A 230,686-nucleotide genomic window follows, 5' to 3' on the forward strand; every position below is an offset into this window, starting at 1 on the left:
TCATTATTTCTAAGACAAAATCACTATTCTCGTTGCTTCATACAATCATTAATTTTCCAATTTTCATTTTGAGAATGGCTTTGATTATAAAGTTCGGAATAAGGATAGTTTGGAAATTACCAATCCAGATTTATGAAATTTGGTGGATATTTATTTATGCTATTTGCTTTAATCTTGCGAGAAATGGTTCTTTAAATCTCTCAGTCATATTTTCATCACTAATAACATTTTCAATCATAATTGATACAGCTTCAATTTTTGATTCAAAAAAAGGACGTTTAAACTTAATGGATAAACCAGATCACAAAATCAGACTATATGATCTATTAGTGAACGGTTTATTGATTATAATTGGTTTTGCTTGCATTTATTTTACTCTTTCAATTATAAACATTAATGCATTTGGAGAAAGCTTGAGTATATTGGATTCAATATTCTATAGCTTTATGATAGGTACAACAATCGGGTTTTCAAACATCCTTCCAGTATCTGATATGGTTAAAATAATAACAATGATTGAAGGATTGTTAGGCTTTATGTTCGTCGTTATAATGATTGGAATATTTATAAATGTTTGGATTGATAAAAAGTCAAAAACTACCGCTAACACTTTGTAAATTGCATTGCGGCGTTCGGTGCCGGTTGTCGCCGTGGATTCCCGCATGATTGTCTATCGTCCTGCGGATGGCAATCACCCGCAATCCGCAACGATAACTTACAATTTACCGATATACACTAGTTTAAAGCACACATAGACAAAGTAATATGCTTAAAGAATATTTTGAAATAAATAAAGAAATTTTAGTAAAGGCTCTTGATAATTCAGAATATAAGAATACATCAAAGATTCTTTTGAATTTTTATAATAAATGTAAATCTATTGATGAATCAATAAAAGCAACAAACTTTCAAACAAACTTTTATCCGTGTGCTATTCTTCTTCGTTGTCAGATTGAACACTTTATTGTAGTAACATATGTTTGGATTCAATTCCGCATAACAGAGAAAGACGAAATTGCAAGAATATACCGCGAAGAATATTTAATTCATGAGGTTTTGAAAAGACTGAATTACTCAAAGAGCAATAACATATCAATGAGCAGTAGAATTGCTATTACTTTTCAAAAATACTTGACATTCTCACCGAAAAAAAAGTATTAGAACAAAAGGATCTGGAAAATATTTTTATAAAAGGAAACCAATTTGATATCAGAAAAATTAGCAGATTCTTTGATCAAAACTTACCGTTAAAAAATGACAATATAATTAAGGCTGAAAGGATCAAAAGCTTTTTAGAATATTATAACTATTTTTCAAGTTTTGTGCATGGAGGACCAACTGCAGATGAGTTGTCGACCGATGAATATAAATCCCAATTAATTGGTGATGCAAAAGATATGATGAAATTGAGTTCTAATATCGTAGGATTTACACGGATTTACATTTTATATTTTTTGAGTATGAATGATAAAAATTTCGAATCTGATTTAAAAACTGAAATGGATAAAATTTAAAAACCGGCATATGACCGGGATCGGTGGTACGCAAGTTTCCCCCGTTCCCTCTCCCGAAAACTTCGGAATGCAATCGGTGTGCGATCAGATCGAATTGAATTGAACTTGTCGGCCTTACTTTGGCCCCAACAACACTAATCAACCGTTGTAACCACCGCCCAAAGCAAAAATTGCCAACGAAAATCATCGTTGGCAATTTTATGCTGTTATTTTTTTCTTTTCTTTCGTTTCTGACGTTCTTTTGTGCGCGAAAATTTATCTTCGAACGAACGTTTTGACGAGCCTTTCCTTTTTTTCTGATGAAAAGCGCCCTGGAAGGTAGGATCGTCGATTTTGCGCTGACGGTCGATCTCGCGCAGCATATCCTGGCTTTCTTTAAACTCCGATTCGACAACTTCTATCCCTTCGGGCAAATCCAGCAGCTGAATTTCCTGGCGCATCAAACTTTCAATCTTTTTCCAGTGCCACTCTGCCGCCGGATCGATTAAGGTAATTGCATCTCCTTTATTTCCGGCACGCGCAGTTCGGCCAATACGGTGGATATAGTCGTCGTAATCGTTCGGTAAATCAAAGTTAATTACGTGGCTCACCTGGCTTACATCCATACCACGCGCCGAAACATCGGTAGTAATTAATATCCGAACTTCACCACTTTTAAATGCCTGGATGGAATTAATACGCGAGTTTTGCGCTTTGTTCGAATGGAGAATCCGTTTTTCGCCTTCCGCTTTTCGCTGAACCACTTTGTAAACACCCTCGGCATGTTCTTTTGTTTTCACAAAAATTACCACACGCGTAAATTTCTCTTCATCCTGAAGCAGGTACTTAATAAGGTTTAGCTTTGTTCTGTAATTCGGAACTTTATAGCAGGTTTGTGTTACCAAACCAACCGGAGTGGCCGATGGTGCTATTTCCAGTTTATCGTAGTGATCGAGAAATTCTTCTGCAAGCGTTTCAATCTTTTCCGAAAAGGTAGCCGAAAACAACAGGTTTTGCCTGCGCGACGGAATAATTTCCTGAAGTTGTTTGATTTGAGGGATAAATCCCATGTCGAGCATACGGTCGGCTTCGTCGATTACCAGGTATTTTACCTTTTTTAATCGCAGCGCACCGGCCTGGTACAAATCCCACATACGGCCCGGCGTGGCAACCAGAATATCGATTCCCGGCTCCAGTAAAGCAGCATGTTTTGTCCAGCCAATACCTCCAAATACCGCCGCATGGCGCAACTCCGAGTAACCCGTTAATTCTGCAATATCTTCACCCACCTGAATCGATAATTCGCGTGTTGGAACAAGAATTACTACACGCGGATCAACTCCTTCCGGCTTTTTTAAACGAGATAGCAAGGGAAGCAGGTAAGCCGCCGTTTTTCCGGTTCCGGTTTGGGCCACACCAACAATATTCACCCCCGAATTAATTTTCGGAATAGCTCTTTCCTGTATGGGAGTTGGCGTAGTAAAACCAATATCGTCGAGCGATTTTAATATCGATTTTGCAACTTTTAAATCTTCAAAAGTCTTCTTCATTCTATAAAATTTAGAAAACAACGTTTTCTGTTTGGGTGCAAAATTAGAAAATAAAGCCGACTTACCTCAATTTGTACATTTTACCGGGGAGCGCAAGTACCAGGTTTTTAAATTCAAGGTTAAGCAACATAGCAGAAATACGGCTTACCGGCAGTTTTATTTCGGCCGAAATCTGATCGATAAACAGGTCGCCTTTTTCTTTTAACAGGTCAACTATCTTTTGTTCGTCAGGATTTAAATCGATAAACAGACTCGACTGCACGGCTTCAACTTTATCGGTTTTCTCCCAGCCCATAAAATATTCCAGGTCGTTGATGCCTTCAATTAAAGTCGCTCCGTTATTTCTGATCAGCAGGTTACAGCCTTTTGAGTAAGTGTCGCCCGCGCGGCCCGGGAAAGCAAAAACATCGCGGTTATACGATGAGGCAATATCGGCAGTAATTAGCGAGCCCCCTTTTTGGGCCGATTCCACCACAATAGTTGCATCGGCCAATCCGGCAATAATACGGTTACGTTTAATAAAATTCGCCGGGTCTATTTTGGTGTTGCTCGGAAAATCAGTGACAATTCCACCGCATTCCAGCATTTTTTGCGCCGTTTGTTTGTGTATAGCGGGGTAAAGCGTATCGAGGCCGTGAGCAATAACACCAGCGGTGGGTAAATTGTAGTTCAGGGCACAACGGTGAGCATGTACATCAATGCCATAGGCCAGGCCGCTTACGATTAGAATATTGTATTTTCTTTCGGCAAATTCGCGGCACAGATTTTCTACTATTGTCCGACCGTATTCGGTGGCGTTACGCGTACCCACAATGCTGATTACCCGCTCAGTATCGAGATTCATGTTCCCTTTGGTGTAAATAATAAGTGGTGCGTCAACACAACTTTTTAACCTGCGTGGATAAGTGGCGTCGGTATAAAAATGGATGTCTATTCCGTTTTTATCAATGTATTCCAGTTCCTTTTCTGCCAGTGGCAGCACATTGTTTTTCTTTATCTGGCGGGCATAAGCTTCTCCAATTCCTGGAACTTTTGTTAATGCTTTGGCCGATTGAGAAAAAACACCTTCAGCGCTGCCAATATAGGCTACCAGGTTGCGGGCAAGAATGCCTCCAATGTTGGGAAGCATCGATAGTGCCACTTTGTATTTAAGGTCTTCGTTCATAAGTGCAGGGAGCTCAGGCTTAGTTTTTTATGATTGAATTTAGCGATTCCTGAATACGTTTGCGGTCGTCGACAGTTAAGCCGGCCAGGCTAACTGTCGGGTACTCGGCTATTCCCCGATCGGTTTTTATTACAAGCGTTAAATCGGATAATTTACCAAAAAATGAATCTTCGAAAAGCGCCTTTCTTAAACGATACTTGGGAAATTCAATGGAATTATAGGCCTTTCCGGTAAAACTGATCACTTTGTAATAGCGAAGAATAATTTTGTCTGCATCGTCGGAATATTCGATGTATTGATAATCGGCCACATGAAAATAAAGGTACCACATGGAGAAAACTCCCAACCCGGCCAGTGCAAGCAGAACATGGTCGAGTAAAAACAGCGCCAGAATACCCAACGCAATTAGTATGGAAACCAGGAAGAATATTTTTTTGATCTTCGAAACCTTTTCGGTGTTTTTTATTGTCATCGTTCGTTATTAAATATCTAAAACTATTGCCACGTGCACCCTTAAAAAAAGGCAATGCCATTTTTATTGTAACTTTATCGCAATTTAGCAGCTACTTATGGGAAATTCAAAAATTTACTCTAAAATAATTTACAGCCGAAAGTTGGAACAGGAACTTCAGGCTTATATCAATAACTATCCGAAGGGCAAAGTGTTTCTGGCAACCGAAGAAACCGTTGATAAACTTTGGGTGGCCAACCTGGATAATTTTTTGGCAGAAAACAGCATTAAAAAAGTTGTTGTTCCGGCCGGTGAGCACAATAAAAAAATTGGTTCGGTTGAAACCATTTGGCAGTTTTTATCGGAAAACGAGGGCGACCGCAAATCCTTGCTTATTAATATTGGTGGAGGAATGCTTACCGATCTTGCCGGTTTTGCAGCCAGCACTTTTAAACGCGGTATCGATTTTCTGAATGTGCCAACAACTTTGTTATCGCAGGTTGATGCCTCGGTGGGTGGGAAAACCGGGTTTAATTTTAACGGCTTAAAAAACGAAATTGGCGTATTTAAAGAACCGGTTGCCGTTCTTATAAATACCGATTTTTTGAAAACCATTGATCGTAACAATTTTATTTCGGGGTTTGCCGAAATGATCAAACACGGATTGATTCACAGTCCTGAGCATTTGGCAGAGCTGAAAGATTTTGATTTCGATACTATTGATTACGATCTGTTGCAGGAAATTATTCGCCACTCGGTAAACGTGAAAGAATATTTCGTAGCCAACGACTTAACTGAAAATAATATCCGTAAAGCACTGAATTTCGGGCACACGGTTGGTCATGCTTTCGAAAGTCTGGCCATGAAACAAAACCGGCCCGTTTTGCATGGTTATGCCGTTGCTTACGCCATGATCGCTGAACTTTTTCTGTCGGTGAAAATGTGTGGCTTTCCGCAAGCCGATTGCGATGAGCTGACCAATTGGATGTTGGATATTTACGGCAAATTCGAAATTGAAGAATCCGATTTTGAAGCTTTGTATCAATTAATGACACACGACAAAAAGAACGAATCGGGACGGATTAATTTTACACTTCTACCAAAAGTTGGCGAAATTGCCATCAACCAGAATTGCAGCAAAGAACTGATTCTGGAAGCGCTTAAATTCTATAAAAGTCTGTAATTGACAGACGGAATTAACCTCATTATTACATTTGAAATGATTTACCAGGTAACTACCGACATAAAAGAAATTAAGGGAGCAATTAATCTTCCGGCTTCAAAAAGTATAAGCAACCGGGCACTCATTATTAATGCTTTGAGTTACAGTCCGTATCCGATTCGAAACCTGTCGGACAGCGACGATACAAAAGTTCTGACGGCAGCATTGTTTTCAAACAGTAACAAATTCGATATCGGGCATGCCGGAACCGCGATGCGTTTTCTTACCGCTTTTCTGGCAAAAATTGTTGGCGAGTGGGAGATAACCGGATCGGAGCGCATGCAGCAACGCCCCATTTCTATTTTAGTAGATGCGCTAAATAAACTGGGAGCGCAAATTGAGTACTTGGGCAATGAGGGCTGTCCGCCGCTGAAGATTTTGGGTTCGCATTTAAAAGGGCAAACCATTGAGTTGGATGGAAGTGTATCGAGCCAGTATATTTCGGCGCTTTTGCTAATTGCTCCAACCATTGAAAACGGACTGACTTTAAAGCTAAAAGGCAACATCACATCGCGGTCGTACATAAAACTTACGCTGGAATTGATGGCAAAATTTGGCATTCAGTACCGCTGGGACGATAACGTGATTTTTGTGCCGGAACAAAAATATTTTGCCCTCGATTTTACCTGCGAAGCCGACTGGTCGGGTGCTTCCTACTGGTACCAGATTATGGCCCTGGTTGACAATGGCGAGCTATTGCTGGAAAATCTTTTACTCGATAGTTTGCAGGGCGATGCCAACATTGCCGCCTGGTTTGAGCAGTTTGGACTTACTTCAACACAAAAAGAAGAGGGTGTTCTCTTGGAAAAGCACAAAAACCGACAGCCGGAGAAACTGGTACTTGATTTTATTGAAAATCCCGATGTGGCGCAAACCATGGCGTGTTTGTGTGTGGCTAAAAATATTCCGTTTCACTTTTCAGGTTTAAAAACTTTGAAGATCAAAGAAACCGATCGGATTACGGCGCTGCAAAACGAGTTGGCAAAATTTGGTGCGTCCATAGCCGAACCTCAGTTTGGAGAACTGGCCTGGGATGGAAAGCTGGACCAGGAACAACAGGAAGAAAATCCAATTATAAATACCTACCACGATCACCGAATGGCACTGGCTTTTGCGCCAATGGTTTTAGCGGGCTTTTCGATGCGAATTGATGATCCGATGGTGGTTTCCAAATCGTACCCCGGTTTCTGGGAAGACCTGAAACAGGTGGGGTTTTCGATTGAAGCGGATTAGAACGCCGGTGACGCTGATTGAGAAGATAATCGCTGATAAAACGCTGTGAAAATCATTTTTATCAGTGTCATCAGCGTTCTAAATCTTATAGTTTTATAAATATCTTCTTCTTATAAAGGATCCAGGCCGGAATAAAATTGAAGCCAATAAACAGGGCGGCATACAAAAAGCTGCCCATTTCCATACTCCAACCGGCATTTTCAAACCAATTCATCCAGTGGTTGTTTAAGCTGCTTCCACCAAATTTCCAGGAATAAAAAGGCATACGCCACACATCGGCCAGTACATAAACGGCAATGGCATTCGATCCAAATATAATTCCCGGTTTGGTTAAACGTGTACGGCCAAGCATATCTACAAAAAAGATGCTCACAGCTAGAACCATTCCTGCCAGTCCCGAAGTAACCAACACAAACGAACTGGTCCAGATGTTTTTATTAATGGGGAAAATGTAATTCCAGAAATAGCCGATAATAAAAGCAAAGAACGAAAAGGCGAAAAGGTAAATTACTTTTCGTTCCGCAGTCATTTTGCTCAGTACTAAATGACCTGCCAGCATTCCGGTAATTCCGGTGGCAATGGCCGGAAGTGTACTTAGCAGCCCTTCCGGATCCCAGGTTTTCTGCCATAGATAACCGGGCAGGAATTTGCTGTCGACCCAGGCAGCAATATTGGCACCGGGTTCCAGCATTACTTTGCCGTAACCCGGAGTAGGTATGAACATCATTACCAGCCAGTAAATTACAAGCAAAGCACCGGCAACAATGGCCTGAGTTTTCCATTTCGAGTTCAGGAATAAAAAGGCACAGGCAAAAAATACGATGGCAATGCGCTGCAGTACTCCGGCAATCCGTACATCTTCAAAACTAAAACTGGGGAACAACCAAAGCAAAATACCAACAGCAAATATTTTTACGGAACGAAAAACGATTTTCCTGTACATCGGGCCTTTGTCAACACCTGCGTTCAGTCGTTTGGTGTACGCCAATGCGATGGACACGCCAACGATAAATATAAAAAACGGAAATATCAGATCAGTGGGTGTTAAGCCGTTCCAGCTGGCGTGTTCCAGCGGCGGATAAATATGTGCCCAGGTGGCAGGATTGTTTACCATGATCATTGCGGCAATCGTAAATCCGCGGAAGGCATCAAGCGAAATAAGTCTCTTAAATTCAGCCATTTTGTTTATTTGGTTTAGTAAAATATTCTAATAGGCTTAAAATTGTTTTTAAAAATATTAGAAAGTCAAACTTAGCAAAAATATTGTGATGAAAAAGATGGCCGTTTAAAATTATTCGGGGAACTCAAAAATATGAGAACGAGGCTTGATTCGAATTTTCTCCTCCTGACATGAGGAGTACCCGGCTATGCCCGGCAATGTCATTAAGTTAAGGCTGTAAGCCTATGTTAATTCAGCCCAAGGCAATGCCATGGGGACAAGGATTGATGTTTTTGGTCGCCCTGAAAGGGCAGCTAAATTGCCCTTTCAGGGCGCTGTTCTTGTTTGTTGCATATTCCCCAATGCAACGCATTGGGCTGAAATAAATATGACTTTCAGTCATTCTGCTCTTAACTTAATGACATTGCTATGCCGGGGAGGTTGTGTAAAATAGATGTTGTGGATGATAAGGTCTGAGCCTTTTATTTCCGTTTTTTCTGAAAAAACTCCTGCAACAATTCAGCGCACTCGGTTTCAAAAATGCCGCTAACAATTTCTGTTTTTGGATGAAGTGCTTTGGCTGCAAATTTTTTAAAACCACGTTTTTCATCGGAAGCGCCATAAACGATTTTGCCAATTTGCGACCAGCCCAATGCGCCGGCACACATTACGCAGGGTTCGAGCGTAACATACAAGGTACAGTCGTTCAGGTATTTTCCACCCAATAAGTTGGCAGCAGCAGTAATGGCCTGCATCTCGGCGTGTGCTGTTACATCATTCAGGGTTTCGGTAAGGTTGTGGGCGCGTGCAATTATCTTTCCTTTTGACACTACCACTGCTCCAACCGGAATTTCGCCTTCGTCAAAAGCCTGAACAGCTTCTGCAAAGGCTTTTTTCATAAAATATTCGTCGTTAAACGGTTCAATCATAATTTTTTATTTAGCCCCGTCCTTTAGGGCGGGGTTTCTAAATTCGCGATGAAGATAGAATTTTTAGGATTTTTGTACTTTAAATCAGAATACAAAAATCCTAAAAATTCTTGAATGTTCCTTTTTTTGTCCCCGCCCTAAAGGACGGGGCTAAATATATTCGTTTTTAGAGCAACTGCTGTACAATTCCCCGAAAAGCTGCCAAATGTTTCCGGTTTAATTGCCAAAATATCACTATTTTCGCGGCGTAAATAAAAGAAAGATATCATGTACAGAACACATACTTGTGGCGAACTTCGAATTGAGAATGCAGGAAATGAAGTAACTCTGGCCGGTTGGGTGCAACGCGTCCGCGACCTGGGAGCCATGACTTTTGTTGACTTACGCGACCGCTACGGCATTACGCAGCTGGTGGTTGACGAGAATACCGATAAAGCGGTTGCAGTTGCAATTGTGGAGCTGGGACGCGAATTTGTGATCCAGGCAATAGGAACAGTTCGCGAGCGTCAGAGCAAAAACAAAAATATACCAACCGGTGAAGTGGAAATTGCTTTGTCGGAAATTAACGTGTTAAGCCCGGCAGAACTTCCGCCGTTTACCATTCAGGATGATACTGATGGTGGCGACGACCTGCGGATGAAATACCGTTACCTCGATTTACGCCGCGATGCAGTACGTGAAAACCTGGTGTTACGCTCGAAAATGGCACATGCCGTTCGTAATTACCTGAACTCAAAAGATTTTATTGAAACAGAAACGCCGGTATTAATTAAATCGACTCCGGAAGGAGCGCGCGATTTTATTGTGCCGTCGCGTATGAATGAAGGCCAGTTTTATGCACTGCCACAATCGCCACAAACCTTTAAACAGCTGTTGATGATTGCCGGTTTCGACCGATACTATCAGATCGTAAAATGTTTCCGAGACGAAGACCTGCGTGCCGACCGTCAGCCGGAGTTTACACAAATCGACTGCGAAATGTCGTTCGTTGAGCAGAAAGACGTGCTGGAAATGTTTGAAGGATTAACCCGCCACATGTTCAAAGAAACGCTGAATGTGGAAGTGGATGAGTTCCCATGGATGCCTTATTCTGAAGCCATGGAGAAATACGGATCGGACAAACCCGACACCCGTTTCGAAATGCTGATCAACGATATTACCGAAACCGTAAAAGGAAAGGATTTTGTGGTGTTCGACTCGGCTGAATACATTGGTGCTATTTGTGCCAAAGGATGTGCCGAATACACACGTAAACAACTCGACGGATTGACCAATTGGGTAAAACGCCCGCAAATTGGTGCCAAAGGTTTGGTTTATGTGAAATGTAACGAAGACGGTACGTTTAAATCGTCGGTAGATAAATTTTACTCGCAAGACGACCTGAAGGCGTGGGCAGAAAAAACAGGAGCCGAAGCCGGCGACCTGATCCTGGTAATGAGTGGCGACAAAAAACACATGTTGGATGCCCTTGGCGAGTTGCGCCTTGAAATGGGTAAACAACTTGGTCTGCGTGACAAAAATGTGTTTAAACCTTTGTGGGTTGTCGACTTCCCGTTATTGGAGTGGGACGAAGAATCAAAACGTTTTTACGCGATGCACCACCCGTTCACTTCTCCAAAACCGGAGGATATTGAACTAATGGATACCGATCCGGGTAAAGTCCGTGCCAATGCCTACGACCTTGTAATTAATGGTGTTGAAATTGGTGGTGGTTCGGTTCGTATTTTCGATTCGGAACTGCAGTCGAAAATGTTCAGCCTGCTAGGCTTTACAAAAGAAGAGGCCGAAGCACAGTTTGGCTTCCTCATGAAAGCCTTTAAATTCGGTGCGCCGCCACATGCCGGAATTGCTTTTGGTTTCGACCGTTTGGTATCGTTATTTGCCGGTTTGGATACGATCCGCGACGTTATTGCTTTCCCGAAAAACAATGCGGGCCGCGACGTAATGATCGATTCGCCATCGGCAGTTGCCGAAGCTCAGTTGGACGAGTTGAATTTGAAACTGAATCTGAAAGAAAAGAAGTAATTTCTACCACATACAATTGATTTAAAGGAGCCTTCTCGGGCTCCTTTTTTGTTGAAACCGTTAAATCTGACGAAGAATAACAAAAGATTGTATTGGTGATTGAACTTCCGGTTAATTTTGCACGAAAATCAAAAAACAGACAGCCAACCTTGACTGATAAAAATTATGCATAAAATATTACGTAAAAGAATTCTGAATCCTGCCGTTGAGGAGATCGTTGTGGAAGCGCCATACGTAGCCAGGAAATGCCAACCCGGACAATTCATTATCATTATTGTGGAAGAAGGAGGCGAACGCATCCCGCTAACCATTGCCGACTTTAACCGCGAAGAGCAGTCGGTAACAATGATTTACCAGGTTGTGGGGCACTCAACGCAATTGCTTCAGCAAAAAAATGTTGGGGATTATCTGAGTGATGTTGCCGGCCCGTTGGGTTTGCCTTGTGTCGATCATAAACCGAAAAGAGTTCTTGGAATCGGCGGAGGTGTTGGTGCGGCTCCTTTGTATCCTCAAATAAAAATGCATGCCGAAAACAATGCAGAAATTGACGTTGTTTTAGGAGGCCGAAGTGCCGAATTTGTAATTCTGCAGGAGGAATTCTCGAAACAGGCGAAGAACGTATTTGTAGCTACCGATGATGGAAGCCTCGGAACGAAAGGTTTTGTTACCACTATCGTTCAGAAATTGCTGGAAGAAGGAAATCAGTACGATGAAATAATCGCTATTGGACCTATTCCGATGATGAAGGCGGTGGTGAACGTGGTAAAACCATTTAATATTCCGATCTCGGTTTCACTAAATCCTTTGATGGTGGATGGTACCGGAATGTGTGGAGGTTGCCGTGTTTCCATTGACGGAAAAACAAAATTTGCCTGTGTTGACGGTCCCGATTTTAATGGTTATGATGTGGATTTCGACGAAATTACCAGCCGCCAGGGAATGTACAAAGACCAGGAGAACGGTCATAATTGCCGAATCGGTTTGTCGGCTGAAAATACGATCGTAGCAAAGAAAGTAGCGCCAATCGCTGCCCAAATGAAAGGCAAGTTTAATATGCAGCCGCTTAGAACGCCAATGCCGGAGCTTGACCCGATTGAACGAAGTAAATCGTTTGGCGAAGTGGCAATGGGTTATTCAGTGGAAGAGGCCATAAACGAAGCGAAACGTTGCATCCAGTGTAAACGACCTTCGTGTGTAAGCGGTTGCCCGGTAAATGTGCAAATCCCCGAGTTTATCGGTCATATTGCCGAAGGCGATTTTCAGGAAGCCTACAAAAGCATAAAATCATATAATAGTCTGCCGGCCGTTTGTGGTCGCGTGTGCCCGCAGGAAAACCAGTGCGAAGCGATTTGTGTTCGTGGTAAAAAAGATGAACCTGTGGCGATCGGTCGTTTGGAACGTTTTATTGCCGATTATGCGCGTGAAAATAACTTTGAAGAAGAACTTCCGCAGTACAACTCAGGAAGGAAAGTGGCTGTAATTGGCGCCGGTCCTGCAGGAATTGCATGTGCCGGCGAGTTGGCAAAAAAAGGTCACGAGGTGGTTGTATTTGAAGCACTTCACACGCCCGGCGGAGTATTGATGTACGGTATTCCGGAATTTCGCTTACCCAAACAAATCGTACGCGAAGAAATCGACTCCATCAAAAAAATGGGCGTTAAAATTGAGAAAAACGTAATCGTAGGAAAATCGTTAACGGTGGAAGATTTGAAGGAAGATGGTTTTGAAGCCATATTTATTTCTACCGGAGCAGGATTGCCACGATTCCTGAATATCGATGGTGAAAACCTGAATGGTGTTTATTCGGCGAACGAATTTCTCACCCGTGTGAACCTTATGGAATCTTTTAAACGGGAAACGCCAAGCCCGGTGCAGAAAGGCGATAAAGTTGCTGTTGTTGGTGGTGGTAACGTAGCTATGGATGCCTGCCGAACTGCCCTGCGTTTAGGAGCCGGGGAGGTTTATATCATTTACCGACGCGGAGAAGATGAACTGCCTGCGCGAGCTGAAGAAATTGAACATGCAAAAGAAGAAGGCATTCAGTTTAAGTTGCTTGCCAATCCTGTAAAAATTCATGACAATGGTAACGGTTGGGTAGGAGCGATCGAAAATCAGCAAATGGAATTGGGCGAGCCCGATGCATCAGGACGTAGAAGACCGGTTGCGATAGAAGGAGAGACTTTTATGCTCGATGTAAATAAGGTTGTAATTGCAGTGGGGCAGTCGCCAAACCCGTTGATTACACAAAGCACTAAAGGGCTTGATTTGCATTCGTGGGGTGGTATTATCGTTGACGAGCAAACCATGAAAACAAGTATGGAAAGTGTGTATGCCGGTGGCGATGTTGTTACCGGAGCAGCAACAGTAATTTTGGCCATGGGTGCGGGAAAAACCGCCGCACAAGCTATCGATACGCAATTGAATTAGTATATCCGGCAGTGATGGTCTCACTGAAGGGAGGCTATCACTAAGCTAGTTCACTTTGATAAGAACATAAAATATAAAGGAGCTTTCGGGCTTCTTTTTTATTGCAAAATAGTTTCTGTTGCATTCGTACCCATCCTCGTATCCTTCCCTACCAGCAAGGAAGGACGATTGACCTGTGGTTCATCGCAATTTCGTCTCAGGAACTTTTTGTTCGTATTTTATTTTGGAGGCCAATCGCCTTTCCCTTCGAAGAAGGGAGAGACAGGAGCGCGGGTATATTTGTTTCATTTGAATGAAATTGTGCCGATTTTCATTTCTCAGCCTTCAAAACCAACACTTTATCGCCAGCCTGCACACTATCCGCTGAGCTAAATAACCTGATGCTTCCTTTTTCATTTTCGATCAGAATCGGTAAGGTGTTCTCCAGATCGATTTTATTTTCAGCAATCCATTCTTTGCACGACATTTCTTCTTCAACAAGAATGCTGCTTTCACCGGCTTCATCATGCTGCATTTTGTGCATCCATGCATCAAGGCCAACCGGCGAAGCAAATAAGAGGTTTATATTCTCAAGTTCTGTGATTTCATTTAACTCTTCTGACGGAGATTGAGCTACAGCAATTTCAGGAACAAGGAACTTTTCTTTTGCCATTTTTGCGGCCAGTGTATTTACCCGGTTATTTGTTGTCATTCCTACAACTGTTAACACATTGTCGGCTTGTAAGTCTTCCCACATGTCTTCGTGCAGTGCGTTGCCAAACAGACTGTTGAAACCTGCTTTTTCTGCCCTGGCAGCCAGTTCGCGGTTATTATCAATAAGCGTAACCGGAGTCTGATCTTTGAAATATTTAGCCAGAATAAGGCTTAGTGGATTTACTCCGAGGAATACAATTCCACGGCGTTCGTCCATATAAACCAATTCGCCCCGTTTGCGCAACCATTTGGTGGTCCAGCTTAAAAGCACAGGTACAGTAAGGGTGGTAAAAATGGCCATAAATACCAGTATCGAAAAAATGGTTTTATCGATGATGCCCATTCCCAGACCGATTTCAGCAATAATAATTTCAACGGCTCCACGTCCGTTCATCCCTGTCCCGATGGTAATACCTTCGCGCCAGCCATTTCGCGAGGGGAGGTAGAACAAAGCAGTACCCACAATTTTACCAACTATCGCCAGAGTGGTAACCAGTATCAGCAAACCCAGATCGGTTTGAAAAACGGTAACATCAACGAAAAAACCAGCGGTAACAAAGAAAATCGGCGCCATAAACCCGATGGAGACATCGTAAAAAGCTTTGTTCAGTTCTTTCGAGATCTTTTTGGGGAAGAGGTTGTCCTTTATAAACAAACCGGCCATAAATGCTCCTAAAATGCTGTGCATTCCCGCCAGTTCTGCCAACTCGCAATAACCAAAAGTTACAATCAGAATAAGCGTAAAATAGGCGGTGCTGTTTTTCATTCCTGAGCGTGTAATGTACTTTCCGAGGTGCGGCAAAAGGAATACGCCTATTGAAATAGTAAGGCCAAAAAATACCAGGATCTTACCGCCAATCAGCAGCAGTTCGCTGATGTTTATCACATTGGTTTCGGCAAAGTTGGTAATGCCCGAAAAGATAACCAGTGCCAGCGTATCGGAGATGAGTGCACCAGCCATTAACACATAGGCAATGCGCGTATTCAACAGTTTCAAATCGATTAGGATTCGGCTTTTGGTAGCCAGCGAAGTTACGCCAATGGCAATGGCAACAAACAATCCGGCAATTGGTGTTCCGCCCGTCCATACAATGGCAAAGTAACCCAATACAAAGGGTACAAAAAATCCACCGATGGCCGCCAGTAACCCCGCCCACGAAGCTTTTTTCAGGTCGCGAAAATCGATTTCCATCCCGATGTAGACCATCAGCAGAATAATACCGATTTCGGCCAGCACTTTAACCGCCTCGGAATATTCAAGCCAGCCCAATACGGCCGGTCCAAGCACAATCCCAATCAGTAATTCGCCAAGAATGGCGGGATAACCGATTTTACGAATGGCAACTCCTCCAAGATATGCCGCAAGTAATACTGCAGAAATATTCAGAATATTAATGTGAAACTCCTCCATAGCGCTGTTTTTAAGTTATACCAATTGTTTTTCAGTGTGAGCCTTATGCGAAACGGTGAAATTACAATGGTTAATGCCGATAGAGAGGGAATTATAATAGATAAGGCTCATTCTGATCACACATCGGTGTTATCTCCTTTTTACAATATAGGAAATTTAGCTCATATAGAATACCTGAAAGTATTTAATGAAATGTTAATGTATTTGCGGCTGCATTACTGCAATTACAGGGGAAGGAGTGGACTGTAAATATTTATCCGGCTATTAATCCGGGGTTTCGTTTTTTCTAAATGGCGAAGGAATATAGGGTTCGCCGTTCAGCACTTTTACGGTATTTGTTATTGAAAGTAAGGTGTTAATCAGAAGTACACCAAAGAGCGGAGTAGTAACATTTGCTTTCCAGTAAACCCACAGACAACCTGTAAGAACACCACAAATAAGGAGTTGAAAGCTGATAACCGAACGGTAGTGATGTGACATGGCTATTGTTTTATGCTTTCTGGCCCGCCACATCAGCATGGTTGGAAATACCAGCGGAAGGATGCCACTCAAATGTAAAAATCCTAACCAGATGTTGTTGCTGTGTTCTTTTTCCTCGCATTCCCCGGCATCGGTGGCTGCAAATAAACCAAAATCAACTTCCAGTGCCTTGGCAATCATTTGCAGGGTATATGACCGCGGATCTACCTGCCCGTTTTCGATGCGCTGAATCGTTCGGGTGCTCACTTCTGTTTTTTCGGCCAGCTCCTCCTGGGTCATGCCCTTTTTAATCCGTAATTCTTTAATGAGTTTTCCGGTTTCCATTTTGTTTTATTTAGCACTTCAAATGTCTGATTGATTCCGATAATTTACAACTGCATCAGCACGACATTTACACGACAAATAAGTTTCTCTGCCGTCAGAACCGTACTCGTTTATTCCATTTCACTTAATTTTTGCTGTATTTCTGTTAAAACTCGTTTGTGGGAATAATTCGAGCAATGTCCTTTCATAGGTGTAAATTCAATTTGCGCGTCAGATTTAGGGTTTGTAGTACTTTTCAGGTATTGATCAAAATCCCGCATCGAATTATTGAGGTAAAAATTATCCATATCACCCATCCAGATATGAATTTTCCCTTCGAGTTTTGGCCCAAGCTCTGGCCAGTTCGACGCGGTGTATTTCAATAAATCATATTTCTTCCAATGCTCGGCAACTTCTTTATCAATTGCACCGGTAACAGGATCAAAAATCGTTTTGGGCATTCCGTCTTCTCCTTTGGGGCTGTACAATGCATTCCATGCTCCCCACTGACCGCCCGATGTCACATAGGTGTTCGAATATCCCTGAACATTCTCTGCAGTCATTTCCTGTTTTATCGAAAATTGAGGTTCGCCATAAATATCCCGCATACTTGGTCGCAAGTACCCTCGGTCGTTATAAAAAGCATTTTCATTTTCGTAAACATTAACCAGTTGCATTTTAGCAAAACACACCGGATCCGGGCTATACGACCAGCATCCGTTAAAAGTTTCGGGGTAAATTAATTGTAAGGCGAGCGATACCCAACCTCCGGTAGAACAACCATCAACAAAACGGCTTTCGGCAGTTCCTTCAATTCTGAATTGTTTCTCAATTTCTGGAATTAACTCGTTAATTAAGGCCTCTCCGTAAGGGCCGTTGTTTTCTGAATCGAGCTGATAACAATCGCCAAACGGTCCCTCTCCATCAAGAAAAACAGTAATGATTTGTGGCGCATCCTCCGAAGTCCACCACGACATAAACTCCTCATTTTTAATTAAAGAATTGATTCGCGTATACCGACCACCATATCCGGCTACATTATACCGTACCGGATATTTTGTGTTTGGATGGCTTTTGTAACCCGAAGGAAGTAAAACCGAAGCCTTTAAATGCATTGATTTGTTCCACCATTTTGTTAAAACCGGACTTTCCATTTCAAAAAACTCAACTAACTCGTTATCCTCTAATTTCTTTTCAGGAATGATTTCAGAAAAGTTTAGTTCAACCAATTGTTTGTTTTTTGTATCAACTTTTACAGGCGTACTATATAAATTGCCGGCAGTGTTGCTGCGCGATTCAGAATCCCTGTTTTGAACCCAAACTGCCTGTATAAAATATACGCCGTGAGGAACCGAGTTGAAATCCCATTCAGAGGTTTTTGCCCAATCTCCATCGCCATTTACTCTCCGGGATTTGTTCTTGCCCCAGTTCTCGAAATTCTTTCCGAAGACAGATTCATTACCATCATAACCCGATGAGAATCTCGGCTCCGACTTATCAGTGTCTGAAATATAAATTAGTAACCTTCCACTGGATTTAAAGCTGTCTTTGAGGTTATCATCCACCGAAATGGTAAAAGCTAATTTCGTAGATTGCTGTTGCGCAAATCCCGAAAAAAAAGTAATAGCCAGAAAAGACAGTAGGAGAAAACTTTTGATATTCATCTGTTTCGTTTTTATAAATGGATAAGATTTGTGTGCCACTATTTTTTATTGAGAGGTTTGCATGTGTATTTGGCAGCAGTAATATACAGTATTAAATATAATTTTTTTCCCATTAAATTAAAAATAACCAATAACATACTGTTTTTACTTACCCGCCAGGTCGCGAATGGTTTGCCGCAGTATATTTACTTCCAGTTCCAGCTCTTTAACCCGGTTTAGCAGGCTTGCATTCTCGTTTACCAATTCGGTATCGGCGCAATCAGGTTCCGCATAGGGGAATTTGGTGGCCAGCTCACGAAAAAAGTTGTAGTGCAGTAAATTACTCAGATCGGCCAGCTTTTGCACCTGCAGGGTAGGCCGGTGTAGCATGCCGTTAACCGAGGTCGGGTGTAAATTAAAGGCACGGGCAATGTCGGCACCTGTAACATTCCTGCTTTTCATTACTCTTTTTACGCTCGGAAGTACTGAAATCTTCTCCATAAGTATTAAGTTAATTGATTACACCTATAAATATACGTAAAAAACATAAGTGAATATGTAAAAAGCAGGAAATGAGATGTTTTAAGCATATAATGCGATGCTAATAACATCGAAATAGGGGTAAAGAGAATATAAGCCGAGGTAAATAACATTGAGAAATATGTAAAAAAGATCTGGTAAGAGGTAAAAAGCATATTATTTGACGATCAGAAGTACCCGTTTGGATATAAAAGCTTCAGCTTTGCAGGTTAGAGCAGGTGTTCATCGGTTGAATGGCGGCGAATTCGATTAATTATTACTCCGCGGGTATCAAAGGATGTCATCTTTCCAAAAAGAAAACATCCTTTGGTGGATTTTAAACGTCGAAATAATAAATCGATTTGTAATCGAGTTTTTTAGCGCCAATCCGGTCGTAAAAGTCCATGGCGCTGTGGTTGCGCTTATTAACATACCAGTCAATCACTTTTGCTCCTTTACTTTTTGCAAAGGTTTTCAGGTGTTTCATCAGCATTGCGCCAATGCCCAGTTTTCGGTACTCAGGAAATACAAACAGGTCTTCGATGTGGTAATTGGTAACCGCTTTAAACGTTGAGAACGATTTAAAAATAAGTGTAAAACCACAAACTTTTTTGTCTTCGTTTTCGGCCACAAAAACCTTCACGTGTGTGTCGGGGGCAAAAATGGTGTTGCGTATATCCTGCTCGGTGGCGGTAACCATCTCCACCTGATCAACATGAACGGCGAGGCCTTTAATACATTCCAGGATAATTCCTGCATCCTCCGCTTGGGCTTCTCGTATTTGTATCATTTATTCATCAATTTAATATGTTCTGTTGTACGACGAAAGTGGCATGAAATTACAAAAAATGTATAATCCTACCCGTTTGGGCAAGTTCGAATGAGTTCTTTTTTCCTGCTTAAAACGCACTGTCCCGGTTACTCGTCATCAACAATCCGCACATGGTTTTCAATCCGGTTTTGTGTCGAGTCGTTGGTAAAGCTCGTAACGTCGCCCCGGCAATTGGTAAAATACACGTATTCTCCCTGATCGTAGAATCGATACACTTTGCAGCCTTCGTACTCAAACAAGTATGATACATAGTACGAGTCGTTATTGTCCGTCTTATTTGTTGTAACGGGTAATTGTTCAAAACTTGAGCAGGCTGTAAGCCCCAGCAAAAGGGCCCCGGCAATGGCTTTCTGAATTGTTTTCATGGGTTTAAATATTGATGTTTGCAGGGGAAATACAAGAATGATGCCATGTGTTTATGTAAAGCAAGAGGGGGGAGAATTAGTATGTTCCTTCCGGGAACCCGTGTTGGATTATAAGTCCTCGATATCGCAATTGTACCAGGTTTTGTCCACCGTAAAACCGCTTTTTTCATAAAGTTTTATTGCCGGGTGGTTCCAGTTCAGCACCTGTAAGCGCATACGTTTGCACTTTTCGGCTTTGGCTACTTCAAACATTTTATCCATTAAACGGCTGCCCAATCCGTTGCCGCGATAAGCTTCTTTAACATACAGGTCATCGAGGTACAAGGTTTTTCCTACCCAGGTATAATAAGCGAAATAGTAAAGTGCCATGCCTATAATTTCCTTTTCTTCGGTTTCGGCCACATAACATTTAAAGTATTCTTTTTGCTCGTACATTAATTCCAGCGAGTTGCTTACCTTTTCAGGGCTTTTTTCGTATTCTGCCAGTTCCATAATCAGCCCGAACATTGCCGGGAAATCGTTTTCAGTTGCTTTTCTAATTTTAATATCCATGAATAAATTTTAATTGAGTTCAAGTTTGGCCGAAGCTTTTACATCTCCGTTTATAACAATTTCGAAAGTATGCTCGCCGGGGTAATGTTTGCGCGTGGTCATATTTTTGAAGGTGTGTTTTTTGTTGATGGTGTGCACGCCCGGTTTCATTTCCACTTCTTTTATCTGAAACACTTTTGGCGATGTTTTGCCATTGGCTTTTACAAAGTGAACGATGTATTCGATACGCACTTTTTGCTTTTGTTTGGTATCGAGGGCGAGTTTGAAACGAAACGAAATATCATCGCCAATGGCTGGCGAAGTGTTTGAAAGTTGAAAATCTTCCACTTTCATCAGCTCCGGATAGGCAAAGCCAAACAGCAGCATTGCTCTTTTATTTCCTTGTTTTAACAGGGTGCGGCAGGCATGTTTTATAATCCAGTCGGTGTTTTTTGAATTTCCCTGCCAACGCTCGCAAATTTCCAGCACCAGCTTCGGGTGATCTTTCGAAATGTCGTTGAGATTATTGGCCACACTTTTTCGCACAAACTCTTCCGGATCGTCTTTTAACTTTTCCAGAATTGGCAGGATCAACGATGGATCTTTTTTCAAAGCCGGAACTCCTGCAGCCCACGGCAGGCGGGGGCGACATCCCTCGCTGGCAAAGCGCCTTACCCGAAAATCGTCGCTGTCGGCCCAGGCAAGCATATATTTCATGGCGCCTTCCAAATCCTTATTTAAAAACGGCCTGATACCAAATTCCGAACTTCCGCATATAGTCAATTCGCCCAATGCCGGCAAGGCAATATCCCAGTGTTGTTGTCCGTATACCTCAACATAGTCGGGTAAAACAATGGCCTCGAAACCGGTAACTTTTGGTACAATAGCCACCAGAATTTCAACTGCTTTTTCAAAATTATCGGGCAGAAACTGGTGAAGACACAAAGTGGTATGCCGCATTTTTTCTTTTAACTCGCGCTCCGGCCAGTCTTTGTCACACACAGCGGCAACAAATTCTTCCGATTGAAACGACGGATACACTTCTTTTAAAACGGTACCGAAAAGTTGTACTTTCTCCAACGGAAACAGGGTGTCTTTAAGTTTGTCGGCCATGGTAGTAGTTTTTAGCTGAGTTTATTGAGTTCATCAAAAAGTTGTTCCTGCTTATTTTTTAAGTTTTGCCATTGTTGTTTCCTGAATGTTTTCAGGATAAAAAGCCGTCCCCGCCCAATTGTTTTTAGTAAATGAATGTACCATCGAAAAGCCAGTTTGCCGGCAAATGGAAGCAAGGCAAGAAACAACAGTTTGTGCCACCATAAAGGAAGCCAGCCCGAAACTGCCCAGAGCTCGAGTAGATAAACAATAGGGAAGAGGGTAAAACCCAAAACCAGTGAAAAGGAACTCCAAAAGGCAAAGTCTTTTATTTTTTTTCGAACAATGGTATCGATGGCAATAAACGGAATGGCGTTGAATAGAAAACCAAAAGCAAAAACCGGCAAGCAGATCAGTAAAAGCAGTTTGTTGAGGCCAAGTTTCCGGAAGTTGTTTTCAGGGTTTTCAACCAGCCAGGGGCGTAAACCGTATTTCCGCACATGGGTATCGAATCGTTTTGCGGCGCTGCAAATTTCATCCGTTTTTTCTTTGTTGATGGTTTCCAGCTCATCGAGCTTTTTTACCAGTTGCTGATCGCTTTTAAAGCGCTGAACAAATCCATTTTGTTGGCCTGTTTTTTGGGCAAAAGCTTTTCCGTAAATCGCCCGGATAAGCTCGAAATTATCGTAATTTTCTTTGCTTTTAATGTTTAATGTAAGTGGCTCAATCGCTTTTTCAAGCGCATCGCGTAAAGTCAGCGTCGCAGCGCTGGGGTTTTCATTATAGGCTTCCAAAAAATCATTCACTAATAACGGCTCACCAAAATTAACCAGCACACTGCGGTTAAATTTCCAGTAACTGCTGTAATAAATTCCGGTTGGCACAATGTGGATGTCGAGGTTATTATCGGCTTTTTCTTCGGCCTGAAAAACAATACGCGGAACAGCTTTTTTGTGCGATAGCATTTGTCGTTTTGCCGAGTGGGCCGCCTCTGGAAAAAGGGCCAGGGCACCATTGTTTTCCAGTACTTTTATCGAGTCGGCAAAGGTTTTTTCATTTTTAGCGAGCTGATCTTTCCCGTCGCGCATGCGGTAAACGGGCATGATTTTCAGAAAACGTAATGCCAGCGTTATAATACCGGGTTTAAAAATATCGGCACGCGCCAGCCATACCGGCTGAAAACGGGTGTGCAGAAGTATAGCCATCGGGTCGCTCAATGCATTCTGATGGTTGGGTGCAATAAGTATTGGTTTATTTTGGGGGATGTTTTCTGTCCCATTTAAAATAATTTTTTTATGAATGGTCCAGTCGACAAAACGGATGTACTGCTTTAAAAGCCAGTATCCCCATGACCACTTTTCGTATTTCATCTTATTAAAATTGTTTGTTCTCTATGGTATAAGATGCCTGCCTTTTGGCAGACAGGGAACGTCCATGATTTTAATATTTCTACCTCGGTGTTCGGAATTTAACCATGGTCGTTTCATATCTCAAAAGCTAATTATTTGGTTAATTTAAAACGTGCCATAAACGAAGATACGGCAAATCCGCTTAAAATATGCCAAACACCCCACCAGGCTGCAATAATTGTCATACCACCAAGCTCCAGTTCGGGAGGGAATATTTTAGGATTAAACATGAGTACCAGGGCCAAACCCGAGTTTTGGATACCAGTTTCTATTGTAATCGTTCGTTTGTCAATTCTTGGTAAACGGAAAATGCTGCTAATGCTGAAACCTGCCAAAAGTGCGAGTCCGTTATGCACCAGTACAATAAGAAATACCAGGTGGATAAACTTCATAAAATGTTGGAAGTTGGCGCTTAACAAAGCGATTACAAACCCGATAAAAATGACTATCGAGATTTTGCGAATGGGTTTCTTAATTCGATGCGTTAACACCGGAAAATATTGTGCGATCAGCAATCCGGCAATAACCGGAATACCCAACAATATTACCACGGTTTGCACCATTTGGAAGAAATCGATTTTTATGGGAACAAGATAGTCGCCGGCGCCCTGGTTGTTGTAAAAGCGAATAAACAGATCGCCCCAGAATGCAAAGTTTATGGGGGTCATAAAAGTGGCCGAAATCGTTGCAATGGCAGTTAAACTCACCGATAGTGCGAGGTTGCCTTTTGCCAGGGCACTCATAAAATTCGAGATATTACCGCCCGGGCATGATGCAATTAACAACATTCCGAGTGCTACGGTTGGCGTAGGATTTAGCAATATCACAAACAAAAAAGTTACCGCCGGAAGAAGCACAAATTGCGAAATAACACCAACAACAACCGATTTGGGGCGCATTATAAGTTGTTTAAAATGTTCGATTTTAATGTCGAGAGCAACGCCAAACATTATAAATGCAATGGTGATATTAAGAGCTAATAAACCTGTTGGAGAAAAATTAAGCCTTACATTGTCAAGAACTTCCAGTGCTTCTTTCATACGATTAGTTTTGAGGCGGCAAAATACTAAACAATGCTGATATTTCATAAAAAAAACCGGCATTGAACGCTAATGGTCAATGCCGGTTTTGTAATTATAAGGTTTTCCCTATTTGCTTAGAAGCAATTTTTTCATTTTGTCGTGAATGTCGGTATTTTTCATGATTCCCATAAACTCTTCAGCTCCCGGGCCATAAGCAAACACCGGAACCATAACGGCTGTATGGCCAGTTGTCGGGTAGTCGGCTTTCACCCTTCCGGTACTCATGTCGCCACCTGTTAGTGCCATTCCGCCGGTTTCGTGGTCGGCAGTAACCAGCACCAGTGTTTCGCCGTCTTTTGCTGCAAACTCAAGCGCTTTGCCGATTGTCTGGTCAAAATCCAGCATATCTTCCACAATGTAAACGGTGCTGCTGGCGTGTCCGCCCCAGTCGATTTGCGAACCTTCAATCATCAGGAAGAAACCTTTATCGTTATTATCCAGGATATCAAGCGCGGTAGTTGTTGCAACCGGGAGCATGTCGCCACGCTCTGTTGTTCTTCCGTTGTGAACTTCGGCGGTTAAACCGGCCAGTTTTCCACTTTTTACTTTTGCTATTTTATCAATATCGTTTTCAACAGTGTAGCCTTTTTCCTTTAATTCATTTGCCAGGTTACGACCGTCTTTACGTTTTGTAAAATGATCGTTTCCACCGCCAATAAACACATCGATATCGGTGTTCAGGAAATCTGCAGCAATGGCTTCGTACATATTCCGGCTGGGCTGATGTGCAATAAACGATGCCGGAGTGGCATGTGTAATCGCCGATGTTGAAACCAGCCCTGTGGCCAAACCTTTAGCTTCGGCTTCCTCAAGTATTGATTTTACTTTAGCGGTGTCGGTATCAACGCCAATAGCTCCGTTATAGGTTCTTACACCACATGCAAGGGCTGTTCCGCCGGCTGCCGAATCGGTAATGTAATTGTCGGCCGACTGGGTTTTTGAAAAACCAATATGACGGAAGTTGTCGAGAAACAAGTGCCCCTGGTTAGCTGTGATTCCTGCGAAAACCTGGCTTACTCCCATACCGTCGCCGATAAGGAAAATAATGTTTTTTGGTTTCTCAGCTTTAAACTTTTGCGGATACATTTTTACCTCGTAAGGAGCGTTTCCCGGGTAAACTTTATCTGTATCTTCTGATTCTGCATTCAGGTATGCATCTTGCGCAAATGTCCCGAAAGAAAGGGCACAAAAGGCAAGTGAAAAAAATAATTTCTGTAACATGTCTTTTCTTTATTTAGTGCTGTAAATGTATAGTATTTCAATTATTGAACCTTAAATTAACAATAAAAAACTGTGAATAGTTTTGTAAAGTCAACTGAACTTTTCAATTTCTTCTTTATCAAATTCGGTATTCAGCGTAAAATAGGTTCCATCCTGCGTGGTATGCATTTTTATGATGTCGATAATTACAAAGTTGCTCAGTATTTCTTCTGCTTTTTTACGCGATAAATGTGCCTTTCGCATGAATTTTGAAAAAGTGATGGATTCATTGTTTCGTAAATAGTCGATCAGAAAACGCTCGTCGTCGGAATAGCTAAAGTAAACGCCTTTAGGGCTTTTCTCTTTGCTCCACACCTCTAACTGTATTTTGTGGGCCAGAATATTTTCGTCTTTCTGCCTGATGTAGGCCAGCCATTTTCCGTTTTCGTCTTTTGCAAAATGTGGTTTTTTATCGCTGGCTTCAATCCCGATCTCTAAAATGGTTTTCCCCTCAATTTGCCATTGGTGTGTGGTAAAATCAATCTGAGGTTTGCTGTATATTTTTGCCGCCGCCTCAATCATATAAAACTCTTCGTCGCTGCTGATGCCGGCAATTTTGCCATTGTCTTTTACGCCAATAAGCAAACGCCCTCCATCGGTATTGGCAAAGGCCACCAACGATCTGGCTATTTTTTTCGAGTCGTTAATACAAAACTTAAAATCCTGCTGCTGATGCTCTCCCTCTGCAATAAGTTTATAGATATAACTGCTCATGCGTTAATTGTTTTTTGGGCTTTTCAATAAAATCTGATCACTATTTCATCCACTCAAACGTTACATAGTGGTCCTGGTTCATTCCCAGATTCTCGTATGTTTTTTGTGCCGCTACATTCGTTTTGTCGGCATACAGACGAATTCCGTTCAGGTTGTCGGCTTTCATCACCATATCTTTAATGAATGCATACATTTTGCGGTAAACACCTTTTCTTCTGAATTCGGGCCTCACGTAAACCGATTGTATCCACAATATTGTTCCGTTGCGCCAGTCGCTCCATTCAAAAGTGGTTAGCAGCGAGCTTACTACCTGCCCGTTAACTTCGGCTACGTAGTAGTGGCCTTTGTTGCTGTCGTTTAAAACGGCTTCAACACCCAAATCAACGGTTGGTGCGTGCAGTTCGATGCCTTCTGTTTCGTGTGCCATTGCCAGCTGAAATTCTACTAAGGTTTTGTGGTCTTTTAAAGTTGCTTGTCGTATTATCATGTTATAAGTTTGAAATCAACGAAAATAGTAATTCCACAGAAATCATTAATTTTCGCCAAAGTTAATTTATGAAGATAGTTGTAGCCTCAAAAAATCCGGTGAAGATAAATGCCACCGATGCAGGATTTAGTACCTATTTTGAAGGAGTTGAAGTGCTGGGTGTTTCGGTTGAGTCGGGTGTTTCGGATCAGCCCAAAAGCGATGAGGAAACATTAAACGGCGCGTTAAACCGCGTGGAGAATGCCCGAAAGAAATTTAGTGATGCCGACTATTGGGTGGGTATTGAAGGTGGGCTTTCGGTTAATTGTTCGGAAGTTGAAGCTTTTGCCTGGATCGTCATCTCATCAGGAGAAAAAACCGGCAAGGCACGAACAACAAGTTTTCAGTTGCCCGTTAAGGTTGCAGCGTTAATTGCCGAAGGTTATGAGTTGGGCGAGGCCAACGATATTTTATTTAAACAGGAAAACTCGAAACAAAAAAGCGGGGCAGTGGGGCTGCTAACGGGGAATAAAATTAACCGGACCGCCCTTTACAAACAGGCGGTACAGCTGGCATTGATGCCATTTTTAAACCCCGGTTTATATTAGCTTTCTATTCGGTCCATAATTTCGTCAACACGGATGCGCTCTTCGTTTAAAAGCACTAGTTGTAGTTTTTCTTTTTCCAGACGTTCGCTAACCATTGGCCCTACTTCGCCGGTTACAATAGTGGTTACTCCCTGTTCTTTTAAAAAATCAACTAATTTAATTCCGCTGTGCGATTCTTCAATAAATTTATTTTCCTCAATTGAATACTGGTTTTTGTCAACGTCAAACAGCACAATGTATTCACACTTTCCAAAACGAAGGTCGAGAAATGACTTTTCTGTTTTGCCTGAGGATGTAATCGCAAATATTTTACTCATAGTATAACTCTTTTAGATTTTAATAATAACAATTATATCCCAAAATGTTTAATCTTTTTTTAATTTGTTCAGTTCTTCCCAGTATTCAACGGCTCTTCGCGTGTGCGGAATACAAATGGTTCCGCCTACTACATTGGCCACACTAAATACTTCAAAAACTTCGTCGGTGGTAACATTTAGCTCGTGGCATTTTTCGAGGTGATATTTTACGCAGTCGTCGCAGCGCAGCACCAGCGATGTTGCCAGCCCCAGCATTTCTTTTACGTTGGCACCCAGAGCACCTTCTTTATAAGTTAGCGTATCGAGACTAAAAATGCGCTTCATCACTTTATTATCCGAAGCCAGAATTTTCTCATTCATTTTTGCCCGGTAACTGCCAAACTCTTCCACTAAATTTCCCATAACTTCATTACTATTAATGTGGCGGTAAAGTTAGGTTAAGTTTTAAAATCCTGAAAAAGCAATTTAAAAAATATCAACAGGAAATAGCATTGTTTTCGGGCTCTCATATTACTTATAGATTAAGGCAATGTTATGTGGATAAAAACCGTTCGTGTTTTATATGTTTTTAAACTATATTTGCGCACTCAATAAAAAAGGAATAATGAGGACTTTTTTGCTGGTTTTAGTTGGTCTGTTGGCCACAAATTTCTCGTTCGCCCAGGTTGATCTTTCTGAAGAAATGGTTGTTGATACAAGCAACATTGCGATTATAGACCGACTGGATGTGAATAGAGACGCACGGCTCGACAAAATGCTAAAATGGCATATTGAAAAGAACCAAAAAAGAGAGGGGATGGATGGATACAGGGTTGAGATCTTTTTTAGTTCTAGTTTGGACGCGAAAGAACAAGCCCTTAACCTTAAAACTGAATTTCTGACAAACTACCCGGATTTTCCCGTTCATATAAAATTTATTGCACCAAACTTTCGGGTTCGTGTAGGCGATTTTAGAACGAAAAATGAGGCTCTGAAGTTGTATAAGCAAGTTCAAAAAGATTATCCTGCAGCTTTTATTGTTCCTGATGTAATCGAATTTCCATTGTTGAAACAAAATCAGTATGAGTGACCAGATTAAACACGAGTGTGGCATTGCTTTAATTCGTTTGTTAAAACCGCTTTCTTACTACCATAAAAAGTATGGTACCTGGAAGTACGGTCTGAACAAGTTGTACCTTTTAATGGAAAAACAGCATAACCGCGGACAGGACGGCGCCGGAATTTGCTGTGTAAAATCAGAACTCGATCCGGGGAATCCGTACATAAGCCGGTTCCGCTCGGTTGAGCCAAATCCAATAAAAGATGTTTTTGATAAGGTGAATAAACCTTTGAAAAAAGCCAAGCGTAACAACTTCGACATCAACGACCCGGAATGGGCCGAAAACAATTTCCCGTTTGCCGGAACACTTTACCTGGGGCACTTGCGCTACGGTACCTTCGGTAAAAACAGCATCGATTTTACGCATCCGGTAATGCGCCAGAACAACTGGAAATCGCGTAACCTGGTGTTGGCAGGTAACTTTAACCTTACCAATACCGACGAGCTTTTTAATGTACTGCTTAATTTGGGGCAGCATCCAAAAGCTTATACCGATACGGTAACTGCGCTCGAAAAAGTGGGGCATTTCCTTGATGAGGAAAACCAACTGCTTTTCAGAAAATATAAAAACGAAGGTTACGATAATAACGAGATTTCGCCGCTGATTGAGCAAAACCTCGATATTCAGAATATTCTGGAGCGTGCTTCGAAAGACTGGGATGGTGGTTATGCCATGGCCGGTTTGGTTGGTCACGGCGATGCTTTTGTGGTTCGCGATCCGTGGGGAATTCGCCCGGCACATTATTATGCCGACGATGAAATTGTGGTGGTGGCTTCCGAGCGCCCTGTAATTCAAACAGTAATGAATTTGCAGGAAGACGATGTGCAGGAAATTGGCCCCGGCGAAGGACTGATCATTAAAAAGAACGGAAAGATTTCGAGAGAAATGATCCGTGTGCCGCATAAAAGAAAGTCGTGTTCGTTCGAGCGTATTTATTTCTCGCGTGGTAGCGATAAAGCGATTTACCAGGAAAGAAAACAGCTGGGACGTTTGCTTACCCCGATTGTTTTGGAAGCTGTGGATTACGATTACGAAAATACCGTATTCTCGTACATTCCGAACACTGCAGAAACCGCTTTTTATGGTTTGGTTGATGGCGTTCGAAATCATTTGGTAGATTGGAAGATCGAGCAGATTCAGAAGAAGAACGGTTCATTATCCGACAAGGATATTAAACGAATTTTATCGTTTGAACCACGGGTAGAAAAAATTGCCATTAAAGACGTGAAGCTGCGAACCTTTATCGCCGACGATGCCAGTCGAGATGATTTGGTGGCGCACGTTTACGATGTTACCTATGGCGTGATTCAGAAAGACAAGGATACGCTGGTAATTATCGACGACTCGATTGTACGTGGTACAACCTTGAAAAAGAGTATCCTTAAAATACTCGACCGTCTGAAACCGAAAAAGATCATTGTTGTGTCGTCGGCACCACAAATTCGTTACCCTGATTGTTATGGAATCGACATGGCGCGTTTGGATAAATTTATTGCCTTTAACGCGGCTATTGAATTGTTGAAAGACAATGGTAAAGAATCTTTGATTCAGCAGGTTTATAAAAAATGTAAAGAGCAGGAGAATTTACCAAAAGAAGAAATGGTAAACTACGTGCGCGAAATTTATCAGCCATTTACAGCTGAAGAGGTTTCTGCAAAAATTGCTGAATTGCTGAAACCGGAAGACTGTAATGCAGAGGTTGAGATTGTTTATCAGTCAATCGAAAACCTGCACAAGGCGTGTCCGAACGATTTGGGCGACTGGTATTTTACCGGTAATTACCCAACTCCGGGAGGAAACCGTGTGGTTAACGGATCGTTCATCAACTACATTGAAGGAAAAGACGCCAGAGCCTACTAGTTCTGGATTTAGAGATAAAAAAATGGCCCGATACTTTTTAGTACCGGGCCATTTTTATTTGTAAGCTATTTATTCAACCGTTGGCCATTCATCGTCTTCCTTACCTTTAATGTAAGTTTCAATGTGGCGGTCGACTTTAACCTCGTAAATATCTTTAATCGTCAAAATAATTCCGGTCTCAAGTACATTTCCAAACACCTCGTTTTTAATGGTTCCAAAAGTTTTCATCGATGGTGAAAGGTTCATGTAGGCATTTACCAGCGGAGGGATATTTTCTCCAAATGTGCGTACGCTTTGTACCAGTATTTTGTAGTCATCCTTGTATTCCGGGCCAACAAATAGTTTCTTCATGGCATCCATGTCGATGTTGAATTCAACAGGATTTAAGGGATACACAAGATTCTCCTTGTCGCGGAAATATTTTTTAAAGAAATACTGAATCAGGTTACGCGCTTCGTTATGGAAGTGCTCGTACATAGTAATTTTTCCGAAGAAATATTTTATCTCCGGATGATCAACGGTAAGTGCTCCCAATCCGTCCCAAAGGTTGTCGAGTGCAAAAAGAGCCTTGGCTCCGGCTTTGCTCGATTGGTAGGCCGGTTGTACAAACGAGCGCCCCAGCTCCAGCGTGTAGGGCAGGTAGTTCTCTTCAAATTCTTTCGAAAAGTGAAAAACCCGCGAAGTGGCCAGTTTAATATTGCCGTCTTCGTCGCGTGGCGCATCGGCGCACAACACATAGCGGTAACCGCCTAAAATCTCTTTCGCGTCCGGATCCCAAACAATCAACTGCTTGTAAGGATTTTTTGCGGTGTCGTAGGCATCGATGTCGGTTTCTTTACCGGTACCGCCACCTGCATCTCTGAAAGTGATTTCGCGTAAACGACCCAACTCGTGCATAATTGCAGGCGAGTCGTGTGCTGTTACAATATATATTTCGTTACCACCTTTGTTGGTTTTGCGAAGTAATTTCTCAGGCGTTAGCTCAGCGTAAATTTCTTCTCTTGCTATAGGTGCTATTATGTCCTTCATTTGAATCTTTTTATCTGTCTGTGTCCCCAAACCCCCGAAACAGAGTGCGGAAATATGTGTCTCATTGACATTACGCTAATTCTCCTTACTTGTTTCGAGTTCCCGTTCCTTTTGAAAATTGGAATACAAAATTAAAAAAATCATGAGAATGCAGTTCGATAATGCTGTTTAATTTACTGAATCAGAACTTTCTTTTAGTTTATAAACTTTTTGTTTAACCCATTCGGCCCATTCCTGGTGCGTTTTTGTGTGGTCGAAAGTAGTATAAGGAATGGGTTTCCCAAAATAAAGATGCACATCGGTGTTTTTGTGTTTCATGGTCTCGTCGGGAAGAAAAAACATTTCGAGGTTCCATTTTATTTTGAAAAACTTACGGAATTTAGCTATTCGATAGAATCGGTTTGAGTTTCTGCCACTGATAAACACAGGGATAATATCTCTTTTGTGTTTTATTGATTTGCTGATGAAATGTTTTTTCCACTCCAAATCCATGATCTGTCTCTTAATTTTTCGCGATGCCAGTCCAGACGGGAAAATAAGAATCTGATCTTCTGAATTGTAACATTCCGCTAGCTTTTTTGCAGCCTCACGCGCATGCCCGCCATGTTTGTTTACCGGCACAAAAACCGGTTTTAACTGAGGTATATTGAGTAAAATATCGTTGGATAAAAACTTGAATGATCCCAAACGTGCGTCTATGTTTTTCATGAGCAACATGCCATCAAAACCGCCCAGCGGATGGTTGCTGGCAATTATGTAACGCCCTGATTCAGGAATGTTTTCCAGGTTGTGAACGAATTCGTGAACATTAAATTCCTCAACCACTTTGTCTACAAATTCAATTCCCTCGAGGTGTCCGTACTTTTTAAGGAACGCGTTCACTTCGTCGAGATGCAGAATGTTGTTTAACCAACGGTATACAAATCCCGGGATGTATTTTGCCAGCCCCGGGCTTTTGGCGGCAAATACCTCCCTGATCCGAATTGGCTTGGAGCTTTTTATGCTATTCTCTGTCGTCATTTCTGGTTTATTTGCGGCGGCAATTAACTAAAAATTGCTTAATCTGAAAAATGTCACCATGCAGATCTTTTGATTAGTCTTTCCCTTCTTTTGTTTTTAACAGCCTGAAGTTTTCATGATGTAATCTTCGTTGATAAAATAAATATTGCCAAAATACGAGTTATTAACGATGTGTTGGTTGGGTTTGGATGTTTGTAAGAAGCTGTAAATCAATGGTGGGGTTTGGGTTTTTAACAGAATTGAACAGGTTTTAAACATTTTATGGTCAGGTTATTAACAGAAAGTGTAAAATGTAGTGTGGAATGAAATGGAATAATATGGCACAAAATGGAATAAAATTGTATTTTTACACTTGATAAAAAGACTTTTAGGGATTTATGGCATTTTTCGCAGGAACATATCAGGCTACCATCGACGACAAAGGGCGGGTGGTTCTTCCGTCGGCTTTTAAGAAGGCGATGGGCGAAAATATTCCTGATCAGGTTGTTCTGGAGAAAAACCGACTGGGGAAATGCCTCGATATTCATCCGATGGAAGTGTGGCAGGAAAAAGTGGAGAAGTTTCAGGCGAAAGTACGCGCCAGTACCAATCCTGCGCATTTCGCAGCTTTGCGTCAGTATTTCCGGAATTTTGCTCCGGTAAGCCTTGCCGCAAACGGTCGGATAAATATTCCTGATGAATATTTAAAGTACGCGAACCTGGAGGGCAAGGTGACATTCCTTGGAATGGGTGCCTCTATTAGCCTGAGCAACGAAATCGTGGCAGAAGTCGACGATATATCTGATGATGCTTATCTGGACATGTTGAGAGAATTTGATTTGTAGGGAAGATGTCTGCTATTTATCACATACCGGTTCTGGCAGCCGAAAGTATCGAGGGGATGAATCTGCATCCCGGTGCCAGTGTTGTCGATGCTACTTTTGGTGGTGGCGGTCATTCGGCAATGATTTTGAATGCACTTGACAGTGGTGGTCGTTTGTTCGCTTTCGATCAGGATGAAGACGCTGCCGGGAATGCCATAGAGGATGACCGGCTTTTTTTTATTCGTCATAATTTTCGTTACGTCCGTAATTTCCTGCGTTACCACGATGTGGAGCAGGTGGATGCGGTTTTTGCAGATTTGGGCGTTTCGTCGCATGAGTTTGATGAAGCCGATCGTGGTTTTTCATTTCGTTTCGATGCTCCGCTCGACATGCGTATGAATCGTGAAGCCGGACTTGATGCCGCAAAAGTGGTAAATGAGTACGACGAAGAAAAACTTCAGATGATTTTTCGGATGTACGGCGAAGTTAAAAACGCGCGGAAGCTGGTTGCACAAATTGTAAAAGCCAGAAGCGAAGCTCCGATTAAAACAACAACACGCTTAAAAGAAATTGCATCATCGTGCGCTCCAAAAGCAATCGAGAACAAATATTTGGCGCAGGTTTTTCAGGCACTTCGCATTGAGGTGAATGAAGAGATGGAAGCCTTGCGCGAATTTCTGGCTACTTCGCTCGATATTCTAAAACCCGGCGGCCGCCTGGTGATTCTTACTTATCACAGTTTGGAAGATCGCCTGTGCAAGAATTTTATGAAGTCGGGAAATTTCGAAGGAAAGATCGAGAAGGACTTTTATGGAAATGTACAGTCGCCTTTCAAAATAATAAACCGAAAAGTGATTATAGCCGGGGAAGAGGAATTGAAGGCCAATCCGCGATCGAGAAGTGCAAAACTGAGAATCGCAGAACGAATTTAACGATGGCAGAGCAAAATAAAAATACAAGAAAACGCACGGGGATGAAATCCTTTATCGGAGGAACCATCCTTACCGATGAACGCACTTTGCGGCAGATGCCGTTTGTGGCATTTCTGGCGGTTTTGGGTTTGTTATTGATTGCCAATCGTAACTGGTCGGAAAGTACGTTGCGTGAGATTGTAGTGTTGCAAGAGGAGTTGGAAGAGTTGCGTTCGGAATCGGTAACGCTTTCTGCCAAATTGATGGACGCCAGCCGTCCGTCGGAAGTAGCAAAACGAGTTGAAGAGGCCGGAATTGGCTTGCAGGAACCAATGCGCCCGCCGCAAAAAATAACGGTTGAAAAAGAAGATTAGGAGTGGGGATCAGGAAAACCATATTGTCGCGTATTGCAATTGTATACTTCGTGTTGACGTTGTTCGGAGTTGTGGTTGTTTTTAAGCTTGTTTCTGTTCAGCAGATTAAAAATGAGCGCTGGCAGAAAATTGAGAAAAACCTGACAAATAATACGGTTATTATTCCGCCGGTACGGGGAACGATTTGTGCCGACGATGGCAGTGTTTTGGCTACATCGGTTCCGGGGTATAAAATCCGCATCGATTTAGCGGCCGAAGGTGTTAAAAAAGTGTTCGACAACGAGGTGGATTCCTTAGCCTGGCATTTGTCTGCTTTTTATAAAGATGCTTCAAAAAACGAATATGCCAGACGATTGCGTTCTGCCTACAAAAACAGGAATCGTGGTTATTTGCTCACTCCTGAAAAAATAGATTACAATCAACTGCAGGAATTTAAAAAATTTCCGATTCTGCGCCGTGGGCGATTTGGTGGCGGGCTTATCGTTGAACAGGAGAATAAACGCCTGAATCCTCTGGGTATGTTGGCTCAGCGAACCATTGGAAGTCTGAATAAAGAGAATGCCTTAACTCCGGTTCCGGTTGGTTACAACGGACTGGAACGTTCATATGAAATGTACCTGCGTGGTGAAAACGGTATCAGTTACAAACAAAACCTATCGGGACGTTGGGTGACCCGAACTGAAATTGAGCCGCAAAACGGGATGGATATTATTACCACCATTAATGTAAAGATGCAGGACATTGCGGAGAGTGCATTGTATAAACAGGCGCTAAAATCGAATCCGGAATGGGCAACCGCAGTTTTAATGGAAGTAAAAACAGGGGAGATCAAAGCGATTGCCAACCTCGGTAAAACAGCAGAAGGCTATTACGAAAAAGATAATTACGCTCTGGGGCATCGCGGATGTTACGAGCCGGGATCAACATTCAAACTGGTTTCGTTGATGGTGGCCTTGGAAGATGGTGTAGTGGATACCAGCGATGTGTTCGATACCGGAAACGGTTACTGGGCACAAGAAAATATTACCGACGACCATGCTTGCGGAAGAGTGAATGTGAAGCAGATTTTGGAACAGTCGTCGAATATCGGAACTGCAAAAGTGATATTGTCGAAGTATACTAACAATCCAAAAGATTACGTTGACCGCATTTATGGATTTGGCATTCAAAAACCTTTGGGATTGGAATTATCCGGTGAAGGACAACCTTATATAAAGTACCCCGGAAACGCTGATTGGTGGGGGACTACCACTTTAGGTCGTATGTCGTATGGTTACGATTTGCGTCTCACTCCACTGCAAATTTTGAATTTCTACAACGCCGTTGCCAACGATGGCGCCATGGTAAAACCGCGTTTGGTAAAAGAAATTCGAAATAATGGAGCACTGGTAAAAACATTTAAACCTGAATTGCTGAATCCGATGATTGTGTCGAAAGAGACCATTGCAAAAGCGCAGGCCATGTTGGAAGGTGTTTGCCAGAACGGAACCGGTCGTGGTGTTCAGGGCGATCAGTTTAAGGTAGCCGGAAAAACCGGAACAGCGCGTGTGGCACGTTCGGATGGTAAAGGTTACGAATATGGAGCTTACTATGCATCCTTTGTTGGGTATTTTCCTGCTGACAATCCAATGTATTCGCTGATTGTGACCTTCAAAAAACCACGGAATTCGATTTACGGAGCTGCAGTTGCCGGTCCTGTTTTTAAAGAAATTTCGGAGAAAGTTTATGCCAGCCAGATAATGAATGCCACCCCTGAAGACGATAATGGTGAAGGAGAAGACATTCCTCAGATAAAAAGCGGGCAACGCGATGATATTCTTCGTTTGTCCGAAGAGCTGGAGCTGAAAAATGTACGTGGATTACCCGATTCAAGAATGGTTTCGCTGAATACACAGGATAGTACCATTGTGCTGGAAGAGAATGTGATGCCGGTGAATACTGTTCCCGATGTTGTTGGGATGGGCGCCAGTAACGCCATTTTCCTGTTGGAGAATGCAGGCTTGAAAGTGAAAATAAACGGAATAGGAAAAGTTAACAAACAATCGTTAAAGCCCGGCAGTTCGTACCGCCCGGGACAAACGGTATATCTCTCATTAAGTTAGGATGAAACTAGAGAAGTTGTTGGAACATATAGGGATTATTGAATGCATTGGTAACATCGATAAGGAAGTTGCAGGTATTCAGTTCGATTCAAGGAAAATCACCGAAGATAATTTGTTTGTGGCGCAAAAAGGCGTATCTGTTGACGGGCATCGTTTTATTGATACTGCCATAGAGAAAGGCGCAACAACAATTGTATGCGAAGATCTTCCTGAAGAAACAAAACCTGAAGTCACTTATGTACCGGTTGAAGATTCCAATAAGGTTTTGGGAGAAATTGCAGCAGCTTTTTACGGTTTTCCATCATCAAAAATGAAAGTGGTTGGCGTTACCGGAACAAACGGTAAAACCAGTATTGCCAGTTTGCTGCACAAACTTTTCAGAATGCAGGGCTACAATGTTGGTCTGCTTTCAACTATTTCATACAAAATAAACGAGAAAGAGGAAGTTGCCTCGCATACCACTCCTGATTCGCTAAAAATTCAGCAGTTGATGGCCGAAATGGTGGAAGCGGGTTGTGAATATTGTTTTATGGAAGTGAGTTCGCATGCCATTCATCAGCAGCGTATTGCGGGAATTCAGTTTGCAGGTGGTATTTTTACCAATATCACGCACGATCACCTCGATTATCACAAAACTTTTGCTGAATACATAAAAGCTAAAAAAGCCTTTTTCGACGGATTGACCAAAGATGCTTTTGCGCTTGTAAATGCCGACGATAAAAATGGTTTGGTGATGCTGCAAAATACAAAAGCCCGAAAACTGACTTATTCCAACCGTACCATGGCCGATTACCGTTGCAAGGTAATTGAAAGTCATTTTGATGGTATGCTTTTAAATATGGACGGGCAGGAAATATGGACACGATTTGTTGGCCTGTTTAATGCCTCGAACCTGCTGGCGGTTTATGCAACAGCTGTAGAGCTGGAGCAGGATAAAAATGAGGTGTTGACCATTATCAGCAATTTGCAATCGGTGCAAGGCCGCTTCGAAACCATCCGCAGCGAAGACGGGAAATACGCGATTGTTGATTATGCACACACGCCCGACGCATTAAAAAATGTGCTGGCGGCAATTGCTGAAATCAGAACAAGAAACGAGCAGGTGATTACAGTGGTTGGTGCCGGTGGCGACCGCGACAAAACAAAACGCCCCGAGATGGCACAGGAAGCACTGGCCGCCAGCGATAAGGTGATTTTAACTTCGGATAACCCGCGAAGCGAAGATCCTGAGGCAATTATAAAAGATATGGAAGCCGGCGTTGAGCCGCAATATAAAAATAAAGTGGTGTCGATTGTAAGTCGTCGTGATGCCATTAAAACAGCAGTGATGCTGGCGCAACCGGGCGATATTATTCTGATTGCGGGAAAAGGGCATGAAGACTACCAGGAAGTAAATGGAGTGAAACATCATTTCGACGACAGAGAAGAAGTAAGGAACTGTTTTGGACTAAATAATTAAAAACAAGATATGTTTTATTGGCTATACGAACTTTTGGCAGGATACGATATTCCGGGAATTGGAATGCTTCCGGGCATTACCTTTCGCTCGGCAGCAGCAATTATTCTTTCGTTGTTTATTACAACGATTTTCGGGAAAAAGCTGATCCGTGTTTTGCAACGTAAGCAAATTGGCGACGAGGTACGCGACCTTGGACTTGAAGGACAAATGCAAAAACAGGGAACACCAACAATGGGCGGAATTATCATTCTTATGGCCATTATTATTCCAACATTGCTTTTTGCCCGCCTCGATAATATTTACATACTGTTAATGCTGATCACCACTGCGTTTTTAGGGATGATCGGTTTTGTCGATGATTATATCAAAGTATTTAAAAAGAATAAAGAAGGGCTGGCCGGACGATTTAAGATTCTCGGGCAGGTAAGTTTGGGGCTTATCGTTGCTGCCACACTTTTTATTAGCGAGGATGTAAAAGTTCGTGAGCACGTAACAGATGAAAACGGCACTTTCCTTTCTGAACAAGTTGTTGATCCGGCTACCGGAGAAAGCACCGAGCAGTTTGTGATGGAAGATGTGAAGTCTACTAAAACGACTATTCCGTTTATTAAAAAGAATGAATTCGATTATGCCTGGTTGGTAGCTTTTGCAGGCGATGCTGCGTCGTGGTTAAAATGGCTGGTTTATGCCGTTGCAATTATATTGATCATTACAGCAGTGTCAAATGCTGCCAACCTAACCGATGGAATTGACGGACTGGCGACAGGAACTTCGGCCATTAGCGGAGCTACGCTGGGAATTCTGGCCTACGTAAGTGGTAACGTAATTTATGCCGATTACCTGAATATCATGTACATCCCGAACATTGGTGAGTTGACTGTTTTTATTGCAGCTTTCATCGGTGCAACAGTTGGATTTTTATGGTACAACTCTTTTCCTGCACAGGTTTTTATGGGCGATACCGGAAGTTTAGCGCTGGGTGGAATTCTGGCAGTTTTTGCAGTTATCATCCGCAAAGAAATTTTGATTCCGCTCTTGTGTGGAATTTTCCTGATCGAAAATCTGTCGGTGGTTATTCAGGTGTTCTGGTTTAAATACACGAAACGTAAATATGGCGAAGGACGCAGGGTGTTCCTCATGAGCCCGATTCATCACCATTTTCAGAAAAAAGGTTTCCCCGAGCCAAAGATTGTAACACGCTTTTGGATTGTCGGAATTATTCTGGCAGTGATAACAATTGCAACATTAAAAATGAGATAGAGTGAAAGGATTGGTAGCCATATTAGGAGGAGGCGAAAGCGGCGTTGGAGCAGCCATTCTTGCACAAAAACAAGGATACGATGTATTTGTGTCCGACCTTGGAAAAATCAAGGAAAAATACAAAGACGTTCTTTCAAATTATAAGATCGGTTTTGAAGAAGGCCATCATTCAGAAGGAAAAATTTTAGGAGCCGAACTGGTAGTAAAAAGCCCGGGAATTCCGGAAACAGCACCGCTGGTTAAGCAGCTAAAAGAGCAAGGCACACCGGTGATTTCGGAAATTGAATTTGGCGGGCGTTTTACGTCGGCTAAAACCATTTGTATTACCGGAAGCAACGGCAAAACAACTACCACTTTGCTAACCTACCATATTCTGCAAAAAGCAGGATTGAATGTTGGCCTGGCAGGAAACGTTGGTAAAAGCTTTGCGTGGCAGGTGGCCGAAGAGAATTTTGATGTATACGTAATCGAGTTAAGCAGTTTTCAGCTCGACGGAATGTACGAATTCAAAGCCGATGTAACAGTGTTGATGAACATCACACCGGATCATTTAGATCGTTATGGCTATGATATGCAGAACTACATCGATTCAAAATTCCGGATTCTTCAAAATCAAACATCAGATGACTACTTCGTTTATTGTGCCGACGACGAAGTGATTCAAAAAGAAATACAAAAAAGAGAGATAAAACCTGTTCAACTTCCTTTTGGGTTGGGAGAGGCTGCCGGGCCTGGAGCAGGTGTGAGAGACAATCGGATAATTATCAACTTTAATCAAAATCAATTCAGCATGTCGATACTGGATTTATCTTTACAGGGGAAACACAATACCTACAACAGCATGGCCGCAGGCATTGCAAGCATGGTATTCAAAATCAGGGATGAACAATTAAGAGAAAGCCTTTCGGATTTTACAGGTGTTGAACACCGTTTGGAGCGCTTTCTTAAAGTTCATGGCATCGAGTTTATCAACGACTCGAAAGCGACGAACGTAAATTCATCGTGGTATGCGTTGGAAAGTGTACACAAACCGGTGATTTGGATTGCCGGCGGAGTGGACAAAGGCAATGATTACACCATGTTGCAGGGGCTGGTTACGAACAAAGTAAAAGCCATTGTTTGTCTGGGTAAAAACAATGCCAAGCTGCACGAAGCTTTTGGCGATTGTGTTGCCGACATTGTAGATGCATCAAGCATGGAAGAGGCAGTGAAAGCTGCTTATTACCTGGCCCGAAATGGCGACACTGTGCTTTTATCGCCGGCGTGCGCAAGTTTCGATCTATTTGAGAATTACGAAGACAGAGGAAATCAATTTAAAAAAGAAGTAAGGAATTTGTAATGCAACATTCCATTCTGAAATTATTTAAGGGCGACCGCGTGCTTTGGATGGTGCTGATGCTGTTATCGGTGTTGTCGCTGCTTATCGTGTACAGTTCAACGGGTGCACTGGCCTATCGTGTGGCTCAGGGAAACACCTTAAAATACCTTTTTCGTCAGGTAGTATTTCTGGGTACAGGAATTGGGGTTATTTTATTAATGGTAAATGTTTTACCCATAAAATTATACTCGAAACTGGCGTGGTGGGCTTTGCTGGCAAGTATCGGCTTTTTACTTTTTTCCATTGCCATGCGCGGAACATCGTTTGTTTCTTCCAGCGGACGTACACTTAATTTTTGGGGTGCAACATTTCAGCCGGCCGAAATGGCTAAGATTTCACTCGTCTTATTCTCAGCCAAAATTTTAGGAAAACGCCAAAAAACAAAAGGCGACTTGTGGGAAGCATTTAAGAAGATAATATTTTATACAGCTATTGTTTGTGGTTTGATTTTTATATCCGATTTCTCAACCTCGGCATTGCTTTTCGCAACCATCATGACGATGATGTTTTGTGGGCGTATTCCATTAAAATATTTGTTTTCACTAGTTGGTATTGGGATCGCTTTGGTAGTAACAATCTATTTTACTGCCGATCTTTTGCCGGATAGTATTGGCCGTGTGCATACCATAAAAGGACGGATCGAACGTTTTATAAATCCTCCGCCACCGGAAGCATCGCAGGGAATTACACAGGCCGACTATGCCAAGCTGGCCATTTATTCAGGCGGAATAATTGGAAAAGGTCCCGGCCATTCTGATGTAAGTAATTACATGGCCGCTGCGTACAACGATTTTATTTTTGCCATAATCGTTGAAGAATATGGTTTGTTGGGCGGTATTGCGGTAATTATGCTTTTCCTGATTTTCTTTTTCAGGGGAGTCGTGATTGTAAGACGGGCCACCCGGACGTTTCCGGCATTTATGGTAATTGGACTAACATTGGTACTGGTCTTTCAGGCCATGATAAATATAGGTGTTTCAAGTGGTGCGTTACCTGTAACCGGGCAGCCACTGCCATGGATTAGTCTTGGAGGAACATCGCTGTTGTTTACTTCGCTGGCTTTTGGCTTAATTCTTAGTGTGAGTCACCAAAATCAGCAGGACAAAGAAGTAGTGGAGCAACCGATTATGATTAAAGCTCCTGATGAAGATTACGAAATAGAGAATGATGCAGTCAATGACTGAAATAATAAGTGAGTAATATTGGAGCATAAATGAATTTTTATCTCACCCAAGATCGGGGAATATAAAAATTGCGATAGATGAAACAAAAGATAAATAAAGCCATAATTAGCGGAGGTGGTACCGGGGGGCATATTTTCCCGGCGCTGGCCATTGCCAACGAAATTAAAAAGCGCAATCCCGACGCTGACATTTTATTTGTTGGTGCCGAAGACCGGATGGAAATGGAGAAAGTGCCTGCCGCCGGTTATGAAATTATTGGCTTGCCGGTGATGGGATTTCCACGGAAGCCCAGCATGAAAATGATTACGTTCTTTAAAAAGCTTCGCCAGAGTTCGAAGCTGGCGAAAAAGATTGTAGCCGATTTTAAACCTGAAGTAGCGATTGGAGTTGGTGGTTATGCCAGCGGTCCGTTGTTAAGGGCGGCTGCAAAAGCTAAGGTGCCGTGTTTAATTCAGGAACAGAATTCGTATGCCGGAATTACCAATAAACTCTTGAGCAAAAAGGTAAATTCCATTTGTGTGGCTTACGATAAAATGGATCGCTTCTTTCCGGCCAAAAAACTGATTTTTACAGGAAATCCTGTACGCGAAAATTTGACCGAAAAGCAAAACAGAAAAGAAGCTTTTGAGTTTTTTAAAGTAAACGAGGAAGATAAAATTATATTGATTGTTGGCGGTAGTCTTGGTGCACGTTCAGTAAACCAGGCTGTGCTGAAAAATATTAAGGAAATTGAAGCTTCGGGTGTTCAGGTGATCTGGCAAACCGGGGCGTATTATTACGATAAAATTCAGGAAGAACTAAAAGAGACAAAACCGAAAAACCTGCAGATCCACAAGTTTATAACACGCATGGATCTGGCTTACGAAGTGGCGGATTTGGTGATTTCGAGAGCAGGAGCAGGAACCATTTCGGAGTTGTGTTTGGTTGGAAAAGCATCGATTTTGGTGCCGTCGCCAAATGTTTCGGAAGACCATCAAACAAAAAATGCGATGGCTTTGGTAGAGCAGGATGCCGCATTAATGGTGCGCGATGATGAGATTAACGAGAAATTATTCCCGTTGGCTTTTGAGGTGGTGAAAGATGAAGCGCATTGCAATGCGTTGGCAGCAAAAAGTAAAGAGCTGGCCAAACCTGATGCTACCAAACAAATAGTTGATGAAGTAGAAAAATTAGTGAGACAATAGAATGGACAACATTCAGAAAATAAAGAATGTATATTTCCTTGGGATAGGAGGAATAGGGATGAGTGCGCTGGCCCGTTATTTTAAATTTTCAGGGCGCAATGTGGCAGGATACGATCGCACACCAACGGCACTGACCGACGCTCTTCAGAAAGAGGGAATCGATGTGCACTTTGATGACGATATCAGAAATATTCCGTCGAAATGGAATCCGGCAGAAACCATTGCTGTTTACACACCGGCTTTGCCCGACGAGCATAAAGAACTGAATTGGTTTAAAAGCCAGCCAATCGGTTTATTTAAGCGGGCGAAAGTTTTGGGCATGATCTGCAACGAGCGAAAGGGAATTGCTGTTTCCGGTACTCACGGAAAGACGACAACAAGTACCATTGTTACCAATATTCTGAGTAAAACGGAGCAAGGATGCGGCGCATTTTTGGGCGGTATATCAAAGAATTTTAGAAGTAATCTGGTGTTGCCTGAAAACGATTCGCCATGGATTGTCGCAGAAGCCGATGAGTTCGACCGTTCGTTTTTGCACTTGAAACCACAATTGGCACTGGTAACTTCGGTTGATGCCGACCATTTGGATATTTATGGCGAAAAGGAAAAGATCGTTGAGTCGTTTGAGAAATTTATTTCGCAGATCCGTCCCGATGGAAGTTTGGTGATAAAAGAAGGAGTAGATTTGGATACTTCGAAAACCGAAGCAAAAGTTTATTCCTACTCGCTAAAAGGTAAAACGGATTTTGCAGCATTAAATCTGCAGCTGAATTCGGAAACGGGTTTTTATTCGTTCGATTTAAAAACTCCGGATGGAATTATTGCCAACTGTAAAATGAATTATCCGGGGCTGGTAAACGTAGAAAATACGGTTGGAGCCAGTGCTTTGGCCTGGTTGGCCGGTGCATCGGCGAACGCTATAAAGGCAGGTATTGAGGATTACGAGGGCGTGGCACGTCGTTTTGATATTCGCTACCGTTCGGAGAATCGGATTTACATCGATGATTATGCACATCACCCAGCGGAATTAGAGGCATTTATAACTTCGGTTAGAGCTTTGTTTCCTGATAAGAAGGTGACCGGAATTTTTCAGCCTCACCTGTTTTCGCGCACCAAAGATTTTGCGCCTGAGTTTGCACAAAGTCTGGATTTGCTGGACAAAGCTATTCTTATTCCGCTTTACCCGGCTCGCGAAGAACCAATTCCCGGCGTTTCATCAGCTATCATCTACAAAGAAATGAAGCTGGAGAACCGGACGCTGGCCGAACGCGATGAGGTACTGAAAATACTAAAATCGGACCCGAACGAAATTGTACTCACAATGGGTGCCGGCGATATAGACCGAATGGTGGAGAGTATAATTGAACTGTTGGAAAGTAAAGAAAAATGATAAAGAAGTTTGCAAAAATAGGCGGTTTGTTGGTGTTGCTGGTATTTCTACTGGTAACATTGTCATTTACTTCACTGAAGTATAATCACGTCAATTGCAACGATATTCAGGTGAATTATAATCCGGAGGAAGTTATAAAAGTAAATCGCACGGAACTGATAAATCTGGTGAAGTCGATCGATAAAGATATAATAGGGAAGGATTTTGACAGTATAAATACAGTGCAAATTGAGCAGGCGGTTGAAAAGCATGAAGCGATATTGAAAGCCGAGGTTTATAAAGTTGTTACCCGCACCGACAGTGCTACTTTTAGGGGTGTGCTGGCCATCAATCTGAAACACCGGAAACCGGTGATACGCGTTTTTTCTGATAAAGGAAATTATTACCTCGATGAGTTTGGTGGTAAAATTCCGGTGTCGACAAATTATGCGGCAAACGTGCTCGTTGCCACCGGAGATATCAGTGAAGAGTTTGCAAAAGAAACACTTTTGCCATGTGTTTTAACGATAGAGAGCGACGAATTCTGGAATGCACAAATTGAGCAGATTCATGTGCAAAAAGATGGCGACGTGCTGTTGATTCCCCTGGTTGGCGATCATACCATTGAGTTTGGTACGCTGGAGAATTACGAGGAGAAGTTGCGGAATATGAAAGCTTTTTACAAGCAGATTATGGCAAAGAATAATTGGAATAAATACAAAACGATCAGTTTAAAATATAAAGATCAGGTAATAGCAAAAAGAAGGTAATTATGGCTTCAAGAACAAATCTTTCAGTTGTTATCGACATGGGAACCTCAAAAATGGTTGCGCTTGCAGGCCAGGCAACAGCCGAGGGGAAAATGGAAATACTGGGTACTGCCCAGGTGCCGTCAAAAGGCATAAAAAGAGGAATGATTTTTAATCTTGCAGATGCGACGGAGTCCATCACTGCAGTGTTGGAACAGTTGGATGCACAGCTCGAAGATGAAATCACGGTTGTTGATGTGGCGTACGCCGGAAAACGTATGCGAACCATCGATTACAAAGCTTCGCGTTTTACCGGCGAAGGTGGCGTGGTAACCAGTCTCGATATTGACGAGTTGTACAATGAAGCGAAAAGCCTGAAGATCAAAAATGATTACCGTATTCTGAAAGTTATTCCAACTTCGTTTATTATCGACGATGAAACGGAGGAACTAAAACCTGTTGGAGCCACAGGGAAAAAGATTGAAGCCCGTTACAAGCTGGTGATTATGCCTGATCAGGAATACCAGATTCTGAACCGCGTTTTGGAAAGTGTTGGTGTTGAACTAGGCGAAGTTTTCCACTCGTCGCTGGCACTGGCAGAAGCCGCGCTTTCAAAACCTGAAAAGGAAATGGGTGGTGTGGTACTCGATATTGGTGCCGGAACTACCAATCTGGCTATTTACTACGAAAACGCACTGGTACACACGGCTGTAATTCCGTTTGCCGGAGCAGTTATTACCAACGATTTAAAAGTGGGCTGTTCTACATTCCTTGAAAAAGCAGAGTTGCTAAAAGTACGCTACGGACAAGCCTTGGGCGACCAGATTAAAACTGAGGACACCGTAACCATTGCCAAAAATAATGGCTGGGAACCAAAAGAAATTACCATTCGTAGTTTGGCGTATATTATCCAGGCGCGATTGGAAGAGATTGTAGATTGTGTAGTTACCGAGATCGAAAGATCGGGTGTTGCCGATCGTTTGGGAACCGGAATTGTTCTGGCCGGAGGAACCTCAAATCTGGGGCACATTATTACGCTGGTAAAATTTCATACCGGTTTAGATGCACGCAGAGCACACCCGGTAATTCTTCCTGCAAATCGTAGGGAAGAAGCAAAAAATCCGGCATTTCTAACGGCTTTGGGAGCGTTAAAACTTTCGATAGCTCAAAATGTTGGAGAAGAAAGAACATTGCCCGAGCCAAAAGTGCATCGGAACGGACGTGGTTTAATGACCAATGTTAAAGGAGCTTTGCAAAGTGCGATCAACTTTTTTGGCGACGACAACGATGATCTTGAATTCAATTAAAACAAAAAGATATGACCGAAGAATTAGCAAATTTTCAATTTCCGAAGGCAGCATCATCAATTATTAAAGTAATTGGAGTTGGCGGTGGTGGTTGCAATGCGGTCAATCACATGTTCGAAGAGGGAATAACAGGTGTTGATTATATCATTTGTAATACCGATTCGCAAGCCATGGACAATAGTCCTGTGCCGATTAAAATACAGCTTGGAACCACATTAACAGAAGGGCGGGGCGCCGGAAATAAACCCGAAAGAGGAGCCGAAGCCGCCCGCGAAAATTACGAAGACCTGAAAAAGGTGCTGGGTGACAATACTAAAATGTTGTTTATCGCGGCAGGAATGGGAGGTGGAACCGGAACCGGAGCAGCTCCTGTTATTGCAAGTCTGGCCCGCGAACTCGATATATTAACCATTGCGGTGGTAACCATTCCGTCGCCGGCCGAAGGAAACAAACGCCGCGCACAGGCACAGGAAGGTATAGATAAAATGGCCGAGTTTGTTGATAGTATGCTGGTGATCAGCAACGACAGGCTGCATCATATTTATGGCGATTTACCCGCAAGCCAGGCCTTTAAAATGGCCGACAACATTGTGTCAACTGCCGTTAAAGGAGTTGCCGAAATTATTACCGTTCACGGAAATGTAAACATCGACTATACCGATGTGGAAACGGTGATGCAAAAGAGCGAGGTGTTTATTATGGGTACCGGTTTTGCCACAGGCGAAGGCCGTGCCATGGATGCCGTGAATGCAGCTCTGGAATCGCCATTGTTGGATAGTAACGATATTTACGGAACAAAAAATATACTGCTGAATATTATCTCCGGAAGTGAGGAGATTAGGATTGGAGAGATTGGTGAAATTATTGAATCGCTACAGGAAAAAGCTGGTCAGGATGCTGATATTATTTGGGGTAATGGCTACGACGAGCGTCTTGGCGACAAAATTAGTGTGACCATTCTGGCCACCGGTTTTGATACCAATCCTAACAAAGAATTGCAACCGGAAAAAGAGATTCAAAATTTTGATCTCGACGACGACCTGGAAGATTCAGTTGCCGGGCAAGAGCCGATGAATGAAACAGCAGAAACAATCTATTCGGATTTATACGAAGAAAAACCATACGAGCCAGAGCAGGAAGAGGAAGAAATAATAATGTTTGTTCCTCCGCAACCAAAACCAAAAGCCAGGCCAAAATCCAAATCGACAGGTTTTGGCTGGAAGTCAAAGGAAAAGACCAAAACCAGGGAAAAGGCCGAAAAAAAGAAAGACGAGCCTGTTACTGAATCGAACATCGATAACTGGTTTTATAAAAATTTTGGCAGCAAGATTTTTAATGATGGTGATGAGGATCAACCTCTTGATTAATAACGACAAAACAGGGTGAAGAAAATGGAAGATATGGCTGATTTTGTAATGGAAAAAACTCCTGGTGCCGCGATTAAGGTTATCGGTGTTGGTGGCGGTGGCGGAAATGCTGTAAACCATATGTTTAAGCATGGAATTCGCGATGTGGATTTTGTTATCTGCAACACCGATGCGCAGGCTATGGAGGCAAGTGCTATTCGAACTCGTGTACAGCTTGGGGCTTCATTAACCGAAGGGCGAGGAGCCGGTAATAAACCGGAAGTAGGCAGGCAGGCGGCTATTGAAAACATCGAGGATGTAAAAAAGACCTTGTCGGAAAACACCAAAATGGTATTTGTAACTGCCGGGATGGGCGGAGGAACCGGAACCGGAGCTGCTCCTGTAATTGCACAGTGCTGTAAAGAGCAGGGATACTTAACTGTGGCTATTGTTACCATTCCGTTCCGTAACGAAGGAAAAAGACGCATAAAACAAGCCTACGAGGGTATTAAGGAATTGGCTACTTATGTCGATTCGTTGCTGGTGATCAATAATGAACGTATTCGCGAGATGTTTGGCGATTTTGGAATTTCCGAGGCCTTTGCGAAAGCTGATAATGTTTTGTCTACCGCCGCAAAAGGAATTGCCGAAATTATTACCGTACCCGGATATATAAATGTTGACTTTGCCGATGTTGAAACTGTAATGCGGAAAAGCGGAATGGCGGTTATGGGAACCGGTGTAAGCGACGAAGAAAACCGGGCAGAAGATGCTGTGAGAAAAGCATTAAACTCGCCATTGTTGAATGATAATGAAATTCGCGGAGCACGAAATATCCTGGTAAATATCAATTCGGGAGCCAAGGAAGTTACCATGGATGAAGTTGGCCGCATTACCGATTATGTGCAAAACATGGCCGGTTTTGATGCCGATTTGATCTGGGGAAATGGCACCGATGAAAGTCTGGGCGATAAACTGTCGGTAACAGTTATTGCTACCGGATTCCCAACCAGTATTATTTCTGAGCTATCGGAGCAAAGCCAGCGAAAAGTGGTTTCGCACACTCTTGAAAAAGAGTCGGTATCGGTTACAAAAAATGTGCATTTCTCAGAGCATAAAAACGAAGATAGCAGAAGCCAGTCGACTTTTGAATTTAGTGTGGAGAACAAAAGCGTTAACGATGACGATGAATTTGAATCGTTGTACCCAATAACGTCGCGCGAAAGAAACAGTGCGGAAAAGGAAATTGACGTTAATGATTACGCTAATCTCAGTGACGACGATGTAGACGAGCTTGAAAATGTACCGGCATTTAAACGCCGCAATATTCGCATTAACGACCCAAAATACAAACGCGACCGTTCAGGTTATTCCGTGAACCGCGACAACCGTATTTCAGACAGAAACAGTTATCTTCACGATAATGTAGATTAATAAAAAAATTGAATGTTATGGCAATATTTGATCAAATTAATGAAGACATAAAAGCGGCCATGAAAGCCCGCGAAAAGGAAAAGCTGGAAGCTTTGCGTGGCATTAAAAAAGTAATGCTTGAGGCGCAAACAGCAAAAGGTGCCAGCGACGTTTTGGCCGATGATGATGCGTTGAAAATTATCTCTAAACTGGCAAAACAAGGTTCCGATTCGGCAAATATTTACAAAGAGCAGGGACGTGAGGATCTGTACGAACAGGAAATGAAACAGGTGGCTATATTTGAAAGTTATCTGCCCGCAAAAATGTCGGACGAAGAGTTAACGGCAGCTGTAAAAGCCGTTATCGAGCAAGTTGGTGCAAGCAGCATGAAAGACATGGGAAAAGTAATGGGAATTGCTTCGAAGAAACTCGCCGGTCAGGCCGACGGCAAAGATGTTGCCGATAAAGTTAAAGTTTTATTAGCATAACAGACGAAACGTTCAATACGAAAATAAGAAAGCAGGTTTGTACATACATACCTGCTTTTTTATGTTTTAATCTTCCAATTGATCCGCAACGTGGTCGAGGTCCGAATATTTATCTTCGTAATCTTGTTTAACCTCGTCTTTTAAGAATCCGTCATCGTCGTAATCGTCGTCCTCATCAACCAGAGCAACGGCTTCGTTTTCGGTCATTCGTAACATGTAATACTTGTCTTCCGTTTCAAATGGTAAAACCGTAATTTTCTGCCCGGTTTTATCAAAAAAATGGATAAGGTTGTCAGCAAAACCATCCGCATATATTAGCTTAATCTGCTCCTGTAAATCCTTATCAAGTTTGCTGTAATCCTTAATTACCTTCGGTTTATTATTTGCCATTTTTATACCAGTTAAGTTTGTGAAAATAAAATTTAATAGGACAAAAGATTACTGGTTTTAATCTTCGCTATAGTTAGAGTTTACTTCTACATTACACGAACAAATAAATAGGATGGAAACGACATTTGCAATAGCTAAATAATAAATTTTGCAATTTTAATAACTAAACTTTTCGAGTCAAATAGTTGAATAATGAGGAAGGGTTAAATTACAATTGTTTTTAAAGACTAGTAATGGTGTGATGCGGTGAAGGTATGTTGTGTAAGATTTAGTTAATGAGGGGTTTGTGTGTATTTGTGCATCTTTATCTAATTTATTTGAATAGTGCTGATACACGAATAAAAACAGAACCTTGTAATTTGAAATGCTTAGAAACGATAAAAGAAAGGTGTGTTTTTATGTCGTATTAAGCATGATTCGAAACAACCTGAGAAGGAAATACAATAAGTAGCAAATTGTGCATAAAAAAAGGGAGCCTGTAAATGGCTCCCTTGATCTTATCTTTGGTGAAACTATTCTTCCGAGATAATTATTTTTTCAATTTCATCTCCCTGGCGGATGTCGTCGATTACATCAAGTCCTTCAAAAACGCGTCCGAAGCAAGTGTGATGACGATCGAGATGTTGCGTGTTTTCACGGTTGTGACAGATAAAAAACTGAGACCCACCGGTATTTCTCCCTGCGTGTGCCATCGACAGAACACCTTTGTCGTGGTATTGGTTGTTCCCGCTTGTTTCGCAATCAATTGAATAGCCTGGTCCACCAGCTCCGGTTCCGTCAGGGCATCCTCCCTGGATAACGAAGTTAGGGATCACACGGTGAAAAGTTAGCCCGTCATAAAAGCCCGATTCGGCAAGCTTAATAAAATTAGCAACAGTTCCCGGGGCATCTTCTTCGTAAAACTTAACTTTCATTACTCCTTTTGAAGTATGTATTTCAGCTGTTTTCATTCTAAATTATTTTAATTCGGCACAAATGTAGAAAAAAAGAACAATTTTCATAATGACCTCTTACAAGCCACTGAATGTAATTGGGTTAGCAGGGCGTTTGAGATATGCTAAAAGGTTGAAGAATAGCGATTTTTACAGAAAGTATAAAAAGAAAGAAGGAGACTCAACAGTCTCCTTCCTAAATGTTAACCCCCAAACACACAATATGGGATGAATCCCAAATGCATTACAAATATATGTTTTCTCAAGCATAAAAAAAACAATTACAAAATAATTTATTCTTTTATCTATGAATTTAGATGATTTGATACGTTGGTAATCGAATACATGAAAATTATGTTATGCTTAAATGATAAGATTTTTAGATTGACAGAACTATTTTAGAACACGCCGAAATCCTAAAACTTTAATATTTTCTTGGAGAATTTATTATCTTGCTTGCTTTAAAGCCAATACTGATTTCAATTTACGATAATGAAGTACCGACTATTTATGCTATGCTTATTGGGAGTTCTGGCTGCATTTACAGCTTGTGGTCAATATCCTGAAACAGAAAATTCTCTCGACAAAAAGGTAAAAGCTTTTCTTGAGAAAAACGCCAGCGAATGGCGCGATATGAATGTTCCTTTAACAGATGGGAAAATTCTTTACGATATTATTGTTGAAAATGGCTACACTTCGGCCGTTGAAATTGGAACGTCAACCGGTCACTCTGCCATTTGGATTGCGTGGGCAATGAGCAAAACCGGAGGAAAGCTAACAACGATTGAGATTGATAAAACCCGATATTTACAGGCCAAGGCAAACTTCCGTAAAGCCGGTGTTTCAAAATATATAGATGTTAGACTGGCCGATGCACACGAGTTAGTGCCGGCATTAGAAGGAGTGTACGACTTTGTTTTCTGCGATGCGGATAAATACTGGTACAAAAACTACTTTATTGCGATGGATCCAAAATTGAAAAAAGGAGGTTGTTTTACTGCTCACAACACTGCAACAATGGTGAATGGCATTGGTGAGTTTCTTCGCTATATTGAAAATCTGGAAACTTACGATACAACTATCGACCGATCCAGTCGTTCCGGAATATCAAAAAGTTTTAAAAAATAAACGAACTCATCTTGCATAATCTGCAAAAGAAATTGGAGCGCCGACTTGGCTTATTTTCTGTAACAAATATCGTTATTGCCAATATTGTTGGTGCCGGAATTTTTACTACAACCGGCTATTTAATGGGATTTTTGCAGAACCCTGTTGTTATGCTGATTTTGTGGGGAATTGGCGGTTTGGTAGCCTTGTGCGGAGCCATTTCGTTTGGCGAATTGGGAGCTGCTTTTCCCGAAGCCGGTGGCGAATATGTATTTATTTCAAAACTGTACTCGCCAATGCTGGGCTTTTTAAGTGGCTGGCTATCGCTCATTGTTGGTTTTTCGGCACCCATTGCTGCCTCGGCAATCGGCTTTGCAAAATATTTTACCTGGGCGTTTCCTCAGTTGCAAAACTGGCTGATGCTAAATGAAATCCTCAGCGTGGAAGATTTTAGCCGTTGTATGGCCATTCTTGTTATCGTTGGTTTTAGTTTTGTGCATTCGCGCGGGATAGTGCTTGGCGCCAGGGTGCAAAACTGGCTCACCTTACTAAAAATACTTTTGGTAGTAGGATTAATAATTGCCGGTTTGCTTTTGGGCAATGGAAGTATGCAAAATGTACACCCGGCCTTGCCCTTTCAGTTTTCGTTCGACAATTGGAAAGCAGTTGGTCTTTCGCTAATGTTTATCATGTTTGCCTACAGCGGGTGGAACTCGGCAACTTACATCGGTTCCGAAATTCGGGAGCCGGGAAAGGTAATACCTCGTTCCTTACTTATTTCAACCTTAACGGTAACCGTTTTATATATTTTGCTGAACCTGTTTTTTGTGTATTCAGTGCCGGCATCGCAAATGCGAAACGAACCTGAAATTGGAGGTTTAGCCGCCGGTATGGCGTTTGGTGCAACTGCCGAAACCATTGTTTCATTACTTATTTCGTTTGCTCTTTTTTCGTCGTTAAGTGCATTTATTATTCTGGGACCGCGGGTTTATTATAAGATGGCCAGCGATGGTTTGTTTTTTCAGTCAGTGGCCCGAATTAGTCCGAAACATAAAGTGCCCTCTAATGCTATTTTGTTGCAGGCAGGAATTGCTATTGTGTTGGTTCTTTCGGGTACTTTCGAGCAGATTTTAACCTACATGGGGTTTTCATTGGGAATCTTTCCGATTATAGCGGTGGCCGGTAATATAAAATTACGACGATCGGAACATCAGAGGCTGCGTTTGCCGGGGTATCCGTATGTTCAGCTGTTTTTTATTTTGGTGAGTACGGCCATTTTAGTTCTTGCGTACCTGGAGCGACCAGTTGAGTCGAGTATTGCTGTTTTAACAGCTCTTTCGGGTATTCCGGTGTATTACTGGTTTCAAAGAAAGAAGGTTAAGCCGACTGAATAGATTTCAGCATCGATTCAATTTGCTCCTTGGTCTTTTCCTGCAACTGTTTGTGATCGTTGTCTAGAATAGGTTCGCCATAACGAATAGTAACGTGAGTAAGAGGTTTCCCCAGCTGCCGGAAAAAATGCCCCACAAAAGTGTCTTTGTCAACCCAGGCATCATCAACATCTTTAAAATCAATTGCCATCGGGATAACAGGAATGTTCCCATCGGCCGCAATTTTGAAGCTACCGTTTTTAAACTTTTTGGTAAGCGGTCCTTTGTAAGTTGTTCCTTCAGGAAAAAGAATTACCGGGATTCCGCCATCAACCGATTCTTTTATTTTTTTCATCGTCAGCAGAAGGCTTTTCTGATTTTTCCGGTCAACCAAAATCGAGTTGGTAACACGTGCTCCCAAAGCCACAAAAGGCCATGTGGCTATTTCTGCTTTTCCAACCATGGCTGCGGGTGTCATTGCGGCAACAATAAAAATATCGATGTAGCTCCGGTGATTGGGCATTAGAATATAATTACCAGCTTGGGGAATTTCGTTTTTATCCACTTTAATTCCGCAAATAAAAAGGATGGTGCGCCCCCAGGTGCCGGCCACCCACTGTTGCATGCGCCGACTAAAACCTTTTGTTTTTAGCCAAAACCACCCGATTATGGTAACATAAGCACTCATAAACAGCACCAGTAAAAGCCTGATGAAAGCAAGTGGCGAGAATAAAATTATTCGAGCGATCTTCATTTAAAGCATATCTGTTTAATTGCAAGCGTTTCGGATTTATTAGCGCATCCGAATCACGACAACATTCTTACTGATTACAAATATGCGAAAACAAGCAATACGGATAAAAAAAAGGATTCCAGGTTTTAATCGCGCTGGAATCCAGGTTTTGTGGTTGATTCTATTAAAAAGTGACAAATTGTAATTCGTAGGATTATTTCTACTTAATGATTATACATTTTTCAAAGCCTGAAGTACTTTGTCAGGAGTCATTGCCATTTCAAGTAATCGGGCTCCCGTCTGATCGTAAATAGCATTTCCGATTACGGCTCCCATACAAACAATTGCCGGTTCTCCACCTCCCTGCGGAGGCGTGGTTCTTTGCAAAATTTTAGTTTCCATTTCCGGTATCCACGAGAACCGTGGAATTTCATAGGTGTCGAAATTTTTGGTTATAACTTTTCCGCCCTCAAACTCAATAACCTCTTTCAGCGAATAACCCAACCCCATGTTTATACAGCCTTCCATCTGAATGGTTGCGCCCTGCGGATTTACACAAAACCCCATTTCCTGAGCAACCAAAACCTTTAAAACTTTCACTTCACCAGTTTCTTTGTTAACATCAACTTTGGCAATGTGCGCAACATAGGTTCCGGCATCAGAACCTATGGCTACGCCAAATCCTCTGCCCGATGATGATTTCGCTGGTTTCCAGTCGGCCATTTCTGCCACTGCCTTTAGCACATCGATAGCTCGTTGGTCTTTAAGGTTTTTTAACCTGAACTCAACCGGATCCATTCCCGCTTTGGCAGCCATAATGTCCACCTGCGTTTCGCGTGCAAAGGTGTTGGTGCTGTTGCCCGGTCCGCGCCAGGCTCCGGTGTCGAAAGGATGTATTCCCGGGGCTGTCCATCCACGTCCGTAAACCGTTCTTTTCTGATGTGGCACATCGTACAGGGTTTCCGAGCCGCGGTCCCCGGCATAATAAACGTGGTAATCCCAGAAGGTAATTTTGCATTCGTCGTCGATTCCCGAGTTTACTTTTAAAACTGCTGCCGGACGGAAGGTATCATAGAAAAACTCTTCTTCCCGTGTCCAGTCAACCATAATCGGATTACCGGTTAGTTTTGCCAGTTTTGCTGCCTCAACGGCTTGCCCGTGGGCCGATTTCCCACCAAAACCACCTCCCAGATACGGAGGTTTCACGCGAACTTTCTCTGCTTCCATTCCCAATATCCTGGCGATATTTGATTGTGCTGGAAACGGTGTTTGTGTTCCGGCCCAAACGGTCATTTTATCACCATCGAAATATGCCATTGCAGTGTGAGGTTCCATGGGCGAGTGGGCAACGTATCCGTCGTGGAATTCGGTATTAAAAACCGAAGTTGCCAGTTCTTCTCCTTTTGAAAGGTCACCCTCGTTTATATTTACATTTCCTTCCGGTGCACGTTCCTTTAGGTAATCGAAAATGTTGTCATTATTAACCGGTTTGTCCGCTTCCTCAAATTTGGCTTTGAACAAGCCTCGTGCTTTTTCTGCCATTTCCGGGTCTTCATGCAAAGCAGCCACAAGGTCGCCATCTTTTACAATTTGAACTCCATCTACTTTTTCAGCCTCCGATGTATCCACCGAAATTAATTTTGCACCGTGTGATGGCGGACGTAATAAACGGGCATAAAGCATTCCAGACAAACGCAAATCGCCTGAATATTTGGCTTTTCCGGTAACCTTTTCCATGCTGTCGGCACGGAATTTCGGCTTGCCCATTATTTTGTATTTCGAATAATCTTTAACGGTAGCATCTTTTTTCGCAACCCGTTCAATGCGTTGCCCATTAGCAAGTTGCGCGTAAGTTACCTTTTTCGCTCTGTTACCGCGATCAAAAACCACACCTTCAGCAACTTCGAGCTTGTCCACTTCTGTACCCAGTTTTTCCGCAGCCAGTTCCAATAAAACCTGGCGCGCTTCTGCTGCAGCGGCCAACATCGACGGCCCGAACATGCGGGTTGTGAGAGAGCCAAAAGTTCCCATGTCCCACGGACAGAGGTCTGTGTCGCCCATTACCATTTCAACTTTTTTGTACGCTACATCCAGCTCATCGGCCAGCATCATGGCCAGACCGGTATTTGCACCCTGGCCCATCTCTATTTTTCCGGTATAACACGATACTTTTCCATTCTCATGAATACGCAGAAAAGCATTAAAATCATCGGGTAACTGCCGTTGATTGCCTTCAGCTGCCATCAGTTTTAGCGCTGCTCCGGCATGAAAGAAAACATAAATACCTCCGCCTAGCAGTTGAATAAAGTTTCGGCGTTTTATGGTGTTGGCCGGGGTGTGTCCTTCTATATAATCCTGAATATTTTTTGCCTTATCCATGTTGTCATTTTTTAGGAGTGAATACATAGAAGCTAAATCATTTGCTGTTTTGCATTTTGTTTGCAGCGGCTTCAATCGCATCCAGAATACGGTTGTGTGCACCACAACGACACAGGTTGTCTTCCATTCCCAAAATGATATCTTCCCTGCTCGGTGTTGGCTGGTTGTTTAGTAATCCCACAGCATTCATTATCATGCCCGGAGTGCAGTAGCCGCATTGCAGTGCATCATGGTCGGCAAATGCCTGCTGCACCGGATGCAGCTTTTCGCCTTGCGCAAGTCCCTCAATCGTGACAACGTTTTTGCCGGCTACATCGCCAATAGTGGTGGCGCACGACCGGGTTGCCGAGTTGTTGATTAGAACGGTGCAGGCGCCGCAATACCCTTCGCCGCAACCATATTTGGTACCTGTTAAGTTGAAATGTGTTCGCAAAACCCAAAGCAGCTTTTTCGACTCTTCCAGTTCCACCGAAACATTTTTTCCGTTTAAAGTAAATTCGATTTTTGCATTCATTACAGTTGGTTTAATATGATTTAGATTTTCTGCAGAATTTAGTGTTGTTTCTAATTCCGCGTGAAATCATTTTTGGCAAAAATGCTCTTCCTTCAAATTTACTAAGAATTAATCAGAAAGAAAATGGTGGAGTGGTAATGGTGTAATTCTCCTTGGAAGAACAGAAGTTATTGAATGGAGATAATGCGTGCAGTAATACTAAGAACCAAAACAGGATTCCGCATTTGCGGTTTGATTAAGGGTTTTAAAGCTAAAACAATTGATTATCTGAAATAAAAAAGAGAGCCGTTATTGCTCTCTTTTGTTGAGGTTCCTGGCGAACCCGAAACTATCCATTTCGAAGTGTTTTAGAACGCCTTTAAATCCTCTAAAAAGGGTGTGAAAATCAATGAAAGGGGCGTTTGTGGGGGTGTTTGCTATATTTAATGAAATTTAATAAAATTGAATGTTATTTAAATTTGGTTGCCCAATGGTTGCCCAAATTCAATTTTATGCCTAAATTGGGGAAGTGTTTGAATGATAAAAATCTAATCAATGGCAACCGTCGCATATTACCTACGAAGTGAACGAAATCCAGCAAATATTTATTTACGACTTTCTGTTGGAAGAGGAACAGTAATTAAACGTAAATCGGGTTATGTCATCGATCCTGATAAATGGAGTTCTGATAAAAAGGCGAAACAATCAGGGAAGAAGTATTCTGTTGTCGAGAAAGTAGGCTTTCCGAAAGTTGCCAGAACTATAGAGGATAAGCAGGAGGCGATGAGAGATAAGCTTAAAAAACTCTCTGATTCGGTATTCGAAAGCTACAACGAAGCTGTAAAGGATGGAGTAACTGTGAATGTTGAGTGGCTCCAGGAGCAGATTGATAAGCATCATGGGAAGGTTGAGGAAGTTGATGTTGACAGTCTGGTTTATCAAATTCAAGCTTATGTAGACTTCCTTCCACGGAAGAAACTTAATAATGGGAAGGTTGGTGCAAGTGCAGCAACCATCCAAAAACAGAAATCATTAAAGACTAAGATCGAACAGTACCAGGCGTATACCAAGAAGAAGTTTAAAGTTGCGGATATTTCCCCGAAGTGGGTAGAAGCTTTTGAGAAATACTTATTCGAAGTGGATAAGCTGAATCCAAATACATCTGGCCGGTATGTGAAGCATTTAAAAACAGTTTGCCGTTTTGCCAGCAATAATGAAGTGCTTACCCACAAGAACTTTCATGCGGTTAAGGGATACAGCGTTAAGCGGGATGTTATTTACCTAACATTTGAAGAACTTGATAAAATAGAAAATAAGACCTTTGAACGTGAAGCATTGAATAATGCCAAAGACTGGTTGGTAATTGGATGCTATATTGGACAACGTGTTAGTGATTTGTTGAACCTAACGCATAAGAACCTTACAACAGTATCGGGAATGGAAATGATTAGCCTTAAACAACAAAAAACCGGAAAGCAAGTAATGATACCGGTCCATGAAAAAGTGAAAGCGATTTTAAAAAAGAACAATGGTAAGTTTCCAAAGAAAATAGCAGATCAGAAATTCAATAAACACATTAAGGATGTTTGCGAAATTGCCGGTATCGATGAGGCAACCTACGGAGGGAAGATGGTAAAGGATAAAGAAACCAAAATAACACGGAAGCAGTTTGGAATGTTTCCGAAGCATGAATTAGTTTCTTCACACATTTGTAGGCGCTCTTTTGCATCAAACTTTTATGGTGAGATTCCTACCTCTCTACTTAAGGACATAACGGCACATTCGACAGAACAACAATTTTTAGCTTATATCGGCAAAAGTAGTTCGGATAGTGCACTGCAGGTCGCTGAATATTGGAGTAAACAAGCTGCCAATAAAAAGAAAGAACCTCAAATGACAGTATTAGGAAAAGCAAATTAATTACATAGCTAACCAAACAACTAATCATGAAAACTTTTACCAAACTTATTTTAATCGTTGTTCTAATCTTTGCAACATTTGCCTGCAGTACACAAAAGAAGATAGCAAAGAAGAATGAGAAACTCGAAATAATCATCCAGCGAGAAGCAATATACTACGATGTAGATTTTAAAAGCATTACTTCCGGGAACCTGTCGAAACAGTATAAAGACAATATCATCGAAACAGTATTGAAGATAGCTCCGGCTGAAATAAAGAAGGATATTTCCGAATTCGTGAAAGAGTATGACGGTCCGGAATTAACAGATCCACCGCAATATTTAATTGATGAGATTTATGATTCTGTCAGGCGAGAGAGAAGTTCCAGGTGGGCCGATGCGCTTTATGCTTTTGGTGAAGGAGCACAGGGATATACGGCCGATCAAAACGCAATGGCTTCAAATAAGATTCGGAACAAGCGCGAGGTGCTTTATTTGAAGCTAAAGGAAATTGACAGTCAGAATAATGCAGCACAGGATGTTTGGGAGCGCTATTTCCTTGAAGATTTACAAAAATTTGTTGCGTTAAAAATGGCAATCCAAAAAGAAGGATGGATGAAGTTTAAGGATGAGGTTGAGTATATCTCCATGTAAGAACAAATTCTCTTATTGCTCTTAGTAGTTATGAAGGCACGTTGGAAGCTTCTAATTGTTAATTAACTGGTGGACATCATGTTTATAACATTCATTTTAAAAGGTTGTAGTTAATTGCAACCTTTAATACTTTTAAGGATTATGAAAACAGTACCACACGATGAGGAATTAAAGACTGCTCTTGCACAACAGTTTAAAGAGTTACGTTTAAAGAACAAGTTAACTCAATCGCAATTGGCCGACCGCTTAGGTGTAGAAAAGGGACAAGTATCAAAAATAGAAAACGGAAAGTTTAATCTTACTCTGGCAACTATAACCCGGATAGCAGCCGCACTTGATGTCACAGTGAATTTTGATTTACGTCCGATTGTAAATAATCAAATGAAATAGTAAAACTTTCTTATGAAAGATTGGGACGATTTCTTAAAAAAACTCATAGCAAAATTAAATTCATTTAGAAATGATGGATTAGGTAATTATCTTTATTATCCAGAAGAAAAGTTAACGGAGGTAAAAGACGATATAAATGAGTTGTTTCATAATTCTGCCGAAGATGATTATCTATGGCCATACTGTAGTTTTACAGTGTTTAAAAACAATTTAAAAATTGAGTTCGAAAAATTCAAAGCAAAATATCCTAATGAAGATCCGGAGCCAAAGGATTTTGCGGATGAAATTATCGGATATGTACAGAAAACCTCCTGCCATTCAGTAACTCCTAATTCAAAACCATTTTCGCCACATTTGGTAAGTGATAAGCCGATTCTAAAATATCTTTTAGGGGGGCATGATTTAAAACGGATTACTGGCTCACGTACTTATGAAAATATTGAGTTTGCCCAAAAAAAGAAACAAAGGTATCTCCAAGAGATACAACAGACCAATAAGTTTGCAAAGATAAGCACGAAACCCAATAAAACTGATATATCTGTAGATTTGATCAATCCGCATCTGAGTGCCCTCAGAGACGTTCAACCACCAATAATTAATAAAGAAGGGCAATATAATCTTGGAGAAAGAAGCAAGGGAGCTATTACTGCTTGGATTGAAGTCTTAAAACTACGAGGGCACTTACCCCAAAAGGATAATTCCAGAGAACTTGTGTCTATCCTAAATGAGCTTATTCCAGGCTTAAATATGGGCATTGATGGAAAGACTTTGAGAAATATCGAAACTTCCGCCTATAAAAAATATCATACCAAACTGCTAAGTCTAATTTCTTAAAGCACATTATTTACCAAGGGTAATTACAGGTAGATAACATTCTTTTACTTGCTCGTGAATTAGTTGAAACACCATTAATTATGAGCAAAGAAACAATTCTTTTATCGGTATCAAAATCAGAATTTAAGGCATTAATCGTAGATAGTGTAAATGCCTGTCTGACTACACACTTCCCTAACGACAGGCCATCGGTCATGAAGCCTCCATGTACTGTAGTGAAGAAATCAAAAGAAAGGGAGGAAGAACTATGAAAGGGGAAATTTTTATCCATCTACCTCCAGAACTGGATGAAAAGCTTCAAGAGATAAAAGCAGAGATTGAGGCTTTAAAAAGTGATTTCCAGCCTAAGCAACCCGAAGAATATGTTCCATTAGATGAAGCTGCCAAGAGACTGCATGTCGATAAGTCGACGCTTCATAATTGGCGAAAGAGAGGTATTGTCAGAGGATGGCAAATAGGGAATCGAGTATATCTGAAGTGGTCAGAGGTAGAAGCTTCTATCCAGCCTTTAAAATAATGGTGTTATGAAGTCAATTGATACCTTAAAAAATATCGCCGATAGTAATTCTTTCGTAAATGCCCTACGCGAACAAGTAGAGCGTGGAACTGGTAAATCTTTCTTCCAGTTAAAATTGGAATTTGGAGAAGACAAGCTATTCTTTATTGCACTTCAACATGTGACCGCAACCAAAAAAGCGATTTGTGAAGCAATGGGAATACCGGTTGAAGCCGCATGCAGATACAAAAGGAGCTGGCAAAAGGATGGTTTACTGGTTGAATCGATCGATGAGGTGAAATGTCCGATCACTAAGCATTCTGCACACTTGCTCTCTACTAATCCAGCGGAATTTGATAGGCTCCGAAAATCAAAGTTTAAACAGCTAAATCTATTCTAATGATTGAAGGTGGATACATATTGCAACCACGAAAAATTAAGGAGAGTGATATTTCAAAAGCTCCTCCTTATGTTAGAGAAATATGGCACTACCTACTTAGAGAAGCAAATAGTGCAGATAATAAATATGCAGGACACACCATTAGTAGGGGACAGTTGTTTCGGGATTACAAATCAATCCGTGAAGATTTGGCCTGGTATGTAGGTTATAGAAAAGAAATGTATAACGAAAATCACACGAAGAAGGCTATGAAGTTTTTACGAGATACCGGGCGAATAACCACAATGAAAGAACTCGGTGGTGTGCTTATAACTATTTGTAAATATGATTATTACCAAACTCCGAGGAATTACGAAAGAACTATTGGGAGAACCATTGAAAGAACCAATGCAGAACCAATGCAGAACCAACCCCTACCCGATAATAACAAGAATGAAAAGAAAGATAAGAACAACAAGAATTCTCTTTTTAGACAGAGATTTTTTTCAGTTTTAGAAATTTTTTATTTCAAGAATTTTAATAATCCAATTGCCGTTACTAACGCCTTCTTCAACCACTACGAAGGAGTAGGATGGAAAAATGCTCGCGGTCTTGATATTGAATCAGTAGAATCGGTTGCTGAGAATTGGGAAAACAAAACTACCGAAGGCGCAAATTGCCCGGAACAATTGCTAACAAAATGGAAAGTAATGTTCGGAATACTGAAGAATAACACTGACCACTACAACAAATTCCTTCTTATTCGGCCGGCAAAACTCGAGAACAAAACCTTTGTAATTCGCGGAAAACAAAAAGACATTGAAGCTATTGAAGCCGACAAAGAACTATTAAAAGTGTGGCGCAATGCTCTGTTTATGACTTTCGGCAAACTAACTATACAATACGAACTCGATAAACAATTAGCATGAAACTAACGCAATTACATACAGGCAATAAAAATGTGCTCTTATCTGATTTATACTCCCATACCATTTCTTGCTTGATCAAAGGAGGATTTACTCCTGATCAAACGAAAGCGGTATCAGAAATGCTTGTCGAACTGGATTGGATTGAACCAGCAATTCGTGGTATTCCCGTAGCGGGAAGAACGCAGATTTATCGAACAATATTAAAAGAAATGAAAGAGGACATTTATCCGGTTCATCCGCTTGGGTGGTCCGCAATGTGTCACTTCTTCAAAGAAATTGGTATAGATACAATCGAAATGATGGTGACCATCAACACCAGTAAAGAATTACGAAAAGAAGTAGAATCATCAATATTATACCGACTGATATGGAATTAAATAAGATTGATCCGAATAACGACTCTATGTCATATTTATTTCAAGGCACAATCGAGCGTTTGGTACATGGAGGGTATTTCTCACCGGAGGAAGAAGATCATATTTTGTATGAATTAAAGAAACTCCAAGGAATAAAGAAACAGGTTTTATCAATTCCTGAGGACCGACAGCAGTACTTCTGTGATCGGCTCTTAACTGAACTCAAAAGTGGGAATTGCCCAATGCTTCCGATGGCGTTGTCTCTGATTTATTTCAATCTTACTCAGATGGGTGTTGACACCAGCCTATTAAAAGACTTTTTGGATGAAAGCGAAGAACTGCAACACGAAATAGAAAAAATAATAACTGCGGATTAAATGGAATTGACACACAAACAAGAATTATTTGCACAAGAAGTTGCTGAAGGAAAGACTTACGCCGATGCCTATCGGAAGGCTTATAGTTGCGCAAAAATGTCTAATAATTCTATTTGGGTTAATTCGTCAAAACTAATGGAGAACACTAAGGTTGCACTAAGGGTAAAAGAAATTCAGGAGGAAATAAGGGACCGCAATAAAGTTATACTGGATGAAGTATTACGAGAAATGGCCCGCTGGCTACGGTTTAACCTGAAGTCGATAATGAAAGAGGACGGGACAATGAAAAACTTCGAAGAAATGACAGAAGAAGAGGCAGCTTGTATTGCAAGTTTCGAAGTCGTAGAACTGTTTGAAGGTAAAGGGAAAGACCGTGAAAAGATCGGTTACTTGAAGAAGGTGAAGCTAATTGATAAACGAGCAATTTCAGATCAGTTTATGAAGCATTTTGGGGCTTACCAGGATGCGAAAATGAAAGTGCAATTTGAAGATTTAAGTCATCTGGAAGATTTATTAAACGGGATAAAAGAATGAAAGAAGTAATTGAAAAATACCACACGAATACAGTATTACGCGCTGATGCTTACGAATGGCTCCTGCTTCAGTTTGAAGAAGGAAGTTTAACATCGGAAGAAGAAGCCGATATTCTAAAAAGCCTTTCTTATCTCGAAATGATAAAAAAGGGAACCGACAAACTGCCAAAGGAGCTGCATCAAGAATTCTATTTCAACATTCTATCGCAAATGGAAGATGGAAGCTTTCCTCCGGATTTGATTTTTTGGTCGGCAGTGTATTACAACTTAACACGGATTGGCATTGATACGTCTGAGATGCGTGAAGTGATTAATTACAGTCCCTTTTTATCCGAAGAAATAGAAGACAACATTTTACAATAGCAATAACCATAAAAAATACAGAGATGAAACCAGAAGAATTAAAATCAATTAAGAGTAAAGAAGCGAATGTGAAAACTTCCGGCAAGCCAGAGGTGAAGCTTGAAGCGATGGCAGAACGAACACCAACCTCCGATTCCCGACGAGAAATACGGCGTAACCATAAGGACTATGAACAACTAACGTCCGAAGCCCGAAGCCAGGGGCTTGATCTTAATAACGTTTTAAAACAGCCTTTGAACGCAAAAACGAAAAAGGATCTAAGCATTTCAGCCGACAAGATATATTCCGAGGATTTAGCCACAAGCGTCAAGGGCCTTTCTGAGGCATTTGGAGAAGCTCCGCAAGAGCCGCTTCCCGACATCGATTATAAAGACTTGCAAGAATCGGCAAGAAAACAACGTCGTGCGCGTTGGGCCGATGCACTCTACGCATTTGGCGAAGGTTTACAGGGACGCACAGCCAATCCGAATGCAATGGTTGGAACGAAGTATCAACGTCAACGCGACCAGCAATTCCAAAACTATAAATCAACCGTTGAGCGAAATCGCAAAGCAAAAGAACTTTGGGATCAGCGTCGCAACAATGAAATATTGAACTGGATATTGGAACGCAAAAACGACCAAACACTCACCGCGACAGAACGTGAAAAGTACCGGCTCCTGGAAGCTCAAATCAATTCATCGAATCGAAAAACGGTATTGGGAGAAAACGAACTTGCGGCCCGTAAGGACAATAGTTACTACAACACTAAGTCTGGGAAGACTACGCAAAATCCTGTGTATACCCAGCAGCTTGATAATGGAAGCTGGCAGCTTTCATCTGGAAAAACACCTTATACTGATTTGCTCTATTCGATGACCGATGCCCCGGATGAATTATTTCCCGATCCTGGTAACAGACGATATACTCCGGCAGAAAAAGAGGATATGGCAAAGCAAATTATCAGCCAGGCTTTTCAACTGTCAACAGACAAAAATGGAAATACAATCGCCCGGCCTATTGAAGGACGTGAGAGTTACGTACAGGATATTCCGGTTAGACAAGAGGTAGCGAATCTCGACGAATTAATTTCGATAACAGAGAAGGATTTAGCCTTCATACAGGAACGGTATGATGGAGCAAGTAGAAGAGAAAAAACGCAGGTTAAAGAGGAACTGGACCAAAAACAGAAAGAACTGGACCAGATTAAAACAAACAGAAGCAACCTTCAATCACGTTTGAAAACTACCCTGAAAAACTCAGATCATGATAATACGAAAAGCGATGAATACAATTCGTTTTGGAATGGAACGAAAAAGGAAAGTACCTTTTCTGAGATAGTAAAAAAACACCAGCAACCTGCAGTAAACTCTACAAAGAAACTTGAAGCCTTTTTCGAATAAACTTTAATGAATAGCAATGAAAGATTTACCAGGTACTGACACAATAACGATCAAAGAACCGAAAGGAATTAAATCGTTCCTTAAGTATGCCATTGAACGCGAAGGCAAAGAGTATAATGATGAGGCCGCCGATAAGTATATTAATTCATACAACGGAGACAATAACCAGTTAATTAACGATGTTGCTGCAAGAGCCGGAGTCCCGGAAACGGAGTTAGAGTCTTTCCGCGAGCGTGCATACCGGGAATTTGAATTATCTGATAAATCAGCTTCCCAAAGAATTGAGAAGGTACTTAAGCAATCTCCGAAAGTAATAAAAGACAAAAACATTGACCTCAATTCCCCACTTGTAGCCGGTACACCAAAGATGCCAGCAAATGAAGATCAATCCTTTTTAGGCAAACTTGGTAAAACTGCATGGAACGAACTGAACGTTGGAGGAAGCCAACTTGGTTCATGGATGGCCGACGTTCCCGGACTTATTTATGATCTGGCCGGGGCTCCTTTTCGTGCCGTTGGTATGAAGGTTCCGAAATCAGAAGATTTTGAAGATGGAGCACTGGAACAAGTTTCGGATTACTATAAACAAAATGCAAAAGCCTTTGAGCAGAAAGTGGACAAAATTAATCCTGACCGGGAACAAGGGATTGTAGACTCGTACACAAACGGAGATTTTCAGCAGGGAACTTTAAACCTTGTTGGAAGCATTTCCGAAAGTTTACCGGCTTCAATTGCAATGATTATTACCGGAGGTTCTACTCTCCCTACAATTTTAGGAAGTGCCGGTGTATTTGGTGCTGCAAAAGTTCAGGAGCTGGATGAAAACGCCCCGGAAATGGACTACGATAAACGGCGTATTATTGGTGTAGTGAACGGAACTTTGGAGGGAGTATTTGAAACGCTTCTTGGTTCCGGTGCTGTTGGCCGGTCGTTGTCGGAAATTATTAAACAGAGCGGGAAGAAAGAGGCCAAAGAACAAATTAAGCGGTCTGTCTCCACCATGTTTTCGGACATGATCACTAAAAATCCGTGGTTGGCACCATTGGGCGAAGGGTTTGAGGAAGTGGGAACGCAGATTTCGCAAAATATGGTAGACAAATATTCCGGTTATCGCCCGGATATTTCCATAACGGAAGGAGTAGGTGATGCATTTGCTGCAGGTGTGACCATGGGGGCCGTACATGGTTCTGTTATTGGCTTAGCAAAGAAAGCTGTCGCCAACAAACAACAATCAAATACGGAACAATTACCGGGGGAACCAGCCACCGGGACACCGGGACCAGTGAATCCGAACGGCACAATTACAACGGCCGAAATTGAAGGGCAAAAGTACACCATCCTTAACCCGGAAGATTTGGGCCATAAGAAACCAGTCTTTGCCAAAAATGAGAAAGGCGAAAGGAAATTTTTCCAATGGACCAAAGTGAACAATGAGACAATTAGTACGGAACCCATTCGTCCCGAAATCAACAATGAAGGGAATGGTCCAGTATTGGGCATTTCGTCTCAAGATCCAGCGACTAGCGATCCGAACCCCAAGATTTCCCCAAGAAATCAGGAACCTTTCGAGCTTATTCGTTCTGAAACAAAAATAGAACCTGCTGAACAGCCAAAAGCAGACGTTGAGAGCCCAAGCACAAACGAAGTCGATATGAATAGCCTTTCACCGGAAGAACGCTTTAAAACGCTTATAAAGGACGACGAGCAGATTGCAAAAGAAATGTTGCAGTTTGATATTGAAGAACTAAAAAAGGAACTGACGGAACTGCAAAAGCAGAATCCGGACAAGCCTTCTACTAAATTCGCCAGGTTAAAACGGTTGAAAGAGGTAAACAAGCAATTAAAAGAATTGCCAAAGCTTCTAAATTTGAAAGCTAAGGACTTCGAAACAAATGATGTACCTTTACAAAACGATGAAAACAGACCGAGAAAAAGTGAAAGCCCGGATGTTGAAAATCTTCCGAACAATCGGGAAGGAAACCGGGGAAACCGAACTGGAAGTATCCAGGCGAATCAGGAACAACGTGAGGCGGAAAACGCCTGGAATAAATTAATAAACGACGAATCCAAGAAATCATCAACATCCATTAACCAGGATGCTTATCACCCCGAGACAGTTTCTCTTATTGGCAAAATCAATGCAGATGAGGCTTTGGCCTCCAAACGGCTGAAGGAACTAAAGGAAGACGAAAAGCAAGCTATTGTCTTTGAACGAGATGAAATCAGAAAACAAATATCTGCATTCAAAGAAGGTGTACGTCTGGGACAAAAAGATACCAAAGAACGGATAAAAGCTATTCAATCGGCAATTATCCAGTATGCACAGCGCAACATGCCTTACGACGAGGTGGGTAAACGCGATATGTTTGCAGTAATCAACAAAATACGCGATGCACAAACTCCGGGAACTATCGAGAAAGCTTTTGATAAGATCGATGAAATTACCAAAGAGAACGAATCGAATAAAAACATCCGGGCAGTTGAGCGATTGATTAAGTGGATGACCAACTTCCGTCAGAAAGGACAAAACAAAGAAGGTAAATTCACCTACGAAACCGTTAAGGAGTTCGAAAAATTCAAACGCATCCACAAAGAAGCTATTGCCATTGGAGCTGTTAAGAACAACAATCGATCAACAGCTAAACAAAAGGCCGAAGCCGACAAAGCACTGGAAGCGATGTGGCAGGAAATCGATCAGAAAGAAAATAAATCGCTGCTCGATATTACTACCATGAAACTGATCGAACTAAGGCGTAACGGACGTGCAGCAAGTAAAGAATTGATTCAGGCAATCCGCGAGGACCTGCAGGAAATTTACGATGCTGCCAAAGATTCAAAAACCGCTGAAGATATTGAACGGGTTATTTACCGCAAAGAGGACCGCGACTTTGTAAAACAATTCCTCGACGGACAACCGATACAAGACCGCAAACGCCTCGAACGATGGATGGCCGGTATAAACGGATTTTTGGCTGACACGATGGGAAATTGGGAAACCATTCTTACCATGATGGGCGGTTATAAATTACGCGATAAGTTTTCACTCATCATTAACCAGGTTGAAAAAGAAGTAAACACTCAGGAAGCTTTCGATAAAGTAATGGAAACAGCCATGAACGGCTATAAGCTGAAAGACAAAAAAGCCCTTCAGCATAAGATCAATTCCATGAAGAAAAAGGAATATTCCATCGTGAAACCGATACGCGAAGGCGACCGGGGCGAAGGATCTGATATTCCGCTGTCGAAATTAATGCTCATCGATATTTACAACGCCATTCAAAACGAGGAAATCCGTGACGATATGTACCTGAGTTACGGCGATATTGTAACCAACCCGGACGATGGGCGACCAAACGAAATCCTCCAAAGAAGGATCGGGAAAGAACGTATCGATAAATTAATGGAGAACCTGGACGAAGGCGACATCATTTTTGCCAAAGCAATGCAACAATCCGCTGATAGTTATTACTCGAAGATTAACGATGTGTTTATCCGAACCTTTAACCGCGATCTTCCGAAACGCGATAACTACTGGCCGTCGACTGCCGAATTCCACAACGAGAACGATGCGTTTAATCAAATGCTGAACGATTCGCTTCACCCATCGGCAACCAAAGAACGTGCAACCCGTCGTACTCCGAAAATAACGGATGCTTTCGAAAAGTTTGCAAAACACATTAAAAACGCTGAGTGGTATGCAAACATGGCACTTCCGGTTACTCGTTTAAATAACATCTTTAAAGATCCGAACGTTAAGGATCTCATCACCGAGCAGTACGGAGATAACTTTTACCGTTTAATAACCGAACACCTGCAGGAACAGGGTTTATATCCAAAGTCGAAAGCAAGTAGCTTAAACATGGCCGAAAAAGGTGCTGACTGGTTGCTGAACAATTGGGTAGCTGCTTCCATTGGTTTAACTCCTTCCGTTCCGGTAAAACAGTTGCTATCTGTAATTAACTATTCCGAAAATATGCCGGTAGGAACCTGGACTGCAGGTTTTATAAAAGCCATGGCAAACCCGGCAAAAACATGGAAGGAAATGATGGAAATTCCTTACCTGAAAACACGTTTGGGAACCGGTTATTCCGAAGCCGTTCAACATGCACTGAACTCGAACGAAGGTGTTAAACAAATAACAAGCATTCACCAGGCAATAAAAGAACTGGCAACAATCGGTACACGCTACGGCGATATTGCTGCTATTTCGTTTGGTGGAAAACCTTACCTCGATTACTTGCTTAGTACAGGAATGGACGAAAAAGAGGCTGTCGATAAATTCTTATTGGATACACTTCGAAGCCAACAAAGTCCGTTCTCCAGTACGTTGAGTAAATTCCAGAACAGAAAAACACCACTAACCAGGGCAGTATTTGCTTTCTCAAATACTCCTTCACAATACATGCGTAAAATGGTGGAAAGTGTTCATGCTTACAAAAAAGGCGATATAACGAAAGGACAACTCGCAAAGGTACTCACTATCTACGGAGTACTGAATAATGTCTCTTACGTTGTGGTAGGTGCCTTAATGGGAAGTTTACTATCGGGTAACGATTGGGACGAGGATTTAATGAAAAAACTGATCATCCAGACTTCAACTTCGGTAGTTGGTGGAATTCCGTTTGTTAAAGATGTTGTGGAGCTTCTTGCAAATACGGCAACCGATTCTTATGTGTTTGACGATATGAACCCGATTCTGGAAGGTCCGTCTGAAACCATTAAGGCAATCAATAAAGCAGCTCGTACCGACGATCCGGAAAAAGCGAAGAAGCAAATGTGGATCGCTACCAAATACTTTATGCAGATGTTTGGAATCTCGGGCCGTAACCTCGAAAAGATTTTCAAAGCTACCGTTAAACGTGGTGATCTGAACGATAAGGTTAACGAACGAAAAGCCGATGAAAAACTAAAGGAACTGTCGACTCCGAAAACAAAGATCGATGCTGAACTGAAAGGCATGAGTAATTATTACTCGAAAACCCGGAAGAACAAGCCCGACTATAAAGTGGCCGAAACAGCACACCAGTTGAAGTATGCGTATTCCGGTGCCAAAAGTAAAGCGACCCAACTGGAAGGCGAAGGCAAAAAAGCTCAGGCCGACCGTTTACGAGACTCAATAAAACAATCAAAAGTTGAACTAAGTCATTCCGACTACTCTTATGAAACTCTTAAAGAGGAGCTGGATTATGTAGAACGAATGACTGAACTACTCACAAAATAGTATGAACATTAAAATTTTATTACAATGAAAAAATTAAAATTTATCAGATTAATTGGTAGTGTGATAGCAAGTGTTTACGGTAGTGCTGACCCTAACCTTTTTGGTTCGAACAAACGCCGTAAAGAGAAATCAGGACTGGCGGGAGAATTCAAAGCTTTGTCGGGCAACACCCAGAATGAGATTGATACATTAAAAGCATCGAATCCGTTTGATAGTGCCTCGGCAAAGTCTGTTATGAAAAGCGCTACCCGAAATGCAAGGCAATATCAAACCAGAGCTGCAAATATGATGGGAGCCAACGCATCGGCCGAAGCTATTGTAGCATCGCAACAAGCCGCATCAGAAGGTATAGGAGCCGCTGCCGGAAGTATCGCTGCCGCATCAGAAGCTAATAAAATTAACCAGGTGAATGCACTCCGGGGTTTACAACAAAACCAAATGGGAACTTACGGAGCAATTAAGGCCGATTCTATTAACGAACGAGGTTCCGGATGGAGTGATTTCTTTAATAGTATTGAATCAATTGGCCAGCTTGCTTCGGGCGTTGGGCAAGGGGCTGGTGCCTTAAAGACGGCAGGGTTAATTTAATCTTGAATAACAATCGCCTTAGCGTTGGGGAACGCTCCGTAGTTTTTATAAATTGAGTGGTTTGGCTACGGCCGAATCACTTTTTTTTACAGATTTCGGAATTCTACAAGATATACTTAGAATACACTTACAGATTAGGAAACTTTAATTATCAGGAATCCGATCTTTTTTGTATGGGTTTTTGTAATTTTGAGAGGACATGAAAACAGATAAAAACAATAGGCACAATTCACAACCTTCATCCACGAACAAATCAGGGTTATCACAGAAAATGCAGCGTTTTTTTGAGAAAGTGAAAAAGATCAACCAGAACACAATCAACAATCTGCACAGACTAAATTAGGCAATTAATTTCCGTTCTGACCTATCACCAGCCAGTGCGAATTCACTGTGCTTTAATTTCCGAAAATCCGAGATATAAATCACATAGTCATAGCCAGCGTATGTAAATACGGAATTAATCTGTAAATTTATGCAATGGCCGACCAAGAAGAAATAAGAGAACGATTGAAAGCAACGATTCAAGGGGTCGTGGAAAAGAAGGCGGATGAAAGTGGGAAAACGAAACTGGACGTTCTCAAAGCAATCCGCAAGGGACAACGAATGAGATTGCCGGGAGTGAATTAATTGTAAAGTCAAAAATGAGAAAAGTAATTACATACCACTGTGATCATTGTAATGGTTTTTTGTCTTCTGAAAGTGAAATGAAAATTCACGAGAAGGAATGTGAAGCACATAGAATAGTTCATGATTGGCTTGATATTAAAGAAATAGAAAAGAAAACCTGGTTGAATGAGAACGAAGCTGCTGTTTATACTGGTTTTGGAATTGGTATGTTAGACAAGCTGAGGTTTAAAGGAACACAGTTAGGGACTTTGCCGTATGTTCTAATAAGTGGTAAGTATGTTCGGTTTCGTCGTGTTGAAATAGATAAGTACCTTATGAAACATTCATGTACGCCTCAGTCTGGTGCTAAAATCAAATCATAAATTTTACATTTCACCAGTAAGCAACAAATGGGAGTAAGCTAAATTTTTCAGAAGTCTCATCTCTGCGACTCAATTTGGAGTTGGTTTTAAATACTTGGGGTATTTGCTTAGTCATTATCTGTGAAGGAATTTAGATTCTTTAATGTGAGTCAACTCATTCCACGAGTGTTATGAGATTTTCGAGGTCAGATTTTGACTGAATCCGATATATTTTGCTATCGTACTCGATAAATCCAGAAGGTTTTTTGTTTTCTTCATTGGTAAAAAGAGTGACAACTTCAATATCAATCGCATCTGCAATCAATAATAATGTGTTTAGATTGGGAACTTGTTTCCCATTTAATATATTACTTATTGAAGGCCGTGATAATTTTTCTCCTCGATCCTCAATTGTTCTTTTTATCCGTTCAATTGAATAGCCCTTTTCTTTGATAGCAGTATTTAGCTTTTCTAACCACATGTTATAAAGTTTTCTTGATGACAAAGATAGCATTATAAGGTTTATTATACAATAAATACTATTTCTATAAAATAAAATACACAAATTACGCATATTGTGTAAAATAAAATATTTATATTGTGACAGTGATAGAAAGTTTACTTTATAAATAATTATTAACTTCAAAAACATTATTATGGATCATAGAACGAATGTAGAACAGTTGATGGAAAAGGTTGATTTTGATTTGATCAAGGAGATTGTAAGGGAAGCGAAAATTCTATTAAAGTCGGAAATAGTATTAGCCGTAAGTAATTTATTCAAGGATCGAGACAATGATCAGTACTCTATTGAAACTGTTGAAACTGTAAAGCGGTTACTCACTATTCAACAAAACTGGAAAAATAATTTTGACTTTTCGCTAACAGATATGGCTTATAATCCTGCCATAATCAGAAAATTGGGATATTCTGATAATTAAATTACAATTGGTTTTTAAAACGATATTTTGCCAAGAAATGCTTCTCTAATTAGAGGGGCATTTTTTATTGTTGCTTCTATTTAGTACATTCGTTTCTGTCTTCCCAGGTTGCATGAAAATATTCTATTATAAATAATTGTGGTGTTTTTGTAGTCTGTCCACAGCATTAGTCTTGTTGGCTTATTAAAATATACATACTAAATATGGTTTTGATTAGTAGGTTTTTTTTGGGTGTGTCAGTAATTTTTGGAGTGCTATTTTTGTTATTCTATACTCAGTATAGAGGAAGCAAATCTGAAAAGGAAAGATTACGATCTGAATTTGATGTTGCTCATGAAGGTGAAATAAAGTCATGCTGGAATGAATATTATCGTATTGATCGAGATCGAAGATATGAAGAAACGACAGATGAGTTTAGTTATGAATTACAGTCAATAGATATAGATTATAAAAAGAATACTGGAGTTATAACAACAAATGAATGGTCTGAAGAAAAGCGAAAATTAATTGATGAGAGTATTGAAATCAGTAAGGATCGGACCCAAAAGTGGCTGGATGCGGTAAGTGAAGTAAATTGGCCGGAATTTGAGATGCCTGAAGATCTGCAGAAGGAAATGATCGCATCGAAAAAAGCCAAGGAGCTATCCTTTTGGTTAATGCTCATTGCATTTACGTTGTTTATATTTAGTCAATTAAAACAGAGGTATTGGCGATGATTTAATATTGGGAAATATTCATAGAGAAAGGTAACCTGGTAATGCCAGAGATGGAAGCTCTGACAAAAGTCAGGCAATTTTTTGTACTTCTATTTTGTGTTCAGAATCCTTATGAGCAGAATATTCTGGTATTCCGTAAGTCTCAATATACGGAGTCCCTCTTTTTACAACGGCGAAAACCGTTGCTATCAGTTTATTTTTGATGTTATTCTTTATAATTGATGGATGTTTTCCTTCGGCTAAGCGCCTGTCATAATATGCCTTAAGTTCTTTGTTATACTGAATGGCAGTAGCAACACAATTCCCAAGATGAGCTTTAATTCTAATATTTGCTAAGGTACTAACACGGTCTTTACTTTGAGAAGCGGAACCCGATCTTCTTGGAAACGGAGCGGTCCCACAGTAACAAGCAAATTTTCTTGGATTATCAAAAGCATTAAATGCTTCTGTAAAGGCAATGAAATAGATGGCAGTAACAGTACCTATACCTTTAATACTGGTGATCAAATTGAAAAGATTAAATAAATATTTGTTTTTTGTAATAATGAGTAGCATCTCCTTATCAATCTTTGTTTTAATTGCATCAGTATATTCAATGCTCTTTTTATAAATAGGAGTTAAATTATTCAGGTTAAATTCCTCGATAAGAATTTCACAGACTTTTTTAGAACTTCTATAGGCTGCGAGATGCTTTGCAAATAGGTGCCGTAATGAAAGAAGCTTTTTTAATTTTATGATTTCCAAAGATGGTAATCTTGATGGAATAAGCTCTTTGATTCTGCGGTATCCATAAAGAGCTATTCTTTTCGCGTCAATTTTATCATCTTTACCCCTGACTAAGCCCAGAGAACGTTTAATTTCAAGTCCAGGTACAATAGAATAGTTTATCTCGTTCTGATCAAAAAAACGACATATTGAGATTGAGTAGTAGCCGGTGTATTCTAATACATAGAGGATTTGAAACTGAGATAGTTTGGTTGTTGAAATAACCCAGTCGATCAGTCTTTTAAAGCCAAATCTATTGTTAGAAACACAGATAGTATTTTGGTTAGTATAAATCGCAGCATCGATTTTATCTTTACTAACATCAATTCCAACCGTTTCAATAAAATTTTCCATATCGTTAGATTATAAAGGGGAAGGCAACTGGTTTATTGCAATGATCTTATCTAAAATCCCCACAAGTTCTACCTTCCCACTTAATAGCGGAGAACTAATTTTCTGCCTGGATCTTTCCTATGCGATCATCAAGTTCACTCCTAAATTCTGATACTTTTCAATTAATCGTTTGTTGCATATTATTGAAATTATTTCGAGATTTATTGAGAATTTTAGAATTGGATTGATGGAGCCACCAAAACAAAGTCTTCCGAAGATTGTAAGAGAGGTTAAATTGAAAGAAGTATTGTGTAAAAAGAAAGTCACAAAAGCCGAAATTTACGCCCTTTTTAAGGAGACAGAAAATTCCGTTTTGTATGAATTACTGACTGTGTTGTTGGGTCGAGAGTCAATATCGAAAGATATAGAACTTATTGAGTTGGAAGAGTACGAGGGGAAAGAAACTGGTAATTATGTGTATTACTGTGGTGTAAAAATTGGACGATTATTGCTTGGGGGGCCTGGAAATATGTTGATGTCTATAATTAGTATGAAAGACGTATTTTATTCTTTCTATCCCGATGAGAAGTATGTAAACAAGATCGATAAGTAAATCAATCAATTCGTAATATTTTGGCCGATGAGGCCACGTGAGGAGGAATATCACGAGAGGCTGGCTGTATGGCTGGCCTTTTTTATTGCTGACTCTGATTTATGCTGATCGGATTTCCTATAAGCTATTTCAATTCATTCTAAACATAAAAATTAGTTACTTTGGTTTATTGGCCGTTCGGCCAATGTGTGTTTGGGGGTTAACATTAGTAAAGACCGGCTATTGAGCTGGTCTTTTTTTTCTGGCCCTTGTCTAACCTACCTTAGTCAATCACGTATAATAAAACGCCGCTAAAACCTACACAACAGATAAGTACGTCACGTAATGGCGAAGCCTGGTAATTAATATCGGGCTTTGTTATAACTTTGAAGGTGCTTATTAAAAAGAAACACCCCTGGTTCAGCAGGGATGCTTTCTCACCTAACTAAATTAGGATCTCTATGAAAAAACTGCTAACAAGCCCTTTGTACTTGTAGCAAATGGTTATACGAGCAATTATGTAGAATTGTTATAAATAAAGAGTATGATATTTCACGGAGGTACTAACATATTAAAAGCGATCCAGGTAGAAACCGACTCTATATCCGAGAAGCATGGTTTAACAACTACTTATGTGATCATTCATGAGGATGATGTGCCGGTACTGGTTCGAGAAATGGTTGTAGCCGGTATGATGCCGAAAGGTGGTCAGATTGAAAAGATTGTTGTCGGTAGTTCCCATGTGATCCGGACTCGCGACATTCGGAAGGGAGCTGTTGCCGTTTTGGGTAGGTGAAACCTGGGTGCTATTAGTAGATTCTCTTTTAATTCAAATCTCCATTATGCTAACTATAAAAAACTAACTATCTTTAGAATACGATAATACCAAACTTTGCCAATCTGGATGAACACTAAAAAATCATTTTATTTAAAATTGACACTACTTCTTATAGGTCTTACATTCATCATTTTTTATGATTCCTATGCAGGCAATTCATCACAAGCTTGCTTAAATAATATTGCCGAAGCTAATGTAAGTACGTCCAATTTCTCTTTCGATAAGATTTGGAGTTATTTAGTGGGTTTGCTGGGACCGGGAGTTGCGCTTTATGCAGTGTATATTGCAAGGCCGTTATTAAGAAATAAGCTAATTGAAAATCATGTAACCCAAAGAATCGATCAGATTCACAAATCCAACTCTGAGGTTAGACAATATTGTCTAAAGTTAATTCGTAATTATACACCTTCGGTATACGAACATGATAAATTCGGAGAAGAGGATTTAAATAAAATAATACGAGATCTCGAAAAAGGATATTTGATTACTCATGAAAGTAGTACTGAGGTTGCAACACTATTGTATTTTCTAAAGAATACACTTCAGCAATACGGAAGGAGGTTTGATTACTATGAACAAAAGTTTCATGTTTTTTCCTCAGATATATTTCCGTTTGTTATTAATGTCTTAAACAGAGTAGTGAGTTACTCCACCCAAGTAATTCCAGTTCCTGTTACAACTGATATTAGTAATAAGGATTTGATTATAAAGCCCTTAAGTAGATTTGTTACGGATGGAAAGATTTCAAAGTTTAAGAATTTTAGACTCGGTGTAAATTTCGACAAAGATTCGGCTTCATGTTTAATTTATACAGACATGGTCAATAGAACCTCTATGGAGTATTTGAAGGAGTGTAGTAGTATTGTAATAAGTTCAATAAGTTCTATCGGGAAACTTCTCTATTTAAGAGAAATTTATGCTCCTTTGATTTGGGCCTCAAAAAAGTATCCCAAAGATGCTTTGTTTAGAATTACATTAACTTTAGTTGGATTTGATGAAAACACAAACATTGGCATTGAAGGAGGAGAGTCTAACAAAACTGTAGTTTTGTATTATTCAAATTTATCTAATTTCGGTTACTCTCCTAAGTTAACGGAAGAAACGTTTGTAGATAATTTTCTTGATGATTGGCTAAGTATAGGAAACTTTAAATACCCCAAACCAATTAAGTTTGCTTATGTCACTGATGAAATGATCAAAGTTGAAGTTGATAGAAAAGAACTACAGGAGATCTTTAATTCGCACAAAAGGAAAATTAGAAATAACCTCAGAATTAAAAGGGATAAAATCACGGTTGTCAAGAAAGTGTGGCAGAAATTATTTCCTAATTAATCTCAAGGTATTAAAACATCCACATCCATTTTATTAATACTTATAAAAATGCAATTAGCTAATCCTGCACAACAAAAGAAGTTTGCGGAAATATTTCGACAAGTTCAACTCGATAAAGAAAGTGAGAAGGCAGAACATCTCTATAAACAAATGGAGCAAATGGAGCTTGAATCGATTAAGAAGGTTGGTGATTATTTCGATAGAATACACGATAAGCTTTATACGCTTAATAACATTATTATCGCCGGTTTATTGGTGTTATTTACATTAAATAATGAGGAGTTTTTTATTTTTTGGTTTTTGATTCCGCCTGTGTTTAATTTATTATACTTAGCGTATATTGATTATCGCATGATGCAATTAAATAGGAAATGGGCAAAAGCAACTGAACTTGAACCTGATGAAATTCATAAACTTCAAGAAACGGTTGATAATAATAATCTACATTCGTTAATAAGTGTTTTTATCACGGTTCTTGTCCTCGGAGCATTTGCTGCAGCTTTCATAATGTTGTACACTCCTCCTGTTTAACATTCTAATGATAGAGTGCTTCCGTGTATTGATTGTTGGATCTGATTGACATGAATCAAGATACGTGACATCTTTCGATAATGCACTTCGGTTTTGTGTCGGGTAGTGTGGTTAAATATTACTTTTGCCAGGTAAGAATTGCTTTATTTAGTATTTTAATAAGAAATCTCTCCGCGCAGTCACAAAACTCTAAAATGAACTTAGAATCTGAGATTTGAAATAGATCAGTTCCATCGTATTTTATTCTAAGATTTTTATTTTTCACGATGTAGTTATGCATCGCTTGTTTTTCAAGAGGTATGTCTGTATTCTGAATATAGGTTGCATTGTTATGAACGATAAGGTTCCTAATTTTCTGATAATCTAATAGAGTTTGCCAATCCTTGTCAACATCTTCAAGATCGAGTTCTACAACTTTTAAAAGGTAATTTCTGCATTGCTGGATGCCTTTGCCATTGATGTCCTTCAATTTTACCTTGGAAAAAATTCCTCTTTCAGTCACTTTACAAAGAAGAATGAATAAATGTTCGAATTTTGAGAATGAGGCGATAAAAGTTGAGTGCATCAATAGTTCGGGATATGTTTCATTATATTTCTCAGAATACTCAACATATTGTTCAAATAAATCAGACGTTGATTCTTTTGCTACCCTCGTTTCAGGAGACTCGTTTATAGATTTAGTTAGATTTCTTTGTTTCGAACTAAAGTATGTATTCATTTCTACTGTATAATCTTTTATCTCTTTATAACTATTTTTAATAGTGTTAGTGTAGAGAATTAATACTTTTCCGAACTTTGGCTGATTTTTATTCTTTGTCATCGTATTATGATTCAGTGATTGTTCAATTAATAATTTGACGATTAGACAGCTGATAATTCAATCGAGCCCAATAAGCTTAAGAAAATCGTCTCCAGAGATAATTTTAATTGAGTAACCATCTTGAATATACTTTAAGACAGTTCGGTGTTTGCTACTGAGTTCATGCCCTTTTAATTTTTTAGGATCTTGTTTCGCAGATACAAGAAGAGTAATGTTTTTTGATATGCTACTGGGTGTGTCAAAACCTAACTCCGCAGCTTTTTCTCGAGCGATAGATTTTGTGCAATGAATTAAATCACCAGTAATTAAAACTGATTCGCCGAAATACTCTCCATCGGGATTCGGAGCGAACTTTTTAACGGGAGTATAAGTGCCAGAAGAAGTGTTTCGTTTTTTTAGTTTATCAATCCATTCGTTGATGTTCCAATTATTTTGTTCTATCGCTACATTAAGCACCTTCCCTGCTGCGATTGCATCTTCCAATGCGTCATGATGTTTGAAAGAGATATTGAGTGAATTTGCGACATTTGCTAATCCATATCCTCGATATTTGAAACTTTCCCAGGTTCTACGAACCACGGTTGCAGCATCCAGAAATATGATTTCTGGCATTTGTAAATTTAGAATCTCACAAATTCTTTTTATTACTGTTCGTTCAAAGTGAGTATAATGGACAACAATTAATCCATCGATCATATCAATGAATTTTGGAAAGAATTCTCTTATGGTTGGAGCATCAATTACATCGTATGATGTTATCCCGTGGACACCTACCTGCATGGCTCCAAAATCTGATTCAGGATTAATGTAAGTTTTGAACTCTTGTGTTACTTGTCCATTTTCAAAATAGGCTAATCCAATTTGGCAAACGCTGGACATGTCGTCATTAGCTGTTTCAAAGTCGAGGGATACAAACTTCATATTGCTTTATATTAGTTGTTTAATTTGTTGGATCTGTGGTTTTTTATGAAACTATTAATGTTTAATCTTCATGCAATTAGTTTGAACCTGTAGTTGTATGGTTCTCATATTTTCATTTCATGTTTGTTTTTATTTAAGCTGAATGGTTTCAATCCATTATTCATAAGTACTTTGCTATCAGTGAAACTTAGATGATGAGGAACGCTATAGATGTCTCCTTTGGGTGATATGACTATAAAAGAAACTTTAAGCATAAATTCTTTCGATTTGGTTTTGGGAAGGAGTTTTTTGGGAATATTAAACTTTACCATTTCCATCTGCTCCGGTTTCAATATCAGCGGTATGTTGTTGGTTTCAATATTTGGGGTGGCAGAAGGCTTTGGAGGAGTTATTGGTTCAATTATAATTTCTCGAAGGACTAACGTTATATTGCCGGTATTTGCTACACTATATTCAAAATTAAAGGGACTAAAGGATCCTTCTGTAGATTCATGAAAAATTAAACAACTGTCAAATGAAAACTTTTTATAGAAAAACTGTCTAATGACAGTAACTATTGATGTAATTAGAGCAATCGAAGCAATCAATATTGTAATTATATCTAATGTCGATGAGGTGTTATTCAAGGTGTAGTTTTTGTTTCAATGTTCAATAAAATTAGTAAAATACGTGTTAATGATCTAAGCTCGTGTTAATTTGGATTCAATCTAAAGATTAATATAGTTTTGAGGGAACTACGGTCCATCAGTAGAATAGCTATTTACTAACAAAAATAATTAATCAAAGAATGCATATTGCTTTTAATTTTATTCTATTTTCGCTAACTTTAAGACAAATCAATCAATAATGGCGTACTCAGACAAATTAGCAGCTTTTGAATTTTTGCTCAAACAGCTCGAAAAATGGTACATTGAAGCCTTTGGTTCCTTCGAAAATAATAATCTTAGTAGATTGAAAGTGTTTAAGATTCACTTCTTCGTATGTACAGTCTCTGCAAAGGATGAAAGTACAAATCTACTTGAAGTTTTCAACAACTTTTATGCATTACCTTTTGGCCCGGTTGAGAGTGATGTTTATAACTCAATATCCGAACTGAAATATTACACACTCGGTAAGGACTCATTGTCAATCAAAAGTCCGTTCGTAAACGAACTTAATTCTCCAGAGACAGAGGATAAGATTAAGGAGTCGATAAGGATACTCAAAGAACTAAATTTTGATTTGATTGGAGCATCTGCTTTTGAATTAGTAAATTTAAGTCACACTTTTGATAGTTGGCAAAGATCTTATAGCTTTGCTAAGCATTTACATAAGAATTCTTTTAAAATACCAGATAATTTAATAGAGGTCGAATCTTTAGATTTGCTTCTATCGCATTCTTCTCGTGAATATGCCTCTTAATGCACTAATAACCAAGCTAAATGATGTTTTTTCCGAAAGTTGGGACTTTGACGAGTTTGTATCTGATAAGACCCAATATTTCGATACAATGACGGATGCAGTTAAGCAAATTTACAAACAGCTTAATCTTATTATATTATCAGGGGAGTACGTAAACCTTGCTGAAACAGAAGAGATCATAAAGAGTAAAATTGATCCGATTGTTGATAGAATACTCAATGGAGTGTACAGCTCTGAAGCCGAAGAGGAGGATATAGATCATTTTTTGCATTCTTTTATTCTTCCTTTTCAAAATCATTCTATTCAACATCTTAAGAATCTGTGTAAGGTACTGCGAAGTAATGTGATAAATGGAGAGAAGTCCATCATGAGTGGATTTCAGCTTTATGGGAAGGCAATAATGTTAGATTATAATGACTTCGGCATTCGCCATGAAGCGGAATTTTTTGAAGCGAATTGCGAGATTGCAGGATATGATCATTTAATATCTGTAAAGACTGATATTCTTAATGATCTAATCGTGACTTATGTATCACTGCAAAAGGATACGGATACTTATTATAAGGACTTGTTAATGGATAAGTGCAGGTTTCTTATATCAAAGATCTCTGAAAAAATAGGGGAGGATACCAAGAGTTATTTCTACACGTTTGACTTTCAAGATCGAGAAATAGATAATTTTCGATATGAAGTTAAATATTATGAAGGTTTTTGGGAAGAAAACTTTTTTCGAAATACAACAAGGAAAGAAACTGAGAAAAGAGTTCAGTCCTTAGAAAACCAGAGGGAAGAAAACAAACCTTATTCTTTGGCCGATATTTACTATTTGATTCGTCATTATAAGGATAATAATAAAAATCATATTCAAATAGATAACCTTGTTGCTCAGTATGAGGATCAGTTTAACAATAGTGGAATCCATTTTACGGGATACGAGAAACGAACAAGAGAACTGGCTCTAAATTTCTTGTTGAATAATCGGTTTAGCTTTGGATTACAGAACGATGATTCTTGGGATAATGTTATAAGAGAGTTGGATAGAATAAAAACAATTCAAGACGATACAAACGTTCACAATTATTTTCCCTATTCAAGATTTCTAAAAAAATATACTTTAGCGACGAAACAACTCTTGGATGCCGAAAATTTTGATGAAGTATTGATTGAAAAAAGAATATCGGTTTTTGACGAAATACTGAAATTGCTATTCGTTAAGTTTGAATGGTGTAAAGATGTGGATTTTCAAAGATATATTTTGGATAAAGACTCAAGTACAAAACAGATTACTTATAGGGATGAACCGATAAATATCTTTCTTGCAAGTAGTTTTGTTTTGCCAATTAATTATAACAAGGTATTAAATGATTGTAATTACCTTAAAAGGGATATAGAAGATATAAAAAGTCATTTGTCCATCTATAAAAGCCTGAATAGGGAAAGAAAAACGATTGAAAAGATTAGGCACGATGTAATGTCGAGTGATCGTAAACAAGTTGAGATCTTGGGTATCTTTTCAGCTGTTGTCTTATTTGCTGCCGGAGAAATAAGTATTTTTAAAAATACACCTTCGTTAGAACAGGCCTCAACTTTTTCTTTGGTATTTTCTTATTCCTTAGTCCTCTTTGTTTTAGCAATATGGTTAATTACTCGGGATCATAGTTCTTTTAAAGCAAGTAAAATACACATTTGGATCATCGTTATAATTGTTGTCTCTACAGCTCTAATCTTTGATATTGCATTTAATATCTTTCCCTGGTTGTAATTATACATTTTTTTGGAGATTGAAAGAAATGATTAAAAACCATCAAGTTTGTTAAGCCGAGTTATATTGTCTGTATAGATAGATTTGAGAATTCAATTTCTCAGCTGATAAAATCGTGTTCTTCTGCGTCAGAAATCATTTCAAATTTACAAGTTATAAATCAATATAAAGTGCCTTGAATTAATTAGGTTGCCCAATAGTTGCCCAAAATGAAAAAAGAGAATCGTTAAGATTCTCTTTTTTAGCTTGTTATATTTCTGCGATGAGGTTCCTGGCGGAGTCGAACCGCCGTACACGGTTTTGCAGACCGCTGCCTAGCCACTCGGCCAAGGAACCTTGTACGTTTTCGGACTGCAAAAATATAAAATTTTGCAGTTCTCGCAACATAAAAAATAAAATCGTGTTATTTTCTGCGTTCTTGCCAGTTTGCATTTACATGCAAGTCGCTGGCACCTAACTGCCAACCGATATCCGTCGATTTTGGATTATTTCCCTCGTGAAGCTCCCGCTTCTTTTCAGTAGTGCAAGATTTTCGGCACTTTCCTTCGTTTAAATTAGTCGAACTATAAAACATGAGTATAATGTTGAATTATTTTTTTCGAAAATACGAAAAAAAAGTTCGAATAATTTGATAAATGTCAGTATTGGACTGGGGATTAAATATTTAATAACATGGGATTATATTAGTCGCGAGCTACAAGTATCGAGCTGCGAGTTTTTTCGATTAAAGTATTTCAGCATTAAAGCATTAAAGCATTTCAAATCTCAGTCCTTCATTCCTTCCATCCTTCGACTTCGCTCAGGATGACGTTCTGTAAACAGTGACCATAAATTATCGCTCCAGTGTAACGCTTACCCGTTCCATTTCGCCTCCCATTGGCGGATTCATTTTCGAGATTTTAACGCGGGCTTTATCAATTGCCGGGAACCTGTCGTAAAGGGTATCTAAAATTCGTTTGCTTACATTTTCCAACAAGGCTGATTTTATTTGCATCACTTCTTTTACGGTTTCATAAACCGCCTGGTAGTTGAGCGCGTCGTCGAGATTGTCTGATTTGGCAGCAGCATCGCAGTTTGTTTCCAGTCGCAAATACACTTCAAAGTGGTTGCCAACAATTTGCTCGGCCGCAAAATGCCCGTGATAGGCATAAAATTTCATTCCCTCTATTTCAATTACTCCCATCCCTAATTAATATTATTGCAACAAAAGTAATAATTTGAACAGGTGTTAAGTGTACTCACAAATCATTTTTTAATTTTGTAGCCTTATTCAATAGGGGATAAATCAAGAAAATGGCAGAAAAAAATACAAATACTAATGCTGAAGCGCCCAAAAGGGCCAACTTTATTCATGCACAAATCGACGCCGATTTGGCCGCAGGGAAAAATGATAATCGTGTACACACACGCTTTCCCCCCGAACCCAATGGTTATTTACACATTGGCCACGCCAAATCGATCTGTTTAAATTTCGGTTTGGCGCAAAAATACGGAGGTAAAACAAACCTTCGTTTCGACGATACCAACCCATCAAAAGAGGAAACAGAATATGTTGAATCGATTATGGAAGATGTGCGTTGGTTGGGTTTCGACTGGGAGGATCGTTTGTATTACGCATCCGATAATTTCCCAAAATTACATGCTTTTGCCGTTAAATTGATTGAAGAAGGCAAAGCTTATGTCGACGACCAAAATGCTGAAACCATAAGCGAGCAAAAAGGAACGCCGCAGAAACCCGGAACTGAAAGTCCGTTCAGAAATCGTTCGGTTCAAACAAACCTCGATTTATTTGAGCGAATGACAATGGGCGAATTTAACGAGGGAGAGAAAGTGCTGCGTGCAAAAATAGATATGGAATCGCCGAACATGCACATGCGAGATCCGATTATTTACCGGATAATGAAAGCCGAACATCACCGCACCGGAAATAACTGGTGTGTGTATCCGATGTACGATTTTGCGCACGGTCAGTGCGATTACTGGGAAGGAATTACACATTCCATCTGTACGTTGGAGTTCGAGGTGCACCGTCCGTTGTACGACTGGTTTATTGATCAGTTAAAAGATTCGGATTACCGTCCGCGTCAGATTGAGTTTTCGCGTTTGAACCTTACGTACACTGTAATGAGCAAACGTAAATTACTGGAGTTGGTGAAAGACAATCACGTAAGAGGTTGGGACGATCCAAGGATGCCAACTATTTCGGGTTTACGCCGAAGAGGTTACACGCCTGAATCGATCCGTAATTTTTCGGATAAAATTGGCGTAACAAAAGTGGATGGAACAACCGATGTGTCGTTGCTGGAATTCAGCGTACGCGATCACCTGAATAAAATTGCACAGCGCGTAATGGGCGTGCTTGATCCGCTAAAAGTGGTTATTACCAATTATCCTGAGGATAAAGAAGAAATATTAAGTGCCGTGAACAACCCGGAAGATGAGTCGATGGGACGCCGTGATGTACCATTTTCACGCGAAGTTTATATCGAACAAAGCGACTTTATGGAAGATCCTCCACGTAAGTTCTTCCGTTTGGGGCCCGACCGCGAGGTGCGTTTACGCTACGGTTACCTGATAAAATGTAACGAAGTTATTAAAGACGAAAACGGCAAAATCGTTGAGCTGCACTGTACTTACGATCCCGAGTCAAAAGGAGGAAAATCTTCCGATGGCAGAAAAGTAAAAGGTGTGGTACACTGGGTATCGGCAAAACATGCTGTTAAATCAGAAGTGCGCCTGTACGATCGTTTGTTTACCGACGAAGAGCCGGATGGACACAAGGATGTAGACTTTAAAGAGTTTATGAACCCTGAGTCGTTAAATGTGCTGAATAACTGTTACCTGGAGCCATTTGTAAAAACAGCTAAACCGCTCGATCATTTTCAGTTTGAACGAATGGGCTACTTTAACATGGATCCGGATTCAACACCCGAACTGCCGGTGTTTAACCGAACGGTTCCGTTGCGTGATTCGTGGGCAAAAGCACAAAAGAAATAAAAACAAAAAGGTTGTTTTCGTATCGGAAACAACCTTTTTTTATGAAGATCTAATTAAAAAATTTTCGCCCCCTAAATCCCCCGAAGGGGGACAGTTCCTCTCCGCCAATTGGCGGAAGGTTAGGGGGGAACATCAGTTTTATAGCTGTTACCCTGAAATAATGAATGTCTGAATGCTGATTTCATTGGCAAATTCTCCGCAAAGTTACTTTCCCGTTAATACCAACATATACCCATTTACCGATTCATAACCTATGTTAACCGAATGTAAACTGTTTGGCCGGCTTGCGATTTCTACTTTTGATGCGTAAATGTAAAAAACACTATCATGGAAAAAGTGCCACAGGAAAGAACGCAAAAAAAGGAAAACTCAAAAGAAGTCTTGGCTTTGGTTTTAATCGGTATTGGTTTGGTATGGATACTAAAACAAACCGGTTTCTTTTTTGATTTTCCGTTTTTAAACTTTCATGACATTTTTAGTCCTGTAAGAAACGTTTTTCATGGAATAGGGCATTTTGTTTTTTCATGGCCTGTTATTTTGATCATTATCGGTGCAGTGTTAATGGCCGGCAAACGTTCCGGCGGTTTGATACTGCTAATTATTGGAGGAATATTTTTATTGCCAAAACTGATTTTCATATCAGGAGCGGCAATTGTGTTTTTGTTCCCGGTAATCTTAATTGCCGTAGGAATTGGGTTAATTGCGCGTTTGTTTTAGCCCGTAGTTGCGAAAGAAAGTAAATCCGCTAAAAAAATGGACAGTGTTTAGAGGATTATCAATATTTTAGGACAGTTAAAACTTTTATCATGGATAATAAACCGGAGAGTACAAACAGAAGAGCCTTTTTGGGCTTATTTCTAATTGTGGTAGGTGCACTGTGGATTTTCGAGCGCCTCGATCTTATTCCTTCATTTTGGAACGATATTCTGATCTCGTGGCAAATGTTACTTATCGGAATTGGGGTCTTCTCCATAATCGGAGGGAATAAAACCACAGGAACAGTTTTAATTGTAATCGGAGGTTTCTTTTTGATTCCGGAAGTGGCTCATATCCCTTATGAATTACGACGAATAGGCTGGCCGGTATTAATTATCGGTATTGGCGTGGCAATTCTGGTAACGCACTCCGGAAAACGAAACCCTTTTGAAGGACCCAATTTTAATCCGGGTGATCAAAAAGGGCAGGACTACTTCGATGATTTTGTGATCTTCGGAGGTCGTGAGGTGTATGTAAATTCGCAAAACTTTATGGGCGGAAAAACCACTTCGGTTTTTGGCGGAACAGAGTACGATCTTCGTCAGGCAAAACTTTCGGCCAATGGTGCTGTTATCGACACGCTGGCGTTATTTGGCGGCTGCGGTTTTAAAGTACCACCCGACTGGACGGTAAAAAATGAAGTAACGGCTATTTTTGGTGGTTATACCGATAAACGCGGTGCTTCGTTGAATCAAATTGTTCCCGACCCGTCGAAAACGCTGGTGATAAAAGGTTTTGCGGCTTTTGGCGGCGTAGAGATCAAATACCTGTAACATGGATTTTAGGCATCCCTTTATAAAATCTCCACGGTTGGCCATTTCGTATGTTGCGTTTTGGTTGATACTGGCAGTGGTAATGGTTTTAGTGGTTGTTTCGGTTGGCGAAAGTGATTTTATTACCGCCATGACCGAACGTTTTGCCTACATTATCCTTTTCGGATTTTTAGGAATTGCCATCTGGTATGTCATAAAATTCAGTACCCTTGAAGATAACAGTGTTGGCCGTGTAATTCTGGCCCATGTTATTGCCGCCACCATAATCGTTTTAATTTGGCTTTACATTGGTACGGTAATTACAAAACTTATAAATCCGGGGCAGTTAAAGGAAGATCATAACTATCTGTTCACCGGGCTTTATAACGGATATTTGCTTTATACATTTAATGTGGTGTTTTTCTATGCTGTAAATTATTACCTGGCATTTAAAGAAAAAACCAAAAACGAAACCAAGCTAAAAGCGCTGGTGAAAGAAGCCGAATTACATGCCTTAAAATCGCAGATCAATCCGCACTTTTTGTTTAACAGTTTGAACAGCATTTCGTCGCTTACAATGACCGATCCGGCAAAAGCACAGGAAATGGTGATCAACCTTTCGCAATTAATGCGTTATTCGCTTAAACACGACCAGAGCGAAAAAGTAACTGTTCAGCAGGAAATAGATAATAACAAGCTGTATTTAAAAATTGAGAAAGTACGTTTTGGTAAAAAACTGAACCCGGTTTTTGCAGTTGAAGAGAATTGTTTAAAGGCTGTAATTCCGAATATGATACTTCAACCGTTGTACGAAAATGCCATAAAATATGGTGTGTACGAAGCTACCGAAACCATAGATGTAATTACGCATTGCCGCTGCGATAATGATAAACTGGTGGTAACCATCAGCAATACTTATGATAAAAATGTATTAAGCAAAAAAGGTGAGGGAATCGGATTGCGTAATATCCGCGACCGCCTGCAGGTGATCTACGGAAACCCGCATTTGCTGAAAATTGAAGACAAACAAAACGAATTTACCGTAACTTTAACCATTCCTCAAAAATTGTAAACCATGACTGAAAAATTGCGCACAATAATAGTTGAAGATGAAGAGCTGGCTCGTAACCTGATGAAGTCGTTTCTGGCCGATAATGAAGCTATTGAACTGATTGCAGAATGTGAAAACGGCTTTGAAGGCGTAAAACAAATCAACGACTTAAAACCCGACCTGGTTTTTCTTGATATCCAAATGCCAAAGATTACAGGTTTTGAGCTATTGGAATTGCTCGAGCACAAACCGCAGATAATATTTGCAACAGCTTACGATCAGTATGCGTTAAAAGCCTTTGATTATAACGCAGCCGATTATTTGCTAAAACCTTACTCAAAAGATCGATTGGATGAGGCCATTCAGAAAGTTTTGGAGCGCATTCAAACCGAAGGAAAAGAGTCGGATGTGGCAGAAAAAGTAAGCAATTTCCCAAAAGATGAATACCTCGACCGTATTGTGGTTAAGGATCGTCATAAAATTCATATCGCCCCGGTTGATGCGGTACGTTACATCGAATCGATGGACGATTATGTAATGATTTACACCACCGAAGGCCGCTGGATGAAACAAAAAACCATGAAGTATTTCGAGAATACTTTGAATCCGAAAAACTTTGTGCGTATTCACCGCAGCTACATAGTAAAGGTCGACGAGATCGGGGAAATCCAGCAATACGAGAAGGAATCGTACATCGTTATTCTACACGACAAAACGAAATTAAAAGTCAGCAAAACTGGTTATAAAAATCTGAAGGGTGTGCTGAATTTCTAAAGTTTATGAGAAGATATATCCGAAAGAACAATGTAGTCCTCAAATAGAAAACCTGTGATATTAAATCGAAAAAAGAAGAAACGGGAAGAGTTGCAAAACACTTTTGGAGAAGTTAAAGACGACTCGTTTCATTTTGATTTAATTGAACGGTATTTTCGGGCAAAAGATAATTCGAACGCTTTTCAGACGCTTTCTGATAAAACATGCAACGACCTCGATTTTAACGAGCTCTTCATGTTTGTCGACCGCACTCATTCAAAAGTGGGGCAGCAGTACTTGTATCAAACCCTTCGAACAATTCCAAAGTCGGGTAATACTTTTGATGAAATATTGGTTGATCGTTTTCTGAATGATCTCGAGTTCAGAACTTCAGTACAACTTCAACTCGAGGAATTAAAAAGTAATGATGCCTGTTACATTAGCACACTTTTCCAGGAGGAACACCAAAAAGCACCCAAATGGTTTTTCGTAACCAAAATTTTATCGGTACTGAGTTTAGTATCAGTTCTTTTTATTCCAGTATTTCAACAAGTCATATTTTTTCTGTTCGGGATTTTCATCATAAACATGGTGATTCATTTCTGGAATAAAAGAAATCTGTATCAATATCTAGGATCGATACCACAGCTACTGCGCTTAACAAAAGTTGCAGCCGAGCTTTATAGAGATGAGCGGCTTGCCCCTCAAAATCGCGAGCTAGAGAAATCGCTCAAAGCCATTTCGGGCATAAAAAGAAGGCTGTCGTTCTTCCGGCTGGAAGCCAAAATGGATAATGATATCGCTGCTTTGGTGGCAGGTTTTATCGAACTGTTCAAAATACTGTTTCTTATTGAACCGCTTTTTTTGTTTGGCGTATTAAAAAGGCTTGATTCCATGCGCCGTGAAATGGATGAAATGTTCAGCTTTGTCGGAAAAATTGACGTTTTATTATCGGTTGCATCGCTTCGGAAAGGCGCACCCAAATACTGTATTCCTAAAATTAGTACGCAGGCAAAAAAACTTCAGGCTAAAAATTTGTATCATCCCCTGGTGTCTGACTGTGTTGAAAATGATATTGAAATTGATCAGAAATCAGTTTTACTTACCGGATCAAATATGTCGGGTAAAACAACTTTTATTCGAACGGTTGGCACAAATGTAATTACCGGGCAAACGTTGAATACTTGTTTTGCAGCCGATTTTGAAATGCCACGAATGAGGGTGTTTTCGGCTATCAGAATCAGCGATGATCTACTGAATGATAAGAGCTATTATTTCGAAGAAGTTCTAACAATAAAAACAATGTTGGAAGCCGGTAATGAGAATGTTCCCAACTTATTTTTACTCGACGAAATATTCAAGGGGACCAATACCATTGAGCGGATTTCGGCAGGAAAGGCAGTGCTTTCTTCCTTGGCAGATGCTGGTAATATTGTGCTGGTTTCAACACATGATATTGAATTGGCAGATCTGCTTCATGATGAATATGCATTGTTTCATTTCAGTGAAAAAGTGAACCATAAAACGGTGGATTTTGACTACCGGATAAAAGATGGCAAGTTGAAAACAAGAAATGCGATCCGTATTCTGGAAATAAATGATTATCCCGAAAGTATCACTAAGGAAGCGAATAGTATATCTAATGTGTTGGATAAGAATAATCAAAACAGAGCTGTTCGCTAGATCATACCGGATCTCTTAATCTTTAAAATACCGAAGTTTTCCTTCGTGACATAAATCTTCTTTCAAAAGCTTATTATTTCTTATATTAAGCGCAAAATAAGACTGAACCTAATCTTGTTGATAGTAGCCAAAAGCGGATAATATTTGTCCCATTTTATCATACAATGAATTCACTCATTTAAAATAATTCTATGAAAAAACTCACACTGTTATTGGCAGCCGTATTTTTAGTTTCAACGGTAGCCTTTTCAAAAAAGAAAGAAGAAGAGAAAAAGGAAGAAGAAAAGCCTTTTGTTAATTCGGGGCTGGTAAGTGGCCTGAAATGGCGAAGTATTGGTCCGGCATGGGCAAGCGGCCGGATCGCTGATTTTGCTGTAAATCCCAACAATCACAAAGAATACTACGTGGCCGTTGCTTCGGGTAACGTTTGGAAAACCACTAACAACGGAACTACCTGGAGTCCGATCTTCGATAATTATGGCTCTTATTCAACAGGTGTTGTGGTGCTCGATCCCAATAACTCAAATGTAGTTTGGGTGGGAACAGGCGAAAACAGCCACCAACGTGCATTGGGATACGGTGATGGCGTTTACAAATCGCTTGATGGCGGTAAATCCTTCAAAAACATGGGTTTGAAAGAAAGCCGTCAGATTGGTGGAATCGTTATCGATCCACGCAATTCTGATGTTGTTTTTGTTGCTGCTGAAGGTTCGGCTTGGGGACCGGGCGAGGAGCGTGGCCTGTACAAAAGTACCGATGGCGGCGAAACCTGGAACAAAGTGCTGGAGATTAGCGAAAATACAGGTATAAATAATGTGGTAATTGATCCTTGTAACCCTGATATTATGTATGCAACATCGGAGCAGCGCCGCAGAACGTCATTCACAAAAATTGGTGGCGGACCTGAATCAGCTGTATATAAAAGTACCGATGGTGGCGAAAACTGGCGTAAGATCATGACAGGATTGCCTTCGGTTCATATTGGCGGAATGGGAATTGATGTATCTCCGGTTAACCCGAATTACGTCTACCTTATCGTGGAAGCGGCTGAAGATAAAGGTGGTTTTTTCCGCTCGACTGATAAAGGCGAAAGCTGGGAGAAAATGAGTGATTATCACTCAAGTGGTCAGTATTACAACGAAATAGTGTGCGATCCAAAGAATGTGGATAAAGTATATTCAACAGAAACAGTATCAAAAGTAACCGTTGATGGAGGCAAAAACTGGACAAGCATAAGCACAAGTGGCCGTCACGTAGATGATCATGCCATTTGGATTGACCCAACAGATACCGAGCACTTTATAATTGGTGGCGATGGTGGTATTTACGAAACCTGGGACGACGGAAAAACTTTCGATTTTAAAGAAAACCTGCCGATTACGCAGTTTTACCGCGTTTACCTCGACGATGCTGAGCCTTTTTACAATGTTTACGGTGGAACACAAGACAACAACTCAATGGGTGGTCCGTCGCAAACTACCAGCCGCAGTGGTGTGATAAATGACGAGTGGGAACCAACACTTGGTGGCGATGGTTTCTGGGGTGCCATCGAGCCCGGAAATCCAAATATCGTTTACTCAGAATACCAGTACGGAAATGTGTATCGTATTGATAAAAAGAGTGGCGAGAGCCTAAATGTTAAACCTATTGAACGCAAGGGAGAACTGACTTACAAATGGAACTGGAACGCACCTTTATTTATTAGCCCGCATAAGAATACACGTTTGTACATGGCGGCCAACAAGGTTTTCCGTAGCGACGACCGTGGTAATACCTGGGAAGTGATCAGTGATGATCTTACTGCACAGATCGATCGCACATCAATTCCGGTTATGGGCAAATACTGGCCTGCCGAGGCAGTTGTTCGCGATGTATCAACTTCGCAGTGGGGAACCATTGTGGCGCTCGAAGAATCGAAATTGCAGGAAGGACTGTTGTATGCGGGAACCGATGATGGTGTTATTTCAGTCACTGAAGATGGCGAAAACTGGACACAGTTAAAAAGTTTTCCGGGAGTGCCGGAGCTGACAATTGTAAGTGATATTTGTGCCGACCGTTTTGACGTAAATGTAGTTTATGCCACTTTCGATAATCTAAAACGCGATGACTTTAAACCTTACGTTTGCAAGAGTACCGACAAAGGAAAAACGTGGACTTCCATTTCGGGTAATCTTCCTGAAAATGGTTCAGTTCATACTGTTATGCAGGATTTTGTTCGTCCTGAATTGTTGTTCGTTGGAACTGAGTTTGGCATCTTTTTTACAGTTGATGGTGGTACAAACTGGGTACAAATGAAATCAGGCCTACCAACTATTCCTGTATTCGACATTGCTATCCAGGAGCGCGAAACCGACCTTGTTGCTGCAACATTTGGCCGTGGTTTTTATATTCTTGATGATTACAGTCCTTTGCGCGAAATTTCAGCTGATCTTGAAAATACAGAAGCTGAGATTTTCCCGATAAAAGATGCATTAATGTTTGTCCAAACCAGCGGAAAAAGCAATCAGGGAAGTACTTATTTTACAGCGAAAAATCCGGAATACGGTGCTACTTTTTCGTATTACCTGAATGAAGTACCAAAAACACAAAAGCAATTGCGTAAAGACGAAGAGAAAGAGTTGTTTAAAGAAGGAAAGCCAATTCCGCAACCTACCTGGCGCGAATTGCAACTGGAAGGTCAGCAGGAAAAAACGCACCTGATATTTACGATTTACGATAAGGCTGGAAATGTGATCGATCAGTTCACAAAAGCTCCATCGAAAGGTGTGAACCGCGTTAACTGGAACATGACTTATGCCGCTACTGCCAATGTTCGTATTCGCGATAAATTTGATCCGATAACCAGTGCCGGCCGTGGTATTATGGTAATGCCGGGAACATACAAAGTGGGCATGAAATTGTGGCACGAAGGCGAGCTGACCGAATTGGTTGAGCCGGTTTCCTTTACCTGCAAACGCCTTAACAATTCCGAACTTCCGGCTGAAAACTACAACGAGAATGTTGAGTTTGCCGAAAAAGTGAATAAACTGGCACTGGCTGTTGTTGGAACCAACCGAATGATTAGTGAAACAACAGCAAAAGTAGAGAAGATAAAACAAGCTATTTATGCTACTCCGGGAGCTAGTCAGGAATTAATGAATAAAGCCCGCGCAATTGGGGTGGCTTTGGAAGAGCTGAATTTTAAAATGGATGGTGTGCCGGCTAAAGCAAGCGGGGAAGAAATTCCTCCTGCACAAGTGCCGTTGAATAACCGATTGAGTAACATTACCTACACGCACATGGGATCAACAGCGGGAATTACTACCACCGAAAAACAGGCTTACAAAATTCTGACAGAAGAATTCCCACCGGTGCTGGAAGCTTTGAAAAATATTGTAGAAAAAGAAGTTCCGGCACTGGAAGCCGAACTTAACGAGATGAATGCTCCATGGACTCCGGGACGTTTACCGGAGTGGAAAGAGTAAAAAGTCACGAGCTGCTAGAAGCTAGCTTCTAGCTCGTCCCCCTTTCTTAAAGTGGTGTCCCGATAATATCGGGACGGGGGATTTAAATAAAATGCCATCTGTTTTATAAGCAGTTGGCATTTTTTTTGACAAATAACTATATCAAGTAGTTGGAAAACTATAAAAGATAGTTGTGAAACTAAAAAATATAGTTATATTTGTTTTGTAAGCTGTTTAAGCCACTACTTATCGCTTAAAATTTAAAAGTTTGAACCATGAAAAAACTTACGCCGAAAGAAGAAGAGATCCTTAGTTTGTTTTGGGAGAAAGGTCCCATGTTTGTGAAAGAACTGAAGGAGTTATATTCCGATCAGCAACTGCACTATAACACGCTATCAACCATGGTTAGGGCAATGGAGGACAAAGGATTTATAGCACACGAGAAGTTTGGAAATACCTACCGCTACTTTGCTGCAGTGTCAAAAGAAGATTACAGCAAACAGTCGTTGGGGAACGTGGTAAAAAAGTATTTTAATAATTCGTACAAAAGCGTTGTTTCGGCCTTGGTAGAGGAAGAAAACCTTTCTGTTGAGGATTTACGGAAGTTGATTTCGGAGATTGAAAACAGCAAAAACAAGTAAAAATGACACCCTTTTTAACCTACCTTATAAAATCGTCGGTTAGTTTGGCTCTGCTTTATTGTTTGTTCCGTGTAACCGTTCGAAACGATAAAAATCATCGTTTAACCCGCTTTCTTTTACTTTCGATTATGGTGGTTTCGGCAACCATTCCATTCTTGACCATTCAGCTTTTTCATAAGGAAATTGAAATGGCTTCGGCCGATTTTGTTGGGGAAATTGTTTCCACGCCTGTTGTAACTCAACCTGAGAATCATTCAGCGATTATTAATACACGGGTTGTAACGCATAGTGAAACGGTTAATTATTGGGCGATTATTTATACTTCAATTATTTCACTTTTGTTATTTCGACTTCTTCTTGGAATTTATCGCGTTTTCGCAATTATAAAAACGGCGGAGAAACACCGCTTTCGGAAAATAATTCTGGCAGTTGTGAAGGACTTTGTACAACCCTTTACATTTCTGAATAAAGTTGTCCTTTCGGAGAAGGATTTTCATGAAAACAAGGAAGTTGTAGTGGCGCACGAATATGCCCACATAAGACATAAACATGCTGTAGATTTACTGTTTTGCGAGTTATTTACAACATTACATTTTTTCAATCCTTTTATGTGGCTTTTACGTCGCGATTTAAAATTAGTACATGAATACCAGGCCGATGAGGCCGTATTAAATAAAGGCATCGATGCACAAAAATACCAGTTGCTGGTATTGGAGAAGGCTGTTGGCGAGAGACGTTTTGCCATGGCACACCATTTTACTCAAAAACCCATTGTAAAACGATTAAAAATGATGACAAAAACAAAACGTCAGAAATGGGGCATGGTGAAGATGATTCTCTTTGTGCCCTTAATAATTGTGCTTTTACAAGCATTTGCACGACCCGATTTGATTACAAAATCAGCAGATTTTATTCCTGTACGTTACACGGAAAATAAGGCGGAGCAGTGGCTCGCAAAATGGAACATCGATAAAATTGGCGATGGAATTTTTGATCCGGAAATGGATCGGAATAAATTGTCGGCAAGAGAAAACAATATTCTGGTTATTCTTATGAATATTAAAGATGAATACCTGGTACAGGGAGAACATGCTTCGAAAGAAAGTATCAAAACAATGGCTTCCGGATTTTTACAGGGAGTCAATCCCGAAGGAAGTGCATCTCCTGAAAGTATTGAAAAGGAAATTCCTGGAATTGGCAAGGTAAAAGTTTCTGAAGGATGGATTTCGTATCGCAACGATATTGAATCTTCGAGAGAAGCGATAAACTTTACCTTGCGGCAAATAGGAGAGGCTTACCTCGAAGCCCGGGAAGCAAAAGCATTCGTATTGTTCGGGAAGAAATATTTCAATCTGGATGTAGAGAAACAGAAGATGGTAAACGAGATCGTGCCAATTCGCTTTTCGTATGAGACTCCAAAAAATCAGAGAACAAGTACCTGGTTGCCTTTTGAAGAGAAGCCATCGCCTGAGCCCAAACCAATGGAACTATTGGTGCGCTACGATGGTACGATCGCTTTCGGCAGTAAAACCTACGAAAATCTGGACGAATTTGAACACGATTTAAAGGTGTGGAAAAAGGAGTTGGAGGCGATTAGTAAAGAAGAAAAAACGAATCATTATTATCGAGTCAACGCTACTTTTGAGCATGGTTCACGAACTCAGGAAATATGTTCAAAAGAGATTAGTAAGATAAATTACATGCTTTGGAAACAAAGTATGCATGTAGAGCAAATTCATCATGTATTCCCTGAGGAGTTGAACAAACCCGGTTTGGAGATGGATAAACTTAAAGCAAGGTTGGATCAGAACTCAGAGTTGTTAATTCCTGAAGGTTTTTCTCCGGACGGCGATGGCATTCACGACTTCTTTGAAATAAAGGGCATATATCCTCAATATCAGGATGCGAAGCTGGTGATAGTTAATAACGAGGGACAAAAAGTGTTTGAAAAAAAGAATTATGGGAACACAGATATCTGGGGGGAAGGAAAAGAATGGTGGAATGGTACTTCCGAAAACGGTAAATTATCGGTAGGCAACTATAATTATAAACTCGAGTTGGGCAATGGAGAAGTAAAAAAAGGAACTTTACTGTTGGCAATGTTTACATCTTCTGAGCAGTCCTCAGAATATGTGAAACAAGGGAGCGCAACTAATGATTCAAATTCGTTCAATAAGTTTAATAAATACGATGTGATTATTACATCTGATAAATTGCAAGCATTTAATAAAACCTGTACTGTTGAAAACGTTAAACAGAAAGTTGAAGAAGCATTAAAGTCGATGGGCGACAAAAAGACTATTTCCGTTTTGTCGTTTAGCAATGTTCCGCAAGAAAGGTCGCGTGCCATTTTGAACGAACTGAATCAAATTCCGTTTGCAAAAGTAAGCACAACGGTTTTTAAATTGGAGCCGAAACCGCCTTCAATAGCGCAGCATAAAATACTGCTTAAAGCAAATGGCCTAATTTACATGGATGAAAAGGAATATAATTTAAACCAGTTTGAATCTAAAATTGGGGAAATTAGAAATCAGTTAGAAGAAACCAATGTCGCTTTCGAAGTTGAAAATGATGTTACTTATCTTCAATCTGAAACCGTTTTAAATATTTTAAGAAAAGCAAACATTGATCAGGTTGGTTACAGCGTTCAATACCATTCCGTGCGGGAAACTGAACCGGGTACAAAAATAGGAGAACCGTCTTATATATTCGGATATACATGGACAGGTAGTGATCCGGTTAACCTGGAAAAGCTTAAACGAGAGGCAGATAGTTTTCTTTCTGGAAAAGGTAATCGTAGTTTGTATACAAGTATTTCGCCCGATAAAAATGCGACGCAAAAGGATATTGAAGCTGTAAGGCAAGTATTGTTGAGTGCAGGTTTTATAAAGGTTGAAATTTCAAAAAGCAGAAATTGAAATGGAGGAGCTTGTGCAACTTACATATTACAATGCGAGAATACATGTCATACAGATTATGTAAAGACACTTTTTATAACGATATTTATCAATATGTTATGGACATAATTTAATTCGGATGAAAAAACTTCAACTAATTACGATTTTACTGCTTTCAATCTTTGTTTTTTCCTGTACTGAAAATTCAAAAAAAACTCAATTAAAAGAAGAGGTTCAAGTTCTTGAACCTAAAGTCAATATCAGTGAACTTACTTCTGATTTTATGAAATGGTGGACTTACTATTCCTATAACATTTCTTTATCATCAGATTTCACAGGTTTAAACGAACAGTCGGATACAATTGACAAAAGACAATTCTTGAAAGAATTAATTACCGGCAATTATATTCCTCTAAGAATAAAATCGGACGATAAAACCGAATCGTATAAACTTTATCAGCTCGATTCTATTGCAGACAAAGGAATTGGAATTACAATAAAAGATGCATCAACCAGAGTCTATGGTTTATTTGAAATGGTAGGAACGTCAATTCCAGAGTTTAACTTTACCGACCTGGAAGGAAATAGCTATACCAAAGAAAACACAAAAGGAAAAACCTTAATTCTAAAAACCTGGTTTATCCACTGTGGAGCTTGTGTAGCTGAATTTCCGGAACTAAATGAATTTGTAGAAAAACACAAAGATAGAAATGACATCATTTTCCTGAGTTTGGCGTTGGATTCTAAATCGGAGTTAGAGAAGTTCCTACAACAAAAAGAGTTTAATTATAAGGTAGTTCCCAGTCAGGAGGAGTTTATTATTAAAAAATTATACTTGAATGCATTTCCTACCCATGTAGTTGTAGATGAAAATGGAACAATATTAAAAGTGGTAAACAAAGCATCAGAAATGATTGCCTTTCTTGAAAATGGTCAGCAATCAGCCGACAAAAAATTACCACCAGCTTCTGCAGCAGCAGCAGCAGCAGCACCACCACCACCACCTCCTCCACCACCTCCTCCTCCACCTCCACCACCTCCTCCTCCACCTCCTCCTCCTCCTCCACCACCTCCTCCTCCGCCACCACCATCGAAGTAAAAAGACTATGCACTAATCATTACAATCAGTTACAAGACAGATGCAAAAAGGAAATATTAATCTTATAGGTTTGGGAGTTTTATTGGGTTCGATATTGGCATATACAGGTTGGACCGGGTTTAAGACTCAAACATTCTTAATGGGAAAAACCGGTGAGATTTCAGGAAAAGTAATTGAGATATTTCCAAATGAACAAGTACAAAGTTACAGTCGAAAAATTAAATATGTGTACGCAGTAGATGACACCTATTACGTCGACTTTAAAAAGCTCGGAACAAAAGATGCAAGGCAGGAAATTGGAAATAATTTGAAACTTATTTATTTGATTCGGAAACCCGGGAAAAATAGGGTTAAAAGCCTTTCTTCAACGTATGACAATTCATTTGGAAAGAAATATTATACGACCTACGAAAATGGTTTTGTCGAGTTACGCCTGATTAACGGAATCTTCAAATACCAAGAATCTGCAAATGGAGGTGAAGTAATTCATGACTTAATTGGAGAATATATAATCATCAATGACTCCATAAAATTCGAGAATTATGTATTCGAGACGGACAAAGAGTGCCAAAACAGACCAAAGTTATTTGTGTTTTCACCTAATCACCGTCAATTAGTTGATGTAAACACAAAAAGAATTTTTAAACGATTCCATTAGTTGTGATTAATTTAAAAAACGATACACAAGAAGGTATATATTGTGGTCGGGGGCAATGGTCTGACAACTGTGGATTCTCGTTTTGCATTTCTGTATCCTTTGGATAGGAACATTCTCCGAAATCCGCCCCAACACCATTTGTTAACCGTTATGAACAAGTTAAAACCAGAAAAATTAAATCCATGAAAACAACATCAGCGCTTATCTTAGTACTTATTTTTGTAATTCTAATTCTACAAATGCCCAAAACGAATATATGGACTATACAATCAGCTACACAGTTTCTGATGAGAACTTTACAATCTTCAACATGAATGATTTTAGGGATGCGCTGGTACAATTGGGTATTAACGTTTATAAATGGAATCTTTCAATTCCTCAGGACAAAGATTACTCATTAAGGTTCTATATTCAAGAATATGAAAAAACAAAACTTGTAAAAGACACGATAATTGGTGGAGTTTCTACAAACCAATCGAAAATAAGGGATAATCGAGCTTGATATGAGTACGTAAAAAATCTAAGAATCATTACAGAGATACCCGACGGTTCGGACAAAACAGAGTGACTTCGTTTTAGGCTCAAACTTAGCAGTGGAGTACAGTTCGGCAAAAGCATATTACCCAGACCTGAGTACGACACATACTTTCTACGAAAATTTGCAGAAACAGAGTTTAAGCTTGAGAAAAATATACCTCTATTGTTTTATACTGCCGGATGGGAAGTAAATTCAGGAGGACACATGGTACGGAAATTTTGCGGGCCTAATTATCCCCATGCTGATTTAGATGATTATTCGTTAAAAAACTCAGATCATTATTTCATTTTAGGCTATAAAGTTGTTAATGAAGTGTTTTATGGAAGAGACTAAAAATGATCCTAATGTGGAAAAAAAAACCAGTGCAATACCATTTGTAATAAGACAGGTTGTCATCCGTCGAAATACGAGTTGCTGTTAGTGTTTATTTTAAAAACCATTCTAATGTCAAGAATCAGATATCGACATATTAGGAAGAAAGTAAAAGAATTGGCTTGGAAAATAAACGTACCTGACGATTTATTACCATACTACAATTATTCAAATGGAGAACAGTCTCCACTTATTGAAATTGCTAGCAATGGAAAACTACACTATGTAAGGATTGAGAGAGGGACGGAATTCGAAAGAAAAACAACGGAAGACGTTGATGAACTTTTGTATTGGATTTACTCAGGTATAACAGCAACAATGTCTATTAATTACGAACTGGATAATAGAACAGAAAATAAAGATTTTAGAAGAATTGCATTTAAGAAATAGATAGAACTTCTTTCAGCTCTTAATGCAACCTGGAGTAAAAAAGAAAATGAGGAACATTCGAGAATTCTTAAAAGTCACCCCTTTGATGATTTTGCTGGACTCAGGGCAAGCCAATAAATCTGATTCATCAGCACTCCGTTTTATCGGTCCAATTTCCTTGCAAAGTATCGTGCTGTAATGCTTTTTCAAGCATCTCCAAAAAATCTTTTCGCGGAATGGGTTTGGCACCCAAACTGGCCAGGTGGTCGGTTGGTTGTTGTGCATCAATAAAGTAAAAGTTGTTTTCCAAGGCAAACTGGACCAGGTGGTAAAAGGCAAATTTGCTGGCATCGGTTTTGGTAAAAAACATCGATTCGCTAAAGAAACAATTTCCCAATGAAAGTCCGTACAATCCACCAACCAGCTCACCTTCAAACCAGGTTTCGAACGAGTGGGCGTATCCCAGTTTATGCAGTTGTACATAACCGTCGATAATGTCGTTGGTAATCCAGGTTTCATCTTCGTGACTGCGTTTGGTTTTACTGCATGCAGTAATTACTTCGCGGAAAGCCGTGTCGATACGTAGTTCAAATATCCCTTTATTGATCACCTGCCGCAGACTTTTCTTGAGTTTAAAATCCTTGGGCAGCAAAACCATTCGCGGATTGGGCGACCACCACAAAATAGGTTCGCCCTCGCAAAACCACGGGAACACACCCTGACAGTATGCCGACAGCAAAAACTCGGGAGTGAGCTCGCCACCTTGTGCCAGCAATCCATCGTCGTCGGCCTGGTTCGGATCGGGAAATTGTATCATGCTTGCAAATATAACACGCGATGAAACATTTTAATACGATTGGCGGAACGAGAACCAAAAATGAATTTATAACACAAAATAATTTTAATACTTTTGGGTTTTACCAAAAACAATTTGAACAATGAGGTATTTAGCATTGATAATTGCTGTAATGTTGGTCATCCCAACCTTTGGACAGCGCAAAAAGAAAGAAGACGAAGGAATCGCTCCCGCTTATGTTGAGGGGATTGCTTACGCTTTGCCACGTACAGGAATTAAGGTACACGTTGAAGCCATTCGTGAGAAATTTGAACCAGGACCATATGCTGCTTATGCCCAACAGTTATTGGGTATTAAAGATGCCCGTAACAGAGCATCGGTAAAATGGATGGTGTCGGCTGTTAAAATCGAAACTTTTTCGGAGCCCGATCCACAGCAGGTTTACAAAGCAATGGGCGATATTGCTGCAACCATTAGTCTGGCGCCCAACGGTTGCCTTGCCGGTATAAATTCTGCAGGAACAGCCACAATGCCGTTGCAGGTTCAATCAAACAAAACATTTCAGAAACCGGATCTCGATGATGGTTTTTCTTTTGATTATTTTTCGGATACACCATTTTTAATTCCCGGAGATTCTACCAATAATTTCAGGCCAACCGCTGTAGGCATGGACCAAAAAGCGGCCGAAGCGGCCCAGCGCGTGCTCGATTGCCGAATGAACCAATACGATCTGGCAGCTCTTCGTATCGATGGCGAGTACCCGGATGGGAAAGCCTACGAGGTGAGTCTGGCAGAGCTAAAACGTACCGAGCAGAATTACATTAAACTGTTTGTGGGCCGAACCACGTATAAAACTGAAACCTTTAGTTTTGATTATATGCCGGAAGCCAATGAAAAGAATGCGGTGATTTTCCGTATTTCGGATGAAAATGGTGTTGTTCCTGCCAGCGATCTTTCAGGAAAACCAGTAATGGTTGAGTTTGAACAGGTAGCCGGTTTACTGGCAAAGTACCAGGCAGAGGCTGTTTCGGATAACCCCGATGCCGGTTACGATGGTGTTTACTACCGAATGCCGGGAGTGGCGAATATAAAAGTTATTTACGAGCTGAACAGCCTGGCTTCGGCGCGTGCTACCATTGCACAGTTTGGAAGTATTGCTCCGGTTCCTGAAGAATTACTGGGTGGTGATTATTCCATCGAATTTCACCCTGAAACAGGAGCTATTAAATCCGTTCAATTGAAATAGAATCGCAAAAAATATATGAATAGAAAGCCTGGTTTAGCCGGGCTTTTTTTGTGGATCACATTGAATTTCTGGTGGAGGATTATTCTATCGACGCTTGAGAATTGAGACGCAAATGATCATTCTGTTTCAAAAAGCTTTTTGGTTGCGCGTTTGGTGTTCACCTGCTTTTAACCCGGGGCGAAACTCTTCCGAATGCTATTCGGAATTGTATGCCCCGGGCTAAAGTAAATCGCACTTTCAGCGCTCTTTGCTTTTCGTAAGTTTTAACTTTCAGCGCTGAAAGTGCTGTTTAATTCAGCCTTGGGCAACTAATTGCCAAATGGCTATTGCGTCGCCCAAGGAAAATATATGATGTAGTATAAAAAGGCGCAAGTATAAAAGTTGATTGAAAAGCGGAACCTCCCTGCGCCACATATCTGTAGAAAGTTAAAATATTAATCCACCTGAGTTTACGGGTGATCTCTTTTTTAGACCCCTTAACCAATTTTTAGGCAAAAAAAATACCCGACTTAAAAAAGCCGGGTACTTTAAATATTTTCTCAAATAGTTTATTTCCTATTTTATTCCGTGCATCATCTTTTTCAATACCGGTGAAAGGGCAATTGCAATAAGCGCAAAAATAGCCGACTGGATAGCGATTAACCAGAAAACCTGAATTTCAGTTCCCAGAGCACTCTCCAGTTTTATTGAGATAGCTTTCATTTGCGAAGCCACAAAGTTACCGGCCGCAATCGAACCAAACCAAATTCCCATCATGGTAGAAACCAGTTTTGGTGGTGATAATTTGGTTACCATCGAAAGGCCAATTGGCGAGAGGCAAAGTTCACCAAATGTATGGAACAGGAATACCACGATCAACCATAAAGGGCTAACCAAACGAAGTGTATCACCTCCTGTAGATCTGCTGTAAGCAATTGCCATGATCACAAATCCCAGCGAAAGCATAATTAAACCCCAGGCAAATTTCATTGGCGTATTAGGGTTTATTTTTAGTTTGTCCAGTTTTAACCATAAAATGCTGAATAACGGCGCACAGGTTACAATCCAAATGGCGTTAATACTTTGAAACCAGCTGGCCGGAATTTCCCAGTTGCCGATCATTCGTTGTGTATTATCGCGGGCAAAAACGTTAAAGGTTGTACCTGCCTGCTCAAAACCACCCCAGAATAAGATGTTAAAAAGGGCCAGAACAAGAATAACTCCTATTCGCGACCATTCGGCTTTACCGCTTGTTCCTCTAAAAATACTTGTGGCAAGTACAATTACAGCACCAATTCCAACAATGTAAATGATTGTTTTCGAAACGGTTTCAGGCATTGCACCCCAGCCAACGATTACAGCAAACACTACTGCAACAATACCAACGGCGAAAAGTAATATCCCGAACCAGTCTTTCAGAATCAGACGTACTCTTTCAGCTTTTACCTTTGGAGGCATTCCAATGTGCCCAAGTGTGTGGCTACGAACAAAGAACCAAACAGTACCTAAAACCATTCCGATTCCTGCAGCCAGAAAACCATATTGCCAGGCTACCTGCTCACCAAGTTTACCTGTTATTAAAGGAGAGATAAATGCACCCAGGTTGATACCCATGTAGAAGATGGTAAAACCACCGTCTTTGCGTGGGTCGTTATTGTCGTACAATTCGCCCACCATGGTAGAAATGTTGGGTTTAAAGAAACCATTTCCCAGAATCAGAATTCCCAATCCGGCGTAAAAAATGGTTTGACGGAATTCGATACTTGCATCAGAACCGTATAACCACGCACTTCCGGCCAACAGGAATTGTCCGACGGCCATGGTTAAACCTCCAATGTAAATCGATTTTCGCTGCCCCAGCACTTTGTCGGCCAGCATTCCGCCCAAAATCGGGGTTACATAAACTAAACCGGTGAAAATACCATAAATGGTAAAGGCATCGAGTTCTGCCATTTCAAATCCGCCTGAAGCAAAAGTTGCCGTAAGGAAAAGAACCAATAAGGCCCGCATTCCATAGTAACTAAAGCGTTCCCACATTTCACTGGCAAAAAGTGTTGAAAGCCCGATTGGGTGACCAAAGAAGGCTTTATTTGCATCTCTACTCATAATATCTTTATCTTTTATTTTCTAAAGCTCGCTAAAATATCAATTATCTTCAAAGATTTCCGTGAAACATATCAGCTTTTCTGTTCTTCTGCCTAATTTTATACTGTTTTAAAAACTTTTAAGCCGAAAATGCACAAAATGTTTTTTCATTTGTTGCTTACTTTGTTCGATAAAATTGCAGGTATTTAACCTGAAGTAAAAAACGCATTATTATGAGTGTAGAAATTAAAAATCTCGAGCCACAAAATGTGTGGGAGATCTTTTCTGAAATGACCCAAATTCCACGTCCTTCAAACCACGAAGAGCAGATTCAGAATTGGGCAGTAAGTTTTGGTGAAAAACTGGGATTGGAAACCATTAAAGACGATGCCGGAAACGTAATTATAAAAAAGCCGGCAACACCGGGTATGGAAAACCGCAAAACAGTGGTTCTGCAGGGGCACCTCGATATGGTTCCGCAAAAGAACAGCGATAAAGTTCACGATTTTAAAAACGATCCGATAGAGGCTTTTGTTGATGGCGACTGGGTAACTGCCAACGGAACAACACTGGGTGCCGATAATGGTATAGGCTCGGCGGCTGCAATGGCTGTTTTGGCCTCGAAAACCTTACAGCACGGGCCTATTGAAGTGTTGCTTACCGCTACCGAAGAAACCGGAATGGATGGGGCAAACGGATTAAAAGCCGGTATGCTCGATGCCGAAATCCTTATCAATACCGACTCGGAAGACGAAGGTGAATTGTACGTAGGTTGCGCCGGTGGTGAGGATGTAAATATTACTTTCAATTATACTGAAGAAGAAGTTCCGCTTGGATTTGTGGCTTTGCAATTAAGCGTAACCGGTTTGAAAGGTGGCCACTCGGGAATGGATATTATTCTGGGCCGCGGAAATTCGATAAAAACATTTTTCCGAATTATAAATGCTGCCGAAGAATTGGGTGTTCGTTTGGCCAGTGTCGATGGTGGTAGCTTAAGAAATGCCATCCCGCGCGAAGCCTTTGGTGTAGTTGTAGTTGAAGAAGCAAAAGTGACCGATTTTATCGCTTTGGTTGATGAAATTGCCGATGACGTAAAAGCTGAACTTGCTGCTACCGAACCTGATATTGATATTGCTGTTGAAGAAACCGAAATGCCGGAAACGTTGATCGATGCAGCTACTCAGAAAAACGTAACAAAAGCAGTTGTTGCCTGCCCAAATGGTGTTATCCGGATGAGCGACAGCATGAAAGGGCTGGTGGAAACTTCTACCAATCTGGCCATTTTGAAATCGGACGCAGAAAGCAAAACCATAAATGGTGGTTGTTTGATGCGCAGCTCGGTGGATTCGGCTAAAGATGAACTGGGAACACGTTTAAAAGCTGTTTTTGAACTGGCAGGCGCCGAGGTAACTTTATCGGGTGCTTATCCGGGATGGAAACCAAATATGGAATCGCCAATTTTAAAAACCATGCAAAACGTGTATAACGAAAAATGGGGCAGGGTACCCAAAATTATGGGAATTCACGCAGGTTTGGAGTGTGGTATTCTGGCACAAAACTACCCGCACTGGGATATGATCTCGTTTGGACCAACCATTCGTTTCCCGCACTCGCCGGATGAAAAAGTAAATATTGAAACGGTTAAAAAATTCTGGGAGTTTTTGGTGGCAACACTGGAAGCGATTCCTGAAAAATAGATTTTCCGATAATTAACAATAGTGATAGTATGACTCAAAGTCATACTATCACTATCCTCTCCGGTTGTAGCATTTTTTTACTCCATAATCAGGCTGCCCTGTTCATCAAAGTTCCAGAACGGAGCCCATGCAATTTCCCAGGCATTCCCGTCGGGATCAGAAAAATAAGCATCGTAACCACCCCAAAATGTATCCCGAGGTTCAACAAGCGGTTTACCTCCGTTTTTAATTACTGTGTTATACAATTCCTTAACGGCTTCTTTAGATTCTAGATTGATGGCACATGTAACTCCTGAAAAACCACTTCTGGCAGGAATTATTTCAGCATCTTCGGCCAGCTTGTCGATTGGGTAGAGGCCTAATATAATTCCACCATGATTGAAGAATACAATGTTGTCGTCGCTGTCTTTTGTAGGCTCCCAGCCCAATGCATCTTTGTAAAAGTCGCGTGAAAACTGCAGGTTCTTTACTCCGATTGTTACAATGTTTAATCGTGGTTTCATTTTTTTGAGATATTGGTTAATGAGTAAGGGTTGTGTGTTGGATTACATTCTTTTTAACCTTAGAAATTCCTTCAACTCATCCTTCCTTGCTTTTGAAAGTTGATGCCAGCGAATTCCCTGAATAGCTCCCTCAAGCGCACAAAGCATATTGTAACATGCCGATTCATCTTCGATCTCAAGTTTTAAAAAAGTATTTTCAGCACCTGTTTCGCTAAGTTGTTCAGGACTTGTAATACCGGCGTTCATTAATTTCTGTTCCAGCGTTTTACCGATATTGGGTAGTTCACTTAATTTCATACTATTAAAATGGTTTGTTTTTAACGGTATAGTATGGAACTCGCACATATCTTAATATTCCCCTTGGGTGTACTAGTCTAAATGCGCGTTTCATTTTACTAATATTTTGGCATCATTTCAATAAACTCGCCTTCGGTGGTAATCATGTGCCCCATCATATTTGCGGTAAGGCACGAATGTACGGGAATGATCTCCACCAAATCGCCCACGTTTATCTGTTTAAAATGGGTAGGTGTAACTTTTATTACACCGTGTTCCTGCGAAAGGCGCGACAGGTAATTTTTGGTGTCGAGCAGAATCTTTTCATCATCCTGATTGATAATTACCCGGCCATATAATTGTTTACCATCCGTATTTTGCAGCGTATCCTTCGAGAAATGAACAGCACCACCGTAAATCACAATTTCGTTACGCGAAACATGTTTGGCCACAACCGGGCACACCATTTTTACCGCAATATCACTTATTTCGCATACGCCGAGGTTGTGCTGCATGAGGTCGTAAAAAACAAAGTTGCCCGGACGAAGCTCATCTATCCCGTCAAAATTTCCGCAAATGCTGGCCGATGGTGTGTCGCCCATACTCAGTTCCAATCCCGGATATTCTTTATGATACCTGTTTTTTAGCTTCTTCAGTTTAAGCAGGGCATCAAAATGACTGCTGAATATTTCGTTTGTTGATAATGCCGTATACGTATGTCCGGTGTGTGTAAGAAATCCTTTAAAAGTAAGTTTGCTGTTTTTGCGCAAAATATCAAGGATTGAATCGATACGCCCCGTTCTGCCCGCAGGAATACCTGTTCGGTTGTAACCGGTGTCGATTTTTAAATACACGCCAATTTTGTTGCTCGCTTTTCCGGCCAGCACTTCTGCCGCCTCCCTGTTTTCAAGTAGTACATTTAGTTTTATGGAGTCTGCCAAACGGTTAATCCGGCTCATTTCCAGAATATTTAAGGGAAACGCCAGTGTGATATCACTCCAGCCGTTTGATGCAAAATATTCAGCCATTAACACCGATGAAACAGTGATTTGGCTGATCCCGAAACGTTTAAACCACTCACCGACCTTTGCTGCCTGATGAGTTTTGAAATGTGGCCTTAACCGAAGATTATAGTTCTCCGCTTTTTTTACCATCCGTTCAATGTTTTGCAGGCAAACTTCTTTGTCAATAATTAGTGTAGGTCGTGTAATTTCTGTCATAAAATAACTTAGTGTAACGTTCTTAATTTTTGTGTCAGAGCGTTGCGGGTAGTCATTAATTTATTCGAAATACCAACTTTATACAAGTGTGGACTGATAAAACGTTTATGTTCGTCGGGCAATAAAGCGGCCCGGCTTTTCAGGTATTCGTGTATCGCAAGCGGACTTTTGTGTTGAAGTAAGATGTTTCCCTGTTCTACCACTTTTTCGCGAAGAAGTTCGACTTTTAATTTCGAAACTTCGGTGTTTTTCTCGGGGTAAATCCGGTGATAGATCGTATCCACTTCTTCCGCTTTTTCGTCTTGTAAAAGAATTCCATCGCGGTAGAACATACCTTCTTCGTCAAAATACCTTACCAGTTGTTTTTTCCCGGGCAGGGTAATCTTTTCGATATTTTCGGAGAATTTCATTTTTGGCTCTCCGTCAATCTCGGTCAATTTATAAACGCCATCCAGGGCAGCGTCGCTTTTGCCGGTAATCATTTCGGTTCCGATTCCAAAACCGTCGATGGCAGCATTCTGGTCCAGCAGCAAAGTTTTTATTACGTATTCGTTCAGTTGGTTCGATGCCAGAATCTGAACATCATGTAATCCGGCATCATCCAGTTGTTTACGTGCTTTTTTACTGAGGTAAGCCAGGTCTCCGCTATCCAACCGAATGGCCTTTAGTTTTTCGCCTCTTGCAGCCATTTCATGACCAATGGTAATGGCATTGGGCACGCCCGATTTTAAAGTGTTGTAAGTGTCAACCAGCAAAATGGTATTGTCGGGATTGGTTTCTGCAAAAGCTCTGAAAGCTTCCAGCTCCGAATCGAAACTTTGTACCCAGCTGTGCGCCATGGTTCCGCTAACAGGAATATCATATATTTTCCCGGCCAAAGTGTTCGATGTTGATGAAGCACCGCCTATACAAGCGGCCCGGCTGGCATGAATGGCACCAAAATCCTGAGCACGGCGCAGTCCAAAATCGGCAAATAACTTTTGCCCCGAAATATGTTTAATGCGGAAAGCCTTTGTGGCAATCAGCGATTCGAAATTCAGAATATTCAGCAAAATACTTTCCACCAGCTGGCATTCAATAATGTTTCCTTCAACCGACAGAAGCGGTTCGTTCGGAAAAACAATCTCTCCTTCTTTTACGCTGTAAATATCGCCGGAGAATTCAAAATCACGCAGATAATCCAGAAACTCATCTTTAAAACCATTTGCTTTTAGAAATTCCAGATCGGATTTTGAATATGTGAATTCTTGCAGGGCATCGATAAAATCCTGCAAACCTGCAAAAACAGTGTACCCACCTTTGTACGGATTGGTCCTGAAATAATAGTCAAAGGAAGTGTGCTGTTCTTTTTTTTGACAAAAAAAGTACCCCTGAGCCATAGTCAGCTCATACAAGTCGGTATATAGTCCTAATGTTTCCTTAAATATTGATCCCATTTTGCCCCCTGTGAGATGCTTAAAGATAATTAAGAATAATGACTATTTGAATGATCTTTTAAGAATTTAACCGAATGTTTATGTTCTGAAATGGAAAGCGGAAGTGTAAGTTAGTCTGCTTTTGATACTTAATTTAAACAAGAAGTTGCTGAAACGTTTGATATTTTTCGAAACATGTGGGCGATGTAGAAAAACAAAAAACGCTGCTCAAATAAATGAACAGCGTTTTCAATCCAAAATATCTTTGTTTATTCTTTTTCGAGCATAATTGTTTGTTCCCTGTTCGGACCAACCGATGCAAGCGTAATAGGAATGCCCATTTCGTCTTCAATAAAGTTAATGTAGTTATTTAGTTCTTCCGGGAATTCGTTCTGGTCTTTAATCTTGGTAAGATCGGTTTCCCAGCCGGGTAGTTCAACGTAAACAGGTTTTACATGGTCGTCTAATTCAAATGGGAAGTGCTCAACAACTTCGCCATCAATTTCGTAACCTACACAAACTTTAATAGTATCGAAATCATCCAGCACATCGGCTTTCATCATAATCAGTTCGGTAACGCCATTCAGCATGCAAGTGTATTTCAGCGCTACCAAATCAAGCCAGCCACAACGTCGCGGGCGCCCGGTTGTTGATCCGAATTCATTACCTGCAGTACGCAGTTTTTCGCCAGTTTTATCGAAAAGCTCGGTAGGAAACGGGCCCATTCCAACACGGGTACAGTATGCTTTAAAAATTCCGAAAACTTTACCAATGGTTTGTGGCGCAAGTCCTAATCCGGTGCAGGCACCGGCACAAATCGTGTTCGAGCTGGTTACAAATGGGTAGGAACCAAAATCAATGTCAAGTAACGTTCCCTGTGCACCTTCGGCCAACACCGATTTTCCTTCTTTTAGGGCATCGTTAATCATGTGCTCGGTGTCAACCAGGTTAAACGATTTCAGCACCTCAACACCTTCAAACCACTCTTTTTCACATTCGTTAAGCATCTTTTCGTAGTCGTACTTAAAGAACTCGCTTAACATTACTTTGTGGTTGTTGATCCTTGCGGTGTATTTTTCTTCAAAACCGTGAACCAGATCGCCAACACGCAAACCATCACGACCAATTTTATCTTTATAAGTTGGTCCGATGCCTTTTAAGGTTGAACCAATTTTTGTGTCGCCTTTTTTCTGCTCCGATGCAGCATCCAAAATCTTATGTGTTGGCAAAATCATGTGTGCCTTTTTCGAGATATAAAGGTTTTTCGAGATATCGACACCGATTTTACTCAACGACTCAATTTCTTTTTTGAAAACGATTGGGTCGATAACAACACCGTTACCAATTACATTGATTTTGTTTTCGCGGAAAATGCCCGAAGGAATCGTATGCAAAACGTGTTTAATATTGTTGAATTCAAGGGTATGACCGGCGTTAGGCCCTCCCTGAAAACGAGCTATAACGTCGTATTCCGGAGTAAATACATCAACAATTTTACCTTTTCCCTCGTCGCCCCATTGCAGGCCCAACAATACATCTACCTTCATTTTGAGTTTTGATTTTTATTTTACATGCAAAACCGCGAAAACTTAATCGTTCAAGATTAACCTTTCACGGCTTTCAAATTAAGCAGTTAAAAGTACTAAATATTTTATGCTCTGCAATAAAAATAACAGCACCCTGCATTTAATTTATAATCTATTAAGAATTAACAGCTTTATTCTTTTTTCGTGCTTTCGCCGTAGATATAAAGCGTGTGATGCGACAATTTAAAATCGTTTTTGATGCAGGCATCTTCAATAATCTCACGAATACGCGGATCGTAAAATTCAACAACGGTACCATGTGTTGTGTCGATTAGGTGATCGTGCTGAAGTGTTGCAAATGCCTTTTCGAACTGCGCGATGTTTTTGCCGAACTGGTGTTTTACAACCAACTTGCAATCAAGCAATAAATCGATGGTATTGTATAACGTAGCACGGCTTACCCGGTAGTTATTGTTCTTCATCGAAATATATAACGACTCAATATCGAAATGCCCCTCGCGACAATAAATCTCGTCAAGAATTGCAAATCTTTCGGGTGTTTTCCGGTGACCGTTCTTTTCAAGGTACTCGGTAAACATGTTGCGCACAGTTTCTCTGGTCTTCTGGTTATTCATAATTAAACCAATTTTAAATAGGCCAAAAATAGAAAAAAAATTTATTCTTTTAGAATGAATATAAATTAATCCTCAAGGTTTTCTACACGATTTACACTATCGATGCCTTTAATCGTTCTTAGCTTGTTGATTAAGTTCTCTAAATCGTTTGTATTGTGAATGTATAAAAACAGGTCGCCCATAAAAATACCATCGTGTGTGTCGAATTTTACTGAACGCATGTTAATATTATGGCCCTTAGATATAAGCGTTGTTACTTCGTTTACAATTCCCAGTCGGTCGAACCCTTGCAAATGCAGGCGTGTAAGGTACGACTGGCGCTTAAATTTTGTCCATTCGGCCTGAATGATTTTTTCGCCCTGATTGGCAATAAATTTTTCCAACTCGCGGCATTTCACTTTATGAATAATAACGTGATCGTCGGTTGTAAGGTAGCCCACAACGGATTCGCCGGGAATTGGATTACAGCATTTAGCGAGCGAGAATTTTATGTTGTCCTGGTTTTCTCGTAAAAGAAATGGTTTTCTCTTGTCGATCTTTTCGTTCTCAGGCGTTTCTTCTTCGTCCTTGTTTTTGTTGCCCGATCCAAATGTAATGTTCCAGTATTTTACCAGCTTACTTTCCGACTTTTTGCCGATAATGTCTTTCACATCATCCAGCTCCAGAAATCCCATACCAACTTCGGAATACAACTGTTCCTTGTTGTTCAGGTTAAAGTGCGCCGTTAATTTTTTAAGGTTATTCGACGTAAAGGGAGCATTTATGTCTTTAAAAAGCTGTTCGATAATTTCCTTGCCTTTGTCGGTATGTTTGCTTTTTTCGAGCCGGAATACATTTTTGATTTTACCTCTTGCTTTTGGCGATGCCGAAAACTTTAGCCACTCCAGTTTTGGTGACTGGTTTTCAGAGGTCAGAATTTCAATTTGGTCGCCATTCTCAAGTATGTGGCTGATAGGAACCAGCTTAGTGTTTATTTTTGCCCCAATACACTTGTTGCCCAATTCTGTGTGAATTTCGTAGGCAAAATCGATTACTGTCGATCCCAGTGGCAACGAAAACATATCGCCTTTTGGTGTAAAAACATTTATTTCTGAAGAGAACAGGTTGAGTTTAAAATCATCAAGAAATTCAAAAGCATCAGAATCGGAACTTTGCAACAGTTCGCGTATCCTCTCAATCCACGGATCCAATTCGTTTTCGAAGTTGCGGATGTCTTTATAACGATAATGTGCCGCAAAACCGTGTTCGGCAACATCATCCATTCTGTCGGTACGTATCTGAATTTCAACCCAATGCCCTTGTGGTCCCATCACGGTAACATGCAACGATTCGTAACCATTTGCTTTTGGCATGGTAATCCAGTCGCGAATACGGTCGGGTTTTGGTTTATAAATATCGGTAACTATCGAGAGGACATCAAAACACTGTCTTTTTTCAGATATTCCTTTTTTCGAGTTGATAATGATGCGAATAGCCAGAATGTCGTATACCTCGTTAAAGGCCACCGCCTTTTTCTGCATTTTTTGCCAGATGGAGTAACTGGTTTTCAGCCGATGTTCAACCTTACAATCAATTCCTTCTTCCTTCAGCTTTTCAATGATCGGCCTGATGAATTCGTTCACCAGGTAGTTCCGCTTTTCTTCCTGGTTGTGCAGCAGGTACTGAATCTGTTCGTATTCTTCCGGATGTTTATGCTTAAAGCTTAAATCTTCCAGGTCGCTTTTTATGGCATGTAAGCCCAAGCGGTGCGCCAGTGGCACATAAAGAAAAAGCGTTTCGCCGGCAATCTTAATTTTTTTGTGCGCCGGCATCGAATCAAGCGTTCGCATATTGTGCAAACGATCGGCAATTTTTATCAAAATAACCCTAACATCATCCGAAAGGGTCATTAACATCTTTTTCAGTGTAAGCGCGTGTTTGGCATCAAAATCGCCCGAAAGTTTGGTCAACCCGTCAACAATGCGCGACACGCGTGTTCCAAACATATTTTCAATGTCCGACATACGGTAGTCGGTGTCTTCAACAACATCGTGTAAAAGGGCCGCAACAATCGATGTGGCACCCAATCCCAAATCTACCGCAACAATGCGCGCAACAGCAATGGGATGAATAATAAACGGTTCGCCCGATTTACGTTTTATGCCATGGTGCGCCGCATTCGAGAATCGAAAGGCTTTCTCGATACGTGCCAACCGCCCTTCATCAAACTTATCTTTAATGACCTTCAAAAAATCCTGGTAGCGGTCTTCAATATGCCTTATTTCTGCTTTTGTAAAATGTTGCACTTTGCCTTTGTCTGATCCTTAATTTAAATCTGTCTGTAATAAGTTTTGAATATATAAATTCTTTCCTATCCCTGCTTTTTCACCTGCTAAAATATCTCTTTTTTTGTCTCCTATCAACACAGAGTTAACAGGATCGATATTAAATTCCTGAATGGCTTGTAAAATCATCCCCGGCTTGGGTTGTCTGCATTCGCATTTTCCTGTTATTTCAGGATGATGTGGACAATGATAAACTTTTGTTATTTCTACCCCTTGTCTCTGAAACTGCCGGATCATCCAATTGTTTAAACGAAGAAAATCGTTTTCGGTATAATATTGTCGCGCAATACCTGATTGATTGGTGATTACGAATAACAGATAATCCTTATTCCGGTAACTTTTTAGTAGTTCGAAAATGCCCGGAATGAATTCAAAATCTTCAATGCGGAACACGTAGTTTTTTTCCACGTTAATCGTTCCATCGCGGTCGATAAAAAGGGCCTTATTTTTATTGTTAGCTATCATTTTCGAAAGACTTTTGTTCTGCTTTTTTGCCGATGATATGCTGTTGCCGGGTTGTTACTGTTTCCTCAGAAAACAGTTTTTGCAGAAAGATGTTTGATTTACAGAAGCGTATTAAACATTAAAAGTTGCTTTTAACTTCTTCAAAACAAGTTTATCAATTGGGAAAGTAATATCATCTTCATTTATGTCTTTTATTTTTTCCCAACGAAAGCTCTGTGTTTTGCAGCCATCTATTTCAAAGTCAAATGCCTTTTCTGAGATCTTAGATTTTATCGGATGTTTCAGGTCCGCGAGGTAGTAAATGCTGATTAATTGCGCATCGTCGAAAAACAATGCCTTTTGGTAAAAATCGGTGGTGTAAAAATGCCAGATGTTCTCTATCTCCTGTCCTTCGCATTCTTCAAAAAACTCTCTTTTTAAGCCATCAATCAAGCCTTCTCCAAATTCCAGCCCGCCACCCGGGAACTTGGTCATTTTTGTGCTCAATACAAATTCGTCAGAAAGTAATACTTCTTTATTTTCGTTGATAACCAGCCCGTAAACCCGAATTAAAAATTGGCCCATGTTACTTGATTTGTGTGCTGATCCATTTGATTATTTCTGCGGTATCGGTTGGTTCAAACCATTTTACAGCTTCATCGCGGCGAAACCATGTAATTTGTTTGCGCGCATAGCGCCGCGAGTTACGTTTGATCAGCTCAATGGCTTTCTCGTGCGATATTTCTCCGTTAAAATAGGCGAACATTTCCTGGTAGCCCACTGTATTTAGCGAGTTTAAATGTTTTTTGTGGTATACACTCCGGGCTTCTTTTTCCAGCCCGGCTTCCATCATTTTGTCTACCCTTAAATTAATACGGTTGTGAAGCAACTGCCGGTCGCAGTTCAGCGCAATTTTCACTATTTGAAAAGGGCGCTCTTTTGGTGTGTCGGAGCGAAATGATGAATAGGGTTTTCCGGTTTGGATGCTAATTTCCAGCGCATGGATAATTCGGTTCGGATTTTTCAGATCCACTTTTTTATAGTATTCCGGATCAAGTGTTTTTAGCTGCAAACGCAGGCCTTCCAACCCTTCTTCTTCCAGTTGCTTTTTTAACGCTGCCCGAACTTCAGGATCGGCATCGGGCATAATATCAATGCCCTTGCAAATAGCGTCGATGTATAACATTGATCCACCTACCAGCAATAGAATATCCTTTTGCCGAAAAAGCTTGTCGATCAGTTCCAGCGCCTCAGTTTCGTAGCGGCTGGCGTTGAAATTTTCTTCAACCGAATGACTTTGTATAAAATGATGAGGTACGGCAGCCAGTTCTTCTGCCGACGGAACTGCAGTCCCGATGTTGAGTTCCCTGAAAATTTGCCTCGAGTCGGCCGAAACGATTTCAGCATTAAAATATTGGGCAACTTTTATGCTCACCTCGGTTTTTCCAATTCCGGTTGGGCCGGTAATTACAACAATCGTTTTTGGCATGAATGCATGATTTTTGGCAAATTAATGACAAAAAAAAGACTGTTCAAAATATTGAACAGCCTTGGAATTTTTTTAAACATGGATTAAACAGTCGTCTTTCGTGATTAGAAATCGTCCATTTCGCCAAAGATTTCAGTGTAATCATCAAGCTCTCCAAAATCCATATAAACTTCTTCTTCCTGGCCTATACCAGTTTCAAGTTCAATTTTTTCTTCTCCTAAAACCTGAACGGGGGAATCGCCTTGTTTTAAAGCGACTAATGGCTCATTAAGATTTTTTTCCATAATTATTCCAGTTAGTTCTATAAAAAAAGACCTGTCGTTCAAAAAATCGAATGTATAAATGAGTTGTTGTCCTTTATCTTGCAGCAGGTCACCTAGTTTTGTTTTTTGCATGATGTAAAATGCTGCACCATTTATACCTAAGTCTAACATTGAAATCTCAACCAGCTTTCTCCAGTTTTTATTGGACACGAAGAAAGATGCCAGTTGGTGTGACTCAAAACCAACACTTTTCTGTATAATACTATGAAAATCGAAAAATGAATGTTTCTCATCCAGAGCAACTTCCAATCGGAAGTTTTGGGCCTCTTGTGAAACAATTTGAAATTGATAAATCATAAATTTCACGTTGAATGAAGTTCAAATTTTACAGGAATTTTTACAAATTCCAAGAATCCAAATGCAGAAAAAATTGAAAATATCTATCAAAAAGGTGTTTTTCCGGCGATCGGTTATTTTTTAACAAAATGTCAAAAGGTTGGTTTTTAACCTTTTTCGGGATGTTTTTATACAAAATATTGTGACCAATACAGAAACGAAACTGGTGAAATTAAAAAATGTTAAAAAAGTTTAAGTCAGGAATAATCGAACATTCGTGTTTATTATTCGGCTTGTCGAATGATTTTGCAAACAATAATGTAAGTCTCAGTAAAGCAGTGTGTTAGATTGCGGTTTTGGGCAGGTTCTTGCGCGATTTTTACATTAAGGTCGGGTTGCCCGAAGCATTTGCCTTTTTCCCGGAGGACCGGGAAGTCGCTCCGAATTATAACCCGATCGTTCCATTCGTCGGCGAATTTCACCTTTAGCGCTATAGGTAACTAGGTTTGCATTTGAATTACTAATTCTAAAAAGCTTTCTGAAAATTTCCTCGTTCCACATCTCGGGTTGTTTGTCGGGGCCAAATGCATCAAAATAGATTACATCAAGCATTGGAAGCTCCTCAAAAGAAAACTGAGTGAGGTCGGTTTTTAGTTTTAACAAATCGAAATACGGTGAAATTTGTGTTTGTCGGTCCCACTCACAATCGTGCAGCTTTGAAAAAAGTTCTTCCGCGTGTTTAGAAATCAAGCTTCCATAGTTGAGCTGCTCTATTTCGGTCGGTTCAATCGGGTATTTTTCTAAGGAAATATAAGTGGTTTTACGTTTTTTATCTTCTGCTTCAATGGCTGTTAACAATGCATTTAATCCAGTTCCAAAGCCAATTTCAAGAACTACCGGCTCCGCCGATTGATTGTGCCGGTAGCCTTTGTTGAGATACACATATTCCGATTCGGTTAGTGCTCCGTTTACCGAGTGGTACTGTTCGTCCATTTCAGGAATAAACAACGTTTTTGAGCCGTCTTCGGTATTTATAATTTTTCGTTGCATGGCCTTCGAATTTCCTAAAAATCCTATGTTGTACAATTAGTATTCAGCTAAAAAGCAGCAAAAAGGCAACTTTTATAACTTTAAAAACTAATTTTATCGCCCAAAAATAGGAAAAACTATGTTGGTTCGCTTATATAATGAAAATCCAAATCCCCGCGATATACGCAAAGTTGTAGATGTTTTACGTGGAGGTGGGGTTATTGTTTACCCAACCGACACAGTATACGGAATTGGTTGCGACATTACCAATCAAAAAGCAGTTGAAAAAGTAGCACGTATTAAAGGCATTGAGGTAGAGAAGAATAATTTTTCGTTTATCTGTAGCGACTTTAGCCATTTGTCGGATTACACCAAACCAATTCCCAGTCATATTTTTAAGCTCATTCGTAAAAATTTGCCAGGTCCGTTTACCTTTATATTAAATGCCAATAATAATGTTCCAAGGTATTTTAAAGGGAAAAAGAAAACGGTAGGAATCCGTATTCCCGATAACAATATTATTCGTGAGATCGTAAATGAATTGGGAAATCCGATTCTTTCATCGTCGGTGCACGACGACGACGAAATTTTGGAATATACCACAGATCCGGAGTTGATCCATGAAAAATTCGCAGAACTGGCCGATATTGTTATCGACGGTGGTTTTGGCGAATTAATTCCATCAACAATTATTGATTGCACATCGGACGAACCAACTTTGGTGCGCCAGGGAAAAGGTGAATTGGAATATTAAATCGATTATTCTTTCCAGAACGATGGCGAGAAGAGCACCAAAACAGTAAACAGCTCCAGACGGCCAAGCAACATCAGAAATGATAAGAACCACTTCCCGATAGGTTTAATGTGGTAGAAATTTTCTGCAGGCCCAACAGATCCTAAGCCCGGACCAATATTTCCCAGGCAGGTGGCAACAGCCCCCATCGACGATTCCATATCCGGCTCAATCAGTGTGAAAATAACGGTGCTAATGGCAAAAATTACAAAGTAGATCATAAAAAATGCCAGTACGTTGGTAACAATTTTTGCATCAACCGAGTGTTTATTAAACCGAACAGGAATAATAGCATTGGGATGTACCAAACGTTTAAGTTCGTAATAGCCGTTTTTAAGCAGCACAACAATACGCATAATCTTTATACCTCCACCCGTTGACCCGGCAGAACCACCAAAAAAGAAAAGCACAAAAATGAGCATTGTTAAAACCGGTGGCCAGGTGAGGTAATCGGCAGTGGCGTAGCCTGTGGTTGTGATTATTGTAATAACCTGAAACAGTGAATCGCGGAATGCTTTTTCAATGCCGATTTCGGCAGAAATTAACAGGCCTATAAATATAAGGGCCGTAAATCCTAGCGTAAAGAAACTGTAGTATTTAAACTCTTCGTCTTTAAAAGCCACCGAAAATTTTCCTTTGATGGCGAAATAGGAGAGGGTAAAATTTGTACCGGCCAAAAACATAAAAACAATAATTACATACTGAATAAATGGCGATGGCCAGTGCGCAATACTTGCCTGTTTGGTTGAAAAACCTCCGGTAGCCATGGTGGTAAACGAATGACAAATTGCGTCGAAAAAGGTCATTCCTCCAACCCACAACAAAAGCGTTTCGGCAACCGTAAATGTGAGGTAAATTACCCAAAGTGTTTTTGCCGTTTGTTTAATTCGCGGACTTATTTTATCGGGTGTTGGCCCCGGAACTTCGGCCATAAACAACTGCATACCACCAATCCCGAATACCGGCAAAATAGCCAGCGATAAAACGATAATTCCCATTCCTCCAAGCCATTGTGTAATGCTTCGCCAGAATAAAATGCCATGAGGAAGTGCCTCAATATCGTTTAAAATTGATGAGCCGGTTGTGGTAAACCCCGACATGGTTTCGAAAAATGCATCGGTAAAACCCGGAATGGAGCCACTTATAACATAAGGTAAACTCCCAAAAAAGGAGAACACAATCCACACCATCGATACGATGATGAATCCTTCGCGTTTGCCAATATCTTTTTTGGCCTTCGAAGTGGTTGCAACAATCAGTCCGCCAATGGCCAGGTTTATTCCGCCTGAAATTAAGAACGCACTAATGTCGGATTCTCCATAAATCAGAGCAACAAGAAGAGCGATGCCCATGGCAATTCCCTCTACAAACAATAAAAAACCAAGTACTCTGAAAATGATTTTAAGATTCATGTTCCGGTAGTTTGCGCTTACTTAAAGAATTTCTCCAGCTTTTTAATTCCTGAAGGCAGGGTGAATACAACTACTTTGTCGCCTTCCTGAATTTGGGTATATCCGTGGGCAATGTAGCCCATGTTGCCACGAATCACACCTCCGATTTTTGCTTCTTCGGGGAAGTCAAGATCTTTTATTGATTTTTGTGTGATTTTAGCTCCGGGTTTGGCAATAAACTCAAAAACTTCGGCGTCGGAGGCTGTTAAACATTTTACTTTCGAGATTTCGGCATTAAGCGTAAAACGGTAAATGTAACCCGCAGCAATCAGCTTTTTATTAAAAATACTGCCGATATCCATATTGTCTGCAAGGTTCATGTAGGCTAAGTTCTCAACCTCGGCCACTGTTCGGCGAACGCCAAATGTTTTTGCCAGGTGACAGCCTAATATATTGGTTTCCGAATTTCCGGTGGTTGCCACAAAAGCATCCATTTTTTCAATCCCTTCTTCGCGTAACAAATTCAGATTACGCCCGTCGCCGTTAATTACCAGCACATTTTCGTACTTATCGGCTATTTTTTCGCATCTTTTTCGGTCGCCTTCAATAACTTTTATGCGGTAGTTTTCGCCCAGTTTTTCAATTGCTTTTTGGGCAATTCGGCTACCTCCCAAAAACATGATGTTTTTAACCTCGAAAAGTGTTTTGCCGGTTAATTCGTAAACGTTGTTTTGCTCGGCCGGTGTGGTAACAAAAAATACGATGTCTCCGTTTTTGATAAAATCATTACCATTCGGGATGATCGTTTCATTGTCGCGGTTAATTGCCACTACCAATAAATGCTGATTCTCCTGTGATAATTCTTCAAATGTTTTATTCAGAACCGGTGCATTTTCGCGCACTTTAATTCCCATCATAATCAGTTTTCCGCCTGAAAACTCGATTAACTGACGTGTAGCTGTTTGTTTTACCGAGGCTACAATTTCTTTTGCTGCCAGACTTTCAGGGTAAATCAATTCATTTATCCCCAGATTGTTAAGCTTTGATCGGTATCTTTCCTGAAGGTACTCGGAGTTGTTTATTCGTGCAATTGTACGGCTAACCCCAAGGTACGACGCCATTGAACAGGCTAAAACGTTCCGTTCCTCAAAGGGAGTAACTGCAATAAACAAATCGGATTTTGCCAGGTCGGTACTTTTTAAATCCTGAAATGAATGAGCGGAACCCGCAATTGTCATCAGGTCTACTTCACTACTGATATTTGCCAGTTTTTCAGGAGAATCATCCAGTAAGGTAATGTCGTGGTTCTCATTGGTTAACATTCTCGCCAAATGTGTTCCTACTTCGCCGGCACCCGCTATAACAACTTTCATTTCATTATAAGTGTTAATTCTAAAAAGTATTCGATGGAACTCGCTTGTTAGCTTCTATTCTGTAAGCATTATGATTACATGCTCGTTTCACCTGTCTGTATTATTTAATAAGGCAAAATAATGCATTCTGTTTTTAAACTCAACCGAAAACGCTTTATAATTTTCTGCTTCCAACATTAAATTAACATTCTAAATTACAAAATGCACCGTGTAATTTACAGGAATTTACCAAAATATTTCTCAACCAAATATGAGATTACAATCAGGGGTTAATGTGGAATGTACGGTTACCAGGTGGTTGTAAATGCTCCTTGTGCAGAAAGAATGTGATGTTTTGTTTCGGAAGAGGAGTTTTTTCGGTCAGGATAGTACCTTATAACACAACAATCTTCCGAAATAGTTTCGGTAGTGTAAGCAGTTTTCGAACTAATGATTATGTCAGGCGAAACAGTGTTTGTTGCCGGCTTACTTTTTTGTTCCATTAGAACTTTTTTTCCTTCGAAAACAACCAGTCCTTTGTCGAGAAACAGCAAATCATCGTTGAATGTTGAATCGGAAGTAAGGAAAATCACATTCTTTATTCGTTTCTGGCGTTTTATATCTTGCACAGAGCTATAATTGTAATCGTCAACCGAAATTGTGTCTGGTGAGATGACATACATTTTGTTCGCATAAATAAAGCAAGTTACCTGTTCTTGTGAGTTTAGTACAATAATTTCGTGCCGGTTGATTTGCTTGTAACCTGAAAACAGAATAAATGCAGCAAGGACCACCGCAAACGAAAGTGCCGACTTTAGAAAGACAGCTAGGTGCGAATTCAGAAAAAGGAAGATGGAAAACAGTATGACCAAAACAAAAAGCAGTTCGGGTACGTGAAGCACAACATCGGGTGTTGAATGTGGAAATGATTCGATGGAGGAGAGTAAAAAATATACGCTTTTTATAATCCATTTTACTACGAAAGCGATTGAAGGAGCCAGCAGCGGTATTTTTGAAAAGGCCAATAATCCGAGCCCGAGGGGTATAAGAAGCATGGCAGCCGGAATTACTACGATGTTGCTCAGTAAAAAGTAGGTAGGGAATTGATTAAAATAATAGGACGAAAGCGGGAATGTGGCTATTTGGGCTGCAATTGAAACGCTTATTAAATTCCAGAAAAATAGCCCCACCTTGTTTTTCACCGGCCATAATCCGGCAATTCGGGGTTGCAGAAAAACAATTCCAAAAACAGCCATATACGAGAGTTGAAATCCTACCTCGAAGAGGTTATTGGGATTTACCAATAAAAGCAGAAAGGCTGAGGCTGCAAGTGTGTTGTAAATATTTGCCCGACGGTTGATATTGCCGGCAATGATAATCAGGCTAAACATGGTACAAGCACGCAATACCGATGGCGACAGACCGGTAATAAAAACGTAACCCCACAAAAAACTGATAGAAAGCACCACGTAAATAAATTTGCCAATTCTTCTTTTTTGCAGAAATCCAAAGCAGAATGAAAAGGCAAAGAAAATTATGCCAACGTGTAATCCGGAAACAGCGAGCACATGCATAGCTCCAGCTGAAGAAAATATCCTTTTTGTTTCGCGGTCGAGTTCGCGCTTATAGCCCAGCGTAAGCGCTGAAAGAATTTCAGTTTCTTGTGCCCCTATTTCCTGGTCGCGATATATTTTTAGCAGTTTGTCGCGAATTGTTTCGGCCCATAAACGTGGAGTGTTGGTGGTGTATCCGGTTAAACTCCAGTTCCCGGTTTTTAAATATACCTGCCGGAAAATGTGTTTCTTTTTGAGGTAGTTTTTGTAATCAAATTCGTACGGATTTCTGCGGTTCTCAATCGGTTCGGGCGACTGCTCAAAAATAATCTGACTTCCCGGCTTTAATTGATTGATGTCTTCAGTTTTTTCAAAATAAACCAGCACTTTTTCTCGTGTACCAAATAATGTATCTTTTGTATTGACAGAATGTAAAAGAAGCAGGCTTTTGTAAGAATTGGTTTTTTCCTGGGGTGTTTCAAGCACTGTGGCTGCCATTAATCCTTTTGTTTCGGGAGGTGGTGGCTGGTTGTATTGTTGGTAAGTGATGGCTCCGAATAATACGAGCAGAATAAAAGTCATTCCTCCAAAAAGCGGAGCAAGATAAAAGTTGTAGCGTTTGTGAATGAGAATCAGGAACCCGTAAATGGCGATAGCCAAATAAATTAGAAGTGTGCTGATTCCAGTAAATATTGACGCAACCAAAATGCCAGTGGCAAAAGCGACTATGATTCGAGAGAAGGGTATATTTTTAAATGTATTTTCCAAAACCTACGCTTGAAGGATTAGCCTTTAAACGCAGGTTTTGAAAAATGGTTACATTATTTTGGAACTTTTATTCGGTAGTGCGGACGAACTTTCCCTTTTGAAATGGCAACAAGTTTACTTTTTAATAAACGTTTGCGCAATGGCGATAAATAATCGACAAATAAAATGCCCTCCAAATGATCATATTCGTGCTGGATTACACGTCCGGCAAAACCTTTGTAGGTTTCAATGTATTCATCAAAGTTTTCATCGAGGTATTTAATGGTAACCTCGTCGGGGCGATTTACATCTTCCCTTATTTCGGGCAAGCTCAAACAACCTTCGTTCATTGTCCATTCATCGCCTTTTGTTTCAATAATCTCAGGGTTGATAAAAACCTTTTTAAAACCTTCCAACTCCGGTTCTTCGTCGGCACCCGATGAGGCATCGATTACAAACAAACGAATCGACAACCCAACCTGCGGTGCTGCCAAGCCAACACCATCTGAGTAGTACATGGTTTCCCACATATTTTCAATTATCTCATCCAGGTTTGGATGATCCTTTTCAATTCTTTGGGCTTTCTTTCGTAATAAAGGGTCTCCGTATACTGTAACCGGGTATTTCATTTTTATATATTTTATATCGATAACAACTCTTTTAATCTCCTGGAAATCTATGTTTTAATTGCCTTTATCGTAATGAGTTGCGTTTCTGTTCTAAATAATTCTGTAAAATAATGGTTGCGCTTATGGCATCAACCAATGCCTTGTCTTGTCGTTTTTGTTTTTTTAGTCCACCGTCAATCATGGTTTGAAAGGCCATTTTCGACGTAAAACGTTCGTCGTAAATCTCCAAATTCATTTCCGGATATTTTACTTGAAACTTTTTCAAAAACGGATTGATAAATCTAACAGACTCCGATGCCTGGTTGTTCATTTGTTTGGGATATCCCACAACCACCGTTTCCACCTCTTCTTTTTCGAAATAATCTTTCAAAAAATCCCAAATGGTATGCGTTGGAACTGTTGTTAGACGAGTGGCAATAATCTGCCCCGGATCGGTTACTGCCAATCCTGTTCGTTTTTTTCCGTAATCTATTGCTAATATCCGGGCCATACTTTAATTAAATCGCCGCAAAAGTAGAGAGAATTGCTTAGAAAAAAAAGTGCATAAATGCCTGTTCTCTAGTAGTTGTAAGTTTTGTCACTTGCGGCAGTGTAGTTTTTGGCACACGCTTTGCATTTACAAAGGCAGATATCGATTTTTATTTTGGCGCCAACAGAGCATAGCAAACAAATTGTTGAATTTTAAAGTCTATTGTCATGAAAGCAACAACATTTAAATTGTTTGCCACGATAATTACTCTGGCGGCAATTACAATTACAACAGTTCCGGCCCAGGCCCAGCGCAGGGGAGGAGAACGAGGAACCGAAAAAAGGGAAGCTCCTGAAAGGAGCAGCAGAAGCGAGGTAAAAACAAAAAGTGCCTCAAAAACTTATCAGCAATCAACTCCGACATCATCGGATAGAGGCGTTCGGTCGTCAAGTAAAACAACTAGCAGCCGAAGCAGTGCAAATGTTCGTTCAAGCAACAATAAGTACAATGATTCTAGGTCGGCAAAACCCGATGTTCAGCGTAAAAGTAGTTCAAGCAACAACTATAAATCGCAAAAAAGTACTTCCAGCTCTTCAGGAAGTGTTTATCGTCCAAGTCAACCACAAAGGACCGATCAGCCCCGGGGTAGAGATGCGAATAGACAGCCCTCGCGGGTTTATTCCAATTCAAAAGAGTCCAGTCCTGCAGTTGCAAGCGGTAGAGGAACAAGTCGAAATTCAGTTTCTGATACACGGAGATACTACAATGTAGACAGAAATGACAAGCGGTTTACTCCAAATAAAAGTTATCGGGGAAGCAGCGAGCAGTGGAGTAGCAGAAACCGGCCGAAAGCGATGGATTACAACCATAACGACAGGAAGTATTATTCAAATTATAATTACTATAAAAATAATCACTGGGATCGTCGTTGGGAGCACTACCATTGGAACCACAACAGTTGGCGCGATTATTACGGAGGATACAATCCTTACTCCTATCGTTATCACAAATATTATTATTACAATAATCACTACGGTCACGTAATTCGCAAGTTTGTTTACCGTCCAACTGTGTTTGTACACAACCATAATCGCTACTATTGTTACGACGGACACTTCTTCCGTTATTACAGGGGAGTTGGTTATGTGTTGGTAAATCTGCCTTTTGGATTTTCATTCGAACGTTTACCATATGGCTACGAACAAGTTCATATAAATGGCTACCTGTATTTTAGGGTTGGAAATTTATTTTTTGAGTCGTCAGGATTAGGTTTTAGCCTGGTGCATTATCCCGACAGGTATTACGCCTATAACAACGATTACTACAACCAAGGCTATGTTGATGATTACTATTACGAACCTTATTAACAGGAATTTGAGATAAGATGTCGAAACAGGCTAGACCTTAAATTTATACTGTTTCTTACAGCACTGCCCGTCAGCATTTATTTGGCGGGCAGTTTTTGTGTTTTAAAAGTCGGATTTTGATTGCCCCATTTTGAGAATATGTTATTGAACCTATTTTTATGTCAAACATTTTGTCTATTTTTAATTGTCCAAATACAATAAATATGGCAAACAAATTAAAACGAGATCAACTTCCAGCGAATAAAGCAAAAAACTGGAAAAGTAACTTTAAAGAAGAAGCCGATAAAACCTTCAATCTAAAATTGACTCCAATCATTTTGCAGAAAGAAACCTATAAATCGTTGATTGGCGAGAATGAAAACCGGGTGCGTGTATACCTTGGATTGGAGCCCGAAAAAGATGGCGATAAATATGTGCTTTGTGGTTATGCAGTGTCCTCTTTTCTTTTGGGAAGTGGCGATGTTTATGCCGACTACGAAACACCAGTATATAAACTGAGTAAGGTAAACGAAGATTTTTCGGACAATACCGAAGCGGTAATAGAAAGTATACGTTTATACCGTAAATGGCGGGCCGGCGAAATTGATGAAAAACACGAAGGAGCTGCCTATCGTCAGTACATTTATCCAAATGCATATTTGCTTACTAAATTCGAGTTACACGAGTTGTTCAATACGCAATATCATGCTAGTATAAAAATTGAATTCGGAATTAAAAAGACCATGGATGTTATGGTAAGTGCTGCTTCCGATCAATTGCTAAAATCGGCAGGAGACGTGGAAGATCCGGAAGAATTCAATAATACAGGGGTTTGTCCTCCATTTTGCGACGAACGAAGTATCTATAATCCATAACAATTAAGGTTTGAGCTTTATAATGTATAACTGGGTATCAATTCTGATACCCTTCTTTATTGGTATTTATCGGTACAAGCATCTTGATAAAAGCTTGCGTTTGTTCTTATATTTTGTGATTTATGGAACGGTCAATGAGATTATTTCTAGGATAATTATCCGGTATGGACTGATTACTTATGACGGGGAAACCAACACTCTTCCTTTATCACATTTGTATTTAATGCTGGAGTTTCTGCTTCTTGGTTTCTTTTATTCGTATATTTTAAAAGATATTATCAATAAACGATTAATGGTCATCCTGATTGTTTTGTTTGAGGTATATTGTATAATTAATACAATGTTTTTGCAATCTGTGTTTCTGTATCCGGCACTTCCGCTCGCGATTGGTAAGATACTAATTGTAGGCTTTTCAATGTTATTTCTGTACAAAATAATGACTGAAGCCAGGATCTTGAATTTATGGAAAGAACCACTCATATTTCTTAATCTTGCAGTTCTTATCTATTATGCCGGCAACCTGTTTTATTCGCTCCTGTTTAACCTTATTCTCGATTATTCAAGAGAATTTGCCAAAATTACAAACTACTATTTTGTGGGGTTAAATACCTTATTTTATATCCTTGTGGCTATTGGTTTTTGGAAATCTGACCGTTAATTTCTAACTGTTGAAATAGATGATTTTCAGGGAAAATAAAATTCTCCGCTAGCACAATGTTCGAATATTATTTTGATTTTACAGAAAGTTCAATTTTGTTAACTATTTTAGCAATGACTAAAATGTGAATTGTGGAGGGAGCCGGGAATTCGGAAATATTATTGGTCTATTTAATTGGTACCATCGGCATGCTATTGTTGGCTGGTGGCATCTTTTTCTTTTTTATAGCCTATCAGAAAAGATTATTGCAGAAACAACTGGAATTAAACCGTGTGGTTCAAAATCAGCAGGAAGAAATAATTAAAAACACTATCCAGTCGCAGGAGAACGAACGCAAGCGTATAGCGCGCGATCTGCACGATGAGGTTGGTGCTATGCTTTCGGTGGTAAAACTGACTGTGGGGAGGATTGAAAAAAAGGCAGAAGAAGGTAAAGCAAAAGAGCTTGCCAGCGAAACCAAAACCTATCTCGACGATGTAATTCTTCAGGTACGCCGCATTTCTCGGTCGTTGTTGCCTCCGTCGTTGGAAAAGCTGGGATTGTATTTTGCGCTTGAAGAGTTGGCAGGGTGGGTGAATAAATCTGACCAGTTGGCTATCGAATGTTGGAAAAGCGGAGAGCAATTTCGTTTTGAAAGCAATCAGGAGTTGGCCGTTTTCCGTATCGTGCAAGAACTGGTTAATAATGCCATTAAACACGCCGAGGCATCGCGCATTTCAATAGAAATTCGATTTGAAAAACAGCTTGTTGCAGTTGTTGTTGGCGACGATGGAAAAGGATTTTTACTGGAAGAAAAAATACAAACCGGACTTGGTTTACGAAACCTGGAAAGCCGGTCGGAAATGGCAAATGCAAAATTTAAAATGAAATCATCGCCGGGAAAAGGAACCCGCGCAATTATAGTTCTGCAAGCTGATGAGTGATCAAAAAGTAGATATCGTGGTTATCGACGACCATAAACTTTTTAGAAAAGGGATGGTTGGCTTGTTAGACGATTTTGATATTGTTGAGAATATATACGAAGCCGGTAACGGAATAGAATTATTGGAACTGCTTTCAGAACTGGACAAAAAACCGGACTTGGTATTGCTTGATATTAATATGCCCGAAATGGATGGTGTTGAGGTAACCGGGCATTTACGAAAAGATTACCCTGATATTCGGATTTTAATACTAAGTATGGAAGAAGCTCCGCAACTGGTGGCTCACCTGGTTAACGAAGGAGTAAATGGTTACTTATTAAAAAATGCCGAGCCTGACGAGTTGGAGCTGGCCATTAAAAAAGTACTAAAAAACGATTTCTACTTCTCGGGTAGTTTGTCGGGAGCAGTTCTGCAGGGATTAAAGAAAAATACGACCAAAGATTCAGCATTTCTGCTGAAGCTTACAAAGCGCGAAAGCGAGGTGTTGAAGCTGATTTGCGAAGAACTAACGGCCACCGAAATTGGTGAAAAACTTGGCCTTAGCGCACGCACCATCGAAGGGCATAAATACAACTTGCTTGAAAAAACCAAAACCAAAAATGTTGCAGGACTTGTAATCTTTGCCATAAAAAACAATCTCTATAAAATATAAAAGGAGCACAAAACCTGTGCTCCTTTTCGGATTCCATCTTCTTATTTTTTATCACTGTGACTCAGGGAAATGGGACAGTGTATGTTGAAGTAAAATGTGTTGAAAGTTGTAGGATAAAAAATAACTAAACAGAGGGGAGGAAATACAGTTCAGCGTTTGTGATGTGAATGTGTCTAACGAATGTGAATTTATTTTACGCTTCATTTCCATTGATGGATCCTTTAGTTGTTATGGCAAAGTTCGGTAAGAATAATCAAAAAAAATAGCGTAGAAATACTCGATTTTAACCAGGTAATTCTACTTGGTTTTTATTATTAGGTCAAAAAAAAGAGCTACTCCGAAGAGCAGCTCTTAATTATTTAGCTTAAATAATTTCTATTTTAAATTAGCTTGTGCAGCAGCTACTCGTGCAATTGGTACACGGTATGGAGAACAACTTACGTAGTCCATTCCAACACTGTCGCAGAACATCACTGACGAAGGTTCGCCACCATGCTCGCCACAAATACCAACTTTTAAATTCGGTTTTGTGCTGCGGCCTTTCTCAACACCAATTTTTACCACTTGACCAACACCTTCCTGGTCGAGTACCTGGAAAGGATCGTTCTTCAGAATACCTTTTTCTATATAAATAGGTAAGAATTTACCTGCATCGTCACGCGAGTAACCAAAGGTCATCTGTGTAAGGTCGTTTGTTCCGAACGAGAAGAACTCGGCATGCTCAGCTACTAAATCAGCGGTCATTGCAGCACGTGGAATTTCAATCATTGTTCCTACCATATAATCACATTTTGCACCTTTTTCAGCAAATACTTTTTCCGCAGTTGCGTTGATGATGTCTGCCTGTAATTTAAATTCTTTTACCGTACCAATAAGCGGAACCATAATCTCAGGACGAGCATCAACGCCTTTTTGCTTCAGGTTAACTGCAGCTTCTATAATGGCGCGTGCCTGCATTTCAGTAATTTCAGGATAAGTATTTCCCAAACGACATCCACGGTGGCCCAACATTGGGTTGAATTCGTGAAGATCTTCAACCAGTGCTTTTACCTCTTCTACAGAAATGCCCATTTCGTCGGCCATCTCTTTTTGGTTGGCTTCTTCGTGTGGAACGAATTCGTGCAATGGCGGATCAAGCAAGCGAATGGTTACTCCGTAACCTGCCATAGCTTCCAAAATTCCCTCGAAATCTTCACGCTGGTAGGGTAATAATTTATCTAATGCTTTACGACGATCAACCTCGGTTTTAGCCAAAATCATTTCGCGCATAGCTTTAATTCTTTCTCCTTCGAAGAACATGTGCTCTGTACGGCAAAGACCAATTCCCTGCGCTCCAAAGTCGCGTGCAACTTTTGCGTCGGCAGGAGAGTCGGCATTGGTACGAACTGTCATACGAGAGAATTTGTCGGCCAGATCCATAATTTTTGCGAAGTTACCGCTCAATTCCGGATCCATAGTCGCAACTTTACCATCATAAACCTCACCGGTTGATCCGTTTAACGAGATCCAGTCGCCTTCCTGAAATTCTTTTCCGTCGATGGTCATAATGCGGGTTTTGTAATTGATTTTTACATTACCTGCACCCGATACACAACATTTACCCATACCACGTGCTACTACTGCAGCGTGCGATGTCATACCTCCGCGGGCAGTTAAAATACCTTTGGCAATGTGCATACCTTCCAAATCTTCCGGCGATGTTTCAACACGTACCAAAACTGCTTCAGGATATTTGCTGGCTTCGTCGGCAAAGAAAACAACCTGTCCGGTTGCTGCACCTGGCGATGCCGGCAATCCTTTTGCCAATACATTTGCCGTTTTCATTGCTTCGGTGTCGAAAACAGGGTGAAGTAATTCATCCAGTTTGGCAGCGTCAATTCTTTTCAAAGCTGTTTTTTCGTCGATACGACCTTCTTCCAACATATCAACAGCAATATTTACCATTGCCGCACCTGTACGTTTTCCGTTACGGGTTTGCAGCAGCCACAATTTACCTTCCTGAATGGTAAATTCAAGATCCTGCATATCGCTGTAATGGTCCTCAAGCTTTTGCTGAGTTTCGTTCAACTGCCTGTACATTTCAGGCATCGCTTCTTCCAGTGAAGGATATTTTGAGGCTCTCTCTTCTTCGCTAACTCCCTGAAGAGCAGCCCATCTTTTTGACCCTTCGATTGTGATTTCCTGTGGAGTACGAATACCTGCAACAACGTCTTCACCTTGTGCGTCGATCAAATATTCGCCATTGAAGATGTCTTCTCCTGTAGCTGCGTCGCGGGTAAATGCAACACCTGTACCTGAATTCGATCCCATATTTCCGAATACCATGGCCTGGCAGTTTACAGCCGTTCCCCACTCATCAGGGATTTGCTCCAAACGACGGTACAAAATTGCACGGTCGTTGTTCCAGCTGTTAAATACGGCTGCAACAGAACCCCAAAGTTGCTCCCATGGATCGGTTGGGAAATCTTTTCCGGTAACTTTTTTAACGGCAGCTTTAAAACGCTTAACCAGTTCCTGTAAGTCTTCAGTAGTGAATTGCGTATCTAATGCAATACCTTTTTCTTCTTTTAACTGATCTATAATCTCTTCAAAAGGATCATGCTCTTCTTTGCTGGCAGGTTTCATTTCCATTACCACATCGCCATACATTTGTACAAAACGACGGTATGAGTCCCAGGCAAATCGGGAATTCCCCGATTTTTTAGCAATACCTTCAACGGCATCGTCGTTCATCCCCAGGTTCAGAACGGTGTCCATCATTCCGGGCATTGATGCACGTGCACCCGATCTTACCGACATCAAGCATGGATTTTCTTTGCTTCCAAATTCTGTTCCAGTTAATTTCTCAACCAGTGCCACTGCGGCTTCAACTTCTGGCTTTATCAGGTCGAACGTTGCTTGCTGACCTTTTTCATTGTACATGGTACAAACTTCTGTTGTAATTGTAAATCCGGGAGGTACAGGTACTCCAATAAGGTTCATCTCTGCAAGGTTGGCACCTTTACCTCCTAGAAGGTTTTTCATGTCTGCTTTACCTTCTGCCTGTCCGGCTCCGAAAGTATATACATGTTTTGTCATAAAATTGAAATTTTAGTTATAATAAAATAGAATTAGATTCATTATTGAAATGGAATGCTAAAGTAACTTTATTTTTCCACTTTAGAAAGTTTTTAAACTGCTTTAAAGCCTGTTTTAGAGGCATGTATCGTAATGTATTTAAACATTGTTCTATTTGTATATGTCTGATTTGCTTTAATAGCATATTGTTTGTATAAATGCTGTTTTTAGTGCTAATGATTTTTTCGTTCTGTCTCTGCATTTGTTTTTCCGAACGTATGAAAAACCATTTTGTTTACACCATAAAACAGCAAGTTTATTTCTTGAAAACGAAGTGTTAACATTCTTTAACTTCCGTTGATACGCGTTAACTAAAATGCGCCGTATTTTTGTAGCATAGAATTTGAATAGTTTAAGTGTTTTTTCATAGAGAATAGATTTGGTTAGGTTAGGAAACAGAGATGAGTTTAAAACATCTCTGTTTTTTTATGCCCATTCTTTTGATGAAAATCTGCTTGAAGTTTTCAATGTTTTTTCTTCAGATAACTACAAATTCCATTGTTATAACATTCTTTAACTTCCGTTGATACGCGTTAACTAAAATGCGCCGTATTTTTGTAGCATAGATTTGAATAGTTTAAGTGTTTTTTTCATAGAAATAGATTTGGTTAGGTTAGGAAACAGAGATAATGTTGATTGTCTCTGTTTTTTTATGCCTAAAACTGCCACTTTTTCATACATATTTCCACTTTTCTGAAATTGTTTCTGTATATTTTTGTGTTGTTGCGACATTCTGTCTGTCAGTTGGTTATGGCTTGAATGTTGTTTCTGGTATTCTCGAAATTTAATACATAAAGCCATGAATTTTAATAATTTCACCATAAAATCGCAGGAAGCCATTCAACAGGCTTTTCAAATTGCCCAGGGAAACAACCAACAGGCAATTGAAACCGGTCATATTCTTCGCGGAGTACTTCATTCTGCCGAAAATGTTACCGGGTTTTTACTTAAAAAACTGGATGTTAACGTTCCTATTTTCATACAGGCACTCGATCAGATTATTCAATCGTATCCAAAAGTTTCCGGAGCTGAACAGTACCTTTCTTCCGGTGCAAATCAGGCCTTGCAAAAAGCACTTGGCCTGGCACAGGAAATGGGCGACCAGTATGTTTCTGTTGAGCACATTTTAATGGCGCTGCTCGAAGTAAAAGACAATACCAGTCGTTTGATGAAGGATAATGGTATTGCAAAAAAAGAGCTGAAACTGGCCATCGAAGAATTACGGAAAGGATCGAAAGTTGATAGCCAAACTGCTGAAGACAAGTTCAATTCGTTAAATCGTTTTGCGATCAACCTGAATGAGCGTGCCCGCTCGGGCAAACTCGACCCGGTTATTGGGCGTGATGATGAGATTCGCCGTATTCTGCAAATCCTTTCGCGCCGCACAAAAAACAACCCGATTTTGCTGGGTGAGCCGGGAACCGGAAAAACAGCAATTGCAGAAGGACTGGCACACCGTATTGTGCGTGGCGATGTACCCGAAAACCTGAAATCGAAACAGGTATTTTCGCTGGACATGGGGGCTTTGGTTGCCGGGGCAAAATACAAAGGTGAGTTCGAGGAGCGATTAAAAGCCGTAGTAAACGAAGTTGTTCAATCGAACGATGAGGTAATTCTGTTTATCGACGAGATTCACACGCTGGTAGGTGCCGGAAAAGGTGAAGGAGCAATGGATGCTGCCAACATTTTAAAACCTGCATTGGCACGTGGAGAGCTGCGTGCTGTTGGTGCAACAACACTGGCCGAGTATCAGAAATATTTCGAAAAAGATAAAGCTTTGGAGCGTCGTTTCCAGATCGTACATGTTGATGAGCCGGATACTTTAAGTGCCATTTCAATTTTGCGTGGTATTAAAGAGAAATATGAAAACCACCATAAGGTTCAGATAAAAGATGATGCTATAATTGCATCGGTTGAATTGTCGCAGCGTTATATTTCCGACCGGTTTTTGCCCGATAAAGCTATCGATTTAATGGATGAAGCTGCGGCAAAACTTCGTCTGGAAATTGATTCTGTGCCCGAGGAACTGGATGAAATTCAGCGCCGGGTAAAACAGCTGGAGATTGAACGGGAAGCAATAAAACGTGAAAATGATACCCGTAAATTAAATTCGCTGCATGAAGAAATTTCGAATTTAAAAGAGGAACAATCACGTTTGCGTGCCAAATGGCAATCAGAGAAATCGGCAATTGAAGCCATTCAGAAAAAGAAAGAAGAGATTGAAACTTATAAGTTTGAAGCTGAACAAGCCGAGCGTGACGGGGATTATGGTCGGGTGGCAGAGTTGCGCTACGGTAAAGTAAAAGAGGCTGAGGCCGAAATTGAAAAGCTGCAGGCCGAGCTGGAAAAAATGAAAAAAGGTGAAAACCTGATTAAAGAAGAAGTTGATACGGAAGATATTGCCGAAGTGGTGGCACGCTGGACCGGTATTCCGGTTTCGAAAATGTTGCAGAGCGAACGCGAAAAGTTACTGCACATGGAAGACGAGCTGCATAACCGGGTAATCGGACAGAACGAAGCTATTGGTGCCATTTCGGATGCAGTGCGCCGCAGCCGTGCCGGATTACAGGACGAAAAACGCCCAATTGGTTCTTTCATATTTTTGGGAACAACGGGGGTTGGAAAAACAGAGCTGGCAAAAGCCCTGGCCGAATACCTGTTCAACGACGAGAATATGATCACCCGTATCGACATGTCGGAATACCAGGAGAAATTCTCGGTAACCCGTTTGATCGGTTCGCCTCCGGGATATGTGGGTTACGACGAAGGTGGTCAGTTGACTGAGGCCGTGCGGCACAAACCATATTCTGTGGTGCTTTTCGACGAGATCGAGAAAGCGCACCCCGATGTTTTTAATGTGTTGCTTCAGGTTCTGGACGATGGACGTTTGACCGATAATAAAGGCCGCACTGTAAACTTTAAGAATACAATTATTATCATGACATCGAACCTGGGATCGCACATTATTCAGGAAAATTACGAAACCATGAATGATAGCAATGAATTCCAGGTGCTGGACAAAACGCGTAACCAGTTGTTGGAAATGTTGCGGAAAACAATACGTCCGGAGTTCCTGAACCGTATTGATGAAACCATTGTATTTACACCACTCTCGAAAGAAGCGATTAAAGAAATCGTTCGCCTGCAGTTTGAGCAAATTGTAAAACGTTTGTCGGCAAGTGAGCTGAAAATTGAGTTAAGCGAAAAAGCAAACGAGTGGTTGTCGACTGTTGGATACGATCCACATTTTGGAGCTCGTCCGGTAAAACGTGTGCTTCAACGGTTTGTGCTGAATGAATTATCGAAACGGATACTTTCGGGTAAGGTCGACAAGTCGAAACCCATTGTAATCGATTTTGAAAATGATTCGTTGGTTTTCAGCAATTAAAGAATACTAAATTTATACTTTTAAGACGGCTCTCACAGGGGAGCCGTCTGCTTTTTCATACGGTAGCGGGAAACACGAAAATTCTCCCGATGTTGCTTCCAAATCTTCAGGGAAGATAAGATTTTCAATAATAATCATGCCTTTATTGAAAATAGCGTAGTGGTTGTTGTAATCGGTACTTTTAACCGGATCAGCTGATATGGTATCAAAGCCAACTCCTTTTAGTTCGAATTGTAATAAGAATTGGAGAGCTTGAGCAGAAAGTGTTGGAAATGCGTCAAAGTACTTTTGGACTCCCCAAAACTTACTCCATCCTGTTTTAAACAAAACAAATGCTGTATCTGCCAGGTCTTTTTCAAATGGAGTTAAAATATCCTTTTCGATAAAATTTCTGCCTGTTTCCACCTCAATTATTAAAGCCTTTCCGTGAAAACAGGAAACATCCAGTTCATCCAGTGTTTTTCCATTTTCAAGCATGTGGGCCGGAGCATCGATATGCGTGCCCAAATGCGAATGAATATGAAACCGCGTTTCTCGATAACCGTTTTTCTCAATGTTAGATATTTGCTTAAACTCCGGTTCAACATCGCCGGGGAAAACCGGGCTGTTATTATTTAATAAATGGGATAGATCGTAGATCATTCTTTAAAATCATGAGTTAAGCATCTGATTCAGCTCCGGAATAGAAGCTTCCAGCTGATCAATGGCATCTTCAACCATCTTAGGAACATCATTCAGGTTTCCGGCCTCGCATTCCAATTGGATATTTTTTAGCAAAGTTCCTGTGCCCTCCATCCCAAATGTCATTGCCGAAGATTTTGCCGTGTGTGCCTCGCGTGCCAGTTTTTCCCAGTTTTTTTCTTGCAGGAATGAACTCATGTTCGTCACGAACTCATCAATCTGTTCCAGAAAAATTTCTGCCATTTCTTTAATAAACTCTTTGTCTCCATCCGCAAGTGATTCGATCTGCGATGGATCGATATGTTGAAATATGTTGTCCATTTTTTTATGATTGCGGCCAGCAATTTAGCAAAATAATCGGGAAAGCTTTTTGCGCTCTAGCTGATAAAATTCATATTTGTGAAGTTTTTGAATACATAGTTTTGCTCATTATTACTCTACACAATAGATAAACGGTTTGCGAAACATGCTGAATCCGTAAATAATTGAAAAATAATAATGAAACGAGCATGAGAGAGACATTCACACATAGGCGATTGCTTAAAATCATGCGAGTTCCATCTTATTCCTTAAAAGACAAACAATTTTGATAAGATGAAAATAACTGCATTTAATTCGATTCACAAAACACTTGGCGCCAAAATGGTTGAGTTTGCCGGGTATGAAATGCCTATAGAATATAGTGGTATCAAAGATGAACACATGACTGTTCGTGAAGGCGTTGGTGTTTTTGATGTTTCGCACATGGGTGAATTTTGGGTAAAAGGACCGAAAGCCTTGGATCTGGTAGCTAAAATTACATCAAACGATCCGCGTATGTTAACCGAGGGACAGGCTCAATACAGTTGTTTCCCAAATGGTAAAGGCGGAATTGTCGACGACCTGTTGGTTTATTATTACGAACCCGAAAAATACATGCTGGTAGTTAATGCTGCCAATATTGAAAAAGACTGGAACTGGGTGGTGCAACAGAATGAAGAAATTGGTGCTGAGCTGGAAAATGCTTCAGATGAAATTAGCCAGTTGGCTATTCAGGGGCCGAAAGCAACCGAGGTACTCCAGAAATTAACCGATGTAAATCTTTCAGAAATAAAATTTTACACCTTCGTTACCGATAAATTTGCCGGAGTTGATGAGGTGATCATTTCGGCAACTGGTTACACCGGAGCCGGTGGTTTCGAATTGTACTTCAGAAACGATGTGGCCGAACAAATTTGGAACGCCATTTTTGAGGCCGGTGCCGAAGCAGGTATCAAACCAATTGGTTTAGCGGCCCGCGACACGCTTCGTTTGGAAATGGGATATTGCCTGTACGGAAACGATATCGACGATTCAACCTCTCCGCTGGAAGCCGGTTTGGGGTGGATTACAAAATTCAATAACGGCCGCGAATTTATCGACCGCGAATTTTTAACCATGCAAAAAAACGAAGGTGTTACCCGCAGGTTGCGCGGTTTTGTGCTTACCGGAAGAGGGATTCCGCGCCATGGATACGAACTGGTAAATTCAGACGGAGAAACAATTGGAGAAGTTACTTCGGGGACCATGTCGCCGGTTTTAAATAAAGGAATTGGGATGGGATATGTTGCCAAAGAATATTCGGCTTTTGGTACCGGTATTTTTGTGAAGATCCGCAACAAGGTAATTCCTGCAGAAATTGTGAAATTTCCTTTTATCTAAATAATAAAACAAATCGAACTAAACTTGGCCGCCTGTATCTTACGGGCGGCTTTTTTTTTGTATAACTCCAGTTACAAAAAGCGCACTGCACTGAAATTTGTTCGTTGAACGAATCCCGATTCTGAAGGTCTATTTAAATTCTTTTTAAATATTACACCGAAAAAATCATTTATTGAGCAAAATAGGGTTTTGTTGATTGGAATAAGATATTTTTGTATGAAATAACAGATTGATACCGACAACGTTAACGTCAGAGAGACAGTGGAAATGATATTAATCATCTGTTTTTGTGTTGTTAATCAGTGTTTTAAAACTCATAAAAATAAAATAAACTTGATTTTTCTCATCGGCTAAACAATCACTATTCAAGAACTTTATAGTGGTGTTTAAAAGGTAAAAAATTTAATTACTCACCTTAATTGTTGTATTATATGAAGAAGCACAATTTTTACGCAGGACCTTCAATTCTGCCGGAATTTACCAAGGAAAAAACTGCTGAGGCTGTGATGAACTTTGCCGGAACCGGACTTTCTGTAATGGAAGTTTCGCACCGTAGTAAAGAGTTTGTTGCTGTTATGGACGAGGCAGTTGCTTTGGTAAAAGAATTACTTAAAGTGCCGGAAGGATATTCGGTTCTTTTCTTGCAAGGTGGTGCCAGCACACAGTTTTTAATGGCTCCATACAACTTACTGGATAAAAAAGCAGCATATTTAAATACAGGTGCATGGTCGAAAAAAGCCATTAAAGAAGCTAAATTTCTTGGAGAAGTTGTTGAAGTTGCTTCATCGGCCGACACTGTTTACAACTACATTCCAAAAGGTTACGAAGTACCATCGGATGTAAGTTATTTCCATTATACATCAAATAACACTATTTACGGAACACAAATTCCTACTCCTGATGTTGATGTGCCTTTGGTAGCCGATATGTCTTCAGATATTTTCAGCCGCCCGATCGATGTATCGAAATACGATTTAATCTACGCAGGTGCACAGAAAAACCTTGGACCATCAGGAGCTACTTTAGTAATTGTAAAAGATGCAGCACTTGGAAAAGTAGCGCGCCCAATTCCAACAATGTTGGATTATACTACCCATATTAACGCTGAATCGATGTTTAATACACCATCAACACTTCCTGTTTTTGCTTGTTTGCAAACCTTAATTTGGTTAAAAGAAAACGGCGGAATAGAAGCGATGGAGCAAAAGAACATTGAAAAAGCAAAAGTTCTTTACGATGAAATCGATCGTAATAAAATGTTCCAGTGTACGGTTTTGGCAGAAGAAGATCGTTCGTTAATGAACGTAACTTTTATAATGACTCCGGAGTATGCTGAATTTGAGAAGGAGTTTATGGATTTCGCAACTGCAAAAGGTATGTTGGGAATAAAAGGACACCGGTCGGTTGGTGGTTTCAGAGCCTCAATTTACAATGCAATGCCTGTTGAAAGTATTCAGGCATTGGTAGATGCCATGCAGGAGTTTGAAAAAATGAAGTAATTCAATTTATAAAACTATCGAAAATGCAGGGCAGACGTCCTGCATTTTTTCTACCTAAATTTTTATGAGTGATGAGAAAAGTCTTAATAGCTACAGAAAAACCGTTTGCACCGGTTGCTGTAAAAAAAATCAGTAAAATTTTTGAGAAAGCCGGTTACGAGCTTCAGTTGCTCGAGAGGTACACCGAAAAACAAGAGCTGTTGGAAGCTGTTGCCGATGTTGACGCGGGGATAATCCGCAGCGATAAGTTTGATGAGGAAGTACTAAACGCCGGTAAAAAACTAAAAATCGTAGTACGCGCAGGTGCCGGTTACGACAATGTTGATCTTGATGCTGCTACAGCCAACAACATTGTGGTAATGAATACGCCCGGACAAAACGCAAATGCCGTTGCCGAGTTGGCTATTGGTTTGGCCATAATGGGTTTGCGCGAAATGTACTCCGGAAAACCAGGTGGCGAAATGCGTGGTCGCACACTCGGACTGCACGGATTTGGTTACGTGGCCCGAAATGTTTTCCGCATTGCACGCGCCATGGGAATGAAAGTAATTGTTTATACCCGCTACAGTAAAGGCGCTGCAGCCGCAATTGGGCTGAAAGTTGCCAAATCGCTTGAAGACCTCTATGAAAAGAGCGATATCGTTTCCATTCATGTTCCGGCACGTGGCGAGCACATTAAATCGGTTAGTGCCGAAGTATTGTGTCACTTAAAAGATGGCAGCATTTTGGTAAACACCGCCCGAAAAGAAGTTATTAACGAGCCCGATCTGGTAAAGTGTATGGAAGAAAAACCGGGTATTAAATACATGTCGGACCTTACACCCGATAGTGAAGCGGAATTCGTGGAGAAATTCCCCGGAAGATTTTTCTTTACACCTAAAAAAGCAGGTGCACAAACTGCCGAGGCTAATTTAAATGCCGGTCTGGCAGCGGCTCAGCAAATTGTCGATTTCTTTGAAAATGGAGATAATACACACCAGGTGAATAAGGTAAAATAGTGAATGAGTAAAATAGTGAATGAGTTACTGAGGGATTTGGTGAATGAGTGATTGAGGAGAGGGAGTTGGTTGGTAAAAGTGTGTTGTTTTTTGTAACTTTTACGATCATCCTAAAATTCAATTAATATGAAAAATTATCCTCATTCCAGTTTCTTCGATTTCGAATCGTTGGAATTGTACAAAAAATCACTCGATTTCACAGATTTTGTTTACGATTTAATAATCCGGTTTCCAAAAGAAGATAGGTTTGAATTGGGAAGCCAGTTGAACCGGGCAGCTACTTCAATTTCACTAAATATTGCGGAAGGATATGGCGAGAGTATTCCTTTGTCTTTAAGATATTTGCGAATTGTGCGTGGCTCAATTCGTGAATGTTTAGCTTGTTCAACAATAGCTTTCAGAAGAAATTACATTGATGAACAAAGTTATATCGAGGCAAGAACTTCCCTTACTGAATTATCGAAATTAGCAGCCGGATATAAGAAATTTTTAAATAGGAAACTGAATAAATAACTACTTTTGTCTCAAAATTTGTGTATGGCTACTGGGTGAAACTAACTCATTCACTCATTTACTCAATAACATATAAACTGTAAATTTAACATGGCGATAATAAAACCATTCAAAGGACTTCGTCCTCAAAAAGAAATTGTTGAAGAACTGGCATGTCTTCCTTACGATGTGATGAATTCGGAAGAAGCAGCTGTAATGGCTGAAGGAAAAGAGAAATCGTTGCTTCGAATTACAAAAGCCGAAATTGAATGCCCGGGAGTGGACGATATTCACTCGGAAACGGTGTATAACAAAGCCGTTGAAAACTTCAAAGCTTTTCAGGATAAAGGTTGGCTGCAGGACGATGCCGAGGCCAAATATTATATTTATGCACAAACCATGAATGGGCTTACCCAATACGGAATTGTAGGTGCTGCTGCCTGTGCCGATTACGAAAACGGCATTATTAAAAAGCACGAACTTACCCGTCCGGAGAAAGAGGAAGATCGCATGGTTTTAACACGTTATTTGAATGCCAACATCGAGCCGGTATTTTTTGCCTACAAAGCTGTGGCTGAAATTGATGCCATTGTTGAGAACATTGTAAAAAGCAAAGCTGCCGATTACGATTTTACTGCCGAAGACGGTTTTGGCCACCATTTCTGGACCATCGACGATGCCGAAACAAATGCCAAACTCGAGCAACTTTTTGAAGAGAAAGTACCGTTTACTTATGTGGCCGATGGTCACCACCGAACTGCTGCTGCTGCGCGAATTGGTGACGAAAAAACGTCGCAGAATCCAAATCATACAGGCGATGAGGAGTACAACTATTTTATGGCTGTACATTTCCCTGATAACCAACTGCAGATTATCGATTACAACCGCGTGGTAACCGACTTGAACGGTTTGTCGGAAATCGATTTCCTTGCTGAGCTGTCGAAAGGTTTCGATGTGGAGAACATGGGAACTGAGATTTTTAAACCATCGGCATTGCACGAATTTAGTTTGTACCTGGCCGGAAGCTGGTATAAACTAACAGCAAAAGAAGGAACTTACGATGATTCAGATCCAATCGGAATTCTGGATGTAACGATCCTTTATAACCAGGTGCTCGATCCGATTTTGGATATTAAAGATCTGCGTACGTCAAAACGTATCGATTTTGTTGGAGGTATTCGTGGTTTGGCAGAACTGAAACGCCGTGTTGACTCGGGCGAAATGAAAGCTGCTTTTGCACTGTACCCGGTTTCGATGCAGCAATTAATAAACATTGCCGACAGCGGAAATATTATGCCGCCAAAAACAACCTGGTTCGAACCAAAATTACGCTCAGGGTTGGTGATTCATAAATTAGACTAAACGTATAAAGTCAAAGGATGTCAGCTTTCAAATAGATTACATCCTTACAGCATGACTAAAAAATATCTTATCCCGGTCCGTCAGCTGACGGATCGGGATTTTTTTTTGAAAACCTCATAGTGATAAAAGAGAGAAAGTTCACGCAGAGTACGCGAAGTTTTCGCAAAGCACGCATCACTGACTTTCCCGGAGGCATAAATCTTTGCGGACTTTGCGCTTCTTCTTTTCTTTGCGTGAAACGATATTCTCCTCCTTGCATTTCTGTTTGTGATTTCCGTGAGTCATGCATGTTTTTTGCGCCTGTCATTCTTCAAAAACTAAAAATTCCCTAACTTCAAAAGCTAAATACGATCAGCAATGGACATCGACAACATATCTTTATCTACCATTTACAAAAAGCGCAAAAACGACCGCGATATTTTCCAGGAGCTAATGCCCACCAAAGTAAAAGAAGTACTGCTGGTGGCCACGCTTTACGACTCGTATTCCATTGTACGCGAGGGGCAGTTCAGCGATAAAATTTTTGGCGAATACCTGCAGTTGAACCTCTATGCAGCACCGCGTTTTACCAGTGTGCACACCCAGGAAGAGGCAACGCTTATACTGGAACACCGCGATTTCGACCTGATAATTGTAATGGCCGGAATGGATAAACACACACCGGTTGAAACCGCTCGTGCCATTAGGGATTTGCGCCCAAAAGTACCTCTTTTGTTGTTGGTGAATAACAATGCCGATTTGCGTTTCTTCAAGGCCGAGCGCCGAAAACTCGATTTTATCGACCGCATTTTTGTGTGGAACGGCAACTCGAATGTTTTTATGGCCATGATCAAATACATCGAGGATAAAAGCAACGTAGCGCGCGATACCCAAAATGGTAGTGTTCGGATAATTTTGTTGGTGGAAGACAGTATTCAGTACTACTCGCGGTACCTGCCAATGCTTTACACCACGGTAATGACCCAAACGCAGGTTTTGGTGAATGAAGATGCGTCTGATGAACTGCATAAAATTTTACGGATGCGCGCACGGCCAAAAGTAATTCTGGCTGACAACTACGAGGAGGCGGTGAAATATATAAACAGCTACCGGCGATACATGTTGTGCGTAATTTCTGATGTGAAATTTGAAAAAGATGGCGAAGAAGACGAAGACGCCGGTATCGAGCTGCTGAAGTTCACCCAATCAACCCGGAAATTTCCAATTCCTTTGCTTTTGCAATCGCACGACATTTCCAATGCTCAACGCGCAAAAGAAGTGGGCGCCGATTTTATCAATAAAAACTCGGAGAGCCTGTCGATGGATATTTTCAATTTCCTGTACCGGCGCTTGGGATTCGGCAACTTTGTATTTAAAGGGATGGATGGTTTGCCCATTGCGCAGGCAAAAAACCTGGTGGAGTTTCAGGAGAAATTCAGAGATATTCCCGAAGAATCGTTGCAATACCACGGAAGCCGAAACTCTTTTTCCACCTGGCTAATGGCGCGTGGCGAAATTAATCTGGCTGAATTGCTGATGCCGATTCAAATGTCGGATTTTGATTCGCCTGAAGAACTGCGGCAGTTTTGCCTCGACAGTTTTAAAAAAGTGCGCTTCGAACGCTTGCGGGGTACCATTGTAAATTTCGACTCCGAATTTGTGTCGTCCAGCCGCTTTATCGTGCGTATGGCAAAAGGTTCGCTGGGCGGAAAGGGAAGAGGTATCGCTTTTATCTGCAATTTTATCGAGAACATCGACTTCGCGAAACTGATCCCTGAAATGAATATCCGCATTCCTTCAACATCGGTAATTGGTGCGCTGGAGTTCGATAAGTTTATTGAAACCAACAACCTGTACGACGATATTTACTCGTTTAACGATTATAGCGCCATCCGAAAACATTTCCTTGAATCGGAATTCGACGATAAGATCAGGAAAAGGCTGATCGAATACCTTAAAAAGATAAAAAGGCCGCTGGCAGTGCGCTCGTCGGGATTGTTCGAAGATTCGTTGCTGCAACCTTTTTCGGGAGTTTATGCCACCTACCTCATTCCGAATAATCATCCCGATTTGGAGGTGCGTTACCAACACCTTGAAATGGCCATCAAGCTGGTTTACTCCAGCATTTTTACCGAGTCGGCACAGGCGTATTTTGATGCGGTGAATTACAAAATTGAAGAGGAAAAAATGGCGGTGGTCATTCAGGAAGTGATTGGCCACGAGTACAACGATAAATATTATCCTACGCTTTCGGGGGTGGCGCAGTCGTATAATTATTACCCCATTGCCTACATGGAACCCGAAGATGGTTTTTCGGTAGCTGCCGTTGGGCTCGGAATGTATGTGGTTGGTGGCGAGAATGCATTCCGCTTCTGTCCGAAATATCCCAGCCTGAATGCATCGTCATTAAAAGATTTGTTGCGCGATACGCAGAAACAGTTTTATGCCATCGATTTGTCGAACCCTGATTTTGATTTGGCGAGCGACGGCGAAGATGCTGCCATAAAAAAATACCGCATAAAAGAAGCCGAAAAAGACGGAACGCTGGAGCATTCGGCGTCCACTTATATAATCGAGAATGACGATCTGATACCGGGAATTCAGGGGCCCGGACCAAAAGTGATCGATTTTGCCAATATACTAAAGTACAACCATCTGCCGCTTGCCGATGTGTTGCAGTTGCTGCTAAAACTGTTTAAGGAAGCCATGGGGTCGCCGGTGGAAATTGAATATGCCCTGGATTTGGAGCCGGCAGAAAACGGCAAACCAACGCTTTATTTATTGCAGATAAAACCGCTTATCCGCATCGAGGAAGAGGTGGAAGTGGATATTGAGATGGTGGATGAGGACAAGGTATTTATGTATGCCGAGCACGGAATGGGCAATGGCAAAATTAAAGACATTTACGATGTGGTTTTTGTCGATCCGGATAAGTTCGACAAAATGAAGACTAAACAAATGGCGCAGGAGATCAGTAAATTAAACGACTGGTTCGAAAAAGAGGGTCGCTCGTATATTCTTATCGGGCCGGGGCGCTGGGGCTCGCGCGATCCGTATACCGGAATTCCGGTGTTGTGGGCAAACATCTCGAAAGCCAAAATAATTGTTGAAATGGGTTTGCCCGATTTTCCGCTCGATGCTTCGCTGGGCTCGCACTTTTTCCACAACGTAACGTCGATGAATGTGGGCTACTTTTCGGTGCCGCATAATTCGCGAAACACCAAACTAAAAATGGAGGCTTTGAAACAACAACCGGTGCTTCGCGAAACCGAATTTATAAAACATGTGCAGTTTGATAAACCACTTACCATTTTAATGAACGGGCGCGACCGGCGTGTTTTAATTCATTGCTAGAAGCAAACTATATAGGCATGCATTCGACTACTAATTGCTGTGAGTTGAATGGGTTTTCGTATCGCAAAAAATATTTTAGCGGCCCGGAATAATCATTTGTTTTCCTGTATATATTTGGGTACTAATTTTTTGATTTTATGAATATAGTGCGCAAAGTCCGTGCTGTTGAAAAATTATTCAAAACACTGGAAAAAGATATCCTGAAATTACAGGAAAAAACGGGGCTGCATTGTGTCGATAATTGTATTAAATGCTGCACCACTTCAAATATTACAGCTTCGGCTCTTGAGTTTTATCCGTTAGCCTATTATTTGCATAAGCACAATTTGGCGGATAGTGTGCTTGCGAATATTGATCAGATAAACGATCCGAAAATTTGCCCGATCTTAAATTATATGTCAACCGAAAACAGGCGCGCAGGCTGTATGTTTTACGAGCAACGAGGGTTAATATGCCGCTTGTTTTCGTATAATTACCGCACCGACAAACACGGCACACGGCTTATTGCGGCATGTAAAACGATAAATGAGGAACAGGCAGTATTGGTTGCAAAAGCGAATGGAATTTTGCTGAAAAAACCATTGGGGCCCAAGGCTACAGCTTATTATCAGCGCTTGCAGTTTATCGATTTTAAAGAAGCCCAGAAACATTATCCGATTGGTGAAGCTATCCGGATTGCCGTTGAATCAGTTGTAACTTATTTCCATTACAGCGGGAAAAAGGTGGTATAAAAGTTTCAATGGGTAGTTGTTTTGTATTGTGTTTTTCTTTGACGAATTTTCTGTAGAATTTTTGTTGGATTGTTAACGGTTTGGCGCTCCACCGAATCCCGCCCGGAATATGTACTGTGTTAGTAGCAGGTTTTTATTCTTTGTTTTTTAAGATTCCATTCTCCAATTCAAGAATTTCTGAGTCATTTGTCAGTATATCCTTTCCTTTTTGCCATTCACGGTCATATTCAATGTCTTTTATAATATCACCTTTTTTATTTATTATACCCCATTTCCCTCCAGCCCAAGTGTGGTATTCACAAAGAGGGTCAGATGGGTCTATACTTTCACTGTGTCCACCAATATTTACCAATGCTAAGCCTTTTTCAAAAGGATATGTAAAGTCATAAATAGTCGGAATTATTATATTGCCTAAAGTGTCTGCAAATCCCATTTTGTTCTGTTCGATTATTCTGAACGTTCCATCAACAATATAATCAGGTCCATTATCAAAGATGTAAACGTTAAATAATTTTTCTTCTTTTCTGTTTATTCCAATTATTCCTGTCTCGCCACTCACGAAAGCAATATTTTTAAATGTGTCCGTGTAGCAGTAGTAATATCTTCCATAAGGAATTTTCACTTCTCCTTGTCTGTCGATATATCTACATTTTATCCCCGTTGAATCACACTCTCTAATCCAATAATCTAATTCTTTCTTATGCGAACAAGAATAAATCATAACTCCGGCTATTATAAGAAGAATGTTTTTCATCGTTTACTTTTGTGTGTTGCCGTACCACTCGGGGCGTATAACCCAACTTCTTGCGAAAGTCTTGTATTTAAGTGCGTATTCAACGGCTTTTGGTTTTTAGTGCATTAAATATAATTGTTTTTTCGGTAATAGTTTAAAAACCCGTTTGGTGGCTTAAACAAAAGTTTAAAGCAAAAAACAATTCTGAGGCTTAAACTTTTGTATAAACGCTGGTGGAGCTCCGGTGAGCGCTTAAACGTTTGTTTAATGGCTTCCGGTCTTCCTTTTGGAGCTTAAACGTAAGTTTAAAAGGCGTCGGGCGTTCCTTTCAAGGCTTAAACGTTAGTTTAAACCTCGTCGGGTGTTCCTTTTGGGCTTTAAACTTTAGTTTAAGGGTAGAAAGTTAATTCCGGGGGCTTAAAACTTATCGGCAAGCGGCAAAAATTGTTTCATATGTTCAATAACATCCGGGTAAAGGTTTGATATTTAGTTCTTGTTGCCGTAAATTGCTAATGCTAATTGCCCGGGTAACTCAAAAAATCATTTTAATTAATCCCTTTGCAAGCAGCCCAAATAATACAATTACTAATGTAAAATCTAAAACCATGATCGAAAAAATTATTGTTAACAGCCGGACAACCGAAATTCACGGAACCACACGTTTACTTATTAACGCTTTCGTGCAATCGACATTAACCGCCGACCGAACGCTTATGCCGATGTTTACCGCTATAACGGAGCAAAACAATGCCCTTGGCGATGCCATCGACCGCTCGAAAGCACAAAGTATACTTGCCGACAAGGATGATATCCGTGATGCTGCCGACCGGGCAGTGGGGTACCTGATTAAAGGTTACACCTATTACCCCGACGAAACGATTCGTAATGCAGCACTGTTAGTAGAAGCCGTATTTGATAAATATGGATTTTCCGTAATCGACGAAAGTTATGTAACCGAGTCGTCGCACCTGGTATCGATGCTGGGCGACCTGGCTGCTCCCAATGTTCAGGCGGCCATTGCACTGCTGCCGGGAGTAGCCGAAAATGTTGCCACGCTGCAGGCTGCACAAACCGGTTTCGAGGACACACAAACCCAATATGCCGAAGAGCTGGCCGAGGAAGACAGCCAGCTAAATGCCTCTACTTTGAAAAAACAAGTAGCTGCCCTGATTAACAACGACCTGGTGGTATTTTTACGATCGGCCCAGCGTTTTCAGGCCGAAACCTATGGTGCATTTACCGCTACCATTGCTAAACTTATTGCCGACAATAACGACGCTGTCCGCAAACGCTGGAGTAAAGATGATTCGGAGGATTAACCGACTCACCCTGATCGAAACAAGACGCAAAGAGGGAAAGAACGTTGAAGTTGGTTGGCTTAAATTAATTGGATAGGTGCTTTGAAAATCCGGCTGGTCGTCCCTCTTTTTGCAAAAGAGAGGGAGACGAGGGTGAGTAAAAAAGGAATATAATGAGCGATGATCATACTCCGATAAGTAGAGCGAGGAAACTGCGTCAGAGAATGACTGAAGAAGAAAGAATCCTTTGGCAGCAACTCCGAAACAGAAAGTTCCTCGGATTAAAGTTTTTACGGCAACATGCGATAATTTATGACCGCATAAACTATAAACCAAAATACTTTATCCCCGATTTTTATTGTGATGAAAAAAAGTTGATAATCGAGATTGATGGCAAGATTCACTACTTTCAAAAGCAAAGAGATCAGGATCGGGAAGATATACTACACGACCTTGGTCTTCATATGTTAAGAATAAAAAACGAAGAGGTTAACTCTGATATTATTGGGGTTCTGCATAAAATAAAGCAATTTATCCAGCGACTGGACTCACCCTGATCGAAACAGGTTTCGATCTGTCCCTCTCTGCTGTCGCAAAGAGGGAAGAAGCGTTGAAGCAGGTTGGCTTAAATTAATTGGATAGGTGCTTTGAAAATCCGGCTGGTCGTCCCTCTTTTTGCAAAAGAGAGGGAGACGAGGGTGTGTAAAGATGATTCGAAAGAGGAAGAAAATGTTTGTTAGGTTTGACATAATTAGAAAGGGGATGTTGCCATGTGCACATTCCTTTTTTTTTGTCGTTTTACCGCGATTAACATTCACTTAACCCTACAGCAAGTCGCATAAACTTTTTAGTGCTTAAAAATAGTTCTCAGATGCCCTGATAACAGGCACTTTCGGTTTATTTGTCTTGTGTTTTTGTATAAAAATGAATAAAAATATTTCATCCCGTTAACGTTAACGGAAAACATTTAAAACTTATATTTGCCCGCTCAAAACAATAAATAGAGTACTAATTACACCTGTAAAATAAGGTTATAGATTTTTTGATGATGAAGAAATTAAATCGCACCAACGCAACTGAAACAAATAGTTACCCAACACGCATTCTTCAATTTGGTGAAGGAAATTTTTTACGTGCTTTTACCGACTGGATCGTTGATAAAATGAACAAAGAGATCGGTTTTAACGCCGGTGTTGATGTGGTTCAGCCGCTGCCAAACGGTATGGTTGACATGCTAAACGACCAGGACGGGCTTTACCACGTTTACCTGAAAGGGATTAAAAACGGGACGCCAGTAACCGAATTTTCGCTGATTGACTGTATCAATAAAGGCATAAATCCATACAACGAATTTGAGTCGTACAAAGCAAGTATTCTGAATCCCGATCTTCGTTTTGTGTTTTCGAATACTACCGAAGCCGGTATCAGCTGGGAAGAAAGCGACACATTGGATATGGTGCCTCAGGCATCGTTTCCTGCAAAAGTGGCCACCATGTTGTACATGCGCTACAAAGAGTTTGATGGCGACAAATCAAAAGGTCTGATCTTTTTTGCCTGCGAGCTGATCGACCGTAACGGCGATATCCTTAAGAAATTCGTTTTGCAACATGCCGAGAAATGGAACCTTGGCGACGATTTTATCAGATGGGTGAACGAAGCTTGTTGTTTCTGCAGCACGCTGGTTGACCGTATTGTTCCTGGCTTTCCACGCGATGAGATAAAAGAAATTCAGGAGGAGCTGGGTTACGAAGATAACCTGGTTGTTGTGGGCGAATATTTCCACCTGTGGGTGATTGAAGCGCCGGAGTGGGTGCAGGATGAGTTTCCTGCTGAAAAAGCCGGTTTGGAAGTGAAGTTCGTAAAAGATATGAAACGTTTCCGCGAGCAAAAAGTGCAGGTGCTGAACGGTTGCCATACCGGAAGTTATGCGGTGTCGTACCTGAGCGGAATTGAAACTGTTCGTGATGCCTACGAAAACCTTGAGGTGGGTAGTTTTATGAAAGAACTGGTTTACGACGAGGTGTTGACGGTTCTGGATGGAACAGAAAAGGAACTGAAGAAATTTGCCAACAAAATTCTGGAGCGTTTTGCCAATCCGTTTATTCGTCACCAGTGGCAAAGTATTGCCTTAAATGCCATGTCGAAATGGGAAACCCGTAACCTGCCATCGCTGATTAACTTCGAGCAGAAACACGGTATGTTGCCACAAAAGCTGGTGTTCTCGCTGGCTGCCATGATCGCGTATTTTAAAGGTGAAGCAAATGGAGAAGCGTACAATGTTCAGGATGATGAGTGGATCGTTGATTTCTATAAAGAAGCCTGGGCTGAATGCGATGGCCGTCCGATTTCGATTTACAACCTGTGCGAAAAGGTATTAAGCCTTGATAAAGTTTGGAAACAAAACCTGAATGATATTCCAAACCTCACGATTACCGTTAGTCACTACTTGTTCCTGATTACACAGGTGGGCATGAAAAAAGCGGTAAAAGCGGTGCTTAGCGAAGACAATCCGCTGATGCAGATTACCATTGATAAGATGAACAAAACAGAAGAAACAGTTACAGCATAAAAATATCATGGCAGATTTCATTAAAATCAACCCGGTTGACAACGTGGTTATCGCCTTGAAAGATTTTTCAGCAAGTGATAAATTGGTTGTTGACGGACAGGAGTTGGAGATCAAAAACGATATTCCGAAAGGGCACAAAATTGCAATTAGTGCAATTGCCGAAAACGAGGATATTATTAAATATGGTGCGCCGATTGGCCATGCTACACAAGCCATCGAAGCCGGAGAACACATACATGTTCAGAATCTGAAAACAAATCTTTCGGGCACCATTAATTATTCCTTCGATCAGAAATTGAACGAACTGACGGTTGCCAGGCGTGAGCTTACTTTTCAGGGCTACAAACGTAGCAATGGCAAAGTGGGAATCCGTAACGAGCTGTGGATTGTGCCAACAGTTGGTTGTGTGAACGGACAGGCGCAGCAGATTATCGATCTGTTTAAGCAGGAAGTGAATCCGACCGATATTGATGCGGTAGAAGTGTTTAAACACAGCTACGGTTGCTCGCAGCTTGGCGACGATCATGTGAACACCCAAAAAGCATTGGCCGATGTGATCAATCACCCGAATGCCGGAGGTGTTTTTGTGCTCGGGTTGGGTTGTGAAAACAACCAGATCGACCACCTGAAAAAGTTTATCGGCGATTTTGACGAAAGCCGTGTACGATTTTTAGCGTCGCAGGATGTGGAAGATGAGGTGGAAACCGGATTGGAGATCTTGAAAGAGATCTACGAAGTGATGCACACCGATAAACGCGAGGCTGTTCCGGTATCGGAACTGAATATCGGTTTAAAATGTGGTGGCTCGGATGGTTTTTCCGGAATTACTGCCAACCCGCTGGTGGGTGCTTTCTCTGATTTTCTGGTGGCGCAGGGTGGAACAACTATTCTTACCGAAGTACCTGAAATGTTTGGTGCCGAAACTTTGCTGATGGAGCGTGCTCAAAACGAAGAGGTGTTTGATAAAACGGTAAGCCTGATCAACGATTTTAAAGATTATTACCTGCAACACAATTTGCCGGTTTACGAAAATCCGTCGCCGGGAAATAAAAAGGGTGGTATTTCAACCCTCGAAGATAAGTCGCTGGGATGTACCCAAAAAGGTGGTACCGCAACAGTGGTCGACGTGTTGAAATATGCTGAGCCTTTAAAAACAAAAGGTTTGAATTTGTTGTCGGCACCTGGAAATGATTTGGTGGCTGCATCGGCACTGGGATTTAGCGGCTGCCAGATGGTACTGTTTACCACAGGGCGCGGAACACCGTTTGGCAGTTTTGTGCCCACCATGAAGATCTCTACCAATTCCGATTTGTTCAACAAAAAGAAAAACTGGATAGATTTTAATGCCGGCACTTTGCTCGAAGGCAAAACCATGGACGAGCTTTTGGAAGACTTTGTTCAGTTTATAATTGAAGTAGCCAGCGGCAAACAATTAAACCACGAAAAAACCGGGTTTAAAGAAATTGCCATTTTTAAAACAGGCGTAACGTTATAGCTACCATAATTGAGAAGTATTATTTAGGTCCCTGCAGCCATTGGTTGCGGGGATTTTTATTTCATCTCCTGATGTTCCAGCACTTGCCCAACGGCTTCAAGTTTAGTTTTTATTTCCTCGTAGTGAAGTTTATGAATTGGAGTATCATCTTCCAATAACATTCCAGCCAGCATTCCTGCACTTGTGGTTCGGAATCGGGTCGAACTTATTAAATGTCTCACGCCAGCCATAGTTTAACACCCTTACCAGCAGTTCGTATTGTGCAGGATCGTAATTCTCAGGCTGCTCAGAAGGATCGTAATTCTCAGGCACTTTTGTCAGGCAAATCCTGAAGCAATAGGCCTGGATACGTTTGTCGCCATAGTCTTTAATCCCTGGATCGTCGCTTGATATACGGGGCAAAACGCCACTTGGTCCTGTGTATTTCGGTGTTACTTATATAAGCATATCCTGCAGTTTTAGTCAGGAAATTGCTTTTGCTGCGGTTAATAGTGCTTTTTTACTTGTAAATTCAAAAAGTAATCATACAGCCATAAAAAGTAGCAAAATAATTCAATAGGCAAAAGATGTGCGTCATAAATCCTTTTGGAGTCCGGTCTTGGAGCTGAAGTGTCGTGGTGGTAATAGGCTTTTTATGCTAGTGTTAATAAATATTCAACCTGTTGTCAAATACATAAGCTAATAATCCTCATTTCGTCCAGAAATTTATCTTTGTCTATTGCAAAAATTTTTTTTTGTAAAACTGAACTTGAAACCAAAAGGAAAGACAAATTTCAATTTAATACTAAACCGTAGCCAAGAGCTACATTAAAAATTATCAATTTATGAGCAGTATATTTCTTATAGTGCCAGTTGCCTCGATATTGGCATTGGTATTTGCCTGGATATTCTTCAAATCGATGATGAAGAATTCAGAAGGTACTGACAGAATGAAAGAAATTGCACAATACGTTCGTGAAGGTGCAATGGCTTATCTGAAAAGACAGTACAAGGTTGTAGGAATTGTTTTTGTAATACTCTTTATCCTACTAACAATTATGGCATATTTTGGCGTTCAAAATCCATTTGTGCCCATCGCATTTTTAACTGGTGGTTTTTTCTCAGGCCTTTGTGGATTTTTGGGAATGAAAACTGCAACATTTGCTTCAGCGCGTACAGCACACGGAGCTTCGCAGTCGTTGAACAAAGGTTTACAGGTTGCTTTCCGAAGTGGCGCAGTGATGGGCTTAATCGTTGTGGGATTTGCATTGTTAGATATTGCAGCATGGTACTTTTTTCTAAGTGAAGTTGTATTTACACCGGAGCATATGGCTAATGGTGCTGAATTCTTAGGGCTTCATTTTGTTCATGGAAGTGCAGATTATGTAACTAATGGTGTAATCAACGATGCAGGCCAACGAGTAAAATTAATTGAGATAACAGTTACCATGTTAACGTTTGGTATGGGTGCTTCTACACAAGCATTATTTGCTCGTGTTGGAGGAGGTATTTATACTAAAGCTGCTGATGTGGGTGCTGACCTTGTTGGAAAAGTGGAAGCCGGTATTCCGGAAGACGATCCGCGTAACCCTGCAACTATTGCCGATAACGTTGGTGATAATGTTGGTGACGTTGCCGGTATGGGAGCCGACCTTTACGAATCATACGCTGGCTCTATTTTAGCAACCGCTGCTCTTGGTGCCGCTCTTCCTGCAATCGTTCTTTCTGATACAGGTATCGATCCTGTTAAAGCAGTTACAGCTCCTATGCTTGTTGCTGCCATTGGAATTATTCTTTCCATAGTGGGAATCTTCATGGTTCGTACCAAAGAATCTGCTACACAGAAAAATTTATTAAATGCTCTGTTAATTGGTACCGGAGGAAGTTCATTTTTGATTCTTCTTGCAATGGCCGGAATGGCTTACCTTGGTTGGGTAACCTGGGGCGTTTTCTGGGCTGTTATTATTGGATTGGCTGCCGGTGTTATTATCGGGCAGGCTACTGAATATTTTACATCTGATGAATATAAACCTACAAAAGGCATTGCAGAACAAGCGCAACAAGGACCTGCAACTACTATTATTGACGGTTTAGCTGTTGGTATGTACTCAACCTGGATACCGGTTGTAACCATTGTACTTGGTATTATGGGATCATTCTGGGCAGCAGGTGGTGCAGAACACTTTGCTATGGGTGTTTACGGAATTGGTTTTGCTGCTGTAGGTATGTTGTCTACACTGGGTATTACATTGGCTACCGATGCATTCGGACCTATTGCTGATAATGCAGGAGGTAACGCTGAAATGGCTGAACTTCCACCTGAAGTGCGTGAAAGAACAGATGCTTTAGATATGCTGGGAAATACAACTGCAGCAACCGGTAAAGGATTTGCAATTGGTTCTGCAGCATTAACTGCAATGGCTCTTATTTCTGCTTATATGGAAGAAATTAGATTATGGTTCGGAAAAATAGCAACAGCCGGAGAAGGATTTGTTACCAAAGGATCATATATCTTTTATAATGATATTGCTCCGGCAGCACAGGACGGAATGCAAGCAATTAAGATTTCAACTGCTTCTGTAAAAGATTTTACGGCTGCTTACGACGTTACTCTTTTTAACCCCCTGTTTTTAGGTGGTCTTTTCCTGGGTTCAATGATGGCATTTTTGTTTAGTGCAATGACAATGAAAGCTGTTGGTCGCGCAGCGGGTGCAATGGTTGATGAAGTTCGCCGTCAGTTCCGCGACATTAAGGGAATCCTTGAAGGAACAGCTACACCTGAATATGCCAAATGTGTTGAAATTTCAACTAAAGGAGCACAAAAAGAAATGTTGGTGCCTTCATTAGTAGCAATTATAGTTCCTGTTATTGTTGGAGCTACAATGGGTGTTGCCGGTGTTATTGGCCTGTTGGCTGGTGGTTTAACTGCCGGTTTTACGCTGGCTGTATTTATGAATAACGCAGGTGGTGCCTGGGATAACGCTAAAAAATACATTGAAAAAGGAAATTACGGTGGAAAAGGTAGCGAGGCTCACCACGCCGGTGTTGTTGGCGACACTGTTGGCGATCCTTTCAAAGATACTTCAGGACCATCGTTGAATATCCTGATTAAATTAATGACTATGGTTTCGGTTGTTATGGCCGGTTTAACTGTAACATTAAGTTTGCTGTAAGCAAAATTGTAAACATCAAATATAAAACCACTTGTCGGCAGGCAGGTGGTTTTTTTTGTGTTGTTAAAATGAAATTCTTACCTTCTAGGTATCTCGAATCTCACTTTCTCACAGTCTCAAAATCTCAGTGTCTCTATCGCACATAAACAAAATTTAACTTCGTAATTGAACAAATTATTTGTAAATTCAGTTACACTAAGAAAAACGTAAATTCTAATCATTAAAAATACTACCATGGCGAATCTAACAACAACTTATATGGGTGTAGAGCTAAAAAATCCACTCATACTTGGAGCAAGCAACTTAGTATCGAAACCCGATGTAATTAAACAAATCGAAGAAGCCGGAATTGGGGCGATTGTATACCGTTCGTTATTCGAGGAGCAAATTCAGCTCGAAAGTCTGCAAATGGACGAGCTGCTTAGCGAATATGAAAACCGTAACGCAGAAATGACCGATCTTTTTCCTGGCCTGGAACATGCCGGACCAAAAGAGCATTTATACAATTTGGAGAAACTGGTTAAAAGTGTTGATGTGCCTGTATTTGCAAGCCTTAACGCCATTTACGAACCAACCTGGGTAGAATATGCGCAGGAACTGGAGAAAACAGGTGTTGCAGGTTTGGAAATAAACCTTTACGCAGTACCGGGGTATTTCGAGGTTACCGGCGAATCGATTGAAGACAAGCAGGTGCAAATTGTAAAAGCCATTAAACAGGTGGTTAAAATTCCGGTGAGTGTAAAAATGAGTTTGTTTTACACCAATCCATTGAATTTTATTAAAAAGGTTGATGAGGCTGGCGCTGATGGCTACGTGCTGTTTAACCGCTTTTTCCAACCCGAAATAGATATTGAAAAAGAAGAATATTTCTATCCATGGGAATTAAGTAACCCAAAAGACCATATGATTGGTTTGCGTTATGCAGGCTTATTGTATGGAAATGTGGAGGGAAGTGTTTGTATTAGCCGTGGTATTTATGATGCCAACGATGTAATTAAAATGCTGCTTGCCGGAGCCGACGTGGTTCAGATGGTAAGTACTATTTACCGTAATTCTCCATCAGTGGTTTCTGATATTCTTATGGATATCAATAAGTGGATGGACGATAAAGGATACAAATCGCTTGATGATTTCAGAGGAAAACTGTCGCGTAAAAATATGAAAGACCCGTTTGCATACCAGCGGGCACAATATGTTGATATATTAACGAAATCGGAAGATATTTTCAAAAAATATCCGATGGTTTAATAGAGTAATTTTTCGTAGCATTGAAAAACAGGAGCCGTTTTGGTTCCTGTTTTTTTATGTCGTTACCCGGAGGTTTGAGCCCCAAAGATTGATACTTAACAATGTTTTGATTATTTATATTTTATGCTAACTTCGTAGTAAACAAATCAATACACCTTTAATCATGAAAAAACTAAGTTTTCTCCTCAGTCTCAGTTTGGCATTCCTACTGTTTCTGGGTTCGTGCACTACCACAAAACAAGACGATGAAAAACTTTCGGTTCCGTACGTTCAGTATCAGCTGGATAACGGTCTTGATGTAATTTTACACCAGGACAAATCAGATCCGATTGTAGCCGTTGCAATTATGTACCACGTTGGTTCAAACCGCGAAGTCCCCGGAAAGACCGGCTTTGCTCATTTGTTCGAGCATATGATGTTTCAACAGTCAGAAAATGTTGGTCAGGATGAATTCTTTACAAAAATTCAGTCGGCCGGAGGAACATTAAACGGCGGAACTGGAAACGACCAGACCATTTATTATGAGGTTGTTCCGAAAAACGCGCTGGAAATGGTGCTTTGGATGGAATCAGACCGAATGGGTTTCCTCGAGAATACGGTAACTAAATCGGCATTTGCCAACCAGCAAAATGTTGTTCAAAATGAAAAACGTCAATCCTACGACAACCGTCCTTACGGTTTTAACCAGTGGGTAATTGCCAAAAATCTGTATCCCGAAGGGCATCCTTACAACTGGACCGTAATTGGCGAAATGGAAGACTTGTTCAATGCCTCGGTGGATGATGTAAAAGCATTTCACTCGAAATTTTATGTGCCCAACAATACCACAATTGTTTTGGCTGGCGATTTTGAGGAAGAGGATGTTAAACCAATGCTCGAGAAGTATTTTGGTGAAATCGCGGGAGGCGAAAAAGTGGAAGATATGGAGCCGCAGAATATAACACTGGCCGAAACAAAAAAGCTGTACCACGAAGATAATTTTGCCAGAACGCCCCAGTTAACCATGATTTGGCCAACTGTTGAGCAGTACAACGAAGATGCTTACGCACTACGTTTTTTGGCACAAGTACTCGGAAGCGGCAAAAAATCGCCTTTCTACCGGGTTATCGTTAAGGACAAAAAACTAGCACCACGGGCATCGGTTTTTAGCCGTTCAATGGAGCTGACCGGGCAGTTTACTATTTCTGTAAATGCCAATGCGAGCACAAGTCTTGCCGAAGTTGAAAATGCAGTGTTCGAGGCATTTCAGCTTTTTGAAGAGGAAGGAATTACCGAGAAAGATCTGGAAAAACACAAAGCCGGGTTGGAAACACAATTCTACAACGGCGTAAGTTCGGTACTGAATAAGTCGTTTCAGTTGGCTATGTATAACGAATTTGCAGGATCGCCGGGATTTATTGAGGAAGACATTGCAAAAATTCAAGCCGTAACGATTGAGGATATCAAGCGGGTTTACGACAAATATGTAAAAGGAAAAAATTACCTGGCAACCAGCTTTGTGCCTAAAGGGCAGCTTGATTTGATTGCCGAAAATTCGGTTGATGCAGGAATTGTTGAAGAGAATGTGTTAGAGGCTACCCAGGTTGATCAGTCGGCAATTGACGAAGAAGAAGAGATTGCAAAAACACCAACTGAATTCGATCGCTCGGTGGAACCGGCAAAAGGACCCGATCCTGAAATTTCGGTGCCTGCGGTTTGGACAGATGAAACAGCAAACGGCATTAAAGTTTATGGTATCCAGCAAAACGAATTGCCTTTGGTTCAATATTCGATTGTTATGGATGGCGGTCATATTCTGGCTCCAACAGAAAAAGCTGGGGTGGCAAGTTTTATGGCCAGTATGTTAATGGAAGGTACGGCAACAAAAACACCCGAAGAACTGGAAGAAGAAATCGATTTACTTGGTGCCAGCATCAGTGTTAGGGCCGGTACTGAAAATATTTCGGTTTATGTAAATAGTCTCACCCGAAACTATGAAAAAACACTGGCACTTGTTGAAGAGATTTTATTGCAGCCGCGTTGGGATGAGGAGCAGTTTGAACTGGTAAAATCGCGCATGATAAACAATGTAAAACGCAACGAAGCCAATCCTAATTATTTGGCAATGGTGGCGTTTGATAAGTTGGTTTATGGCGACGATAATATATTGGCAATGCCCACTTCTGGAACTGTTGAAAGCCTGGAATCGATAACCATGGATGATTTGAAAGATTTCTACAACAAAGCAATTTCGCCATCGGTGGCCCGGATGCATGTGGTTGGAAAAATTGACCAGGAACGGGTTGTTGCCGGATTGGCAGGTTTAAGCTCGAACTGGGAAGAACACGATGTTGTGTTTCCTGAAATTGCAGCGCTGAAACTTCCGGAGAAGTCAACCATTTATTTTGTTGATGTTCCGGGTGCAAAACAATCGGTTATTAATATTGGTCAGAATGCCATTCCACGCACTTCCGACGATTTTGAGAAGGCGACTGTAATGAATTACAAGTTGGGCGGTTGTTTCAACGGAATTGTAAACCTTATCCTTCGCGAGGAGAAAGGCTACACTTATGGTGCCAGAACTTATTTCTCGGGAGGTAAAAACTACGGAACTTTCCAGGCAAGTTCAAGTGTTCGCACAACGGCTACTGAAGAATCGGTTCAGATTTTTAAAGACGAGATTGAAAAATACCGCGAAGGAATTTCAGATACCGATCTGCAGTTTACTAAAGATGCACTGATAAAATCGAATGCCCGCGGATTCGAAACGCTGGGAGCATTGCATTCGATGCTTACCAACATTAGTGCTTACGATTTACCTTTCGATTACGTAAAACAAGAGGAAGAGTTTATCAAGTCGTTAACGCCTGAGCAGCACAAAGAACTGGCTCAGAAATTACTCGATCCGGAACACATGTATTATGTAGTTGTTGGAGACGCTGAAACGCAACTTTCAGCATTAAAGAATATTGGTTTAGGCGACCCTGTTTTATTCGAGTTATAATATTGGGCAGAAAAGAAAAGAGCCGTTCTGAAATTTACAGAACGGCTCTTTTCTTTTCTGAAAGTCAAGTGAAAATTAATAGCAAAATATGCTTAAAAATTTATTGACTCACCCTGATTGTGTCGTAGGCACAATCGTCCCTCTCTTCGCGAAGAGAGGGAGCGAGGGAGAGTTTGTTGAATATTGTTTAACTTTCATTCCTGTTGATGATTCCCGGGAATCGAATGTTTTATTCTTTTTACAATCCACTAAAGTCAACATCGTTGAAGAGAATCGATGGTGTGCGCCATGACGAGTCATCGCGTACATCGTTACCAATCTCGCCAATGTTTGCCCAAAGCTTTTTCATGTTCCCGGTAATATTCATTTCAGTAACCGGTTTAACAAGCTCGCCGTTCTCCACCAAAAATCCTTCAATACCATACGAGAAATCACCGGTTGATCCGTTGCTGTTACCACCGTTAAACCCGGTAACAAAAATTCCCCTTTTAACCGATGCAATTAATGCGTCGAGGTCTTTATCGCCGGTTTCAAAAACAAGGTTGGTGGTAGATCCGCTGTTGGGTTCCATTTCCAGTTTTTTACCGTAGTAAGTGTCGATGTAATACCTTTTCAAAACACCTTTTTCAAAAACTGTACGTTTTTTGGTGGCAATACCTTCGCCGTCGAAGAGGCGTGAACCACGGCCTCCGATAATAAACGGATCGTCGGTTAGCGTTAACTTCTCAGAAGCTACTTTTTCGCCAAGTTTATCGATAAGGAATGAATTTTTCTGCTGGATAGCTGATCCGTCAAGTGCATTCATCAGCGGGCTGAAAATACGGCTTACCACACGGTTTTCAACGATCATCGGCATGGTTCCCGATTCAATCTTTTTCGCACCGATTTTATCAAGTGCTCGTTTTAATGCGGTGGTTCCTGTTCCTTCTTTTTTTAGTTCGTTGTATTTTATTGAAGTTTCTCCCCAGCCAAATTCAGGGCGGGCATCACCATCACCTTTTACCGAAACGTTGGTATATATTCCAAAGTACGAGTTGGCGGTATCGCCCTCGAAACCATTGCTGTTCACCATTACGCGCTCATTCAATCCGTCGTAATAACTACTTGATACCGATATGATACGCTCGTTGCTTCCCAGGATTTCTTTTTCGGCGGCAAAAGCCACCTGTATTTTTTCTTCCGGGTCAACGCTGCCAAAATTTTTGTCTAACGAACCCAGGTCTGGTCCGTCGCCTTTGTAATACAATTCAGGCTTGGGCAGTGTTCTGAATTCATCTTCCGAAAGGTATTTTGTGCCTTCAATAGCTTCTTCGATAAACCGTGCCAGGTCTTCTTTATTTAAGCGACTGGTGGAGTGCGATGAGTATTTATTGTCGACAAATAAACGGATAGACAAGTTGCTTTGCAGCGCCTGTTCCAGTTTATCAATTTTTTCTTCGCGCACTTCAACGCTGCTACTTTGGTTGTTCGAAATGTTTACGCTTACCTCCTGGGCTCCATTCTCCAATGCATGATTCATAGCCCATTTTGCCAATGTATATTTTTCTTCTTTTGTCATGGTTTTTAAGTTTAAGATTCAAACATCAATTTTACTTTTTTTCATCCCCTGCACTCCTTCGTCGTGCTTCCCCCTTCGAAGGGTGATTTAGGGGGATGATTGATTGTTTTCCCCATGTAATTTTAAGCTACGAGATTATGCATTTGTTCCTCCAACGGTCATTTTTTTCACTAAAACAGTTGGCAGGCCAAGTGTTACCGGAACCGATTGTCCGTCTTTTCCACAGGTCCATGTGCCGCTGTCGTTTTTGTAGTCGTTGGCAGCCATCGAAATGTCGGCCAGAGCCTGTGGGCCGTTACCAACAATATTAATGTCCTTGATAGGAGTGGTGAGTTTTCCGTTTTCGATAATGTACCCCGATTTTACAAAGAAGGTAAAGTCGCCGGCACCGATTTTAACCTCGCCATTGCTGAAATTATCAACGTAAACGCCGTAATCAACTGCTGCGAAAATTTCTTCGGTGGTGTGCGGGCCATTTTCCATGTAGGTTGATCGCATACGCGGAATTGGCATGTGGCGGAACGATTCGCGACGTCCGTTACCTGTTGGTTCAACACCATAATATTTCGCACTGATCCGGTCGTGCAGGTAGCTGTTTAGGATACCGTCTTTTACCAGGTAAGTTTTTTGTACGTCGTTTCCTTCGTCGTCTATGTTAATGGCTCCGCGGTCGTTTGGCAGCGTACCATCGTCGATAATATTAATGAAACTTTCAGCAACTTTTTTATTCAGTTTGTCGCTGAAAATAGAAGTTCCTTTTCGGTTGAAATCGGCCTCAAAAGTATGGCCAATGGCTTCGTGAAGTAAAATTCCCGAACCTCCGGCACCAAGAACTACAGGCATTTCTCCGGCTTTAGGTTTTCCGGCTTTAAACAGCAGGTTGGTTTTTTCAACGGCTTCGTTGGCCAGTTCGTCAACCAAATCTTCTGTCAGCCACTCAAACCCGCGACGAACCGATCGTGCCGCATAAGCATTCTCAATTTGTTCACCTTCCTGCATCACACAAACCGCATAAAAGCTGACCATTGGCCGGTAATCGTAGGTTAAGCGTCCTTCCGAGTTGTAAAACATTACGTAGCTGCTTTCGTCGCTCATTCCGGCATTTACCTTAATCACCTTTTCGTCGAGATCAAATATTTTGTCATTTACCTTTTGTACAAAAGGTACTTTGTCTTTCACCGAAACATCTTCCCACTTTTTCGAAATTTTGTAGAAATTGGCGGGCAGTTTCTCGTTGTAGTCGGCAGCATTAAAGCTGGCGCTTGTGTTGGCAATGTTAGCGGCCATTTTTGCTGCATTCAGCATATCGTCGAGCGCAATGTTTTCGGAGTAGGCAAAACCGGTTTGGTCGCCTTTTAACACGCGAATACCAACTCCGAAATCGATGTTTGAGTAAGCGCGGTTTACTTTCCCGTCTTCAAGCGCCAGGCTGTTTGAAATTTTGTGTTCAAAAAATAAGTCGGCATAGTCGCCGCCTTTACTCATAGCTGTCGCAATAACTTTTTGCAACATTTCGGTAGTCACTTCAAAATGATCTAAATAACTTTTCACGTCTGCTGAAATTTGTACGTTTTGGCACGATTGCACAAAGGGAGGTAAAACCATACTTCCCGCTGCAAACATACCACTTGTTTTAATAAAATCACGTCTGTCAACTTTCATAGTGCATGTGTTGTTTTTAATTGTCAAATGTCTTTTTCGTTTTATCCTGTTAATTGGTAATGTTTGGTCGATTAAAATTACATTTCCTAAATAATATCTCCAATATGCAACCATAAAAAATGATAAAACATGGGGGTGAGTTCCGATTTGGGGGCTTCATGGCGAAAAAATGTAAATATCTGAGAGGGGAGTGTGAATATTCAGAGCATTTTTTATTAAAAATGAAGAAATTTTGCGGGGGTATAGTTATTTTTGGGGTGTTTGACAAAAATCTATTTTCAATGTAAATTTTGTATTAATTTATTACATTTTGATATAAATATGCTTCAACAAGTTTCATTTAAGCATATTTTTGTGGGAGACAGTTAGAAAAAATCTATTTTTAAATAAAATTTATTACATCATGAAATCAAAATTGGAATACATTTGGTTGGACGGAAGTGTCCCAACTCAGCAGCTTAGAGCAAAAACGCGTGTAGCAGATAATTTTAGCGGTAAATTGGAAGACTGTCCGGTATGGTCTTTCGATGGATCATCAACTAACCAGGCCGGTGGTGGTGCTTCTGACCTTCTTTTGAAGCCTGTTTTCATTTGTCCTGATCCGGACCGTAAAAATGCATACCTTGTTTTAACTGAAGTTCTAAATCCTGATGGAACTCCTCACGAAACCAATGGTCGCGCTCATATCGAAGAAGAAGATGAAGATTTCTGGTTCGGTTACGAGCAAGAGTATTTCCTTTACGATCCACAAACTCGTTTGCCTTTGGGTTTCCCTGCAGGAGGTTTTCCTCTGCCACAAGGACCTTACTATTGTGGTGTAGGTGGTTCTAAAGCTTTCGGTCGTCAGATTGTTGAAGAGCATTTTGATATTTGTTTGGAAGCTGGTTTGAACGTTGAAGGTATCAACGCTGAGGTGGCTGCCGGACAGTGGGAATTCCAGATTTTTGCTAAAGGTGCACACAATGCTGGTGACCAAATCTGGATGGCTCGTTTCCTTTTGGAGCGTACTGCTGAAAAATATGGTGTTGACGTTGAGTGGCATCCAAAACCACTTGGAAAAGAACTTGACTGGAATGGTTCAGGTATGCACGCTAACTTCTCTAACGGTTTAATGAGAACTTGTGGCGACGAAAAAGTATTTAATGCAATTTGCGAAGAGTTCGGTAAAAACATTAAAGAGCATATTGATGTTTACGGTGCATACAACGATCAGCGTTTGACTGGTAAGCACGAAACTGCTGCCATCACTGATTTCAGCTATGGTGTTTCTGACCGTGGTGCTTCTATCCGTATTCCTGTTGGAACTGTTGAGGATGGTTGGAAAGGTCGTTTGGAAGACCGTCGTCCTGCATCAAATGGTGATCCGTATAAAATTGGAGCAAGAATTATTAAAACTGTTCATGCTGCAAAAATCTAAGACATATTTGCAAAATAAAAAAGAAACTGTCCTTATTGTAGGGCAGTTTTTTTTTGCTCAAATTTGTCGCCGCAAATAGTAATACACTAATAGTTAATGGCCATGATAAGGAAACAAATTGAAATAAAACGTCACTTATTTGAAGAGACTTCGCATTCGCCATCGTTGGTTGATATTGTTGGAGAAGAACAGCTGGGCGATGTGGTGGATTTTTGTTTCATTGAAAACCCTTATTTCCCCGGAGAAGCATTAATACGTCGGCTTCAGGATAAACTACCAGAAGTACTTAAAGCATACCCATCGAGTAATCCAAAATTGGCACAACAGGATTTGGCGGCCGTTTTGCACATAAAACCCGAATACCTTGTTTTAGGAAATGGTGCCACCGAACTGATTACGATTATTCAAAACAACTTTGTTGAGGATATGGGAATTCCCGTTCCAACTTTTAGCGAATACATCGAAAAGGTACAAAACCTGGAAAAGGTGAAACTGTTTCAGTTACCTGCCGACAATCATTATCAGTTGGATTTGGAAGAATATGCCGATTGGTTGTTGGAGGAAAAACTATCATCTGCTTTGATTATCAATCCTGGAAATCCTACCGGGCAGTTGCTTTCGATTGAAAAAATAACAGGGTTTTTAAACCGTATGAAACACTTGAAACTGGTGTTGCTTGATGAGTCGTTTATCGATTTTGCGGGCGAAGAAATCCCCAGTCTCATGCCTGTGGTTGAGCAGTTTCAGAATTTGGTAATTGTTCGCAGCATGAGTAAACATTGCGGTGTGCCGGGCTTGCGTTTGGGCTATTGCTGCACCGCTAACGAATATTACCTGAAGCAAATAAGAAATGCATTGCCCGTTTGGAATATAAACACGCTGGCCGAGTACTTTTTAACGCAACTAAAAGATACCGATATTGAATACCACAAGGCACGCAAACATGTTATTTCCGACGTTCGGGAGTTGTATGAAGCTTTGTGTAGCATTGAGGGATACGACGTTTACCCCACGAACAGTAATTTTATTCTGCTGAAAATAAATTTTGCAATGACTGCTTACGATTTGCAAATGAAATTGCTGCAGGATTTTGGCGTGTACGTACGCGATTGCTCCAACAAAATAGGGCTCGATGATAAGCACATCCGGATTGCATCAAAAGGCAGGGATAACGACCAACTGCTGATTCATGCACTGAAAATGGTGGCTGCAAATGCGTAATAGGTATTTTTAGTTGTCAGTTACAAGCTACAAGTTTCAATAATCCAGTCTCAGTTTACAGTCACAGTTCTCAGGATCAAATATCCAGTATCCAGTCTCAGTTTTCAGTCCTCAGGATCAAATATCAGAATTATCGAGTATCGAGTATCCAGAATCGAGCATCTGGTATCCAGCATTCAGTCGCACATCAAAAATCAATAACCGCCGAGTCGCAAACGTAAGTTGGAATAATTCCTGAACTAATAATTTTAATATTCGCGTTATCGGGCAGGGTATTTCCCGATAAAACGAGTACAGTGTCCAATCCGAATTTGTTTCCGCCAATAATATCGGTGAAAAGCGTGTCGCCAACCATTAAAATCTCGTTTCTTTGAATGTTGGGTACATCCTGCATAGCACGTTCGTAAGCCAGTAGGAACATTTGGGCATCGGGTTTTCCGAAACGTATAAATTTCTTCCCTAAAATTTGTTCAACCAGGTCGGCCAGCCCGCCAATGGCCACCGAAATATCGTTTTTATTTACCGGGTAATTAATGTCGGTATTTGCCACAATAACAGTCATGTTTTTGTGGCGCAGCAGGTTGATGGTTTTATCAATATCCTTGTTCCAGTCGAATCCTTCGTCGTCGAGAAAAGCAAACGATTTTATATGTTCCAGGTCGTTCAGGTCTACATCGCTGATGGGGACTGTTTTTTGCCCCGCAGTTTCCAGGTAATGGGCCGAATCTTTTGTTCCAAGGTAAGCCACTGCTTTTCCGTTGGCCAGTTTTGTTTTAAAGAACTCCATGGCCAGCATCCCCGATGATAAAATTTTATCGGTGGTAATAGTGGTCAGGCCTCTTTTCTGATACCAGTTCGATAGTTCCTCCGGACTTCTTGATGAGTCGTTAGTTAATACGTAATAAGGAATTCCCTTTGATTCTAAATATTTGAAAGTATTTCCTACTCCCTCAATCAGGCCCGAATGATTTTTTAATACACCAAAAGCATCAAAAAATACGGCCCGGTAGTTTTTCACTACACTTCTAAAACTTTTTGTTCTCATAATAGTACAGCATCAGAGTTTTAATGTTCTCAAAATTTTCTCCACCCGGTATTTGGCTTCCATGGCAGGGAAATATGTTTCATAGGCTTCCTTAATCAATTTGGTTGAATAGTATTTTCTGAAAAAGTATGGCCCGTCTTTAATAACATAGTTTAAAATAAAAAAGCGGTAAACTTCTTTAATTAAATGCACTTCGGGAGGTGTAAGCGGAAAAACCTTGTGGTATTCTTTCAGAAACAGCATAAAGCGGTCTTCCATTAAGGTATCCACCTGGTAACTGAAAACGGTACGGTCGCCAACATCGGAAACCACGCGGCTAAAAAAGTAAAAGTCCATTACGCGCGACGACATTCGGAACCAGTCGTAATCCCAGCGCGAATAAAACTTTCCGTCGCCTGTTATCGAAAAATTACCAATGTTCCAGTCAACCAAAACAGGTATGGTTTCAATTTCAGTGTTATAATTTACGCGGTCGGCATTGCCCAAAAAATAATCGGCGTGTCGCAGAATCAAATCCTTGTGCGACTCGTCCATTTGTATTTCGCTTTTTTGGATCGAGCGTTTTAATTTCTGAATATCAGTAATTACACTTTTTGAGGAGTGTGGCAGCTGATTCGAAACGTTGGTGCACGCTTTATGGAAATGAGCCAGCTCGCGGCCCAGTTTTTTTATGTGTTTTTCTTCCAGCCGGCGGGGTAGTTTATAACGTATTTGGATGGGATTGTAGAATACCACCCAGGCACTTCGCTCGCGTTCGTGGTAGCGGTAAATATACAACTCGTTACGTTTTACCAGCGATTGTGCCAAAAACATTTGATAAGGGTACTCGAGGTTGTTGGCCAGGTTGTTTATAATAATGTGGTCTTCCCTAAAGTCTTCAAAATTTCCGTATTCCGAAATTTTTGCAAAAACAGGTTCGCGTTTGTAAAACGATATTTTGTATACATGATTGGTAGAAACTTTTGCGCTAACATCAAAAACACCTTTTATCTCGTGTCTTTCTCCATCAAATTCTCTCCAGGCAAGTTTGATTATCTCTCCATAATCCAGTCTCTGCATCATCTCTTTCTTCTTTTTTTCAAAGTTAGTTGGTTTTGCTTTGCAGCCTTCGCGTTGTTTTAAATTATTTCGAAATACCTTTTTAGCTCCCACTGCGGATCGTTACTGTCGATTTGTTGGGATTCCCATTCGCGGGTAAGGGCGAAATGTTTTACAAATGCCTCGCCAAACAATTCGTTGGCAATTTCCGATTCGGCCATTTTTTTAGTTGCTTTTTCCAGCGAATCGGGCAACATACCATTGCCGGTTTCCAGGTAACCATTTCCTTTGGTCGGAGCAATTTCCAGTGGTAGTTTGTTTTTTATGCCGTAAAGTCCGGCGGCCAGCGAGGCTCCAAGGGCCAGGTAGGCGTTGGTGTCCGATCCCGGAACCCGTAATTCAATGCGGGTAGATTTCTCGCTTCCCGGAATGGCGCGAACTGCACAAGTGCGGTTGTCGATTCCCCAGGTAAGTGTGCGGGGAGCCCAGTCGCCGCCGCTCAGTCGTTTATAACTGTTTGGGTTAGGCGCAAATAGTGGCAGTATTTCAGGCAAACATTTTAACAGCCCGGCAATATAATGTTGCATGGTTTTACTTATTCCATCATGCGAATTCGCATCCAAAAACAAATTCTTCTTTTTGTCCAGATCCCACAAACTTTGGTGGATGTGCCCGCCGCAACCCGGAAGTTTTTCATTCCATTTGGCCATAAACGTAGCCACAAAATTGTGTTTATAGGCAACTTCTTTTACCGCCGATTTAAACAGCAAGGCTTTGTCGGCCGCAGCCAGAATCTCATCATGAATAACAGTGGCCTCCACAACGCCGGGGCCGGTTTCGGTGTGCATGCCTTCAAGCGGAATGTCAAACTGCTGAAGCAACTCGAACAGGTCGTTAAAGTAAGGCTGGTTAAGTGAAGTTCTTAAAATTGAATAACCAAACATTCCCGGAGTTATCGGGTGCAAATCTTTATAACCGGCTTCGGCAATTTCATTGGGCGTGCCCAGAAAATTAAACCACTCAAACTCTTGCGAAAAGATAGGTTTAAAACCCATTTCTTCGCTTTGGGCGGCAACACGTTTTAACAAACTTCGCGAGCAAACTGCATCGGCATATTTTGGGTCGTTGCTAAAATCGCCTAATAAAAACGGAGTGTTGTCTTCCCACGGAATCTGGCGATAAGTTTCGGTGGCAATACTGGCTTTGGCATCGGGGTAACCGGTGTGCCAGCCTGTAATTTGGCTGTTTTCGTAACACTTGTCGGCACAGTCCCAGCCAAAAATCACATCACAAAATCCCAACCCGTTTTCCAGGGCATTCAAAAACTTATCTTTATGAATATACTTGCCACGCAAAATCCCGTCAATATCCGCTACAGCAAACTTTATTTTAGTGAAATTTCGTTCCTTTATTCTGGTCAGTATCTCTTGCTTATCCATTGCTAGCATCAAATTTGATTTTAAAATAAACGATGTTTGAGGAAATAACAAATATCGTCATTATTACTTTCGTTTGTTAAGGATGTGGTTTTAGTATGTCGTTTTGCTAAAAAAGTAGAAAATTTCCAGAATAACCCCTCGCTGTGTTAGGTTCGGGTAAATATTTTCTTAAAAAATGAAGTTTAAGCATGATAAATGTCAGGACTGAGGATGGAAAATATTATTTTTGAGGACAGACAAAAAACAGACTTAAATAAAATTAATCATGGCACAATTTAGATTTAAGGCACTTGATGAAGTGCTTAACCGTAAGCCGGTAGAAATCGAACGCGAAGAAAACCTGGTTTCGGACTACTATGGCATGTTGGTCTTCGATCAGTCGAAAATGAAAAAATATTTGTCGCGCGAAGCCTACAAAGCAGTAACCGATGCGGTTGAAAGAGGAACTACGGTTGACCGTAAAATGGCCGACCAGGTAGCTCAGGGTATGAAAGCCTGGGCAATTGAAAACGGTGCAACGCACTACACGCACTGGTTTCATCCGTTAACAGATGGTACGGCCGAAAAGCACGATGCCTTTATTGTACATGGTGCCGATGGAGGGGTGATCGAGTCATTCTCGGGCAAATTGCTGGCACAGCAGGAACCTGACGCTTCATCGTTCCCGAGTGGCGGAATACGCCAGACTTTCGAAGCTCGTGGTTACACGGCCTGGGATCCATCGTCTCCGGCATTTATTAGCGAAACCACACTTACTATTCCTACCATTTTTATTTCGTATACCGGCGAGGCGCTCGATTATAAAACACCTTTGTTGCGTGCTTTAAATACAATCGACAAAGCGGCTACCAGCGTGTGCCAGTATTTCGATAAAAACGTTACCCGTGTTCAGGCAAACCTGGGATGGGAACAGGAATATTTCCTGATTGATGAGGCTTTGTTTATGGCGCGTCCCGACCTGATGTTAACCGGACGTACGCTGATGGGACACGCATCATCAAAAGATCAGCAGTTGGATGACCACTATTTCTCATCAATTCCAACGCGTGTAAATAAGTTTATGCAGGATGTTGAGAATGAGGCATACAAACTGGGAATTCCGGTAAAAACGCGCCATAACGAGGTGGCACCAAACCAGTTTGAGCTGGCCCCGATTTACGAAGAAGCCAACCTGGCTAACGACCATAACCAGTTGTGCATGGACATTATGCAGAAAATTGCCCGTCGTCATAAATTCCGCATTCTATTCCACGAAAAACCATTTGCGGGAATTAACGGATCGGGAAAACACAATAACTGGTCGTTATCAACTGATACCGGAGTGAATTTGTATTCGCCGGGTAAAAATCCAAAATCGAACCTGCAGTTTTTAACGTTTGTAATTAACACATTAAAAGCGGTTTACGATAATCAGGATTTGCTCCGCGCCAGTATATTAACAGCATCGAACCAGCACCGCTTGGGAGCCAATGAAGCACCTCCGTCAATTATTTCTGTCTTCCTGGGCTCAGAAGTTTCGACTATGCTCGATTTAATGGAAGAAGCGGTGGTTGACCGTAAAATGACTCCGGATGAAAAAACCGCTTTAAAACTGAATATCGGTCGTATTCCTGAAATTATTCTCGACAATACCGACCGAAACCGCACTTCGCCATTTGCCTTTACCGGAAACCGATTCGAGTTCCGCGCTGTAGGATCGATGGCTAACAATGCTTCTGCTTTAATTGTGTTGAACACGGCAGTTGCCGATCAGCTGAAAAAGTTTAAGATTGAGGTAGATACCCTAATTGAAAAAGGGGTGAAAAAAGATGAGGCGATCTTCCAGGTATTGAAAACGCTGATCATCGATACAAAACCGATTCGTTTTAACGGCGATGGTTACAGTGAGGAGTGGGTAAAAGAAGCCGAAAAAAGAGGTTTGACCAATATCGGAAATGTGCCCGATTCGCTGGCGGCTTACCTGCGTGAAGATAATATCGACCTGTTCAAACGAAACGGTATTTTCAATGAGGCCGAAATTGAAGGAAGGGTTGAGGTTGAATACGAGAAATTCATTATGAAGGTGCAGATTGAATCGCGTGTTCTTGCCGATATTGCCATTAACCACATTGTGCCAACAGCAGTAGAGTACCAAACCATGTTGCTCGAAAATGTAAAAAGCCTGAAAGCAGTGTTTCCTGAAGAAGAATTTCTATCGCTGGCAGAAGGCCGCTTAGACCTGATCAGGGAAGTGGGAGGCCATATTTCTGCCATTAAAGCAAAACGTAAAGAAATGATTGCTGCCCGTGCCAAAGCAAATAAGGTTGAAGATGTGGTTGACAGATCAAAAGAATACGACAAAGAAGTGCGTCCGTACCTGGATGAAATTCGCGACCATATCGACCGACTTGAATTGATTGTTGACAACGAAAAATGGCCTTTGCCAAAGTACCGCGAGCTGCTTTTTGTTCGATAAAAAGAAGTTTACAACAATACAAAAAAGACTTCCTGATTTTCGGGAAGTCTTTTTTTGTTGCCGTATACTTAAGCAACTAATAATTCGTTTGATAAAAGACAAAACACTATTTTTGAAATAGTCGGTAAAAAAATTTTACTTTTATTCCCCGAAATTGAATCGGTATGAAGCAGGTTAAACTAGCTGTTTTTGTTTTTATAATCATATTTTTGAGCGGTTGCGGCTCGGCCAGATACGGGCGCGATGCTACGTTGTCGCAGGATATTGGCGAATATTACAAAGCCATTGAAAAATACCGTAAGGCCAGGAAAAATGAAAAGAACCGCCAAAAACGGATTGAATACGCTTATCAGTTGGCAGAATGTTACCGGGCAATTGGATTGTATGATTATGCTGCCCAGAATTACAAATTTGCCATTCGGTTGGGATATGATGACATGGAAGCATTATTGCATTATGCCGACATGTTACGCATTACGCAAAAATACGAAGAGGCTTACGAAACCTACCGCACTTATCTTGATTCTATCCCGGGCGACCAACGTGCCTTAGATGGTGTTGAATCCATGCAAAAAACGCAGGAGTGGGTGGCCAATCCTACACGTCACATTATAAATCCGATAAAAGAAATAAACTCTCGCGAGAGCGATTTTGCCCCGGTTTTTGTCGGTGGCCGCGATAATGAGATCTATTTTACTTCATCGAGAGAAGCATCTACCGGTAAAAAAGAGAGTATGATTACCGGGCAAAAATACACCGATATTTATCGGGCTACTTTTGGAATTCAGCGTCAGAAATGGGAAAAACCAAGGTTGCTGGATGAGAGTATGATTATTAACACAGGTGATGAAGAAGGTGCTGTTACCTTAAGTGCAACCGGCGAGGAAATGATATTTACACGTTGCCGTTACGATAAATCACAGCCCTTGGGCGCCGAATTATATTCCACTACGCAGTCGCGAGGTTCGTGGTCGGGGCCAATAAAACTGCAAATTGTTGGCGACAGTATTATTGCTGCGCATCCCGCACTTAGCCCCGATGGAACAGAGATTTATTTTGTTTCGGATATGGCCGGTGGCCAGGGCGGAAAAGACATTTGGAAGGCAACGGTTAACGGTGGATCTTTTGGAAGACCGGTAAATTTAGGCCCCACCGTAAATACATCGGCCGATGAAATGTTCCCTTTTGTGCGCGATAACGGAGATCTTTATTTTGCTTCGAACGGTCACATCGGGCAGGGAGGTTTCGATCTTTTTCATGCCTACAAAAACGACGATGGAATATTGGTGGTAGAAAATATGGGATCGCCAATGAATTCGCCTTCCGACGATTTTGGAATTGCATTTGTAAGCGGCGAAAACAAAGGAATGTTCACCTCGAACAGGAAAGGATCGCGTGGCGATGATATTTATTCATTTGTAGTTCCTCCGAAAGTTTACCAAATTGAAATTGACGTTTTTAATAAAGAAACGGCATCGCATCTGGATGGATCAACCATGCGTGTGATCGGAACTGACGGTACCAACCTGAAAATTCGTGCCCGCGGCGGTAAGTTTAAAATGAAACTGAAGCCCGAAACAGAATATGTTTTTGCTGCGTTTAAAGATGGATTTTTGCGCGATAAAGCAGCAGTAAATACCATTGGACTGGAGGACAGTAAAGATTTTCGTTTTACCATGAACCTCACTCCAACCGATGCGCCGATAAAAGTTGATAATATTAACTACGAGTTTGGCAGCTGGGAATTACTCGAAAGTTCGAAAACGGCGCTCGATACCCTGGTTCAGATATTGGTTTTTAACCCAACAATTACCATTGAGTTGATGGCGCACACCGACTATGTTGGCAGCGAGCAGTTTAACTTCGACCTGTCGCAAAAACGTGCACAAAGTGTGGTGGATTACCTGATTGAAAAGGGAATAAACCCGAATCGTCTGGTAGCGAAAGGTTATGGCGAAACCTGGCCAAAAACAGTAACTCGAAAATTAGCTAATCAGTACGATTTCTTAAAACGCGGCGATGAACTGACAGAAGAGTTTATCCTGAAATTGCCCGAAGCACAGCAGGAAATTGCCCGTGGAATTAATCGTAGAACGGAGTTCCGGGTACTGTCGACCGATTTTATTGAACGATTCGATGCTGAGCCGGAAGGTTAATTCTCTTCGTCCGGTTCTTCTTCATTTTTATCTATTGGTGGTTTAACAACTTTTCGGGTAGAATAATAATCTGTTTGGTACATTTTACGTCTTTTTCGTTTTTGTACAGCATTGTCAATAGCATTAAGCGGAATACCCAAAATCGGTAATAAACTAACCGAAGCGGCTTCGGTTCGCATCAACCGGTTGTGCTGAGTCATTATCGTTGTGGTTGGATCGCTCTCCGGTTTCATTTTGTTGTATTTCAGCGGTTTGTAGTCGCCTAAAAAATTGAGGTTTTCCTGGGCGCGTTCCGAGTCGGTTTTTTGCTCCGGACTAACTATTACCTCAGGAATTTGTACGTCTTCTGATTCCATTTTAACGATGGGATTCTGCATCAAATTATACACCTTAACCGATATCCGAAAATAGGAGATGTGCGAGAAAATCAATGAGTCCTGAGCACTTACAGAAAGTTTAAAAACACCATTGGCTCTTGTAATGTCTTTTTCTAACGTTCTTGGGTTAACAACATAAATATCGGCAATAGGAAGCCCTTCGTTGTTTACCGTTTTTCCTTCGATGATAAAGGAGGGGGAGTCTTGAGCGTAGGCATTAATACAACAGGTAATGGCTAACAGAATGGTTATTGACTTCATTTTTGTTTAGTTTTCAGCACAAAGGTCGGGATTACTTGTTTTAAGGTTACTGAAAAAAAACTAAACTATGTTAACAGATTTTCTTTGGGAGATCCGATTTATTTACCGCGGAGCCGGTGAGTATGGAATACGAAAATAGAACACGGAACCTTTTCCAATGGTAGAAGTAAAGTCAATATCTCCTTTTAGCAGATCGATGTTGCCTTTACAGATCGATAGTCCAAGGCCAACACCATCGTAAAACTCTTTATGTTCGTTATGTGCCTTTTGAAAACGTTTAAAGATGTATTGCCGTTTTTCGGGAGCAATGCCAATGCCAGAGTCTTCGATAACGAACTTCAACATATTATTCTCAAGCGTATAGCTTAATTTTATGATGCCTGCTTCTGTATATTTATTGGCATTGTTAAGCAAATTCATAATTACCTGCCGAAGTTTTCCGGCATCAGTAACAATGTGGCTTTTTTCATCACTCAATCCTTTTTCCGCTACAAATTTTATCGAATCCTTTACAGTGGGTTTAAAAGCTGCATCTATTTCATCGATCATATTGTTCAGGGTAAAAGGGTTGCTGAATACTTTTACATTTCCTGATTCAATCATTGAAATATCAAGTAGTTGATTAACGATATACAGCAATTGATTTGAGCTGTTTCGAATGATGGCCAGGTACTGATTTACTTCTTGCTCATTAAACTCCTGGGTGTATAGAATATCAGAAAAGCCAACGATACTATTCATCGGGGTTCTAATCTCGTGTGAAATATTTTGTAGAAAAGCTGTTTTTAAAGCGTTGCTTTTTTTCGCCTCTTCTTCTGCCTTCCGTAATTTTCTTAGGTGCGATTTTAAAAGCAGAAACAATAAAACAGCGGTAGCTGCTACATAAAACCACCCTTTATAGGTTTGAAATTTGGTCAGAATTTCCTGGTTACTGGTTACCGATAGTAGAAACCGATCGGAGAAAATGATCCAAAGTCCACCGATAAGGAGGTAGAGTAAAGTGATACGGTATTCAAATTTGATCTTTTTCATAAAACAAAGACATAAAAATACAAAATTGTATTTCGCTGTTGTCAGGATTATAAAAAAACGGGGGGTAAAGTTAAATATTTTCCCGAATGTCGTATGCTACCAGCACTTCGCCGTGCCTCACCAAAAGCATTCCGTTATAAATTGCCGGCCTTGACCAATATGGGCCTGAGCCATATTTTATTTTGAATTCACTAATCAGTTCAAACGTTTTCGGGCTTGCTTTTACAAGTGCCATGTTGCCCCGTTTTTCGTCGTACAGGTATAACATATTTTCTGCTGAAATAATAGGTCCTTTATTGTGAAAATCGGCAATCCAAACAATTTCGCCGGTGTCCCAGTTCATGCATACCCATTTCCCGCTTTGTCGGCCAGTAAAGTTCGAGCCGTAAAGAAAACCATCAATCAACACAACTCCGTGGTTGGCATTATCAAACGTTTGATCGGCAAATTTTTCGGAAACTGATTTCCCGTCGGGAGCGATTTGTAGCATCGACGATTTCACATCCCAACCGCTTGTAATCCACAAACAACTATCGTGGTATGTTGGAACATTGGTTAAAATGGTTGTATTATCTCCATTCTCGCTAAGGTAATTATGCTGAAAACTCCACATAATTTCTCCGGATTCGGCACTCAGGCTAACAACATGCGTTTGGTTGGCCGTAATAATGTATTTTTTACCGCAGTGCTCAATTAGCGCGGGTGTTATGTTTGAACGTTTTGCATGCATCGGTTCCGATCTCCAAACCAGTTCTCCGGTCATTTTATCAAGTGCCACAACCATGGCTGTTTCGCCACCAATCGATGCAATTATTTTGTCATCTACCAAAAGTGGCGATTCGGAAACTCCAAACATATCCCAGTCGCTTTGATATTTTTCATGTAAATCAACTTTCCAAATTGTTTCACCGGTTTGCGCATCTAAGCACGCCATTTGGTCCATTCCTGATAGCAGGTACAAACGGTTCTCTTCCAGCGTTGGTGTGCAACGTGCTTCGGGAAAAGAATTTTTCCATGCTTTGCCATACGGCTTTTGCCAAAAAATTTTCCCCTGCAAATCGAGGCAGCTCACATATTCCAGCGAATCGATATTTCCGGTGGAGTAAATTCTGTTTTTTGTGGCAATGGTTGATGCATTACTTTTTCCCAGGTTTTCGGCAACCCACAATGTTTCGGGGCCATTTTCGGGCCATTGTTTTAACAGGCCTTTTTCAGGGAAAACACCATCGCGGCTGGGGCCACGGAATTGTACTATTTGAGCTTCAGCTTTTAGGAAACAAATAAAACTAAACAGTGCTATAAGAGAGAGAGACAGGTATTTAGACTTGGGCATAATTACTTTATTAACTTAGCTTCGCTTTGCATTACTTCTTTTAGGCGTTTTATCTGGATCGGATTTCCCAAAACAAAAAGCTGATCGTTGCGCGAAAGTATCATTTGCGGATCGGGATTAAAAACGTAACGCGCGCCGCTAATTTTTATTCCAATAATGTTGGCTCCTGTTGTTTCGCGAACCTTAAGTTCTGCAATTGATTTACCTACAAATCGTTGTGCCAGGTTTTTACATGGTACTTCTTCCAGCGTTACATCCTGCGATTTTTGCAACAAAATATATTCGATAAACTCAACCACATCGGGTTGGTGCACCAGCTTTGCCATTCGCTGACCTCCAATACGTTCAGGCATAATTACATTGGTGGCACCGGCGCGTTTCAGTTTCATCTGGCTTTCCAGTTCCGAAGCGCGGCTGATAACGGTAAGTCCCGGATTCATGCTTCGGGCGGTAAGCACCACAAAAACGTTATCGGCATCGTTTGGAGTAGTGGCAATTAACGCACGCGCTCTGTTAATTCCTGCTTGCTCCAGGGTTTCTTCGTGGGTTGCATCGCCCTTTATATACAAAAGGTTTTCGTTCTCCCGAATTCGTGATATAACATTGTCGCGTTTATCAAGAATAACAAACTCCACCTCATTTTCGGCCAGTTCCATGGCTGCCTGTTCGCCATTTCGCCCATATCCCACAATTATTACGTGGTCTTTTAATTTTGCAATTTTTTTATCCACCCTGTACGTTTTTATATAGTTAGCTAATTCTCCGTCGAAAACAAAACGTGCCATATTTGAGCCTACATACGCTAAACTACCCAGACTCATAATAATTAAACCAATAGTAAATATTTTTCCATCGGGGGTTAAAGGATGCGAACCAACCTCTTTAAACCCAACAGTGGAAATGGTAATCACAGTCATGTAAACACTGTCGAGCAGGTTCATTCCCTCGATGTAATAATACCCTGCTGAGCCAAAAATTAAAATCGAGAGAAGCAGACCTATCCCGATTTTAACGGTTTTGCTCGAAACCGCTTGAAATTTATTATACTGTTGGCTACTTGTTAGCATGTTAGTCGTCCTGATTTTATACTGATGAAACTAATTTCACCCCTAATTGGCAATTTAAACATTTTTTTGATTCGCAGTAATAGTTTTTTAGTTGAAGTAAAGCTTGCGAATCAAAAGCAGAGCGCGCCTTAACACCGAGATCTGCCCATTTTGAAATGATGGAATTGTTTTCGGCCGGAAGGTTTTCGAGAAACCCGAGTGCACGGTTTTTTAACTGGTGTTTGTTTTGTTTCTCGCCGTACACAAATAAAAACGGAACGATAACATTGATAATCAGAATGTGGGCCGCTGTATCACCCAGTTCCTTTGGTTGGGTGTTTTTCGATAATTTATTGAAGTTGTAATGTGTATCCCAGTATTCAGAGGCTTTTACCTTAAACAATTGTTTAAGTTCTTCAGCAGATTCAATTTCCATGATTTTTGAAAACAGTCCTTCTGTTTGAAAGATGAGTGCTGCCAGTTGCGAAATGCGTATGGTGGGGAAATTAGGTGGCCGCAAACGCATAAATTTCCACAAATGGCCTTCAATTCCTTTTAGCTTGTACTTTTTGTACAGAAAAGAATATTCATCGCGAAGCCGGATAAAATACTCGTCGCCCAACAATTGCTGGTTTAGTAATCCTGAATTTCCGAACAACAAGGCTTCCAATTGAAAGAGGCTGTTTTTGTGTTTAAGCAGCGTATGGATAGAGAGAGATTTTGCCAGCAACTCAAAGGGAACGGCATTTACTTTAAATCCAAACATGCGTGCCAGTAGTTGAAAAAATGTCTCTTCCCAGTTGTTATTATTTTGCTCCAGCAGCTCAACAATGGCTTGTGTTTTTGTTTCCAGCCGTTCAATCATCAATCGGTTAAAACCCAGTTGTAGCAGTATCGGGTCAACTTTATGAAACTGGTTTTCGCAGGCAATCCAGGTTTGCGCGTTTATAAGCTTTTGGTAATTGTGATTTAGTTGTTCCGGGTAGTTCAAAATCAATGTTGGAATGGTTTCCCCATTACTTCTGGCGACTGTTGTGTCAGCCGTTTCAACCACGTGCAAAATAACATTGTCGTAGGCTTTGTCGTTGGTATGTTCGTGTTTTTGCCAGTCGGAAGCTGATTTATGGATTTCGATATTGCCGGCCCAGATCGTTTCGTTTAATTTGATCTTCGCATTAAAAAAATCGGGGCCGGAGTCGGTATTTTTTCGTCCCTGGTCGAAAATCTCCAGCCTGTCGCCTTCAACCGTTTGTATATGATTTGTTGTAAAAAGTTTGTTTTGCCAAATGTATTGAAGAAATTCTTCAGGCATATTATGTGAGTCAGCCATTTGGGAATATTTTAGTTTCCCTTAAAAATAAGGAAAATGTTTGAGATATTGGAAATTGGTGGTATGACTCCAGGTCTGGCAATCAATATTTTTTGCCTAATATTCTAAAAACTTACCACGAAGAACGTTTAACCTCGAAGTTTACAAATATTCTTCTTTGTGTACTTCGTGCCTTAGTGGTTTGATTTTTAATTCGAAATTTTCTGAAAAATATCCCACAATACAATTCCGGCACTTACCGAAATATTGAAAGAATGTTTGGTGCCGTATTGCGGAATTTCAATGCTGCCATCGCAAAGATTCACCACACTTTGTTTTACTCCTTTTACTTCGTTGCCAAAAACCAAGGCAACTTTTTCATCATCGGCCGGTTGATAATCGGGAAGCATAATACTGTTTTCCACTTGTTCAATGGCATAAACTTTAAATCCTTCCTCCTTCAATTTTTTAACCACTTCTTCGGTGTGTTCAAAATATTCCCAGTCAACAGATTTTTCGGCGTCGAGCGCAGTTTTTCTGATTTCGTTATTGGGAGGTGTGGCTGTAATTCCGCACAGGTAAATTTTATTAATCAGCAAAGCATCCGAGGTGCGGAACACCGAACCAATGTTGTTGCAGCTTCTTATATTATCAAGCACCACAACAATGGGTGATTTAGTCGATTGTTTGTATTCATCAACGCTTAAACGGCCAAGTTCTATATTTCTGAGTTTGCGCATAAATCCTTTCTTTTCAATCTTACAATTCCCCCAGGCTTTGCCATGGGGTTCCACTTCTTCTCCCCGCTGAGGGGAGATGTCATACGTCAACCGGCGGATGACAGAGGGGTGAAATAAAGAAAATACCTGAATTTTCTTTATTAGCATTTTACCAGTTCACTGCTGCTCGTCTGAATGGTTGCGACATACAACGTGCACCGCCACCACCGCGTGCCAGTTCCGATCCGGCAATGGTTATCACACATTTTTTGTAATCGTCAACCGATGTTTTTCCGGCTATAATGTCGGTGGCTGCAACTACTTCGTAACCGTTTTTGTTCAGCTCTTCAATGGTATGAACGTTGCGTTGGTAACCAATTATTTTTCCCGGAGCAAAAGCCAAAAAATTAGCACCGCTGTGCCATTGTTCGCGTTCCTGGATCCATTCGTCGCTGTTGCCGCCACACGAAATCGGTTTTAAATCCATGCCCAGCTTTTTCAATGCTTTCGGCAGATTTGGCATTTCTTCAATCCTGCTAACTTCGCCTTTTTCAATTTCAATGTGTATGGTTTTAAAACGGCTCATTCCGAAAATTACTGGCGGATAAACCATACATTCATCGGTGTTCAGAAAAGTGAAAACCATGTCGAGGTGAATAAATGACTCGGGTGTTTCTGGTAGTTCCTGAACGATAATATGTTGTTTTTCTTTTTTGTTCTTTTTAATGTTTTCGATGATAAAATCAATTCCCTGCGTGCTGGTTCTAACTCCGGTACCGATAACAAAAATATCGTCGCGGGCAATTTGCACATCACCACCTTCTACCATCGATTTTCGATCCACCATAATGTTTGCCTCCGGTTTTGCCGGATTCAAAACATGGCTTTCAATAGCGGGGTGATACTTGTAAATGGCCTCCATAATCAGCGATTCACGTTCACGTACCGGATTTGCCATTTTGCCAATAAGCATATTGTCGTTCATTGCCATTGCCGAGTCGCGCGTAAAAAACAGGTTGTGCAACGGCCGTAGCAAAAAACGTTCGTTGCTCAGGTAGTTGGTCAGGTTATTTTTCTCCAGCACCACTCCTTCAATCAACATGGTTGCCAGTGTCTTCGCATCGGTATCAAGCATTTGCTGGCACGAATCGATGTATTCGGTCATGCAGATTTCATTCAGCAGCTCTTTTCTAACTGTCTCAATCGCCAGAATTTCGGACAGCAACTCTTTCACCTGGTAAACCTTCGATACTTTTTTAAGTACACCTTCAAACTGGGCATATTCGGTCGAGGCAATCGACAAATTTAAAATGTCGCTGTACAGCGCACGCTCGGCATTTGCCGGAGTCATGTTTTCAACTTCCGAACCCGGAGTGTGGATAATTACGCCTTCCAGTTGGCCAATTTCTGAATGAACCGATGTTTGCATAATCGCGTATAATCTTTTGTTTTCGGAACCAAAGATATAAACTTTGCATGGTCCGTAATTGATTAACGAATATTTCGTTCTACTTTTATGTTGTTAAAAATATTTTAATGAAGAGGTTTGTTTTTATACTGTTTTTAATGTTGGGAGCATTGCTGACCGGGGCGCAGGAAACCGATTCTTCTGAGGTACATATGGGGTATATTCAGGATGGCGATACCATTATTTTTAAGAACATAAAAGAGATACCTGTTTTTCCGGATCGTGAGTTTAGAAACAATCGGGAATACCGGCGTTATACACGTTACATACAAAAAGTGAAAAAGGTGTATCCGCTGGCTGTTGAGGCGCGCGAATTGTTGAACGAATACGAGCCCGAATACTATGCTTTGGAAACGCAAAAAGAACAGCGAAAATTGATGAAGCAGTTAGAAAAAGAACTGCTGGATAAACACAAAAATGAGCTGAAAACTTGGTCGATTTCGGATGGGCGGATTTTACTGAAACTTATCAATCGCGAAACGGAGCGAACGCCATACAGTCTGATAAAAGATTTCAGGGGAGGATTTAGCGCTACTTTCTGGCAGGGAATTGCCAAACTTTTCCGAAATGATTTAAAAGCCGGTTACGATCCTGATGAAGAAGACCAGGTGCTGGAAGAAATTGTTACATTAATTGAATTAGGATATTTGTAGCATGCGAGACCACATCAGAACTTTTATTGCCATAAAATTTACTCCGAACAAGGAAGTACTGAAACTGCTGCAACATTTTAAAAACAGGTTTTCCGGCGACCGGATAAACTGGGTTGATACTGAAAGTTTTCATTTAACCCTGCGTTTTATCGGCAACACAACACGCGGGCAACTGTATGAATTGGTCGATCGGTTGGAGGAGTTATTTTCTGAAAAACCGAAATTTGAACTCACCCTTAAAGGAACGGGTTATTTTAAAAGCAAAAACCAGCCGCGTGTTTTGTTTATTAAACTCAACGAATCGGAGGAGTTGTTGCAATTGGTGCCGGAAATCGAGGAGCAGGTGTCTGTCTGTGGTTTCGATAGCGAGCAAAAAGCTTTCAGACCCCACTTAACGTTAGGCCGCATAAAATCGGTTGAGAACAGAGCCCGGTTTTTCTCTCTGTTAGATGAAATGCCCATGGCTGAATACCAGAAAATTGAAGTGAAAGAAATAATATTATTTCAGAGCATATTAAAACAAACCGGCCCCGAATACAGGCCAATAAAAACATTTCCGTTAAAATGATTGCCAATACACCAAAACCACCATACTACGCAGTGATTTTTACCACAGAGCGCACCACTATTGATGAAGGTTACGCAGAAATGGCGCAACAAATGCTGGAGCTGGCTCAACAACAGCACGGATTTTTAGGAGAAGAATCAGCTCGTGACGGGTTGGGAATAACCGTTTCGTACTGGGAAAGCCTGGAAGCGATTCAAAACTGGAAAAACAATGCCCAACATTTGCAGGCACAAAAACTGGGAAAAGAAAAATGGTATAAAAAGTACAAGCTACGAGTTGCCCGGGTTGAGCGAGATGCGGAATTTTGAATGCGAGAATGTTCTAATGCAGAAATGCTTAACAGAATACTGGATTCTTGAGGCTGGATACTGAAAACTGCGACTGGTAACTGCGACGGAAAAGTTTTACTTTCCATTGCCTTTTATACTAACCAGAATGGTGTAAATCAGGATTTTAAAATCGATGTATAAGGAAATGTTTTTCAGGTACATCATGTCGTAGGTTAAACGTTCCAGCATTTCATCAATATTCGATGCATAACCACATTTTACCTGCCCCCAAGAAGTTATTCCCGGACGCAGTTTATGTAAATGGGTGTAATGCGGCGCCCGCTTAATTATTTGTTTAATGTAGTATTCGCGCTCGGGACGTGGCCCTACCAACGACATGGTTCCCATTATTACATTAAAAAACTGTGGAATTTCATCGAGATGTGTTTTCCGAAGAAAACGACCAATTGGCGTTATCCGTGTATCGTTTTCCGACGACAAGGCTGGCGAGCCATTTTCTGCTCCGTCAACCATACTTCGCAACTTGTAAATATAGAATGGTTTGCCATATCGGCCTATGCGTTCTTGTTTGTAAATGATTGGCCCCTTTGATGTTGTTTTAATGATAAACGCCAGCACAATAAATACCGGGAAAAACAGAATGAGTGCGATAACTGAAAATAAAACATCCAACAAACGTTTCATATTTTCCTGCCAGCCGGGCATTAATCCGTTGCTGATCTTTATCAGCGGACTACCAAAAATGGTATTGGCTTTTGTAATGCCCGAAAGCAAATCATACAAATCGGGGATTCCCCAAATAGTAATTTGCCTGTTTTCTATAATCGTAAGTATTTCACTCAGTTTATCGTGCTCGCTTGTTTCCAGTGCCAGAATAACTTCTTCAATTTGCTCTTTATCAAGAATGGTGAGAATGTCTTTTATATGGCCAAGCATAGGCAACTGCTCGTCTAAAACGGAGTCGCTGTTCTCATCCAATTCAATAAAACCAACAAACTTATTTCCGGCCGGCCTAAACTGGTTCAACATTTCGTTATATACCTTTAGCGCTTTCTCGTTACTTCCAATAATTAACGTGTTAAAACCAATTTTGCGCTGGTGTATTTTATGAATGGTTTGTGTGGTCAGTATCAGGCGGAAAATATAGGTGAGCGAAAAATGCAAGCCAAACAGCGTGAACACCAGGTTGTAGTAGTTTTTATACGATCCAATCCAGTCGTCAAGTAAAAAGGCAAAGAAAATGATCACGACTCCAACTATCGAGGTAAAGAAGGTTTGCCCCAGTTCAAGCAGTCGCGACCGGCGATAAATATTGTTGTAAAATCCAACAATGTAATAAAAGGTAATCCAAAAAGCAGGGATGATGATCAAGCCTAAATAGAACTGCGGCGTGAGTTCAAACGGAACATCCCAGCCGTTAAAATACTGGGGTTCAATAATTTCTTTTCGGTACACAAAAAAAGCAGCCCAGGCAAGTGCTGCAGCAAAAAAATCGAAAAATAAATATTTGGCTGTTTGCCGCGATTTATTCATTAACAAGTGATTAAGTCAGGTCGTTTATCGTGTCAATATTCAAACGGCCTGTAGCGCAAATTGTTGCTGTAAAAGTAGTTTTTTGTTGCTATTAATGAATAGAAAACTGCGCGATCTTTTTGTTGATCTTTTGGGCCACGTGCATGGCAATTAAATAATCATCCAGTGTCGATATTTTTTTGATCTTTCCTTCAATTGCCTGAATGAAAATATCCAGCTCATTAACTATACAATCGTTGTCAAATTCAATAGGTTCATTATCGGACAAAAACTTTTCTTTGCTGAAATTGAATGTAGCAAACTGGTTGTCGGAATAAATTCTGACTTTAAAATTCTTCAGCGATTCCAGTTTCCCAAAATTTAGGTTAACCACCGAAGCATCTCCAAATTCAAGCCGAACGTTGGTGAATTTCGAGTTGTTATATCCCGGGAAAGTAACGGCGCCAATTTTTTTCGGAGAAATACCCGTAATATTCAATAGCATGAGCAACATGGGGTACAGCGATTTCCTTTCGGTTACATTGTACTCGAAATTGGAATAATCGATAAAAGCCGGCGTTTTAATGTTTTTGTTTGCCCACTGAATGGCCGGTGAAAAATAATATGGATTGGTAACCTGTACCACTGATCGCGACTCGTTGATAAGCTTATTCAGCTCAGTACACTCATCAATAGTGAGATCGGGATATTCAACGCAAAATATGTGTTTCGATTTTTTTACAATATCACGCATAAACTTAAATGGCATGGGTGTTGAGTTGTCCATGATAATCAGATCGGCACGTTCAATTAATTCAACGCGGTTAAATTCCGGAATGGAATAATGAAAACCGGTCAACTCTTCGCTCGATCCAACAGATGCTTTCCCAATAATATTGATTTGGGCGTTTTTCTTGATCTCCAGTACAAATGGCTCAAGAATTTTAGTGTTCCCGATTAATCCAACATTCAGCATAATGAGCTATTTAAAATGGTTTTAAATGCAAATATAGAATACAGCCCAACATCTTTTATTAGAGCTGGTGTTAATTTATCAACGTTAAATGTTAATATTCATTATGTGTAGCAACTGTTGTTGGTAAGTATATTCGATTAATTTTGTGACTATAGCAACGTAAAAATGATAAACGAAACATCGCGACATAAAGGCCTGCGCAAGCGTTTGGTTGAAGGTCTGAAAGTAAAGGGTATCCGAAATCCTTCGGTTTTGGAAGCTATTGGCAATGTGCCGCGCCATTTGTTTATGGACAGTAGTTTTATAAATTTTGCATACAAAGATCAGGCATTTCCCATTGGCGCCGGACAAACCATTTCACAACCTTATACAGTAGGTTTTCAAACCCAGCTGCTTGATGTGCAAAAGGGCGAAAAAATTCTGGAAGTAGGAACCGGATCGGGTTACCAGGCAGCCGTTTTGGTTGAAATGGGAGCAAAGGTTTTCACCATCGAACGGCAAAAAGAGTTGTACGCCAAAACACATAAGTTCTTACCGTCGATTGGTTATAAACCGGCCTGCTTTTTTGGCGACGGTTATAAAGGATTGCCCGATTTTGCACCTTTCGATAAAATTCTGGTTACTGCCGGAGCTCCATTGGTGCCGCCCGAATTAAAAATGCAACTGAAAATTGGAGGGAAACTTGTTGTGCCGGTTGGTAGCGATAAACACCAGGATATGTGCGAAATTGTACGTACCGGCGAAAATGATTTCAAAATGAAAAAACATGGAGGCTTTGTTTTTGTTCCTCTCTTAAAAGGAACCGTAAATTTCTGATAAATGATAAAAGTTAAAAAGTTTGTAGTAAACCCACTGAGCCAGAATAGCCTGGTTTTAAGCGACGAAGAAACAAAAGAATGTGTACTTATCGACCCCGGGTTTTATTACGGAGAAGAGCAGGATGAAGTAAAATATTACATTGAAAGAAACGAGCTGAAACCGGTAAAAATAATTAATACGCATTGCCATTTCGACCATATTATGGGTGTTGATTTTATACGCGATGAATACAAAATTCCGTTTTTGGCACATGCCGATGATGCCTTTTGGGTAGATCGGGCTGTTGATCAGGGGAAAATGTATAATTTCGAAATGCAGCCGGTAAAACCCATCGATGAATTTATTGAAGAGGGACAGACGATTAAGTTTGGTGAAGCAAGTCTCGAGGTTATTCACGTTCCGGGGCACGCTCCGGGGCATGTAGTTTTTTACAGTAAAAACGACAAGCTGTTAATTGCCGGAGATGTAATATTTTATGGAAGCATCGGACGAACTGATCTGCCCGGTGGCGATTTTGATACCCTGATAACCAACATTAAAGAAAAACTATTTCCACTTCCAAACGATACAAAAGTGTACTGTGGCCACGGCCCGGAAACCACACTTGGCTTTGAAAAAGAGAATAATCCGTTTTTAACCTGAAACTAAACGCTTTAAAATTGTTTAAAGTCATGTTTTAAAATCCGTTCAGTTTATATACTTGCAGAAAAATTCACTATAAATAAATATTTCGAATGTCTCAGGATAGATTTGTCACCCGCCATATTGGCCCACGAGGAATAGAAATTGCCGAAATGCTTGAATTTGTTGGTGTTTCGTCGATGGAGGAATTACTGGAACAAACAGTTCCTTCAAACATCAGGTTACAACAGCCTTTAAAAATGAAGGAAGGATTGTCGGAAAGAAAATACTTCCGCCGTATTCTCGAGTTGGCATCAAAAAATAAAGTATTCAATACTTACATCGGAATGGGATATTACGATACCATTACTCCGGCAGTGGTTTTGCGTAATGTGCTTGAGAATCCGGTGTGGTATACTTCTTACACACCATATCAGGCCGAGATTTCGCAGGGACGACTGGAGGCACTGTTAAATTACCAGACTATGGTTTGTGGTTTAACCGGAATGGACATTGCTAATGCATCTTTGCTCGACGAGGCTACTGCGGCTGCCGAAGCGATGGTAATGATGGCCAACCTGAGATCACGGAAAATGGTGAAAGACGATGTAAATACCATTTTGGTGGATGAAAAGATGTGGCCGCAAACGCACGATGTATTAAAAACCCGTGCACTGCCGCTGGGATTTGAATTGAAAATCCAGCCTAAAGACGAATTCAATTTTGATGAGAATGTTTTTGGCGTAATCGTTCAATATCCGAACTCGGATGGCGAAATAACTGATTATGCTGAGCTGGTTAAAAAAGCGCACGAAAAAGAAATAAAAGTGGCGGTTGCTGCCGATTTGATGTCGCTGGCAATTTTAACTCCTCCGGGAGAGTGGGGCGCTGATATTGTATTTGGTAACTCGCAGCGTTTTGGTGTACCAATGGGTTATGGCGGACCACATGCCGCATTTTTTGCAGCACGCGAAGAGTTTAAAAGAAATATGCCGGGACGTATTATCGGAGTAACCAAAGATATGCACGGAAACCGGGCGCTTCGTATGGCACTGCAAACCCGCGAGCAGCACATTAAACGCGAAAAAGCAACATCGAATATTTGTACAGCGCAGGCGTTGCTGGCAATTATGGCCGGTTTCTTTGGTGTTTATCATGGCCCTGAAGGTATTATCGGAATTGCTGAGCGCATTCACAATATCGCTGCATTTCTTGCCATTGAAATTGAAAAACTGGGCTATACCCAAATCAATAAAAACTTTTTTGATACTATACGTTTTGCATTGCCAAAACATGTAATGCGCGAAGACATTGAATGGTTATCGCACGAGCTGGAAATGAACTTCCGCTATTTCGATAATGGCGATGTGGGTATCAGTATCGACGAAACAACCAACCCGCAGGATATTGGCTGGATCATTGAAGTGTTCGCCAAAGCTGCCAACAAAAAATGGCAGGTGGCGGAAGAATATCCTGAAGGATTTGAAATTGATGCCGCGTTTAAACGAACTTCTAAATTTATGACCGAAGAGGTGTTTAATAAATACCGTTCGGAAACAGAAATGGTTCGTTACATTAAACGCCTGGCAAAAAAAGATATTTCGCTAACTCAATCGATGATCTCGTTGGGATCGTGCACGATGAAACTGAATGCAGCTACTGAAATGTTGCCGTTGAGCTGGATTGAATTTAACGGTTTGCATCCGTTTGTTCCGAAAAACCAGGCACGCGGTTACCAGGAAATGATGGAAGAACTGCGCCGTGATTTGGCGGAAATTACCGGAATGGCCGATGTGAGTTTGCAACCTAATTCAGGTGCAGCAGGCGAATATGCCGGTTTGATGGTAATTCAGGAATACCACAAAAGCAGAGGAGAGGATCAGCGCGATGTGGTGATTATTCCTTCATCTGCACACGGAACCAACCCGGCAAGTGCGGTAATGGCGGGCACAAAAGTAGTTGTGGTAAAATGCGACGAAAAAGGTAATGTTGACATGGACGACCTTCGTGCTAAAGCTGAACTGCATAAAGACCGGCTTTCGGCGTTTATGGTAACTTATCCGTCAACGCACGGAGTTTTCGAAGCCTCGATTATTGAAATGTGCGAGGTGATTCACGAAAATGGTGGCCAGGTTTATATGGACGGTGCCAATATGAACGCCCAGGTTGGATTGACTAATCCGCGACTGATTGGTGCCGATGTGTGCCACCTGAACTTGCATAAAACATTTGCTATTCCGCACGGTGGCGGTGGACCGGGTGTTGGCCCGATTGGTGTTGCCAGCCATTTGGTGGAGTTCCTGCCATCGCACCCGATTATGAATAATGGTCACGTGGGAATTACAGCGGTTTCTGCAGCTCCTTGGGGAAGTGCTTCGGTATTGCCGATTACCTACGGTTACATTAAAATGATGGGCGCTGAAGGCCTGACAGAAGCCACAAAAATCGCCATTTTAAATGCAAACTATATTGCTACCGCATTAAAAGATAATTACGGAATTTTATATACCGGCGAAAACGGTCGCGTAGCGCACGAGTTGATTTTGGAGTGCCGCCACCTAAAAGCTTCAGCCGGAATTACTGAAGAAGACATTGCAAAACGTTTAATGGATTATGGTTTACATGCGCCAACGCTGTCGTTCCCGGTTCACGGTACTTTAATGATCGAGCCTACAGAAAGTGAATCGAAAGATGAGCTGGATCGTTTTATCAGCGCCTTAAACTCCATTTTCGAAGAGGTTAAAGAAGTGGAGAACGGTGTTGCCGACAAAGCGGATAACGTACTTAAAAATGCACCTCATACCGCCCAAAGCGTTTGCGCCGATGAATGGCCACATGCTTATGGCCGAGAAAAAGCTGCTTATCCGCTGGATTGGGTGCGCGAAAACAAATACTGGGTGCCGGTTGGCCGTGTTGATAATGCATGGGGCGATCGTAACCTGATTTGTACCTGCGGTTCGCCGGAGGAATACGAAGCTTTTGCCGACTAAAAGAATAAATCTTTAGATAAATATTAAAAGCCGTCTGAATTTTCAGGCGGCTTTTTTATTTTTGCTGTATGATCACATTTCCCAATGCTAAAATTAATATCGGGCTGAATGTTGTGGAGAAACGACCGGACGGTTACCACAACCTGGAAACCATTTTCTACCCGGTAAAATTAGCGGATGCTTTGGAAGTGATCGAAGCGGAAGAAACAGCTTTTTCTTCATCAGGAATTGATATTGATGCTGCGCCGGAAAATAACCTCGTTTTTAAAGCTTATTCTTTGCTTGCCGGAGATTTTCACCTTTCGCCGGTAAAAATGCACTTACACAAGGTAATTCCGTTTGGAGCTGGCCTTGGTGGTGGTTCGGCTGACGCTGCTTTTGCTTTAAAAATGCTGAACGATTATTTTGCCTTGGGATTAACAACAACCCAATTGGAGGATTATGCTGCAAGAATTGGTGCCGATTGTCCGTTTTTCATTCAAAACAAACCCACTTTTGCACACGGCATTGGCGATCAGTTTAAACCGGTAAATCTCGATTTGTCGGGTTACGAGCTTGTAATCGTTAAACCTCCAATTTCGGTAAGTACACCACAGGCCTACCGAAATATCATTCCAACAAAGCCCGATTTTAACCTGCTGGAAATTGACCAGCTTCCCATCGAAGATTGGAAAACGGTGGTGAAAAACGATTTCGAGAAAAGCGTATTTCCGCAATTCCCCGAAATAGAAAAACTAAAGGAAAATCTTTACGAAGCAGGCGCGGTGTACGCTTCCATGTCGGGAAGTGGCTCGGCGGTGTTTGGTATCTTTCGCCATTTACCGACAAATCTGGACAGATTCCTACCTAAAGGTATTTTTATTTACCGATAGCCCCGGACGTTTACCGACCTTAAGAACTCATTAACATTTTTTTTATTCTTTTTAACAAAACGAGGTGTAACCTTTGTACTCGTTAATAGTCATATTAACTGAAAACAAGAAAACAAAAAAGTCCTTTGCGAAGGCATTTGAAAACAAACAATTAGTAAGAAAACAATTGAAAACAGAAAACATGAAAACTAGATTTAATTTAAAAACAGTTGCACTTATAATAGCCGTCATTTTTACAGTGGGAACAGCTAACGCAACAGAGAAAGTAACAAAAGCCTCGAGCCATGAGAGCATTACAGAAACAGCATTGAGTCTTGAAAGCTGGATGACAAACGACGCGATTTGGAGCACTTCAGACGTAACGAATTTTGTTGAAGCGCAGGAAGAGTCGCTGAACCTTGAAAACTGGATGACAAACAGCGATGTGTGGTCTACTTCAACCGATTGGGCAGCCAATACCACAGAAGCCAATTTGGAGTTGGAAGCATGGATGACTGACAAAGTAGCTTGGGAAGTGGCACCAGCTTCAGCAGAAACAGAAGGACAATTGAGCCTTGAGGAATGGATGATTAACGAAAAAGTTTGGAATTTGTAGATAAATAGAAACGCGATTAGTTTTATTTGGATTTTTGAGGGTTGCCGAAAGGCAGCCCTTTTTTGTTGGGTATTTTCAGGTACCGTATCTTCGATATGATATTCCATTATATTTGTTTCTTTCAAAAAATAAGTGTCTTTGTCCAGAATATTAAATAGTATTATAGTAGCTGTATTTGCATTCTCATGGTACCAGTCAGGTGCTCAGGATGTTACCTTTTCGCAGTTTTACGCTAATCCTGTTTATTTAAATCCTGCATTTGCAGGTACTGTGGGAGTGCCACGTGTTGCCATGCAATACCGAAACCAGTGGCACGGATTTACAAATGCGTATAATTCCTACAGTGTGGCACTTGATTTTCCTGTAAAAATTCTCAGGGGTGGGGTTGGTGTAAATGTTTTAAATGATGTGCAGGCTAACGGTGCTTTAGGCGCCCTATCGATGACTGCGGCGTATTCGGTAGGGATTCAAATTAGTGAAAAGTACACCCTGCATGGAGGATTACAGTTCGGATATACTCGAAATTCCTTGAATGTGAACGATCTTATTTTTGCCGATAATCTGGATATAAATTATGGTAACCATGGAGCCTCAGGAGAAATAAATTATCTGACCCAACCTGATTATTCCTATTTCGATTATTCTTTTGGAGCTTTGGTGTACAGTGAAAAAGTTTTCTGTGGTTTTGCCGCGCATCATTTAACAGAGCCTAACCAAACTTTTTCAGAATACGAAGAATATGGAATACCGCTTGAACGAAAATTTACGGCTCATTTAGGAGCACGGTTGCCGGTGTATTTGTATGGGCATCAGCGAAAAAAGTTCGATGTGTCTCCTCAGCTTATTCTACAAAGTCAGGGGGACTTTCAACAGGTAAATTATGGAATTTATGCAGCAAAAAAAGGAGTTGCTTTTGGAACGTGGTTTCGGCAGAATTTTGGTATACGCTATGACGCTGTAATTTTTGTGGTCGGATTTGTTCGGAAGGGTGTACAGCTTGCCTATAGTTATGATGTTACCGTGTCGGGATTGGCGGGGTCGTCAGGTGGAACCAGCGAAGTTTCATGCGCCATTTTGCTCAGGAAGCATAAAAAGCAAAAATCATTACCATTTTATGATCAATACGAGGAAGAATTTGGTGAGATGTAAATCTATCTGATGAGAAGAACCTGTCCTTTTTGATCGTGTTCATACCCCTGAATATCGAAATAATGTGAGATCCATACATAGTTTCCCTTTGGCGCAGGTTCGCCTTTTTTCGTTGTTCCGTCCCAGGTGTTATCCGGTGTGTCGGATTCGAATATCAATTGTCCCCAGCGGTCAAATATCTGTAAGTTAAATCGGTCGACATCAGCACCTAATCCAACGGGCATAAAAGTGCGGTTTTCAGGAATCTCGCTGTCGGGCCGGAATGCATTGGGTGTATGAACCGAGAACGGAAGAATCGTTATCAAAAATTCGGAAGTGTCTTTACATCCAAAATCCGATTCAGAAATTAATTGCGCAAGGTATTCTCCAAGCTCTGTATATTGATGGGTAGGATTTTCATCAGATGAAGTAACCAAATCACCAAAATCCCAGGTTGAATAATCAGCTGAAAGAGAATGGTTCGTGAAAGATATATCGGCATGTTCCAGCAGTGCAACCGGATAATCAACCTCAAAATCTGCTACCGGTTTTGGATGAACCCATATCCAGTTTTCCTTTAAAAGACTATCAGTACAACCGGTTTCCAGGGAATTGGCAATTAAAGAAACATCCATTCTGCCCGAATCGGGAAAGAGATAGTAAACAGAATTGCCTTGCGGGTAGGGTAATGAGTCGGTAACCCAGAAAAACTCCAGGTTATCATCCTGCGATTCAACAAAAACCTCGTTATGGAATGGCTGGCAACCTTCCAACTCGTCGGTTTTAAAATCAAAATGAGGCTTTCGTTTTAAGGTAACTTCACTTGGCTGGCTTAAACATCCGTATTCTTCAACAATCAGTTTGGCAGTACCAAAAGGTTCATCCAGTATCATTGTTATCGAGTCGTTTCCGCTGCCTGATTGGTGTGCACCTTCAAAATCCCAGTAACAGACTGACGCATCAATATTGTTTGCATAAATAAGCTTTGCCGAATCCGGATAACAAAGAGAAACATCAGCCTCAATTTTTGCTTCGGGTGTTGCAAATATCTTTATCATGCTGTCAATTTCAAATCCAATCTGGCAGCCTGACAATGTATTTGTGATTAATAGGCTTACATCGTAAAATCCGGTTTTTGAATAAAAATGGGAAACGTCTTTATCGTTACTTATCGGCGAATTATCGCCAAAATCCCATTCAAACAGAAGTGCATCTTCTACTTTTAATTCTCCGCTAAAATAAACAGTCAGCGAATCGCAACCACGGGCTTTCTCGGTTTTAAAAGTAAAATCGGGATTAGCTCCTAAGAGGGAGGATGTAGTATCGCTCCAGCATCCGTTCTCTTCGACGTGGAGCGAAAGATACGGGTTGGTGTTGAAAGCCCCGATTGAAACGATGAAATTATCCCAGTCAAGAGAATCAATAACTTTAGCCCCTCCGTAATCCCAGTACAAGTTTGCATCCTGAGTGGCATTTCCATTGTATTTTACCTCGCGCGAATATCCTTTGCACTTGTCTTCAGGATTGTCAACAAATTTAAATTCGGATGTTGGCACGGGATGAAAGGCAACTTCGAAGGTGTCCGATTTTATACATCCATCAGTAGTTGTAAGTTCATAAAAGATAGAGTAGACTCCCCAATCCTGCACTTCAACATCAGCGCTTTTGTGCTGGCGATTTGTGAAACTAACTCCGGGTTTGTCTGATTTCCATTCAAAACTTCCGGCATAATTCCATAAGTCTTCAGCAACACCACTTATGGAAACATCAAGATGATTGTGTTTTGCTCCGCAAATTAATTCTGTTCCAGTAATATTTAACTGTGGTGTTGGAAAAACAACAAGATTCATTGTGTCGCGAGCCTTGCAACTGTATTTGTCATATACTGTTAATCGGTATTCACCGGTCTGGTTGGCAGTAATCGATTGAGCTGTGGAAATGGTATCGTTATTTAAATCTTGCCACACGTATTTTTGATAACCTTCGTTGCCATCAAGCTGTATCGAGTAAGGGAAACAACCTTCATCATAATCTATCGGCAACTGTGCTGACGGTTGACTGACATAAACATAGATGGAATCTTCCAGTTGGCAACCGTCGATAGTGGTGGTTTTCACTTTGTAATTCCCTGCGGAGTTTACGACAAGTGTTTGCGCAGAGTCCCCTGTGTTCCAGCTGTATGTGTCAAAATAAGGACCGGCATCCAGCATAATTTCATCGCCATGACAAAGTAAAAGGGTATCGCCTTTAAAGTCAACGCTTTCTCCCAGGTCTAAAACAAGATCGAGGTTAAAACCAACACCATAACCATAGGATTCAACGCCACCGAAACCATAAACGTAGGCCAGAAATCCACGATCTTCATTTGTGTTATAAATTCGGTAGGTTCCATCAGATATTTCTTTTTGTGCATACGAATAATTGCCTTCGGGAAAAGGTTGAAATTCACCGGATATTGGTGCACCATTAAACCGGATGTTGTCGATTTCGCTTGTTAAGGTTACAATGTTTACGTAGTATTTTTGAATCTGATCGGAATCGTAGGCAACAAAGGTTACATCGTTTTTCGATTGTGTTGTGGAACTTAATATGATCATAAACGGATCTCCGTTTCCTCCCGTAAAATCCCGGTCGACTGATTGTGACTGGCTATACTGCGCGACTAGAATTGGACGATCGGAATAAATACGTGACGGTTCGTTATGATAAAGCACGATTTCTGCGTACTCGCCCCGGTTTAAGGTAATCGGAGATCGGTTGGTTATATTTACAACAGTATTATTATAAGCGGCCATAATTCTGTACCGGTCCTGTTCGCGTGATTTTAAGGGAACAGCTAAAAATTCACGACCCCACGCATGAATGGGAGGTAATTGTTCATACAGATGATCCCAGGCTGATGTCCCCGAAGTGGCAGGCACAGTGGTGCCCAAAGAGCCGGAATAGAAGGCAATTGGCTTGTCCGACGCAATGTAGCTACCGGTTAAATCGCCTTGGTTGAATGTTGAACTGTTATCAACATTTTTTGACTGTATCTGGTATACTTCTCCTTTGTTTAAGTTGATGTTGATTGTATCTCCGGCTGCTACTTTCTTATCGGTTTCTTTTGATGGAATAATAAGCACATGCGTAGAATCTTCGCTTGCTACCATCAGGAACTGGCTGTTTCTTCCATTTCCATACCCTCCATTGTTGTTTTCGTGTATGCGAACTTCATAGCACATGGCAAAATACTCAGACCCTAGTGATTCTGTGGGGAAAATAACGGCTACATCAGCTGAATTGGCATCCCAGTTTAGTGCATAAACGTTAACCGGTTTTTCCGAAACTAAATGAATTGCTTTGTTTTGAATCTGTTCCGAACCGGTTGCTTCTACCATAGACCAGGGAATGGTAACCTGAACTGAGCTGTTGGAATTGATTGAGTAACTCCCGTTAAAGGGAATTTGGTCTTTGCCTATTGTAATGTTGAATGTGGTTGCTTCGCGAGCGGTAACTGTTATTTCCAAATAATGACCACTATGGTAATTCCGGCTTTCCATAAATCCAAACCAGAAATCAGTTCCTTCTGTTGACTTCCTGCAAGGATTCGAATACTGCGCTGCCAGATTCAGAATTGTTACCTGAAATAGCAGAATAAAAATTAGTTTCTTAGCCATAAATTATTCGAGGCTAAATCTAATTATTCTAAACAAAAAAACCGCACAAATAAATTGCGCGGTTTTAGTATTTCTAAACTCGTTTCGAGTTATTTTGTCGGTTTAATTTCAATCATTAAATGGCGGTTAGGAATAACCTCGCCTTTTTTAACGTGAATTTTTACAATCTCTCCATCAAAAGGCATTCTTACCTGGTTTTCCATTTTCATGGCCTCAAGCAGTAGAAGTGTTTCTCCTTCTTTCACCTTTTGTTTTGTTTTTATAAAAATATCGATGATCGTTCCCGGAATAAATGAATAAAGTTCATTCGGATCCGGAGTTACATATTTAACCCTGTTTTCGAACCTTTTGGTAAAAGTTGTTTTGTAAACAGCTCCTTGAATCACAAGGTTTTTAAGCTCTTTTTCTTCTGCCATAATGCAATTCTTTTAGTGGTTTAAAACGGAGGAATTCCATGTTTTTTAGCTGGCATAGAAGCACTCTTGTTTTCAGAAACCTGTAAGGCATGTAATATGCGTGAACGTGTTTCGCTAGGCTCGATTACCTCATCGATATAACCTTGTGCAGCAGCAACATAAGGATTGGCAAACTTCTCTTTGTACTCCTCGATTTTTTGCTGGCGCATTTCTTCCGGGTTCTCGGCTTCAGCAATTTCTTTACGGAATACTATGTTCGCAGCACCTTCCGGTCCCATAACTGCAATTTCTGCAGTTGGCCATGCAAAAACAAAGTCGGCACGCAGGTGACGCGAGTTCATGGCAATGTAACCACCACCATAGGCTTTACGCACAATAACGGTTATTTTTGGAACTGTAGCTTCGCTGTATGCATAAAGAATTTTTGCACCGTGACGAATTACTCCGGCATGCTCCTGGTCAACTCCCGGCAGGTAGCCCGGCAGGTCTTCCATAGTAACAATAGGAATGTTGAAAGCATCGCAGTAACGGATAAAACGAGCCGCTTTGTCCGAGCTGTCAATATCAAGCACTCCCGCAAGTACCATTGGCTGGTTGGCAACAAAACCAACAGTTTCGCCATTCATACGACCAAAACCAACGATGATGTTTGGTGCAAAACGCTCCATAACTTCGAAGAATTCAGAACCATCGGTGATGCTTTTTAGAACATCGCGCATATCGTAAGGAATTCTTGGATCCGCAGGAACAATATCTTCAACCTTAACTCCTTTTAACGGAGCTTTAGGTTTATGTGCCAATGCTTTTTTCAGGTTACTACGTGGAATAAAGCTGATCAGCGTTTTTATCTGATCGAAACATTCCATTTCAGTTTCGGCATAGAAATGTGCATTTCCGGTAACTTCGGCGTGTACTTTGGCACCACCCAGTTCTTCCATCGAAACTTCTTCGCCTAAAACTGATTTAACCACTGATGGTCCGGTAATAAACATTTTCGAAATGTTTTCTACCACAAAAACAAAGTCGGTAAGTGCAGGCGAATAAACCGCTCCACCGGCGCAAGGGCCAAGAATTACCGAGATTTGTGGAATAACACCTGAAGCCAGTGTGTTACGGAAGAAAATCTCTCCGTAACCGGCCAGTGAGTTAACACCTTCCTGGATACGCGCACCACCCGAGTCGTTAATACCAATTAACGGAACACGCATTTTCAACGCATGGTCCATAATTTTAGTGATTTTACGCGCGTGCATCAAACCCAGAGAACCACCGGCAACGGTAAAGTCCTGGGCAAAAATACAAACCGGTTTGTCGTATATCGTACCGGTACCGATAATAACACCGTCTCCATGTAAGGTTTTACCTTCCATGCCAAAATCTTTGGCGGCGTGCTCTACAAATAAGTCGTATTCGTGAAATGAGTTTTTATCTAACAAGGCCAGGATTCGTTCACGGGCTGTGAGCTTACCCATTTTTACCTGTTTCTCAATGGCTTTATCTCCACCACCTTTTTGTACTTCTTTCTTTCTTTTACGAAGATCGAGTACGTTACTTCTTAGTGACATAAAGTATTTTTTTAGTTATAAATTTCCCGGTAGCTGACCGGTGTTATTTTTATTTAGCGTGGGCAAAATTATAATTTTTTTTAATAGCCATGGGCTTATGTATTCCTGTACTACGGAAATTAACCAACATAGGTTCAAACCCTTCGAATTATTGTATTGTATGTTTGAAAAATTGCAGGATTTGCCAAATGTCAGAAGTCGTTTGGATACTATCGGGCATCCAGTATCCAGGATTCAATTCCTAGCGGGCAGCCCAACGATAAACAAATAATGCGAGTATGGCATATATCAGATTTGGCAGCCAGATAGCAAAAATGATTGGTACAGTGCCACTAACGGCAAATACGGTTGAAATTTGCATAAAAAGGATGTAGGAGAACGCCAGTAGCAGCCCCAACCCAATGTGCAGTCCAAGTCCTCCTTTTACTTTACGCGATGCAAGACCGGCGCCAATAAGTGTTAAAATAAACGCAGCAAACGGATTCGCAATGCGTTTATGTTTTTCAATTTCCCATTCAATAGTGTTTACACCACGCATCTTCATTAATTTAATTTCTTTTAGAAGTGCCGGTGTTGTATAGGTTTCCATTTCGTTGCTCAGGCGTTGAAAATCGCCCGGTACCATATTTAGCGTGGTGTCCATCACGTAGCCTTTTTCGAAGGTTTCGTGATCCTCAAAAATATTCCGTTTCCAGTACGAATTAATTACCCACTTACCGGTTTCCTTGTCCCATCGAATGTTTTGTGCGGTAAGTTTTTCAACTAATTCCGAGTCTTCAAAACGTTCTAAGGTAAAACGCATTCCTACATTGTTGGCATTAAAACTTTGCATATAAATATAGGTGCCGGGTTCAATTTGGCGGTGAATATTTCGTTCGGTACCAACCGATTTGCTTCTTATATAATTGTGCCTGAAATCATTCATGGTTTTATTGGCAGGCGGAATAACGTAGTTGCCCAGCATAAACGAAAACAGTGCAATTACAAGTGCCGAAACCAGGTAAGGCCGCATTAACCGGCTATAGGAAACACCATTACTTAAAATGGCAATAATCTCGGTGTTGTAGGTCATTTTCGAGGTAAAGTAAATTACCGCAATAAATGTAAACAGAGGACTGAACAAGTTGGCAAAATAAGGGATAAAGTTCATGTAATAATCAAAAACAATATCCTTCATAGGAATGTCTTTCGAAAGGAATTCGTCGAGGTTTTCAGAAATGTCGAAAACAATGGCTATACTTAGAATCAGACCAATGGCATAAAAGAAAGTTCCCAGGAACTTTTTCGAAATGTAAAAATCTATTGTTTTATACCACTTCATGTTTTTCTACAGTCTTTCTTTTAGTTTTATTACCATTTCGTTTTTCCAGCTCACAAAATCGCCGCTTTGTATTTTTTGGCGGGCTGTGTTTACCAGCCACAGGTAAAATGCCAGGTTGTGCTGACTTGCAATTTGCGCACCCAACATTTCGTTTGAAATTATAAGGTGACGAAGATAAGATTTTGAATACTGGTCGACAAACGATGTTCCGTTTTCATCGATGGGAGAGTGATTGTTTTCCCATTTTTTATTGCGGATGTTGATTATTCCTTCGCTGGTAAACAACATTCCGTTACGGCCGTTTCGGGTGGGCATCACACAATCAAACATGTCAATTCCGCGGTGAATACCTTCCAGAATATTTACAGGTGTTCCAACGCCCATCAAATAGCGCGGTTTGTTTTCAGGAAGGTCGGCAGTGCAAACTTCCGTCATTTCGTACATTTCATGCTCGGTTTCACCAACCGACAAACCTCCGATTGCATAACCATCGGCATCAAAGGTTTTTACATTGGCAACGGCAGCTTTTCGCAAGTCGGTAAATGTATTTCCCTGTACAATAGGGAATAGCGTTTGCGAATATCCATATTTTGGTTCGGTACTGTTAAACTGTTTAAAACAACGTTCCAGCCAGCGTTGCGTCAATTCTAACGATTTTTTTGCATAATTGTAATCGGCATCGCCCGGAGTGCACTCATCAAAAGCCATAATAATATCGGCGCCAATAGTGCGCTGAATATCCATCACATTTTCAGGCGTGAACATATGGTACGATCCATCGATATGCGACTGAAAACGCGCACCCTCTTCACTGAGTTTGCGTATATCGCCCAGCGAAAAAACCTGGAAACCTCCGCTGTCGGTTAAAATAGGGCGGTCCCAGCGATTGAATTTGTGCAGCCCACCTGCTTTTTCAATCACATCAATTCCGGGGCGTAAATACAAATGGTAGGTATTCCCCAGAATGATCTGGGCATTAATATCCTCTTTTATATCGCGGGTGTGAATTCCTTTCACCGATCCGGCTGTTCCAACCGGCATAAATATTGGCGTTTCAATTGTTCCGTGGTCGGTGGTAATTACACCGGTACGGGCACGCGAGTTATCTGCTGTTTTCTGTAGTTCGAATTGCATTTGTGTAAAATTGCGTGGCAAATATAGCTATTTCACCCGAATTGACTTGTTTTAAACCCGCCTGAGCCTGTTAATAAAAACTAATTACTGTAAACAATTTCGAACTGATAAAACAAATTGGTACCGGTAATTTTGCTACTATTGCTTAGTTTTTAATACCGAATTTTCTTCTCTTTATGATCCTGGAGTATTTAGATACTTTTAATACATTAACAATGACGCAGTTGATGGTGTTTGTGGTAGTAGCTTTATTGTGGCTTTTACGACTTTTGTATCTGCTTTTTTTTCCGCTGCGGGTGCTTATTAAAACGAAAGCAAAACCGGAGGCAACAGAAAAGGCACCACTTTCGGTATTAGTGGTAGTACGAAATGAAGAAGAAAATTGCCACGAAACTTTGCCGCACTTGCTCAGTTTGGAAAATCCGGAAATGGAAGTTGTGGTTGTCGACGATTTTTCGCAAGACAATACTTTGTCGGTACTGGGCTTGTTAAAGCAGCGCTACCAGCGGATGAAACTTTCTTCGCTGAGCCAGGAAACACGTTATTCCGAAAAATTATCGCAAAACATTGCATTAAAATCAGCCGAAAAGGATTGGGTGATGATGTACCCGGTAAGTGCACAAAATCCGTCGCAGGACTGGTTGAATGAAATGGATAAAAAAACGGTCGATACCGTGTTGGTAAAAGTGGCTTACACTACTGTTACTGCAAACAAAAACCGGTTTAATAAATTATACCGCATCGAAAATTTCTTTCAGCAGGTGAGGAGTGCGTCGTATTCACTTAACGGATTAGCTTTTGTTTATAACGAAGAAAATGTTGCTTTTAAAAAAGCCGAATACTTTAAGCTGAGCGGTTTTGGTATCAGAGTGCAGGAGCCTTATGCCAACCTCGAACTGGTAATTAACCGTTTTATCCGGAAAAAGAATGTTAAGCTCTGTTTTAATGACAAAAGCATTCTTACCAAACAGGTTGCTGTTGGTCATTCAGAGTTCAAAGATTTGGTTCGAAAAAGCATTCGTATTGAGAAACATCTGAGCAAATGGAAACAGTTTGTTTTGCTTCTCGACAGGTTAACACAGGTCTTGTATCCTCTTTTTGTTGTACTTGTTTTATTGGTTACATTCAGGTTATGGCCTGTTATTGCAATCTTAGTGGTAGTTAAGTTGCTGGTTTTCATGGTTATCATAAAAATATTGCAGAAACGTTTGAATGAACGTAAATTATTCATAACTTCGTTAGTGTTCAGTTTTATAATGCCTTTTTATAAACTTTTTTTCAGGTGGAGCTTTAATCGGCAAAGTCAAAATCACAAATGGAAAAACAGGAGGTAATACTATCGGAAAAAGCACGGCAGGACTACGAGCTTGTAAAAGCAGCCTTAGCCGGCGATGATAAAGCTTTTGCCCGATTGTTAAACCGCTACAAAGACGCTATTTATTTTATGCTGCTTAAAATGGTGAATAACCGCAGCGATGCCGAAGATCTGACACTTGAAGCATTCGGAAAGGCATTTAAAAGTCTTCATCAATACTCGCCAACTTACGCATTCAGCACCTGGTTGTTTAAAATTGCATCGAACAATTGCATCGATTTTTTACGAAAGAAAAAAGGCGTGCATGTACCCATAGAAAACAACGGTCAGGATGATAACAGCGAAACCATAAAACTTCGGTCGAAAGATCCCGATCCGGAAGAAAAGCTGATCCGTCAACAAAAGGCCATTTTATTGCGGCGTGTAGTGCGAAAGTTAAAGCCGCGTTATCAAATTCTGGTCGAGCTTCGTTATTTCAGAGAGTTTTCGTACGAAGAAATAGCAAAAGAGTTAGATTTGCCGCTCGGAACAGTTAAAGCACAGCTTTTCAGAGCTCGCGAAATGCTGTTTAAAATGATTGAAAGCACCGAGATAGGTCGAAAAGATTAACTTTTGTATGGATTTAATTCTAAAGTATTTTCCTCACTTAACCGAAACCCAAATTGAACAGTTTAAACAATTGGAACCGTTGTATGCCGATTGGAATGCACAGATTAATGTGATCTCCAGAAAAGATTTTTCTGAATTTTACGAGCGTCATGTGTTGCATTCGTTAGGTATCGCCAAGTTTATTCGCTTCAACGATAAAACGAAAGTATTGGATGTGGGAACGGGTGGTGGTTTTCCCGGAATTCCGCTGGCCATTCTTTTTCCTGAGGTGCAGTTTCACCTGGTTGATTCGATTGGGAAGAAGATAAAAGTGGTAAACGGAGTTGCCCAATCGCTGGGATTAAAAAATGTGCGTGCCGATCAGGTTCGTGCTGAAGAATTAAAAGAAAAGTACGATTTTGTAGTGAGTCGCGCTGTTACACGTTTGCCCGATTTTGTAAAGTGGATTAGAACAAACATCTCGAAGAAACAACAAAATGCGCTGCCCAACGGAGTAATTTATTTAAAAGGCGGTGATCTTACTGCAGAGGTAAAACCTTTCGGAAAACGAATATTTCTACAAGATTTGTCGCAATATTTCGAAGAACCTTTTTTCGAAACAAAGAAAGTATTGCATCTTCCATTATAAAAAGATTATAATAAAAAGAAAGCCGGTTTGATTCTACAAGCCGGCTTTCTTTCTATTTATCCTTAATCAATAATCTTTTATTCTTTCTACATGTACTCGTCGCCAAATGAGACACCCATTTTCCGTGCTTTTTCAATTAGTCCTAAATTCGGTTCAACCAATCTCAATTTGCCACCAACCTCCTCTAGCGGTACGGTTGTTAAATCGTTATTTTTTACAGCGACCATGGTTCCAAAATTTTCGTTGGCAATACATTGGGCTGCAAAAGCTCCGTAGCGAGTGGCCAAAATCCGGTCCATTGGAGTTGGTGAGCCACCGCGCTGAATGTAACCTAAAACCGTTTCGCGTGTTTCAATGCCGGTGTAGGTTTGAATAGCCTGTGCAATATGTGTTGCTGCTGAAACTTCTTTCGGATGATCGATTCCTTCGGCAACTACAACAATTGAGTACGGTTTGTTGCTCTCGAAACGGCTTTCAATTTTTTTGCAAACCGAGCGGATGTTGTACTCCAGTTCTGGAAGCAAAATAATGTCGCCACCACCCGCCAGTCCTGAATACAATGCCAGCCAACCGGCGTGGTGTCCCATAATTTCAATGATCATTACACGCTGGTGCGAGTTAGCTGTGGTGTGCAATCGGTCGATGGCATCGGTGGCAATTTGCACTGCCGAATCGAAACCGAAAGTTACATCGGTACCCCAAACATCGTTATCAATGGTTTTCGGGATTCCAACCACATTCATCCCTTCCTGTGCCAAAAGGCTTGCGGTTTTCATGGTTCCGTTACCACCTATACAAACTAAAGCATCTAGGCCCAGTTTTTTATAGTTCTTCATTATTTTGTGTGGTTTGTCCTCTGCATCTTTTCCGTTTTTATTCCCTTTGTAGGGCTTTTCGCGCGAGGTTCCAAGAATGGTTCCGCCAAGCGTAAGAATGCCCGAGAGTGCCGATTCTTTCAACTCGATGTAATCGCCGTTTATTAAACCTGAGTAGCCGGCATTAAAGCCCAGCACCTCCATTCCGTATTCAACTATCGCTGTTTTTCCAACGCCTCTGATTGCTGCATTCAGTCCCGGGCAATCGCCCCCTGCAGTCAAAATACCAATCCTTTTTGGCTTTGCTGAAGTACTCATAGTATTTAATTTTATTTGAAGTTGATTAAAGCTAATCTGAAAAACTGCAAGTAAACTGTCTACCGCAGGCAGGCATCTTGATATCATTGGCTTCAGCTAATTTTTCTTACGTCCGTCCGTTGACGGATGAGAAAAATGGAGCTTCGCCACTGAAAATCAATATGTCACTCTCGAAATTCCTGATTAACTTAAAACAACTTCTTCCTGTATTTTATAATTATCTACCGAATTTACAAAAGAACTTTATAAAACCGACGTTAAAAGCCCGTTAAATACAGTATTTCATGATTTCTTTTTTAGCCGTGGAAAAATAACGTTCTAACTATTTTTGTACATTCGCACGTCGTTTGAAAAAATGGCATTTTAATCTTTAACCAATTAAATGTAATAGAAATGAGAAAGTTTTTTTCACTTTTAATGGCTACTGCCTTTGTGTTTTCTATCTCGTGTAAGAGTACAAAAACAGGAGGTTCGGCCGGTTTAAACCAATTAACAAAAAAAGAAAAAGAAGAAGGTTGGGTATTGCTTTTTGATGGCAAAACCAGCGAAGGATGGCGTGGTAACAACAAAGACCATTTTCCAACAGGATGGCAAATTGTTGACGGAACTTTACACTGTAAAAAATCAGGTCAGGGCGAAGCCGGATCGCGTGATGGTGGCGATATTATCACTACCAAAGAGTATTCTAATTTTCATTTGAAACTGGAATGGAAACTTGCTGAAGGTGGTAACTCAGGTATTTTCTATTTAGGAAAAGAGCACGAAGGATGGCCAATTTATAAAACGGCTCCTGAAATGCAGGTGTTAGACAATGAGCGTCACCCTGATGCATTGTTAGGAAAAGATGGTAACCGCAAAGCCGGTTCGTTATACGACCTGATTCCTGCAAAACCACAAAATGCAAAACCTGCCGGCGAATGGAATACGGTTGAAATTATTTGCTACAAAGGTACTGTAGTGCATAAGCAAAATGGCGAAACTGTTGTTGAGTACCACCTGTGGACTGATGACTGGAAAGAACTGGTAGCCGGATCGAAATTCCCGGGATTAAATCCTGACTGGGCAAACGTTGCCAAAGAAGGTGTTATTGCTTTGCAAGACCACGGCGACGATGTTTGGTTTCGCAACATCAAAATTAAAGAAATGAATTATTAAGCTTTTAAGCTGATAACGATAGGCCCGGTAGTTTTTCTGCCGGGCTTTTTTCTGAAAGTCTCTTAAAAACCAATAGCAATATCTGGTTCAAAATCTATTGACTCACCCTGATTGTGCCTTCAACAACCCGTAGAGAGAATGAGGGAGAGTTAACTGAAAATTGGCACTACTTTCATTCCTTTTGGTAATTCCGGGAATATGAATGTTTTTTGTTTGCTGTTTTTATCGCTTTTTTCTTGAACGATGAAGTTTAACTGCAGTGTATTGTTTTAAAATTCATGTCAGGTAAAACAGAATACCCTTAGCCAACCTGTTTATTGCCGTAACGAAAATTGACGTCCCTCCGGCGACGCAATTACCAGCCAGTAGCAAAAGCTCTGCCTTCCGGTAACACTGTTTTCTACCTAATTAAAAACCCGTGCAGCTCGGCAGTTGCCATGGCTACCCCGCCTAATAAATTGGAGGTACAAGCAAAAGCATTTGCTACCCCCACTAAAAACTTTGGGAAGCCCAAAAGCACGTTTGCTAACTTGTCGAAAAACTTCGTGAAGCCAGAAAACACCTTTGCTACCCCGCCGCAAAAGTTCGGGAAGTGAATAAATGTGTTTGTTCTTGTGCCGCAAAAGTTTGGGAAGCAAGAAATACCATTGCCCAAAGCGGCTCTGCAATGCCTGCCGACAGCCCCTGCCTACTGTTAACTTTCTTACTCCGGATTATAACCCGAATCGTTCAAAATCTGCTGAAAATCGTAATTGGCCATCAACTCGGGCACGGTTACCTCAGGGTGTTTTTTCATGTATTGCCGAACAATCTGCCAGCCAATCCATACGCCGGTTCTTCCGGGCGAGTCGAGCGGAAAACCACTGGTTGACGGTGCCGGGTTAATGTAGCGGATAATATCCATACGTTTGCTGGTGTACAACATTTCGTGCTCAATAAGGTAAGTCCACATTTGCGGTTCGTTCATATGGCACCACTCCAGTTGTTGTGTGGTGTAGCCAATTTTCAGCGAGTCTTCCATATCGGGCAACATGGCGTCAACCAGGTACATCAGTTTCCCCTTTTCAACCATTTTGCCCAGCAGGTTGGTAGCGCGGTCTTCGTGCTCAAACTCGGTAATTGCCCAGGCAAAAGCCACGTCCGACAAAATCTTGTCTTTGTGCATGTTTTGTACTTTATACTGAGGCGTAGTTTGTAATTGCTCGTAAAACTTACAATCACGCCCCAGGTATTTGTCGAGGCTTATTCCGATAATATTTTCGGCCGTAACAACCGATTGATTAAATCCCGAAATATAAGTGTAAATCGTCGGCAGTTCTTTCTCCGGGAAATGGTAGCTGTAATACTTAAATGCTTTTGTCAGGCCTTTCTCAAGTTTTGTGAGGTTGGGGAACACCGAGTCGGTTTTTAGTTTTACGTCCTGAATAAGCGAGTCGTTTAAAAACAGGCTTATCATTGCTGCAAAATCTTCGTCGCCAATTCCACCCACCTGAATAACGCGATAAGTGTACAAATTAAAAAAATCGGGGTAAGCGTTGCTCAGTTCCGTTATTGTTTCCAGCGTGTCTTTTCCTTCAAGGTTAAAAAGCTGCTCGCCAAACCGCACCACTTCAACCTCTTTCTCAACATCAGAAATATTTACTTTTAAGGGATTTCGTTTACATGAAAAGAAAATCAGGGCAATAACGCCCATAAAAACCACTGCTTTTATCCACTTCATTTTACAAGAAATTTAAATCATTACGCTTACACTTCTTATTTATTGCAAAACTGAACTAAAAATTGGAGATTTGCAATCGTCATTCTATTTAAACAAACTTCGGATTTCGCACTTCGGTCTTCCGGCTAATATAGAAAAATGAAAGTTGCACTGGCACAGTTAAATTATACCATCGGCGATTTTGAAGGAAATGCGTCGAAGATTATTGCAGAGATCAACCGCCTGAAACAAGCGAACGTTGATCTGGTTGTTTTTTCCGAATTGTCGGTAACCGGTTATTACCCGCACGATTTGCTGGAGAAAAAGGAGTTTATTGCAAAAGCCGATGATGCTGTTGCCGAAATAGCAAAGCACTGCCACGGAATTGCAGCGTTGGTTGGTGCACCGCGTATTAACCAGCACGAACGTGGTAAAACACTTTTTAATTCGGCACTGTTTCTGGCCGATGGCGAAATTAAAAGCAGCCACAACAAAACGCTGCTGCCTACCTACGATATTTTTGATGAGTACCGCCACTTTGAGCCGAACCGTGAGTTTAGCCTGGTAGAATACAAAGGCGAAAAGATTGCTGTTACCATTTGTGAAGACCTGTGGGACGAGCAACCAACGGCCAACGAGTTTGGCAAAGACAAGCTTTACTCAATATCGCCAATGGAGGAGCTGGCGAAGCTAAAACCCGATTTTGTGGTCAACCTTTCTGCATCACCATTTTCGTATAACCAGGAAGGCTGGCGAAAGAATGTATTGATAACAAAAGCAAAAAAATACGGCATCCCAATTTTGTATTGTAACCAGGTGGGTGCACAAACCGAATTGGTTTTTGATGGCGGATCGGTGTACATCGATGCCACCGGCGAGATTGTAAAAGAGCTGAAATATTTTGAGGAAGATTGCCTCGTGCTCGATACTAAATCGCTGGGCGAAAAAGCGCTGCAACCAAAAGTTGATTACATCGAAAAAATACACGATGCACTGGTACTGGGCATTCGCGACTATTTTAAAAAGATGGGCTTTAAGCAGGCTACGCTGGGTTTGTCGGGCGGAATTGACTCGGCAGTAACAGTGGTACTAGCTGTTCGTGCTTTGGGTGCCGAAAATGTGCGCGTGTTGTTAATGCCATCAAAATATTCGTCGGACCACAGTGTGAATGATGCTCGCGAACTGGCTGAAAACCTCGGAATTCGTTACGATGTAGTGAATATTCAATCGGCAGTCGATCAGTTTGAGTCGGCACTCTCGTCAATCTTCGAAGGTCGCTCGCCCGATGTTACCGAAGAAAATATTCAGGCCCGTGCGCGCGGAATTTATATGATGGCGATTTCGAATAAATTTGGCCATATTCTGTTAAACACAACAAACAAAAGCGAATGTGCTGTTGGTTACGGTACACTGTACGGCGACATGAATGGCGGCCTGGCTGTGCTTGGCGATGTTTACAAACTGGATGTGTTTAAACTGTCGCGGTTTATGAATAAGGATGGTGAGATAATTCCGGAGAATACCATTGTTAAACCTCCGTCAGCAGAGTTACGCCCCGATCAGAAAGATACCGATTCGTTGCCTGAATACGAAGAACTGGACGATATGCTTTTCAACTACATTGAACTGAATAAATCACCAAAAGAAATCGCTGCCTTGGGCTATGACGAGGCAGTGGTTCGAAGAGTGATAAGAATGGTGAACATGAATGAATATAAACGTTTTCAGGCAGCTCCGATTTTAAGAGTAAGTTCAAAAGCTTTTGGCTTCGGACGAAAAATGCCGCTGGTTGCCCGTTACTAGCCATGTGAATTTTTTATCAACCGTTTTCAGCCCAATTGTTGATGATATTATTCCGTTTTGAGGTAAAATAAACGTTAAAAAAGAATCAATTTTAACAATTTTTTTTAGCTTTGATGCTGTAAAACATACAGACGGGTATATGTTAAATTCAGATATTGGACTTCGAGACCTGGTTGACAATCAGAAATCAATTTTTTATTTGTTGGGGCAGGAAGATAAAGACGACTTGCAACACCATATTTCTCTTTCGCAGTACAAAAAGAATGAATTTATTTACAAAGAAGGAGATAAGCCGAATGGATTTTTGGTTTTGATTGACGGAAAGGTTAAGATTTTTAAAGAAGGAGTGGGCGGTAGAGAGCAGATTATTCGTATGACAAAACCGCTTGGATTGATCGGTTATCGTGCTTTACTTGCCGAGGAAACACACAACGGTTCGGCGGTAACACTTGAAGAGTCGCTCGTTTGTACCATCGATCCTGATTTCATTTTTGAACGCGCCTTAAAAAACCCTGATTTTTCATTTAAGATTATCAGTAAACTTTCGAAAGAACTGGGTTTCTCCAATGCCCGAACTGTAACTTTAACACAAAAACATATCCGTGGTCGTTTGGCCGAATCGCTGATTCTTTTGAAAGATAAATATGGTTTCGAAAACGACGGAACAACATTAAAAGCATTCTTATCGCGCGAGGATATTGCTAACCTCTCTAATATGACCACATCAAATGCCATTCGTACATTATCAACTTTTGCCAACGAAAAAGTAATTGCTATCGATGGCAGAAAGATTCGGATTTTGGATACCACCCGCCTGGAGCGTATCAGTAAATTAGGTTAACAGTTTTTATAAAAATATTGCGAGTGCCACTTGAGAAATCAGGTGGCATTTTTTTATTCCTGTAAATACACCCGTTTCACGCGCTGTGAAATGCCTGTTAAAATCTCATATGGAATAGTTTCAAGTAGCTGGGCCACCTTTGAAATGGAAATATTTGGCCCAAAAATTTCAACCTTGTCGCCCGGATTAACTTCCAGGTTGGTAACGTCGAGCATCAGCATGTCCATACATATATTTCCGATTATTCTTGCTTCTTGTCCGTTAACAAAAGCACTGCCTAAACCGTTGCCCAGTCGGCGGTTTATTCCGTCGGCATAACCCATTGGAACAACGGCTACCCGGCTTTGTTGCTTAATTTTTCCTTTTCGGTTGTACCCAACAGTTTCGTTTGTGTTTACGGTTTTAACCTGCGATACTGTGGTTTTTAGGGTGCTGATTTGTTGTAACGCTAATCCGGTTTGCGAAATGCCGTAAAGCCCAATTCCCAGCCGCACCATATTCATTTGCTGATCGGGAAAACGTTCAATACCGGCCGAGTTTAAAATGTGTTTGTCGATTTTATAGTCAAAGGCATTTTCAATCTGCGCCGATAAATCTGCAAATCGCGTGAACTGTTCCTGGGTAAATTCATCAAGTTCCGGTTCGTCGCTTCCGGCAAGGTGTGAAAAAACAGACTTGACTTTTAGATGCTTATTGGTTTTAATAAATGTAAGTACTTCTTCAACTTCTTTTTCCGTTTTCAGGCCAAGACGGTTCATGCCTGTGTCGATTTTTATGTGAATGGGGAAGTTGCTTAAACCAAATTCTTCCAAAGCCTTTACAAATTCTTGTAATAATTGGAAGCTGTAGATATTTGGTTCCAGGTTAAAATCAATAATATTCTGAAAACTGTCGTGTTCGGGATTCATCACTACAATTGGAGTAATGATGCCTGCATTTCGCAGTTGAACACCTTCGTCGGCCACAGCAACTGCCAGGTAATCTACATTTTGGTGCTGCAAAAGTTGCGCAATTTCCACATCGCCGCTACCATACGAGAAAGCTTTTACCATTATCATTATTTTGGTTTCCGGGCGCAATAATTTTCTGAAAGTGTTAAGATTATGCACCAGCGCATTCAGGTTTATTTCAAGCACCGTTTGATGTGCTTTCTGTTGAAGTAGCGCTGATATTTTCTCCAGTTCAAATTGCCGCGCACCTTTTAATAAAATTGCCGACGATGAATAGTTGCTTCGCACAAAGCGTTTTTCAAACTCACTGCGATCGGTATAAAACTCACTTTCCAATTGAAAAATATGCTGGTGTTGGTAAAGGTCTTTGCCGATTCCGGTGAGTTTGTTAATTCCCCATTCCTGTAAAAGCTGGTTTACCTTCGAATAAAGTTCTGTCGTTTCAATACCTGTTTGCTGAATATCAGATAAAATTACATGCTTAAACAAATGGCTTTTGGCTGCTTGTTGTTTCAGCACCGACAGCGCAATACTCAGCGAATTCAAATCCGAATTGTAATAGTCGTTAATAAGCAAACAATTGTTTATTCCCTGTTTAATTTCGAGGCGCATAGCCACCGGTTGCAGCTTACTGAATTGCGTTAGAAAATCTGTTGGGTCTTTCTTCAAAGCAATTAGCGTAGCAAAACAATGGCAGGCATTTTCAAGTGCTGAATCATCAGTGAATGGAATTGAAAATGAATAATAATTATTGTTTATTCTTACCTCAATTTCAGTACAAGTCGATTTAATTTTGCTTTTAAACAAAATAGCCGCATTGTCGTTTTTCAACGACCAGTTTATGGGATCAATATTGTTTTGCGAACAAAACTCTGTGATGTTTTTTGAGTAGAAGCGATCTGACCGAAATACCAGTTTTTTTGCGCCTGTAAAAAGTTTTAATTTCTCGAGCAGTTTCTCCTCAAGCGAGTGAAAATTTTCCTGGTGAGCATCACCAATGTTGGTCAGTATTCCAATGTCGGGCCGAACGATTGGCGCAAGTTTTTGCATTTCACCGGGCTCCGAGATTCCTGCTTCTAACAGGGCAAGATCGTATTGCTCATCAATTAACAATGCCGATAAGGGAACACCTACCTGAGAGTTGTAGCTTTTCGGGCTTCGTATAATCTTCAACTCTGCAGAAAGGAGATCGTACAACCACTCTTTAATAATGGTTTTTCCGTTGCTGCCTGTAATCCCAATAACAAGCTTCGAAAACTGTTCTCGGTTATAAGCGGCTAGTTGCTGAAGTGCAAAACCGGTGTCCTCAACCAAAATGTAGTTGGCATGGTCATCAATAAAATTTTTGTCGGAAACGATAAATAGCTGCACACCTTTTTTACGAAGTTGGGCGATGTAATTATGTCCGTTAAAAACGGGGCCTGTTAAGGCAAAAAAGGTAACGTGTGATCCGCCGAAGAAAGTCCTGCTGTTGGTAATGATTTCTGAAACAGTAAAATCCTGAAATGATGAGGAAGCGAAAAACTCACCATTTACTACGGCGTTTATTTGTTTTGCCGTCAGGTTGATCATTATTCCTTATGTGCTTTGTTGTAACAGCGTCGGCAAAGTGGTTCGTAAATATCTTTTTCGCCCAGCAGAACCACTTGCTCTTTTTCCGAAAGGCGATGAGAGAATTGTGCGATGCTCCCGCACCGAACGCAAATAGCATGTACTTTGGTAATGTAATCTGCAACGGCCATCAGTCCTGGAATCGGGCCAAAAGGTTCGCCTTTAAAATCCATATCCAGACCAGCCACAATTACGCGAATACCCATATTGGCCAACTGGTTTACCACATTTATCAGGCCTTTGTCGAAAAACTGTGCTTCATCAATTCCAATTACATCAACATCTCCGGCCAGCAATAAAATATTGGCCGAGTTTTCAACCGGAGTTGAGTGGATGGCATTTTCATCGTGCGAAACCACCTCCGTTTCCGAGTAACGAACATCAACCATCGGCTTGAAAATCTCCACTTTTTGTTTGGCAATTTTAGCACGTTTCAGCCGCCTTATCAATTCTTCGGTCTTTCCCGAAAACATCGACCCGGCAACAACTTCAATGGTGCCAACTTTTTTATGGCTGTTTATATCTCTTTCAATAAACATTTAACGTCACTCTTTTTGGTAATACTATTCTTACAGGGTATTTTTATTTACTACTTTTACAAAAATAAAATTTACAGGCTTGTTTGGGCACTGTAAAGCTCGATTAATTTACCAACATCACGTTAAAAGCTTGGATGAATGGACAATAAAAAGTTATTTAAATTTCTGCTAAAAGATATTTCGGAGATAGAAGAATTGTTTGCCGAAAAAGGTACAGAAGGATTCGATGAATTGGAATTGGAATTTATCCGCACTCGTTTTAGTGGTGCAAAACATATCATTCAGCTGTTGAGCGAAAAGGATGTGCCCGCACAAAGAGTTCTGGTGTCAGCACCTGTAGCAACAAAAGTGTATGCAGAACCGGAGGCTGTGGAGACGAAAAGTCCAGTGGAGCCACAAGCTACTCTTTCTACTGAAGAAAAGGAAAGTTTGGCAGCTTTGTCGGATTTTGAGCAGGAGTTAAAGAGCGAAGAAACCAAGCCGGAGAGGGTTGTGAACAAAGAGGAATTTGATTTGCCTGAAGTGGTGTTTGAAGCGGACGAAGAAAATTCAGATGTTGAAGAGGAAACGGTCGTTGCAGAAGAAGAAGAGGATAGTGTTTCTGAAGTAGAAGAAGAAACTCCCGAAGAAGAAACAAAAGAAGAGCCTGTAAGCGGAATAGAGCCTCAGCAAATAAAGGAGCCGGAAAATGAACCGGAGCCTGTTATGACAACTAACAGGATTGGCGATCGTGTTATTACCGAAAAGTCGGTTAACGATTTGCTTAGCGGCAATGGTGATAAAAAGCTGGAATATAAAATATCGAACAGCCCTGTAAAAAGTATTCAGGCTGCTATTGGAATAAACGACCGCTATCAATACATCCGCGAGTTGTTTGACGGCAGTGCCGACAGCTTTGCAAAAACGGTTGTCGATCTCGATAAATTAGGCAACATTCAGGAAGCGGTTTCTTATTTGCAGGAGAACTTTAAGTGGAAAAAGAACGAAACCAGCCTAAAATTTGTAAACCTTGTAAAGCGCCGGTTCCCAAATGGATAACGAAGCAAAATTAATACTCGTTCCAACGCCCATTGGAAATCTGCAGGATATCACGCTGCGGGCAGTTGAAGTTTTAAAAGCGGCCGATATTATTTTGGCGGAAGATACACGCGTGTCGTCAAAACTTTTAAAATACCTTGAGATAGATAAGAAGCTGGTTGCACATCATAAGTTTAACGAGCACAAAACCACGGGGGCAATCGTTTCAAAAATTGAGCAGGGAAATACGGTGGCTTTAATTTCGGATGCCGGAACACCTGCCATTTCCGATCCGGGGTTTCTGTTGGTACGGGCTTGTGTGGAAAAAAACGTGAAAGTGGAATGTTTACCCGGAGCAACGGCATTAATTCCGGCATTGGCGGTTTCGGGTTTGCCAACCGATAAATTTATTTTCGAAGGATTTTTACCTCAGAAAAAAGGCCGTCAGACCCGTTTGAAGATTCTTGCCGAAGAATCGCGAACCATTGTTCTTTACGAATCGCCCTATCGTTTGGTAAAAGCGCTGGGACAGTTTGCCGAATTTTTTGGCCCCGAAAGAAAAGCCTGCGTTTGCCGCGAGCTTAGTAAAATGTTCGAAGAAGTGAAGCGGGGAACTGTAAATGAGCTACAAGCATACTATTCGGAACATACTCCAAAAGGCGAAATAGTGATCGTTGTTGAAGGAAAACAAAATTGACAAACGCGGTTTGTTAACAAAAAAATAGTTATACCTTTAGCTTTTCCAAACGGTTACTGTGCTGTCATTCTATGAAAAATTACATATTCTGCTTTTGCGTTTTATGGTTCATTTTCGGATATGGAAGCTCGGCTTTTGCTCAGCTTGATATATCAGGAAGGGTGTATGATGACAGATCTGGAGGAGTACTTAGTAATGTTGAAATCAGTGTTTTAAACACATCAATAAAAACTGATACAGATAACAGCGGCTTTTTCTACTTACTTGATAACAATATTACTTTGCCGTGTACAATCAAGTTTTCAATTGATGGCTACCATCCCTTTCAATACATTGTTGAAAAGAATAATAAAGGGATCGATTTTGAACTTAAGAAAATAATAGCCAAAGAGGAACATGTTGAGGTTATTCAGGAGACTGACAATGGAGCTCTTGTTCAGGCCGGTATCAGGATTTATTTAGATTTGAAAGGACAGGTTTACGATAAAAATTCCAACTCTCCGCTTCCCGGAGCCAATGTTGTAATCAAGAATTCTACAGTTGGAGCACCAACCGACAGTAAAGGACTTTTTTATTTACGATCGGAAGCTGAATTTCCTTGCACCTTGAGAGTGTCGATGGTTGGGTATAGAACTCAGGAAATACAACTCACACGAAATCATAAAATCCTTGACTTTTATCTTTCTGAAGAATCGATTTTAGGCGAAGAAGTTACAGTGAGAGGTTATGAAATTGAAGTGGAACAGCGTAATTTCAGGCAGATAATTTCCATGGAAAAGATGGATGCACTTACCTTACGCGAAACAGCTTCAGCCAATTTTTACCAGGCACTTAGCAATTTGAAAGGTGTTGATGTGGTAATGCAAAGTATGAATTTTATGACCGTTAATGCCCGTGGATTTAATTCTACCGAAAATACACGGTTTGTTCAGGTGGTTGACGGGATGGATAATATGGCACCGGGTATGAACTTTCCGATTGGAAACATTGCCGGATTGAGTGAGCTCGACGTTGAGTCTATCGAATTTATTCCCGGTCCGTCGGAAGTAAGGTATGGAGGAAATGCCCTGAACGGCATTTTAATAATGAATGGTAAAGATCCTTTTGAATACCAGGGGATGAGTTTGTTGGTAAAGCCCGGAATTAGCGATATTGTTCCCGGCAACGATTATGCGTTTCAGTTTTCGGGTAAACCACAAATTGAGGTTGGTATGCGAATTGCCAAAGCCTTGGGCGAGCGGTTTGCCTTTAAAATCAATGCTTCTTATTCAAAAGGAACCGATTGGTATGCCAATGACACCACTAATATTCGTCCGGGAAATATAAAATGGGAACACGATCCGGGGCACGATGCTATTAACAAATACGGCGACGAAGTTACGGCTGAATTACCATTGGAAAGAAATCAAGGAAATAAGATTGTTTCGCGCACCGGCTATCTCGACCAGTATTTGGTTGACAACAAACTGGAGAATCTGAAAATGAGTGGTTCGCTCCATTATAAAATTACTCCCGATATAAGAGCTATATTGCACGGTAATTTTGGTCAGGCATCAACGGTTTATACCGGCGATAACCGAACATCCTTATCCGATTTTAAAATTTATCAGGGAAAAGCAGAACTCAGTGGGGCGCATTTTTTAGTTCGTGGTTACTCGTCATTTCAAGATGCCGGTAACTCTTACGATGCCAAATTTCTAGCTGTCCATCTCAACGAATTATCAAAAAGCGATGAAGATTGGTTTCACGATTATTACAATGCCTACAAAGGATCGTACCGCTTTTTAGGGGTTCAGTCGGCGAATCATCTCGAAGCGCGCGAATATGCCGACCGTGGCCGCCTTACGCCGGGATCACCGGAGTTTGATAAGGCCAAAAATGAAATAATTTCAAGTAATGATTTCAGAAATGGCGCGGGTATTTACAACTCTTCAGCTTTGTATCACGCCGATCTTAATTTCGACTTAAAAAAATATATTCGTTTTGCCGATTTTTCTTTTGGGGCAAATTACCGTTTTTACGATCTTAACTCAAAAGGTTCGATTTTCCCCGATACGCTGGGGAATAATATTACATTATACGAATATGGCGGATTTGCCGAAGTACAAAAAAGTTCCGATGATGAAAGATTTAACTTAAAAACGTCGGTTAGGTATGATAAAAGCGAAAACTTTAATGGGCATTTTTCGCCACGCTTTTCAACCTTGTTCAATATAAACGAAACCAACAATGTGCGGTTTTCTGTGCTCACCGGTTTTCGCAATCCTGGAGTAAAAGAGCAGTTTATTAATAAGGATCTGGGTACTGCCAGATATTTGGGCGGATTGAGCCAAATTCGGGATTCATACGATATTCCCGAAAATAGTATTTATCTGAGTACGGTTAATGAATTTTCTGAAGCCGTTTCAGTCGATATGGTTTCTAACGAGAATCAGTATGGTTACAATCAGGCGGTTCTGAAAAATCTCGATATTCTGGAAGGTGGAATTGTTTCGGATGATGATATTGACGGTTTTGAGCCCGAGCGGGTTTTTACTTTCGAGTTGGGGTATAAAACCAAAATTGCGAATACGTTATTCCTTGATGCCGTTTATTACAATTCATTGTATAAAAATTTCGTCGGAATATCGAAAGTGGTGAAGCCTAAAACAAGCCTGCAGGTGGATATGTTTACTGCTGCCACTCAGCTTAACAACTCTGCTCAAAATGATGTTTTTTACTTAAATGTCAACTCGCGAAGTAAGATTAACGTGCAGGGAGTTTCGTTGGGCTATAAATGGCTGGCACCGATGGGAGCAATTTTCTCAGGGAATATGACATGGACCAATATCAGTACCGAACAGTACGATCCGGTGGCACCGGGATTTAATACGCCTGGATTCAAATCGAACCTTTCGGTGCAAAACCGTAAAATGGACCAGATGGAAAATAATCCGGGTTTTAGGAATGTGGGTTTTAAAGTTACCTGGCGCTATCAAAACCGCTATTACTGGGAGAGTACATTTGGTGATGGATGGATTGAACCGGTAAGTACGCTCGATATTCAGTTCTCGGTAAATATGGATTCACCAAAGTCGCTGCTAAAGTTTGGAGCATCTAACCTACTCAATAATAAATTTGCCTATTCGTTTGGTGGAGCAAACGTGGGGGTAATGTTTTATGTGTCGTATGTAATTGATGATGTTTTTAGTATTTTATGAAGAATCGAAGAACATATCTGGTATTTCTTATCTGTCTGATCTGGACGGGTTGTTCTTATGAATTTCCTGAAGAAACAATTCCCAGGACTGAAGATTTGGGAGATATAAATCCACAAAACATTTTGGTAATCGGTGACGGATTTTTAGGCGGTTTTATGGATGGTGCATTATACGATAACGGGCAAGTTAATTCGGTTGGTAAAATGCTAAGCAGGCAAATCAACCTTATCGATACTGTTCCGTTCAATCAGGCCGGTATTAATTCAGAAACCGGCTACAATGTTTATGTATCGCAAATCAATAATTTGTATGGAAAATGGTTTTATCGTTTTGAAAACCAAACCAGCGAAAATCCACAATTTGTTTTAAAACCCGGTGAGGAAATAAAAGCATACAGCGGCGATAAAACCGTTCTTAATGATTTAACCGTTCCACTTTTGGCGGTAAAAGATTTAAGTGATGCTGATTTTACTTCGAATCAGTTTTTGTCGAGGGTTTATGCCGAAAATAATACAAATCTTATTGAACAAATTGGTGAAAAATCACCATCACTGGTTTTCTTATGGATTGGAATGAACGATGTATTGAACTATGCGATTAATGGTGCAACACAATCCGGCGAATTAACAGAAGAGAATGTGTTCAAAACCAATTTTCAACAATTAATTCAGTCGATAATTTCGAATAGTGATGCAAAGATTGTTGTTGGTGATTTAATTTCGATAAGTAATTTCCCGTATTTTTATCACCGTCCGTACAATTCCATCTTTCTTGATAACAAAGAAATGGCTGCTGCTTCTGCACGTTACGCTGCATTTAATTTAGCCGTGGCAGAGCACAATCGAAATGCTTCTCCCGAGAACCAGCGGCCTTTTGTTGATTTTGTGGAAAACGGTTCGAATCTTGCTCCGCAGAAATTTGTTGTAGAAGATAATTCGCTAAGTTCGGCTTTCTACTCAGATGGCACGCCGTTGGAAAAATATCGCCAGGTAACAGAAAATGAATATGTATTTTATTTGCTCACAGAAGATAGCACTGATGAGGGGCTGGGTACTATTGTTCCGCTTAGCGAAGATTGGTATTTGTCTGAAGAAAGTATTAAGCTGATTGAGAACACCACTGACACTTTTAATGACATTATACGCGAAGTGGTAAATAGGCACTCGGAAAGAATGGTGTTGGTTCCTTTTCACGACGAAATTCATGCCGTTGCGGAAACAGGAAAAAAGGATGCCTGGGGTGAACCATTAAACGATGAGATAATTTATTTCGATGGGCTTCCGGTTGAAGGCACCTTGAGGTTAAACGGAGTTTACTCGCTCGACGGTTTGCACTTTAATCAAAGAGGAAATGCTTATCTCGCCAATTTTATCATCCGGCAAATGAACAGTGAATTAAATTCAAATCTTCAAAGCATTAATATTAACTCGTTTGTAGGAAATGCCTTTTCGGAGTAATACATTTGCCTTATAACTTTTAACCGATTTGAGGTGAAGAAAAATTACACACACATATTTTTCGATTTAGATAATACGCTTTGGGATTTTAAAACAAATGGACGCGAGGCCTTGCGTATTACCTATCATAAGTATAATCTCGATCGGTTTGAACTGACTTTCGATACCTTTTACGAAGAGTATTCAAAAAACAATACTGAGCTCTGGATTGCTTATCGGAAAAAAGAAGTTTACAAGAGCGAATTAATTCGTCTGCGCTTTCAGAAAACATTCGATTCTTTGGAGATTGATGGTATCGATCCGGAAGAAATGAACGCAGTTTATTTGCACGAAATGTCGCTACAGTCTGCTTTACTTGGTGGCGCAATACCTTTATTAGACTATCTTAAAAGTAAAAAATATAAATTATTCATTATCACAAACGGATTCAGGGAGGTACAACACAAAAAGTTGCAACACACTGGCCTGGTTTCGTACTTCGACAAAGTTTTTATCTCTGAAGACATCAAAGTTCCAAAACCGGGACGGGAAATTTTTGAGTATGCCATAAAATCATCGAATGCAAAAAAGTCGAAAAGCATCATGATTGGCGACGACTGGGATGTTGATATTCTGGGGGCATTAAATTTTGGTATTGATGTGGTTTATGTTGGCGATAAGCAACCCTTAAAAACTGAGACGAAACATATTGTTAAAAAGGTTATCAGTCTTGGTGAAATTGCAGATTTGCTTTAAAAACGAACATAAGTATCGAAATATAAACTTCCAATTTTACTTAAAATCATTCTAAAATAGCTCGAAAAGAGAAAATTATTCTAAGCAAAAGATTTATTAGTATGACGACTTTTAAATAGGATGGTTGGTAGTGAAAAGCCTGTATTTGCTTTATTTGTCAATATAAAATGAGATATATCAGGAATTGGTATAAATGTATTTTTGTTAAATAAATTGCTTTATTTACGGACGGATCCATGCAATATGTTTGGATTGTTTGGGAAAAATTAGCAATTTGCATACTGTTAACATATGTTAACACCTATTAAGGCGAAGGGAATAACATTCATATTGTTAATTTGGAGAAGATTTTTTTGGAGATTAATCCTGCAATGGAGGAGGTCTCAACCTTTGTACCGCTGTTTAATTGTTAATTTAATACTATTTCTATGAAAAAAATCATGCTGTTGATTGCAGTTGTGCTTTTTACAGGAGGGCAATTGCTATTTGCGCAAACCAAAGACATTTCCGGAGTAGTTACTAGTTCTGAAGATGGTTCTTCGGTTCCTGGCGCATCAATTTCGGTTGAGGGAACAACATTGGGAACAATTACCGACATTGACGGTAATTTTACATTGAAAATTCCTTCTGATTCAAAGAACTTGATTGTTTCTTTTATTGGTATGCGAACTGTTAAGGTGCCGATTGGAAACCAAGCAACTTTTAATGTAACCCTTGAGCCGGATGTGTTCGGTATTGATGAGGTTATTGTATCAGGGGTTTCGTCCGAAACACCTCGAAAAAAACTATCAGTTTCTGTTGGAAAGGTTGGCGAAAGTGAACTTAAAGAAGTTCCTGCTGCCTCTGCTGCCTCTGCGTTGCAAGGTAAAATGGCTGGTGTAACGGTTACCAGTTCAACTGGTGAACCAGGTTCCGGATCAACAATTTTGGTTCGTGGTGCCACCCAGATCTCGGGTAGCCAGGATCCATTAATTATTGTAGATGGAGTACAGATGGAAGGTACACTTGCCGATATTAACGTTGATGATGTGGAGTCGATTGAGGTGGTAAAAGGTGCTTCGGCATCGGCACTGTACGGCTCGCAGGCAGGTAACGGTGTTGTAGTTGTTACAACAAAACGTGGTAAAGGCCTGGCCAGTGGTGAGAGTGTTGTTACTTTTCGTAATGAGTATGGTATAAACCGTATTGCAAACAGCTACGACCTTTCTCAATCGCATGCTTTTGTTCTTGCTGATGATTGGCAAAGTATATCAAATTATACCAAGTATGCCGGCGTTACTTATCCTGCCGATTATCAGGGAGGTTACAGTAGCGAAATTAGCGGAGCTCCTATTTTGGCGGCAGACCATTATATGGATAACCCGTATGGATTGTACCGCGATCATCAGGAAGAGATGTATTCGGGAAGTGAATTCTATACCAACTATATTAGTATTCAGAATAATACAGGAAAAACAAACTTCCTGGCTTCGTTCGAGAACTATAAGCATGGTGGTATCCTGTTCGATACTGATGGTTATTCCAGAAATAGCTACAGGGTAAATATCGACCACCGCTTATCCGACAAAATTTCTGTTTCTACCAGTAATTTATTTGTTAGAGCAGAACAGAATTATCCAGGAGGTGACAGTAAATATAACGGTGGAGTATTTTTTAACTTATTGTTGACTTCTCCTGATGTTGATTTAATGGCACCAAATCCTGACGGACAGCCATATTCGTTTGTGCCCGATCCTTGGCAGGCAACTACAACAAACCCGTTGTACAACTTGTGGAAACAAGAAGATACTGAGGAGAGAGATCGTTTCTTAGGTAGTTATGCTTTGAATTACGACATTACTACCGATTTAAGATTTAAAGCAGAGTATTCGTTCGAAAATACATCAAGTATGAATACTTATTTTGCTCCTTACGACACGTATACAACAAGTAGTGGTGATCCAATTTATTCTGAAGGTCAGTACTACAAATACGCATCAAAATTATTTTCTGAAAGAGCTCAGGCAAACTTATTTTATTCAAAGAGAATCGGCGATATAAATGTTCGTGCGAAAGCAAGCTATTTGTATGAGAACGAAGAATTCCAAAGTTTTTCTTCAACAGGTAATGATTTTGGAGTAAAAGAGGTACCTAGTTTCGATGCGATAAAAGGAAATATTTCTTCCACTTCTTATCAGAGACAAATTGTAGCAAATAACATTTTTGGAATTTTGTATTTAGACTATAAGGATAAATACATCTTTGACGGTATGTACCGTTACGATGGTTCGTCGTTATTTGGAGAAAACGAAAGATGGCAGCCTTACTTCCGTTTGTCTGGAGCATGGAGGATTTCTGAAGACTTCCGGATTGACGGTATTCAGGAAATGAAACTGAGAGCAGCCTATGGTACTGCAGGTCAGCGCCCGGGATTTGCTGCTCAGTACGAGGTGATGTCGGTTAGCAATGGTATCGCTTCGAAGAATTTTAAAGGAAACAAAGATTTAAAACCATCGCATACCAGTGAGCTGGAAGTGGGTATGGATATTGACTTCTTGAACCGCTTTAGCTTTAGTGCAATTTATGCAACCGGAGAAACAACGGATCAGTTTCTTGAGGCTCCTCAGGCATCGTTTGCCAATGGTTGGAGAACGCAATGGGTGAATGCCGGTACATTGGAAGCCAAAACAATTGAGGCTTCGTTAAATGCAAAAATTGTTAAGTCGGGTGATTTCCGCTGGGAGGCAAATATTATTTTCGATCGTACTCGTACGAAAATTACCGAACTGAGTATTCCTCCATATCAAACCGGTCCTGAAGGGCAAGAGGCTAATAAAGCGTTCTACATTCGCGAAGGCGAAACGTTTGGTGTAATGTACGGAGCGCACTTCCTTAATTCAATGGATGAGCTTTCTCAGCAAATTGGATTTATGGGAGGGACAATGGACGACTATACTGTTAACAGCGATGGATATGTAATTGAGAAAGGAACTGAAGGAACAATTTACGAAGCACCAATAAAACAATTGGATGAAGAAGGAAAAATGGGATTCGTAAAAATTGGTGATTCAAACCCTGATTTTAAAATGGGTTTCTCTTCAACTTTTTCATACAAAGGTTTAACGCTTTATATGTTGTTCGACTGGAAACAGGGTGGCGACATTTACAACAAAACAGCACAGTGGCTTACCCGCGACGATCGTCATGGAATGATGGACCAGGCCGGAAAACCTGAAAATGAAAAGAAAGCTCTGGATTATTATAAAGCATTTTATGATGTTAATGACTTTAACGACTTCTGGATTGAGGACGGTACTTACGTAAAATTGCGCGAATTGTCACTTTCATACAATATGCCGGGTGGTGCACTGTCGGGCATTTCAAAGGGATTCCTGAAAGGAGCAAAACTTTCGTTAATAGGTCGAAATTTGTTGACTTTTACAAATTATACCGGTTTCGATCCAGAAGTTGGTACTACTAACGGAACGCAAATTTATGCTTACGACTTTATGGGGTATCCAAACTTTAGGTCATACTCTGCTTCTCTTGAATTGAAATTTTAAACATTAAAATGAATTAAAAATGAAAAGTTTAAGATATATATTTATGATGCTGCTTGTGGTGGTTGCCATAACAGCATGTGAGGATTTAGAAGTTGAAAACCTAAATGATCCTGATTTTGATACAGCTTTTTCAAATCCTAATGATATTAAAGGTGTTACCGGCGGATTGTTAAATCGTTGGTTTCAGATAAATCAGGAATATGATGGACCCGGGCTAGCTTTGTGGACTGCTGCAGATGCAGGTACCTGTTCGTGGGGTAATGCCGGAATGCGCGATTTTGGTAATGAGCCACGTTTAGAGTTCGATAACAAACCGTCGTATTCAAACGCAGTTATTACTGAAGATTACTACAATACTTTGTATTCTATTTTGTCGCAATCAAACGATGTGTTGGCACAAACCATTACGAATGGAGTTACAATGGACGACGGTAGTACTGAAGTTACTAATGCTATGGCTTACTTTATTCAGGGAATTACTTTGGGGTATCTTGGGTTGCTTTATGACCAGGCATTTATAATTACGCATGAAACTGATTTATCGGTAGAAGTTCCGACCTCCCCATACCAGGATGTAATTGCAGCTGCAATAAATAGTCTGGATGCGTGTATTAGTATTTGTAACTCAAGTTCATTTACCATTCCTGCAGAGTGGTTACCTGGCGAAGCATGGACTGCATCGGAATTCGCACAATTAGCAAATTCATTTGCCGCTCGTTTCCTTGTGTATTCAGCTCGTAACAAATCAGAAGATAATTCTACCGATTGGAATAAAGTGTATAGCTATGCAAGTAAAGGTATTGAAAAAGATTTTGCTCCGTTAGCTGACGATATTGTCTGGTATTCGACTTATCAAACTTACAGTATTTATGGTGGTTGGGGACAAATTGATATGTACGTTATTAATTTGATGGATCCCGATATGCCGGCCGTATTCCCGTCAAGTGGGTTGTTCACCGATTTGCCTAATAATGGATTGGCAAGTTCCGACGACGCAAGGTTGGAGTCGGATTTCGAATACTTAAGTTCATGTCCGTTTAGGGCAGAGCGTGGTTATTACCACTTCTCGTCATACCGCTATTCGCGTTTAGACAAGTATCTTGAAACATGGACCGAACCAATGCCTGTTTTCTATAAAGCTGAGAACGACTATTTATTGGCCGAGGCTGCATTAAGAACAGGAAGTGTGCAAGAGGCTGCTGATATTATGAATGCATCGGCTCGTGTAACACGTGGTGGACTGCCGGAACTTCCTGCTGATGCCGCTCAGATTCAGGAAGCCATTCATTACGAAAGAATGGTTGAGTTAATGCTTTCTGGTATGGGGATTCAGTTTTTCGAAATGCGAAAATCTGATTTGTTACAATCAGGTACACTTTTGCACTTCCCAATACCGGGGTCGCAGCTTGAAGTAATGCAAATGGATTACTATACATTTGGTGCCGGAACAGGTGTTGCAGGAGAGGATTACAGTAACGGTGGATGGAAATAATAAAACAAGTTTATCATGAAAAAAAGCATATTATTTATCTTACTAATAGCGGTGGTGAGCATGTTCAATTCATGTGAAACTCCACCAATGGAAGCAGCGCAGGATGCATACGATTACGATGCAATTATTCCTGAGGTGTTAGGAGGTGTAGATGGTCCGTCTATTGCAATTCAGACATTTACGGCCGACTTTACGATAGGATATTACCGTGGTGGATCGACCTGGAATTGGAGCGTGGAAGACGCAGTAATCGAAAGTGTTAGCGAAGATACCCGTGTTGCAACTGTCCGATTTGCCGACTTTCCTGCAGATGGGATAGCGACTATAACTGTTTCAGAAACGACCATGGGGGGTATAACCTCCGATCCTGCAAGTATTGATGTTACGGTTCAAAAGTACTGTCCTTTAACGAATGGCGAGGCTGATCTGGTTGGCTCATGGCAGGGAACAGATGCTGTAACCGATGGTTATACAGAAGGACTTTCGCAGGTTGTGACGGCTGTAGACGGAGGCAAATTAATGATTACCGGATTAGGTGTTGATTGGATGACAAATTTCTGGGGAGAAGAAATTATAGATGGTGGAACTGTGGAATTGATAGTGAATGAAGATGGTACTGTTGAAATTGAGGAGCAATATTACATAACTACTGTTTATGATGGTGAAGAGCAGGATCCGTACACAATTCGGGGCTCAGGAAGTTGGGATAACTGTGGAGGTTATCCGAGCCTGATAATCGAATATGAAATGAATAACTTTGATACCGATTGGGGAGCATGGACATATGAGAATGGTTATTCTACTGATCCAATTTTTACTGCCACACTTACATTGGATCCTGAAGGATTAAAATCAGCTGTCTTGTCTAAATCGCTAAAGTCAATTAGTGAAGAATCGTTCGAGATGGTTCGGAAAAATAAACTGAGCAGTAGATAGTTTTTAAAGCATTATACAAAATATAATACCAGCGAGTGATTCTTAACCCGCTGGTATTATTTCTGTGTTTCGAATATTATATAACTTGTAATATATTTAAAGGAAGCCTGAAAATTAGTATTTGAATGGATCCACAATTATTGAATGACTATCTCTGAAAGTTCATTATTGGGGCTATTTCCTGCTTCGGAATAGTGCAAGTAATGAATTTTAAAAAAAAAAACTCAAAAATATAGCCGGGAGATATAACTTACTCACTTTACTCACGATTACCCTTCGTAGAAATATAGATATTCTCCCGGTTTTTTTTTATTAGATCGTTTAATGGCCATTACTTTTGGCTCGTCGAAAAAGTAACTCCATCCGCTTCATTTTTTTTATTCATTTTCCTGGTGTTTTACTGTCATCTTGGTGGGTGATAGCTTTTGTATGTATCAAATTGTAATTGTGATTGCGATTGTGCAATCATTTAGATGTTAATTGTTAATTTCTGTTAACATTTATTTAATATGTAATAATGCATATATGTAATTTTTACAAGAAGTTAAAAATGAATGATTTGAGTTTTGTTGTCGTTCACTTAATTGTCAAAAACACCTGCCAGAAAATAGCAAAAAGAAATAATAGTAATATGTAATACATCATATTGTTGTCCATGTGAGATAAAATATGAATATTTGAGTCGCTCAAATTGAGAATTGAAAATGAAAGTTTGCTGTTGAAGTAAAATTTTACAGGAACAAATTTGGGGGAATTTGATTTTCATTTTCAAAGACGAAAAAATCAAAATGCTGTTTAATTAATGCTTAAAATGTTTTTATCAGGGAGTGTAATATCCAACAGACTTAACGAAAGAAAAATTATATCAAATGTGCATGTGCTAGATGGTAAAATCCTTAGTGTATGGGGCGTTGAAGTTATATCCGACGAGTTTCAAATCTAGTTTTTAATATTAATCTAAAATTGTTTTTTATGAAAAAAATCGCGCTTATTATGTCATTTCTGGTTTTGCTGGGAGTGACGGTGGTAAATGCTCAGACCAAGATCGTTACCGGTACGGTTACATCCAGCGAGGATAACCTGCCAATTCCGGGAGTTTCTGTTTCTGTAGCAGGGACAACCCTTGGTACCGTAACTGACATTGACGGAGTTTTTAATTTGAAAGTTCCGCAAGATGGCAAGGCTTTGGTAGCCAGTTTTGTGGGGATGAAAACACAAACCGTTGAATTGGGTGAAGGATCGGACTATACAATTGTAATGGAGCCCGACCTTGTGGGTATCGACGAAGTAGTAGTTACTGCATTAGGTATTTCCCGCGAGAAAAAATCTCTTGGTTATTCAGCTCAACAGCTAACCGGTGATGAAGTTGGAGCTGTTAAAGATGCCAACATTGTTAACTCGTTAGCAGGTAAAGTTGCTGGTGTTCAGGTAACCGGTTCAAGCGGTACTGTAGGTAGTTCATCACGTATTGTTATTCGTGGCGTAAACTCAATTTCGGGTAACAACCAACCATTATTTATCATAGATGGTACGCCTATCGACAACTCAAACTTTAACTCTACTAACACCCAGGTTGGTGGAGGAGGTACCGACTGGGGTAACACCGCAGCAGATATCAACCCAGAGGATATTGAATCAATGACCGTGCTTAAAGGTGCTAACGCAGCTGCACTTTATGGTTCGCGTGCTGCGAACGGTGTAATTCTTATTACCACAAAAAAAGGTACAAAACGTAAAGGTATTGGTGTTTCCATTACCTCTGGTCTAAATGTAACTACCGTTGCAGTTTTGCCTGAGTACCAGGATGAATATGGTGGTGGTTATAAGCAAACTTTTGATACTTACGAGGGAGAGCCCGTTGTAAACTACGCCGCTGATGAAAGTTGGGGGCCCAAAATGGATGGTTCTCTGGTACGTCAGTGGTACAGCTGGTATCCTGATGATCCGAACTATGGAAAAATGACTCCTTTTATTGCGCATCCTGATAATATCAAGGATTTTTACGAAACAGGTATTACAACAAATAATAATGTCGCACTTGAGGGTGGTGGCGATAATACTTTATTCCGTTTGTCTTTTACTAATTTCAAGCAAACAGGTACACTGCCTGTTTCTGAATTAAACAGAAATACAATTGCGTTTAATGGTAGCACAAAACTTACTGATAAATTTACTGCTTCAGCAAGTATGAACTATGTGAAAACTAAGAACGATGGTATCCCTTCACAAGGTTATTCAGATGTTCAGGGTAATGTTGTAACTAGTTTTAACCAGTGGTTCCAACGTCAGCTTGATATGGATAATTTGGCCAATTATAAAACAGCAGATGGTATGGACCGTACCTGGAACATCAGCTCTCCAACCAATCTTCGTCCGTTATATTGGGAAAACCCATACTGGGTATTGAACGAGAGTCCTGCAAATCTTCAGAGGGACCGTGTATATGGTAATGTATCATTGAAATACGACATTCTTTCCGGCTTAACTGTTCAGGGATGGGCTCGTACTGATTTTTATAATGACAGGCGTGAGTCAAGAATTGCTTCAGGGTCTATCCCTCAGGATTGGTACCAGGAAGAGGTTCGTCAGATGGAAGATAATAACTTCGAATTTTTGGCAACTTACACAAAGAATATTGGTTCAGACTTTTCGATCGATGCTAACTTTGGTGCTAACAAACGTGTTCGTAAATATTATAACAACAGTTCAAGTACCAATGGTGGTTTAAGTGTGCCTAACTTCTTTAATGTTACTGCATCAATCGACAGACCTTCTATTACTGATTACAAATCAAAAAAAGTTGTAAACTCAGTATATGGTAGTGCAAGCTTCGGATACAAAAGTTTAGCTTTCGTTGATGTGTCATTACGTAACGACTGGTCTTCAACATTGCCCGACGGTGACAACTCATACCTGTATCCAGCTATAACCGGTACTTTCCTGTTTTCAGAGTTAATCGAAGACGATTCGTTCCTTTCTTTAGGAAAAGTTAGGGCAAGCTGGTCGCAGGTAGGTAACGATACAGATCCTTACCAGTTGGCAGTAACTTATTCTTCGGCGAATAACTACGGAAGCTATCCTGCATATGCTGTTCCTGATAAACTGAAAAATGCCAGTCTTAAACCTGAAACCATTACTACAAAAGAATTTGGTATTGAATTGGGTTTTTTTGAAAACCGCTTAGGATTAGATGTTACTTACTATGATATCGCATCAAAAGACCAGATTCTTGACCTTGATGTGGCAAGTACTTCGGGATATAGCTCAACAGTTGTTAACGCAGGTTTGATGACCAACAAAGGTTGGGAAGTTATGTTGCGTGCCAGACCAATTGATCAAAAATTTAGCTGGGATGTTGTATTTAACTGGGCTAAAAACACCAACAAAGTTGTTGAATTGGCAGAAGGTCTTACTAACTATTCATTAGGAAGCTGGGGGCCATCTATCAATGCCAAAGTAGGTGAAACTTACGGTACTTTCGTAACGGATGGTTTCGTGTACGACGACAATGGTAATAAAGTTGTTACCGAGGATGGTTATTACGAAAGAGCAACCAATATTACTTTTGGTTCTTATTTGCCTGATTGGACCGGTGGTGTAACCAACTCATTTGCTTACAAAGGACTTTCTTTGAGTGCTTTGGTTGACTTCCAGAAAGGTGGTTTGTTGTATTCCGTTTCTAACCGCTACGGAAACTACTCGGGATTATTTGCAGAAACGGTTGGAAACAACGAACTTGGAAACCCGGTAAGGGATGCTATCGATAACGGTGGTGGATATCTTGCTGAGGGTGTGAAAGCAGACGGGACCCCTA

The 230,686-nt window shown here is 40.8% G+C and carries 193 protein-coding genes and 1 tRNA gene (2 of these 194 only partly in view); 113 read left to right on the forward strand and 81 right to left on the reverse strand.

Annotation, left to right across the window (positions count from 1 at the left end):
• On the forward strand, window positions 1-617 hold the 3' portion of the coding sequence (locus G4420_RS07220) for a two pore domain potassium channel family protein (protein WP_163322933.1). The gene continues 181 nt to the left of window position 1, outside the view; 617 of the gene's 798 nt are visible here — the last part of the coding sequence; its start codon lies off the left edge, out of view; its stop codon occupies window positions 615-617.
• A gap of 1,103 nt (window positions 618-1,720) precedes the next feature.
• Here the strand turns inward: G4420_RS07220 and G4420_RS07225 are convergent.
• From G4420_RS07225 to G4420_RS07235, 3 genes are all read right to left on the reverse strand, one after another.
• Window positions 1,721-3,043 (reverse strand): DEAD/DEAH box helicase, encoded by a 1,323-nt coding sequence (locus G4420_RS07225; RefSeq protein ID WP_163322934.1) that lies wholly within the window; start codon window positions 3,041-3,043, stop codon window positions 1,721-1,723.
• A gap of 61 nt (window positions 3,044-3,104) precedes the next feature.
• The gene (dprA, locus tag G4420_RS07230; RefSeq protein ID WP_163322935.1) at window positions 3,105-4,208 is read right to left on the reverse strand and encodes a DNA-processing protein DprA; all 1,104 of its coding nucleotides are present in this window, start codon (window positions 4,206-4,208) and stop codon (window positions 3,105-3,107) included.
• Window positions 4,209-4,227: 19 nt separating this feature from the next.
• Window positions 4,228-4,680 carry a hypothetical protein gene (locus tag G4420_RS07235; RefSeq protein WP_163322936.1) on the reverse strand — a complete coding sequence of 151 codons (453 nt, stop codon included), beginning with the start codon at window positions 4,678-4,680 and terminating at the stop codon, window positions 4,228-4,230.
• A 97-nt stretch (window positions 4,681-4,777) separates the two neighbouring features.
• On the opposite strand from G4420_RS07235, the gene aroB reads away from it, so the two are divergent.
• Together aroB and G4420_RS07245 are read left to right on the forward strand one after the other, a co-directional pair.
• Window positions 4,778-5,842: a 3-dehydroquinate synthase gene (gene aroB, locus G4420_RS07240; RefSeq protein ID WP_163322937.1), complete on the forward strand. Its 1,065-nt coding sequence runs from the start codon at window positions 4,778-4,780 to the stop codon at window positions 5,840-5,842.
• Complete coding sequence (locus G4420_RS07245) at window positions 5,843-7,114, forward strand: 3-phosphoshikimate 1-carboxyvinyltransferase (protein ID WP_246241575.1); 1,272 nt, start codon at window positions 5,843-5,845, stop codon at window positions 7,112-7,114.
• An 85-nt stretch (window positions 7,115-7,199) separates the two neighbouring features.
• On the opposite strand, the gene G4420_RS07250 is transcribed toward G4420_RS07245, so the two are convergent.
• Together G4420_RS07250 and G4420_RS07255 are read right to left on the reverse strand one after the other, a co-directional pair.
• Window positions 7,200-8,294 (reverse strand): acyltransferase family protein, encoded by a 1,095-nt coding sequence (locus G4420_RS07250; RefSeq protein ID WP_163322938.1) that lies wholly within the window; start codon window positions 8,292-8,294, stop codon window positions 7,200-7,202.
• A gap of 461 nt (window positions 8,295-8,755) precedes the next feature.
• Window positions 8,756-9,202, reverse strand: coding sequence for a nucleoside deaminase (locus G4420_RS07255; RefSeq protein ID WP_045032132.1), 447 nt, complete (start codon window positions 9,200-9,202; stop codon window positions 8,756-8,758).
• A gap of 267 nt (window positions 9,203-9,469) precedes the next feature.
• On the opposite strand from G4420_RS07255, the gene aspS reads away from it, so the two are divergent.
• Together aspS and gltA are read left to right on the forward strand one after the other, a co-directional pair.
• Complete coding sequence (aspS, locus tag G4420_RS07260; RefSeq protein ID WP_163322939.1) at window positions 9,470-11,227, forward strand: aspartate--tRNA ligase; 1,758 nt, start codon at window positions 9,470-9,472, stop codon at window positions 11,225-11,227.
• Window positions 11,228-11,392: 165 nt separating this feature from the next.
• Window positions 11,393-13,654, forward strand: coding sequence for an NADPH-dependent glutamate synthase (gene gltA, locus G4420_RS07265; RefSeq protein ID WP_163322940.1), 2,262 nt, complete (start codon window positions 11,393-11,395; stop codon window positions 13,652-13,654).
• 310 nt (window positions 13,655-13,964) lie between these two features.
• On the opposite strand, the gene G4420_RS07270 is transcribed toward gltA, so the two are convergent.
• The 13 genes from G4420_RS07270 to G4420_RS07330 form a co-directional block, all read right to left on the reverse strand.
• Window positions 13,965-15,758 carry a cation:proton antiporter gene (locus G4420_RS07270; protein ID WP_163322941.1) on the reverse strand — a complete coding sequence of 598 codons (1,794 nt, stop codon included), beginning with the start codon at window positions 15,756-15,758 and terminating at the stop codon, window positions 13,965-13,967.
• Window positions 15,759-16,022: 264 nt separating this feature from the next.
• Window positions 16,023-16,562, reverse strand: a complete 540-nt coding sequence (locus tag G4420_RS07275) for a helix-turn-helix domain-containing protein (RefSeq protein ID WP_163322942.1) — start codon at window positions 16,560-16,562, stop codon at window positions 16,023-16,025.
• Window positions 16,563-16,672: 110 nt separating this feature from the next.
• Window positions 16,673-18,205, reverse strand: a complete 1,533-nt coding sequence (locus G4420_RS07280; protein WP_163322943.1) for an alpha/beta hydrolase-fold protein — start codon at window positions 18,203-18,205, stop codon at window positions 16,673-16,675.
• Window positions 18,206-18,349: 144 nt separating this feature from the next.
• Window positions 18,350-18,685 carry a hypothetical protein gene (locus G4420_RS07285; protein WP_163322944.1) on the reverse strand — a complete coding sequence of 112 codons (336 nt, stop codon included), beginning with the start codon at window positions 18,683-18,685 and terminating at the stop codon, window positions 18,350-18,352.
• A 355-nt stretch (window positions 18,686-19,040) separates the two neighbouring features.
• Window positions 19,041-19,493, reverse strand: coding sequence for a GNAT family N-acetyltransferase (locus G4420_RS07290; protein ID WP_163322945.1), 453 nt, complete (start codon window positions 19,491-19,493; stop codon window positions 19,041-19,043).
• 128 nt (window positions 19,494-19,621) lie between these two features.
• The gene (locus tag G4420_RS07295; protein WP_163322946.1) at window positions 19,622-19,900 is read right to left on the reverse strand and encodes a DUF4884 domain-containing protein; all 279 of its coding nucleotides are present in this window, start codon (window positions 19,898-19,900) and stop codon (window positions 19,622-19,624) included.
• 108 nt (window positions 19,901-20,008) lie between these two features.
• On the reverse strand, window positions 20,009-20,452 hold the full coding sequence (locus tag G4420_RS07300) for a GNAT family N-acetyltransferase (RefSeq protein WP_163322947.1): 444 nt from the start codon (window positions 20,450-20,452) through the stop codon (window positions 20,009-20,011).
• 9 nt (window positions 20,453-20,461) lie between these two features.
• A complete protein-coding gene (locus G4420_RS07305) occupies window positions 20,462-21,544 on the reverse strand; it encodes a DNA alkylation repair protein (RefSeq protein WP_163322948.1) in 1,083 nt (360 codons plus the stop codon).
• Between the two features lie 11 nt (window positions 21,545-21,555).
• Window positions 21,556-22,893, reverse strand: coding sequence for a 1-acyl-sn-glycerol-3-phosphate acyltransferase (locus G4420_RS07310; RefSeq protein WP_163322949.1), 1,338 nt, complete (start codon window positions 22,891-22,893; stop codon window positions 21,556-21,558).
• 131 nt (window positions 22,894-23,024) lie between these two features.
• Window positions 23,025-23,972, reverse strand: a complete 948-nt coding sequence (locus G4420_RS07315) for a bile acid:sodium symporter family protein (RefSeq protein ID WP_163322950.1) — start codon at window positions 23,970-23,972, stop codon at window positions 23,025-23,027.
• A gap of 108 nt (window positions 23,973-24,080) precedes the next feature.
• Window positions 24,081-25,235, reverse strand: a complete 1,155-nt coding sequence (locus G4420_RS07320) for an alkaline phosphatase (RefSeq protein ID WP_163322951.1) — start codon at window positions 25,233-25,235, stop codon at window positions 24,081-24,083.
• A 90-nt stretch (window positions 25,236-25,325) separates the two neighbouring features.
• Window positions 25,326-25,988, reverse strand: coding sequence for an AlbA family DNA-binding domain-containing protein (locus G4420_RS07325; RefSeq protein ID WP_163322952.1), 663 nt, complete (start codon window positions 25,986-25,988; stop codon window positions 25,326-25,328).
• Between the two features lie 40 nt (window positions 25,989-26,028).
• On the reverse strand, window positions 26,029-26,475 hold the full coding sequence (locus G4420_RS07330) for a GNAT family N-acetyltransferase (protein WP_163322953.1): 447 nt from the start codon (window positions 26,473-26,475) through the stop codon (window positions 26,029-26,031).
• Between the two features lie 68 nt (window positions 26,476-26,543).
• Here G4420_RS07330 and yjjX point away from each other — a divergent pair, with 68 nt between their 5' ends.
• Complete coding sequence (gene yjjX / locus G4420_RS07335; RefSeq protein WP_163322954.1) at window positions 26,544-27,062, forward strand: inosine/xanthosine triphosphatase; 519 nt, start codon at window positions 26,544-26,546, stop codon at window positions 27,060-27,062.
• On the opposite strand, the gene G4420_RS07340 is transcribed toward yjjX, so the two are convergent.
• Window positions 27,059-27,379: a NifB/NifX family molybdenum-iron cluster-binding protein gene (locus G4420_RS07340; RefSeq protein WP_163322955.1), complete on the reverse strand. Its 321-nt coding sequence runs from the start codon at window positions 27,377-27,379 to the stop codon at window positions 27,059-27,061. The genes yjjX and G4420_RS07340 overlap by 4 nt on opposite strands.
• Before the next feature lie 48 nt (window positions 27,380-27,427).
• On the reverse strand, window positions 27,428-27,781 hold the full coding sequence (locus tag G4420_RS07345; protein ID WP_163322956.1) for a carboxymuconolactone decarboxylase family protein: 354 nt from the start codon (window positions 27,779-27,781) through the stop codon (window positions 27,428-27,430).
• A 202-nt stretch (window positions 27,782-27,983) separates the two neighbouring features.
• On the opposite strand from G4420_RS07345, the gene G4420_RS07350 reads away from it, so the two are divergent.
• On the forward strand, window positions 27,984-28,448 hold the full coding sequence (locus G4420_RS07350) for an SPOR domain-containing protein (protein WP_163322957.1): 465 nt from the start codon (window positions 27,984-27,986) through the stop codon (window positions 28,446-28,448).
• Window positions 28,441-30,339, forward strand: a complete 1,899-nt coding sequence (locus G4420_RS07355; protein ID WP_163322958.1) for an amidophosphoribosyltransferase — start codon at window positions 28,441-28,443, stop codon at window positions 30,337-30,339. Before G4420_RS07350 ends, G4420_RS07355 begins: the two co-directional genes overlap by 8 nt.
• A 69-nt stretch (window positions 30,340-30,408) precedes the next feature.
• Here the strand turns inward: G4420_RS07355 and G4420_RS07360 are convergent, their stop codons facing one another.
• A complete protein-coding gene (locus G4420_RS07360) occupies window positions 30,409-31,368 on the reverse strand; it encodes a GNAT family N-acetyltransferase (protein ID WP_204273629.1) in 960 nt (319 codons plus the stop codon).
• A gap of 168 nt (window positions 31,369-31,536) precedes the next feature.
• Window positions 31,537-32,388 carry a 1-acyl-sn-glycerol-3-phosphate acyltransferase gene (locus G4420_RS07365; protein WP_163322959.1) on the reverse strand — a complete coding sequence of 284 codons (852 nt, stop codon included), beginning with the start codon at window positions 32,386-32,388 and terminating at the stop codon, window positions 31,537-31,539.
• 377 nt (window positions 32,389-32,765) lie between these two features.
• Between G4420_RS07365 and G4420_RS07370 the strand changes: the two genes are divergently transcribed.
• From G4420_RS07370 to G4420_RS07440, 15 genes are all read left to right on the forward strand, one after another.
• Window positions 32,766-33,212 (forward strand): division/cell wall cluster transcriptional repressor MraZ, encoded by a 447-nt coding sequence (locus G4420_RS07370; protein WP_163322960.1) that lies wholly within the window; start codon window positions 32,766-32,768, stop codon window positions 33,210-33,212.
• Window positions 33,213-33,217: 5 nt separating this feature from the next.
• Complete coding sequence (rsmH, locus tag G4420_RS07375) at window positions 33,218-34,123, forward strand: 16S rRNA (cytosine(1402)-N(4))-methyltransferase RsmH (protein WP_163322961.1); 906 nt, start codon at window positions 33,218-33,220, stop codon at window positions 34,121-34,123.
• 41 nt (window positions 34,124-34,164) lie between these two features.
• Window positions 34,165-34,476, forward strand: coding sequence for an FtsL-like putative cell division protein (locus G4420_RS07380; protein WP_157493743.1), 312 nt, complete (start codon window positions 34,165-34,167; stop codon window positions 34,474-34,476).
• Between the two features lie 2 nt (window positions 34,477-34,478).
• Window positions 34,479-36,578: a penicillin-binding protein gene (locus G4420_RS07385; RefSeq protein ID WP_163322962.1), complete on the forward strand. Its 2,100-nt coding sequence runs from the start codon at window positions 34,479-34,481 to the stop codon at window positions 36,576-36,578.
• 1 nt (window position 36,579) lies between these two features.
• Window positions 36,580-38,037: a UDP-N-acetylmuramoyl-L-alanyl-D-glutamate--2,6-diaminopimelate ligase gene (locus G4420_RS07390; RefSeq protein WP_163322963.1), complete on the forward strand. Its 1,458-nt coding sequence runs from the start codon at window positions 36,580-36,582 to the stop codon at window positions 38,035-38,037.
• Between the two features lie 9 nt (window positions 38,038-38,046).
• Window positions 38,047-39,297, forward strand: a complete 1,251-nt coding sequence (mraY, locus tag G4420_RS07395; RefSeq protein ID WP_163322964.1) for a phospho-N-acetylmuramoyl-pentapeptide-transferase — start codon at window positions 38,047-38,049, stop codon at window positions 39,295-39,297.
• Between the two features lies 1 nt (window position 39,298).
• Entirely contained in the window at window positions 39,299-40,636 is a 1,338-nt protein-coding gene (gene murD / locus G4420_RS07400) for a UDP-N-acetylmuramoyl-L-alanine--D-glutamate ligase (protein ID WP_163322965.1), read from the forward strand.
• On the forward strand, window positions 40,636-41,859 hold the full coding sequence (locus G4420_RS07405; protein ID WP_045032180.1) for an FtsW/RodA/SpoVE family cell cycle protein: 1,224 nt from the start codon (window positions 40,636-40,638) through the stop codon (window positions 41,857-41,859). The genes murD and G4420_RS07405 overlap by 1 nt, the downstream gene beginning before the upstream one ends.
• A gap of 77 nt (window positions 41,860-41,936) precedes the next feature.
• Entirely contained in the window at window positions 41,937-43,043 is a 1,107-nt protein-coding gene (murG, locus tag G4420_RS07410) for an undecaprenyldiphospho-muramoylpentapeptide beta-N-acetylglucosaminyltransferase (RefSeq protein WP_163322966.1), read from the forward strand.
• 1 nt (window position 43,044) lies between these two features.
• Complete coding sequence (murC, locus tag G4420_RS07415; RefSeq protein WP_163322967.1) at window positions 43,045-44,433, forward strand: UDP-N-acetylmuramate--L-alanine ligase; 1,389 nt, start codon at window positions 43,045-43,047, stop codon at window positions 44,431-44,433.
• Window positions 44,430-45,182, forward strand: coding sequence for a cell division protein FtsQ/DivIB (locus tag G4420_RS07420; protein ID WP_163322968.1), 753 nt, complete (start codon window positions 44,430-44,432; stop codon window positions 45,180-45,182). The genes murC and G4420_RS07420 overlap by 4 nt, the downstream gene beginning before the upstream one ends.
• A gap of 2 nt (window positions 45,183-45,184) precedes the next feature.
• Complete coding sequence (ftsA, locus tag G4420_RS07425; protein WP_163322969.1) at window positions 45,185-46,468, forward strand: cell division protein FtsA; 1,284 nt, start codon at window positions 45,185-45,187, stop codon at window positions 46,466-46,468.
• 11 nt (window positions 46,469-46,479) lie between these two features.
• Window positions 46,480-47,835: a cell division protein FtsZ gene (gene ftsZ, locus G4420_RS07430; protein ID WP_163322970.1), complete on the forward strand. Its 1,356-nt coding sequence runs from the start codon at window positions 46,480-46,482 to the stop codon at window positions 47,833-47,835.
• 33 nt (window positions 47,836-47,868) lie between these two features.
• Window positions 47,869-49,248 (forward strand): cell division protein FtsZ, encoded by a 1,380-nt coding sequence (ftsZ, locus tag G4420_RS07435; protein WP_246241576.1) that lies wholly within the window; start codon window positions 47,869-47,871, stop codon window positions 49,246-49,248.
• A gap of 17 nt (window positions 49,249-49,265) precedes the next feature.
• Window positions 49,266-49,715 carry a GatB/YqeY domain-containing protein gene (locus G4420_RS07440; protein ID WP_163322971.1) on the forward strand — a complete coding sequence of 150 codons (450 nt, stop codon included), beginning with the start codon at window positions 49,266-49,268 and terminating at the stop codon, window positions 49,713-49,715.
• Between the two features lie 66 nt (window positions 49,716-49,781).
• On the opposite strand, the gene G4420_RS07445 is transcribed toward G4420_RS07440, so the two are convergent.
• Both G4420_RS07445 and G4420_RS07450 read right to left on the reverse strand, forming a co-directional pair.
• On the reverse strand, window positions 49,782-50,105 hold the full coding sequence (locus G4420_RS07445; RefSeq protein WP_045032193.1) for a hypothetical protein: 324 nt from the start codon (window positions 50,103-50,105) through the stop codon (window positions 49,782-49,784).
• Window positions 50,106-50,617: 512 nt separating this feature from the next.
• On the reverse strand, window positions 50,618-51,055 hold the full coding sequence (locus G4420_RS07450) for a peptidylprolyl isomerase (RefSeq protein WP_163322972.1): 438 nt from the start codon (window positions 51,053-51,055) through the stop codon (window positions 50,618-50,620).
• Window positions 51,056-51,529: 474 nt separating this feature from the next.
• On the opposite strand from G4420_RS07450, the gene G4420_RS07455 reads away from it, so the two are divergent.
• Both G4420_RS07455 and G4420_RS07460 read left to right on the forward strand, forming a co-directional pair.
• Window positions 51,530-52,165 carry an O-methyltransferase gene (locus tag G4420_RS07455; protein ID WP_163322973.1) on the forward strand — a complete coding sequence of 212 codons (636 nt, stop codon included), beginning with the start codon at window positions 51,530-51,532 and terminating at the stop codon, window positions 52,163-52,165.
• Between the two features lie 11 nt (window positions 52,166-52,176).
• Window positions 52,177-53,538 (forward strand): APC family permease, encoded by a 1,362-nt coding sequence (locus tag G4420_RS07460; RefSeq protein WP_163322974.1) that lies wholly within the window; start codon window positions 52,177-52,179, stop codon window positions 53,536-53,538.
• Here G4420_RS07460 and G4420_RS07465 read toward each other — a convergent pair.
• From G4420_RS07465 to G4420_RS07475, 3 genes are all read right to left on the reverse strand, one after another.
• Entirely contained in the window at window positions 53,522-54,268 is a 747-nt protein-coding gene (locus G4420_RS07465; RefSeq protein ID WP_163322975.1) for a lysophospholipid acyltransferase family protein, read from the reverse strand. The two genes, G4420_RS07460 and G4420_RS07465, sit on opposite strands and share 17 nt — an antisense overlap.
• Before the next feature lie 210 nt (window positions 54,269-54,478).
• The gene (locus G4420_RS07470; RefSeq protein ID WP_163322976.1) at window positions 54,479-56,626 is read right to left on the reverse strand and encodes a xanthine dehydrogenase family protein molybdopterin-binding subunit; all 2,148 of its coding nucleotides are present in this window, start codon (window positions 56,624-56,626) and stop codon (window positions 54,479-54,481) included.
• Window positions 56,627-56,663: 37 nt separating this feature from the next.
• Entirely contained in the window at window positions 56,664-57,140 is a 477-nt protein-coding gene (locus G4420_RS07475; RefSeq protein ID WP_163322977.1) for a (2Fe-2S)-binding protein, read from the reverse strand.
• A gap of 534 nt (window positions 57,141-57,674) precedes the next feature.
• Between G4420_RS07475 and G4420_RS07480 the strand changes: the two genes are divergently transcribed.
• The 16 genes from G4420_RS07480 (at window position 57,675) to G4420_RS07555 (ending at window position 72,508) form a co-directional block, all read left to right on the forward strand.
• Window positions 57,675-59,039: a phage integrase SAM-like domain-containing protein gene (locus tag G4420_RS07480; protein ID WP_163322978.1), complete on the forward strand. Its 1,365-nt coding sequence runs from the start codon at window positions 57,675-57,677 to the stop codon at window positions 59,037-59,039.
• A gap of 26 nt (window positions 59,040-59,065) precedes the next feature.
• Entirely contained in the window at window positions 59,066-59,671 is a 606-nt protein-coding gene (locus tag G4420_RS07485) for a hypothetical protein (protein WP_163322979.1), read from the forward strand.
• Between the two features lie 141 nt (window positions 59,672-59,812).
• Window positions 59,813-60,061: a helix-turn-helix domain-containing protein gene (locus tag G4420_RS07490; RefSeq protein WP_163322980.1), complete on the forward strand. Its 249-nt coding sequence runs from the start codon at window positions 59,813-59,815 to the stop codon at window positions 60,059-60,061.
• 12 nt (window positions 60,062-60,073) lie between these two features.
• Window positions 60,074-60,895 carry a hypothetical protein gene (locus G4420_RS07495; protein WP_163322981.1) on the forward strand — a complete coding sequence of 274 codons (822 nt, stop codon included), beginning with the start codon at window positions 60,074-60,076 and terminating at the stop codon, window positions 60,893-60,895.
• Between the two features lie 247 nt (window positions 60,896-61,142).
• Entirely contained in the window at window positions 61,143-61,412 is a 270-nt protein-coding gene (locus G4420_RS07500; protein WP_163322982.1) for a helix-turn-helix domain-containing protein, read from the forward strand.
• 7 nt (window positions 61,413-61,419) lie between these two features.
• Window positions 61,420-61,791 carry a hypothetical protein gene (locus G4420_RS07505; RefSeq protein ID WP_163322983.1) on the forward strand — a complete coding sequence of 124 codons (372 nt, stop codon included), beginning with the start codon at window positions 61,420-61,422 and terminating at the stop codon, window positions 61,789-61,791.
• On the forward strand, window positions 61,791-62,699 hold the full coding sequence (locus G4420_RS07510) for a hypothetical protein (RefSeq protein WP_163322984.1): 909 nt from the start codon (window positions 61,791-61,793) through the stop codon (window positions 62,697-62,699). The genes G4420_RS07505 and G4420_RS07510 overlap by 1 nt, the downstream gene beginning before the upstream one ends.
• A complete protein-coding gene (locus tag G4420_RS07515) occupies window positions 62,696-63,076 on the forward strand; it encodes a hypothetical protein (RefSeq protein ID WP_163322985.1) in 381 nt (126 codons plus the stop codon). The genes G4420_RS07510 and G4420_RS07515 overlap by 4 nt, the downstream gene beginning before the upstream one ends.
• A complete protein-coding gene (locus G4420_RS07520; RefSeq protein ID WP_163322986.1) occupies window positions 63,067-63,432 on the forward strand; it encodes a hypothetical protein in 366 nt (121 codons plus the stop codon). The genes G4420_RS07515 and G4420_RS07520 overlap by 10 nt, the downstream gene beginning before the upstream one ends.
• Window positions 63,433-63,966, forward strand: a complete 534-nt coding sequence (locus G4420_RS07525; protein WP_163322987.1) for a terminase small subunit — start codon at window positions 63,433-63,435, stop codon at window positions 63,964-63,966.
• Window positions 63,963-64,328 (forward strand): hypothetical protein, encoded by a 366-nt coding sequence (locus tag G4420_RS07530; protein WP_163322988.1) that lies wholly within the window; start codon window positions 63,963-63,965, stop codon window positions 64,326-64,328. The genes G4420_RS07525 and G4420_RS07530 overlap by 4 nt, the downstream gene beginning before the upstream one ends.
• A gap of 23 nt (window positions 64,329-64,351) precedes the next feature.
• Window positions 64,352-65,710, forward strand: a complete 1,359-nt coding sequence (locus G4420_RS07535; protein ID WP_163322989.1) for a hypothetical protein — start codon at window positions 64,352-64,354, stop codon at window positions 65,708-65,710.
• Between the two features lie 16 nt (window positions 65,711-65,726).
• Window positions 65,727-70,931: a hypothetical protein gene (locus G4420_RS07540; protein ID WP_163322990.1), complete on the forward strand. Its 5,205-nt coding sequence runs from the start codon at window positions 65,727-65,729 to the stop codon at window positions 70,929-70,931.
• A gap of 24 nt (window positions 70,932-70,955) precedes the next feature.
• Window positions 70,956-71,519, forward strand: coding sequence for a hypothetical protein (locus G4420_RS07545; RefSeq protein WP_163322991.1), 564 nt, complete (start codon window positions 70,956-70,958; stop codon window positions 71,517-71,519).
• A gap of 477 nt (window positions 71,520-71,996) precedes the next feature.
• Window positions 71,997-72,146, forward strand: coding sequence for a hypothetical protein (locus tag G4420_RS07550; RefSeq protein ID WP_163322992.1), 150 nt, complete (start codon window positions 71,997-71,999; stop codon window positions 72,144-72,146).
• A 14-nt stretch (window positions 72,147-72,160) separates the two neighbouring features.
• Entirely contained in the window at window positions 72,161-72,508 is a 348-nt protein-coding gene (locus tag G4420_RS07555; RefSeq protein WP_163322993.1) for an excisionase, read from the forward strand.
• A gap of 154 nt (window positions 72,509-72,662) precedes the next feature.
• Here G4420_RS07555 and G4420_RS07560 read toward each other — a convergent pair whose 3' ends face one another.
• Window positions 72,663-72,968: a helix-turn-helix domain-containing protein gene (locus tag G4420_RS07560; RefSeq protein WP_163322994.1), complete on the reverse strand. Its 306-nt coding sequence runs from the start codon at window positions 72,966-72,968 to the stop codon at window positions 72,663-72,665.
• Between the two features lie 175 nt (window positions 72,969-73,143).
• Between G4420_RS07560 and G4420_RS07565 the strand changes: the two genes are divergently transcribed.
• A complete protein-coding gene (locus tag G4420_RS07565; protein WP_163322995.1) occupies window positions 73,144-73,428 on the forward strand; it encodes a hypothetical protein in 285 nt (94 codons plus the stop codon).
• 203 nt (window positions 73,429-73,631) lie between these two features.
• Entirely contained in the window at window positions 73,632-74,144 is a 513-nt protein-coding gene (locus G4420_RS07570; RefSeq protein ID WP_163322996.1) for a hypothetical protein, read from the forward strand.
• Between the two features lie 69 nt (window positions 74,145-74,213).
• Here the strand turns inward: G4420_RS07570 and G4420_RS07575 are convergent, their stop codons facing one another.
• Window positions 74,214-75,263 carry a transposase gene (locus G4420_RS07575; protein ID WP_163322997.1) on the reverse strand — a complete coding sequence of 350 codons (1,050 nt, stop codon included), beginning with the start codon at window positions 75,261-75,263 and terminating at the stop codon, window positions 74,214-74,216.
• Between the two features lie 226 nt (window positions 75,264-75,489).
• Between G4420_RS07575 and G4420_RS07580 the strand changes: the two genes are divergently transcribed.
• From G4420_RS07580 to G4420_RS07595, 4 genes are all read left to right on the forward strand, one after another.
• Window positions 75,490-75,855 carry a hypothetical protein gene (locus tag G4420_RS07580; protein ID WP_163322998.1) on the forward strand — a complete coding sequence of 122 codons (366 nt, stop codon included), beginning with the start codon at window positions 75,490-75,492 and terminating at the stop codon, window positions 75,853-75,855.
• A gap of 523 nt (window positions 75,856-76,378) precedes the next feature.
• Window positions 76,379-76,630: a hypothetical protein gene (locus tag G4420_RS07585; RefSeq protein ID WP_163322999.1), complete on the forward strand. Its 252-nt coding sequence runs from the start codon at window positions 76,379-76,381 to the stop codon at window positions 76,628-76,630.
• 108 nt (window positions 76,631-76,738) lie between these two features.
• Entirely contained in the window at window positions 76,739-78,004 is a 1,266-nt protein-coding gene (locus tag G4420_RS07590; protein WP_163323000.1) for a hypothetical protein, read from the forward strand.
• Between the two features lie 48 nt (window positions 78,005-78,052).
• Window positions 78,053-78,535: a hypothetical protein gene (locus tag G4420_RS07595; protein ID WP_163323001.1), complete on the forward strand. Its 483-nt coding sequence runs from the start codon at window positions 78,053-78,055 to the stop codon at window positions 78,533-78,535.
• A gap of 118 nt (window positions 78,536-78,653) precedes the next feature.
• Here the strand turns inward: G4420_RS07595 and G4420_RS07600 are convergent, their stop codons facing one another.
• From G4420_RS07600 to G4420_RS07610, 3 genes are all read right to left on the reverse strand, one after another.
• A complete protein-coding gene (locus G4420_RS07600) occupies window positions 78,654-79,355 on the reverse strand; it encodes a hypothetical protein (protein WP_163323002.1) in 702 nt (233 codons plus the stop codon).
• Between the two features lie 57 nt (window positions 79,356-79,412).
• Complete coding sequence (locus G4420_RS07605; RefSeq protein WP_163323003.1) at window positions 79,413-80,276, reverse strand: exonuclease domain-containing protein; 864 nt, start codon at window positions 80,274-80,276, stop codon at window positions 79,413-79,415.
• A 104-nt stretch (window positions 80,277-80,380) separates the two neighbouring features.
• Window positions 80,381-80,902, reverse strand: coding sequence for a hypothetical protein (locus tag G4420_RS07610; protein WP_163323004.1), 522 nt, complete (start codon window positions 80,900-80,902; stop codon window positions 80,381-80,383).
• Between the two features lie 220 nt (window positions 80,903-81,122).
• On the opposite strand from G4420_RS07610, the gene G4420_RS07615 reads away from it, so the two are divergent.
• The gene (locus G4420_RS07615; RefSeq protein WP_163323005.1) at window positions 81,123-81,677 is read left to right on the forward strand and encodes a type II toxin-antitoxin system antitoxin SocA domain-containing protein; all 555 of its coding nucleotides are present in this window, start codon (window positions 81,123-81,125) and stop codon (window positions 81,675-81,677) included.
• Window positions 81,678-81,765: 88 nt separating this feature from the next.
• A complete protein-coding gene (locus G4420_RS07620) occupies window positions 81,766-83,439 on the forward strand; it encodes a hypothetical protein (protein ID WP_163323006.1) in 1,674 nt (557 codons plus the stop codon).
• 265 nt (window positions 83,440-83,704) lie between these two features.
• On the opposite strand, the gene G4420_RS07625 is transcribed toward G4420_RS07620, so the two are convergent.
• Window positions 83,705-83,775 (reverse strand) — tRNA-Cys (locus G4420_RS07625).
• A 496-nt stretch (window positions 83,776-84,271) separates the two neighbouring features.
• Complete coding sequence (gene folB, locus G4420_RS07630; protein WP_163323007.1) at window positions 84,272-84,622, reverse strand: dihydroneopterin aldolase; 351 nt, start codon at window positions 84,620-84,622, stop codon at window positions 84,272-84,274.
• 110 nt (window positions 84,623-84,732) lie between these two features.
• On the opposite strand from folB, the gene G4420_RS07635 reads away from it, so the two are divergent.
• From G4420_RS07635 to G4420_RS07700, 13 genes are all read left to right on the forward strand, one after another.
• Window positions 84,733-86,436 (forward strand): glutamine--tRNA ligase/YqeY domain fusion protein, encoded by a 1,704-nt coding sequence (locus tag G4420_RS07635; RefSeq protein ID WP_163323008.1) that lies wholly within the window; start codon window positions 84,733-84,735, stop codon window positions 86,434-86,436.
• Window positions 86,437-86,763: 327 nt separating this feature from the next.
• Entirely contained in the window at window positions 86,764-87,153 is a 390-nt protein-coding gene (locus G4420_RS07640; protein WP_163323009.1) for a LiaF transmembrane domain-containing protein, read from the forward strand.
• 89 nt (window positions 87,154-87,242) lie between these two features.
• Window positions 87,243-87,965 carry a LiaF transmembrane domain-containing protein gene (locus G4420_RS07645; protein ID WP_163323010.1) on the forward strand — a complete coding sequence of 241 codons (723 nt, stop codon included), beginning with the start codon at window positions 87,243-87,245 and terminating at the stop codon, window positions 87,963-87,965.
• Window position 87,966: 1 nt separating this feature from the next.
• On the forward strand, window positions 87,967-89,016 hold the full coding sequence (locus tag G4420_RS07650) for a sensor histidine kinase (RefSeq protein WP_163323011.1): 1,050 nt from the start codon (window positions 87,967-87,969) through the stop codon (window positions 89,014-89,016).
• Between the two features lie 3 nt (window positions 89,017-89,019).
• Complete coding sequence (locus tag G4420_RS07655) at window positions 89,020-89,769, forward strand: LytR/AlgR family response regulator transcription factor (RefSeq protein ID WP_163323012.1); 750 nt, start codon at window positions 89,020-89,022, stop codon at window positions 89,767-89,769.
• 54 nt (window positions 89,770-89,823) lie between these two features.
• On the forward strand, window positions 89,824-91,431 hold the full coding sequence (locus G4420_RS07660) for a MutS-related protein (protein WP_163323013.1): 1,608 nt from the start codon (window positions 89,824-89,826) through the stop codon (window positions 91,429-91,431).
• A gap of 191 nt (window positions 91,432-91,622) precedes the next feature.
• Window positions 91,623-94,895, forward strand: coding sequence for a WD40/YVTN/BNR-like repeat-containing protein (locus G4420_RS07665; protein WP_163323014.1), 3,273 nt, complete (start codon window positions 91,623-91,625; stop codon window positions 94,893-94,895).
• Between the two features lie 254 nt (window positions 94,896-95,149).
• A complete protein-coding gene (locus tag G4420_RS07670; RefSeq protein ID WP_163323015.1) occupies window positions 95,150-95,515 on the forward strand; it encodes a BlaI/MecI/CopY family transcriptional regulator in 366 nt (121 codons plus the stop codon).
• Between the two features lie 2 nt (window positions 95,516-95,517).
• Entirely contained in the window at window positions 95,518-98,433 is a 2,916-nt protein-coding gene (locus G4420_RS07675; RefSeq protein ID WP_163323016.1) for a T9SS type B sorting domain-containing protein, read from the forward strand.
• Between the two features lie 118 nt (window positions 98,434-98,551).
• The gene (locus tag G4420_RS07680) at window positions 98,552-99,511 is read left to right on the forward strand and encodes a TlpA family protein disulfide reductase (RefSeq protein WP_163323017.1); all 960 of its coding nucleotides are present in this window, start codon (window positions 98,552-98,554) and stop codon (window positions 99,509-99,511) included.
• 40 nt (window positions 99,512-99,551) lie between these two features.
• A complete protein-coding gene (locus G4420_RS07685; protein ID WP_163323018.1) occupies window positions 99,552-100,169 on the forward strand; it encodes a hypothetical protein in 618 nt (205 codons plus the stop codon).
• Between the two features lie 256 nt (window positions 100,170-100,425).
• Window positions 100,426-100,671 carry a hypothetical protein gene (locus G4420_RS07690; RefSeq protein ID WP_163323019.1) on the forward strand — a complete coding sequence of 82 codons (246 nt, stop codon included), beginning with the start codon at window positions 100,426-100,428 and terminating at the stop codon, window positions 100,669-100,671.
• A gap of 480 nt (window positions 100,672-101,151) precedes the next feature.
• Complete coding sequence (locus tag G4420_RS07700; protein ID WP_163323020.1) at window positions 101,152-101,469, forward strand: Imm63 family immunity protein; 318 nt, start codon at window positions 101,152-101,154, stop codon at window positions 101,467-101,469.
• A gap of 127 nt (window positions 101,470-101,596) precedes the next feature.
• Here G4420_RS07700 and aat read toward each other — a convergent pair whose 3' ends face one another.
• Window positions 101,597-102,265 carry a leucyl/phenylalanyl-tRNA--protein transferase gene (gene aat, locus G4420_RS07705; RefSeq protein WP_163323021.1) on the reverse strand — a complete coding sequence of 223 codons (669 nt, stop codon included), beginning with the start codon at window positions 102,263-102,265 and terminating at the stop codon, window positions 101,597-101,599.
• A gap of 121 nt (window positions 102,266-102,386) precedes the next feature.
• On the opposite strand from aat, the gene G4420_RS07710 reads away from it, so the two are divergent.
• On the forward strand, window positions 102,387-103,490 hold the full coding sequence (locus G4420_RS07710) for a DUF4831 family protein (RefSeq protein WP_163323022.1): 1,104 nt from the start codon (window positions 102,387-102,389) through the stop codon (window positions 103,488-103,490).
• Between the two features lie 555 nt (window positions 103,491-104,045).
• On the opposite strand, the gene G4420_RS07715 is transcribed toward G4420_RS07710, so the two are convergent.
• Window positions 104,046-105,575: a peptide MFS transporter gene (locus G4420_RS07715; RefSeq protein WP_163323023.1), complete on the reverse strand. Its 1,530-nt coding sequence runs from the start codon at window positions 105,573-105,575 to the stop codon at window positions 104,046-104,048.
• A gap of 212 nt (window positions 105,576-105,787) precedes the next feature.
• On the opposite strand from G4420_RS07715, the gene G4420_RS07720 reads away from it, so the two are divergent.
• Window positions 105,788-107,251, forward strand: coding sequence for an aminoacyl-histidine dipeptidase (locus G4420_RS07720; protein WP_163323024.1), 1,464 nt, complete (start codon window positions 105,788-105,790; stop codon window positions 107,249-107,251).
• Window positions 107,252-107,328: 77 nt separating this feature from the next.
• On the opposite strand, the gene G4420_RS07725 is transcribed toward G4420_RS07720, so the two are convergent.
• From G4420_RS07725 to mnmD, 12 genes are all read right to left on the reverse strand, one after another.
• The gene (locus G4420_RS07725) at window positions 107,329-107,754 is read right to left on the reverse strand and encodes a VOC family protein (protein WP_163323025.1); all 426 of its coding nucleotides are present in this window, start codon (window positions 107,752-107,754) and stop codon (window positions 107,329-107,331) included.
• 42 nt (window positions 107,755-107,796) lie between these two features.
• Window positions 107,797-108,051, reverse strand: a complete 255-nt coding sequence (locus tag G4420_RS07730) for a TfoX/Sxy family protein (RefSeq protein WP_163323026.1) — start codon at window positions 108,049-108,051, stop codon at window positions 107,797-107,799.
• Window positions 108,052-108,149: 98 nt separating this feature from the next.
• On the reverse strand, window positions 108,150-109,250 hold the full coding sequence (locus G4420_RS07735) for an alanine racemase (protein WP_163323027.1): 1,101 nt from the start codon (window positions 109,248-109,250) through the stop codon (window positions 108,150-108,152).
• An 8-nt stretch (window positions 109,251-109,258) separates the two neighbouring features.
• Complete coding sequence (locus tag G4420_RS07740) at window positions 109,259-110,686, reverse strand: nicotinate phosphoribosyltransferase (protein ID WP_163323028.1); 1,428 nt, start codon at window positions 110,684-110,686, stop codon at window positions 109,259-109,261.
• 248 nt (window positions 110,687-110,934) lie between these two features.
• Window positions 110,935-112,212: an adenylosuccinate synthase gene (locus tag G4420_RS07745; protein WP_163323029.1), complete on the reverse strand. Its 1,278-nt coding sequence runs from the start codon at window positions 112,210-112,212 to the stop codon at window positions 110,935-110,937.
• A 170-nt stretch (window positions 112,213-112,382) separates the two neighbouring features.
• Window positions 112,383-112,826 (reverse strand): Fur family transcriptional regulator, encoded by a 444-nt coding sequence (locus G4420_RS07750; RefSeq protein WP_163323030.1) that lies wholly within the window; start codon window positions 112,824-112,826, stop codon window positions 112,383-112,385.
• A gap of 65 nt (window positions 112,827-112,891) precedes the next feature.
• Window positions 112,892-115,111 (reverse strand): RelA/SpoT family protein, encoded by a 2,220-nt coding sequence (locus G4420_RS07755; protein ID WP_163323031.1) that lies wholly within the window; start codon window positions 115,109-115,111, stop codon window positions 112,892-112,894.
• 18 nt (window positions 115,112-115,129) lie between these two features.
• Window positions 115,130-115,615: a D-glycero-alpha-D-manno-heptose-1,7-bisphosphate 7-phosphatase gene (locus G4420_RS07760; protein WP_163323032.1), complete on the reverse strand. Its 486-nt coding sequence runs from the start codon at window positions 115,613-115,615 to the stop codon at window positions 115,130-115,132.
• A gap of 111 nt (window positions 115,616-115,726) precedes the next feature.
• Window positions 115,727-116,179 carry an NUDIX domain-containing protein gene (locus tag G4420_RS07765; protein ID WP_163323033.1) on the reverse strand — a complete coding sequence of 151 codons (453 nt, stop codon included), beginning with the start codon at window positions 116,177-116,179 and terminating at the stop codon, window positions 115,727-115,729.
• Between the two features lies 1 nt (window position 116,180).
• Window positions 116,181-117,083, reverse strand: coding sequence for a tRNA (adenosine(37)-N6)-dimethylallyltransferase MiaA (miaA, locus tag G4420_RS07770; RefSeq protein WP_163323034.1), 903 nt, complete (start codon window positions 117,081-117,083; stop codon window positions 116,181-116,183).
• A 104-nt stretch (window positions 117,084-117,187) separates the two neighbouring features.
• The gene (locus G4420_RS07775; RefSeq protein ID WP_163323035.1) at window positions 117,188-117,703 is read right to left on the reverse strand and encodes an IS1096 element passenger TnpR family protein; all 516 of its coding nucleotides are present in this window, start codon (window positions 117,701-117,703) and stop codon (window positions 117,188-117,190) included.
• 363 nt (window positions 117,704-118,066) lie between these two features.
• On the reverse strand, window positions 118,067-118,732 hold the full coding sequence (mnmD, locus tag G4420_RS07780; RefSeq protein WP_163323036.1) for a tRNA (5-methylaminomethyl-2-thiouridine)(34)-methyltransferase MnmD: 666 nt from the start codon (window positions 118,730-118,732) through the stop codon (window positions 118,067-118,069).
• A gap of 118 nt (window positions 118,733-118,850) precedes the next feature.
• Here mnmD and G4420_RS07785 point away from each other — a divergent pair, with 118 nt between their 5' ends.
• Entirely contained in the window at window positions 118,851-119,465 is a 615-nt protein-coding gene (locus G4420_RS07785) for an L-threonylcarbamoyladenylate synthase (protein ID WP_163323037.1), read from the forward strand.
• 5 nt (window positions 119,466-119,470) lie between these two features.
• Here the strand turns inward: G4420_RS07785 and G4420_RS07790 are convergent, their stop codons facing one another.
• The 5 genes from G4420_RS07790 to ruvX form a co-directional block, all read right to left on the reverse strand.
• Window positions 119,471-120,916, reverse strand: a complete 1,446-nt coding sequence (locus G4420_RS07790) for a TrkH family potassium uptake protein (protein WP_163323038.1) — start codon at window positions 120,914-120,916, stop codon at window positions 119,471-119,473.
• Between the two features lie 17 nt (window positions 120,917-120,933).
• Window positions 120,934-122,268: a Trk system potassium transporter TrkA gene (gene trkA, locus G4420_RS07795; protein WP_163323039.1), complete on the reverse strand. Its 1,335-nt coding sequence runs from the start codon at window positions 122,266-122,268 to the stop codon at window positions 120,934-120,936.
• A gap of 287 nt (window positions 122,269-122,555) precedes the next feature.
• Window positions 122,556-124,568: a ComEC/Rec2 family competence protein gene (locus G4420_RS07800; RefSeq protein ID WP_163323040.1), complete on the reverse strand. Its 2,013-nt coding sequence runs from the start codon at window positions 124,566-124,568 to the stop codon at window positions 122,556-122,558.
• Window positions 124,569-124,621: 53 nt separating this feature from the next.
• A complete protein-coding gene (gene def / locus G4420_RS07805) occupies window positions 124,622-125,176 on the reverse strand; it encodes a peptide deformylase (protein WP_163323041.1) in 555 nt (184 codons plus the stop codon).
• Window positions 125,177-125,240: 64 nt separating this feature from the next.
• Window positions 125,241-125,666 carry a Holliday junction resolvase RuvX gene (gene ruvX / locus G4420_RS07810; protein ID WP_163323042.1) on the reverse strand — a complete coding sequence of 142 codons (426 nt, stop codon included), beginning with the start codon at window positions 125,664-125,666 and terminating at the stop codon, window positions 125,241-125,243.
• A gap of 206 nt (window positions 125,667-125,872) precedes the next feature.
• On the opposite strand from ruvX, the gene G4420_RS07815 reads away from it, so the two are divergent.
• The 5 genes from G4420_RS07815 (at window position 125,873) to G4420_RS07835 (ending at window position 130,099) form a co-directional block, all read left to right on the forward strand.
• Complete coding sequence (locus G4420_RS07815; RefSeq protein ID WP_163323043.1) at window positions 125,873-127,012, forward strand: hypothetical protein; 1,140 nt, start codon at window positions 125,873-125,875, stop codon at window positions 127,010-127,012.
• Window positions 127,013-127,215: 203 nt separating this feature from the next.
• On the forward strand, window positions 127,216-127,866 hold the full coding sequence (locus G4420_RS07820) for a hypothetical protein (protein WP_163323044.1): 651 nt from the start codon (window positions 127,216-127,218) through the stop codon (window positions 127,864-127,866).
• Window positions 127,867-128,302: 436 nt separating this feature from the next.
• Window positions 128,303-128,524, forward strand: a complete 222-nt coding sequence (locus G4420_RS07825; protein WP_163323045.1) for a hypothetical protein — start codon at window positions 128,303-128,305, stop codon at window positions 128,522-128,524.
• Between the two features lie 131 nt (window positions 128,525-128,655).
• Window positions 128,656-129,447 (forward strand): sensor histidine kinase, encoded by a 792-nt coding sequence (locus tag G4420_RS07830; RefSeq protein WP_163323046.1) that lies wholly within the window; start codon window positions 128,656-128,658, stop codon window positions 129,445-129,447.
• Window positions 129,440-130,099, forward strand: a complete 660-nt coding sequence (locus tag G4420_RS07835) for a response regulator transcription factor (protein ID WP_163323047.1) — start codon at window positions 129,440-129,442, stop codon at window positions 130,097-130,099. Before G4420_RS07830 ends, G4420_RS07835 begins: the two co-directional genes overlap by 8 nt.
• A gap of 375 nt (window positions 130,100-130,474) precedes the next feature.
• Here G4420_RS07835 and ppdK read toward each other — a convergent pair whose 3' ends face one another.
• Entirely contained in the window at window positions 130,475-133,177 is a 2,703-nt protein-coding gene (ppdK, locus tag G4420_RS07840; protein ID WP_163323048.1) for a pyruvate, phosphate dikinase, read from the reverse strand.
• Between the two features lie 838 nt (window positions 133,178-134,015).
• Here ppdK and clpB point away from each other — a divergent pair.
• Complete coding sequence (gene clpB, locus G4420_RS07845; RefSeq protein ID WP_163323049.1) at window positions 134,016-136,604, forward strand: ATP-dependent chaperone ClpB; 2,589 nt, start codon at window positions 134,016-134,018, stop codon at window positions 136,602-136,604.
• 12 nt (window positions 136,605-136,616) lie between these two features.
• On the opposite strand, the gene G4420_RS07850 is transcribed toward clpB, so the two are convergent.
• Both G4420_RS07850 and G4420_RS07855 read right to left on the reverse strand, forming a co-directional pair.
• Window positions 136,617-137,246, reverse strand: a complete 630-nt coding sequence (locus G4420_RS07850) for a cyclase family protein (RefSeq protein WP_163323050.1) — start codon at window positions 137,244-137,246, stop codon at window positions 136,617-136,619.
• A gap of 9 nt (window positions 137,247-137,255) precedes the next feature.
• Entirely contained in the window at window positions 137,256-137,606 is a 351-nt protein-coding gene (locus G4420_RS07855) for an Hpt domain-containing protein (RefSeq protein ID WP_163323051.1), read from the reverse strand.
• 273 nt (window positions 137,607-137,879) lie between these two features.
• On the opposite strand from G4420_RS07855, the gene gcvT reads away from it, so the two are divergent.
• The 7 genes from gcvT to G4420_RS07890 all read left to right on the forward strand — a co-directional run bounded on the left by gcvT (window position 137,880) and on the right by G4420_RS07890 (window position 147,380).
• Entirely contained in the window at window positions 137,880-138,965 is a 1,086-nt protein-coding gene (gene gcvT / locus G4420_RS07860; RefSeq protein ID WP_163323052.1) for a glycine cleavage system aminomethyltransferase GcvT, read from the forward strand.
• 431 nt (window positions 138,966-139,396) lie between these two features.
• Window positions 139,397-140,464 carry a 3-phosphoserine/phosphohydroxythreonine transaminase gene (serC, locus tag G4420_RS07865; RefSeq protein WP_163323053.1) on the forward strand — a complete coding sequence of 356 codons (1,068 nt, stop codon included), beginning with the start codon at window positions 139,397-139,399 and terminating at the stop codon, window positions 140,462-140,464.
• Between the two features lie 71 nt (window positions 140,465-140,535).
• On the forward strand, window positions 140,536-141,462 hold the full coding sequence (locus G4420_RS07870) for an NAD(P)-dependent oxidoreductase (RefSeq protein WP_163323054.1): 927 nt from the start codon (window positions 140,536-140,538) through the stop codon (window positions 141,460-141,462).
• A gap of 126 nt (window positions 141,463-141,588) precedes the next feature.
• Window positions 141,589-141,975, forward strand: coding sequence for a four helix bundle protein (locus G4420_RS07875; RefSeq protein WP_163323055.1), 387 nt, complete (start codon window positions 141,589-141,591; stop codon window positions 141,973-141,975).
• 90 nt (window positions 141,976-142,065) lie between these two features.
• Entirely contained in the window at window positions 142,066-143,316 is a 1,251-nt protein-coding gene (locus tag G4420_RS07880; protein ID WP_163323056.1) for a DUF1015 domain-containing protein, read from the forward strand.
• Between the two features lie 357 nt (window positions 143,317-143,673).
• Entirely contained in the window at window positions 143,674-146,649 is a 2,976-nt protein-coding gene (locus tag G4420_RS07885) for a PEP/pyruvate-binding domain-containing protein (protein ID WP_163323057.1), read from the forward strand.
• Between the two features lie 137 nt (window positions 146,650-146,786).
• Window positions 146,787-147,380 (forward strand): YkgJ family cysteine cluster protein, encoded by a 594-nt coding sequence (locus G4420_RS07890; protein ID WP_163323058.1) that lies wholly within the window; start codon window positions 146,787-146,789, stop codon window positions 147,378-147,380.
• A gap of 133 nt (window positions 147,381-147,513) precedes the next feature.
• Here G4420_RS07890 and G4420_RS07895 read toward each other — a convergent pair whose 3' ends face one another.
• The gene (locus G4420_RS07895; RefSeq protein ID WP_163323059.1) at window positions 147,514-148,134 is read right to left on the reverse strand and encodes a WG repeat-containing protein; all 621 of its coding nucleotides are present in this window, start codon (window positions 148,132-148,134) and stop codon (window positions 147,514-147,516) included.
• Window positions 148,135-148,718: 584 nt separating this feature from the next.
• Between G4420_RS07895 and G4420_RS07900 the strand changes: the two genes are divergently transcribed.
• The 4 genes from G4420_RS07900 to G4420_RS07915 all read left to right on the forward strand — a co-directional run bounded on the left by G4420_RS07900 (window position 148,719) and on the right by G4420_RS07915 (window position 153,475).
• The gene (locus G4420_RS07900; RefSeq protein WP_163323060.1) at window positions 148,719-149,432 is read left to right on the forward strand and encodes a DUF6261 family protein; all 714 of its coding nucleotides are present in this window, start codon (window positions 148,719-148,721) and stop codon (window positions 149,430-149,432) included.
• Window positions 149,433-149,584: 152 nt separating this feature from the next.
• A complete protein-coding gene (locus G4420_RS07905; protein WP_163323061.1) occupies window positions 149,585-149,968 on the forward strand; it encodes an endonuclease domain-containing protein in 384 nt (127 codons plus the stop codon).
• Between the two features lie 491 nt (window positions 149,969-150,459).
• Window positions 150,460-151,980 carry a tagaturonate reductase gene (locus G4420_RS07910; protein WP_163323062.1) on the forward strand — a complete coding sequence of 507 codons (1,521 nt, stop codon included), beginning with the start codon at window positions 150,460-150,462 and terminating at the stop codon, window positions 151,978-151,980.
• 7 nt (window positions 151,981-151,987) lie between these two features.
• Window positions 151,988-153,475, forward strand: a complete 1,488-nt coding sequence (locus G4420_RS07915; protein ID WP_163323063.1) for a UxaA family hydrolase — start codon at window positions 151,988-151,990, stop codon at window positions 153,473-153,475.
• A gap of 144 nt (window positions 153,476-153,619) precedes the next feature.
• Here the strand turns inward: G4420_RS07915 and G4420_RS07920 are convergent, their stop codons facing one another.
• Window positions 153,620-153,877 carry a hypothetical protein gene (locus tag G4420_RS07920; RefSeq protein ID WP_163323064.1) on the reverse strand — a complete coding sequence of 86 codons (258 nt, stop codon included), beginning with the start codon at window positions 153,875-153,877 and terminating at the stop codon, window positions 153,620-153,622.
• A 422-nt stretch (window positions 153,878-154,299) separates the two neighbouring features.
• Between G4420_RS07920 and G4420_RS07925 the strand changes: the two genes are divergently transcribed.
• The 3 genes from G4420_RS07925 to G4420_RS07935 all read left to right on the forward strand — a co-directional run bounded on the left by G4420_RS07925 (window position 154,300) and on the right by G4420_RS07935 (window position 160,858).
• Window positions 154,300-156,627 carry a sodium-translocating pyrophosphatase gene (locus G4420_RS07925; protein WP_163323065.1) on the forward strand — a complete coding sequence of 776 codons (2,328 nt, stop codon included), beginning with the start codon at window positions 154,300-154,302 and terminating at the stop codon, window positions 156,625-156,627.
• Window positions 156,628-156,861: 234 nt separating this feature from the next.
• Window positions 156,862-157,875 carry a dihydroorotate dehydrogenase-like protein gene (locus G4420_RS07930; RefSeq protein ID WP_163323066.1) on the forward strand — a complete coding sequence of 338 codons (1,014 nt, stop codon included), beginning with the start codon at window positions 156,862-156,864 and terminating at the stop codon, window positions 157,873-157,875.
• A 163-nt stretch (window positions 157,876-158,038) separates the two neighbouring features.
• On the forward strand, window positions 158,039-160,858 hold the full coding sequence (locus tag G4420_RS07935; protein ID WP_163323067.1) for a M16 family metallopeptidase: 2,820 nt from the start codon (window positions 158,039-158,041) through the stop codon (window positions 160,856-160,858).
• Between the two features lie 238 nt (window positions 160,859-161,096).
• On the opposite strand, the gene G4420_RS07940 is transcribed toward G4420_RS07935, so the two are convergent.
• Both G4420_RS07940 and G4420_RS23640 read right to left on the reverse strand, forming a co-directional pair.
• The gene (locus tag G4420_RS07940) at window positions 161,097-162,416 is read right to left on the reverse strand and encodes a TldD/PmbA family protein (protein ID WP_204273630.1); all 1,320 of its coding nucleotides are present in this window, start codon (window positions 162,414-162,416) and stop codon (window positions 161,097-161,099) included.
• A 135-nt stretch (window positions 162,417-162,551) separates the two neighbouring features.
• Window positions 162,552-164,078 (reverse strand): TldD/PmbA family protein, encoded by a 1,527-nt coding sequence (locus tag G4420_RS23640; protein WP_163323068.1) that lies wholly within the window; start codon window positions 164,076-164,078, stop codon window positions 162,552-162,554.
• A gap of 403 nt (window positions 164,079-164,481) precedes the next feature.
• On the opposite strand from G4420_RS23640, the gene G4420_RS07950 reads away from it, so the two are divergent.
• Together G4420_RS07950 and G4420_RS07955 are read left to right on the forward strand one after the other, a co-directional pair.
• The gene (locus G4420_RS07950; RefSeq protein ID WP_204273631.1) at window positions 164,482-165,495 is read left to right on the forward strand and encodes a glutamine synthetase beta-grasp domain-containing protein; all 1,014 of its coding nucleotides are present in this window, start codon (window positions 164,482-164,484) and stop codon (window positions 165,493-165,495) included.
• Window positions 165,496-165,597: 102 nt separating this feature from the next.
• A complete protein-coding gene (locus G4420_RS07955; RefSeq protein ID WP_163323069.1) occupies window positions 165,598-166,716 on the forward strand; it encodes a pyridoxal phosphate-dependent aminotransferase in 1,119 nt (372 codons plus the stop codon).
• A gap of 187 nt (window positions 166,717-166,903) precedes the next feature.
• Here the strand turns inward: G4420_RS07955 and G4420_RS07960 are convergent, their stop codons facing one another.
• From G4420_RS07960 to G4420_RS07970, 3 genes are read right to left on the reverse strand one after another with little or no spacing between them, the layout of a single operon-like run.
• Window positions 166,904-167,761 carry an HAD-IIA family hydrolase gene (locus tag G4420_RS07960; RefSeq protein WP_163323070.1) on the reverse strand — a complete coding sequence of 286 codons (858 nt, stop codon included), beginning with the start codon at window positions 167,759-167,761 and terminating at the stop codon, window positions 166,904-166,906.
• 12 nt (window positions 167,762-167,773) lie between these two features.
• The gene (locus G4420_RS07965; protein WP_204273632.1) at window positions 167,774-168,823 is read right to left on the reverse strand and encodes an aminoglycoside phosphotransferase/kinase family protein; all 1,050 of its coding nucleotides are present in this window, start codon (window positions 168,821-168,823) and stop codon (window positions 167,774-167,776) included.
• Between the two features lie 56 nt (window positions 168,824-168,879).
• A complete protein-coding gene (locus G4420_RS07970; protein ID WP_163323071.1) occupies window positions 168,880-170,238 on the reverse strand; it encodes a glutamine synthetase family protein in 1,359 nt (452 codons plus the stop codon).
• Between the two features lie 265 nt (window positions 170,239-170,503).
• Here G4420_RS07970 and G4420_RS07975 point away from each other — a divergent pair, with 265 nt between their 5' ends.
• The gene (locus tag G4420_RS07975) at window positions 170,504-172,693 is read left to right on the forward strand and encodes a glutamine synthetase III family protein (protein WP_163323072.1); all 2,190 of its coding nucleotides are present in this window, start codon (window positions 170,504-170,506) and stop codon (window positions 172,691-172,693) included.
• Window positions 172,694-172,857: 164 nt separating this feature from the next.
• Window positions 172,858-174,849: a PorE family type IX secretion system protein gene (gene porE, locus G4420_RS07980; protein ID WP_163323073.1), complete on the forward strand. Its 1,992-nt coding sequence runs from the start codon at window positions 172,858-172,860 to the stop codon at window positions 174,847-174,849.
• On the opposite strand, the gene G4420_RS07985 is transcribed toward porE, so the two are convergent.
• From G4420_RS07985 to G4420_RS08015, 7 genes are all read right to left on the reverse strand, one after another.
• The gene (locus G4420_RS07985) at window positions 174,846-175,487 is read right to left on the reverse strand and encodes a hypothetical protein (RefSeq protein ID WP_163323074.1); all 642 of its coding nucleotides are present in this window, start codon (window positions 175,485-175,487) and stop codon (window positions 174,846-174,848) included. The genes porE and G4420_RS07985 overlap by 4 nt on opposite strands.
• 102 nt (window positions 175,488-175,589) lie before the next feature.
• On the reverse strand, window positions 175,590-176,519 hold the full coding sequence (locus tag G4420_RS07990) for a sensor histidine kinase (protein WP_163323075.1): 930 nt from the start codon (window positions 176,517-176,519) through the stop codon (window positions 175,590-175,592).
• A 70-nt stretch (window positions 176,520-176,589) separates the two neighbouring features.
• The gene (locus G4420_RS07995) at window positions 176,590-177,852 is read right to left on the reverse strand and encodes an outer membrane protein assembly factor BamB family protein (RefSeq protein WP_163323076.1); all 1,263 of its coding nucleotides are present in this window, start codon (window positions 177,850-177,852) and stop codon (window positions 176,590-176,592) included.
• Window positions 177,853-177,854: 2 nt separating this feature from the next.
• Complete coding sequence (locus tag G4420_RS08000; RefSeq protein ID WP_163323077.1) at window positions 177,855-178,919, reverse strand: potassium channel family protein; 1,065 nt, start codon at window positions 178,917-178,919, stop codon at window positions 177,855-177,857.
• Window positions 178,920-178,935: 16 nt separating this feature from the next.
• Entirely contained in the window at window positions 178,936-180,228 is a 1,293-nt protein-coding gene (locus G4420_RS08005; RefSeq protein ID WP_163323078.1) for a DUF2851 family protein, read from the reverse strand.
• Window positions 180,229-180,416: 188 nt separating this feature from the next.
• Window positions 180,417-180,947: an RNA methyltransferase gene (locus G4420_RS08010; RefSeq protein ID WP_163323079.1), complete on the reverse strand. Its 531-nt coding sequence runs from the start codon at window positions 180,945-180,947 to the stop codon at window positions 180,417-180,419.
• Between the two features lie 148 nt (window positions 180,948-181,095).
• Window positions 181,096-182,355, reverse strand: coding sequence for an arginine deiminase (locus tag G4420_RS08015; protein ID WP_163323080.1), 1,260 nt, complete (start codon window positions 182,353-182,355; stop codon window positions 181,096-181,098).
• 107 nt (window positions 182,356-182,462) lie between these two features.
• Here G4420_RS08015 and G4420_RS08020 point away from each other — a divergent pair, with 107 nt between their 5' ends.
• The 3 genes from G4420_RS08020 to G4420_RS08030 are packed head-to-tail and all read left to right on the forward strand — an operon-like array spanning window position 182,463 to window position 183,923.
• Window positions 182,463-183,047, forward strand: coding sequence for a DUF4294 domain-containing protein (locus G4420_RS08020; RefSeq protein WP_163323081.1), 585 nt, complete (start codon window positions 182,463-182,465; stop codon window positions 183,045-183,047).
• A gap of 1 nt (window position 183,048) precedes the next feature.
• Entirely contained in the window at window positions 183,049-183,615 is a 567-nt protein-coding gene (gene thpR / locus G4420_RS08025; protein ID WP_163323082.1) for an RNA 2',3'-cyclic phosphodiesterase, read from the forward strand.
• Complete coding sequence (locus G4420_RS08030; RefSeq protein ID WP_163323083.1) at window positions 183,612-183,923, forward strand: antibiotic biosynthesis monooxygenase family protein; 312 nt, start codon at window positions 183,612-183,614, stop codon at window positions 183,921-183,923. Before thpR ends, G4420_RS08030 begins: the two co-directional genes overlap by 4 nt.
• A 96-nt stretch (window positions 183,924-184,019) precedes the next feature.
• On the opposite strand, the gene G4420_RS08035 is transcribed toward G4420_RS08030, so the two are convergent.
• Together G4420_RS08035 and G4420_RS08040 are read right to left on the reverse strand one after the other, a co-directional pair.
• Window positions 184,020-185,438, reverse strand: a complete 1,419-nt coding sequence (locus G4420_RS08035) for a sugar transferase (RefSeq protein WP_163323084.1) — start codon at window positions 185,436-185,438, stop codon at window positions 184,020-184,022.
• Between the two features lie 91 nt (window positions 185,439-185,529).
• The gene (locus G4420_RS08040; RefSeq protein WP_163323085.1) at window positions 185,530-186,393 is read right to left on the reverse strand and encodes a Gfo/Idh/MocA family oxidoreductase; all 864 of its coding nucleotides are present in this window, start codon (window positions 186,391-186,393) and stop codon (window positions 185,530-185,532) included.
• Between the two features lie 165 nt (window positions 186,394-186,558).
• Here G4420_RS08040 and G4420_RS08045 point away from each other — a divergent pair, with 165 nt between their 5' ends.
• From G4420_RS08045 to G4420_RS08070, 6 genes are all read left to right on the forward strand, one after another.
• The gene (locus G4420_RS08045; RefSeq protein ID WP_163323086.1) at window positions 186,559-187,209 is read left to right on the forward strand and encodes a protein-L-isoaspartate(D-aspartate) O-methyltransferase; all 651 of its coding nucleotides are present in this window, start codon (window positions 186,559-186,561) and stop codon (window positions 187,207-187,209) included.
• Between the two features lie 3 nt (window positions 187,210-187,212).
• The gene (locus tag G4420_RS08050) at window positions 187,213-187,854 is read left to right on the forward strand and encodes an MBL fold metallo-hydrolase (protein ID WP_163323087.1); all 642 of its coding nucleotides are present in this window, start codon (window positions 187,213-187,215) and stop codon (window positions 187,852-187,854) included.
• Window positions 187,855-187,946: 92 nt separating this feature from the next.
• Complete coding sequence (gcvP, locus tag G4420_RS08055; protein WP_163323088.1) at window positions 187,947-190,823, forward strand: aminomethyl-transferring glycine dehydrogenase; 2,877 nt, start codon at window positions 187,947-187,949, stop codon at window positions 190,821-190,823.
• A 68-nt stretch (window positions 190,824-190,891) separates the two neighbouring features.
• Window positions 190,892-191,695 (forward strand): 4-(cytidine 5'-diphospho)-2-C-methyl-D-erythritol kinase, encoded by an 804-nt coding sequence (gene ispE / locus G4420_RS08060; protein ID WP_163323089.1) that lies wholly within the window; start codon window positions 190,892-190,894, stop codon window positions 191,693-191,695.
• Between the two features lie 181 nt (window positions 191,696-191,876).
• The gene (locus G4420_RS08065) at window positions 191,877-192,290 is read left to right on the forward strand and encodes a hypothetical protein (RefSeq protein WP_163323090.1); all 414 of its coding nucleotides are present in this window, start codon (window positions 191,877-191,879) and stop codon (window positions 192,288-192,290) included.
• Between the two features lie 138 nt (window positions 192,291-192,428).
• On the forward strand, window positions 192,429-193,439 hold the full coding sequence (locus G4420_RS08070) for a PorP/SprF family type IX secretion system membrane protein (RefSeq protein ID WP_163323091.1): 1,011 nt from the start codon (window positions 192,429-192,431) through the stop codon (window positions 193,437-193,439).
• 2 nt (window positions 193,440-193,441) lie between these two features.
• Here the strand turns inward: G4420_RS08070 and G4420_RS08075 are convergent, their stop codons facing one another.
• The 5 genes from G4420_RS08075 to tgt all read right to left on the reverse strand — a co-directional run bounded on the left by G4420_RS08075 (window position 193,442) and on the right by tgt (window position 201,513).
• Entirely contained in the window at window positions 193,442-197,077 is a 3,636-nt protein-coding gene (locus G4420_RS08075; protein ID WP_163323092.1) for a PKD domain-containing protein, read from the reverse strand.
• A gap of 89 nt (window positions 197,078-197,166) precedes the next feature.
• Window positions 197,167-197,493 (reverse strand): biotin/lipoyl-containing protein, encoded by a 327-nt coding sequence (locus tag G4420_RS08080; RefSeq protein WP_163323093.1) that lies wholly within the window; start codon window positions 197,491-197,493, stop codon window positions 197,167-197,169.
• 20 nt (window positions 197,494-197,513) lie between these two features.
• Window positions 197,514-199,058 (reverse strand): acyl-CoA carboxylase subunit beta, encoded by a 1,545-nt coding sequence (locus tag G4420_RS08085; RefSeq protein WP_163323094.1) that lies wholly within the window; start codon window positions 199,056-199,058, stop codon window positions 197,514-197,516.
• A gap of 241 nt (window positions 199,059-199,299) precedes the next feature.
• Complete coding sequence (locus G4420_RS08090; RefSeq protein ID WP_163323095.1) at window positions 199,300-200,379, reverse strand: LptF/LptG family permease; 1,080 nt, start codon at window positions 200,377-200,379, stop codon at window positions 199,300-199,302.
• A gap of 6 nt (window positions 200,380-200,385) precedes the next feature.
• Window positions 200,386-201,513, reverse strand: coding sequence for a tRNA guanosine(34) transglycosylase Tgt (gene tgt / locus G4420_RS08095; RefSeq protein ID WP_163323096.1), 1,128 nt, complete (start codon window positions 201,511-201,513; stop codon window positions 200,386-200,388).
• Window positions 201,514-201,728: 215 nt separating this feature from the next.
• Here tgt and G4420_RS08100 point away from each other — a divergent pair, with 215 nt between their 5' ends.
• From G4420_RS08100 to rsmG, 3 genes are read left to right on the forward strand one after another with little or no spacing between them, the layout of a single operon-like run.
• The gene (locus G4420_RS08100; RefSeq protein ID WP_163323097.1) at window positions 201,729-202,847 is read left to right on the forward strand and encodes a glycosyltransferase family 2 protein; all 1,119 of its coding nucleotides are present in this window, start codon (window positions 201,729-201,731) and stop codon (window positions 202,845-202,847) included.
• Window positions 202,829-203,437, forward strand: a complete 609-nt coding sequence (locus tag G4420_RS08105; protein WP_163323098.1) for an RNA polymerase sigma factor — start codon at window positions 202,829-202,831, stop codon at window positions 203,435-203,437. Before G4420_RS08100 ends, G4420_RS08105 begins: the two co-directional genes overlap by 19 nt.
• A 7-nt stretch (window positions 203,438-203,444) precedes the next feature.
• Complete coding sequence (rsmG, locus tag G4420_RS08110; RefSeq protein ID WP_163323099.1) at window positions 203,445-204,065, forward strand: 16S rRNA (guanine(527)-N(7))-methyltransferase RsmG; 621 nt, start codon at window positions 203,445-203,447, stop codon at window positions 204,063-204,065.
• Between the two features lie 86 nt (window positions 204,066-204,151).
• On the opposite strand, the gene G4420_RS08115 is transcribed toward rsmG, so the two are convergent.
• Window positions 204,152-205,198, reverse strand: coding sequence for an ATP-dependent 6-phosphofructokinase (locus G4420_RS08115; RefSeq protein ID WP_045032368.1), 1,047 nt, complete (start codon window positions 205,196-205,198; stop codon window positions 204,152-204,154).
• A gap of 393 nt (window positions 205,199-205,591) precedes the next feature.
• Here G4420_RS08115 and G4420_RS08120 point away from each other — a divergent pair, with 393 nt between their 5' ends.
• The gene (locus tag G4420_RS08120; RefSeq protein ID WP_163323100.1) at window positions 205,592-206,353 is read left to right on the forward strand and encodes a 3-keto-disaccharide hydrolase; all 762 of its coding nucleotides are present in this window, start codon (window positions 205,592-205,594) and stop codon (window positions 206,351-206,353) included.
• A 703-nt stretch (window positions 206,354-207,056) separates the two neighbouring features.
• Here the strand turns inward: G4420_RS08120 and gldB are convergent.
• Window positions 207,057-208,073, reverse strand: coding sequence for a gliding motility lipoprotein GldB (gldB, locus tag G4420_RS08125; protein WP_163323101.1), 1,017 nt, complete (start codon window positions 208,071-208,073; stop codon window positions 207,057-207,059).
• 138 nt (window positions 208,074-208,211) lie between these two features.
• Between gldB and G4420_RS08130 the strand changes: the two genes are divergently transcribed.
• Together G4420_RS08130 and G4420_RS08135 are read left to right on the forward strand one after the other, a co-directional pair.
• Window positions 208,212-209,855 carry an NAD+ synthase gene (locus tag G4420_RS08130; RefSeq protein WP_163323102.1) on the forward strand — a complete coding sequence of 548 codons (1,644 nt, stop codon included), beginning with the start codon at window positions 208,212-208,214 and terminating at the stop codon, window positions 209,853-209,855.
• Window positions 209,856-209,994: 139 nt separating this feature from the next.
• Window positions 209,995-210,696: a Crp/Fnr family transcriptional regulator gene (locus tag G4420_RS08135; RefSeq protein WP_045032375.1), complete on the forward strand. Its 702-nt coding sequence runs from the start codon at window positions 209,995-209,997 to the stop codon at window positions 210,694-210,696.
• A 53-nt stretch (window positions 210,697-210,749) separates the two neighbouring features.
• Here the strand turns inward: G4420_RS08135 and G4420_RS08140 are convergent, their stop codons facing one another.
• Together G4420_RS08140 and G4420_RS08145 are read right to left on the reverse strand one after the other, a co-directional pair.
• Window positions 210,750-213,218 (reverse strand): bifunctional UDP-N-acetylmuramoyl-tripeptide:D-alanyl-D-alanine ligase/alanine racemase, encoded by a 2,469-nt coding sequence (locus G4420_RS08140; RefSeq protein WP_163323103.1) that lies wholly within the window; start codon window positions 213,216-213,218, stop codon window positions 210,750-210,752.
• Window positions 213,218-213,796 (reverse strand): thymidine kinase, encoded by a 579-nt coding sequence (locus G4420_RS08145; RefSeq protein WP_163323104.1) that lies wholly within the window; start codon window positions 213,794-213,796, stop codon window positions 213,218-213,220. The genes G4420_RS08140 and G4420_RS08145 overlap by 1 nt, the downstream gene beginning before the upstream one ends.
• Before the next feature lie 138 nt (window positions 213,797-213,934).
• Here G4420_RS08145 and G4420_RS08150 point away from each other — a divergent pair, with 138 nt between their 5' ends.
• The 9 genes from G4420_RS08150 to G4420_RS08190 form a co-directional block, all read left to right on the forward strand.
• Window positions 213,935-214,834: a hypothetical protein gene (locus tag G4420_RS08150; protein ID WP_163323105.1), complete on the forward strand. Its 900-nt coding sequence runs from the start codon at window positions 213,935-213,937 to the stop codon at window positions 214,832-214,834.
• Window positions 214,827-215,510, forward strand: coding sequence for a 16S rRNA (cytidine(1402)-2'-O)-methyltransferase (gene rsmI / locus G4420_RS08155; protein WP_163323106.1), 684 nt, complete (start codon window positions 214,827-214,829; stop codon window positions 215,508-215,510). Before G4420_RS08150 ends, rsmI begins: the two co-directional genes overlap by 8 nt.
• A gap of 71 nt (window positions 215,511-215,581) precedes the next feature.
• The gene (locus G4420_RS08160; protein ID WP_163323107.1) at window positions 215,582-218,710 is read left to right on the forward strand and encodes a TonB-dependent receptor; all 3,129 of its coding nucleotides are present in this window, start codon (window positions 215,582-215,584) and stop codon (window positions 218,708-218,710) included.
• Entirely contained in the window at window positions 218,707-220,167 is a 1,461-nt protein-coding gene (locus G4420_RS08165) for an SGNH/GDSL hydrolase family protein (RefSeq protein ID WP_163323108.1), read from the forward strand. The genes G4420_RS08160 and G4420_RS08165 overlap by 4 nt, the downstream gene beginning before the upstream one ends.
• A 33-nt stretch (window positions 220,168-220,200) precedes the next feature.
• Window positions 220,201-220,902 (forward strand): YjjG family noncanonical pyrimidine nucleotidase, encoded by a 702-nt coding sequence (locus G4420_RS08170; protein ID WP_163323109.1) that lies wholly within the window; start codon window positions 220,201-220,203, stop codon window positions 220,900-220,902.
• A 428-nt stretch (window positions 220,903-221,330) separates the two neighbouring features.
• The gene (locus G4420_RS08175; protein WP_163323110.1) at window positions 221,331-224,444 is read left to right on the forward strand and encodes a SusC/RagA family TonB-linked outer membrane protein; all 3,114 of its coding nucleotides are present in this window, start codon (window positions 221,331-221,333) and stop codon (window positions 224,442-224,444) included.
• A gap of 19 nt (window positions 224,445-224,463) precedes the next feature.
• The gene (locus tag G4420_RS08180; RefSeq protein WP_163323111.1) at window positions 224,464-225,936 is read left to right on the forward strand and encodes a RagB/SusD family nutrient uptake outer membrane protein; all 1,473 of its coding nucleotides are present in this window, start codon (window positions 224,464-224,466) and stop codon (window positions 225,934-225,936) included.
• Between the two features lie 15 nt (window positions 225,937-225,951).
• Entirely contained in the window at window positions 225,952-226,872 is a 921-nt protein-coding gene (locus tag G4420_RS08185; protein ID WP_163323112.1) for a hypothetical protein, read from the forward strand.
• 972 nt (window positions 226,873-227,844) lie between these two features.
• Window positions 227,845-230,686, forward strand: the 5' portion of a protein-coding gene (locus G4420_RS08190; RefSeq protein ID WP_163323113.1) for a SusC/RagA family TonB-linked outer membrane protein. It continues 314 nt past the right edge of the window; the window shows 2,842 of its 3,156 coding nt (coding positions 1-2,842); the start codon lies at window positions 227,845-227,847; its stop codon lies beyond the right edge, outside the window.

Source organism: Draconibacterium mangrovi, from assembly GCF_010586825.1.
GTDB classification, from domain to species: Bacteria; Bacteroidota; Bacteroidia; order Bacteroidales; family Prolixibacteraceae; genus Draconibacterium; species Draconibacterium mangrovi.

What these genes read in the sequence shown, in the direction of transcription:
- G4420_RS07960 (WP_163323070.1), bottom strand. Translation starts at nt 167,761, where the DNA reads ATGAGAACAAAAAGTTTTAGAAGTGTAGTGAAAAACTACCGGGCCGTA.
- folB (WP_163323007.1), bottom strand. Translation starts at nt 84,622, where the DNA reads ATGGGAGTAATTGAAATAGAGGGAATGAAATTTTATGCCTATCACGGG.
- G4420_RS07310 (WP_163322949.1), bottom strand. Translation starts at nt 22,893, where the DNA reads ATGAAATACGAAAAGTGGTCATGGGGATACTGGCTTTTAAAGCAGTAC.
- G4420_RS07565 (WP_163322995.1), top strand. Translation starts at nt 73,144, where the DNA reads ATGGATCATAGAACGAATGTAGAACAGTTGATGGAAAAGGTTGATTTT.
- G4420_RS08100 (WP_163323097.1), top strand. Translation starts at nt 201,729, where the DNA reads ATGACGCAGTTGATGGTGTTTGTGGTAGTAGCTTTATTGTGGCTTTTA.
- G4420_RS07380 (WP_157493743.1), top strand. Translation starts at nt 34,165, where the DNA reads ATGAAATCCTTTATCGGAGGAACCATCCTTACCGATGAACGCACTTTG.
- murC (WP_163322967.1), top strand. Translation starts at nt 43,045, where the DNA reads ATGGACAACATTCAGAAAATAAAGAATGTATATTTCCTTGGGATAGGA.
- G4420_RS07590 (WP_163323000.1), top strand. Translation starts at nt 76,739, where the DNA reads ATGAACACTAAAAAATCATTTTATTTAAAATTGACACTACTTCTTATA.
- G4420_RS07500 (WP_163322982.1), top strand. Translation starts at nt 61,143, where the DNA reads ATGAAAGGGGAAATTTTTATCCATCTACCTCCAGAACTGGATGAAAAG.
- G4420_RS07390 (WP_163322963.1), top strand. Translation starts at nt 36,580, where the DNA reads ATGAAACTAGAGAAGTTGTTGGAACATATAGGGATTATTGAATGCATT.
- ppdK (WP_163323048.1), bottom strand. Translation starts at nt 133,177, where the DNA reads ATGACAAAACATGTATATACTTTCGGAGCCGGACAGGCAGAAGGTAAA.
- G4420_RS07575 (WP_163322997.1), bottom strand. Translation starts at nt 75,263, where the DNA reads ATGGAAAATTTTATTGAAACGGTTGGAATTGATGTTAGTAAAGATAAA.
- gcvP (WP_163323088.1), top strand. Translation starts at nt 187,947, where the DNA reads ATGTCTCAGGATAGATTTGTCACCCGCCATATTGGCCCACGAGGAATA.
- G4420_RS07280 (WP_163322943.1), bottom strand. Translation starts at nt 18,205, where the DNA reads ATGAATATCAAAAGTTTTCTCCTACTGTCTTTTCTGGCTATTACTTTT.
- ruvX (WP_163323042.1), bottom strand. Translation starts at nt 125,666, where the DNA reads ATGGCCCGGATATTAGCAATAGATTACGGAAAAAAACGAACAGGATTG.
- trkA (WP_163323039.1), bottom strand. Translation starts at nt 122,268, where the DNA reads ATGAAAGTTGTTATAGCGGGTGCCGGCGAAGTAGGAACACATTTGGCG.
- ftsA (WP_163322969.1), top strand. Translation starts at nt 45,185, where the DNA reads ATGGCTTCAAGAACAAATCTTTCAGTTGTTATCGACATGGGAACCTCA.
- G4420_RS07690 (WP_163323019.1), top strand. Translation starts at nt 100,426, where the DNA reads ATGGACTATACAATCAGCTACACAGTTTCTGATGAGAACTTTACAATC.
- G4420_RS07445 (WP_045032193.1), bottom strand. Translation starts at nt 50,105, where the DNA reads ATGGCAAATAATAAACCGAAGGTAATTAAGGATTACAGCAAACTTGAT.
- G4420_RS07305 (WP_163322948.1), bottom strand. Translation starts at nt 21,544, where the DNA reads ATGGCCGACAAACTTAAAGACACCCTGTTTCCGTTGGAGAAAGTACAA.
- G4420_RS08180 (WP_163323111.1), top strand. Translation starts at nt 224,464, where the DNA reads ATGAAAAGTTTAAGATATATATTTATGATGCTGCTTGTGGTGGTTGCC.
- G4420_RS08175 (WP_163323110.1), top strand. Translation starts at nt 221,331, where the DNA reads ATGAAAAAAATCATGCTGTTGATTGCAGTTGTGCTTTTTACAGGAGGG.
- G4420_RS07285 (WP_163322944.1), bottom strand. Translation starts at nt 18,685, where the DNA reads ATGGAGAAGATTTCAGTACTTCCGAGCGTAAAAAGAGTAATGAAAAGC.
- G4420_RS07930 (WP_163323066.1), top strand. Translation starts at nt 156,862, where the DNA reads ATGGCGAATCTAACAACAACTTATATGGGTGTAGAGCTAAAAAATCCA.
- G4420_RS08000 (WP_163323077.1), bottom strand. Translation starts at nt 178,919, where the DNA reads ATGCTAACAAGTAGCCAACAGTATAATAAATTTCAAGCGGTTTCGAGC.
- G4420_RS07825 (WP_163323045.1), top strand. Translation starts at nt 128,303, where the DNA reads ATGACTGAAGCCAGGATCTTGAATTTATGGAAAGAACCACTCATATTT.
- G4420_RS07975 (WP_163323072.1), top strand. Translation starts at nt 170,504, where the DNA reads ATGGCACAATTTAGATTTAAGGCACTTGATGAAGTGCTTAACCGTAAG.
- G4420_RS07350 (WP_163322957.1), top strand. Translation starts at nt 27,984, where the DNA reads ATGAGGACTTTTTTGCTGGTTTTAGTTGGTCTGTTGGCCACAAATTTC.
- G4420_RS07645 (WP_163323010.1), top strand. Translation starts at nt 87,243, where the DNA reads ATGGATAATAAACCGGAGAGTACAAACAGAAGAGCCTTTTTGGGCTTA.
- G4420_RS07300 (WP_163322947.1), bottom strand. Translation starts at nt 20,452, where the DNA reads ATGGATATTAAAATTAGAAAAGCAACTGAAAACGATTTCCCGGCAATG.
- G4420_RS08050 (WP_163323087.1), top strand. Translation starts at nt 187,213, where the DNA reads ATGATAAAAGTTAAAAAGTTTGTAGTAAACCCACTGAGCCAGAATAGC.
- miaA (WP_163323034.1), bottom strand. Translation starts at nt 117,083, where the DNA reads ATGCCAAAAACGATTGTTGTAATTACCGGCCCAACCGGAATTGGAAAA.
- G4420_RS07595 (WP_163323001.1), top strand. Translation starts at nt 78,053, where the DNA reads ATGCAATTAGCTAATCCTGCACAACAAAAGAAGTTTGCGGAAATATTT.
- G4420_RS08005 (WP_163323078.1), bottom strand. Translation starts at nt 180,228, where the DNA reads ATGGCTGACTCACATAATATGCCTGAAGAATTTCTTCAATACATTTGG.
- G4420_RS07360 (WP_204273629.1), bottom strand. Translation starts at nt 31,368, where the DNA reads ATGAAGGACATAATAGCACCTATAGCAAGAGAAGAAATTTACGCTGAG.
- G4420_RS07540 (WP_163322990.1), top strand. Translation starts at nt 65,727, where the DNA reads ATGAAAGATTTACCAGGTACTGACACAATAACGATCAAAGAACCGAAA.
- G4420_RS07585 (WP_163322999.1), top strand. Translation starts at nt 76,379, where the DNA reads ATGATATTTCACGGAGGTACTAACATATTAAAAGCGATCCAGGTAGAA.
- thpR (WP_163323082.1), top strand. Translation starts at nt 183,049, where the DNA reads ATGCGAGACCACATCAGAACTTTTATTGCCATAAAATTTACTCCGAAC.
- G4420_RS07295 (WP_163322946.1), bottom strand. Translation starts at nt 19,900, where the DNA reads ATGAAAACAATTCAGAAAGCCATTGCCGGGGCCCTTTTGCTGGGGCTT.
- G4420_RS07745 (WP_163323029.1), bottom strand. Translation starts at nt 112,212, where the DNA reads ATGAAGGTAGATGTATTGTTGGGCCTGCAATGGGGCGACGAGGGAAAA.
- clpB (WP_163323049.1), top strand. Translation starts at nt 134,016, where the DNA reads ATGAATTTTAATAATTTCACCATAAAATCGCAGGAAGCCATTCAACAG.
- G4420_RS07820 (WP_163323044.1), top strand. Translation starts at nt 127,216, where the DNA reads ATGGCAAACAAATTAAAACGAGATCAACTTCCAGCGAATAAAGCAAAA.
- G4420_RS07985 (WP_163323074.1), bottom strand. Translation starts at nt 175,487, where the DNA reads ATGAAGTCAATAACCATTCTGTTAGCCATTACCTGTTGTATTAATGCC.
- G4420_RS07775 (WP_163323035.1), bottom strand. Translation starts at nt 117,703, where the DNA reads ATGATTTATCAATTTCAAATTGTTTCACAAGAGGCCCAAAACTTCCGA.
- G4420_RS07635 (WP_163323008.1), top strand. Translation starts at nt 84,733, where the DNA reads ATGGCAGAAAAAAATACAAATACTAATGCTGAAGCGCCCAAAAGGGCC.
- G4420_RS08185 (WP_163323112.1), top strand. Translation starts at nt 225,952, where the DNA reads ATGAAAAAAAGCATATTATTTATCTTACTAATAGCGGTGGTGAGCATG.
- G4420_RS07535 (WP_163322989.1), top strand. Translation starts at nt 64,352, where the DNA reads ATGAAACCAGAAGAATTAAAATCAATTAAGAGTAAAGAAGCGAATGTG.
- G4420_RS07545 (WP_163322991.1), top strand. Translation starts at nt 70,956, where the DNA reads ATGAAAAAATTAAAATTTATCAGATTAATTGGTAGTGTGATAGCAAGT.
- G4420_RS07340 (WP_163322955.1), bottom strand. Translation starts at nt 27,379, where the DNA reads ATGAGTAAAATATTTGCGATTACATCCTCAGGCAAAACAGAAAAGTCA.
- G4420_RS07870 (WP_163323054.1), top strand. Translation starts at nt 140,536, where the DNA reads ATGAGAAAAGTCTTAATAGCTACAGAAAAACCGTTTGCACCGGTTGCT.
- rsmH (WP_163322961.1), top strand. Translation starts at nt 33,218, where the DNA reads ATGTCTGCTATTTATCACATACCGGTTCTGGCAGCCGAAAGTATCGAG.
- G4420_RS07290 (WP_163322945.1), bottom strand. Translation starts at nt 19,493, where the DNA reads ATGATACAAATACGAGAAGCCCAAGCGGAGGATGCAGGAATTATCCTG.
- G4420_RS07555 (WP_163322993.1), top strand. Translation starts at nt 72,161, where the DNA reads ATGAGAAAAGTAATTACATACCACTGTGATCATTGTAATGGTTTTTTG.
- G4420_RS08160 (WP_163323107.1), top strand. Translation starts at nt 215,582, where the DNA reads ATGAAAAATTACATATTCTGCTTTTGCGTTTTATGGTTCATTTTCGGA.
- G4420_RS07620 (WP_163323006.1), top strand. Translation starts at nt 81,766, where the DNA reads ATGACGGATGCAGTTAAGCAAATTTACAAACAGCTTAATCTTATTATA.
- G4420_RS07490 (WP_163322980.1), top strand. Translation starts at nt 59,813, where the DNA reads ATGAAAACAGTACCACACGATGAGGAATTAAAGACTGCTCTTGCACAA.
- yjjX (WP_163322954.1), top strand. Translation starts at nt 26,544, where the DNA reads ATGAAGATAGTTGTAGCCTCAAAAAATCCGGTGAAGATAAATGCCACC.
- G4420_RS07735 (WP_163323027.1), bottom strand. Translation starts at nt 109,250, where the DNA reads ATGACAGAAATTACACGACCTACACTAATTATTGACAAAGAAGTTTGC.
- ftsZ (WP_163322970.1), top strand. Translation starts at nt 46,480, where the DNA reads ATGACCGAAGAATTAGCAAATTTTCAATTTCCGAAGGCAGCATCATCA.
- aspS (WP_163322939.1), top strand. Translation starts at nt 9,470, where the DNA reads ATGTACAGAACACATACTTGTGGCGAACTTCGAATTGAGAATGCAGGA.
- G4420_RS07720 (WP_163323024.1), top strand. Translation starts at nt 105,788, where the DNA reads ATGAGTGTAGAAATTAAAAATCTCGAGCCACAAAATGTGTGGGAGATC.
- G4420_RS07685 (WP_163323018.1), top strand. Translation starts at nt 99,552, where the DNA reads ATGCAAAAAGGAAATATTAATCTTATAGGTTTGGGAGTTTTATTGGGT.
- G4420_RS07895 (WP_163323059.1), bottom strand. Translation starts at nt 148,134, where the DNA reads ATGAAAAACATTCTTCTTATAATAGCCGGAGTTATGATTTATTCTTGT.
- G4420_RS07940 (WP_204273630.1), bottom strand. Translation starts at nt 162,416, where the DNA reads ATGACAAAAGAAGAAAAATATACATTGGCAAAATGGGCTATGAATCAT.
- G4420_RS07405 (WP_045032180.1), top strand. Translation starts at nt 40,636, where the DNA reads ATGCAACATTCCATTCTGAAATTATTTAAGGGCGACCGCGTGCTTTGG.
- gldB (WP_163323101.1), bottom strand. Translation starts at nt 208,073, where the DNA reads ATGAAGTGGATAAAAGCAGTGGTTTTTATGGGCGTTATTGCCCTGATT.
- G4420_RS07365 (WP_163322959.1), bottom strand. Translation starts at nt 32,388, where the DNA reads ATGACGACAGAGAATAGCATAAAAAGCTCCAAGCCAATTCGGATCAGG.
- G4420_RS07440 (WP_163322971.1), top strand. Translation starts at nt 49,266, where the DNA reads ATGGCAATATTTGATCAAATTAATGAAGACATAAAAGCGGCCATGAAA.
- G4420_RS07900 (WP_163323060.1), top strand. Translation starts at nt 148,719, where the DNA reads ATGATCGAAAAAATTATTGTTAACAGCCGGACAACCGAAATTCACGGA.
- G4420_RS07725 (WP_163323025.1), bottom strand. Translation starts at nt 107,754, where the DNA reads ATGAAACCACGATTAAACATTGTAACAATCGGAGTAAAGAACCTGCAG.
- G4420_RS07730 (WP_163323026.1), bottom strand. Translation starts at nt 108,051, where the DNA reads ATGAAATTAAGTGAACTACCCAATATCGGTAAAACGCTGGAACAGAAA.
- rsmI (WP_163323106.1), top strand. Translation starts at nt 214,827, where the DNA reads ATGGATAACGAAGCAAAATTAATACTCGTTCCAACGCCCATTGGAAAT.
- G4420_RS07915 (WP_163323063.1), top strand. Translation starts at nt 151,988, where the DNA reads ATGGCAGATTTCATTAAAATCAACCCGGTTGACAACGTGGTTATCGCC.
- G4420_RS07680 (WP_163323017.1), top strand. Translation starts at nt 98,552, where the DNA reads ATGAAAAAACTTCAACTAATTACGATTTTACTGCTTTCAATCTTTGTT.
- G4420_RS07925 (WP_163323065.1), top strand. Translation starts at nt 154,300, where the DNA reads ATGAGCAGTATATTTCTTATAGTGCCAGTTGCCTCGATATTGGCATTG.
- G4420_RS08040 (WP_163323085.1), bottom strand. Translation starts at nt 186,393, where the DNA reads ATGCTGAATGTTGGATTAATCGGGAACACTAAAATTCTTGAGCCATTT.
- G4420_RS07510 (WP_163322984.1), top strand. Translation starts at nt 61,791, where the DNA reads ATGATTGAAGGTGGATACATATTGCAACCACGAAAAATTAAGGAGAGT.
- G4420_RS07505 (WP_163322983.1), top strand. Translation starts at nt 61,420, where the DNA reads ATGAAGTCAATTGATACCTTAAAAAATATCGCCGATAGTAATTCTTTC.
- G4420_RS07750 (WP_163323030.1), bottom strand. Translation starts at nt 112,826, where the DNA reads ATGAATAACCAGAAGACCAGAGAAACTGTGCGCAACATGTTTACCGAG.
- G4420_RS07520 (WP_163322986.1), top strand. Translation starts at nt 63,067, where the DNA reads ATGGAATTAAATAAGATTGATCCGAATAACGACTCTATGTCATATTTA.
- G4420_RS07570 (WP_163322996.1), top strand. Translation starts at nt 73,632, where the DNA reads ATGGTTTTGATTAGTAGGTTTTTTTTGGGTGTGTCAGTAATTTTTGGA.
- G4420_RS07420 (WP_163322968.1), top strand. Translation starts at nt 44,430, where the DNA reads ATGATAAAGAAGTTTGCAAAAATAGGCGGTTTGTTGGTGTTGCTGGTA.
- G4420_RS08010 (WP_163323079.1), bottom strand. Translation starts at nt 180,947, where the DNA reads ATGCGCAAACTCAGAAATATAGAACTTGGCCGTTTAAGCGTTGATGAA.
- gcvT (WP_163323052.1), top strand. Translation starts at nt 137,880, where the DNA reads ATGAAAATAACTGCATTTAATTCGATTCACAAAACACTTGGCGCCAAA.
- G4420_RS07525 (WP_163322987.1), top strand. Translation starts at nt 63,433, where the DNA reads ATGGAATTGACACACAAACAAGAATTATTTGCACAAGAAGTTGCTGAA.
- serC (WP_163323053.1), top strand. Translation starts at nt 139,397, where the DNA reads ATGAAGAAGCACAATTTTTACGCAGGACCTTCAATTCTGCCGGAATTT.
- G4420_RS07330 (WP_163322953.1), bottom strand. Translation starts at nt 26,475, where the DNA reads ATGATAATACGACAAGCAACTTTAAAAGACCACAAAACCTTAGTAGAA.
- G4420_RS07650 (WP_163323011.1), top strand. Translation starts at nt 87,967, where the DNA reads ATGGATTTTAGGCATCCCTTTATAAAATCTCCACGGTTGGCCATTTCG.
- G4420_RS08120 (WP_163323100.1), top strand. Translation starts at nt 205,592, where the DNA reads ATGAGAAAGTTTTTTTCACTTTTAATGGCTACTGCCTTTGTGTTTTCT.
- G4420_RS07515 (WP_163322985.1), top strand. Translation starts at nt 62,696, where the DNA reads ATGAAACTAACGCAATTACATACAGGCAATAAAAATGTGCTCTTATCT.
- G4420_RS07255 (WP_045032132.1), bottom strand. Translation starts at nt 9,202, where the DNA reads ATGATTGAACCGTTTAACGACGAATATTTTATGAAAAAAGCCTTTGCA.
- G4420_RS07815 (WP_163323043.1), top strand. Translation starts at nt 125,873, where the DNA reads ATGAAAGCAACAACATTTAAATTGTTTGCCACGATAATTACTCTGGCG.
- G4420_RS07835 (WP_163323047.1), top strand. Translation starts at nt 129,440, where the DNA reads ATGAGTGATCAAAAAGTAGATATCGTGGTTATCGACGACCATAAACTT.
- G4420_RS07450 (WP_163322972.1), bottom strand. Translation starts at nt 51,055, where the DNA reads ATGAAAACAGCTGAAATACATACTTCAAAAGGAGTAATGAAAGTTAAG.
- dprA (WP_163322935.1), bottom strand. Translation starts at nt 4,208, where the DNA reads ATGAACGAAGACCTTAAATACAAAGTGGCACTATCGATGCTTCCCAAC.
- G4420_RS07495 (WP_163322981.1), top strand. Translation starts at nt 60,074, where the DNA reads ATGAAAGATTGGGACGATTTCTTAAAAAAACTCATAGCAAAATTAAAT.
- G4420_RS08080 (WP_163323093.1), bottom strand. Translation starts at nt 197,493, where the DNA reads ATGGCAGAAGAAAAAGAGCTTAAAAACCTTGTGATTCAAGGAGCTGTT.
- G4420_RS08130 (WP_163323102.1), top strand. Translation starts at nt 208,212, where the DNA reads ATGAAAGTTGCACTGGCACAGTTAAATTATACCATCGGCGATTTTGAA.
- G4420_RS08135 (WP_045032375.1), top strand. Translation starts at nt 209,995, where the DNA reads ATGTTAAATTCAGATATTGGACTTCGAGACCTGGTTGACAATCAGAAA.
- G4420_RS07470 (WP_163322976.1), bottom strand. Translation starts at nt 56,626, where the DNA reads ATGGATAAGGCAAAAAATATTCAGGATTATATAGAAGGACACACCCCG.
- G4420_RS07480 (WP_163322978.1), top strand. Translation starts at nt 57,675, where the DNA reads ATGGCAACCGTCGCATATTACCTACGAAGTGAACGAAATCCAGCAAAT.
- G4420_RS07580 (WP_163322998.1), top strand. Translation starts at nt 75,490, where the DNA reads ATGGAGCCACCAAAACAAAGTCTTCCGAAGATTGTAAGAGAGGTTAAA.
- G4420_RS07875 (WP_163323055.1), top strand. Translation starts at nt 141,589, where the DNA reads ATGAAAAATTATCCTCATTCCAGTTTCTTCGATTTCGAATCGTTGGAA.
- G4420_RS23640 (WP_163323068.1), bottom strand. Translation starts at nt 164,078, where the DNA reads ATGAAAGTTGACAGACGTGATTTTATTAAAACAAGTGGTATGTTTGCA.
- G4420_RS07970 (WP_163323071.1), bottom strand. Translation starts at nt 170,238, where the DNA reads ATGGATAAGCAAGAGATACTGACCAGAATAAAGGAACGAAATTTCACT.
- gltA (WP_163322940.1), top strand. Translation starts at nt 11,393, where the DNA reads ATGCATAAAATATTACGTAAAAGAATTCTGAATCCTGCCGTTGAGGAG.
- G4420_RS07475 (WP_163322977.1), bottom strand. Translation starts at nt 57,140, where the DNA reads ATGAATGCAAAAATCGAATTTACTTTAAACGGAAAAAATGTTTCGGTG.
- G4420_RS07850 (WP_163323050.1), bottom strand. Translation starts at nt 137,246, where the DNA reads ATGATCTACGATCTATCCCATTTATTAAATAATAACAGCCCGGTTTTC.
- rsmG (WP_163323099.1), top strand. Translation starts at nt 203,445, where the DNA reads ATGGATTTAATTCTAAAGTATTTTCCTCACTTAACCGAAACCCAAATT.
- G4420_RS07675 (WP_163323016.1), top strand. Translation starts at nt 95,518, where the DNA reads ATGACACCCTTTTTAACCTACCTTATAAAATCGTCGGTTAGTTTGGCT.
- G4420_RS08165 (WP_163323108.1), top strand. Translation starts at nt 218,707, where the DNA reads ATGAAGAATCGAAGAACATATCTGGTATTTCTTATCTGTCTGATCTGG.
- G4420_RS07855 (WP_163323051.1), bottom strand. Translation starts at nt 137,606, where the DNA reads ATGGACAACATATTTCAACATATCGATCCATCGCAGATCGAATCACTT.
- ispE (WP_163323089.1), top strand. Translation starts at nt 190,892, where the DNA reads ATGATCACATTTCCCAATGCTAAAATTAATATCGGGCTGAATGTTGTG.
- porE (WP_163323073.1), top strand. Translation starts at nt 172,858, where the DNA reads ATGAAGCAGGTTAAACTAGCTGTTTTTGTTTTTATAATCATATTTTTG.
- G4420_RS07955 (WP_163323069.1), top strand. Translation starts at nt 165,598, where the DNA reads ATGATAAGGAAACAAATTGAAATAAAACGTCACTTATTTGAAGAGACT.
- G4420_RS07885 (WP_163323057.1), top strand. Translation starts at nt 143,674, where the DNA reads ATGGACATCGACAACATATCTTTATCTACCATTTACAAAAAGCGCAAA.
- aat (WP_163323021.1), bottom strand. Translation starts at nt 102,265, where the DNA reads ATGATACAATTTCCCGATCCGAACCAGGCCGACGACGATGGATTGCTG.
- tgt (WP_163323096.1), bottom strand. Translation starts at nt 201,513, where the DNA reads ATGCAATTCGAACTACAGAAAACAGCAGATAACTCGCGTGCCCGTACC.
- G4420_RS07270 (WP_163322941.1), bottom strand. Translation starts at nt 15,758, where the DNA reads ATGGAGGAGTTTCACATTAATATTCTGAATATTTCTGCAGTATTACTT.
- G4420_RS08015 (WP_163323080.1), bottom strand. Translation starts at nt 182,355, where the DNA reads ATGCAAACATCGGTTCATTCAGAAATTGGCCAACTGGAAGGCGTAATT.
- G4420_RS07370 (WP_163322960.1), top strand. Translation starts at nt 32,766, where the DNA reads ATGGCATTTTTCGCAGGAACATATCAGGCTACCATCGACGACAAAGGG.
- G4420_RS07235 (WP_163322936.1), bottom strand. Translation starts at nt 4,680, where the DNA reads ATGACAATAAAAAACACCGAAAAGGTTTCGAAGATCAAAAAAATATTC.
- G4420_RS07700 (WP_163323020.1), top strand. Translation starts at nt 101,152, where the DNA reads ATGTCAAGAATCAGATATCGACATATTAGGAAGAAAGTAAAAGAATTG.
- G4420_RS07250 (WP_163322938.1), bottom strand. Translation starts at nt 8,294, where the DNA reads ATGGCTGAATTTAAGAGACTTATTTCGCTTGATGCCTTCCGCGGATTT.
- G4420_RS07665 (WP_163323014.1), top strand. Translation starts at nt 91,623, where the DNA reads ATGAAAAAACTCACACTGTTATTGGCAGCCGTATTTTTAGTTTCAACG.
- murG (WP_163322966.1), top strand. Translation starts at nt 41,937, where the DNA reads ATGAAACAAAAGATAAATAAAGCCATAATTAGCGGAGGTGGTACCGGG.
- G4420_RS07605 (WP_163323003.1), bottom strand. Translation starts at nt 80,276, where the DNA reads ATGAAGTTTGTATCCCTCGACTTTGAAACAGCTAATGACGACATGTCC.
- G4420_RS07600 (WP_163323002.1), bottom strand. Translation starts at nt 79,355, where the DNA reads ATGACAAAGAATAAAAATCAGCCAAAGTTCGGAAAAGTATTAATTCTC.
- def (WP_163323041.1), bottom strand. Translation starts at nt 125,176, where the DNA reads ATGAAATACCCGGTTACAGTATACGGAGACCCTTTATTACGAAAGAAA.
- G4420_RS07275 (WP_163322942.1), bottom strand. Translation starts at nt 16,562, where the DNA reads ATGGAAACCGGAAAACTCATTAAAGAATTACGGATTAAAAAGGGCATG.
- G4420_RS07345 (WP_163322956.1), bottom strand. Translation starts at nt 27,781, where the DNA reads ATGGGAAATTTAGTGGAAGAGTTTGGCAGTTACCGGGCAAAAATGAAT.
- G4420_RS07560 (WP_163322994.1), bottom strand. Translation starts at nt 72,968, where the DNA reads ATGTGGTTAGAAAAGCTAAATACTGCTATCAAAGAAAAGGGCTATTCA.
- G4420_RS07740 (WP_163323028.1), bottom strand. Translation starts at nt 110,686, where the DNA reads ATGGGATCAATATTTAAGGAAACATTAGGACTATATACCGACTTGTAT.
- G4420_RS07880 (WP_163323056.1), top strand. Translation starts at nt 142,066, where the DNA reads ATGGCGATAATAAAACCATTCAAAGGACTTCGTCCTCAAAAAGAAATT.
- G4420_RS07550 (WP_163322992.1), top strand. Translation starts at nt 71,997, where the DNA reads ATGGCCGACCAAGAAGAAATAAGAGAACGATTGAAAGCAACGATTCAA.
- G4420_RS07615 (WP_163323005.1), top strand. Translation starts at nt 81,123, where the DNA reads ATGGCGTACTCAGACAAATTAGCAGCTTTTGAATTTTTGCTCAAACAG.
- G4420_RS08085 (WP_163323094.1), bottom strand. Translation starts at nt 199,058, where the DNA reads ATGTCACTAAGAAGTAACGTACTCGATCTTCGTAAAAGAAAGAAAGAA.
- G4420_RS07225 (WP_163322934.1), bottom strand. Translation starts at nt 3,043, where the DNA reads ATGAAGAAGACTTTTGAAGATTTAAAAGTTGCAAAATCGATATTAAAA.
- G4420_RS07485 (WP_163322979.1), top strand. Translation starts at nt 59,066, where the DNA reads ATGAAAACTTTTACCAAACTTATTTTAATCGTTGTTCTAATCTTTGCA.
- G4420_RS07890 (WP_163323058.1), top strand. Translation starts at nt 146,787, where the DNA reads ATGAATATAGTGCGCAAAGTCCGTGCTGTTGAAAAATTATTCAAAACA.
- G4420_RS07910 (WP_163323062.1), top strand. Translation starts at nt 150,460, where the DNA reads ATGAAGAAATTAAATCGCACCAACGCAACTGAAACAAATAGTTACCCA.
- G4420_RS07950 (WP_204273631.1), top strand. Translation starts at nt 164,482, where the DNA reads ATGAAATCAAAATTGGAATACATTTGGTTGGACGGAAGTGTCCCAACT.
- G4420_RS07995 (WP_163323076.1), bottom strand. Translation starts at nt 177,852, where the DNA reads ATGCCCAAGTCTAAATACCTGTCTCTCTCTCTTATAGCACTGTTTAGT.
- G4420_RS08045 (WP_163323086.1), top strand. Translation starts at nt 186,559, where the DNA reads ATGATAAACGAAACATCGCGACATAAAGGCCTGCGCAAGCGTTTGGTT.
- G4420_RS07455 (WP_163322973.1), top strand. Translation starts at nt 51,530, where the DNA reads ATGAAGTACCGACTATTTATGCTATGCTTATTGGGAGTTCTGGCTGCA.
- G4420_RS07765 (WP_163323033.1), bottom strand. Translation starts at nt 116,179, where the DNA reads ATGGGCCAATTTTTAATTCGGGTTTACGGGCTGGTTATCAACGAAAAT.
- aroB (WP_163322937.1), top strand. Translation starts at nt 4,778, where the DNA reads ATGGGAAATTCAAAAATTTACTCTAAAATAATTTACAGCCGAAAGTTG.
- G4420_RS07355 (WP_163322958.1), top strand. Translation starts at nt 28,441, where the DNA reads ATGAGTGACCAGATTAAACACGAGTGTGGCATTGCTTTAATTCGTTTG.
- G4420_RS08150 (WP_163323105.1), top strand. Translation starts at nt 213,935, where the DNA reads ATGGACAATAAAAAGTTATTTAAATTTCTGCTAAAAGATATTTCGGAG.
- G4420_RS08065 (WP_163323090.1), top strand. Translation starts at nt 191,877, where the DNA reads ATGAAAACTAGATTTAATTTAAAAACAGTTGCACTTATAATAGCCGTC.
- G4420_RS08105 (WP_163323098.1), top strand. Translation starts at nt 202,829, where the DNA reads ATGGAAAAACAGGAGGTAATACTATCGGAAAAAGCACGGCAGGACTAC.
- G4420_RS08030 (WP_163323083.1), top strand. Translation starts at nt 183,612, where the DNA reads ATGATTGCCAATACACCAAAACCACCATACTACGCAGTGATTTTTACC.
- G4420_RS08075 (WP_163323092.1), bottom strand. Translation starts at nt 197,077, where the DNA reads ATGGCTAAGAAACTAATTTTTATTCTGCTATTTCAGGTAACAATTCTG.
- mraY (WP_163322964.1), top strand. Translation starts at nt 38,047, where the DNA reads ATGTTTTATTGGCTATACGAACTTTTGGCAGGATACGATATTCCGGGA.
- G4420_RS07965 (WP_204273632.1), bottom strand. Translation starts at nt 168,823, where the DNA reads ATGATGCAGAGACTGGATTATGGAGAGATAATCAAACTTGCCTGGAGA.
- mnmD (WP_163323036.1), bottom strand. Translation starts at nt 118,732, where the DNA reads ATGCAACGAAAAATTATAAATACCGAAGACGGCTCAAAAACGTTGTTT.
- G4420_RS07465 (WP_163322975.1), bottom strand. Translation starts at nt 54,268, where the DNA reads ATGAAGATCGCTCGAATAATTTTATTCTCGCCACTTGCTTTCATCAGG.
- G4420_RS07715 (WP_163323023.1), bottom strand. Translation starts at nt 105,575, where the DNA reads ATGAGTAGAGATGCAAATAAAGCCTTCTTTGGTCACCCAATCGGGCTT.
- G4420_RS07905 (WP_163323061.1), top strand. Translation starts at nt 149,585, where the DNA reads ATGAGCGATGATCATACTCCGATAAGTAGAGCGAGGAAACTGCGTCAG.
- G4420_RS07530 (WP_163322988.1), top strand. Translation starts at nt 63,963, where the DNA reads ATGAAAGAAGTAATTGAAAAATACCACACGAATACAGTATTACGCGCT.
- G4420_RS07760 (WP_163323032.1), bottom strand. Translation starts at nt 115,615, where the DNA reads ATGATAGCTAACAATAAAAATAAGGCCCTTTTTATCGACCGCGATGGA.
- G4420_RS07990 (WP_163323075.1), bottom strand. Translation starts at nt 176,519, where the DNA reads ATGAAAAAGATCAAATTTGAATACCGTATCACTTTACTCTACCTCCTT.
- G4420_RS07655 (WP_163323012.1), top strand. Translation starts at nt 89,020, where the DNA reads ATGACTGAAAAATTGCGCACAATAATAGTTGAAGATGAAGAGCTGGCT.
- G4420_RS07710 (WP_163323022.1), top strand. Translation starts at nt 102,387, where the DNA reads ATGAGGTATTTAGCATTGATAATTGCTGTAATGTTGGTCATCCCAACC.
- G4420_RS07935 (WP_163323067.1), top strand. Translation starts at nt 158,039, where the DNA reads ATGAAAAAACTAAGTTTTCTCCTCAGTCTCAGTTTGGCATTCCTACTG.
- G4420_RS08090 (WP_163323095.1), bottom strand. Translation starts at nt 200,379, where the DNA reads ATGAAGTGGTATAAAACAATAGATTTTTACATTTCGAAAAAGTTCCTG.
- G4420_RS07670 (WP_163323015.1), top strand. Translation starts at nt 95,150, where the DNA reads ATGAAAAAACTTACGCCGAAAGAAGAAGAGATCCTTAGTTTGTTTTGG.
- G4420_RS08145 (WP_163323104.1), bottom strand. Translation starts at nt 213,796, where the DNA reads ATGTTTATTGAAAGAGATATAAACAGCCATAAAAAAGTTGGCACCATT.
- G4420_RS08115 (WP_045032368.1), bottom strand. Translation starts at nt 205,198, where the DNA reads ATGAGTACTTCAGCAAAGCCAAAAAGGATTGGTATTTTGACTGCAGGG.
- G4420_RS08020 (WP_163323081.1), top strand. Translation starts at nt 182,463, where the DNA reads ATGAAGAGGTTTGTTTTTATACTGTTTTTAATGTTGGGAGCATTGCTG.
- G4420_RS07640 (WP_163323009.1), top strand. Translation starts at nt 86,764, where the DNA reads ATGGAAAAAGTGCCACAGGAAAGAACGCAAAAAAAGGAAAACTCAAAA.
- G4420_RS07315 (WP_163322950.1), bottom strand. Translation starts at nt 23,972, where the DNA reads ATGAAAGAAGCACTGGAAGTTCTTGACAATGTAAGGCTTAATTTTTCT.
- G4420_RS08035 (WP_163323084.1), bottom strand. Translation starts at nt 185,438, where the DNA reads ATGAATAAATCGCGGCAAACAGCCAAATATTTATTTTTCGATTTTTTT.
- G4420_RS08140 (WP_163323103.1), bottom strand. Translation starts at nt 213,218, where the DNA reads ATGATCAACCTGACGGCAAAACAAATAAACGCCGTAGTAAATGGTGAG.
- ftsZ (WP_246241576.1), top strand. Translation starts at nt 47,869, where the DNA reads ATGGCTGATTTTGTAATGGAAAAAACTCCTGGTGCCGCGATTAAGGTT.
- G4420_RS07320 (WP_163322951.1), bottom strand. Translation starts at nt 25,235, where the DNA reads ATGTTACAGAAATTATTTTTTTCACTTGCCTTTTGTGCCCTTTCTTTC.
- G4420_RS07325 (WP_163322952.1), bottom strand. Translation starts at nt 25,988, where the DNA reads ATGAGCAGTTATATCTATAAACTTATTGCAGAGGGAGAGCATCAGCAG.
- G4420_RS07785 (WP_163323037.1), top strand. Translation starts at nt 118,851, where the DNA reads ATGTTGGTTCGCTTATATAATGAAAATCCAAATCCCCGCGATATACGC.
- G4420_RS07790 (WP_163323038.1), bottom strand. Translation starts at nt 120,916, where the DNA reads ATGAATCTTAAAATCATTTTCAGAGTACTTGGTTTTTTATTGTTTGTA.